We start from the raw sequence: 230,686 nt of genomic DNA, 5'->3' as shown, positions 1-230,686 counted from the left end.
CCGTAATCCTCGTGCAGAACCTTGCTGATCGTGGCCATGCTGCGCCCAAGGAAGCGGTCATAGGCCTCGTCCTCGGTCATGCTGACACCGCTCTTGCCGATCATTTCGAGCAGGACGGCGATGGAGATCGGCTCGCTGTCGACGAGCACACCGTCACAATCGAAGATGACCAGGGAGGGTATTGTCATTTTTGCACTGTCCGAATTGCCGTTCATTGTCCTGCAACGCCCCCTGACCTGCCGGTCAGAGCCTATCGTCCAGATAGAGCTTCAGCGTTTCCCGCGCGCCTTCCTGCCACAGCGTGCGGAGTATGCGCGAGAACGATTCGACAAAAACCGGCGTCGTTCCTACTTCGCCGAAAATATCGGTCATGGCAAGGAATGCCTTGGGGTCGTCCTTGGCCTTGAGTGCTTCCACCTTGAGGCGCTCGGCGCTGGCGTCAAGATAATTCGTGGGCTGGCCGCTATCGGTCGTGCCGGCGCAGAAGCGGCACCACAGGGCCGAAACCAGCGACAGGCCGGTTATGCTCCTTCCGGCCTTCAGCCGATCCGCCGTCGTCGGCAATATGAACTTCGGTTGACGGTTCGATCCGTCCTGGCACAGTCTCTGGATCGTGTCGCCGATCTTGGGGTTGGAGAATCGACGCACTATAAGATCGAAATATTCGTCGAAAGGCATGTCCGGCACGGGCGGCAGGACCGGGATGATCTCTTCGGTCTCGAGCTTGGTGAGGAAATCGCGGATCAGTGGCTCTTCCATCGCCTCATGCACGAAATGGATGTCCATCAGCGCCGCCGGATAGGCGATCGCCGCATGGCCGCCATTGAGAATGCGGATCTTCATCAGTTCGTACGGGGCGACATCCTTGACGAAGGTCACGCCCACCCGGTCGAGCGAGGGGCGCCCGATGGGGAAATGATCTTCCAGCACCCATTGCTTGAAGGGTTCGCAGAATACCGGCCAATTATCCTCGATGCCGAATTCGCTCTGCAGCAACTGGCGTTCGCGGTCGGAGGTCGCAGGCGTGATGCGATCGACCATGCTGTTCGGGAAAGCGACATGTTCCCGAACCCATTCCGCCAGATTGCCGTCGACGAGCTCGGCGAGCCCGCTGACCGCGTCACAGGTCACATGGCCATTGCCGGGGATATTGTCGCAGGACATCACCGTGAAAGGCGGCGTGTTGTCGTTGCGCCGGCGGATGAGGCCGGCGAGGATCAGGCCGAACACGGTCTTCGGGCGGTCGATCGCCTGCGCATCCGCCACGATGGCTGGGTGCTGCGGATTGAAGTGGCCGGATGCCGGATCGATGAAGTAGCCGCCTTCGGTAATCGTCATCGACACGATGCGGATGGCGGGATCGGCGAGGCGGGCAATGGTGTTCTCTTCATTGCCGGGTTCGAGATAGTCGATCATCGCGCCCGTGACATGCGCCACCCTGTGCCCGCTATCCTGCTCCACCACCGTGGTCAGCCAGTCCTGTTCCTTGAGCTTCTGGCGCATGGTCTCGTCGGACGGCAGGACGCCGGCCCCGATGATCCCCCAGTCGCGGTCGACGCCCGCATTGAACAGGGCGTCGAGATAGACCGCCTGGTGGGCCCGGTGAAAATTGCCGATGCCGAAATGGACGATGCCGGCGGAAAGGTCGGACCTGCCATAGGCGGGAACGCCGACATTTGCCGGGAGCCGGTTCAGCCCAGCCTGGGAAAGTTTGACAGTCATCGGATTCGACCTCTCATGCTTCATACCGCTTATCCGTCCGCCTTTCGGGCGGGCGGTCAGCTCATCCAGTTGCCGCCGTCGACATTGTATGTCTGCGCCACGACGTAATCGCTCTCGCTGCTGGCGAGAAAGACCGCCGATCCGGTGATGAGGGCCGTCTTTCCTGCCAGTCTGTCCATATTGCCTTACGTCCTCTGGATGGCCTGGCCATCGGCGCCGAACCTGTGCATGCGCGGGGCGTCGGGCGTCAGATAGACCGGTTGCCCGTGTTCGGCGGTGAAGTCGCCATCGGTCCGCACGGTGATCTTGCCGGCGCTTTCCGTCTGGACGTGGATGAACGTATCGGAGCCGAGATGCTCGCTGACACCGACGGTGCCTTTCCACGCCCCTTCGGTGGTGGATATCTTCACATGCTCCGGCCGCACGCCGAGCGTCGCCGCGTCGTGGCGGGCGGCTTCCGGCCCCTCGATCAGGTTCATGCGCGGGGAGCCGATGAAACCGGCGACGAAGACATTGCGCGGGCTGCGATAGAGATCGAGCGGCGAGCCCACCTGCTCTATCCTTCCGGCATTGAGCACGACGATCTTGTCGGCCATCGTCATGGCCTCGACCTGATCGTGGGTGACGTAGATCATGGTGGTTTGCAGTTGATGGTGCAGGTCGCTGATTTCCAGCCGCATATTGCCGCGCAGGGCCGCATCGAGGTTCGACAGCGGCTCGTCGAAGAGGAACGCCTTCGGCTGGCGGACGATCGCGCGACCGATGGCAACGCGCTGGCGCTGGCCGCCGGAGAGCTGGCCGGGGCGGCGGTCGAGATAATTTGCAAGATTGAGGATATTCGCGGCGTCCCGCACCTTCTTGTCGATGGTGGCCTTGTCCTGCCCGTCCATTTTCAGCGGAAAGGCGATATTCTGGTAGACGCTCATATGCGGATAGAGCGCATAGGACTGGAATACCATGGAAAGGCCGCGATGCGCCGGCGCTTCGTTCGACATGTCCTTGCCGTCGATGACGATGCGCCCCGCCGACAGGTCTTCGAGGCCGGCGATCATGCGCAGGAGCGTCGATTTTCCGCAGCCGGAAGGCCCGACGAAGACGACGAACTCGCCATTGTCGATCTCGAGGTCGATTTCGGGAATGACCGTCGTCGTACCGAACGACTTGGACACTTTTTCTAGCGTTATGCTACCCATGATACGTTTCCCATCTTCATTGGCCGCGCCACGGGGCCTGTTTATTTGACGGCACCGAAGGTCAGGCCGCGGACAAGCTGCTTTTGCGAAAACCAGCCCATGACCAGGATCGGCGCGATCGCCATCGTCGATGCGGCCGAAAGCTTGGCCCAGAACAGGCCCTCGGGGCTCGAATAGGAGGCGATGAAGGCAGTCAGCGGCGCCGCATTGGCAGCCGTCAGATTGAGCGTCCAGAAGGCTTCGTTCCAGGCCAGGATGATGTTGAGCAACATGGTGGAAGCTATTCCCGGCACGGCCATCGGCGTCAGCACATAGACGATCTCCTTGGCAAGCGATGCGCCATCCATGCGGGCCGCCTCAAGGATCTCGCCGGGTATCTCCTTGAAATATGTGTAGAGCATCCAGACGATGATCGGCAGATTGATCATGGTCAGCACGGCGACGAGGCCGATACGGGTGTCGAGCAGGCCCCAGTCGCGGAAGATCAGGTAGAGCGGCACGAGAACGCCGACGGCGGGCATCATCTTCGTCGACAGCATCCACATCAATATGTCCTTGGTGCGTTTCGTCGGCGAAAAGGCCATGGCCCAGGCAGCAGGGATGGCCAGCAGCAGACCGAGCAACGTGGAGCCGACTGAAATGACGATGGAGTTCATCACATGCTTGCCATAGTCGGACCGGCTCTGCACCTCGTGATAATTTTCGAGCGTCCAGTCGAAGAAGAGGAATTGCGGCGGCGTCGCTATCGCCGTGCCCTCGCTCTTGAAGCTGGTCAGGAAGGTCCAGAGGATCGGAAAGAAGATCAGGAAGCCGATCGTCCAGCCGATGATGGTGAAGGTGAGTTTCGTACGCGTCTTGACTGCCCGGGCCATATCAGCGCTCCAGGTTCTTGCCGATGAGGCGGATGAGGAAAAAGGCGACGATATTGGCAAGGACGACCGCGACGATACCGCCGGCCGAGGCGCCGCCGACGTCGAATTGCAGCAATGCCTGCATGTAGATGAGGTAGGTGATGTTGGTCGTCTGGATGCCCGGACCGCCATTGGTCGTCACCAGTATTTCGGCGAAGACGCTGAGCAGGAAGATCGTCTGGATCAGGATCACCACGGTGATGGCGCGGGAAAGATGCGGCAGAACCAGGTAATAGAAGCGCGAAAACACCCCGGCGCCGTCCATTTCGGCTGCCTCGATCTGCTCGCCGTCAAGCGACTGCAATGCGGTGAGCAGGATGAGCGTGGCGAAGGGCAGCCACTGCCAGGCGACGATGAGAATGATGGAAAACAGCGGCAATTGCGCGAACCAGTCGATCGGCTGGAAGCCGAACGTCCGCGCGATCCAGGCGAATAGTCCGTTCACCGGATGCATCAGCATGTTCTTCCACACCAGCGCCGAAACGGTCGGCATGACGAAGAACGGGGCGATGACCAGCAGTCGCACGATGCCCTGGCCGAAGAACGGCTGGTCGAGCACCAGCGCCAGCAATATGCCGCCGATGACGGTGATCAGCAATGTGCCGCCGACCAGCATCAGCGTGTTGCCCAAGGCGGTGAAGAAGGCGGGATCGGTGAGAAAATACTGGTAGTTGACGACGCCTATATATTCTTCCGTTCCCGGCATCAGCAGATTGTAGCGCAGGAACGAGAAATACAGCGTCATGGCGAGCGGCACGATCATCCACAGGAACAGCAGGATGACGGCTGGCGACATCATGAGCCGGGCGGTTGCGCGTGTCTGGAGCGTTGCCATGGTCGGGTTTCCGAAGTTGCGATCGTTTGAAGGGTGTCACCTCGGGGAGGACCGGGCGGCGCCGACATTCGCGTCGGAGCACCGCCCGGGCCAGGAGGATCTCACTTGATGTAGCCGCCCTTGGTCATTTCGCGGGTGGTCAGCTGCTGAGCGCTTTGCAGGGCCTGATCCACCTTGATCGACCCGGCCAGTGCCGCCGAGAACTGCTGGCCGACCGCGGTGCCGATGCCCTGGAACTCCGGCACGGCGACGAACTGGCCGCCCGTATAGGGGACCGGCTTGACCGTCGGCTTGCTGGTGTCGGCCGCATTCATCGCCTGGAGCGTGATCTTGGCGAAGGGCGCGGCCTTCTCATATTCGGGATTGGCGTAGAGCGACTTGCGCGTTCCGGGCGGGACATTCGCCCAGCCTTCCTTGCTGGCGACAAGTTCCGTATAGGCCTTGTCGGTTGCCCAGGACACGAATTTCTGCGCTGCCTCAGCCTTTTGCGTGCCGGCCGGGATGCCGAGGTTCCACGCCCAGAGCCAGTTGCCATGGTTCTCGACGCCGCCCGTCGGGAACAGCGCAAAGCCTACCTGGTCGGCGACCTTCGATTCCTTCGGGTTGGTCACGAAGGATGCGGCCACCGTGGCATCGATCCAGATACCGCATTTGCCGGTCTGGAACAGAGCGAGGTTTTCGTTGAAGCCGTTGGACGAAGCGCCGGCCGGCCCCGCTTCCTTCATCAGGTCGGTATAGAAGGTCAGCGCCTTCTTCCATTCCGGCTGGTCGAATTGCGGCGTCCATTTCTCGTCGAACCAGCGCGCACCGAACGAATTGGCCATGGCGGTTAGCAGCGCCATGTTCTCGCCCCAGCCGGCCTTGCCGCGCAGGCAGATGCCATAGGTCTCGGTGGACTTGTCGGTCATCTTCTTCGCCGCTTCGGCGATCTGGTCCCAGGTCGGCTTTTCGGGGATTGTCACGCCGGCCTTTTCAGCGAGGTCCTTGCGATACATCACCATGGCGCTTTCGCCGTAGAATGGCGAGGCGTAGAGCTTGCCCTCATAGGACACGGCATCCTTGATGGCGGGCAGCAAATCGTCGGCGTCATAATCCGAAGCGAGCCCGTCGAGCGGCAGCAGCCAGCCCTGCTTGGCCCAGATCGGCACTTCATAGGTGCCGATCGTCATCACGTCATACTGGCCGCCCTTGGTGGCGATATCGGTCGTTACGCGCTGGCGCAGCACATTTTCTTCCAAGGTCACCCATTCGAGCTGAATGTCGGGATTCTTCTTGGTGAAATCTTCGGCCAATTTCTGCATACGCACCATGTCGCCATTGTTGACCGTGGCGATGGTCAGCGTTTCCGCATGGGCAAGACCTGCCAAGGCGAGCGTCGAAACGGCGCCGAGCAGCAGCGTTCTAAATGACATTTCATTCCTCCCGAATGTTATGAGCAATTGCTAGTGTTATGGGCAAATACTCACATATGGCCACAATGAGTCAAGGGGGATTCGTTGTTGCAGTGCAGCATAAATCGGGATGTCAGGGTGCCAGCAGGCGTTCTGCCGTTTGCTCGTCGGTAATCAAGCCATTGATCAGCCTGCCCTTGATGGCGGCCGCGATGCCCGGCATCTTGCGCTCCCCCTTGGCGATGGCAATGACGAATGCCGACTCGTGAAACGGCATCGGGGCGCTGGCGACGCGGTCATTGGTCAGCCCGGCAATGGGCACACCGTCGCGATCATAGGCACGGCCGGTGATCTCGCACACCGCGCCGGCGCGGCGCAGCGCCAGCAATTCATCGCGCGAGATGAAACCGTCAATGTACAGCGGCGCATCGTCGTCGAGGTCGCCGATGCCGACGAAGGCGACATTGGCCTGCGCCGCGAGTTCCAGCACGGAGCGGATCATCGCCTGGCTGTGCAGCAGTTCGCGCTCCTCCGGCGAAGACGCGATGACCGGCAGCGGCATGGGAAAGCTGCGCGCCTTGATCTTGTCGGCAATGTTGAAGATGACGTTGTAATAGGCGGCAGATCCGTCGGGCGAGATATTGCCTGTCAGCGACACGACCTTGTGCTGCGGACATTCGATCGGCGAAAGCTGCTCGATCGCAGCCTTCAACGTCCGCCCCGTGCCGATACCGAGCACGATCGGCGCTTCAGATTTCAGCCAGCGCGTCATTTCCGCCGCCGCCGCATCGGCCACGCCCAGCGTCGTCGAGGTGGAGGCGGGATCAGTCGGCACCACTTCCGCCATCTTCAGACCGAAGCGCTGCTTGAGCTGTTCGGCAAGATCGAGGCAATGGGCGATCGGGTGATCGAGCCGCACCTTGACCAGGCCCTCCGATACGGCGAGCGAAACCATACGCTGCGCCGATTGCCGCGATATGCCGAGCTTGACGGCGATCTCGTCCTGGGTATTGCCAGCGACATAATAGAGCCAGCCGGCCCGCGCCGCATCATCGAGCCGGGTCGAGGTGACGTCCGGCTTAGCCATGCTCGGCTGTACCCTTATGGTCACCTGCGGCTTTGGCCTTGTGGCCATCCGAGTGGCCGAGGTCACGCTCGGGCCAGACGATGTCGCGCACCTTCTGTTTCAGCACCTTGGCTTCGGGAAAGCCACCGTCGCGCTTGCGCTCCCAGACAAGTGCGCCATCGACCTCGATCTGGAAGATGCCGCCGGTGCCGGGCACCAGCGCAACGCTGCCAAGATCGGCGCCAAAGGTGGAAAGCAGTTCCTGGGCCATCCAGGCCGAGCGCAGGAGCCAGCTGCATTGCGTGCAATAGGTGATGGTGATGTTCGGTTTTGTCGTCATGACCCGTTCTATCATTTCCCGCCCGCGATGTAAGCAGGTTCAGCGGCCGACGGCAGCATTATCCGCTGCTACATCCGCTGTCGCGTCTGGCCATTGCGGTGGGGGACGGGCAGTCGTCGAAACGCCCTTTTGTCGTCGGTAGTGTATTGGTTCGAAAACCGCTCGTTGACGCTTTTACCCCTGCCGCCCTTCCCCACTTTCGAACGGCTCCGGAAGCAGCTCCCGTGGAAAGGACGGGGTGCAAAATGCAGCATGCCAAGAGGGACAGGACAGGTTTTATCAGCGGCGGGTCATCTCGCGGGCAATACGGCTGAAATCGGCCTGTTTTATGCCGATATCGGCACGGTCGGCCGGACTCATCGCATTCAGCAGAGCCATGGCATTGCGAAATTCCTGGTCTTTGCGGCGACGCCCGCGCGTCGCGAAATCGAAAATAAAGCTCATTTGCACGTCTCCGGCACCACGTTTTGTTGGTTGGATTATACGGCCGGACCCGCCAAACATGCAGTGCAATTGCGGAATGGGAGCTATGCGGCGGCACGCCGCTACCGACGAGCGGCAGTAGAACGCATCCGACCTCTATCCGACTTGTGGTGGGCTAGAGCCCGGCCACGCCCTCTTCCTGCTCGACCGTCAGGGGCTTGATCCTGGGGTCGAGAGGTTCGGGACGCTCAATCTCGCTTGCGGTCGGGTCGGCGCCCGGGCGTGTCGTGGTGCAGGCCGCAGGCAGGACCAGCAGCCCGCAAAGCAGAAGTGCCACGACAGGCTTGCAGCCTGCGAGAATGGTGCTGAGAGACGGCATCGATTCCCGGCCTTGCCCGGTGCTATGGAAGAGCAACAGGACGGCTCCCTCAGCTATCGCCCATTTTGAGCGCCTGGATGAAGGCTTCCTGCGGGATTTCGACCTTGCCGAACTGGCGCATGCGCTTCTTGCCTTCCTTCTGCTTTTCCAGAAGCTTGCGCTTGCGCGTCACGTCGCCGCCATAGCACTTGGCCGTCACGTCCTTGCGCAGCGCCGAGATCGTTTCGCGCGCGACAATGCGCCCGCCGATCGCCGCCTGGATCGGGATCTTGAACATGTGCTGCGGGATGAGCTCCTTCAGCTTTTCGCACATCACCCGACCGCGCTTTTCGGCGGCGGTGCGGTGCACCAGCATCGAGAGCGCATCCACCGGCTCGTCATTGACGAGGATCGACATCTTCACGAGGTCGCCCTCGCGGTAATCGGTGATGTGATAGTCGAAGGACGCATAGCCCTTGGAGATCGATTTCAGCCGATCGTAGAAGTCGAACACCACCTCGTTGAGCGGCAGGTCATAGACCAGCATGGCGCGCTTGCCGACATAGGAAAGATCGGCCTGGATGCCACGCCGGTCCTGGCAGAGTTTCAGGATGCCACCGAGATATTCGTCGGGGGTAAGGATCGTCGCGCGGATCCATGGCTCCTCGATATGGGTGATCTTGACCACATCCGGCATGTCGGCGGGATTATGCAGCTCCTTCACCTCGCCATCGGTCATGACCATCCGGTAGACGACGCTCGGCGCGGTGGCGATGAGATCGAGATTGAACTCGCGCTCCAGCCGTTCCTGGATGATCTCGAGATGAAGCAGGCCGAGGAAGCCGCAGCGGAAGCCGAAGCCGAGCGCGGCGGACGTTTCCATTTCGAAGGAGAACGAGGCATCGTTGAGCCGGAGCTTGCCCATGGCTGCCCGCAAATCCTCGAAATCCGCCGCATCGACGGGGAAGAGGCCGCAGAACACCACCGGTTGCGCCGGCTTGAAGCCCGGCAGCGCCTTGTCCGTCTGGCGCCTGTCCTCGGTGATCGTATCGCCGACGCGCGTATCGGCCACTTCCTTGATCGAAGCGGTGATGAAGCCGAATTCACCCGGGCCGAGCTCTTCGACGGCAACCATCTTGGGCGTGAACACACCGGTGCGTTCCACCGGATATTTGGCGCCCGTGCCCATCATGCGGATGGTCTGGCCCTTTTTCAGAACGCCATCGATGATGCGGACCAGCACGATGACGCCGAGATAGGCATCATACCAGCTATCGACCAGCATCGCCTTCAGCGGCTTCGAACGGTCGCCTATCTTTGGCGGCGGCAACTGGTTGACGATGGCTTCCAATACATCGGGAATGCCGAGGCCGGTCTTGGCGGAGATCAGCACCGCCTGGCTGGCATCGATGCCGATCACCTCTTCGACCTGCTCGCGGATGCGCTCCGGCTCGGCGGCGGGGAGATCGACCTTGTTCAGCACCACGACGATCTCGTGATTGTTGTCGATCGCCTGGTAGACATTGGCGAGCGTCTGCGCTTCGACGCCCTGGCTGGCATCGACGACGAGGAGCGAGCCTTCGCAGGCGGACAGCGAACGCGAGACCTCATAGGCGAAATCCACATGGCCGGGCGTATCGATGAGATTGAGGACATAGTCCTCGCCATTCTTGGCCCTGTAGTTCAGCCGGACGGTCTGCGCCTTGATGGTGATGCCGCGCTCACGCTCGATATCCATCGAGTCGAGAACCTGCTCCTTCATGTCGCGTTGCTCCAGCCCGCCCGTCAGCTGGATCAGGCGGTCGGCCAGGGTGGATTTGCCATGGTCGATATGGGCGACGATGGAGAAATTGCGGATGTGATCTAATGGCGTGCTCATGCGCGCCACATAGAGCATTTCCGGCCGTTTTGGAAGGGCGCCGGAAAAGGCTTGCGCTTCAGGCTTCAAATTATTTTACCCGGGTATATTTACATCGCTATTGTACCCGGGTAAAACGAGCGCATAGACGAAGGAGCAGAACATGCAACAGGAACTGACAGTGACGGCCTTTCACGGGGTGGTCCGGCTGGCGCAAGGCAGTCGCGCCGAAGTGGCGCCGGTGGTGCGCGAGGCCGAAACCCGGCATGGAGCGGGCACGATCCTCGTTTTTGACGATTGGACGGGGCGGCAGGTCGAACTCGAACTGCGCGAGGGCGGCGAGGCCCCGGAACCACCGCGCAAGGCCGGGCGGCCGAAGCTCGGCGTCGTCTCGCGCGAGGTCACGCTGCTGCCGCGCCAATGGGAGTGGCTGAATGCGCAGCCGGGCGGCGCCTCGGTGACGCTGCGCAAGCTCGTGGATGCGGCGCGCAATGCCAATGGCGCCCGCGAGGCCCGGCGCCGTGCGCAGGAGGCTGCCGACAATGTGATGCGGGTGCTTGCCGGCGATGCGCCGAACTACGAAGAAGCATCGCGCGCGCTCTATGCCGGCGATTATGCCCGCTTCATCGAATTGAGCGAGGCCTGGCCCGGCGATGTGCGCGACCATGTGCGCCGGCTTGCCGAGCCGGCATTCGACTGGCCGGATCGTTAGGCGGCTCATACCTTCGTCTAGTATTCGGCTTTCTGGCACGGACATTGCTTTGCTTGTTGCGTGAGTTAGCGAGTTTATCGACACAAACCCGGGAGTTGCGGGCGCGCGTCGGCTTGGCTTTTCGCTAGCTCACCAAAACCACGATTGTTTCTGCACTTTTTCAATTTTTCGTTTTCAAGGCCGATCCCCCTACCAAGAATGCGACGGCCGGATCAGGAGTTTTTCCAGATGATACAATGGATGAAACGAGCTGCGCGCCGCGCGTGCTTATTTAGCGGGCTACTTGCCACTTTGGCAGGCTGCAATGACACCGGCGACACCACGCCTGAAAGCAGGTCAACATTTCCGACGATCGTGGCGCTGAAGGCAGAGACTCCCCCTGTTTCCACGGACAGCGCGGAAAAACCGGTCATTGGGAATGTTACCATTGTGCCCGGCACGACACCTGACACACATAGTCGGCCACCAGCCCGGATGCTCACAACCGACCCTCAACTCGTCATCGACTACGGCAAGCCTGCCGAAATCGTGCCGGTACCGATAAAGCAGGAAGTAAAGCTTCAGCGCTTTACTGAAATAGCACCTGACACCATTGCCGGAGCGACTTTTACCTCATCTCCTGTGTATCAATACGATCTTGGAAATCTCGTGGTTTCTTCTGCACAGAAGGACCTGACAAGCGCCAGCGATGACACGATTTTCATAACTCCGATCAAAGGCTGGATCCGGTTTCCAGGAACACGGAATGACACGGCAACACCGACGGCGCGCTATCCCGTTATCGTCATGCAACATGGCAACCATACCGCGGAGGACCCCAGCTATCAGGGCTATGACTATCTGGCAGAGAACCTTGCCCAAAGTGGCTATGTCACAATCTCGATCGACGCCAATGCAATCAATTCTGGCGGCGATCCTCGTGTCAGCAACGGAGATAAATCAAGCCAATCCCGTGGACAATTGATTCTCGGGACACTGGATCGGCTGAGACAAATCGACAAGAGCGGTCAGATCGACAAAGACGGAAACGCCGGACCGCTCAATGAGCTGAAAGGCAAACTGGATTTTACCCGCATCGGGATCATGGGGCATTCCCGTGGCGGACAGGGCGTCTCCAACGCAATTAAATTCAACCAGACCCGGGTAGGGGTCACTGACCAAGACTTACGAACCGCTTTGGTGGCCGATGCAGGCTCCTTTGCCCAGCGATATCCGGATCTTGCAGCGGCATTCCTGCCGACCAAACCGGCGGGTAAGCTTGTGGATCCAGCGCCGCCCGCACCAACAAAGGCAACCGATCTGGCAGATCGGCTCGCCAAGTTGGACAAAGAACAGGTAGACCGACTTTACACGCATATGAAGCCAGAGGGACCGTCAGGTCTCGAACCGCGTGCATCCGGCCCGAGAGAAAAAATATCATACGAGAACTCCATACTGTTGAGAGCTGCCGAGACGATACTTGACGGGAAATCTGCAGGAACATTGGCCATGGCACTGGAACAACTGGAGAAGGAATTCTTGCCGGCGGGATGGGATGTTAAAAAAATTCAAGCGGCCTTCGACAAGTACAATCTCTTCTTCGCTGCCGGCCGTGAATCGGCGGCACCCTATGACTTCAGGGGTGCCTTCATGCTGGCACCGACAGATTTTTACGGCAATCAGGGATTGAACAATGTTCCCTTGGCGGTGTTGCTGCCCAGCTGCGACGGGGACATGAGCAATCTCAAAGGTGCAGTCTCATTTGATCATGCCCGCTTCGGTCCTGTACACGACACTGCGCCGCGCTACCAGATCATGGTGAAAGGCGCCAACCATAACTACTACAACACGATCTGGACTAATGATGATTACGCCACAAAGGACAAATCATACTGCTCGGCGAACCGACTGGACAGCATCCGCCTGAATGATATGGACCAGCGACGTGGCGGTCTCTTCGTGATAAATTCCTTTATGCGCTATCACGTTGGCGGCGAGATGAAATTTGCTGCTTACTGGAACGGAAATGCGCAATTGCCGGAAGCTGCGTGTCCTGCAGAGCAGGGTCCCTGCGATGAACGCATCGTTCTCACCGTGCAAAAGCCTGAAAAGAACCGCAAGCTGATACAAGGTTTCAGGTCAGAAGAGCGCCTTGAGCGCAACGCATTCGGCGGTAAATTCAAGCTTTCTGGCTTCAATATCACCCGACACTGCACCATGCCTTTAGGAACGGGTGAAGCTGATCCCTGTCAACGGCTGGCGGGATTTGAGTACAAACCGTTCGGCGGCATGTTGTCGATCGCCGACCGCGCTGAATTGTCCTGGGCAAAACCGGGTGCTTCAATTGTGACCGAGCTGCCGAACATCCCGACAGAAAAGTATGATTCCCTTACATTCCGCATAGCTGTCGTCAGGCCAATCGGGCAGGAGGTGGAGGTGACGCTGACTGATGGCGCCGGGAAATCGGCAACCGTGGAAGCAAGCGATTTCAGCGATGCGCTCTATAACGCGCCACGACCGAAGGGCGAAGGCAGGCCGCGGATCGACGATCCCCGGGATAAACCTTTTGGCGACGGAAACGTATCAAGTCTCCTCAACATGGTGGCGATACCGCTGAAAGCGTTCGCTGGAATTGACTTGAACAATCTGAAAGAACTCAAACTGACCTTCCCTAAGGAGAGCGGCAAAGTTGCCCTCGCGGATATTCAGTTTCAGACGTTTGGGCGGGATCAGTTCGGACCTCGATTGGTCGCTGTCAAAAATTAAGAACAGCAAAGCGTAAAACCACCTGGCAAAAGCCCGGTCCTGAACATTTCAGGGCCGGGTTTACTGATTGATGCAGTTTATCCTTCTCAAACGCCGATCTTGCCGCCGCCCTGCTTGGTGATCGCAATCACCGAGGGGCGCACCGGCATGTCGTCCTTGAAATCGGGCCAGCGGGTGGAAAGGTCCTCGTAGTAGGAGGGACGGCCGAAGCCTTCCCAGTCTTCGCCGCCATCGCCCGGGTGCTGCACGGCAACCATCATCGTCGCCATGTCCGGCAGCATCAGCGGGCCGCACATTTCAGCGCCGATCGGCACGCGGAAGAACAGCTTCGACGTTGCGCGGGCTTCGCCTTCCGTATCCACTGCCCAAAGGCCATCGGTACGGCCCGTATCCTTCGGCGAGTTGCCGTCGGTCGAAACCCACAGGCGGCCATCGGCATCGACGGAGCAATTGTCCGGCATGCCGAACCAGCCATTCTTGCTGGTTTCGGTGGAAAAGGATGCGCCGACTTCGGCGACGGCCGGATCACCGCATTTCAGCAGGACTTCCCATTTGCCCGAGGTAGCGGAAAAATCGCCATCGGCCTCGGCGATCTCGATGATGTGGCCAAAGGCATTCTTGGCGCGCGGATTGGCAGCGTCGACCTGGTCGTCCTTGCGCTTGGTATTGTTGGTCAGCATCACATAGACCTTGCCATTGACGGCGTTCGGCTCGATGTCCTCGGGCCGGTCCATCTTGGTCGCGCCGAGCAGATCTCCGGCGCGGCGCGTCTCGATCAGCACGTCGGCCTGCGATTCAAAGCCGTTTTCGCCGGTGAGCGGGCCGTTGCCATGAACGAGCGGCAGCCATTCGATCGTGCCATCGGCGGCGAACCTGGCCACATAAAGCGTGCCATCATCGAGCAGATCGAGATTGGCGCTGCGATCATCCGGATTGAACTTGCCGCTGGTGACGAACTTATAGACATAGTCGAAGCGCTCGTCATCGCCGAGGTAGAAGACGACGCGCCCGTCCTTGGCCACGATGGAGGCCGCGCCTTCATGCTTGAAACGGCCAAGCGCCGTGCGCTTCTTCGGTATGGAGTTCGGATCGTTCACATCCACCTCGACCACCCAGCCGAAGCGGTTGGCCTCATTCGGATCTTTGGAAAGATCGAAACGGTCGTGGAACTTGCCCCATTCATAGACGCCTTCCGGAACACCGAGACGCTTGTAATTGGCGGCCTCCTTGCTGCCCTCGGGCAGCGTGCCCATGAAGTAGCCGTGGATGTTTTCCTCGGCCATGACATAGGTGCCCCATGGCGTGACGCCGCCAGCGCAATTGTTGATCGTGCCAAAGACCTTTCGGCCCGATGGGTCGGCATTGGTCTTGACCCGATCATGGCCGGCGACCGGGCCCGAAAGCTGCATTTCCGTATTCGCGGTGATCCGGCGATTGAGCTTTCCGTCGCGCACGACCTGCCACTTGCCGCCTTCCTTGCGGATTTCGACCACGGTGCCGCCATGCGCCGCCATTTCGATGTCCACGCGCTTCTTGTCGGCCGGCGCGACTTCGATCTTGCCTTCGACGACCTTGACGATGCCGGGGAACATCAGATGTTCATTCGTATATTCGTGATTGACGACGAGCAGGCCGTGCTCGGACGAGCCTTCGAGCGGAATAAAGCCGACATAGTCGTTATTGTAGCCGAACTGCCTGGCCTGCGCCTCGGGCGTCTGGTTGGCGGGATCGAATTCCGGCGAATCGGCGAATAGCGCGTCGCCCCAACGCAGGAGCACGTCCGCATCATAACCGGCGGCCACATGGTGACCGGTATCGATGCCCGCCTCGACCTCTTCGAAGTTGAAGGCAGACTTGCCTTCGGCGCGGGCTTCATCGGCCATCATCAGCGCCATCGGGCTGACCGTGGCGGCGATCGCCGACACTGCGAGCGAGCCCTTCAGGAAGCCGCGGCGCGAGAAACGCGTGGCGATCAACTCGCCCATCGTCGGATTCTCGGTCGGGTTCTGGCCCGGGCCGTCATTCTCCTCAAGGAGGCTCGTACGGAAAATCTGGCTGTGCTCGTTCATGGTGCGACCTCTGGCTATGTGGCTGGGCTATGGATTAGAACCATTCCAGATGATCGCTAAAAGCTGTGCATGACGGGCATATGACAATCAGGCGAAATCCGGCAAAAGTGAATGCCGGCACGATGGAACCGAACCAGAGTCCTTGCCGAGTTGTCCGTCAGGCGGCGAGCAGCGCGCCATATTCGGCAAGATCGACATTGCCGCCGGACAGGACGACGACGGCGGTGCGCCCCTTGATGTCCACCTCGCCGGAAGCCAGCGCCGCAAGGCCGACCGAACCGCCCGGCTCCACGACAAGCTTCAGATGTCTCGCGGCAAGACGCATCGCCTCGCGCACGGCGTCGTCCGATACTGCGATCGCCCCGGAAAGATTGCGCGCATTGATGGGGAATGTCAGGTTTCCCGGCTGCGGCGTGAGGATCGCATCGCAGATCGAGCGATGACCCGCATCATTGGCGACGATGCGGCCCGCGATCAGCGAACGGCGCAGATCGTCGAAATGCTCCGGCTCGGCGCCCCAGATCCGCGTCGCCGGCGAATGCGCCTTGACCGCGACGGACACACCGCTGATCAGCCCGCCACCGCCAGCGGGTGCGAAGAGATCGTCGATGACGAGGCCTTCCGCCGCCGCTTCGCGGACGATCTCGAGGCCGATCGTTCCCTGGCCGGCGATGATATGCGGATCGTCGAAGGGCGGGACAAGAACCATGCCGCGTTCCACGAAAGGCGCGGCTACCGTCTCGCGCTTCTCGGTATAGCGATCGAAGAAGACCACCTCGGCGCCATAGGCGCGTGTGCTGGCGATCTTCGCCTCCGGCGCATCCTTGGGCATGACGATCACCGCCTTTATCCCGAACAGGGCGGCTGAACTCGCCACGCCCTGGGCATGGTTGCCAGAAGAAAAGGCGACGATGCCGCGCTGCCGTTCTTCGGCGGTGAACTGGCTGATGCGATTATAGGCGCCGCGGAACTTGAAGGAGCCGGTACGCTGCAGGCATTCGGGCTTGAACAGGATGCGACCGCCGAATTGCTGGTTCAGAACGGGCGATTCGATGAAGGAAGTCCGCCTGATCTGGCCGTGGAGCCTTTCGGCTGCCGCCTCGATATCCGCCATGTCGACCGTCGTCGCTTGAGCATCCATGCTTTTGTCTCCTGTCGCGTCGCAAGCTTGATAGCACCGCGGCGCGAGGGAGACACGCCAAACCTTGTCATCATGGCAATTGCCGGCAATCAGCCGTCGGAGCGTTTTGCGAAGAAGGCCGGGAGTTCGGCGATGGAGCCGAGGATGACGTCGCTCAAATGCGCCAGATCGTCCAGCGTGCTATTACCGGACAGGACGCCGATGGCGAGGCCCGCGCCGGCGGCATGGGCCATTTCAAGATCATGCGCATTGTCGCCGACCATGGCGATCTTCCGCGGCGGCAGTCCGGTCTTTTCGGCGAAAAGATGCAGCTGGTCGGCATAGGGTTTCGCCCGCAGCACCGAGTCATAGCCGATGATCGCGGAAAACAGATGCGACAGGCCGAGCGCCGTCGCAGTGGCGCGGGCTCCGGCCTCGGAATCATTGGTGGCGATGCCGAGCACATAGCCCTGCGCGGCGAGAGCCTCCAGCGTCGCCTGAAGCCCGTCGATGCCCACAGCGCGCGACGATCCTTCCTTGACCGTATAATCATCATATTCGCGGATCAGCCGGCGCTTTTCCTCAAGCGAAAGCTCCGGGTGCCAAAGATCGACGATATCGTTGATCGTGCCTGCCGCCACCACCGATCCGCCGCGAAACTTCTTCATCTCCCAATCATAGCCGCCGCCTTCGATAAGCTGGCGGGCGCGCGCATCGTCGCCACCGGCGGCACGGCCCGCCAGTTCCATGGTGATGCCGAACCAGGTGCGGTTGAAATCGACGAGCGTGCCATCCTTGTCGAAGAGAATGCCGCCTATCTCGCGTGGTTCGACCTTGCCCATCAGGATTCCAGCGAACCCGGACGGGCACCGTCGGACCGGCGGCTGCCGAGAAGCTTCATCAGGTCGTCGCCGCGCCGGATATAGCGACTGCTGCGCCGCGTCAGGATGCGCCCTGCCTGCGGCGCCGCAAGGGTGATGTCGCCGGATGGATCGCCGGGGATGGTGACCACGGTGACGAGCTTGTCGCCCTCCTGTACCTCGGCGCCGATATCGACATGGAAGAGGATCATGCCGCCGCGGGGCGCGCGGATCATCTCGACATTTTCAAGCGGGACGACCGGGCCGGCAAAATTCCTTTCGAGCCTGGTATTGTCGTCGCGCACGACACCGCGATGCACGAGATATTTGTAAAGGCCGGCAGCATCCGCCTTTCCCGTATCGATATCGACGTCGGCGAGGCCGCGGAACTCAACCGTCGTCACCGCGCGCTTCCTGCGTTCCTCGTCGGGCAGGCGCAGCACGGGATGGGCACAAGCCTCCTCGAAGGCGGCATCGGCCGTGCTGTCCCACGAAAGTATCGCCGTGGAGCCGAGCGCCGAGGCGAGATCATACATTTCCGGAAGGAAGGCCTGGTGGATATAGAGATAGTTCTCGCTTTCATCGTCGCAGTGGAGATCGAGCACGATCTCGTGCGGCAGGGCAAGGCGAAGCAATTGCGCCTTCAACCGCTCCGCAAGCGGCTTCGGCGCGTCGGGCGCGATGAGCGAGGACGTATCGAGACTGTCGAGAAGCGGGAAAGAGCGGTTGAAATTCGTGCTCGAGAAGAATTCGAAGCGGCCGAGATGCTGATGCGCCAGCCATTGCGCCGAACCGATCGGATTGGCTTGCGGTACAATGGTGATGCTGCCCTCCACCCGGCCATCCGCTTCGGCCTGCTGGAGCATGGGCAGGAGGAAATGCAGCGCCGCCTGGCCAGGCAGTTCCGCGCCGTGCAGCGACGACTGGAGGTAGGCCGATGGCGCCGCGCTCCCCGCCTTGCCTTCGAAGCGCAGGACGCGCAGCTCTATCTCATTGCCCGGCACATCGCCGGCCAGCTTGATCATCTCGGTTTTCATCATGCTCTTTCCATTATTCCTGCCAGGCCCTGAATAGGCTTAAATGCCGCGCCGCTTGCGAAGATGCGCGACAAGTCCTTGCGTGGAAGCGTCCTTGTCCCCGGCACTCGCATCGCCGGAGACGACCGGCAACAATTCCGTCGCCAGTTCCTTACCGAGTTCGACTCCCCATTGATCGAAGGCGTTGATGCCGTAAAGCTGGGCCTCAATAAAAACACGGTGCTCATAGAGCGCGATCAGGCGGCCCAGCGCAAACGGGTCGAGCTTGTCATGGACGATGGTGATCGACGGCCGGTTGCCGGAGAAGACGCGGTGCGGCGCAATGCGGTTGACCTCGGCGCGCGGCATGTCCTTCGCCGCCAGCTGGGCCTTTGCCTCCTCAAGCGTACGGCCCTTCATCAGGGCTTCCGACTGGGCAAGACAATTGGCGAGCAGCATCTGATGCTGATTGTCGAGATCCGGTTCGTGCCCGTTGGCGGCTACGATGAACTCGACCGGTATGACATCCGTCCCCTGGTGGAGCAGCTGGAAAAAGGCATGCTGGCCGTTGGTGCCGGGTTCTCCCCAGACGACGGGACCGGTGGGGCCGGAAGCCGGCTTGCCGGCAAGGGTGACGCTCTTGCCGTTCGATTCCATGTCGAGCTGCTGCAGATAGGCAGGCAAGCGCCCAAGGCGCTGGTCATAGGGAATGACGGCGCGGCTGGTATAGCCGGAAATGGCGCGGTGCCAATAGCCGACCAGGCCGAGCATGAACGGAAGATTCTCGGTTGGCGCAGCCTTGCGGAAATGTTCGTCCATGGCGTGGGCGCCGTCGAGGAAGCGGCCGAAATTCTCCGGACCGATGGCGATCATCACCGGCAGGCCGATGGCCGACCAGACGGAATAGCGGCCGCCGACCCAGTCCCAGAACCCGAAGATGCGATCGGATGGGATACCAAAGGCATCGACCTTGTCGAGCGCGGTGGAGACCGCGGCGAAGTGTTTTGCGACGGCCTTTTCGCCAAGTGCATCGGCGATCCATTTGCGCGCCGCCTTGGCATTGGTGATCGTCTCGATGGTCGTGAAGGTCTTGGACGCGATGATGAAGAGCGTCGTCGCCGGGTTGAGGCCGGCTATCGTATCGGCGATATCGGCGCCGTCGATATTTGACACGAAATGAAGCTTCGGCCCGTCATGATAGGGCGACAGGGCCTTGGTGGCCATGGCGGGGCCAAGATCCGAGCCGCCAATGCCGATATTGACGACATCGGTGATCGGCTTGCCTTTCGCTCCCTTCGTTTCGCCGGAGCGCAGCCCATCGGCAAAAGCTGCCATGCGCGACAGGACATCGCCGACGTCCGGCATCACATCCTTGCCGTCGACCTTGATAGCGCGGCCCGAACGATTGCGAAGCGCGATGTGCAGCACGGCGCGGCCCTCGGTCGTATTGATGGCCTCGCCGGCGAACATGGCGTCGCGCCGCTTCTCCACACCAGCAGCCTTTGCCAGTTGCAGCAGCAGCGCCAGCGTCTCGTCGTTGACCAGGCATTTCGACCAGTCGAGCAGAAGATCGTCGAGCGCGAGTGAATAGCGCGAGAACCGCTTCTTGTCCGAGGCAAAGACTTCGCGCATGTTTTTCGGTGCACCGCTCTTCCGGTGGGCTTTCAATGCCTGGACCGCACGCTTGATATCGCTCGCTTGCTCCGACGCCATGATTAATCTCCTGAGGATGGGGGATGTCCGAATATGGGGGAACCTGCCACCAGAACCGTTTCAGTTCAATCTGACAAAGGTAGAATATATTGAAATTCCGCGATAGACGATGCTGGAGCGAAGGCAGGAAGGCTGAACATGAATCTGACCGGAGAAGAATGGATAGCCGCGCCGCGCCACGAGGTATGGGATGCGCTCAACGATGCCGATGTGCTGAAAGCCTGCATTCCCGGCTGCGAGCAGCTCGATTGGGTCAGCGATACGGAACTCGAAGCGACACTGGCGGTTAAGCTCGGACTTATCAAGCCCCGGTTCAGCGGTGCGATATATCTCAGCAATCTGAACCCGCCATTCTCCTATACGATCAGCTGCGAGGGCAAGGGCAGCATCGCCGGCATTGCCCGCGGCGGCGCCGATGTGACGCTGCTGGACGAAGGCGCGCGGACACGGCTCGTCTACGAGGTGCATGCGGATGTCGGCGGCAAGATCGCCAAATATGGCAGTTCGCTGATATCCTCGACCGCACGGCGCATCTCGACCCGCTTCTTCGAACGGTTCAACGAGACCGTATCCGCCGCGACCCCCGGCACGGAAGGCTTGTCGCAATAGTCACAGGCGGTGGCGGAAAGCCGTTTGGGAAACCGGCAGGCATAGCGGATATGCTGGGCGCACACAGACAGGCGGCCAGGTCGGGCAATGCAGGATTTCGATTTCATCATCATAGGGGCCGGGTCCGCCGGATCGGTCATGGCCGACCGGCTTTCCGCCAATGGCCGTCACAGCGTGCTCGTCCTCGAAGCCGGGGGCAGCGACCGCCGCTTCTACGTGACGATGCCGCTCGGCTACGGCAAGACGTTCTATGACCGGTCGGTCAACTGGATGTACCGGGCGGAACCGGACCCCGGGCTGGCCGGCAATGCCGACTATTGGCCACGCGGCAAGGTCCTCGGCGGCTCGAGTTCCATCAATGCCATGGTCTATGTCCGCGGCGCGGCGCAGGATTTCGACGAATGGCGCGACCGGGGCAATCCCGGCTGGGGCTATGCTGATGTCGAGCCGGTCTTCCGCTCCATCGAGAATCACGAAGGGCCGGCGACCAGCCTCGGGCGCGGCGGCCCACTTACCATTACCGACAGTTCACGGCTGTTCCATCCGCTTGCGAACCGCATGATCGAAGCGGCGCAGGAGGCGGGGCTCGCCTATAATGGCGATTTCAACGGTGCGTCGCAGGAGGGTGTCGGACCGTTTCAATTGACGACCGGCAATGGTCGCCGCATGTCCGCGGCGCGGGCCTTCCTGCGGCCCGCGATGAAGCGGCCGAATGTGACGGTGCTCGCCAATGCTCTGGTGACGCGCATCGTATTCGACGGAAAAAGAGCCAGCGCCGTCGAGTTTACCCGCCGCGGCAGCCGGCAGCAGGTGCGCGCTGCCAAGGAGATCATCCTTTGCGGCGGCTCGGTCAACACGCCGCAACTCCTGGAGCTCTCGGGCATTGGCGATCCGGCGGTCCTAGGGCGCTGCGGCGTTCCGGTTGTTCACGCCAACAACAATGTCGGCGAGCACCTGCAGGACCATCTCGGCATCAATTATACCTACCGGGCGAACACTCCCTCGCTCAACGAGCTTCTGAGGCCGTGGTGGGGCAAGATGCGGGCAGGCCTGCATTATCTCCTGCTGCGCTCGGGCCCGCTCTCGATCAGCATGAACCAGGGCGGCGGGTTCTTTCGCACGGACCCATCGCGCAACCGGCCGAACATGCAGCTGTACTTCCAGGCATTCTCGACACTCGTGCCGAAGAATGGCGAGCGGCCCATTCTCACGCCCGATCCCTGGCCCGGCTTCTCGATCGGGCTCTCCAATTGCCGCCCGACCAGCACCGGCAGCATCCACATCCGCTCCTCCGAACCATCGGAGCAGCCCCGCATCGTGCCGAATGCCTTTTCCACCGATCATGACGTGGCGGAGATGCTGGATGCGGTCAAGTTCCTGCGCAGGATCGCGGCGACACCGACCATGAGCAAGCTGATCGTCGAGGAACTGCTGCCGGGCGCCGCCTGCCGCAGCGACCAGGAATTGATCGCGGATTTCCGCAAGCGGAGCGGAACCGTCTATCACCCCGTCTCAACCTGCCGCATGGGCCCCGACCCGCTGCAATCGGTGGTTAATCCGCGCCTGCGCGTCCACGGGATCGGCGGCCTGCGCGTAGCGGATTGCTCCATCTTCCCGAACATAATTTCAGGCAATACCAATGCCGCCGCGATGATGGTCGGTGCCAAGGCGGCGGAGCTGATCCTCGCCGACCACAACTGATCCTGATCCCGTGATCAGCTGTAGCGGGCCTCCAGCAGGTCGATATCGCGGACCATGCGGCTCGCCACCGTGCTTTCCAGCCGTCTTGCCCGGACCAGCCGGAGAATCTCCTGCCGCTCGGCATTGAGCGCGGTGATGCGCAAGCGTCGCTCGATCTCCTCGCTGAGCTTCACCTGTTCGCGCTCTTCACCGAGCTGCATGCGGCCGTCGATGCGCTTGCGGTAGAGCTCCATGATACGGGTCGCCACATCGGAAAAGACGTCCGCGTCCGCCCTGCCCGCCGCCAGATCGTGCTGCGCCTTCTCGACGGCCATGATCGCTGCCTCCGCGGCGGCTATACGGGCGTAATCCTCCTCCCGCTGGTACGTATCCTCGACCGGCACGTCGATATTGCGCAACAGGCGCGGCAGGCAGATACTGGCCATGACCAGCGACAGGATGATAATCCCCGCCGCCAGGAATATGACAAGGTCACGCGCCGGAAACAGGCTGCCATCGGCGAGGAACAGCGGCAGCGTAAGAATACCGGCCAGCGTGATCGCGCCGCGTACGCCGGCGAAGGACATGGTGGCTATGAGCTGCCAACTCGGGCGCACGCTCGCCTGCCGGCGGCTTGACGCCTTGCCAGCGCGATGCGCCAGGACGCCCATACCCAGAGGAAGCGCAGGCCGACGAGAGCCGCATAGATGATGACGACATAGACCGGGAGCCACCACTCGCCGGCCCCGCCTTCGACCCGAACATTGGCCACCGCGCCGGAGAAGATGCCCGGCAATTGTTCGCCGAGAAGCACGAAGATCGCGCCATTGGCGGCAAATTGCGCCGTATCCCATACCGCCGTCCGCCGTACGCGGGTGAGCGCCAGCGAAACCGCCGAGTTCTCCGCATAGCTCATGGTGATGCCGGCCGCGACGGCGGCCAGGATGCCGGAAGCATGCACATGCTCGGCCAGCAGATAGGCGCCGAAAGGGATCAACAGGCTGGTCAGTATCTGCGAGCCGCTCTCTTCGCCAAGCCTGCGGTTGAGGAACGTCTTGGCCCTCATGATGCCGAGAGTGACGCCGATGCCAATGGCGACGCCCGCGAATGCCAGCCACAGGAAGGTCAGGAAAGCGGCGGAAAATGAAAAAGTCCCCGTAAGCATGGCCGCGACGGCGAAGCGCATACAGACGAGGCCGGACGCATCGTTGAGCAGCGATTCGCCTTCCAGTATGTGCATCATGCGCGAGGGGATCGGCACGCGAGCGGCGATGGCCGACACGGCGATCGGATCGGTCGGTGAAACGATGGCGGCAAGCGCGAAGGCAACCGGCAGCGGCACCGAAGGGATCATCCAGTGCACCAGGAAGCCGACGCCGACAACGGTGAATATCACCAGGCCGAGCGCCATTTCCAGGATGATGCCCTTGTCGCGGAACAGGCCCTCCTTCGGGATGCGCCAGCCGTCCAGGAACAGCAATGGCGGCAGGAAAAGCAGGAAGAAGATATCCGGATCAAGCTCCACGCGAACGCTGGTCACGGACGCGATAGCCGCGCCGAGACCGATCTGCACCAACGGCAGCGGCACCGGCAGCGGCAGCATGCGCACGATCGAGTCGCTGACGACGACGGCCAGCAACATCAGCAGGACAACGGTGATAGTTTCCATGGTGAACCCGTTTGAGCCGGACGGCAGGATGAAGGGAATCGACCCGCTTTGTCGAGGCGAACCTTGGCAACTTTGCGCCCGGATGATGCCGAATGCGTGAAATAAACGCCCCACGGCGAAAGTAATTTTTACGCTTACGTTAATGTAAATGCTTGCAAGGTCACGGCCTCTCGCAATAGTACATATTGTTGGGTAGCATGGAGCGGCAGTTTGGAGAGGCTGTTGCCCATAATAGGCTTAACTGGGAGGTAAACGTGGCGAAAGAAACAGCTCGGGCAAAGGCACCAGCACGCAAGGCAGCAGCTGCAACGGAGAGGAAACCGGTAAAAACGCAGGCCGCTCCAGCCTTATCGGAGGCACCGGCAAAGGCGGCGAAACCAGCCACGAAGAAAACCGCCAGGGCCCCGGCGAAAAAGGCGAGCACCACGGCAAAGGCCGCGGCGAAGCCTGTGAAAGCCGCGACCGTTTCCGCCTCGCCCGAAGCACCGACAAAAGTCACAAAACCCGCCACGAAGAAGCCCGCCAAGGCTCCCGCTGCAAAGGCTTCGCCTGCGAAGACCCAAACTTCCAAGGCTGCGACGGCGGCAAAAAAGCGCGTAGCCGCGAAGGCGGATGCCAGGATATGGCTGAAATCCTACCCGGACGATGTGCCGGTCACCATCGAAGAGCCCAGGCTCCAATCGCTCGGGCAACTGTTTGACCGTGCCGTCGAACACGGCGATGCGACCGCCTTCAGCTGCATGTCGAAGAAGATGAGTTACCGCGAGCTCGGCCGCCGGATCAACGACATGGCCGCGTGGTTCCAGTCCCGTGGTCTGGTGAAGGGCGACCGCGTCGCGGTGATGATGCCCAATGTGCTGCAATACCCGATCACGATCGGCGCGATCCTCAAGGCCGGCCTGACCGTCGTCAATATAAATCCGCTCTATACGCCGCGCGAGCTCGAGCACCAGCTCAAGGACAGTGGCGCCAAGGCTATCATCATCCTCGAAAACTTTGCCTCCACCCTGGAAAAGGTAATCACCAGGACCCCGGTGCAGCATGTGATCGTCACTGCCATGGGCGACATGCTGGGAGTGAAGGGCCATCTGGTCAATCTCGTCGTCCGCCGCGTCAAGAAGATGGTCCCGGCCTGGTCGCTGCCCGGCCATACCTCGTTCAAGACCGTGCTGGCGAAGGGAGCGGCGCTGAGCCTGCGCCCGGTCGAAACCGGGCTCTCCGATATTGCCTTCCTGCAATATACCGGCGGAACGACCGGCATATCGAAGGGCGCGATCCTCACCCATGGCAATATCATCGCCAATGTCGAGCAGATGCGCCTGTGGTGTGACGTTGGTTTCCGCCTCAAGGGCCGGCCGAGTGACCTGACATTCATCTGCGCGCTGCCGCTCTATCATATCTTTGCGCTGACCGTGAATGCCATGATGGGCATGAACCTCGGCGCGCACAACGTCCTCATTCCCAATCCGCGCGACATACCCGGCTTCGTCAAGGTTTTGCAGAAGCAGAGGTTCCATATCTTCCCGGGCCTCAACACGCTGTTCAACGGCCTGCTCAACAATGAGGATTTCCGCAAGCTGGATTTCACCGGCCTCATTCTTTCGCTTGGCGGCGGCATGGCGGTGCAGAAGCCCGTCGCCGACCGTTGGAAGGACGTCACGGGCTGCCTCATCACCGAGGGCTATGGTCTTTCGGAAACGTCGCCAGTGGCTTCGGCCAATCGTCTCGACGCCAAGGAATTCTCCGGCACGATCGGCCTGCCGCTCCCCTCGACCGATATTTCCATCCGCGACGATGATGGCAGGGAGTTGCCGCTGCTCGAAGTGGGCGAAATCTGCATAAAGGGTCCGCAGGTCATGGCCGGCTACTGGAACCGGCCCGACGAGACAGCGCGCGCCATGACCGATGACGGCTATTTCCGCTCCGGCGACATGGGATATATGGATGAGCGCGGCTACACGAAGATCGTCGACCGCAAGAAGGACATGATCCTGGTTTCCGGCTTCAACGTCTATCCGAACGAGATCGAAGAAGTGGCGATGGAACATCCCGGCATCGCCGAGGCGGCCGCCGTCGGCATTCCCAACGAACATTCGGGCGAGGCGGTGAAGCTTTTCATCGTGCGCAAGGACAAGTCCCTCACCGAGGAACAGGTCAAGGCGTTCTGCGCCGAGCGGCTGACCAATTACAAGCGTCCCAAGGCCGTGGAATTCCGCGATGAACTGCCGAAGAGCAATGTCGGCAAGATCCTCCGGCGCGAATTGCGGTAGGCCTGGGGCGCATCGCTGCCGGACAGCGATGCGCCCATTCAGGCGGCCTTTTCGCGCACCTGATAATCCTTGACCGCTGCGAAGCGGATGGCTTTCCAGCGCTCGGCCTCGTAGGACAGCGAGAACGAGTTCTGCGCCAGGAACACCGGATCATTGTCGAGATCATGCGCGATGTCGGCGCGATGCGTGTTGATGAACCGTTGCAACTCGGCCGGATCATCCGCCGATATCCAGCGGGCCACGGTAAAGCGCGCCGGCTCGAAACCGACGGGCAGAGTGTATTCGACCTTCAGGCGCTCGGTGAGGACGTCGATCTGCAGGGCGCCGACGACACCGACGATCGCAGGCGATCCGTCATCCGGCAGGAACAGCTGGACAACGCCCTCTTCCGCCATCTGCTGCAGCGCCTCGCGCAGCTTCTTCGCCTTCATCGCATCATCGAGCCGAACGCGGCGCAGGATTTCCGGCGCGAAATTGGGCACGCCGCGGAACAGAAGGTCTTCCCCCTCCGTCAGCGTATCGCCGATACGCAGCGTGCCGTGATTGGGAATGCCGACCACGTCGCCGGCCCAGGCCTCGTCGGCGATCTGGCGGCTGCGGGCAAAGAAGAACTGCGGCGCCGAAAGTCCCATAGGCTTGCCCGTCCGCACCAGCTTCGCCTTCATGCCCCGCGACAGCTTGCCCGAGCAGACACGCAGAAATGCGATACGGTCGCGATGATTGGGGTCCATGTTCGCCTGAATCTTGAACACGAAGCCGGTCATCTTCTCCTCGGTGGCTTCCACCTTGCGCGTGTCGGCGTCCTGTGCGCGCGGGCTCGGGCCGTAATCGCAAAACGCATCGATCAGTTCGCGCACGCCATAATTGCGCAGGGCCGAGCCGAAATAGACCGGTGTAAGATGGCCCTCGCGGAAGGCCTGCAGGTCGAAGGGATTGCACGCGTCGCGCCCGAGGGTGGCTTCCTCGATCCAGGCTTCCCGTTCATTGGCCGGCAGGAGGCCGGAGGCAGCATCCGCTTCCGGACCGTTGACCTTGGTCGCCGCTACTTCCTCGTCCCGGCGCCGCACCGTATTGTCCTGCAGATTATAGGTTCCGGCAAAGCTCTTGCCGCGGCCGATCGGCCAGTTGATGGGTGCGGTGTCCAGCGCCAGCTTCTGCTCGATCTCGTCCAATATCTCGAAGGGATCGCGGCTCTCCCGGTCCATCTTGTTGATGAAGGTGATGATCGGAATATCACGCATGCGGCAGACTTCGAAAAGCTTGAGCGTCCGCGCTTCGATGCCCTTGGCGGCATCGATCACCATGACCGCGCTGTCGACGGCCGTCAGCGTTCGATAGGTATCGTCGGCGAAATCCTCATGGCCAGGCGTGTCGAGAAGGTTGAAGATGCAATCCTTGTATTCGAAGGTCATGACCGAGGTGACCACGGAAATGCCGCGGTCGCGTTCGATATTCATCCAGTCGGAGCGGGTCTGGATACGATCCTTCTTGGCCTTGACCTCGCCGGCGAGCTGGATCGCTCCGCCGAAAAGCAGCAGCTTTTCAGTCAGCGTGGTCTTGCCGGCATCGGGATGGGCGATGATTGCGAAGGTACGGCGACGGGATACGGGATGCTCGGCAGTGGACATGAAGGCGGCTCGATCAATGGGAAAAGGTTTGGCGCCTTCTATCAGGCGGGGGTGCTGGCGTCGACCTTTGAATCATCCGGTGCCGCGGTAACGGAATCCCGCATTTTGGAATCGCCGTCGGAGCGATCAGCGGTTAAAAAGAGATTATGTGCAAAGAACGATCCTGCGCCCACTTGCCGGTTGACCGAAACTCTCTCTGGTGAAAAAGCTCGTCCCATGTCCCAGCCAAACGATTCCACTCGCCCACCCCTCGGTCTCGTCCGCCTGCCGCACGGCGCGGGCCTCGACCTTCCCAGCTATGAAACCGCCGGCTCCGCAGGCATGGATCTGCGCGCCGCCGTCCCCGAGGATCGGCCGCTGCTGTTGCTGCCCGGACGGCGGGCACTGGTGCCGAGCGGCCTCATTTTCGAGATTCCGGAAGGATTCGAGGCGCAGGTCCGCCCTCGCTCCGGCCTTGCCCTGAAACACGGCATCACCTGCCTGAACACGCCCGGAACCATAGATTCCGACTATCGCGGCGAGGTGAAGGTTCTGCTGATCAATCATGGCGACGAGGAATTCTACATCGAACGCGGCATGCGCATCGCCCAGATCGTGCTTGCCCCGGTCGTGCAGCTCGAGACCGAAGAACGTCAATATGCCAGCGACACGGCGCGCGGTAGCGGAGGCTTCGGCTCTACGGGGACTTCGTAAATATCATCGTCGGGAGGAACCCACATGGACAAAGGCAAGACGTTCCGGCTCCTGCATGAGGGGCGCGATATTCTCATCATGCCAAATCCGTGGGATCCGGGCACCGCGAAATACCTCGCGTCGCTTGGTTTCAAGGCCCTCGCCACCACGAGCGCGGGCTTTGCCTTCTCGCGCGGATTGCCCGATGGCGGCGTGCCCTTCGATGCCATGATGCAGCACTGCCGCGAGATGGTTGCGGCGACCGACCTGCCGATTTCCGCCGATCTCGAAAAGGGCAAGGGTGACAGCGCCGACAGCGCCGCGGAGACGATCTTCGCCGCGGAGGCAGCCGGGCTTGCCGGATGTTCAATCGAGGACTTTTCCGGCGACGCGGCGAAGCCGATCTATGATTTCGACCACGCGGTGGAGCGGGTCGCGGCGGCAGCCGAGGCGGCACGCGCCCTCAAGGGCGATTTCGTGTTCACGGCGCGCTGCGAGAATTTCCTGCATGGCATCACGGATTTCGACGCTACGGTGAAGCGCCTGCAGGCATTCGAACGAGCCGGAGCGGACGTGCTGTTCGCACCGGGCATTTCCGATCCGGCCCGCCTGCGCGAGCTTTGTGCCGCCGTATCGAAACCCGTCAGCACGATTGCGCCTGCGGGGCTCAGCGTGCCTGAACTCACAGAGATCGGTATAAGCCGCCTCTCGCTCGGCTCGCGCCTGACGACGGCCGCCTTCACCGCGCTGCACACCGCCGCCCGCGAGATGCTGGACAAGGGTACGTTCGAATTCAACCGCTCAGGCGTGGCCTATTCGGAATTGCAGGGCCTCTTCTCCCGGAACGGGGACAGCTAGACATGCCACAGCCGGAACTGGTGATCTTCGATTGCGACGGCGTTCTCGTCGATACCGAAACGATCGGGAACAACCACCTCGTCAAGATGCTTGCCGAGAGGGGCTTCGAGACGAATTTTGCCGAGGTTCGGAAGTCCTATTGCGGCATGCCGATGCGTGCCGTGAAGGAGAAGGTCGAGGCGCAGGGCTTCCAGCTTGGCGATGATTTCGTCCAGCGCTGGTATGATGCCATACCGGTGATGTTCGAGAACGGCGTCGAGCCCATACCCCATATCGAAGAGGTGATCGGCGCCGTGAGGAGCGCAGGGCTGCGCTATTGCGTAGCTTCGTCCGCCAATGTCGAGAAGATGCATGTCACGCTCGGCAAGACCGGGCTGATCCGCTACTTCGAGGACGTGCTCTACAGCGCCTCGATGGTGCCGCGCGGCAAGCCCTTTCCGGATCTTTTCCTGCATGCCGCCCGCGCGATGGGTTTCGCCCCGGCGCAGAGCGTGGTGATCGAAGACAGCGTCGCCGGTACACATGCGGGCATCGCCGCCGGCATGAAGGTCTATTCCTATTGCGGCGACGAGCATGCCGATCGCGAAGGACTTGCGGAGGCCGGCGGCATTCTCTTCGACGACATGCGCAAACTGCCGTCCCTGCTGGGCCTCGCGTGATGCTGACCAAGCCACTCAAGGTCGTGGACATGCATACCGGCGGCGAACCGGTGCGCATCATCGTCGACGGCTATCCGGAACTGCCGAAGGGCACCATTCTCGAGAAACGCGCCTATGTGCAGGCGGAACTCGACCATCTGCGCAAGATCCTGATGTTCGAACCGCGCGGGCATTTCGACATGTATGGCGCCTTGCTGGTCGAGCCCAATCTCCCCGGCGCCGACCTTGCCGTGCTGTTCATGCACAACGAAGGCTATTCCACCATGTGCGGCCATGCGGTGATTGCGCTCGGCCGCTACGCCGTCGACAACGGTCTGGTTCCGAAAGTGGAACCGGTAACGACGGTTAATATCGAATGCCCCTGCGGCATGGTCGTCGCCTCGGTTGCCGTCGCGGATGGGAAGTCGGGCAGCGTCTCGTTCGAGAGCGTGCCGGCCTTCCTGTTTGCGCAAGATATACGCGTCGACGTTGCGGGCCATGGTGAAATTGTCGTCGATGTCGCCTATGGCGGGGCCTTCTACGCGCTGGCCGATTGCCGCCAGTTCGGGTTCGAATTCAGCGAGGGTTCGGCCAAGACCTTTACCGAATGTGCGACCGCCGTGACCGAAGCCGTCAGGGAGGCAGTGCCGCTAGACCATCCCGACCATGCGGACCTCGCCTTCCTCTATGGTACGATCCTCACCGACGGCAACGACGTTTGGAACGAGGGCCCTACGCGCAATGTCTGCATCTTCGCCGATGCGCAACTGGACCGCTCGCCAACAGGCTCCGGCGTTACCGCCCGCCTCGCCGCCATGAATGCCAAGCGACAGATTTACGACGGCCAGGCACGCATCTTCGAAAGCATCGTCGGTTCACGCTTTGTCGGCATGGTTGCCTCGACGACCAGAGCCGGACCCCATGATGCGATTACCGCCCGAGTCTCCGGTCACGCCTATTACAGCGGAAAAGCGGAATTCATCGTCGAAGAAGACGATCCGCTCGGCGGCGGCTTCCTGGTAGTCTGAACATTAAACCGAACGGTTGACTAACTGGCGATGCCATGTTAGTAAACCATATGGTTGAATATAACACACCTCATCTCGATGTCATCTTTCACGCGCTTGCCGATCCGACGCGGCGAGCCATGCTGCACCGGCTCATCCCGGGGGAGCAGAGCGTCAGCGACCTCGCGACGCCCTTCAACATGTCGCTGGCGGGCGCGTCGAAACACATCAAGGTCCTCGAAAGCGCCGGCCTCGTGCGGCGGCGGATCGAGGGGCGGACGCATCTGTGCCGACTCGAAGCGGCCCGGCTTGCCGATGCCGAGCGCTGGCTTGCGACCTACAGGCGCTTCTGGAGCGAACGCCTCGACGACCTCGAAGCTCTACTGCGCGAGGAAGATGCCACGGTGCCGAAGGTGCCGCAGAACCCCAAGAAATAGGAGCAGAAGATGGACGCTTATGTTGAAAATGACCGGCTTGGTGCCGTGGTCGCCCCGCGCACCGTTCGCATCGAACGGCTGCTCCCGGGACCGGTGGATCGGGTGTGGTCTTATATCGTCAATTCGGAAAAGCGGAAGAAATGGCTGGCCGAGGGACCCATGGCGGATCATGTGGGCGGCGATGTCGTGCTGACCTTCCACAATGGCGAGATATCCGACGAGACGGTGCCGGACAAGTACAAGCAGTATGAGAAACACGTTAACCGGTGCAGGATATTGCGTTATGAACCGCCGCATCTGCTCAGCATGACCTGGCCCCAGGGCGAGGGCGAGCCTTCCGAGGTGACGTTCGAACTTGCCGCCTCGGGCACGGACACATTGCTGACCATCACCCATAGCCGGCTCGCCCACAGGGATGCGATGATCAGTGTATCCGGCGGCTGGCACAGCCATCTGGCAGCCCTCATCGACGTGCTGAACGGCCGGAAGGTCGATGGCTTCTGGAAGAAACTGGCCGAGGTCGAGGCACAATACAGACAGACTATCGTCGATTGAGCGGGACGCCGTCCAAAGGACGCTCGAACAGTTGGACCGGCTCGCCGAGATAGTTCGTCTCGGCGATCGGTTCGAACCCGCATCGGCGGGCGAGCTTGATGGAAGCGGAATTGTCGGGAGAAATGATGCAGCGCGCACTTCTGGCGGCAAGATTGGCCTTTCCCCATTCCAGCATCTTGGTCAAGGCCTCCACGGCATAGCCTTTGCCGTGAACCTCCGGCGAGACCACCCATCCCATCTCCGGAACCTCGCCGAAGGCGGGCTCCATGACGCGGTTGAAATCGGCAAAGCCGGCATCGCCGATATATCTGCCGGTCGCCTTCTCCTCCATGGCCCAGAAGCCATAGCCGATCGCCTGCCACATGCCGATATATTGCAGCAGCCTGCCCCAGGAGCGTTCGGGCGACGATGGCTCTCCAGAGATGTGACGGTAGACGACCGGATGGCTCCAAAGCTCGTGCAGCCGTTCCAGATCATCCCGCCTGTGGCCGCGCAGCACAAGCCTTTCAGTCTCGATAATCGGCGTTTCCTTCATGGCGCAATCCTGGTCTGAAGTTGATATCCAAAGCTGTGAAGTCATCGGCATTGCCGGAAGACGCGCTAGACTTCCACCGTCTGCAGCGCTTCTGCGATCCTTGCCGCCAGACGTTCGGCAACGTCCTTCTTGCTCAGATCCGGCCATTCCTCCACGCCCGTGCGGGTGATGATGCGGACCATGTTCCTGTCGCCTCCCATGATTCCGGTCTCATGGCTGACATCATTGGCAACGATCCAGTCGGCGCCTTTCCTGTCGAGCTTCCTGCGCGCATTCGACAACAGGTCCTGCGTCTCGGCCGCAAAGCCGACAACCAGTCGCGGACGCTGCCTGTGGTGGCCGACACCGGCCAATATGTCCGGATTCTCCACCATTTGCAGGGCGGGTGCGGCCTGGCCTGGCTGTTTCTTGATCTTTTCCCCGGCGGCGTCGGCCGTACGCCAATCCGCGACGGCCGCGACCATGATTGCGGCATCGGCCGGCAGAAAACGCTCCACCGCATCGCGCATCTCGCGCGCGGTTTCCACCTTCGTCACCTCCACGCCCAGCGGGTCGGGAATGGAGACCGGGCCCGAGACCAGATGCACGGTCGCGCCGAGACGCGCCAGCGCGGCGGCAATGGCGTGGCCCTGCTTGCCGGACGAACGGTTCGCAATATAGCGCACGGGATCGATCGGCTCATGCGTCGGCCCCGAGGTCATGACAATGGACATGCCGGCGAGCGGTTTCGAACGATCCTCGATCAGGTTCTCGACGGCGGCGAGAATTTCCAGCGGCTCCGCCATCCGGCCCGTGCCGCGCTCGCCGCTTTCGGCCATTTCACCGCGGTTCGGCCCAACGAAGAACACGCCGTCCTGTTCCAGCCTGGCCCGATTGCGCCGTGTCGCGGGGTGATCCCACATGCGCGGATTCATTGCGGGTGCAACAAGCACGCGCTTGTCCGTCGCCAGCAGGACGGCGCTTGCGAGATCGTCAGCCAGTCCATTGGCCATCTTGGCCATCAGATCGGCCGTTGCAGGCGCGACGACGATGAGGTCTGCCTCGCGCGACAGCCGGATATGGCCGACATCATGTTCGTCCTCGCGGGAGAAAAGCTCGCTGAACACCTTGTCTGCCGCGAGCGCGCCAACCGCCAGCGGCGTGACGAATTCCTGTGCCGCCTTCGTCAGGACCGGCCGGACGCGTGCGCCTTTCTCGCGCAGGCGGCGAATGAGGTCGAGACATTTATAGGCCGCGATGCCGCCGCCGATGATAAGAAGAACATGCTTGCCGGCAAGACTGCCCGCCGCCGGCGAAACGGCATGTGCCGGAACGGGATCGCTTTCCAGCCCGCCGAGAACCAGCCGTGCCTCTTCCTCCATGGATCGGCCATTCGCAGCGGCGCGCCGGCGCAGCCGCTCCTTGCTCGCAGGGTCCAGATTTCGGATCGTGATGCTGGCCATTGATTGCACTTTCCTGCTCGTGATTGCGATTATGCAATCAATGCAATCAATCTAGGGGAAATTTGCCTAGAATAAAAGCGAATAGGTGATCAGGATGCTGCAAACCGCAATCACCCATAGCGCGACACGGCCCGACCGCGTATGGCGAGCCTCGGCGCGGCCGATGGCTTCGGCAGTCGGTGCGTCGAAACGCAGGCCATGTTGCGCCATCTGGTCCAGTTCCTTGGACAGGCGATCCGCCCGAGCCACCAGTTCCGGCAGCTGCCGTGCCAGGTGCATCACCGCGCCGACGCCCTCGCGCGCATCGACATATATGCCTTGCGGGCCGAGATTGCGCCGGATCCAGTCGCCAACCACCGGTTCGGCGGCCTTCCACATGTTGAAATGCGGGTTCAGCGTGCGCGAAACGCCTTCGACCACGACCATCGTCTTTTGCAGCATGACGAGTTCCGGCCGCGTCTGCATGTCGAAGAGTTCGGTAACCTCAAAGAGCAGCGTCAGAAGCTTGGCCATGGAGATCGTTTCGGCCGGCTGGCCGTGAATGGGCTCGCCTATGGCGCGGATAGCCTGGGCAAAGCTCGCCACATCATGATGGTGCGGCACGTAGCCAGCCTCGAAATGCACTTCAGCGACACGCACATAGTCGCGGGTGATGAAGCCGTAGAGAATTTCCGCCAGGAAACGGCGTTCTTTTTTGCCAAGACGACCGGTAATGCCGAAATCGACGGCCACGATATTGCCGGTCGCATCGACGAACAGATTGCCGGGATGCATGTCCGCATGGAAGAAGCCGTCCCGCAATGTGTGCCTGAGGAATGACTGGATGAGCGTCTCCGCCAGCTTGAACAGATCATGGCCGGCGGCGACCAGGCCATCGATATCCGACATCTTGACGCCGTCGATCCATTCGAGCGTGAGCACGTCGCGCCCGGTACGCTCCCAATCGACGGTCGGAATGCGAAAGCCGGGATCATTGGCGGTGTTCTCCGCAATCTCGGACAGCGCCGCGGCCTCGAGCCGCAAATCCATCTCGATGCGGGTCGTCTGCGCCAGCGTCCGGGTGACTTCCACGGGGCGCAGGCGCCGCGTAGACGGCATGTAGCGTTCCTGCCAGCGCGCCACCAGGAAGAAGCTTTCGAGGTCGTTGGTGAAGCGCTGGCGCACGCCAGGCCGTACCACCTTCACCGCCACCTTGCGCTGTCCCTCCGGCGTATCGATGAAAGCCGGATGAACCTGCGCGATCGAAGCGGCCGCTATCGGATCTCCGATGGAAGCATAGAGATCGCCGGCGGGCCGCCCGAGCGAGGATTCGATGGCCCGCACGGATGCGGCCATGGGAAAGAAATCGAGCTGGTCCTGCAGCAGCGCCAGATCATCCGCGACCTCGGTACCGACGACATCCGGACGCGTGGCCAGGAACTGGCCGAGCTTGACATAGGACGGGCCGAGCTTGTTGATCGCGCGCGACAGACGTTCCGACCTGCGGGCAGTGCGGGCCCGGCGCCTTGCCAGGAGCCCGGCGACGCGGTGGCCGAATGCCGGCAGGCCGGTCAGGCCTTCGGCGGGCAAGGCCGCGATCACGCCTTCCCGGGTCAATATCCAGCCAGCTCGCACGAGCCGGAACATTGCGGCGAAACTACTCATTCAACGATCACAATTTCCAGCCGGAATGCAGCGCGGCAATGCCGCCGGTGAAATTACGCCATGTAACCCGCTCGAATCCGGCCTGGCGGATCATCTCGGCGAAATCCGCCTGGCGCGGAAACTTCCGGATGGATTCCACGAGATATTGATAGCTGTCGGCGTCGCCGGTCACGGCCTTGCCGATCTTCGGGATCGCATTGAACGACCAGGCATCGTAGATCTTGTCGAGGACAGGCAGTTCGACCTCGGAGAATTCCAGGCAGAGGAAGCGCCCGCCCGGCTTGAGCACGCGATAGGCTTCCGCCAGTGCGCGATCGATATGCGGCACATTGCGGATGCCGAAAGCGATCGTATAGGCATCGAAAATGCCGTCTTCGAACGGGAGTTCTTCGGCATTCGCCTCCACAAAGCGCGTATTGTCGGCCAATCCCTGCTTCTCGGCGCGGTCGCGGCCGACCTCGAGCATCGAACCATTGATGTCGAGGATCGTGGCATGGGCGTTTCGCTGCGATGCCTCGATGATCCTGAAGGCGATATCGCCGGTACCGCCGGCGACGTCCAGCACCTTCCATTGCGCTGTCCGCGAAGGAGACAGCCAGGCGATCATGGAATCCTTCCAGACGCGGTGCAGCCCCCCCGACATGAGATCGTTCATCAAATCGTAGCGCTTGGCCACGCGGTGGAATACGTCATTGACGCGCGACTGCTTTTCGCCGTCCTGCACGTTCTGAAAGCCGAACGAGGTCTCCATGCCGCCATGGGCGCCGGTGCGTTGCTGGTTCATCTTCCACCTGCTGAAATGCTATCGCGGCGAACCATAGAGGATTGATCAACAGAAGGCTATTGCCTCCTGCGCGACAAAACTGTGCGTCCCGCCGACGCATGCTTTGCGCCGGGAGCAAGCAATCGCTAAGGTCGGGCTGATTTCAGAGTGAGGGATTTTCAATGGGCGTGACAATCGTTTCCCACCCGCTTGTGCAGCACAAGCTCACCATCATGCGCGACAAGGACACGTCGACCGCAGGCTTTCGCCGCCTGCTCAAGGAAATCTCGCTCCTGCTCTGCTACGAAGTCACCCGCGATCTCCAATTGACCAATATCCGCATCCAGACGCCGCTGGTCGAGATGGATTCGCCGGTCATCGAAGGCAAGAAGCTCGTCTTTGCCTCCATCCTGCGCGCCGGCAACGGCTTGCTTGAGGGCATGCTCGATCTGGTGCCGGCAGCCCGCGTCGCCCATATCGGCCTCTACCGCGACCATGAAACGCTTCAGCCGGTGGAATATTACTTCAAGGCGCCCGAGGATATCGTCAATCGCCTCATCATCGTCGTTGATCCGATGCTGGCGACCGCCAATTCGGCCATCGCCGCCATCCAGAAACTGAAGGATCGCGGCGCAAGCAACATACGCTTCCTCTGTCTGCTGGCAGCGCCGGAAGGCATCGAGCGCTTCACGACGGCCCATCCGGACGTGCCGGTGTTCACGGCGGCCATCGACAGCCATCTCAACGAGAAGGGCTATATCGTCCCCGGGCTCGGCGATGCGGGCGACAGGATGTACGGCACGAAGTAGCGCTACGTCGCCGCTGATATCCGGCGCAAGATCGGGCTGGTCGATCGCGGCTTGCGCTCGGCAAAGCCATAGGCGGCAAGAACTTTCGCAACGGCCAGCCTGGCGTCATCCTCGCTGCGCGCATGGATGAGGGCGATCGGCTCGTCTTTTTCCATCCGCGCTCCGATCGGCTGGAGGGCGGTGATGCCCACCGCATGATCCACCGGGTCCTGCGGGCGGGTCCGCCCACCGCCAAGTTGGACGACGGCCATGCCGAGAGCGCGCGTATCGATGGCGGCGACATAGCCCCCGGCAGGCGCTTTCACCTCCTGGAGCACCGGCGCCTGTGGCAAATGATGATCCATCCGCTCGATGAAATCAGCCGGGCCGCCGAGCGCCGCGACCATGCGGCCGAATATTTCCGCGGCCTTGCCGCTGTTCAATGCCTCCTGCGCCATAGCAGAGGCGTCTCGCTGCGTCGATGCAAGCCCTGCCGAGAGCAGCATTTCGGCAACCAGCGCAATCGTCACCGTCTCCAGTCGCGCATCGCGTCGCTCGCCGGTCAGGAACCGCACCGCATTGCGCACCTCGACGGCGTTGCCGGCGGCAAGCGCCAGTGGCTCGTTCATATCCGTGAGCAGGGCAGTGGTCGGCAGCCCGGCGCCCTCGGCGACGGCGACGATGCTTTCGGCGAGCGTCACGGCATCGCGCTTTCGGGCCATGAAGGCGCCGCTTCCGGCCTTGACGTCCATGACCAGCGCGCCAAGGCCGGCCGACAGCTTCTTCGAGAGTATGGAGGCGGTGATCAGCGGAATGGATTCGACGGTCGCGGTTACATCGCGGATGGCGTAGAAACGCTTGTCGGCCGGAGCGAGATTGGCGGTCTGGCCGATGATCGCACAGCCGACATCGCGCACGACATTGCGAAACAGCGCATTGTCGGGCTGGCTGCGATATCCGGGAATGGAATCCATCTTGTCGAGCGTACCGCCGGTGTGCCCCAGCCCCCTGCCCGAAATCATCGGCACATAGGCGCCGCAGGCAGCGGCAATGGGTGCGAGCATCAGCGAAACATTGTCGCCGACGCCGCCGGTCGAATGCTTGTCCACCGCTGGCCCGGGCAGATGCGACCAGTCCAGCGCATCGCCGGAGCGCAACATGGCGAGCGTCAGCGCCACCGTTTCCTCGCGCCGCATGCCCTGGAAGAACACCGCCATGGCAAAGGCGGCAACCTGGCCTTCCGTGACGCGGCCGGAGCCCAGCCCTTCGATAAAGGCGGCTATCGCGCTCGCCTCCAGCATATGGCCGTCGCGTTTGCGCCGTATGATCTCCTGGGGCAGGACCATCCGCGGCTAACCCATGTCCCGGACGAATGCAGCGATTATCTTCTGCAGTCTGGCTCCGCCAATGGGCGCCATGTCCTTCGTCTCCTCGTGCGAGAGCTCATCGCCTGTCATGCCGGCGCCAAAATTCGTTATCACCGAACAGGCGGCAACCCGCAGGCCGTGAAAGCGGGCAAGGATCACCTCCGGCACGGTCGACATGCCGACCGCATCGGCGCCGAGAATGCGGGCCATGCGGATTTCGGCCGGCGTTTCGAAGGACGGCCCCGAAAACCACATATAGACGCCCTGCTCCAGCTTTTCGCCGACATCGCCGGCGGCCAGCAACAGCGCGTCCCTCAATTTGCGGTCATAGGCGGTGGTCATGCCGACGAAGCGCTGGTCGGTCACCTCGCCGATCAGCGGGTTGCGGCCGGAATAATTGATGTGGTCATCAACCAGCATGACGCTTCCCGGCATCAGATCGTGCCGCACCGAGCCTGCCGCATTGGTGAGCAGCAGCATTTCAATACCGAGATCGGCGAGGCTGGCAATCACCGGCCGCATGACTGCAGCATCGCCATTTTCATAGTAATGCGAGCGCCCAGCGAGCATGAGAACCGGCTTGCCGGAAAGATAACCGGCGACCACCTCGCCCGCATGACCCGAAACGCCGCTATGCGGAAAATCCGGCAGTTCCGCATAGGGAATGCGGACGGCATCATCCACTGCATCGACCAGCGAGCCCAGCCCTGAACCAAGCACCAATGCTATCCGGGGCGCCAGTCCATTCAATTTCTGTATGAGATGTCCGGTTGCCGCCGAAATCATGCGGCGCCTTTCCCGAGCACGTCGGCTTCGAACCCATAGGGAAAGATATCGCGCAAACGCAAGGTTTCGACGATGCCGTCATTGTCGCAAAGGTGCAGCAGTGTTTCGGGTCCGGCAAACTCGGCCAGGCGCTGGCGGCAGCCTCCGCATGGCGTGCACTTGGCCTTCTTTTCGGCGACGACCGCAATCTCGGTGATTTCGCCGCCACCGCCCATGACGAAGTGCGAAAGCGCCGTCGTTTCGGCACACCAGCCTTCCGGGTAGGAAATCACTTCGATGTTGCAGCCGGAATAGACGCGGCCATCGCGCGTGCGCAAGGCGGCGCCCACCGGAAATTGCGAATAGGGAGAATGGGTCTTCTGCATGGCCGCATAGGCCGCGTCGAACAGATCCTTGCTCATGATCACCTTTCCTTCACATAGGCCACGCCGCCCGCTTTCGGCGGGATCGCCTTGCCGATAAAGCCCGCCAGGAGAATGATGGTGAGCACATAGGGCAAGGCCTGCATCAATTGCACCGGCACCTCGCCGATCAAGGGCAGGGGTTGCCCCTGGAGCCTGATGCCGAGCGCATCCAGAAAGCCGAAGAGCAGGCAGGCATACATGGCCTGCACCGGCCGCCATTTGGCGAAGATCAATGCCGCGAGTGCGATATAGCCCTTGCCGGCCGTCATGTCCTTGACAAAGCCTGCGCCCTGCGCCGCAGCCAGATAGGCGCCGGCGACACCGCAGAGGAGCCCGCAGCAGATCACCGCACGATAGCGCAGCCAGGAGACGGAGATGCCGGCCGTGTCTACAGCGGCGGGATTCTCGCCGACGGCGCGCAGCCGCAGGCCGAACCGTGTGCGGAACAACACCCACCATGTGAACGGCACGAGCAGAAATGCCAGGTAGACGAGGATCGAATGCCCGGAAATGAGCTCGAAATAGATCGGCCCGAGTATCGGGACGTCGCGCACCGCCTCCGCCCCGGGCAGATTGATCGGCGTGAAACGGGCGCTGTTGGGGAGCGAAGGCGTACGTCCACCCTGGTGGAACCAGGCCTGCCCCAGGATGACCGTCGTGCCTGCCGCGATGAAATTGATCGCCACGCCCGAAACGATCTGATTGCCGCGATGGGTGATCGACGCGAATCCGTGGACGAGGCTGAGGGCAATGGAAACAACGACCGCCGCAGCCAGAGCGAGAGGCGCGGAGCCGAACCATGTGGCGACGGCACCCGCGGCGAAGGCGCCTGCGAGCATCTTTCCCTCAAGACCGATGTCGAATACGCCGGCTCTCTCCGAATAAAGCCCCGCCAGGCAGGCCAGCAGCAGCGGTGCCGACAGGCGGATGGTCATGTCGAAAAGCTGTATGAACGTGATGAAAAGTTCCATCACTGCCTCCCCGGTGCGGCAGCATTGGGCTGTATGGGCGTCGCCTTCGGTCCAAAAGCATGGAATATCCGCTGCAGCGTTGGCCGGAACATGTGTTCGAGCGCCCCGGCGAACAGAATGACCAGCCCCTGGATGATGACGATCATGTCGCGCGAGATATTGGGCATGTCGAAGGCTATCTCGGCGCCGCCCTGATAGAGCATCCCGAACAGGATGGCCGCAAGCACGATGCCGAACGGATGGGAGCGCCCCATGAGCGCAACCGCAATGCCGACGAACCCTGCGCCGGCGACGAAATCGAGCTGAAGGCGATGCTGGGCGCCCATGACCGGGTTGAGTGCCATCATGCCGGCCAAGGCGCCAGAGATGAGCATGGCAATGATGATGATGCGCATTTCACCGATGCCGGCATAGCGCGCCGCTTTGGGACTGAAACCCATCGTGCGGATCTCGTAGCCGAGCTTTGTACGCCAGATCAGCACCCAGACGAGAAACGCCGCCAGCAGCGCCAGCAGGAAGCTGATGTTGAGCGGCGCCGACCGCATGTCGAGCCCTATGCCGTTGAGAAGCCAGCCAAGCCCGGGCAATTGCCCGCCTTCGCCGAAGACCCTGGTCTCGGGGGCCTGCACATTGGCCGGCCGCAGGAAATTGACCACGATCGACACCATGATGCTGGCGGCGATGAAATTGAACATGATGGTGGTGATGACGACGTGCGAGCCGCGTTTCGCCTGCAGCCATGCCGGGATCAGCGCCCACAGGGCGCCGGCGATGGCGGAGGCGGCAATGGCCAGCGGAAAGGCAAGCCACCACGGCAGCACGTCGCCGAGGCTGAGGCCGACAAGCGCCGCGCCGAGCCCGCCAATATAGGCCTGGCCCTCACCGCCGATGTTGAACAGGCCGCAGTGAAAGGCGATGGCGACGCAAAGGCCGGTGAAGATGAAATTGGTGGCGTAATAGAGCGTATAGCCGACGCCATCGCCGGAACCGAATGCGCCCTTGACCATCAGTATGGCCGCGTCGATCGGGCTTTCGCCGACGAGAAGGACCACAAGCCCGGCAACGAGAAAGGCTACGACGAGATTGATGAGCGGAAGAAGGCCGTAATCGGCCCAGGCGGGCAGTTTGGCGAATGGCTGGCTCATGGCAGCGCCTCGATGGCGGCATCGGCTGTGGTGATACGGGCGTACTCGCCGTCGAGAACGGCAAGAAACAGCGCGTGCACTTCCTCGGCGCTCCAGGCCTTGCCGCTCCGGTCCGTGCGATCGGTACTGGCGACGGCGTCCTCCGGTATGAGCACCTCGAAACCAAGCCCGGCCGCCATCCTCACGGTCGCATCGACCGAGTTTTCGAGGAGGACGCCTGTCACGACGAGGCTGCGCACCTGCAATTCGTCCAGCACATCCATGAGATCGGTGCCGATGAAGGCGCTGTTCGTGCGCTTGTCCACCACGGGTTCACCGAGAATGGGCTCGACTTCGCTCTTGAAGTCATTGCCTTCGCTGCCCGGTCGATAGGGCGAGGACGGGTCGGTTGAATCATGCCTGATATGGATGACCGGCAAGCGCCGCGCGCGCCAAGCCGCCAGCAGACGGCCGATATTGGCTTCCGTCTCGGGCTGGCCCCGGCGGCCCCATTTCGGATCATCGATCGCCTTTTGAACATCAATCACGATCAACGCCTGCGTCGTCATTCCGCCGCCTCCAACTGTTCAACACCTGCCATCAGGCAGCCCAATTCGGCCTCATCCGCCTCCGCATCGCGCTCGCCGACGATCCGTCCGGCGAACATGACGAGGATCCTGTCCGACAGCGAACGTATTTCATCGAGTTCGACGGATACCAGCAGGACGGCCTTGCCGGCATCGCGCATTTCGATGATCCGCTTATGGATGAACTCTATCGCCCCCACATCGACGCCGCGCGTCGGTTGGCCGATGATGAGCACATCCGGATTGCGCTCCATCTCGCGCGCGAGAACGATCTTCTGCTGGTTGCCGCCGGAGAAATTGGCGGTCTTCATTTCAGGGTCGGAAGGGCGGATATCGTATTTTTCGATCTTCTTGCGCGCATCCGCCTGGATCGCATCGATGTCGAGGAAGGGTCCGTTCAGATAAAGCGGATCGTCATGATAGCCAAGGATGGAATTTTCATATTCCTCGAACGCCAGCACCAGGCCCATATGGTGCCGGTCCTCCGGCACATGCGCCAGGCCACGATCGCGCAGCTCGGCAGGATCGGCCGCGCCGGTGACATCGATCGACTGGCCGTTCAGCAGCACCCTCCCCGAGACCGCCGTGCGGATGCCGGCGATCGTTTCGATGAGCTGCGACTGGCCATTGCCTGCCACGCCGGCAATGCCGACGATTTCGCCCGCGCGCACCTGGAACGACGCATTGTCGACCATGACGACGCCGCGACTGTCGCGCACCGTCAGGTTTTCCACCGACAGCCTGACATCGCCGGGCTTCGCCTCGCCCTTGTTGACCCGGAGCAGGACGCGGCGGCCGACCATGAGTTCCGCAAGCTCTTCCGCCGAAGTCTCCGCGGTCTTGCGCGTCGCCACGATGGCGCCCTGCCGCATCACCGAGACATTGTCGGTCACCGCCATGATCTCCCGCAGTTTATGGGTGATCAGGATGATGGTCTTGCCCTGGTCGCGCAGCTGCACGAGGATACGAAACAGATGATCGGCCTCGGCCGGGGTCAAGACGCCCGTCGGCTCATCGAGCACGAGTATATCCGCCTGCCGGTACAACGCCTTGAGTATCTCGACACGCTGCTGCAATCCCACCGGCAGTTCCTCGATCAGCGCATCGGGATCGACGTCGAGTTCATACTCCTCCTCGAGCCGCCTGAGTTCGGCGCGGGTCCTGGCGATGCCCTTCTTCAGCAAGGGCGCGCCCTCGACCCCGAGCATGACGTTTTCAAGCACCGTGAAATTGTCCACGAGCATGAAGTGCTGGTGCACCATGCCGATGCCGAGCGCTATGGCAGCATTTGAATCGGCGATCTTCGCTGGCACTCCGTTGATGCGGATCTCCCCGGCATCGGCCTGGTAAAAACCGTAGAGGATCGACATGAGCGTCGATTTTCCGGCGCCGTTTTCACCGATAATGCCGTGGATCGTGCCTTTTTCCACGCGCAGATGAATGTCTTTATTGGCGTGAACAGCCCCGAAGCGCTTATCGACTCCAATGAGTTCAATAGCAGAAACGCTCATTTCCCCATCCGCTGTAGATCAGCCTTTTTCTTATCCAAGATGCGATGACCCTAGCACGTGATATTTTTCTTTCCACCCAAGAAACAAAAGATTGGGCGCAGGCCCGGCCGAGGCATCTTCTCGCCTCATTCGCCGATTGCCGCTAGCACCTCTTGATGCTATCGCGCAACTCGTGTCAACTCGTGCGAAAGGCGGAATTCCAACCGCTGCACAGGGAGGTAGGGAATTGGCGGATGATCGCGAACGGCTGACGCAGCTGGAAGTCCTGGTGACCGAGCAAGAGCGCACGATCGAGGAAATGTCCGGGCAGATTGCCGATCAGTGGAAGCAGCTGGAAGGCATGCAGCGCAAGCTCGATGCCCTCACCGACCGTTTTCTCGCCCTCGAGGAACAGGCGGCGCCCGATATTCCCATCACCCGGCCACCCCACTACTGAAGGTTCGAGCGCCATGGGCCTAGTGAAAGTCGATCTTCTGGCAAATCACCCTGAACTCGTTCCGCTCTGCGCGCGCTGGAATTACGAGGCATGGGGCCGGGATGCGGGCCGTAGCATGGAAGAGACGATCGACAGTTTTATGGCCATGCTCGACTCCTCGAGCCGCGAGCAGGCCTTCGTCGCACTCGTCGCCGGCGCGCCGGCCGGCCTGTGCCTGTTCATCGAAAGCGTCCTCGAGACGCATCGCCATCTGCGTCCCTGGCTCGCCAGTCTCTTCGTGGCGCCGGAAATGCGCCTGATGGGAGCCGGCACAGCGCTGGCAAGAGCCGTGGAAGACAGCGCCCGCCGACAGGGCGAAGATGTGCTTTATCTTTATTCGAGCCAGCCCGAATATTACGAAAGACTGGGCTGGGAGCGCTTGGAGGAACTCGGCGCCGAGGAAGCAGGCGCGTGGGTCATGCGCCGCTGCCTGTAAAAGCGCGCCGCCTGCAAGAGACATGCGGCGCGCCAGACCTTATTTGTAAGGGCAGGAATTATCGGTGAAATAGCTGTGCACCTGGACCTTGCCGGAGACGATATCCGCCTTGGCCGCTTCGACAGCCTTCTTGATCTCATCGGTCAGAAGCGGCGCATTGTTTTCATCGGCGGCATAGTCGACGCCGGCCTCTTTCACCCCGAGATAGCTCGCACCGGCGGTAAACTTGCCGTCAGCGGCATCCTTGAAGGCATTATAGGTAGCAACATCGACCCGCTTGAGCATCGAAGTGAGAACCTTGCCCGGATGGAGACCATTCTGGTTCGAATCGACACCGATGCCGAGCTTGCCCGCGTCGGCCGCCGCCTGCAGCACGCCAATGCCGGTGCCGCCAGCCGCCGCAAAAATCACGTCCGAACCCTGGTCCATCTGTGATTTGGCGATTTCGCCGCCCTTTGCCGGATCGTTCCAGGCCGCAGGCGTGTCGCCGGTCATGTTCTGGATGACCTTAGCATCAGGATTCGTCGCCTTGACGCCGCCGACATAGCCGCAGGCAAAATTGCGGATGAGCGGAACGTCCATGCCGCCGATAAAGCTTACGGTGCCGGATTTCGACGCTTTCGCCGCCATGACGCCGACGAGGTAGGAACCTTCATTGTCCTTGAAGACGACGGACCGTACATTCGGCTTGTCGACTTCGGCGTCGATGATGACGAACTTGGTCTCGGGGAATTCCCCGGCCACCTTCTCGATCGCCGCAGCGGCCGAGAAACCGGCGATGACGATGGGCGAATTTCCGTCCGAGGCGAACTTGCGCAACGCCTGTTCGCGCTGGGCTTCGTTCTGGATCTCGAACTCGCGATATTTCACACCGGTATCGGCGGTATATTTTTCCGCGCCGTTGAATGCCGCCTCGTTGAAGGACTTATCGAATTTGCCGCCGAGATCGTAGATGACGGCGGGTTTCTCATCCGCGGCGAAAGCCGGGAAAGACAGGGCCGTAGCGGCCAGGAGACCAAGGACAATAGGCTTCATTGGAGAGCAACCCCTCTGCATTTTGTTGAGTGCGCGTGCTTTTCGCATCGCATTTCAGCCGAGGCACACCATTGCTCTCGCGCCAGAATGCAATCTGGCACGACCAGGTGTAGAATTCACGCGGAATTTTGCTAATCGGTCAAAAAACGGTCAGGGCGGCGAGCCGCCCGTCATATCGCGCGCGACACGCCCTGCGGGATGGGGCAGGAAACGCCCGTGCCGCGCAGTCCGCAATAGCCGTTGGGGTTCTTCGCCAGATATTGCTGATGATAGTCCTCGGCATAGTAAAATTCCGGAGCTTCCAGGACCTCGGTCGTGATCCGGCCACGACCGCTTGCCGAAAGCGCCTGCTGGTAGGCATCACGGCTTTCGAGCGCCGCCGCATGCTGCTCCGGGCTGAACGTATAGATGCCCGAGCGATAGGTGGTGCCGATATCATTGCCCTGCCGCATGCCCTGCGTCGGATCATGTTCTTCCCAGAACAGCGTCAGAAGTTCGTCATAGGAGACGATTTCGGGATCGAATACCACAAGGACGACCTCATTGTGCCCGGTCAGGCCGGTGCAGGTCTCCTGATAGGTCGGATTGGGGGTGATGCCGCCGGCATAGCCCGCCGCCGTCACATATACGCCCGGAACCTGCCAGAACAGGCGCTCCACGCCCCAGAAGCAGCCCATTCCAAACATGGCGACTTCGAGATTTTCAGGCCATGGCCCCTTCAGCGGCCGGCCGTTGACGAAATGATGCTGCGCCGTGGCGATCGGCGTATCCCTGCCGGGCAAGGCCTGTTCGGCCGTCGGCATTGCTGTTTTCTTGTCGAACATGCTGAGTAGTGACATGACGGCCTCCGTTGGGTTGATGGAACCGGACCTAGCGGGCAAACCGTCCGACGCCATCGGTGCGACGATACCCTGCCATGTAGAAAAGCAGGGCAAGGAACGCAAAAACGGCCACCGTCGGCACTTGCAGCAATGCCAGCATTACCGGGTCCCAGATCATGGCACTTAGATGGGTCTTGACCGCAGTTTCCACAAGGGCCAGCGACGGCGCCGATATGGAAAGCCAGCTCTCCTGCAGCGGCGTCACCACCAGATGCGAGGCACCGACGGAGCGGGCCGCATCGAGGACAGCGGCGATGATCGCCAGGCTCAGGCTGATATAGGCAAGGAATCTTAGAAACAGTCGCAACACTTGATGCTCTCCGATCGATGACCGCCGCGCGGCAACGCCTTCTATCCTATCGCTTCATCCATGGCGAATGAACCGGTTTTTGGCGGTTTACCCAACCTCGCCATCCGCCGGAACACAGCTTCCATCGAGCTTACAAAAATATTTGAAATAAGAGTTGAACAGTTGAGTGTTCTGGCTATAGTGCGCGCCGCACGGGCTGCCGCCGACTAACCATTGCGGCATGTTTTTACGTGCTTATATCAAGAGCATTCGTGGTTGACGGTGCTCCTTTGGCGGAGATATCCGAAAGTCGACCCGCCTGGCAAATATATGCCGAGCGAAGTGTGGAGAGGTGGCCGAGTGGTTGAAGGCGCACGCCTGGAAAGTGTGTTTACGTCAAAAGCGTAACGCGGGTTCGAATCCCGCTCTCTCCGCCAGTTAAGTTTTTCCCCTGACAGATTTATATCAAGCCATAGGCAGGAAGCTGTCTCCCGCTCGCCAAGCCTCGATCGCCGCGTGCGCCATGATTTTGCCGGACAGGGCATGCTCGCAGAGGCGATCCACTCCCCAGGCAGGGGCCGCCCCACTCTATCGGCAAGGCAGAAATATTTTCTGTATCGGGCGCCGTACGGGCGCCGTCGATGGCGGCATCAACGACGCCTGGATTGGTAAATTGCTTGCTTCTGATCATCCTCACCAAGCCTATTTTCAACGAACTACCCATGATTGGTCCAGGTCATGACGCTCGATCTAATTAGACTAAAGTATACTATTCCACAATGTAACGATGTGAACACAACGCAATGCAACTTATGATATATTATGTAATAATATAATTTTTTGTTTATGCCAGTTGCCATTTCTACTTTTACGCGCTATTGCAGCAGACGTATAAAACTGCATGATTTTACAATGTAATATATGGAATAAAGTCTAATAAGATCGGTGCGACGATGTTAGCAGAGAAGTGTTTGCTGATTACGGGGGGCACTGGGTCGTTCGGCAATGCGGTACTTGACCGCTTCCTGCACAGCGACCTGGGTGAAATCAGAATTTTCAGTCGTGATGAAAAGAAGCAGAACGACATGAGACTTCGGTACGCCAACCCAAAGCTGAAGTTTTACCTGGGTGATGTTCGAGATTACGGCAGTCTGGTAGGAGCGCTACGGGGCGTGGACTACGTTTTTCACGCCGCAGCTCTCAAACAGGTTCCATCCTGTGAATTCTACCCGATGGAAGCGGTGCGCACGAACGTGTTGGGCACGGAGTGCATGATCAATGCCGCTCAGACCTGTAACGTACGCAGAGTAGTCTGTCTGAGTACGGATAAGGCGGTGTACCCCGTAAGTGCGATGGGTATCTCCAAGGCCCTGATGGAGAAGGTCGCAAGCGCCAAGGCAAGAGAGCTTGGCGATTCCGCGACAATGATCTGCACAACCCGTTATGGGAATGTCATGGGCTCGCGCGGTTCAGTTATTCCTCTGTTTATCGACCAGATACGACGGCGAATACCGTTGACGCTAACCGATGCGAGCATGACGCGCTTCATGATGACGCTCGAAGAAGCGGTCGAACTGGTCATGTTCGCATTTACGAACGGTTCGAACGGAGACATCTACGTGCAGAAGGCGCCGGCGGCCTCATTAGCCACGCTCGCACGAGCTTTGTGCGAATTGTTCGACGTGCCAAATTATCCGCACAAGATAATGGGCACGCGACATGGCGAGAAGCGGAGTGAAGCGCTTCTAAGCCGGGAGGAAATGGCCCTGGCGGAAGATCTCGGCAAATATTATCGGATCCCGCCGGACAACCGCGATCTGAATTATGCAAAATTCTTCGAAGAGGGGCACTCGGAGATTACCCGTGCCGATGACTATAGTTCCGATAACACGGATCAACTCAGCGTGGAGGAAACCAAGTCCCTCCTTTTGAAGCTGAGTGTCGTCAGAAAAGCTTTGAAGGGTGAATTCAGAGCGATGGATGATGCTGCATGACCAGAATTCTCGTTCTGGGCGCCGGTGGGATGCTCGGCCATACACTTTTCCGCCACCTGGCCATGAATACAACATATGAGGTTCATGGCACGGTCCGGGGGGGTGCGACCATGCCCGATAGCCATACGGCGACCTTGCATGGGGTTGGCACCTTGCACGGTCATGTTGATGTTCTCGACCGCGGAACGCTCCTGGCTACGCTCGATGCGATAAGACCAGATGTCATTCTGAATTGTGTTGGCCTTATCAAGCAGCGAGAATCGTCCTTGAATGTGGAGGAGGCTATTGCGATCAATGCCTTGTTGCCTCATCAATTGGCGGGTTGGTGCAACGCACATGGTTCACGCCTGATCCACTTCTCGACGGATTGTGTCTTTGCGGGCGATCGCGGCGATTACCGGGAAGCCGACCACGCCGATGCGGACGATCTGTACGGCCGGTCCAAATATCTCGGAGAAGTAAATTACGGCAGGCATCTGACCATACGGACATCGCTGATCGGGCATGAGTTGACCAATCATCTAAGTCTCGTGGACTGGTTCCTCGGCGCGAAGGCGCCTGTTTCAGGTTATGCTCAAGTTGTCTTTTCGGGACTTCCCACGATCGAGATCGCACATATAATCCAAAATTATATTTTACCGCATGATGATTTGTGCGGTCTTTATCACCTAAGTGCCGCGCCAATCGACAAGGACCGCTTACTTCGATTGATTGCGTCTGCCTACGGCCGTCGAACGCAAGTCTTGCGCAGTGAACATCCCCGCCTGGACCGCTCGCTGAACTCGGAACCCCTTCGACACGAACTGAACTATAGTCCGCCTAGCTGGGAAAAGCTGATCGCAGACATGCATTCAGACTACATTCGGCACTACAGCGCTGTTCGCGAAGAGGCGGTGTCGTAGCAATGAAGAAACTCAAGGTGATGACAATCCTGGGCACCAGGCCCGAGATCATCAGACTATCCCGCATCATTCCGCTGCTTGATGAGTTCTGCGACCACACTATCGTGCATACGGGTCAAAATCATGATTACGAATTGAATGAAGTGTTCTTCCAGCAATTACAATTGCGAAGGCCTGATCATTTCCTTGACGCAGCCCGCGAAACGCCTGCGGCGACGATAGGCCGGGTGATTTCCGCGATTGACCCGTTGCTGGAGAAGGAAATGCCCGAAGCTGTTTTGATTCTCGGCGATACGAACAGTGCTCTTGCAGCCATTGCGGTCAAACGACGCAAGATTCCGATATTCCATATGGAAGCCGGCAATCGCAGTTTTGATCAAAGAGTTCCCGAAGAGATCAACCGTCGGATTGTCGATCAAATTTCGGATATCAATCTTACCTATAGCGACATTGCGCGTGAGTATCTTCTGCGCGAAGGCACGCCACCCGACCGTGTCATCAAGACAGGTAGCCCGCTTGGCGAGGTGCTGAACCATTATCGCGAAGGGATAGAAGCCTCTACCGTGCTGCAGGATCTGGACCTGCAAGCCGGTGAATTCTATCTGGTCAGTGCGCATCGCGAAGAGAATGTCGATAATCCACGCCAACTGGTCCGTCTTGCGGAAATCCTCAATCATCTGGCGCTTGGGTGTAAAGTCATCGTCTCAACTCATCCGCGCACGCGCAAACGCATCGAGGAATTAGAGCTCAAATTCGCGCCAAACGTGCGCCTGTTGAAGCCGCTTGGATTCTTGGATTATGTCTGGTTGCAGATGAACGCGACAGCGATCCTGTCTGACAGCGGCACCATCACCGAAGAAACTTCCCTCCTCAATCTGCGGTCGCTCAATCTGCGTGAGGCTCACGAGCGCCCGGAAGGCATGGAAGAAGGAACCGTCATGATGGTCGGACTGGATCTGGATCGGGTGCTTCAAGGGCTGGCAATCTTGGAACGGCAACCCGCGGGAGAGAGGCGATCGCTACGTCTCGTACGCGACTATGACGTGGACAATGTCTCGCAGAAGGTGCTGCGCATTCTGCACAGCTATACGAGTTATGTTAACAACTACGTCTGGCGAAAGGGATGAAGGCATGCGCCTCCTGATCCTCAGCCAATATTTCTGGCCTGAGAATTTTCGCATCAATGAACTCGCTGTCGAACTGGCACGGCGGGGGCATGACGTATGCGTTCTGACCGGCCTGCCAAACTATCCCGACGGCAAGGTTTTCGCCGGGTTCCGGAAATCTCCGCATGAATGGAACAAGCTTGGCGATGTCGATATTGTCAGAGTGCCTCTTGTGCCGCGGGGTCGCCATTCGATCAGCCTCGTCGCCAACTATCTCAGTTTTGCCATGTCGGCAGCCATGCTCGGCGCCTGGAAGCTGCGGGGGCGTCCTTTCGATGCGGTATTGGTCTATCAGTTGTCGCCAGCGACCATCGGATTGCCAAGTGTCATACTACGATGGTTGAAGCGTGCGCCCACAGTGTTCTGGGTTCAGGATTTGTGGCCGGACACGCTGGCGGCGATGGGTGTGGTCCGATCGCAGAAGGTCTTACGTTGGGTTGATCTCTTTCTTTCCTGGGTTTATCGGCACACGGACCATGTGCTTGGCCAATCGCAAGCCTTTCTACCCCGCCTGAGGCAACAAGTGCCCGCCGATGTGCCGGTGAGTTATCTGCCAAATTGGGCGCCGGCCGGGGATGGAGCCGTAGATGCAGGTAGAGAGGCGGGAAAGAACGTCTTTCAGGTCTATTACCTAGGCAATATCGGTGAAGCACAAGATTTCCCTACCGTAATTGATGCAATCTCGTCCCTGGCCCATCGTGACGATCTGCACTGGAATTTCGTCGGTGACGGGAGATTGGCCGATTGGTTGAAGCAACAGTTGGAACAACGTCATCTGACGCATAGGGTGAGCATGCTGGGTCGTCATCCCTTGGAAGCGATGCCTCGCTTCTATCGCGCCGCCGATGCTCTCCTCGTTTCGCTGAAGGCCCAGCCATTGTTCTCGCTGACGGTTCCGAGCAAGGTTCAGGCTTATCTGGCGGCTGGTGTGCCTTTGCTTGGAATGCTCGATGGTGAGGGCGCTCGTATCATTCGCGATGCCGGTGCAGGGATTGCATGTCCAGCCGGCAATAGCGCAAAACTTGCCGAAGCCGTTAGCAATCTCATGGCGATGCCGCGCGACAGGCGATTGCAGATGGGTGCAGCCGGGCGCGCATATAGCGAGGCTGAATTCGATTTCACCCGCATCGTGGACCGCCTGGAACAAATCCTCGGGGAGGCTGGTCGAAAATCGGTACAGCCGGTGGAAGTATCCTGATCGATGACATCAGAAAAATCCCCAGCGATCGACGCCGGCTTGAAAGACTTGAGCTTCACCAAATCGCGTGGAGCAGTCGCTGCGAGCAGGATCGCTTTGCTTGTCGGCGGAATTGCAAATTCCTTGCTGTTGCCTCTGGTTTTGGAGCGTTCGGCCGTAGGACTATTTTTCCAAGCTCAAGTCGCGATTGCAGCCTTGTCCACCATTGCTCAACTCGGTTTCACGTTCACCGTTCCGCAGTTTCTCTCTGCATATGTGGCAGAGAACAAATTCGCGGAGGCACGATTTTTTATCGCCTCAATCATTACGGTTTCAATTCTCACATCTGCGCTACTGACAGGGCTCTATTCCATTTTTCTCTATTACGGCGATCTCGGCCCAGCCGAACATACCATCTTGACGTGTGTATTCTTCACCGCGGCCTTCAATGCTCAAAGCGCTATTTCCTGTGAGATATTGCGGGCGTTGCGATCATATGGCGCTGCGAACATCATCATGACGTCATCAGGCCTGTTCGTGCCAATATATGTTTCGATAGTATATTTCGGATTAGAGCATTCTTCGATTCAAAAAGTGCTTTACTGCGGACTGGTGGGTTCAACCGGTGTATTTATACTTTCTATCCTTTTGGTGTACCGAAAAATCAGAAAATTTCCAAGAAAAGCATTCCATAAGAAGAGAATTGTCACCTTTACAGCAAAGTCGCTCCCCAATCTCTTGAGCTCGCTGGTGCTCTTCTTGATGTCGCAGGCGGATATAATCCTACTCTCGCACTGGTACGGCGCGCAGGAGGTTGCTGTCTATGGCATTGCAGCCCGTATCTCCGCATTGTTGCTTTTTCCACTAGCCATTGCGAATTCCGCCTTGGCGCCGGTGGCCGTGGAACACAGGGTAGCTGAGCGCAACGGCGAATTGTGCGACCTGGTTTCATCAACGGCAAGAACGAGTGCTTTACTGGCCGGTGCTGGCTATTCCGCTTTTCTGCTGATCGGCTATCCTCTGATCTATTTTTGGAATCCCGCTTTCATAGAAGCATATTATATCTTTGCGATCCTCGGATTTGGCCAGGTTATTCACGCAGCTTGTGGTGCGGCGGGCGTGTTGCTGATGACGGGCGGACAACAGCTTACGGCCATGCGGATTACTCTCGGTGCAGGCTTTCTCACAATTATACTGGGCGTCCTGGGATTGGAGTGTTTGGGCGTGGGAGGCCTAGCGACAGCTATGGCGGCAGGCAATATCCTGCAGATGCTGGCCTTTGCATATCGAGCACGGCTGCATTTCGGTATTGATCCCACAGTGCTGAGACTACACCGTCCTATACGCGGCGCGGCGCGGGTCTTTTCACTATGACCCAATCATCCAAATGCAAGATTCTCGTGCTCGGAGGATCCGGGTTTCTAGGGCGACTTTTCGCTGCCCATTTCTCGTCAGATGACCGCTATGAGTTGCACTACCTCGTTCACAGAACGAGACCAGACTGGCTGGCGGAGGCTGCTTCCGTCAACATAATTGATGCTCGCGAGGAACATACATTTTCGGCCCTGCCGAAGATGCGAAGCCTTGACGTTGCCATCAACATGTTGCGGCCCGATGGCAGCGGTTGGTGCCTGGATTACACGAAATCTGCCCTGTCCGCCCTGACGAAGACGGGCATCGAACGTTTGGTTCATCTTAGTTCCATCGATATCTACAACGGAAGCACCGCCAAATTTATCGATGAGCATACTGCGCCGATGCCGGACAACGCCTACGCTCGAGAACACTGTCAGATCGAGGATTTGCTTCGAGCATCTCCACTCACTCTCTCCGTATTACGATTGGGTGCCGTTTTCGGGGATGGAGGACGCAACGTCGTTTCATTTTTCAACGAGGCTCAAAAAGCGCCCTTATTGAAACTCGGATTGAGACAAGCGCTTTATGGCCGACGCCGCATGCATCTGGTCAGCGCGGCATCCGTTCTGTCTGCAGTGGCGTATGCATTGGCGCATACAAGCGAGAGCGGCACGCTTCTCGTCACCGATGACGACGACGAGCGCAACAACTTCGCGTATATGAATGAAAAAATCCTGCGCTTCTGCAATAGGCCGGATTTAAGCAATGTGCCCGAGCTTCCGCTATTTTGCTTAAGTTTAGCTTTGAAAGTGCGAGGCCAATCAACAGTCCTGCCCAGCCGACGCTTCTCCGCCGACCTATTGGATCGAGCTGGAATCAAGCGGCCCGATTTTGGGACAGAGCTTGATCTGTACCTTGAGAAACTCTCGCTCAGGGCTGTCCAATGAAATTGTTGCTTACCTGTGTTTCACTGGACAGCGAGCGCGGTGCGGGGACAGCGGAAAGAACTCGGCAATTGGCTAGAGCCTTGGTTGCTGCAGGGCATCAATGCTCCATCGCGACGGTTGATTCTGGTTCGCTGGTCAAAGAACTGACGGGGATTGGAGCGTCGATCTACGTGACGGGTTCAACGCGCCTGAAGTTCACGATACCCTTCGTATCTCCGTGGCGCCTTTGGAATTTGGTGCGAAATGCTGAAGTGGTTCATATCCTGGGATACTGGAACCTGCTATCAGTCTTGACTGCCTTTTTCGCTTTCGTAGGCAACAGGCCGTTCCTGTTATGCGCTGCCGGTGAGCTGGCCCTCTTAAACGAGCCTCGCCCTGTGGCGAAGCTCTTCCACCGACTGTTTGGCTGGTTACTGCTTGGTAAGGCTGCGAAAATCATTGCCATTACCGAGCTTGAGAAACAACAGCTCTTAGCACGCTTCCACTTCCCGGCAGACCGCGTATCAGTTTTGCCGAACGGTGCAATTGCCAGCAACATTGCTCTCGCCGAAACTCCGGCCGCGGAAAGCCCCGCGACCCCTTACATCCTCTACATGGGGCGTCTTGCGCATATAAAGGGACCTGATCTTCTTGTCGAAGCTTTCGGGATAGTGGCACCGCAGTATCCTGAGATCACTCTGCTGCTGGCCGGGCCCGACTTGGGGCTCCAGGCGTCGCTCGAAGCTCGCAGTCGAGAATTGGGGCTGAACAACCGCATCCGGTTCCTCGGCTTTGTCAATGAACAGCAACGTACGGAGCTCTATCGGGGAGCGAGCTTTCTCGTCGTTCCGTCCCGTGCCGAGGCAATGTCGCTCGTCGCTTTGGAGGCGGGGGCGGCAGGCATCCCTGTTGTTGCCACCGATCAATGTGGCTTGTCCGCGATTGAAGAGGTCGATGCCGGCCTGATTTGTAATTGCGAGCTTGTTTCAATCGCGCATGCTCTGATGATAATGCTGGGAAGCAGCCAGCGCAGGCAACAAGGCCGGCGATGGCAGGCATATGTACTGAGAAACTATTCCTGGAGTGCAATCGCCGATGATCTGGTTGCGATTGCGGAGCATGTTAAATGAGCGGACCAAAAGTGAGTATCGTGGTCCCGGTCTATAATTGTGAACGATATCTTGCCGAAGCGATAACAAGCCTGCTCGAACAAACCTATACCGACGTAGAGATCATCGTCGTTGACGATGGCTCTACCGATTCTTCACATGAAATAGCGGCCGGATTTCCCGACAGGGTCCAGGTCATCAGGCAAACCAATCAGGGACAAAGTGTTGCCTTGAAGAATGGTTGGGCTGCTGCCTCCGGTTCGATTCTGGCCTACCTGAGCGCCGATGATCGTCTATTGCCAAAGGCGGTGGAACTAAGTGTAGATGCGTTGCTCACCCATGCTGGCGCAGTGCTTGTTTATCCGGATTTTTACATCTTGAATGCCCAGGGAGAAACCACCGGACTGGTGACGCCACCCGATTATTCAGAAATTGAGCTGTATGCGCAATTGCACTGCCTGCCCGGACCCGGGGCATTCTTCTTGCGTGCGGCCTATGAGCGTGTGGGGCCATGGCGAGCCGATCTGAGACAAATGCCCGATCTGGAGTTTTTTTTCAGGTTGGCGTCCCTTGGCAAGTTTTTGCATCTGCCCGAACCTCTGGCTTGTTTTCGTATTCACGATGCCTCGGCAAGCTATAGGCCTGTGAGCATTGATCGCGCTGAAGAACCGCTGGATATTGTCGGTGGTCCGCTGTCAGTTTTTTCTCAGCCGCACTTGGTCCGTTACCGTAGGGCAGCTTACGCAAATGCCAACCTACTTTCGTCAATCATCCATTTCAAATCGGGACGACCATCGACGGCCTTCAAGCGCCTCATGAAAGCTCTTATCTCCCGCCCACAATCATTATGGAGCAAACGCGGCCTTGCTGTTTGTATTACGCTTGCGCGGGCAGGACTTTTCTATCGTTGACTGCAAACTTCAGCAGCGCGAGTCTTAAAAGGGCAATGACGCTAATGGTCAGAAAAAGTTCAACGCAATAGATAAACAGGGTCCAGGGAAAGCCCATCTGTACGAATAGATAGGCCAAGGAAACTCCCACCGCGCTCGTGCAGCCGAGGTTGCGCGTCACGCTTGCACAGTAAAGCTCCAGCGCGTGGCCCAACAACATACATACGAAGACGAAAGCAACAATAAGGACTAAGTTCCCGGTGTATGAGGCAACACCGATAGGACCAGGCAGCGTAAGAAACACATAGTCTTTGACGTTGGCGTAGCGGTCGCCAGACATGTGCTGGTATATGCCGTTGGCCCCCATGGCCGGATATTCATGTAACGCTGCGCTGAACAAAGCGATTCCGAGTTGCTCAGGGGAGCCGGCGGTGGTCATCACGCCTTCCAAGCCAACCCAGCGCATAATTAGAAGTGACTTCAGTTCGTGGGTGATGGATTGAATGCGGACACTCATGGTGGGACCGGTTGCTTCTTCCGTTGGGACGCGCTCCGTCAATCCGGCGGCTGGCTCGTTCCTTATGCCTGTGTCGCGTGTTTCCACCGCAATGACGGGATAGGTGAAATCAAAGCTGCGTTGCAGGCTGACGGCCGCAATCGACAGGACAAATAGGAGGCCGCAGATTAACGAGGCAGTAAGCACACGGGTGCGGAACAAGGCTTTGACGCCATCTTTGCTTGCGATGACCAGAACTGCCGCCAGTATATACAGCAGAAACTGAACTCGGCTTCCCATCGTAAGCGACGCCATGAGACCCACAATGCCTGAAATATAAAGAGCGGCAAACGATACCGGCTTATCCAGATCCTGGAGCCACCACACCAGTGTCAGCGCTCCGATGAGCGCACCCCAGGCAATGATAAAGGCAAGGATCGGGTACAAGGGGAATGGCAAGTCGACGCCCAGCGTATAGCCGATACGCAATATATTCCAACGCAGATTGATGCCGTAGACCGCAACGGCAAAAACCATCAGAACCACCAGCAATAAAAAAAGAAACGGACGCGCTGTTGCTGGCATCGGGGAGGAGGGCCGTGCTGTCCATCTTGTGGATGGGGCAAAACTGCTGACGTAATTGGCACAAGTCCCGCCGAACAACCCGGCTGATGCAAAATTGAGCGCAGTGTCCCACTGCGTGGCACCATTGAATTGACCCACGGGCTCGATCAGTTCCACGTCGAAAAAATTCAAAGCAAACAGCTTGATAATGAAGCCAAGAGACAGAAAGAGAGCTGTAATCGACAAGAATATCGATGGGCGCCAAATTGCGGCCGTTGTAGCGTATGTCACAGCAATGACGCCGAACATCGTGAACGACAGAATACCACCTTGATAGGAGGCCGCACCCAACGAGAACAGGAATAGAGCGATGATCGGGAGCGAGAACAACAATATTCTGTAATCGATACTTCTTATTCGTATTGTCCCGCCTGACATGGCGTATCGCCCTCTTTGCACACGCCATAACAGCCAGAATTCCCTATCTGAACCGCCAGCGTCACGCAACCCGAACCTGGTCGATTCAAGGCCCACGCCAGACAATATTTCGGCTGTGTTCGTGTCGCGCCATGCTGGCCCGACAACCTTCTGATATCACAGCCGAAATGGGATCCCGGCGACACACATCGCTGCGTCTGCTTCAGCGGGCGGCCCAGTTCGCTCCGCGCTGGAATATGGTTCGCATCTGGGGCACTTCGAACTCCTTGGCGACGTGTCCGAGCGACGAATAGAACACCCTGCCCTTGCCATATTTGCGCTTCCACACCACAGGCATGACGACGCCGTCGATCCAGTAGGCATGATCGCCTTTGAACGTCGTCGTTGCGAGGACCTCGTTGGAAGGATCGACATGCATGTAATATTGTTCAGACTTGTAGGGGAAATCGCCAATCCCCTGCATCAGAGGATCGTCCGGCTTCGTCACATTGACCGTGTAGTCGATGATGTTGCCGGGGTGCGCGACCCATTGGCCGCCGATGATGAATTGATACTCGACACATTCGCGGAAGGCATCTCCGGCGCCGCCATGATATCCGGCTATGCCGACGCCCTTCTCTACCGCCTCGGCAAGGTTCTTGGCTTCTTCCTTTTCTATCTTCGACATGGTCATGATGGGTACGATCAGGCTGAGGTCGTGAATCGAAGGGTCGGCAAATGCTTCGGTACTATGCTCGACATAGACCTTGAAACCATCCGTCTCCAGCATTTCCCTGATGATTTCGGCGCATTCCTGCGGCTCATGGCCGCTCCATCCACCCCAGACAATAAGTGCTTCGCGCATGTGTTTCCTCCTGAAATGCTAGATCGCGATCTTTCCATCGATCAATGAATCTGCGAGCGGCGCCGGGCGTTCCGTCGTGGTACTGATCGATATCGCCTGGCCGGATTGTGAAGCGCTTTCAAACGCCTCCATGACCTCCAGGACATGCAGCGCCAGCGATCCGCTCGCCCTGTGCGGCCGGTTGGACCGGATCGCATGCGCCATATCGGCCACGCCGAGCGAGCGGTAATTGCCATCCGAGTAGGGATGTTGCGTATCCCTGTTCTCGAAGGCTCCACCCTTTTTCAGATATTCGATCTGCCCGCCGAAATGATTGGGATCCGGAACGATCAACGTTCCTTCCGTGCCATAGATCTCAAGCGGCACGTGCTTGTGGCCGGCGACATCGAAACTCATGCCGATCTGCACGATCGCGCCGTTGGCAAACGCCATGACACCGGCCACATGGGTCGGCACCTGCACCGGTATGCGCTCGCCCTTGCGCGGCTCACTGGTGATGATGCGCTCGCTGCGGGGCGAGAATGCAAAGCCGGCAACCTGCTTGATGGGCCCCAGAAGGTTGACCAGATCGGTGATGTAATAGGGCCCCATATCCAGCATCGGGCCACCGCCGACCTCGTAATAAAAGTCCGGATTGGGATGCCAGCGCTCATGGCCCGGGCACATGAAGGTGGCCGTACCGCCGACCGGCTGACCGATTGCCCCCTCATCGAGGATCGCGCGCGCAGTTTGATGCGCGCCACCAAGAAAAGTGTCCGGCGCCGCGCCGATACGCAGGTTCCTGGCCTTGGCAGCGTCAGCGAGGCGCTTGCCCTCGGCAAAATTGATGCCCAAAGGTTTTTCCGAATAGGTGTGCTTTCCCGCGTCCAATGCTTGCAGCGCGACCGCGACATGCGCTTTCGGAACGGTGAGATTGACGACAATCTCGACATCGGGATCCGCCAACAATGCCGAGACCGTCGTGGCAGGAATGTTGAATTCCGCACCGCGGCTGCGCGCCAGATCCTCATTGAGGTCGGCCAGACCGACGATCTTCAGGATCGGAAAGGACGCCATCGCCTTCAGATAGGCGCTCGAAATATTGCCGCAGCCGATAATGCCGATACCAATGGGTTTCACTCAATATCCTCCCGATACAACTGAACAGATCAGAGTCCCTGCGCGGGGCCTGTGGTCCCCCAGGGCGATTCATAAAGTTCGCACAGCGCGACAACGGCGGCGCCTTGAGCCCATATTTCCTCTGGCGAATGATCGAAGACCAGTTCCGCCACATTCTTGAGCGATGGCGGAATGGCCTGGATATAGGCGGCGCTCAGGCTCTGCAGAAACGGCTTGCCCAATGCGAGGCTCGACCCGACCACGATGATGAGCGGTGGCGCGAACAGAGTGACGATATTGGCAAGCGCCGTTCCCACGGCCTCGCCTGCGCTGGCCGCGGCACGCACGAGTGCGTCATCTTCCGCTTCTATGAGAGTCTGGGCATGGTGCATTCCGCGCCCCAATTGGATGGCCTCGGCAAAACGTCCTGCCGCCGGATGCGCTGCCAGAATGGCGCTTTCGCCCGCCTTGCTGGACAATCGCACCGGTCCACCCGGGCCGACACCGACGACAAGGTCACCGAGATTGTGGTTCAAACCGCCGGCGCCCCGGAACAATTGCCCCTCATGCAGCACGCCGAGGCCAAGGGTTCGCTCCAGCGAAACCAGCACCATATCGTCCAGATCGCGCGCCTTGCCGAACCAGTGATGGGCAAGCGTTATGGCGTGGGCGTCGCTTTCGACGATGGTCGCCGTTCGCAAGCGCTCGGTCATCTCGGAGGCGAAGTCGACATCGATATCCCGAAACACCGGGCTCGTCAGCACGCGGCCGGTGCGATGCTCGATGACGCCGGGCAACCCTATACATACGGAATCGATCTCATCCAGCGACAGGCCGGCATCGACCACGCATCGCCTTACGCCATCCTCGATCAGGTCGGCAATCACACCGATCGGCTGCCGATCGACCCGCAGGTCCAGCGTCAATGTCGAAAGCACCTCACCTTTGAAGTTCGTTACGACGAATGTCATCCGGTTCGATGCGATCTTGGCCCCCACGACGCGCGCTGCGTCCGGATTGAGCTCGAGCATGACCCTTGGCCGACCACGCACGGCGGCATCCCGCAGATCGCCTTCATGGCGCGTCAGGATGAGTCCGTCATCCAGGAGCGATGCCGTAATCGCCGACACCGTCGTCGTCGACAGCTCGCTTCTCTCACTGATTTCGATGCGGGATATCGGTCCGAAGCGGCGAATCGTATCCAATATCGTGAAGCGATTGATCGCTCGCATAAGTTCGGGATCGGCGGTTTTCATGGAACTACCAGGCAGTTGAGGAGTATCCGGCATCGGTATATTTTTGCCGCATTACGGAATAAATAGCAGGACCCCTCTGCTGCCTGTCAAGCAGTTTAAGCCATTTGTGACAATTTAAGGTTGACAACCAACGCCTATTGCTTTGAATTAATCCGCACTACGGAAAAATTATCTGATTTCTCGGGAGGAGAAGTTATGAATAAGATGATCAGCATCGCCCGCAAGGGCGAGCGTGTAGTCGTGCGCGCTGCGGCAGCAGGATTGGCGTTGTTCTTGGCCTCCGCGGCGGCCAACGCCCAGACCGTCGTGAAGTGGCTCCATCTCGAAATAGACCCACGCTATGTGGCGATCTGGGACGACATCGCCAAGAAATACGAAGCCGAACATCCAAATGTCGATATCCAGATGCAGTTCCTGGAGAACGAGGCATTCAAGGCAAAGCTGCCGACGCTACTGCAATCGCCAGACGCACCGCAAATATTCTACACCTGGGGTGGCGGCGTGTTGAAGCAGCAGTCCGAAACCGGATCGCTCAAGGATTTGACGCCCTCGATGAAGGCCGAGGACGCCGCCTGGGAGAAGACGTATAATCCCGCCGCCGTGCAGGGCCTCACCTTCAATGAGAAGATATGGGCAGTGCCCATGAAAATGGGCACGGTCAGCTTCTTCTATAACAAGGAGAAGTTCGCCAAGGCCGGTGTGGATGCCGCAGGCATCAAGACCTGGAGCAACCTGCTCGACGCGGTCAAGAAGATCAAATCCGCCGGCATCGTCCCGATTGCAGGAGGTGGTGGCGAAAAATGGCCGCTGCATTTCTACTGGAGCTACCTCGTCATGCGGAATGGCGGGCAGCAAGTGTTTACCGCCGCCAAGAATGGCGAGGGAGAGGGCTTTCTCGACCCCGCCATCATAAAGGCTGGCGAACAGCTTGCCGAACTCGGCGCGCTCGAGCCATTCCAGCCCGGCTATCTCGGCACGACCTGGCCGCAGGCGCTCGGCCTTTTCGGCGACGGCAAGGCTGCGATGATCCTCGGTTTCGAAAATACCGAGGCCAACCAGCGCAACAATGCAGGCGATGGCAAGGGACTTAACCCGGAAAACATCGGCCGCTTCGCATTTCCTGTTATCGAAGGCGGCGCCGGCGCGGCAACCGACACGCTTGGTGGCCTCAATGGTTGGGCCGTTTCGAAGGACGCACCACAGGAAGCCGTCGATTTCCTGGCTTACCTTACGAACGTCGACAATGAGCGCGTCATGGCCAAGGCCGGAATGCTCATCCCCGTGGCCAAAGGAGCGGAGGACGGCGTCGTCAATCCGCTGGTGCGGCAATCTGCAGAACAATTGGGCGCCTCGACCTGGCACCAGAACTTCTTTGACCAAGACCTTGGCCCGTCCGTCGGCCGCGTCGTCAACGACGTTTCGGTCGAAATCACCTCCGGCCAGATGACATCGGAAGAAGGCGCCCAGATGATCCAGGACGCATTCGAACTGGAGAAGTTCTGATTCAGCATCTGCCCTCTGTCGCAACATGACTGACGACATGTCCAAAGGTAGGATGAGCATGACTGAACTGAGTGCATCAACGACATTGCTGCCTTCAGCGGCACTGCCAAAGACGGGAAAGGCGGCAAACCCGCTGGCGCGCGGCCGATTGCCCGTGCTCGTGGTGTTTCTGCCGCCGGCCATCCTGTTGTTCACGATCTTCGTCATCCTGCCGATGGGCGAAGCGGCATGGTACAGCCTGTATCGCTGGAATGGTTATGGGCTCCCGCAGCAATATGTCGGGTTCCGCAATTTCCAGGTCCTGTTCAACAATGCCGCCTTTACGCAGGCCTTGTGGAACAACGGCACCATCATCCTCGTCTCGGTACTGATCCAGATACCGCTGGCGATCTGGTTGGCCATGATGCTGGCCCACCGCATTGCCGGCGTCGTGGTCTTCCGCCTCATCTTCTTCCTGCCATACGTGCTGGCTGATGTGGCGGCAGGCCTCATCTGGCGCTTTGTCTATGATGGAGATTACGGCTTGTTCGCCGCCCTGTCGGGATTTCTCGGCATCGCAACGCCCTATGTGCTCGCTGACCGCAATCTCGCGATCTATGCGGTTCTGGCCGTCATCGTGTGGAAATATTTCGGCTTTCACATGATGCTGTTCATCGCCGGCCTTCAGTCCATAGACAAGAGCGTGCTCGAGGCTGCGGAGATCGACGGGGCGACAGGCTGGCAGAAGTTTCGGCACATCACCCTGCCGCTCCTTGGCTCGACCGTGCGTCTTTCGGTATTTTTCGCGGTGATCGGCTCATTGCAATTGTTCGACATGATCATGCCCTTGACGGCCGGCGGACCATCCAACTCCACGCAGACCATGGTGACCTTCCTCTACACCTATGGCGTTACCCGCATGCAGGTCGGCCTCGGCAGCGCAGTCGGCGTGGTCCTCTTCGTCATCTGCGTCACCCTCGCCTTCGGCTACAAACGGATATTCATGCGCAATGACTGACCTTACCTCCTCCACACGCCCGGGCACGGCAACCAAGCTCTATCTTTATGTGGCATTGTCGGTCATTGCGGTCCTCGTGCTGGTGCCGCTGCTCACGACAGCGCTCGGCGGTTTCAAATCTCTCGGAGAACTGCGCACCAATCCGTTCGGCCTGCCGTCAACCTGGTACTGGTCGAACTATACGGACATCCTGTTCGGCGACCGCTACTGGCGGCAGATGGTCAACTCGTTGATCATTGCCGTCTTGACCGTATTTCTCACACTTGTCGTCTCGGCGATGGCGGCCTTCACCTTCGCCCATGTCCGGTTCTTCGGCTCGGGCTTTCTCCTCAACTATTTTCTGATAGGGCTGATGTTCCCGGCTGCGACCGCGATCCTGCCGCTGTTTATCCGGATACGCGACCTAGGACTGCTCGATTCCTACTGGGGCGTCGTACTTCCCCAGGTCGCGTTCGGGCTTGGCATGAGCATCCTCCTGTTCCGCAACTATTTCAGGAACCTGCCTGAGGAACTGTTCCAGGCCGCTTTCGTCGATGGCTGCGGCTATATCCGCTTCTTCTGGTACATCTCGCTGCCCCTCGCCCGGCCGATAATCGCCACCGTGGGCATCATATCGTTCGTTGGCAGCTGGAACAGCTACATCCTGCCGCTGATCATGCTGAACTCCGAAAACAAATACACGTGGCCGCTCGGGATCATGGTCTATCGCGGCGAGTACGGCACGAACTGGCAGCTCGCGCTGGCGTTCATCACGCTGACAATCCTCCCGACGATCATCGTCTTCTTCATCGCGCAGAAGCACATCATTGCCGGGCTCACTGCCGGCGCCGTCAAATCATGATCGACAATCGTTGGAGCATCGCCCATGGCATCCGTTGAACTTCACAATCTCAGAAAGGCCTACGGCACGCTGGATGTCATCCATGACCTCTCGCTTTCGATAGAGGATAGCGAGTTCGTGGCGCTGGTCGGCCCGTCCGGCTGCGGCAAGTCCACGCTGCTTCGCATGATCGCCGGGCTTGAAGAAATCACGAGCGGAAATGTCCTGATTGGCGGCAAGATCGTCAACGGCTTGACGCCGCGCGAGCGCAATATCGCGATGGTGTTCCAGTCCTACGCCCTCTATCCGCATATGACGGTGGCGCAGAACATCGGCTTCAACCTCAAAATGTCAGGCGAATCGGCCGCGACGATCAGCGCGCGGGTGGCCGAGGCGGCGCGCATGCTCGATCTGACAAACCTGCTTGACCGCAAGCCCTCCCAATTGTCCGGCGGGCAGCGCCAGCGGGTTGCCATGGGCCGTGCCGTGGTGCGCGATCCCGAGGTTTTTCTGTTCGATGAGCCGCTTTCCAACCTCGACGCCAAGCTTCGCGTCCAGATGCGCGCCGAAATCAAGTCGCTACACCAGAAGGTGCAGACGACATCGATCTACGTCACGCACGACCAGATCGAAGCCATGACCCTGGCAGACCGGATCGTCGTGCTCAATCATGGGCGCATCGAACAACAGGGCGCTCCGATCGACCTCTATCGCAACCCCGCCAACCTCTTCGTCGCAGGTTTCATCGGCTCGCCTTCGATGAACGTACTGAAAGGTGTGGTCGAGGGCGTCGACGGCGCGCCATGCGTGCGCCTGAGCGACGGAACCGTCATAGGCGTGGCCGCAAAACAAGGGCTGGCGCGCGGACGGTCGGTCAAGGTCGGCCTTCGTCCGGAACATTTGTCGCTGTCCGGCACAGGCAGCGTCTTGCGCGGCGAGACCTTGCTGGTGGAACCCACGGGGGCACACACCCATGTCCTTTTCGACATGGCTGCAAGCAAGGTTACCGCCCTGGTAAGCGGAGACACCGCCTTGCGGGTGGGAACGCCGTTTGCGGTGACGATCGATCCGGACCTCGTCCACGTGTTCGACGATGAGAGCGGGCACGCGCTCTAACTGACGCGGCACCGCTCGCTCCCTCGGAGGTGACAGGCGTCAGAAGATGAAATCGCCCTCGGTGATCGTCGGTTCGAGGATGGAACTGAGCCAGATATTGAAATCGGATGCGCCATCGCCGTCCTCGTCGATCATGACAGTGGTCATGGTCTTTTCTATCACGAGGGCAACTTCACCGGCATTGCCGCTGAGACCGCCATATCCGACGAAAGTCAGGTCGAGAGGCTCGTCATTGGTGTAGTGACCATAAAAGCCGCTGAGGTCGATCTTGTCGCCCTCGGCGGAATGAAAGTCTTCAATCGTGCTCACCTTGTTCCAATTGGAGGCAAACACGAAAGTATCGGCCCCGTCGCCGCCATTGAGATAGTCACCGCCATTGGAATCCTCCAACCTGTCGTTCCCACCGAGTCCGGTCAGTTCGTCACGCCCCGTATTGCCCGAGAGATAGTTGGCCCCATCCGTGCCCACCAGGCTGTCATAGTCAAAGGGGCTACCGAGGATATTCTCGATGCCGACAAGTATATCTCCCTCGGCGTCTGCGCCCATGGTGAGGCCGCTATTGAGATTCACCACCACTCCACGCTCATTATACGAGTCACCGGAATATTGGACTGTATCCACGCCAGCGCCGCCGTCGATATAGTCGGCCCCTTCGCCGCCCCAGAATGTATTGTCGCTCGCATTGCCGATCAGTGTATCAGCGACGGACGTGGTGGCATCAACGTTTTCCACATTGCTGATCGTATCTTCCAGGAAATTGCCGCGCATGACGGTGCCGGCGGCAAGATCCACGGTTACACCGCCATGCTGGATCGCCTCTTCGCCGGGAATCGAATAGAAGCCGAGAATCCGGATCGTGTCGCTGCCACTACCGCCGTCGATCGTGTCGCTGCCGACACCGGGATCGATATGGTCGTCATCGGCTCCGCCTTCTATGAAATCGTCCCCGTATCCACCATATAATCCGTCGTGACCGGCCCCACCGCGGATGAAGTCGTTGCCATCCTCACCATCGAGAACGACGCCCTTGTCGTTGCCGATCAGTGTGTCGTCGAAGCTACTGCCGCGCACCCGTTCGATATTGCGAAGGGAATCGCCTTCCGCGTCGCCGCCGTGGCCGGTCCCTGTCGCCAGGTCGACCCGCACGCCCGCCGTTGAGTTGCTGTAGATGGCGCGATCATTGTCGCTTTCGCCGCCGTCGAGCACGTCTGCGCCTGCGCCGCCCTCGAGATTGTCATACCCCGCGCCGGCAAGCAGAATGTCATCGCCCTCCCCGCCCTCGAGTTCGTCATCGACGGCAGTTCCGATGATCAGATCATTGCCTTCATCACCGGAAATAGAGGCGCCCCGCTCATTGCCCGGAATATAGCCGCCGGTCAGTGACGTCTGCCCGCTGATCAGGATATCGTCGCCGGCACCACCGATGAGCGTGCCATAGCCGGCAAGGATCGTATCATTGCCTGCGCCACCATCGAGCAGGTCACCCTCGCCCTCCTGATTGCGTCCGCCTGTAAGCCAATCGTCGCCGTCTCCGCCATAAAGCGCATCGTCGCCACTGCCGCCATCCAGGAAATCGTCACCGCCGAAGCCATTGATCGTGTCTTCGCCAGCGGTGCCAACAAGAGAGTCGTCTCCCTCGGTGCCGTCGATGATTGCAGCCGGCGCGGCAGTGCCGGTCCTTGCAAAGGTCGATGACAGGCCAAATTGAGCTTCCCACCAACGGTCGTCGGTCGGATTGGCATCCATCAGGTAGGAATCGGTCGACGGGGAATTTTTCGGTAAAGCGACCATTGTTCATTCTCCTCAGTGAACATTGAGCTCGTGAAATGGAACCGGCGTCTACAGATTAATCAAGTTAGCACTGAAATCTCGATTGTACACATTCATAATTTCGACATAGGTCCAGCAGCTCAACCAAGATAAAATTTCAAAGCATATTATGGATACTTTGCCGACAATATATGTATAAAGATATTGATTGGCCGATCCTGATTTTTGTAGTTCACTACGGATAGATATCCGCATTTATTTTGAAAACGCCGCCAATTTCTGCTGGATATGACGGCAGCGATATCTGGCGGCATGCGGCGGAGGAATGATTTTGACTTGATCAGATTCGGGAGGAGGATTTTATGGCCAGGATAGAACTCAACCTGTCGTCAACGTCCGAGAGGCCGGGGTGGATACCCGATGAGACTTCACATAGTGCCTATTGGAGGGATTTCGCCACAAGCTATACCTATACGACGGCGGTCAATCCGAACCCGGTTCGATCGGCCGAAGGCAGTTTCGATTCCGACGCGGGCGACACCGAGATCGGCCTCGTCGAGTTTCCTGAAACCCAGGTCGGCGAAGATCCCGACACGGGCGCTTCGGCGATCAGCATCGACTGGCAGGACGACGACAGCGTCGATATCGCGCTGAACCGGGCCTGGAATACCATCAAGAACATCGAGATTTCGGAGTTCACGGGCTCGGCGCTCAGGGTCTCCAACTTCGTCGATGCGTGGGTGCACCTGACTGGCGATGCCGACCGCGACATCGATATCGACGGTGTGAAGCGGGCCGAGGTGACGACCGGCGGCGGCGATGACGATATCAGGCTCGGCATCGACAGCAATACGGGTGATTGGAGCAACGAGATCCGCATCGACACCGGGGCGGGCGACGACTACGTCGATATCGTAAGCGCCCACCGGGATTATACCGGCGACGGCGAAGCCACTCGCGGATGGGCAAACGGCCACATATACGCTGGCGACGGTGACGATAACGTCGGCGCCAGTAACTACGGCAGCTATGGCGACTTCACGATCGATGGCGGCGACGGCTCTGACGACCTCTCCGGCGGGAACGGCGATGATATCATCCTTGGCGGCGACGACACGCTGAACGGCAATGATGGCGAGCCTCACCATAATCATTTGAGGGGAGGCAATGGCGGCGATGACACGTTGATCGGCGGCCAATGGGCCATCAATCGGTTCAGCCTGGACGATGTCGGCCCGGGCGATCACGTCATCGGCGGCTATCTGACTGACACGTATTACGAAACGTTTCAATTTCCACCCTTCGATATCACTGCCGCTGGACAGGCTACCATTGTCAACGGAGCTACCCTGCAATCGGTCGAGGTTATTGACCTTGCTTTCCACGAGGATGCCGGGGTGACGATCGCCGGTGACTTTTCGCTCGGAAGCGTCAATACGATCTCGATCGACAGGGAGGGCGGCAATGCTCCTCCGCCAGCCAGCTTCGACGTGGATGCCAGCAACGCCGTCGGCGTCAATATCGAATTTGCAAGTTTTGATAGTCACGGCACCTTCCTCGGCGGCGGTGGAGACGACCGGATTGTCCTGATGCCAATCGACGGCAGGGATGTGCTCGACGGCGGTGGCGGCACCGATGAATTGGAATTTGGGAGCATATATGCCCTCAATACCACGATTACGGGGAACGGTTCCTCGATCGATATCGACGGCGCCCGCGTCAGCAATATCGAGAGCATCAGCATTGACGGCACGGGGCAGGGCGACCACATCACTGTCTCCGGCGACCTGGCGGAATCCGGCCTTCGGACCATCGTCTACTCCAGCCACGGCAGCGCCACATTCGATGCCGGCGCCTCGACCAATGCCAGCATCGGCTTCAATCTCACCGGCTCGGACGAAGCCGATACTCTTGTTGGGGGAGCCGGCAACGACATCCTGGTCGGTTTGAACGGCGCCGACATTCTGACAGGCGGAGGCGGCGACGACACGATGGCCGGCAATGGCGGCGATGACCTCACGGGCGGCATCGACCAATTCGTCTTCGCCTCCGGCAGCGGCAATGACAGCGTCGTCGGCTTTCAGGCGGGAAGCGGCGACGTCCTCGACATTGCCGGTTACGGCTTCTCGGGCTTCGCACAGCTCGAAGCGGAGGGCAGGATCACCGTTACCGATGACTACACCCAGATTGCCTTGAGCGACGACGACTCGATCCAGGTCCACGAGACCGGGCTGACGGCCGAAGATTTCCTCTTTGCCTGACAAGAGTTGGACACAGCTGGCACTGAACGAAGCAGCGGGGGAGAAGCTTTCCAGGCTTCTCTCCCGTGCCCTCGGCCGTTTGCTCATCTGGCATTTCAATCGCGCGATTTAACCATACCCAAGCATCATCAATAGCGTAATGACTAATTACTACAGTCGATGCACAAATATATTGACTCTGCCACATGCCGCTTGACACAGACTTTGAGCGGGCGCTTATTTATTCAAGGTAGTTGAGTAAGAATAGTTTCGCTTATACATCATATTATACTTTCCTTTGGCTCGCCAAAGCATAAAAAGGTGTGTCGTGTCGAACAGCAACATATCCCTGCTGGAAAATACTGCGCCGCAGGACAGCCGGCCGCTCACAGAACCTCATCCGGTCGTGGACCGATGCCAGTCGATATGGCAGCAATTCAATCTGCGTACGCCTCGGGTAGCAGCCTATCCCGATACGGTCATCCCTCATTCGCGCTACCTCCGGGATGTGTTCTCGGTCGTCGACAATGGTGACATCGATGCGATTCTGCTGACCAGTGAGCGGCAGTCGTCCAGCCTTGAGAAGTTTCGAAGCGCACGGGGCTTGTTTCTTGTGCCGGTGGTGAATGTTTCCGGCAAGCCGTGCCTGGCTGCTGACGTGGACTTCAACCTGGCCAGTCCCAAATCATGGGTCCAAACCGCCAGTTGCCTCAGCAAATACCGGGACCAGCGAGCCCGGCTATCGAGCAGGTTTCAGTCGCCTACCACACCAGCAGTGCGGATGCTGGCCTATCTTTTCGTCTCCGGGGAAGATCTTGTGCCAATCAGGCAGCCGAACTCGCCCTATTATTACGTCTACAGAGGCTTCTCGAATACAGCCTCTGCGACGATGGTGGCCGAAGCGCTTGCCAACAAGGGTTGGCTCGAGCGCAACTTCTTCGACCGATACTACAAGTGCGATGGATGCCAGTCCCATCGACTGACGGTAAGGGAGGAATGTCCGGCCTGCCAATCGCCGCAACTATCGGAAGCGGATCTGATCCATCACTATAGCTGCGCCCAGCTCAGTCCCGAGGCGGGCTTCCGTCGCGGGACGGCGCTCATATGCCCCAAATGCAGCCAGCAGCTGCGCCATTACGGCAAGGATTACGACAAGCCGGGGCATGTTCAGCTATGCGGCCGGTGCAGTAACACCACTTCCGAGCCCTCCATCGGTTTTCTGTGCCAGGATTGCGGGATGCATGTCGGCGGAGACGCGGTCAGCATATCGGACGTCTTCTCCTATTCCCTGTCGCATCAGGCCAACATTCTGCTTGCCAATGATACCGAGGATGCAAATCGGTTTCCGATTACACAGATGCGTTATCTTCCGGAGGAACTGCAGAGGCGGATCACCGAGCTTGCTTCCCAGAGCGGGCCGGCTGCGGATTTCATGCTCGTCGAGGTGCAATATGGCAGCCGCGAACAGGTGCTGAAGGCTCGCGGCGAGATCAACCTCATTTCGATGCGCAAGCTGCTTGCGGACAATCTCCAGGGCGTCCTTGGCGACGTGGCATCCGTCTATTCCTCGCCGGAGCGGGAATATGTGCTGTTTCCGGGACGCGACGTCGCCGGCTTCACCGCCTATTTGCGCGAGGCCCTCGACCATGCCGAATCCGTTCTGTCGGACAAGTTGAACCCAACATTGCTCATCCTGTGGGGCACACGAGAAGATGCGCTGCCGTGAACGACCTTGAATTCGGCCTGTCGTTTCTACTTGCCCAAACCGGATCGAGCCTGGCCACCGTCTTTTGGTATACGCTGATATTCGACATCCCGAGATATGTCGTGCCGTTTGTGATTGCCGCGGTGAGCCTGCGACGTCTCGATAACGGCGCTGGCGCCCCTGCCCGTTGCAAATCACCCAGCGTCAGCGTCGTGCTTATCGGCCATAACGAAGCCGACTCGATCGGGGCATGCGTAAACTCCCTGATGGAGCAGTCGTTTCTCGACTTCGAGATTGTCATCGTCAGCGACGGCTCGACGGACGGAATGAACAGGATCGCCAGGGAAATGGTCAAGAATGGCCTCGGAACCTGCATTCTCTCTACGGGAATCCGCGGCGGCAAAGCGAGCGGGACCAACCTCGCCTGCGAGGTTGCCCGCGGTGACATCATCATCAATATCGACTGCGACTGTTCCTTCGACCGTTTCGCCATCGAACGTCTGCTCGAACCCTTCGCCGACGGGCGCATCGGAGCAGCCTGCGGCGACATCGCGCCACGCAATGCGGAGGTCAGTCTCGTCACCCAGTTTCAGGAAATCGAGTATCTGGAATCCATCTCGGTCGGAAAGCGTTTCAGCGCGGCGATAGGCCAGATAACATGCGCATCCGGCGCCTTCAGCGCCTTTCGCAGGACGGCGCTCGACGAGGTTGGCGGGCTGGATGTCGGTGGCGGCGAGGACCTCGATGTGACGCTGCGGTTGCGCAGGGCCGGCTGGCGCATCGGGTATGTTCCGGGTGCCGTGTGTTATACGGACGTGCCGGCGACCTTCTACGCTTATATCAGGCAGCGGCTGCGCTGGGAGCGCGATGCGGTCTGGATACGCTTCAGGAAACACCGGCGGCTGCTCAATCCGTTCGACCGCAGGTTCAGCGCGGCTGAAGCCTTTCACCAGTGCGATTTTCTCGCCTTCAGCGTCGCCAGCGCGGTGATTTTCCCCATCTACATGGCCTGGCTCGCAATCAATTTCGGCACGCTTGCCATTCCGATTCTGATTGCGATGCAGATCGCGCTGCTGGTTCTGGACGCGTTCATGCTCGCCTTGGCTTGCTGGACCACGGGCCGCGCCAGTTTCTGGCGCAATCTTCTGTTCCTCCCGGGTTACTCGATCTTCATGTCCTACGTCATGCGATCGGTTCGCTTGCTGGCCTATATCGACGAGTGGTTTTTCCTCGGCTCGCATCGCGACAATTATACGCCGGAAAAGGTACGCCAAGTGCGTGCATGGTGAGGGGGTGAAACGATGAAGTATATCCGCAAGCGCCTGCGCATCGACAATCTGGATCGGCAGCAAAGAAAGGGATCGGGCCGGCTGAGCAGGTCGATCTATCTTCTTATTCTGGGCGTACTGGTGCTTTCGCTCGCAAACTATCTTGTCGGCGGCATGTTCATCCTGTCCGCCGATGGAATTGTACTGGCGGAGCGGTACATCGTATCCGCCGGCTATCCTGCCACCGTCGACAGGGTGCTGGTGAGCGAGGGCGATAGCGTGCCGGAGGGGACGCCGCTGCTCGAACTTACCTCGTTCGACATGGTGAAGGAGATCGCCGAACTTTCGGTACGGACGAGCGAGCTTGCGGTTCGGGCCGGCGAACTGCAGGGAAAGCTGGCGATGAACGAGGCCTTGTTGCCGCTGGCGGAGCGCTCGGCACGTGAAAGCAATGATGCGATCCTGCGTCTCGATCGGGTATCGACGCGGGGACTTGTGCTCGCAAACCGCAGGGATGAAGCTTTGACGGCCAATTACCGGGCTGCGGAACGATACGCCCAGCTTCAAGCCGAGTCGCAAGTCACCGCAAAAGAGCTTCTGGTCGTCGAAACCTCGCAGCAGATTGCGTCCGACGCGGTTCGCAAGATGAAGGCGATCTATGGCGATGGCAGGATAGTCGCCGCGGTGACGGGCGTCGTAGGTTCCAAGATCCCTGTGCCGGGCCAGGTCGTGCGTCTCGGCGATGAAATGCTGCAGATCAATGGAGGAAAGGCCTATTTGTTCGCCTATCTGCCTGACGAGTATCTGTTTCCGCTTACCAAAGGCACGAGAATCGAGGTGCATGGCGGCAGCGACCGTTCGACCGGGACCGTGGAAAGAGTGCTGCCGATCGCCGATGCCCTTCCGGCGGAGTTTCAGAACCTGCTGCGGCCGCGCGACCGATCCCGGCTGATCCGGATCGCGTTGCCGGAGGACCATCCCTTTGCCGTAACCCAGAAAGTCGTCATCCGGGGTTGCGTCTTCGGCTGGTGCTGGGTGCGATAGCGGGCCGGCGTCAGGAATCGGCCTCCCGCAACCGGTAGCCGACACCCGTCTCGGTGAGGATATATTGCGGCTGGTCCGGATATTTCTCGATCTTCTGCCGCAACTGCCGGACATAGACGCGCAGATATTGCACATCGGTCGAGCCGCCCCAGACCTGCGCCAGCAGGAACCGGTGGGTGAGCGCCTTGCCGGCGTGCTGGACCAATACCCGCAGGATGTCATATTCCTTGGGGGAAAGTTTGACTTCCTTGCCATCGACCCTGACGATCCGCTTGACGAGATCCACCGCGAGGCCACCGGCCTCGAAGATCGGCTTTTCGCCCTGCTGCTGGAGCCGGTGCCGCAGCGCAACGCGTATCCGCGCCGCCAGTTCATTCATGCCGAAAGGCTTGGTCACGTAATCATCGGCGCCCATCTCCAGGGCTGCGACGATGCCTTTTTCGTCGGTCCGGCTCGAAAGAATGATGATCGGAACGCCGAGTTCCTCCTCACGCCACGAGGCGAGCAGTTCCTGCCCGGAAATATCGGGCAGGCCGAGATCGAGAAGAATGAGGTCGGGCTTGGCGGAGCGGACCGCCTCCTTGGCCTCTACTCCCGTCGCGGCCTGCACCACGACATATTCCTGCGCCGAAAGCCCGACGGTCAGCAGCCTTCTTATCGGAGGTTCGTCATCGACGACCAGTATCTTCACAGCGCTATTCGTCATGAAACATGTTCCACTTCGTTCCAATCCGGCGAAACCGGCAGCTTGATCGTAAAGACCGTGCCGCGGCCACCCGGCCGTCTGGTCGCGGCGATCGTCCCGTTCATCGCCTCTATGAAGCCGCGGGCGATCGCAAGGCCAAGGCCCGTGCCGGCGGTAACGCGGTCACCCTTGTCGACGCGATAGAACATGTCGAAAACCCGCTCAAGATCGGCCTGCGGTATGCCCTTGCCTTCATCGAGGATCTGCAGCGTTACATGCTCCCTGTCCTCGGACGCCTGAATGCGGATCGTCGTGCCCGCAGGGGAATATTTCGCGGCATTGTCGAGGAGATTGAACAGGACCTGTTCGAGCAGGACCGGATCGATGTTCACCATCGGAAGATCCTGCGGCAGGACGACCTCCAGTTCATGCCGGGACGTGATCTTCCTGGCGCGGTTCAAGGTCGAGCCGATCACGTCGCCCGGATAGTGCAGTGCCAGATTTGGCCGCATCGCTCCGGATTCGATCCTCGTCATGTCGAGGAGATTGGCGATGAACCGATTCAATCTCTCGGATTCGTCTATCACCGTGGTGATGAGTTCCGCCTTCGCCTCACGCGAGAGATCCCCATCGAAATCCTTGAGCGTACCCGCCGCGCCAAGCACTGCGGCCAGCGGAGTCTTCAGGTCATGCGAAATCGAAGTGAGCAGCGCAGACCTCAAACGGTCCGATTCCGCAGCGAGCTTGGCCCGGTCCGCCTCGGCCGCGAGTTCCGTGCGCTCGATGGCCACGGCCGCCTGATCGGCCAGGGCGTCGAGCAGCCGCTGCTGGTCCGGCGTCAGCAATGGTCCGTTACGGTCACCGTCGAGGCCGATGACACCCACCGCCCCGCGCCCGGTGCGCAGCGGGATATAAAGCCTTTTTGCGCCCGGCAGCGTATCGGCGCCCCTGCCTGCCGGCCTGTCATGTTCCCAGGCCCAGCGCGCAGCGGCGATGTCGGCATCGTCCAAAGTATCATCGGGAGGATAGCCCGCGCGCACCGCGATGGTGCCGTCTTCGGGCAGAAGCAGCACCACGCGCAATTTCAGCATCGAGGCGATCTGGAAGGCCGTCGCCCATAGAACATCGTCCAGAACGCCCGTTCCGGCCAGTTTCCGGCTGAACTGGTAGAGGTCCTCCGTCGTCCTCGCGCGCTGCCTTGCCGCCGCTGCCTGGCGCTGGACCCGCGCCGCGAGATTGCTGGCGATCACGGCGACACCGAAGAAGAAACCAAGGGCGATCACGCTCTCCGGATCGCCGATGTCGAGTGTATAGAGCGGCTGGAGAAAGAAGAAGTTGAACAGCAAGGCGCCAAGCACCGACGCAAACAAGGCCGGCCACAGGCCGGCAAGCACTGCCGTGGTGAAGACGGCCATCAGGAAGACGAGCGCGATGTTACGCACGTCCAGTATGCGTGAGAGCAACAGGCCGAACAGCAGCGCGCCGAGGGCGGTGCCTGCCGCCAGAGCGTAGGAGGAGAGCTTCATGCTGGCATTGAGCGGCGCTGCGGCCGCCGTCGCAGGCCTTGCCGCATGGTCGGCATCATTTGCCGAGATCAGGTGGACGCTGATATCGCCGGCGACGCGCACCAGGTCATGCGAGACGGAACCCATGAGGAATTCGCGCCAGCGCGGCTTTTCCGACTTGCCCGCGACGATGTGGGTGACATTGTTGTCGCGCGCATAACGGGCAATTTCCTCGGCTGCATTCTTGCCGAGCAATGTCACCGCCTCGCCGCCCAATTGCTCCGCAAGACGCAGGCAGGATGCTATGGTATCCACCGACCCTTCCGACGGCGCGCGGAAGCCTTCCATGTCCACATGGACGGCGACCCAGGGAGCGCGCAACCGGTCGGCAAAGCGCCGGCCGTACCGGACCAGCGATGCGCTGGAAGCGTGCTCGTCCACGCAGATGAGGACCCTGTCGCCGGCTGCCCATGGCCCGGATATGGCATTGGCCTGCATATGGGTGAGCAATTGCTCGTCGACGCGCTGTGCCGTGCGCCGCAATGCCAGTTCGCGCAGGGCGGTAAGATTGCCGGGCGAGAAGTAATTATCTATGGCGCGCTTGGCATTGGACGGGACATAGACCTTGCCCTCATGCAATCTCTTGATCAGGTCCGCCGGCGTCAGATCGACCACTTCCACTTCGTCGGCGCGATCGATGATCGTGTCCGGCACCGTTTCCCTCACCCGAACGCCCGTGATCTGTTCCACCACATCGCCGAGGCTCTCGACGTGCTGTATGTTGACCGTGGAATAGACGTCGATACCGCGCGCCAGGAGTTCCTCGACGTCGAGGTATCGCTTCGGGTGGCGGCTGCCGGGCGCATTGGTATGGGCGAGTTCATCGACAAGCACCAGTGACGGTCGCCTCGCGATGATGCCGTCGAGGTCCATTTCCTCGAAACGATGCCCCTTGTAGATGATCGGAGCGCGTCCCACGATCTCGAAGCCGCTCAGAAGCTGCGCGGTCTCCTTCCTGCCATGGGTTTCCACAACTCCAATGACGACATCGCGCCCCTCGGCCAGAGCAGACTTGCCTTCCGTCAGCATCTCGTAGGTCTTGCCGACACCGGGCGCCGCGCCGAGGAATATTTTCAGCCGTCCCCGCCCCTCGCTGCCTGCATTTTGCAGCAAGGCGTCGGGCTTCGGCCTACGATCCATCTGATGGCTTTGTTCTGGCATCGAAAACTTTCAAATGGCCGCACACTGCACCGACCATATACCAGCCGATGGCTCAGTGACCATCCAGCATGCGGTTCAACTCCAGGACATTGACGACGGGCTCGCCCAGAAAGCCGAGCTCCCGTTGCTCGATTTTCCCCTCCACCAGCCGGCGAAGCGCGGCTTCTTCCAGGCCGCGGGCTCTGGCCACCCGGGCGATCTGGAAATAGGCGCTTTCCGGGCTGATGTGCGGATCGAGGCCGCTTGCCGATGTCGTCACCAGATCGACGGGAATATCGTCCTGCCCGTTGGCGGCCTTCAGTGCATCCGCTTCGGCGGAAATCCTGTCGATCAGCTTGGCATTGGACGGTCCGAGATTGGAGCCGCTGGAGGCCGCCGCGTCATAGCCGGTTCCGGCGGCCGAGGGACGGCCGTGGAAATATTTGTCGCTGGTGAAATTCTGGCCGATGAGATGCGAGCCGGTCACGACGCCCTGATCGACAATGAGGCTGCCATTCGCCTGATGTGGAAAGAGCGCCTGCGCGAGGCCAGTCATTCCGAGTGGATAGGCAAGGCCGGTGAGCACTGTGAGCAAGACCGTCATGACGATCGCCGGTTTGATCTGTTTTAACATTGCGAAGTATCCTTATGCGAGGCCGATGCCGGTGATGACCATGTCGATGGCCTTGATGCCGAGGAAGGGAACGATGACGCCGCCGATGCCGTAGATCAGAAGATTGCGGCGCAGCAGGGCCCCTGCTCCCACGGCCCGGTACCGCACGCCTTTGAGCGAGAGCGGAATGAGCGCGATGATGATGAGCGCATTGAAGATGATGGCCGACAGAATGGCGCTTTGCGGCGTCGCAAGGCCCATCACGTTCAGGGCGCCGAGTTGCGGGTAGAAAGCCAGGAATATCGCAGGAATGATCGCGAAATATTTGGCGATGTCATTGGCGATCGAGAAGGTTGTCAGCGCACCTCGCGTCATGAGCAGCTGCTTGCCTATGCCGACGATCTCGATGAGCTTGGTGGGGTCGCTGTCGAGATCGACCATGTTGCCCGCTTCCCGAGCCGCGACGGTGCCGGTATTCATGGCGACGCCGACATCTGCCTGCGCCAGGGCGGGAGCATCATTGGTGCCGTCGCCGCACATGGCGACAAGCTTTCCCTTCGCCTGTTCTTCCCGGATGAGCGACAGCTTGTTCTCCGGCGTGGCCTGGGCAAGAAAGTCGTCGACGCCTGCCTCGGCGGCGATGGCGGCCGCGGTCAGCGGATTGTCGCCGGTGATCATGACCGTGCGGATGCCCATCTGGCGCAGTTCGGCAAATCTTTCGCGAATGCCGCCCTTGACGATATCCTTGAGGCCGACGATGCCGAGGAGCTTTCCGTCCCGCACCACGGCGAGCGGCGTGCCGCCACCCTTGGCGATCCTGTCGGCGATGGACTGCAGTTCCCTGACCGCTTCGCCGCCGGGACGGGACGACGCCGTGGAACTGCTCGCATGTTCGAGCACCGCATCGACGGCGCCCTTGCGGATGCAGGAACCTTCCACATCCACGCCGCTCATCCGGCTTTGGGCGGTGAAGGGCACGAATACCGCATTCAGGCTCGACATGTCGCGAGCGCGGATTCCGTATTTCTCCTTGGCAAGGACGACGATGGAGCGTCCCTCGGGCGTTTCGTCGGCGAGCGATGCCAATTGCGCGGCATCCGCCAGTTCGCGCTCGGTCACGCCCTTTATGGGCAGCAATTCGGTTGCCTGGCGATTGCCGAACGTTATGGTTCCGGTCTTGTCGAGCAGCAGCGTATCCACGTCTCCTGCCGCCTCGACGGCCCGCCCGGACATGGCAAGCACGTTGAACTGGATGAGGCGGTCCATGCCAGCTATGCCGATGGCGGAGAGAAGCGCACCGATCGTCGTCGGTATGAGCGTGACGAACAATGCGACCAGAACCACCACGGGCACAGAGCCACCGGCATAGGCAGCGAAGGCAGGTATCGTCGCCGTGGCGAGCACGAAGATGAGCGTCATGCCGGCAAGGAGGATGTTCAACGCGATCTCGTTGGGTGTCTTCTGCCGCGACGCTCCCTCGACGAGCGCGATCATGCGGTCGATGAACGTCTCGCCCGCGGCGGCGGTGATCCGCACCCGCAACCAGTCGGAAAGGACCTGCGTCCCACCTGTCACCGCGGAGCGATCGCCACCGGACTCGCGAATGACGGGCGCGGATTCTCCAGTGATCGCCGACTCGTTGACCGAAGCAATCCCCTCGATCACCTCGCCGTCCGAGGGGATGATGTCGCCGGCTTCGACGAGAACGATATCGCCCACCTTCAGCGAGGCGCCGGGCACCAGTGTGAACTCCGCGGCCTCGGCACTCTTCAGGAGCTTCGCCTGCGTATCGGCTTTTGCCTTGCGCAGCGAATTGGCCTGTGCCTTGCCGCGCCCTTCGGCCACCGCCTCGGCGAAATTGGCGAAGAGGACGGTGAACCAGAGCCAGATGATGATCTGCAGCGAAAAGCCGGTTTGACCGCTGCCGACGATCAGGTCCTTTACGAAAAGCACGGTCGTCAGCGCCGACACGACGGCAACCACGAACATTACCGGGTTCTTGACCAGTACGAAGGGGTTGAGTTTCTTGAATGCTCCGGCGAGTGCGGGCACGAGGATGGACGAGTCGATGAGACTTGTAGAACCGGACTGGCTCATGGGAAGCTCCAATGATGGATTGGAAGACATGCAAGGGCGGCAAGCGCTCCGGCTTGCATGCTTCGATTGACCGTTCGTGACAGCGGGGACATGGCTGCGCTCAGAACGTCTGGCCGAGGCCGATTGCCAGATGTTCGACGATCGGGCCGACAGCCAAGGCAGGGAAGAATGTCAGGCCGCCGATAACCACGACCACGCCGATCAGCAGGCCGATGAACAGGCCACCATGGGTGGGGAAGGTGCCCATGGATGCGGGAACCGTTTTCTTGACCACCAAAGAGCCGGCGATCGCCATGACCGGGATGATCACAAGGAATCGTCCCATCAGCATGGCTAGCCCAAGGGCGATGTTGTACCAGGCGGTATTGGCGCTGAGACCGCCAAATGCCGAGCCATTGTTCGCCGCTGCCGAGGTGAACGCGTAGAGCATCTCGGAAAACCCATGCGGGCCGGGATTGGCGATGGAGGAGACGCCAGCCGGCAGCACGCTGCTGATGGCAGTGAAGCCCAGCATGGCGAGCGGCAGGCAGAGCACGGCCAGCATGGCCATCTTGACCTCCTTGGCCTCGATCTTCTTGCCGAGATATTCCGGCGTCCTGCCCACCATGAGGCCGGCAATGAACACTGCGATGATGACGAAGAGCAACATGCCGTAGAGACCTGCTCCCACGCCGCCGATGATGACTTCGCCGAGCATCATGTTGATCAGTGGCAGCATTCCGCCGATGGCCATGAAACTGTCGTGCATGGCATTGACCGCGCCGCAGGAGGCGGCCGTCGTAATGACGGCAAAGAGTGCCGACAACGCGATGCCGAAACGGGTCTCCTTGCCCTCCATGTTGCCGCCTTCGAGCCCTAGCGCATGGACCAGCGGATTGCCGGCGGCTTCGCTCCAGTAGGTGGCAGCGACGCCTACCACGAACAAAGTTCCCATGGCGGCGAAGATCGCCCAACCCTGGCGCTGGTTTCCGACCATGCGGCCAAACACATTCGTCAACGCGGCGCCGATCGCGAAGATCGAAACCATCTGGATGAGATTGGAAATGGCGTCCGGATTCTCGAAGGGATGCGCGGAATTGACGTTGAAGAAGCCACCGCCATTGGTGCCGAGCATCTTGATGGCCAATTGGGACGCAACGGGCCCGATGGCCATGGTCTGTTTCGCACCTTCGAGCGTCGTCGCCTCGACATAGCTCCCGAGCGTCTGCGGCACGCCGATATAGACATAGGCGAGCGTGAGGACGATACAGAGCGGAAGCAGCACATAAAGCACGCTTCTCGTCAGATCGACCCAGAAATTGCCGACGCATTTGCCGGAAGTCCTCGAAAAGCCACGTATGAGCGCTATCGCGATCGCAATGCCGGTGGCTGCGGAAACGAAATTCTGCACCGTCAGCCCAGCCATCTGAACCAGATAGGACATGGTGCTTTCGCCGCCATAGCTCTGCCAGTTCGTATTGGAGACGAAGCTTACGGCAGTGTTGAACGCCAGCGTCGGCTCGACAGCGCTCATTCCCGCTGGATTGAGCGGCAGCGAACCCTGCAGCCGCTGGAGCAGATAGAGCAGGAGCAGTCCGGCGAGGCTGAAGAACAGCATGGCCGCCGTGTAGGTGGTCCAGTGCTGCTCTTCCCGCTCATCGGTGCCGGCAATACGGTAGAAGGCGCGCTCCACGGGCAGGAGCACCGGGGTAAGGAAGGTCCTCTCGCCCTGGAACACGCGGGTCATGTACCAGCCGAGGGGTTTAACAAGGACGACAATGATCCCGCAAAATACGAGAATCTGGATCCAGCCATTGAGAGTCATGGAAGTGCTTTCGAAGTGCCTTCGGCCTGCACAAGCGCGTCAGAAGCGCTCGGGGCGGATAAGGGCGTAAGTGAGATAGGCGATGAGGAGCAGCGTCACGGCGCCGCCAAGCATATAGTCGAGGGTCATGGCTCGTCCTTCGCCTAGAGAATTTCGCAGATCTTGACGTAGGCCAAGGCGAGCATGAAAAACAAAATACCGATCGCGAGCACGAGTATCTCCATCGGGACATCTCCTTTTCTCGTGCCTTTCATTTCGGCACGGATGAAACGGCGGCAGGCTCGTAGCCATGCCGCCGATAGGATGGATAATGCGCCCGATGCGCATAGGAATTCGAGATGATGGACCCCGTTCGGAAATAAAAATCCTATAGGAATTTCAGCCGGAGTTCGGCCGATCAAGGCTTCAATGCCAGTTCCCAGGTCTGCCCGACAAGGTCCTTGCCGAAGGAGTGATGCTTCTCCTCGCCGACCAGTTCGAACCCGGCAGCCTGATAGATCCTGCGCGCCGATACCAGCACGTCATTGGTCCAGAGCTGCAGTCGGTCATAATCCAACTGCCTCGCCCTTTCGATGCACCTGCCGACGAGCTTGCGGCCAATACCAAGTCCACGCGCGCTGGGCTCGACATAGAGCAGACGAAGCTTTGCGACCGAAGGGACCGCGGTTTGCATCAGGAACACCGATCCGACGACGTCTCCGTCATATTCGGCGACCCAGCCATCCTCGCGGACCGGATCGTAATTGGCGATGAAGCGGGAGAGAATGTCGGCGACCAGCCCTTCATAGGTCCAGTCCCAGCCATATTCGGTGTGGTAGAGCACAGTCTGGCGATGAATGATCCAGCCGCAATCGCCCGGCCGGAGGCTTCTGAAGGATACGCGCTCCGCATCCGCGTCGTCACGGCCGATCAGCTTCCTGATCTGCCGCATTGATGCGACCAGCTGGTTCTGCGCAACATCGTCGAGCGGCAGGAGCATGGCCGCGATCTGTTCCTGCGATCCCTCGTCCAACGCGGAAAATGCCGCCCTCCCCGCGGCCGACAACGAAATCAGCCGCTGCCGGCCATGTTCGGGACTGGTGCTCACATTCACGATGCCGCGGGCTTCGAACCGCGCGACGATGCGGCTGAGATGCGCCTTGTCCATCTTCAGCGTCCGACCGATCGCGGCGGCCGTCTGCTTCCCGCCCTGGGCGAGTTCATAGAGAACACGCGCTTCGGCAAGGGAGAAATTGCTGGCCAGCAGGTGCTTGTCCAGCAGGCCGATCTCATTGGTATAGAAACGATTGAAGCTGCGGAATTCTGCTACGGCGTCCATGGCCACACCCTATGTTGTCAGTGACAACACTCTAACCGTGAGCCTGTCCGGAGGCAAGGTGATTCACTTTCGTCCTGACATATGGCGAGCGCGCAAAAAAAACGGGCCGAAACCGGCCCGTTTTTCCTGCTTTGATCAGCTTTTCAGCCGCGAATTGCAGAGGCTGTAATATCCTCCGCCCTTTTGTATCCATTTCAGGCCGCCAAGCGAATTTCTCTGCTTGTTGGCATAATATTGGTCGAGGCAGGTATGCATCCGGGCCTTGCCCGGGCTTTCGGTCGAGTATTTGGTAGCAACGGCGCTCGGGAAAGCCACGCCGCGCGGAGCCCCGCTCGTGGGCGCGGGCGGATCATCCGTATAGGTGGCATTATCCACGGTTGGCGCCGAATCATCGTCATCATTGGCAGCCGTTGCGCCCGCAGAGCATTGTGCCTTGCGGAAATCATTCCACTTCAGACCGCCAAGCGTACCGGCACTCTTTGCCGCCTGGTACTTGGCGCTGCACTCCTTCATGGTCAGGCCGCCGCCCGAATTGTCATCGTCATTGTCGGCCGTGGCCGCTGTAGTCGACGCACCCGCGGCGCATTGGGCCTTGCGGAAATCGTTCCACTTCATGCCGCCAAGCGTACCTGCACTCTTTGCCGCCTGGTACTTGGCGCTGCACTCCTTCATCGTCAGGCCACCGCCCGCATCGTCATTGTCATTGGCTTGAGACTTCGCCGTCTTGGTCTTCGTCACCGGCGCAGCCGCCGTTCCCGCGGCGCATTGCGCCTTGCGGAAATCATTCCACTTCATGCCGCCCAGCGTACCCGCGCTTTTTGCTGCCTGGTACTTGGCACTGCACTCTTTCATGCTGAGGCCGCCGCCATCATCATCATTGGCGGCTGCCGTCGTTTTCGGCTTTGTAGCTGTTGCCTTGGTGCTGGCTGCAGGCGAATCGTCCGAGGCGCATTCAGCCTTGCGGAAATCGTTCCATTTCAAGTCGCCAAGCGTTCCCGCCTCCTTGGCAGCCTGGTACTTCACGCTGCATTCCTTGGCGGTCAAGGCATAGGCCGGCGCAACGGCAAAGGATGCCGAAGCCAGCACACCAGCATATAAAAGATTTCGGATCATCGACATGCTTCGCTCCCTCAAGTGGTTGAATATTCTCAACCATGCAACTGGCAGTACATTCCATTCGTCATTCCGGGTCAATGGAAATCTGCCTTCGCCAGCATCGACGCGTCCTGGCATTTCATGCCGGCGCGCCTGTTTCAGCCACTCTCGGAACCCTCGGCGGCGGCGGCGCGTTGCCCGTTCCTGGGAGGTCATCGCCATGAAAAACCCTGGCAGAAACGGTGCGATCAGCCCGGAACGTGCGATGGAATTGCGCCTGAGGATGGTGCGAGAGCAGATCGAACGGCGCGGCATCGGGTCTCCGGCGATACTGGCGGCCCTGCGCGAAGTGCCGCGCGAGGCTTTCGTGGAAAGCGGGTTCGAGGAGGAAGCCTATGAGGACGGTCCCCTGCCGATCGGCAGTGGGCAGACCATATCGCAGCCCTACATCGTCGCCCTGATGCTTGAGGCGGCGGAACTGGAACGCGGCAACTGCGTGCTGGAGATAGGTACCGGCTCCGGCTACTCCGCAGCGGTCCTGAGCCGGATCGTGCGGCAGGTCTTCACCATCGAGCGGCACGAACAACTCCTCGAAACGGCGCGGCGACGCCTTGAGGACCTTCATTACGGCAATATTTCCTACCGAACCGGTGACGGCACTCTCGGATGGCCCGAGGCGGCACCCTTCGACGCCATACTCGTCACCGCCGGTGCGCCGGAGCCTCCGGCATCGCTCGAGCGCCAGCTGGCATTTGGCGGGCGCCTCGTCATTCCCGTCGGGCCAAGCGATTTCCAGCAGCGGCTGCGGCGAATCACGCGGATAAACGAAACGGAATATGACGAGGAGGACCTTGGAGCCGTGGCTTTCGTGCCGCTGATCGGCGTGGAAGGATGGGGAGAGTGAGCCGGTAAACGCAGGATTGGTTCTACGGATTGAGAAGCTGGAGGATCAGCTGATGAATATTGCCGCCACTACTCATTTCCAGGCGATCGAAATCCCGGCTGCGCTGGCGCTGTTCCTGGGATAGTTGCGCCAGCCGCTGCGTCAGCTGCGCCCTGATCTTGCTGCACTTCGGGTCGTCCGGCACCGTCATGCCAAGGCTGACGGCTTCTATCTTTCGTACCAGGTCCTTGATCATGTCGCCATGCACGCGCTCATGCGCTTCGACTCCGGTAATGAAGCGATCCCAGCGGCGCTGCGTGTCGGGCGGGAGCTTCTGCGAAGGTTTGGGCAGCGTGTAGGTTATGATCAGCTTTGGCCTGGCAACCACGATGCTGCAGCCTGCATCCGTCGCCTGATATTTCCGCGTCCAGGTCAGCTTGAAATTGGTATGTGCTATGGCGCTCGACGTGCCGAGGAGCTTCGGACCCTTGTCGCCGATCGAAGCGTAGAGTTCTGGCGGCGTCGTGCCGGAAATGAGATAGGGATCGATCTTTTCCACCGCTTGCCAGTCGGCGCTTGCCGATTGCGACGACGCGGCGAGGATGAGGGCCATCAAGCCAGCAATTAGATATTTCACCACAGGCCATTCCGTTCCGCATTGGTCGTCGCCGGAACATGCCTGACTTGCTGCACAGGGGCAATGGCGGGAATGATGGAACGGCCACCCCGCCATGACGGAGGGGTGGCCGGGATAGTGTACTCAGTTGGTGGAAGCCAACGTCATCGATGTGCCGGTTGCCGCCAGATTGAGACCAAGCTGGCCGGTAAGGCTGATCGCCTGCAGATGGATCGATCCGGAGGTTCCGCCGAACAGGACATTGGTGCCAACGCCGGCACCAACGGTCGCCTCGGCAGTGGCGCCCCGATAGAGCCCACTGAGCGAGCCATGGTGGTAGCCCGCGGTCGGGGCGAAGACTGCCCAGATCAGGCGGCTACGCGTCGTGAAGCCAAGGTCGACACCCAGCTTCCTGATCGCACCGCTGTAATGATCCACGCGCTCGCCGCCCATGGTGGAACGGAAAACGCAATCGACCTCCTTGGCCGAACCCAGGACATAGCCCACACCACCACCGATGGCGCAATCGAGATAGCCGATCCTGACGCCATTACGCTCGTCAGGCTCCTCCCGATATACCGGCACGTCGGCAGCCTTCGCAGCCGTTCCACCGATAACGGCGAGAGACGCAGCAGCAAGCGCCATCGCAAGAGTCTTCTTCATAATTCTCTCCTTCTACAGTCGTGACCTATGCGCCGCTAACATTTCGCCGCCCCAACCACGGCAGCCCGGACTCCGTCGCGTACGACGTCACCGTGCCGAAGCCTGATTGGCAGAGGCTGTCCGAATTGCGCAGGACAGACGGGGCAGCGTTCGGTCCACTTTGGGACATTTTAAGGGCGCCGAACCCCCGTCGCACCATTTCGAAGCCAGCAGGCATGCGACATCACCATAACGCGGCGGAGCTGTTGTCGTTCCGCCACACCGGGTCTCGGCAAATTTCGCCAATCGATCGGAAATCCGACTCGATGCAAAACGTGGCCATTGCGCACAGCTCGCCACCTTCGTCGAAAGACATGCCGTCGCAGCGCGATGACCGCCGCGCTCCGGCGCCTCGTCAGAAGGTCCTGATGATCTCGGACACCCTGCCTCCGAACCTGTCGATGATTTCTTGCGCATCCGCACGCTCCTTGCGCAAGACGGCAAGTTCGTCCTCCTCCCGCGCCATCTGCTGGATATAGCGCGCCTGCAGATCGCCATTCGGCACAGCGCGGAGATTGTCCCGCGTGCGATCCTGTGCCTCCGCAAGCTGGTCGTATTCCCGCTGGATCTTCTCTAGCGCGTCCTGGGCTTGGAGCAGTTTCTGGCGCGCTTCCCCGAGTTCCTTCAGCTTCGTCCGCGTCTCGTCGTCGGCGCCGGTATTGGCCCAGCTCAGTATCATCTGCGGATCGGCATCGGCCAGTGCGAAAGTCTCGTCCCGGGTTTGCTCGAACGCGGTTTCGACTTCCTTCGTCTCACCCGCCTTCAGCGCCACCCTTATCCTCTCATGTGTCGTGGTCGGCTCATCCATATCGCCTGCCGTGAAGGTCCAGCCCGGCCGTTTCAACTGTTCGATCATCAATGTCCGGTCGGCATCGCCGGCGCCGCTGAGCTTGAAGGTGGAGACATCACGAACCTGCGTCCTGGCATGGATCATGCCGTCGTTCACCTTGATCGACAGGATGGTATGCTGCGGCTTTGCCTCGACTGCGACGCTGACTTTCTGGTCCGTGGCAAAATGCGCGGCACGTTTTTCTCCGGTCGGCACCGCCGATATCTGCGCGTCGCCGATATAGCCCGACCTATCGTCATAGACGGTGAGAATGCCGCGCGGCAGGCTGACCCCCGTATCATTGTCCAGCATCACGGCAGCTGTCGGATGTTCGCTGTCGCTCCCCACGCGGAACACCGAGACCATCTCGGCCTTCACCTCCTTGTCGATCAGCGGCACCGATATCGTATCGCCGTTCTTCACATCATAGCTGCCGGGAAGCGCGAAATTCGCGATGACCGCCTGTTCGTCGATCGCCGCCGCATCCACGCCCGCCATCTCGATGGGAGCTTCGGCCTGCGGCTCGGCCGCCGCACCGCCAAATCCAGCCACGGAGCGGCGCGAAGGTCTTGGCGCTGCAGCCATTTCCATATCCGCCATTGACCGCGGGTCTGGTCCAGCCTCGACCGGCACCTCCGTACGGTCCGCCCAATAGCGCTGATGCAGCCTCTGGCGCAGCGTCACCGGCTTGCCTGACGAAAGCGTGACCGCGACATCGCGCCAATCTTCCCCGGAGGCATTTTCGAAGACCGCCCATGCCTGGAGCCTTGCCTTCCCCTGGTCGCCGGTGATCATGCGATAGCTGGTCTTCCAGATCGGAGCGGCCACCACATAGGATATGTCCACCTGCCGGCTGCCCTGGCCGTCGAGACCGATCTCGATGGTGCGGGCGCGGTCGGCCGCGGCCCGTCCCGCGACGAGCGCAGCGTCGCTGATCCTGGCTGCCAGCGCAGTATCGACGATCTGGACAGAGACCGAACTATCGAGGGGAACCGTCGTCATGGCGCCGCTGTCGGGCAGAATGGCAAGCATGGGGATCGTCGCACCCTCCGCTGCCGGCCGCTGCTCGACGCCCAGCACCACGCCTTCGATTTCACGGGCACCGGTCAACCTGACCTTCGTTCCCTTGATCGCATCGAGCAGGCGCGGAAGAGCGCCGATATCGTCGGCGGTGAATGGCAGCGTGCGGAAAGTCTCTTCGACAGGGTTCGGCCCGGCAAGGACGATGCTCTTCACCTGTCCCTTGTCGTCCCGGACGATGAGGCTCTTGAGAATATCGTCCACCTGGTCGAGCGGCACGTCGATGCTGACCGCGTTCCTGTCATCGATATCGGCGGTGCGAACGACCTCGACCAGCCCTCCCGAAGAAATAGTGACGGATTTTACCGGGCCGTTGCCCGCCGCCATGGCGGTCGAAGCCCACAGCGGCAGAATGATAGCGGAAAGCATGCGACGCCGACGATGAACCATGATTTTCCTCCCGAAGCCTCGATCTCGAACGCATTCACGCGCATGGGGTCTAATCCCATCCGCACATGCCGATTGCCAGCGCTCCACCAGCAATCGGGCTTTTGTTCGGCGCTAGGCTCTTTCCGCCGCCCGCGCCGCAAAGGATTCGGACTCCTTGTCTTCCACGGGAAGGAAGATGCTGCACAGGAAGCTTACCCCGGCGATGAATATGAAGAGGCTCGCCAATGGTGCCCATTGCACGCCGAATTCATGCACAAGCCAGACGCCGATGACGGGGGTCAGGCCGCTGAAGATCGCACCGCTCAACGACGAACTGAGCGAAATGCCGGTATAGCGCAGATGGACGGGAAATGCCCGCGTCAGGAAAGGCGCCATGACGGCATAGTGCGCGGCCAGGAACAGCGTGGCCGTGAGGACGGCGATATAGATATTGGTGAGGTCGCCGGTGATGATCAGCATCATCATCGGCACCGCGAACAGCAAGGCCGCGCCGGACGTTATCACCAGCAGGAACCGTTCGCCGAAGCGGGTGGCGATGTAGGAGCCCGCCGGGAAGGCAATCAGTTCTATGACGCCGACCCACGAAACCAGTTCCAGCATGTCGGAGCGGCTGATGCCGAGCGAGGTCGTCGTGAAGGTCATCATGAGGGTGGTGATGAAGTAGAATCCGGCCACACCGAGCAGGCACAGACCCATGCCGAGCGCCAGGGACGTCTTGCGGGTCAGGAATATCTCCTTGGCCGGGATCACGTTCTGCACCGACCTTTCCTTCAACCGCTCCTCAAGTTCCGGGCTTTCATTGATGCCGGCGCGGATGATGAAAGCGAGGATGATCAATATTCCGCTGAGAAGGAAGGGAACCCGCCAGCCCCAACTGAGGAAATCCTCCTGCGGCAGGTCGGAGACCGTGCGGAAGGCAAGGGTTGCGAGGATAAGGCCGATGGGGCTGCCATATTGCGGCGCCGATGCGAGGAACGTGCGCCAGCGCGGCGGTGCGTGTTCCGCCGCGATCAATACTGCCCCGCCCCATTCGCCGCCGACCGCGACGCCCTGTACCAACCGGAGCGCGACGAGGAGGACGGCGGCCGAGACGCCTATGGATTGATAGCCGGGCAGAAGCCCGATCAGCACCGTCGCGGCGCCCATGAGGAGGAGCGTGATGATGAGCGATTTCTTGCGGCCGACCTTGTCGCCGAAATGGCCGAAAAGCAGCGCGCCGACGGGACGGGCCACAAAGCCGATCGCGAAGGTGCCGAGCGATGCCAATATGCCCATGATCGGGTCCTGCGAAGCAAAGAACACATCGCCGAACACCAGGGCGGCGGCGGTGCCATAGATGTAAAAATCGTACCATTCGATCATGGTGCCGACAAAGGCACCTATGGCAGCGCGCACGGGCTGCCTCTTTGCGTCGATCCGACTCATCCCCTCATCTCCTGTTCTGGCTGTCAAATCATCTGGCGGCGATTACGGTAGGCCGCGATAAACCGCGGCGCCGCCTCGGCCACCGCGCTCAACGAATAACCGCCCTCCTGCACGATCGCCGTCGGCAGGCGCACACCCCCCCAGATGGCGCCGATTTCCGCATAGGCTCCGGTGGTCACGGCAAGCTTCGACAGCGGATCCTGATGATGTGCATCCCAGCCGGCAGAAATGACCAGCGCCTGGGCACCATGCGCGGCCACGGCGGCGGCGAGCTTGCGGTTCGCCTCGATGAAGGCCTCGTCGCCACTCCCCTCCGCCAGTGGCAGATTGAGGTTCGCGCCCTCTCCCTTGCCAGCGCCCGTCTCATCCGCATAGCCGCTGAAATGCGGGTAATAATTGGAAGGGTCGGTGTGGGTGGAGCCGAAAAACACGTCGTCGCGAGTATAGAAGATCGCCTGCGTGCCATCGCCATGATGCGTATCGAAATCGATGATGGCGACACGGTCATATTTGCCGCGCAACTGCTGCGCGACGATAGCCGCATTGTTGAAGTAGCAGAAGCCCGCGGCCCGGTCCGCATAGGCATGATGGCCAGGCGGACGGCACAGCGCAAACACGTCGCTCGCGCCGTTCAGCAATTCGTTGCCGGCGGCGATGGCCGTCTGGGCCGAGGCATAAGCGGCATCGTAGGTCTGCTCCATCATGGCGCAGGACAGGCCATTGATGTACCAGCCCGCCTGGCCGAGTATGCCGCTCGGTCTTGGCAGCGGGCGGGGACCGTAGTCGGGCGCAGCGCCCTGATAGGCGCTTACATTCGGCAGCACCTCCGGCCCGTGATTGGGAAGTTCCATGAAGCGTTCATAGGCGGTGCTCAGGAACGACACATAATGTTCCGGGTGCACCGCATGGATGGCGGCAAGGCCCGCATCCGCCGGTTTTTCCTGCTCGAGCCCGAGTGCAGCGAGCGCCTTGATCAGCGTTTCGGCCCGCGTCGGATTTTCCAGCGGATCGGTAATCACACCATTGATCATGTATTGCGTCGGGCGGTGCGCCATCTGCCGGCTATCGAAAAACAGTTTCATGGATTTGCTTCTTATGGTTTGCGGAGAATCGCGTTGAAGCCTATTCACTCAGTCCGGCAATGCAAGTCGGCGTTGCGAAAAGATGAATCCGCACGCAAGTCCTCGAACTGAAACTACAGGCGAAATGAGCGAAGCTACGAATACCCCCGACGTTTTGTACTGGCGGCAGAACCTCGTCGTCTGCCTGCTCGGCTCCTTCACAACCATCGTGGCCATGACCCTGATCCTGCCATTCCTGCCGCTCTACATCGAGCAATTGGGCGAAACGGAGCATGCGCTTGTCGTCCAGTGGTCCGGCGTTGCCTACGGCGCCACATTCTTCACCGCCGCTCTCGTCGCACCGCTCTGGGGCAAGCTTGCCGATCTTTATGGCCGCAAGCTCATGCTGATACGCGCCAGCCTTGGCATGGCCATTGCGATGTCGCTGATGGGAATGGCGACAGAAGTCTGGCATCTGATCGCGCTGCGCCTGTTGACGGGACTGCTTGGCGGCTACGCCTCCGGTTCCACCGTGCTCGTCGCCACCCAGACGCCAAGGGAGCGCACCGGCTGGGCCCTTGGCACGCTGGCGTCCGGGATCATGGCCGGCAATCTCGTCGGTCCGCTCATCGGAGGCGCGCTGCCGCCGCTGATCGGGATACGACAGACGTTCTGGCTCGCCGGCGGCGTGATCTTCATTACTTTCCTCGCCACGATGTCGTTCATCCGAGAGGAACGCCGGCCCGCCGCGCAGCGCCATGCGGAAAGTGGCGGCTGGTCCGCAATCGAAGACAAGCGACCCGTCATCCTCATGCTGCTGGCCGGAATGCTGCTCATGCTGGCGAATATGTCCATCGAGCCGATAATCACGGTCTATGTGGCTCAACTCGTTGCCGACCCGGCACAAGTCACCATGGTCGCCGGCATCGTCATGTCTGCCGCGGCGCTCGGCAGCATCCTCTCGGCGTCCCGCCTCGGCAAGCTTGCGGATACGATCGGCCATTGGAACGTGATCGTGGCCGCGCTGGCCGTTTCGGCGCTGCTGCTCATACCCCAGGCTTTCGTCACCGAGGGCTGGCAACTGGTGCTGCTGCGTTTCCTGATGGGACTTTCGCTCGGCGGCCTGCTTCCCTGCATCACCAGCGTCATAAGGCACAATGTGCCCGACCGGGTGGCAGGCAACATATTGGGCTACGCGACTTCATCGCAATATGCCGGCCAGGTCGTCGGCCCTCTGGCCGGCGGCTTCATCGGCGGCCATATCGGCATGCAGGCGGTGTTTCTCGGCACGTCTGCAATTCTGGGGCTCTCGGCGATTTATGGCTGGCTGGCGCGACCCCGCGGCCAGTAATAGGCTTCAGCGACGGTTCGATGCGGCCTGCAACAGCGCTGCGCCATCCAGCCGATAGAACAGCTTTTCCGGCTTGGCCGATCCGCCGAGCGTGTCGTAGAAGTTTCGAAGCCTCTCATCATCGCGGTCGGCGGTCCAGTCCACGCGGCTATGGCCGCGTTCGACCGCCAGGGCAGCCATTGCGGTCATCAAGGCGGTGCCGACGCCCCGACCCCGGTGCTCTCTTCCGACGTAAAGCTCCTTGAGAAAAAGTCCCGATTGCAGTGCAGGACCGGGAAAATGCGAGGAGAATGCAGCGAATCCCAACAATTCCGGACCTTCCGCAATCAGAATTTCCGACCCGTTCGGCGCAGTTTTCAGGCGCTCCAGCAGTATCTCGCGAGGCGGGCAGGCCGCATTGTAATGGGCCTGCATTTCTTCCATCATCGAAGCGAGCGCCGGGTGATCCGAAGCCGCGGCCAGTTTCGTCCTTATCAATTCCCGAACCTCCATAGGCGGAGAAGACGGTTGGCGCCGTCTTCTCCTGCAGGCATCACTCGCCCTTGTTGATGGTGATCGGCGACAGCTTGTTCGCCTTCAAGCCATATTTGTCCAGGAGTTGATCGTAGGTGTCGTTCGCCTGCAGCTTGTCGAGTGCAGATTTTACTGCATCGCGCAGTTCGGTCTCCGTCTTCAGCACCGGAATCCCTGCAAGCGACTGGCTGAAGGCGGTGCCAATGGCGACATAGGTATCGGGTTCGAGCTTCTGATTGTAGGGCAGCGTTTCATTGCCCTGCGCCGCAGCCTGAAGGCGGCCGCTCTTGATCTGGGTGCGGGCGTCGGCGGAACCTTCCGTTCCTATGACATTGATGGCGGCCTTGCCTTTAGCGACGCAGTTTGTCTCGCTCCAGGCCGTGATCTGCGCCGGCCAATCGGTAGACCGGCTGGCGCCTACGGACTTGCCGCAGAGGTCATCCACCGTCTTGATCTCCTCCGACAGGGCCTTCGACGTATAGAACTGCGCACCGGACATCATGTAATCGACGAAGTCGGCCGTCTCCTGACGCGCCTTCTTGTCGCTCATGCCTGCCATGGCGAGATCGACCCGCCCGGTCTGCAGCGAAGGCAGCATCTGGGCGAATGCAATTTCCTGCCACTCCACCTTGACGCCCAGCTCCTTGGCGATGGCCTCGCCAAGATCGATGTCGAAGCCCTGGAGCTCGTTGGTGGCCGGATCCTTGAAGGTGATCGGCGGGTAATTCGGCATGGTCGCGATGACGATCTTTCCGGCATCCTTGATGCGCGCAGGCAGTTCCTGGGCAAAGGCGGGCAGGCTGAAAAGGGTGGCAGCGCCGATGGCGGCGATCGTGGCAAGGCGGGTCATGTGAGTTCCTCTCTTCTTGTTGCGCGGTCAGCTCAAGACTGCCGCTATGAAATCCTGGGTGCGCTTTTCGGTCGGATGGCTCAGCAATTGTTGCGGCGGGCCGCTTTCGACGATGCGCCCCTGATCCATGAAGACGACGCGGTGGGCCACTTCCCGGGCAAAGCCGAGTTCGTGCGTGACGACCACCATGGTCATGCCGCTCCTGGCGAGATCACGCATCACATTCAGCACGTCGCTCACGAGTTCCGGATCCAGCGCAGACGTCGGTTCATCGAAGAGCATCAGCTTGGGCTTCATCGCAAGCGCGCGGGCAATGGCGATCCGCTGTTGCTGCCCTCCGGACAATTCGCTTGGATAGGCATCGCGCTTGTCACGCAGCCCGACCTGGTCCAGCAGGGCGAGCGCCTCCGGTACGACCGCGCTCTTGGGACGCTTCTGTACGACCACCGGACCTTCGATGATATTTTCCAGGACGGTCATGTGGGCAAAAAGATTGAAACGCTGGAATACCATGCCGCTGGCGAGACGCTGCCGCGCAATCTGCGGCTCGGTCAGCTCGTAAAGGCGATTGCCCTCCTGGCGGAAGCCGACAAGCTCATCCTCTATCCAGATCGCTCCAGCATCGATCCGCTCCAGCTGATTGATGCAGCGCAGAAGCGTACTCTTGCCCGAACCGGACGGGCCGATGATGCAAAGGACCTCGCCCTGCTCGATTTCCAGCGAAACCTTGCTCAGGGCCTGGAAGTTGCCGAAATGCTTGTCGATATCGGCGATGACCACCATTGCACACATGTTACGCGCCCTCCGCAGCAGCCGCTTGCACGCGCTTGGCACCGCGGCGCCCCTCGCTGCGCGAGTAATATTTTTCGAGCAGGTGCTGTCCGATCGACAGAACGGTGACAACGACGAGATACCAGATAGCCGAGACGATGAGCAGTTCCATGACCCGGTTATTGGCATAGTAGACCGCCTGCGCATTGCGCAATATTTCGGAATACTGGATCACGCTTGCGACCGATGTCAGCTTCACCATGCTGATGACTTCATTGCCGACGGGCGGGATGATAACGCGCATCGCCTGGGGCAATATGATACGGCGCAGCATTGTCAGGCGTGTCATGCCTATCACCTTGGCCGCTTCGATCTGCCCGTTATCGACCGACAGGATGCCGCCGCGCACGACTTCGGCGGTATAGGCGCCCTGGTTGATGCCGAGGCCCAGCAGCGTGGCCATGAACGGCGTCATGAAATCCACTGTGCGCATCTCGAACAGCCCCGGTATGCCGAGCGTCGGAAAGATCAGCGCCAGGTTGAACCAGAGCAGCAATTGCAGCAGCAGCGGGGTTCCGCGAAAGAACCAGATATAGAAGACCGCCACATATTTCAGCACCGGGTTCGGCGACATGATCATGATGGCAAAGATGACACCCAGCACCAATCCGAGTGCCATGGCGCAGATCGTCATCATGATTGTGTTCCACAGGCCGGAAATGATCGCAGGCGCAGTAAAGAACTGCCCGACGACGGGCCAGGCGATCTGGCCTTGCGCGAAGGCTTTCACGATCATGGCGAGGGCAATCACTATCAGCGTGGCGGCCAGCCAGCGGCCATAATGGCGACGCGGCTGGTGCGTCAGATGCGCGATCGAATATTTGCCGGCTGCCACGCCGGCACCGCTCTCAGGTTTCACCATTTCGCCACCTCTTCGAAGCTTGGCCCCGAGTAATCATGCAGCCATTGGCGCTGATCGTTCAAGAGGCTGGCGAGACGCGCGATCTGTTCCGATACGCGTTGCGGCGCCGTGCCGCCATAGCCACTGCGCGCTGCAATGGCGGCGCGAGCCGAGAGACAATCCATGATCGGCGGCAACAGGCGCGGGTCGACGGCGGCAAGATCGGCCTCCGTCAGATCTTCAAGTCCGAGCGAACGATCCTCGCAATAGCGCACCAATGCGCCCGTAATCTCATGCGCTTCGGAGAAGGGCACGCCGCTGCGCGCCAGCCAGTCCGCCACCTCGGTGGCGAGGGTAAAGCCTTCGAGCGACTGCTGCGCCATTCTCTCGGTGTTCACCCGCATGGTCCGCACGAGCCCGGCCATCGCCGGGACCATCAGCTTCAAAGCATCGACCGTATCGAACGCGGCATGCTTGTCTTCGGCAAGGTCGCGATTATAGGCAAAGGGCAGCCCTTTCAGCGCCACGAGCATCGTCGAGAGGCTGCCGATCAATCGGGCGGACCTGCCCCGGGTCAGTTCCGCAATGTCGCAGTTCTTCTTCTGCGGCATGATGGAGGAGCCGGTGGCATAGGCATCGTCCATCTCGATCCAGCGGAACTGGCGGGACGACCAGAGGAACAGCTCTTCGGCCAGGCGCGACAGATGCACGCCGAACATCGCCGTGACGAAAAGGAACTCCGCCACATGATCGCGGCTGCCCACGGCATCGATGGAGTTTTCGCAGGGTGCATCATAGCCGAGCTCGGCAGCCGAGAGTTCGGCCTGCAAGGCTATGGCCGATCCGGCGAGCGCAGCCGCGCCAAGCGGAGAACGTGCCGCACGGCGGTCCCAATCCTGCAGCCGATCGAAGTCGCGCGCAAATGTCTGCGCATGAGCCAGAAGCTGATGGGCGAAGCTCACGGGCTGCGCCGGCTGCAGATGTGTAAAGCCAGCGGTCACGGTTTCGACGTGGCGCGAAGCCTGTTCCAGCAGCGCGGACTGCAGCGCCAGCATATCCGAGCCGATCGATCGCGCGACATCACGCAGATAAAGCTTCAGATCATTGGCGGCCTGGTCATTCCGCGAACGCCCGGCGCGCAGCTTGCCGCCAAGGACCCCGGTTCGCTCGCCGAGAACACGCTCGAGAAAAGTATGGATATCCTCGTCCGCCGGCGAAGGTACGATGCGGCCGTCCCGATAATCTTCGCCAATCTGGCGGAGCGCCGCGCAGGCTTCTTCCGCTTCGGCTTCCGTCAGGATGCCTGCCCGCACCAGTTCGCGCGCATGGGCCATCGATGATGCGAGGTCATAGGGGACAAGCCGGAAATAGCTGCTTTCAGAGCGCGAGAATGCAACGAGTTCAGGCGCGGGGCTCGCCCTGAATCGGGCGCCCCACAATCGGGCTGAAGGTTCATTGGCCATGGCATGTTCCCATTTTTATTTCCCGGCAGCTTATTTGCGCGTTTTTTTCGCGACAAACGAAATGAATTCCCATATCCATTCCAAAAAGGAATACCCGCTCCCCGATAGGCCCAATGGTTTCGAACCGCACATATCCTTCGACGCGCGCGCTGCAGGTCATCGTCATGATCGCCGAGCAGGGTAGCACGACGGCCAGCGCCAAGGCTCTCAACATGACCCAGAGCGCGGTCAGCAAGCAGTTGCTGGCGCTCGAGGACATGGCGGGGGCGGCCCTCTTCCGCCGCACCCCCTACGGACTCTCGCCCACGGAAGCCGGCCGCATCTACATATCGGAGGCACGCACCGCCCTCGGCGCGCTGGAGAATGCCACATTGCGCATCGCCGCCCTTGGCAGCTCTCCCAACGCCATCAAGCTTCATATCCTGCCGATCATGGGCGATCGCTGGGTCATCCCGCGTTTTGCGAGTTTCGCCGAAGCCCACCCCGAGATCGAGGTGGAGCTGTCGACCTTCGCCAATAGCGATCTGATCAATCAGGCAGATGCCGCCTTCCGGTTCGGCGAGGGCGATTGGGAAGGGCAGGTCCAGCACTATCTCTTTGGGCGGCAGGTAGCGCTGGTGGGTGCTCCCGGCTTCATCGCCCGGCTCGGCGGCATCGTCCGTCCGGCAGATATCGCCAATTTTCCCCTGCTCGATCACCGGCACACGCCGCTGCGATGGAGCGAATTTGCCGAGGCGCACGCCCTGTCCAGCTTCGAGCCGGGACGGATCACGCATTTCGGCTATTACGCGCTCGTCATCCGCGCCGCCATTGCCGGGCAAGGGCTGGCGCTCGTGCCGCGGGGCCTGATTGCCGATGAGATCGCCGCGGGAAAACTGGTCAATCCGGGAAATTTCGGCTTTGTAAGCAAGCATGCCTATTGGCTGACCTACCCGCAGGAACGCCCTCAGCGCCCGGCCATGCTGCTCTTCCGCGACTGGCTGCTGGCCCAGGTGGAATCCATGCCGCCGGAACTGCGCTAGTCATGGCTGCCACCGGCGCTCGATACCCCACCATCGACACAAAAATATCATTCCCTTGTCACGGAACTGCGGTAACTATTTGTGCATTCCAGATTCGCGGCTGCCACGCCTGCAAATCATCGATATGGAGGAAGTGATGAACGACAAGCGTTTTCCCATTCCAGTGACGGTGACCCTTGGTGCTGCCGGTCAAAGAGCTGTTTCCAGCGTCTGGGAAGCGATCGAATGCCTGCGAAGCTATTGGCCCACGAAAAAGGGCCCGAATTATCGCCGTGCCCTGCAAGCCTGCCTCGACGCACTCGACGGATGGAAGCCAGCCCACAAGGCGCGGCATGCGTTCATAACCGCGGCGCGCGAGGCTGGTATTTTTCTCGACACCCGGTTGCGGCAATAGCCGCACTGACCAAGCGCCTACCCGTACCGGGCGGCTTACCGCCGGATCGTTGGCGGCTGTCGGGAGATCGACGCCCGAGCGCGCGGGCGCCTCTCGCTGCGTTCATCGGCGAAGATGGCCGGTGGCAATGGTTCCCGCCCCCTGATGATATCAGCGCCTTTTTCTCCCATCATGATCGTCGGCGCATTGGTGTTGCATGAAGGAACACGCGGCATCACCGAACTGTCGCATACGCGCAGCCCTTCCAATCCGCGGACTCTCAGTTCGAGATCGACATCTTGCGGTCGTGCGGATCACTCCAGTAATTCGGATCGATCAGGGGCGCGTCTAACGGGTTCGACGATCTCAGCCGGACCGTGCCGCGCGAACGGGGATGTAGATAGGCCGAATTGAGTATGACGCCGGATGCGGACGGGGTTTTCCGGCGGCGGCTGTCGCACCGCCGATACCGGAACCGATGATGACGATATCAGCGGTCTTGCTTGCCCGCATGTCCGTACGCTCGACCCTTCAGGCGCCGATGCGCAGCTGCGACTTCGGATCGAAGAACACGGCCTTGTTCAGGTTGAATGCCAAACGCGCCGTTTGCCCCGCCAGAATCTGCGCATCGGCACGCAGCCGGGCTACGACCTCCTTGCCGCCGAGTTTCGTTACCGCGAATGTGTCGGAGCCCGCCGGTTCCACGACCTCGATGAGACACTCGCCTTCGGCCAGCAGGCCGGCACGATCCGCACCGTCCGGATCGGTCAGTGCTTCCGGGCGGATACCGAATATGACATCCTTGCCGACGTAATCGGCGAGGAGATTGCCGGTCGAACCGATGGGCAGGCGCAGCGGCTCGGCGTCGGGCCGCTCGAGCCTTACATGCAGATCGCCACCGCCATTCTCTATCCTGGCTTCGAGCAGGTTCATCGCGGGCGAGCCCATGAAATCGGCAACGAAGAGATTGTTGGGGCTGTTGTAGATTTCGGCCGGTGTACCGAATTGCTGCAAGACGCCATCCTTGAGAACGGCGATCTTGGTGGCGAGCGTCATGGCTTCGATCTGATCGTGCGTGACATAGACGATCGTCGTCTTCATACGCTGATGCAGCCGCTTGATCTCGGTCCGCATATCCACGCGCAGCTTCGCATCGAGGTTCGACAGGGGTTCGTCAAAGAGAAACACCTGAGGATTGCGCACCAGCGCGCGCCCCATTGCCACGCGCTGGCGCTGACCGCCGGAAAGCTGGCTCGGCTTGCGGTCGAGCAGGTGGCCGATCTGCAGCATGTCCGCGACCTGTTTGATGGCCTTTTCGCGCTGCGGCTTCGGTATGCCGCGGATTTCCATGCCGAAGGCGATATTTCCCGCCACGGTCATGTTCGGATAAAGCGCGTAGGACTGGAACACCATTGCGATATCGCGCTTGGACGGATGCAGTCCGCTGATCGAGTTTCCCTTGATGGAAATATCACCGGACGTGATCGGCTCGAGTCCGGCTATCGTATTCAGCAAGGTGGATTTGCCACAGCCGGAAGGACCGACGAGAACGAGGAAGCCGCCCTCGTCGATCTCGAGATTTATATCCTTCAGGATGGCTACATTGCCGTAGGACTTGTGCAGATTGCTGATTTTGAGAAATGACATTTGGTTTATCCCTTTACGGCGCCGGACATGAGGCCGCGGACGAAATAGCGCCCGGAGACGATGTAGACGATGAGTGTTGGCAGTGCTGCGAGAATGGCACCGGCGAAATGCACGTTGTATTCCTTCACGCCCGTCGATGAATTGACGAGATTGTTGAGCGCGACGGTCATGGGCGTACTGTTGAAGCCGGAGAAGGATGCCCCGAACAGGAAGTCGTTCCAGATATTGGTGAACTGCCAGATGACGGAGACGACGATGATCGGCCCCGAGGACGGCAACAATATCCGCCGGAATATCTGGAAGAATCCGGCGCCGTCGATCTGGGCCGCACGCACCAGCTCAGTTGGAAAGTTCTCGTAGTAATTGCGGAAATAGAGCGTGGTGAACCCGAGGCCGTAGATGACATGCACGAGGATGAGGCCGGGTATGGTTCCCGCAAGGTCGAGGAGGCGCAGCATCCGCGCCATCGGGATGAGCACGATCTGGAACGGGATGAAACAGCCCAGCAGGAGCATGCCGAAGATGATATTCGAGCCGCGGAAGCGCCACTTCGTCAGCACGTAGCCATTGAGCGCACCGAGGATGGTCGAAATGGCGACGGCGGGCACGACCATGATGATCGAATTGATGAAATAGGGCCGCAAGCCGGTGGGCTGCACGCCGATCTGCGCCGTCGACCAGGCGGCGAGCCATGGCTCGATCGTCCATTCGCTGGGCGGGGAAAGCATGCCGCCACGACGTATCTCGTCGAGCGTCTTCAACGAATTGACGACCATGACGTAGAGCGGCAGCAGGTAATAGAAGGCGAACAGCAGCAGGGCGGTGTAGATCAGCGCCCGGGTCAGGCGGCCGCTCGTGATCGCGTTGTCGGGGTTCGGATGGCTCATTTGTTGCTCCCCCTGATTTCGGAATAGAGATAGGGGATGATGATCGAGAAGATCATGATCAGCATGATGATTGCCGACGACGCACCAATGCCCATGGAATTGCGGGTGAACGTATAGGAATACATGAAGGTCGCAGGCAGTTCCGTGGCCTGGCCGGGGCCGCCGCCGGTGAGCGCGATGACCAGGTCGTAGGCCTTGATGGCAAGGTGCGCCAGGACGACGAAGGCCGAAAGAAAGACCGGGCGCATCAGCGGAATGATGATCCGCCTGTAGATCATGGTCGTCGATGCGCCATCGATCTGCGCTGCCTTGATGATTTCATTGTCCACGCCGCGCAACCCGGCCAGGAACATGGCCATGACGAAGCCGGAGGACTGCCAGACGGCGGCGATGACGACGGTATAGATCGCCATCTTGGAATCCTTGATCCAGTTGAAGGAGAAGCTCTCCCAACCCCATTGGTGCATCGTGTTTTCAAGGCCGATACCCGGGTCGAGAAACCATTTCCAGGCAACGCCGGTCACGATGAAGGACAGCGCCATGGGATAAAGATAGATGGGGCGCAGAAAGCCTTCGATGCGTATCTTCTGGTCGAGAAGAATGGCGAGGCCGAGACCGATGACGCTGCAGATGATGATGTAAAGTGAGGCGAAGATGCCGAGATTGGTGATCGCGCGCCACCAGTGCGGCAGCGCCCAGAGCTTGCGGTAATTCTCGAAACCGACGAAACCATAGGTCGGCAGCATCTTGCTGTCCGTGAAGGACAGGATGCCCGTATAGACGATGAAGCCATAGACAAAAATGAGTACGATAAGAAATGTCGGGCCCAATACCAGCTTTGGTATGAGATCCTGAATGCGGCTGCGGGTATCCATAGCCTCGCCCCCTTAAATATGAATGCTTGTAATTGCCGCGTTCCCGCGGAGAGCCCGCCCGGGCCTTGTCGGCTCGGGCGGGCCTGGTATTACTTGGCGGCGTCTACAGCTGCCACCAGTTCCTTGACGGCGTCCTCGGAGCTGAGTTCGCCGTTGAACTGACGCGTAACGACGTCATAGATCGCATTCTTCACCGCTGCCGGGTTGGCGTGGCCGTGCGCCATCGAACCATAGAGCGTGCCGGCCTTGTTCGCCTCGGCCAGATCCTTGATCGCCTTCTTGCCGCAGGCATCGAACGCGGTGTCCGGAACGTCCGTGCGTGCCGGGGCCGAACCCTTGACCACGTTGAACGCGGACTGGAATTCCGGATTCTCGATGGCGGATGCCATGACGAGCTGGGCCTTGGTCTTGTCGTCGCTCACCTTGAACATGGCGAACTGATCGGAGTTGAAGGTTACTGAACCCTGCGTCCCCGGGAAGCGCATGCAGACGAAATCCTTGCCAGGCTCCTTCTTGGCCTTGACGAACTCGCCCTTGGCCCAATCGCCCATGAACTGGAGACCGGCCTTGTTTTCGATCACCATGGCGGAAGCAAGGTTCCAGTCACGACCCGAGAAATTGTCGTCGACATAGGTCCGCAGCTTCGTCATGCGGTCGAACGCTTCCTTCATCTTCTCGCCGCCAAGTGCTGCCGGATCGAGATCGATGAACGCCGATTTGTAGAAGTCGTTGCCGAGCGAGAGAACGACCGCGTCGAAGATCGTCGCATCCTGCCAGGGCTGGCCGCCATGGGCGACAGGGGTGATACCCTGCTCCTTGAACTTGTCGAGAAGCGCGATGAGCTCGTCCCAGTTCTGCGGCTCCTTGCCGCCGGCCTTGTCCAATGCGGCCTTGTTGATCCAGATCCAGTTGGTGGAGTGGACGTTCACCGGCGCGGCGATCCAATGTCCGTCATATTTGGAGAATTGCTGCAGCGCCGTCGGGATCACGTCATCCCATTTTTCCTTGGCGGCGACTTCGTCGAGATTGCCGAGCGAACCCTGCTTTGCCCAATCGAGAATATCGAAGCCGAGCATCTGGACGGCAGTCGGTGCATTGCCGCCGGTGACGCGAGCGCGCAGGACCGTCATGGCCTCCGTGCCGCCGCCGCCCGAAACGGGCATGTCCGACCAGCTGATGCCTTTGGATTCGAGGTCTTTCTTCAATACTTCAAGCGCCGTGGCCTCGCCGCCGGAGGTCCACCAATGCAATACTTCCACATTCTCGGCTGCATGCGCGGCCGAAGCGACGCCAAGCAGCATTGCCGATGCGGCAACCGTATTAATTAAATTTCTCATTCAAGCCTCCCACAAGAAAAAATGATAAAAATAACCGACTGCAGTTTCCCAGAGTCCGCTACATCAATACATGATGCAGAATGACCCATACAATCGATTTAATCGCCTGACCATACTACTTTCCGCCTACCTAGCTGCGTGTTGAGCGTCTTGGTTTCCGTATAATCCTCCACGGCGTGACGTCCGAGCTCGCGTCCGAGCCCCGATTGTTTGTAGCCGCCGAAAGGCAGCTCCGAAGCGCCGTCCATGAACGTGTTCATCCAGATCGTTCCGGCCCTGATCTTGCGCCCCATGCAAAGGCACGTATCGAAGTCGCGGCTCCAGCACCCGCCGACAGGCCATAGTCGATCGAATTGGCTATCGTCGCTGCTTCTTCCGCCGTTTCGAATGTGAGCACCGACAGGACGGGACCGAACACCTCTTCCCGCGCCACCGCCATATCCGGCTGCACGGCGGAAAGGATGGTCGGCGCCATATATTGCCCGATGCCGAGATCGAGCGGCTCGCCGCCATGGCGGATCTGCGCGCCGGAAGTTTCCGCCGTGCGAACATAGGTGACGATCTTCGCAAGAGGTTCCGGCGTGATGATAGCGCGAATAAAAAAGCGGCGCCGAAGCGCCGCTTTCCTTACCCAGCGAAGGGCTTACTTGTTCCAGCTCTTGACCAGTTCGTCGTAATTGATGGTCTGCGGCTTTTCTTTTTCGTTCTCGATCTTGAGCTGAGGAGCCAGATTGCCCTTGGCAACGGCGTCCTTGTTCCAATATTCGAGATCTTGCTCTTCAGCCAGTTTCGGGCCGATATCGCCCTGGATGCCAGCCCGTTCGAGCCGTTCCATGACCTTTTCCTGCTCGGCGCAAAGCGAATCCATGGCTTCCTGCGGTGTTTTCGCGCCGGAAGAAGCGTCGCCGATTGCCTGCCACCAGAGCTGGGCAAGTTTCGGATAATCCGGAACGTTGGTGCCCGTCGGCGACCACTGGACGCGAGCCGGCGACCGGTAGAATTCTATCAACCCGCCGAGTTCAGGCGCGCGCTTGGTGAAGCTTTCGTGCTGGATCGAGCTTTCGCGGATCAAAGTCAGGCCGACATGGCTCTTCTTGACGTCGACGGTCTTCGACGTGACGAACTGCGCATAGAGCCAGGCGGCCTTGGCGCGATCGTCCGGCGTGGACTTCAGCAATGTCCAGGAACCCACGTCCTGATAGCCGAGCTTCATGCCGTCTTTCCAGTAGACGCCATGGGGCGAGGGAGCCATGCGCCATTTCGGCGTCCCGTCATCGTTCATGACGGGAAGTCCCTTCTTCACCATGTCCGCGGTGAAAGCCGTGTACCAGAAGATCTGCTGGGCGACATTGCCCTGTGCGGGAACGGGACCGGATTCGGAGAAGGTCATTCCCTGGGCTTCCGGCGGTGCATAGGCCTTCATCCAGTCGAGATATTTCTGGATGGAGTAGACCGACGCAGGTCCGTTCGTGTCGCCGCCGCGTGCAACGCACGAGCCGACCGGCTGGGACTTCTCGTTGACCTTGATGCCCCATTCGTCGACCGGCAGGCCGTTGGGGAGGCCCTTGTCGCCATTGCCTGCCATCGACAGCCAGGCATCGGTGAAGCGCCAGCCCAGCGACGGGTCCTTCTTGCCGTAGTCCATGTGGCCATAGACCTTCTTGCCGTCGATTTCACGTCCGGTGAAGAATTCGGCAATGTCCTCATAGGCCGACCAGTTGACCGGAACACCGAGATCATAGCCATACTTGGCCTTGAAATCGGCCTTGTTCTTTTCGTCGTTGAACCAGTCGTAGCGGAACCAGTACAGATTGGCGAATTGCTGGTCCGGCAGCTGGTAGAGTTTGCCGTCCGGCGCGGTGGTGAACTTCGTGCCGATAAAGTCGGCGAGGTCGAGACCCGGATTGGTGACGTCCTTGCCCTCATTGGCCATCCAGTCCGTCAGGCTGCGGGCCTGCTGGTAGCGCCAATGCGTGCCGATGAGGTCGGAATCGTTGACATAGGCGTCATAGACGTTTTCGCCCGACTGCATCTGCGTCTGCAGTTTTTCGACGACGTCACCCTCGCCGATCAGATCATGGGTGATCTTGATGCCGGTGATGTCACTGAATGCCTTGGCGAGGACCTTGGACTCATATTCGTGGGTCGTGATCGTTTCCGAAACCACCTTGATCTCCATGCCGGCGAATGGCTTCGCAGCATCGATGAACCACTGCATCTCCTTCTCCTGGTCCGCGCGCGGCAGCGAGGAGAGATCACCGATTTCCTTGTCAAGAAAGGCCTTGGCCTCATCCATGCCTGCATAGGCCCCTCCAGCGCCGAAGAGCAGCGCCAGAGCCGTTGTTGCCGTCAATAGTCGCGTTCGCATGATTGTCCTCCCAGAGTTGCGATTGCATCTTTCACCACCGGCACCTGCCGGCGGTGGAATTCTAGACGAAGCGGAACACGCCAATGGCGTAGACCACCGATAGAGCAAGAGCCCACCATAGATTGGGACCGACGAGGCCAAGCCAGGCGAGATGGATGAAAGCGCTGCCGAGCAGCGACACGAAAAGCCTGTCGCCGCGCGTGGTTTCGAAATGCAGTACCCCGACGCGCGGATTGCCGCCGGGGGAGAAATATTCCCAGACCGCCATGCCGATCAGCAACAGCAGGATCGTCAGGAAGAAGAGCGCCGTCGGCAATGTCCACGCCATCCATGAGAAATTCATCATACCCTCCCCAGGGCGAAGCCCTTGGCGATATAGTTTCGGACGAAGTAGATCACGATCGCGCCCGGAATGATCGTCAGCACGCCGGCAGCCGCCAGCACGCCCCAGTCGAGGCCGGAAGCGGATACGGTGCGGGTCATGATCGCGGCGATCGGCTTGGCGTCCGTTGTCGTCAAGGTGCGGGCAATCAGCAGCTCGACCCAGGAGAACATGAAGCAGAAGAAGGCGGCGACGCCGATGCCACTTGCGATGAGCGGCACGAATATCTTCACGAAGAAGCGCGGGAAGGAGTAGCCGTCGATATAGGCGGTCTCGTCGATCTCCTTCGGCACGCCCGACATGAAGCCTTCAAGGATCCAGACCGCGAGCGGAACGTTGAAAAGACAATGCGCGAGCGCCACCGCGATATGCGTGTCGATCAGTCCGAACGCCGAATAAAGCTGGAAGAAGGGCAGCGCGAATACGGCGGGCGGTGCCATCCGGTTCGTGAGCAGCCAGAAGAACAGATGCTTGTCGCCGAGGAAGCGATAGCGCGAGAACGCATAGGCGGCCGGCAGCGCCACCAGTACGGAAATGACGGTATTCATCACCACATAGATGATCGAATTTATGTAGCCCTTGTACCAGGACGGATCGGTGAAGATGACCGCATAATTGTTCAGGGTCGGGTTCTGGGGCCAAAGCGAGAAAGTCCCCAGGATTTCCTGGTTCGTCTTGAAGCTCATATTGATGAGCCAATAGATCGGAAGCATCAGGAATATGATATAGAGGGTCGGCACCAGCCACCACAGCTTCGACTCGTCGCCGCGCTTGCGCATGCGGCGTGCCAGGGCCTTGTCGATGCGGCGCTGTTCTGCCGTGTGGGTCGCGGCGGATCCGCGGGCAACTGTTTCGCTCATGTCAGCGCTCCGCATCGTAATTCGTCATGACGGTATAGAATACCCATGACATCAGCAGGATGATCAGGAAGTAGATGATCGACATGGCAGCCGCCGGGCCGAGGTCGAACTGGCCGACGGCCATCTTCACCAGGTCGATCGACAGGAATGTCGTGGAATTGCCCGGGCCGCCGCCGGTGACGACGAACGGTTCGGTATAGATCATGAAACTGTCCATGAAGCGCAACAGCACGGCAATCAGCAGGACGCGGTTCATCTTCGGCAATTGAATGTAGCGGAACACCGCCCAGCGCGAAGCGCCGTCGATCTTGGCTGCCTGGTAGAAGGCATCCGGAATGGAAACCAGCCCGGCATAGCACAGCAGAACCACGAGACTGGTCCAGTGCCACACATCCATGATGAAGACCGTGATCCAGGCATGGACAGGATTCTGGACGTAGTTGTAATTGATGCCCAATGCCTCGAGCGTACGGCCCAACAGGCCGATATCGACGCGGCCGAACACCTGCCAGATCGTACCGACGACGTTCCACGGGATCAGCAGCGGCAGTGACATCAGCACGAGGCAGACGGGAACGCCCCATCCGCGCCGCGGCATGTTCAAGGCGATGACTATGCCAAGGGGTATCTCGATCAGCAATATGACCAGCGAAAAGAAGAGATTTCGCCCCAGCGCCGCATGAAAACGGTCCGAATGCAGGATTTCCTCGAACCACTCGGCACCGGCCCAGAAGAACTGATTATTGCCGAACGTGTCCTGGACCGAATAATTCACCACCGTCATGAGCGGTATCACCGCGGAGAATGCGACCAGCAACAGCACCGGAAGGACCATGAACCAAGCTTTGTTATTCCAGGTCTTTTCCATGATCAGCCCTCCACCCGCCAGCTATCGGCGTAGATATTGATGCCTCGCGGGTCGAAGGCGACATGCGGCTCCGTCGGAATTTCCTGGCCTTCGCCGACGATGATTGCGAGTTCCTGGCCTTCCAGCCGCGCGCGGACGATCTTGTGGCGGCCGATGTCTTCAACCTTGGCGATGGTAACGGGCATGCCCTGCCGGCCGAGCCGGACATATTCCGGCCTGATGCCAAGCTCGACTTTCGTGGCATCGCCCAGCTTGGCGGGAGCTGGAAGCTCGATCCGGTGACTGCCGAGACTGGCGATTGCGCCAGCCAGCTTCACCGGCATGACATTCATGCCGGGAGAGCCAATGAAATAGCCGACGAAAGTATGTTTCGGCCGCTCGAACAACTCTTCCGGCGTGCCGATCTGCACGATCTCGCCCTCATACATGACGACGACCTTCTGGGCGAAGGTCAGTGCTTCCGTCTGATCGTGAGTGACGTAGACCATGGTATAGCCGAAGCGACGGTGCAGTTGCTTGAGCTGCGACCGCAGCATCCATTTCATGTGAGGGTCGATCACCGTCAATGGTTCGTCGAAGAGAATGGCATTGACGTCGGAACGCACGAGACCTCGGCCAAGCGAGATCTTCTGCTTCTGGTCCGCGGTAAGGCCCCGCGCCTTCTTTTTCGCCCAATCTGCCAGATCGATCATATCCAGCGTTTCGCGCACCTTGCGATCGATATCGGCCTCCGGCACGCCACGATTGCGCAAGGGGAAGGCAAGATTGTCGTAGACGCTCATCGTGTCGTAGATGACGGGAAACTGGAACACCTGAGCAATATTGCGTTCCTGGGTCGACAGATTGGTCACATCCTGGCCATCGAACAGCAATTGCCCGTGCGACGGATGTATCAGGCCTGAAATGATGTTGAGCAGCGTGGTCTTGCCGCAGCCCGAGGGGCCGAGCAAGGCATAGGCGCCGCCATCGTCCCAGCTGTGATGCACTTCGCGCAGCGCATAATCCTTCGGCGATTGCGGATTTGGGCCGTAGGCGTGGCGAATATGATTGAGGTCGATCTTTGCCATCTTCGTTCCTAGGCCGCTTTCTTCGCTGTCGATGCGACGGACCGGCCGTCATCGGCAAACAGCATGAGATTGCGTGGGTCGATGAATATGTCGATTTCTTCATCGGCGGCGTAAATATGAATGCCGTGGGTGAGCATGGTCCAGCGCGCATCGGCGAAAGCGAGGTGCACGAAACTCTCGGAGCCGGTGATTTCCGTGCCGATGACCTTGGCCCTCAGCGCGATATGGTCGGAGCCGCCGCTGGACGTACCGACATGGTGCGGCTGGAAGCCAATCGTGTAGTTGCCATCGGCGAGCGCACCGAGATGGGCCGGCACGGCGAGGCGCAGTTCACCGTCCAGCTGGAGCGAGTTGCCGGCCTTCGTGAGCCTGATCGTGTTCAGCGGCGGATCGGCGAATGTCTGCGCGGTTATCAGATCGTCGGGACGCCTGAAGACGTCGATCGTCGGGCCAAACTGCGTTATCCGCCCCTCGGATAGCGTAGCGGTGTTCCCGCCCAGCAGCAGCGCCTCATGCGGCTCGGTGGTGGCGTAGACGAAGATTGCTCCGGTCTCCGCGAATATCTTCGGCAGTTCCTGACGCAGTTCCTCGCGCAGCTTGTAATCGAGATTGGCGAGCGGCTCGTCAAGGAGCACCAGTTTGGCCTTTTTAACGATGGCGCGCGCGAGTGCTGTGCGCTGTTGCTGGCCACCGGAAAGATTGAGCGGCGTGCGGTCCAGAAACGGCGTCAGCTTCAGCAGTTCGGCAGCCTTGCGCACCTCGCGATCGACCGTTCGCGCATCCACGCCCGCCACCCGCATGGGGGATGCGATGTTCTCGTAGACGGTGAAGGCCGGGTAGTTGATGAACTGCTGGTATACCATCGCGACGGAACGCTTCTGCACTGCGACGCCAGTCACATTCTCGCCGTCGAACCAGACGGAGCCCGAGGTCGGCACATCGAGACCGGCCATGATCCGCATGAGGCTGGTCTTGCCCGACAGGGTCGGGCCAAGCAGGACGTTCAATGTTGCATGTTCCAGGGTCAGCGAAATATCGCTGAGGTGGGGCTTGCCCCCGACCACCTTGGAAACATCACGCAATTCCAACATCACTTCTCCTCCCAGAGACGGTACGGCACCGCGCCGATCCCGTTCTCAATCATTCCGCTGCAATCTGCCGCCGGCGCTCAACCGCACTTTTCATGAACTGGTCCAGGGCATCGGCTTCGCTGGCATTCAGATGCAGCCCCATCTTGGTACGGCGCCAGAGAATGTCCTGCGCCACGATCGCCCATTCCCGGTCGATAAGATAGCGAACTTCGGCTTCATAAAGATTGGAACCGAAATGCCGCCCCAGATCGGCAAGCGCCCCTGCCTCGCCCAGAAGGAGGCGCGCCTTCGTGCCGTAAAGGCGCAGCAGACGCCAAGCATGACGCTGGTCGAGAAATGGATAATCGCCCATCAGCCTGCGCAACTCGCTATCGAATCCATCGACGGCGAAATCGCCTCCGGGCAGAGTGCCCCGTGCCGTCCATGGATCGCCGCGCTTTCCGAGCCGTTCCTCGATCTTCTCGAGCATATGTTCGGCCAGACGCCGGAACGTCGTGATCTTGCCGCCGAAAATATTGAGGAGCGGCGCCATGCCCTCCGGCCCGTCGGCCTTCAGCACGTAGTCGCGCGTCGCCTCCTGCGCCTTCGACGCACCATCATCATAGAGCGGACGTACGCCGGAATAGGTCCAGACGACATCTTCCCGCTGTACCGGAGCCGCGAAATACTCGCTGGCAGCGGCACAAAGATAGTCGATTTCGGTGTCGCTGATCGTCACCTTGGCCGGATCGCCGTGATAATCCTGGTCGGTCGTGCCTATGAGCGTGAAATCCTGCTCATAAGGGATGGCGAAAATGATCCGGCCATCGGTGTTCTGGAAGAAATAGGCGCGTGGATCGTCGAATTTCTTGCGCACGACGATATGGCTGCCTTGGACAAGGCGCACATTATGCGGCTGGTTGCTGCCAACCACGCCGCTGAGAACATCGTCCACCCACGGGCCGGCCGCATTGACCACCAGCCGCGCCTGTATCTCTTCCTTCGCGCCGCTCAGCATGTCCTGCACGGTCAGCGTCCAGCGATCCGTATCGCGGCGCGCACCGACGACCTTGGTGCGCGTGCGCAGGATGGCGCCCTTGTCGGCCGCATCGCGTGCATTCAGCGCGACGAGCCGCGCATCGTTCACCCAGCAATCGGAATATTCGAACGCCTTGGTGTAGAGCGACTTCAGCGGCCGCGCCGCCGGATCATTGCGCATATCGAGCGTTTTCGTGGCCGGCAGCAGTTTGCGCCCGCCAATATGATCATAAAGGAAAAGCCCGAGACGAAGCAGCCATGCCGGCCGCAAGCCCGCATGGTGGGGAAGAACGAAGCGCATGGGCCAGATGATATGGGGCGCGCACGCCCACAGCACTTCCCGCTCCATGAGCGACTCGCGCACAAGCCGGAACTCGTAATATTCCAGGTAGCGCAGCCCGCCATGGATGAGCTTGGTCGATCCGGACGAGGTTCCGCTGGCCAGATCGTTCATCTCGGCGAGGAAAACGGAGTATCCGCGCCCGACAGCATCGCGGGCAATACCGCAGCCATTTATGCCGCCACCGATGATGAATATGTCGTGGACTTCGCCCGCCAAGCTGAACATTCTCCCGTAATTTCGCACCGCACCATCCATTCGCAAATGCGAAAGGTGACTGCCACAATTTCGAAAGCAATACGAAACTATAACGAATATACTTCGCAACGAGATCGGGCACAAGTGCCTAAACGGAGGTCTCGATCAGGCGGACATCGGCATCCCTGCAGATCTGCCTTATACCCTCGCTTTCACAGCGGTCGGTGATGAACGTATTGACCTGCGACAGGTGGCCGATGCGTACGGGCGCGGTGCGCTCGAACTTGGTCGAATCGGAAACCAGAATGACATGACGCGCATTGGCCATGATCGCCTGGGCCACCTTGACCTCCCGAAAATCGAAATCAAGCAAGGCCCCGTCATGATCGATCGCCGAAGTTCCGATAACGGCGAAATCGACCTTGAACTGGCGTATGAAATCCACTGCCGCCTCGCCGACGATACCGCCATCCGATCCGCGCACCACGCCGCCGGCAATCACCACTTCGATGTCGGGATACAACCTTAATCTATTGGCAACATTGATGTTATTGGTGATGACCATCAGGCCTTTGCGGTCGAGCAAGGCCTGGCCGACGGCCTCTGTCGTCGTACCGATATTGACGAAGAGCGAGGCATTGTCGGGGATGAGATCGGCGGCCGCGTGCCCGATTGCCTCCTTCTCGCCCGCTGCGATCAATCGGCGGGCTTCATATTCCAGGTTCTGGACACCCGAAGGAAACAGTGCGCCACCATGAATGCGGCTCAGTAAGCGCTGCTCGCACAGATCATTCAGATCCTTGCGGATCGTTTGCGGCGTGACATTGAAATGAACGGCAAGATCATCGACGAGAACGCGCCCCTGCTCCTTCGCCATTTCCAGTATCTCGGCGTGTCGCGGGGGCAGGAACATGAAATTCACCTTCGTTTTCGTTTTGGCGCGACCTATACGAAAACGAAAATCGCCCTGTGTCAATTATCCGGCACTCGAAAGCGGCGTCTTTCCCGCCTTCAGGCCGTCTCACCCTCGATAATGTCGAATCCGGTATTGATGATCGTCTTGTCCTCCGGCCTGACCCTGCTTTCGAGGAGTTTTTCCGCTGCCGTTCGGCCAATGAGAAAGCGCCGCGATAAAATGGTCGAAAGCGGCATGGGCAGCGCCTGGCCGATGTCGAGGCCATTGAAGCCGAAGATCCCGAGCTTTTCCTTTACCGGTATTCCCGCGTGCATGCAGTGAAATATGCCGCCGAGCGCCATGTCGTCATTGGGGAAGATGACGACATCGAGCTCCGGATGTTGCGCCAGCAGGATTTCAAGACTGTCGCGGCCGATCTTGGTGGAACTCCCGCCGGGCGTGCGGTGTTCGGCAACGAGCGACAGGCCTGCCTCCTGCAGGGCCGCGCGGAGACCGTTATAGCGGGCGCTGGCCCGATCGTCGGTTTCGATCATATGGCCGGCATAGCCGAAATTGCGGTAGCCCCGGCTGATGAGGTGACGCCCGGTGGCATGGCCCGCTTCATGGTGGGACATGCCCACTGCGATATCGACCGGATCTCCATCGATATCCATGACCTCGGCCACGCGGAAACGGCCTCGCTCAAGATAGCGCCGAGCGGTGGCGGTATGATGCAGCCCTGCGACGATCACCGCGGCTGGTTTCCATGCAAGAAAGGACAGAAGAATCCGCTCCTCGACCACCGGATCATAGTCCGTGACGCCGATGACCGGCTGGAACGCCGTCTCGGTAATGGCGGTATGAATGCCGCGCAGCACGTCGGGGAACACGATGTTCGACAGCGAGGGCAGAACCACCGCCATGAGCGTCGACGCCGCAGATGCGAGGCTCCCCGCAGCCCGATTGGGAATGTAGCCGAGTTCGGCGATCGCTCTCTGCACCCGCGCCCGCGTGGCATCGGCGATGGGGCCCTGGTTGCGCACGACGCGCGAGGCGGTGATTTCGCTCGTTCCGGCCAGCCTCGCGACGTCGGCAAGCGTCGGCACATCCGTGTCGTTGTACCCGTTGCGTTTGCGCTGCATAGACAGACCCAGAGCCTTAAAAAAGAATAATGACAGCGCTACCATAAAGCCCTTGATGAATGCTAGCCAGTGTGCATAACTTTGTGGCAGCGCTGTCATAGCGAGACTTGTGGTGCGCGCCGGGAGGAAATTCGTTCATGCATGTGATGGTTATCGGTGCAGCCGGTATGGTTGGCCGCAAACTGCTCGACAAGCTTGCCGCAGAGGCGGGAATACTTGGCGGGGATATAGAGAAACTGACGCTCGTCGACGTCATCGAGCCGCTCGCGCCAGCCGGATTTGCAGGCAATTGCATATCAAAGGCCGCCGATCTGGCCGATCCCGGCGTCGCGGAGCAATTGATCACGGCGCGCCCGGACGTGATATTCCACCTGGCGGCCATCGTATCAGGTGAAGCCGAGGCTGATTTCGAGAAGGGCTATCGGGTCAATCTGGACGGAACGCGCGCCATATTCGAAGCGATCCGGCTCGAATCCAGGAAGGCTCCGTACCGTCCGCGCGTGATCTTCGCGTCTTCCATCGCGGTCTTCGGCACGCCCTTCCCCGACAAGATCGGCGACGAATTCTTCACCACGCCGCTGACCAGCTACGGCACTCAGAAGGCGATCTGCGAACTCCTGCTGTCGGATTACAGCCGCAGGGGCTTCTTCGATGGTATCGGCATCAGGCTTCCGACGATCTGCATCCGTCCCGGAAAACCCAACAAGGCAGCATCCGGCTTCTTCTCCAACATATTGCGCGAGCCATTGTCGGGACAGGAAGCCGTTCTGCCGGTCGACGAGAGCGTGCGGCACTGGTTCGCGTCTCCGCGCGCGGCCGTCGGCTTCTTCATCCATGCCGCGACGCTGGACCTCGAAAAGGTCGGCCCGCGCCGCAACCTGTCGATGCCCGGCCTTTCCGCACTCGTCGGCGAAGAAATAGAAGCCTTGAAACGCGTTGCCGGTGAAAAGGCCGTGCGCCTCATCCGCCGGGAGCCGGACCCGACGATCCAGAAGATCGTTGCGGGCTGGGCGACCGATTTCGACGCCACCCGTGCGGCAAAACTGGGCTTCAAGGCTGAAACCGCCTTCGATGAAATCATTCGCGCCCATATCGAGGACGAACTTGGCGGAAAGATTCCTGCATGAGCATTCAAGATTCAGGCAAGGGCAAGATCGCCCTCGTGACCGGCGGCGGAACCGGCGTCGGCAAGGCCATCACCACGGCGCTTCTCGGCGTCGGCTATACGGTCGTCATTTCTGGCCGGCGCAAGGATGTCCTTGACGCTGCCGCCAAGCAGCTTGCCGACGAGACGAAGGGCAAGGTGGTGGCGTTGACGGCGGATGTAAGCGACGCCGCATCGGTCGCGGCGCTGTTCGCTTCCATCAAGCAGGAGTTCGGCCGGCTTGACCTGCTCGTCAACAATGCCGGCGTCAATGTCCCGAATGTTCCTATCGACGAACTCGACGTCACGCACTGGAATGCCATTGTCGGCGCCAACCTCACTGGCGTATTCCTGTGCACCCAGCAGGCGGTGAAGCTGATGAAGTCCCAGTCGCCGCGCGGTGGCCGCATCATCAATAACGGCTCGATATCGGCGCAGACGCCGCGCCCGAACACCGCGCCCTATACCGCGACCAAGCATGCCGTGACAGGCATGACGAAATCGACGGCGCTCGATGGGCGGGCATTCGACATCGCTTGCGGCCAGATCGATATCGGCAATGCCTCAACGGACATGACATCGAAGATCGCAACGGGCATTCTACAGGCGAATGGCGAGACGGCAGCGGAGCCGACGATACCGGCAAAGCACGTCGGCGATGCGGTCGTCTACATGGCAAGCCTGCCGCTTGACGCAAATGTGCTGACAATGACCGTAATGGCTACCAAAATGCCCCTGGTGGGACGCGGATAAAACGAATGGACGGCATGGGAGAGATGCAGTCCAGGCATAATCGGAGGAGAACGCATGGCATCAGTTGAATTCGCCAATGTACGGAAATCATTCGGGACGCACCCTGTCATCAAGGGCGTCGACATCGAGATCGCCGATGGCGAATTCGTTATTCTCGTCGGCCCCTCGGGCTGCGGGAAATCGACCCTGTTGCGCATGCTCGCCGGCCTTGAGAACATCTCCGCCGGAGAAATACGCATCGGCGGCCAGGTGGTGAACAATCTGGCGCCGAAAGAACGCGACATCGCGATGGTCTTCCAGAACTACGCGCTCTATCCGCACATGACGGTAGCCGACAACATGGCGTTCTCGTTGAAGCTGAAAGGCGCGGCTCGATCGGAGATCGACAAGCGGGTGAAACCTGCCGCCGAGATCCTTGGGCTGACGCCGCTTCTCGACCGTTTTCCCCGGCAATTGTCGGGCGGACAACGACAGCGCGTCGCCATGGGGCGTGCCATCGTGCGCGACCCGCAAGTGTTCCTGTTCGACGAGCCGCTCTCCAATCTCGACGCCAAGCTGCGCGTGGCGATGCGCGCCGAAATCAAGGAATTGCACCAGCGGCTGAAAACGACCACCGTCTATGTCACCCACGACCAGATCGAAGCCATGACCATGGCCGACAAGATCGTGGTGATGCATGATGGCATCGTCGAGCAGATCGGGGCGCCGCTGGAACTATACGACCAGCCGGCCAATCTCTTCGTGGCAAGCTTCATCGGGTCGCCTGCCATGAACATGATCAAGGGCAAGCTCGATCCCGACAGTGCGTTGAAATTCAAGTCTGAAAGCGGTGTCGAGCTGCCGGTCGCCAAAGCACCGGAAAGCGCCAAGGGCCGCAACCTCATCTACGGCCTGCGCCCGGAGCACATGACGATCGCCGCGGGCGGCATTCCGGCCGAGGTGGTGGTTATCGAGCCGACCGGGTCGGAGACGCAGATGATCATGCGTGTCGGCACCGATCTCGTCACCGGCGTATTCCATCAACGCATCAGCGCCAAACCCGGCGAGAAGATCGGCCTGTCGATCCATGCCGAAGCCACCTACCTCTTCGACGCCGAGACGGGGAAGAGACTGGTATAACCGACAAGACGGCGGCCGCCATTCGGGGAGCGGCAACCGGACGAGAGTCCCCGAGACCGGGCTTCAAAATGTGGGAGCGTTTTGAGCGGCCTTTAACAAAGGAGGAGCATCAATGACCATCAATAGAAGACATCTTCTGGGAGCGTCGGCCGGACTTGTAGCGGCCGCGGGCCTGAACCGTTTCGGACTGAGCCCCGCATTTGCACAGGGTGCGGCACCGGCATACAAGCCGGAAGAAGGCGCCAGCCTGCGCCTCCTGCGCTGGGTTCCTTTCGTACCGGCCGAAGAAGCCGCCTGGCTGGCCAATACGAAGAAGTTCACCGAAGCGACCGGCGTCGAAGTCCGCATCGACAAGGAAAGCTGGGAAGACGTGCGCCCGAAGGCCGCCGTTGCGGCGAATGTGGGCTCGGGACCGGACATGGTCATGAGCTGGTTCGACGATCCGCATCAATATCCGGACAAGCTGGTCGACCTGACGGAACTGGGCGAGTATCTCGGCGGCGCCCATGGCGGTTGGTATGCCGGCCTTGAAGGCTATGCCAAGCGGGACGGCAAGTTCATCGCCCTGCCGCTTTGCGCCATCGGCAATGCCGTCATCTACCGCGAGAGCCATATGAAGGCTGCCGGGTTCAGCGAGTTTCCGAAGGACACCGCAGGCTTCCTCGAATTGTGCAAGGCATTGCAGGCGAAGGGTACGCCGGCCGGCTTCCCGCACGGCAAGGCTGTCGGCGACGGAAACAATTACGCTCACTGGTTGCTGTGGAGCCATGGCGGCAAGATGGTCGACGAAAGCGGCAAGGTCACGATCAACAGCCCGGAAACGCTGGCTTCGGTCAAATATGCGCAGGAACTCTACAAGACCTTCATCCCCGGCACCGAGAGCTGGCAGGATGTCAACAACAACCGCGCCTTCCTCGCCCGCCAGGTATCGCTGACCGCCAATGGCGTCTCGGCCTATTATACGGCGCTCAAGGATCCCGGCATGAAGGACATTGCGGACGACATGCGCTCCACCAACCTTCCGATCGGCCCGGTCGGCCAGTCGGTGGAACTGCACCAGGCATCGACATTGTCGATCTTCAAGCACACCAAATATCCGGAGGCAGCCAAGGCCTACCTGCAGTTCATGTATCAGGCCGACAACATGAACGCCTGGATCGAAGGCGCCAGCGCCTATTGCTGCCAGCCTTTGAAGGAATTTGCGGCGAACCCGGTCTGGAAGTCCAATCCAATCCACGCCGCCTATGCCAAGGCTTCCGATACGCTGCGTCCCAACGGCTATGCAGGACCACTCGGCACGGCTTCGGCCGGCGTAATGGCAGACTATGTGCTCGTCGACATGTACGCAACGGCGGTCACCGGCCAGATGACGGCAGAAGAAGCCATCGCCCAGGCGGAGAAGCGGGCAAACCGCTACTACAACGTATAGGATGACGGACATGGCGACAGGCACGCGGGCAAACCCGATCAGCGGCGACGCAGATCGCGCCGCGATGTCCTGTCGCCATGTCCAGTTCCACCTCCTTTGCGCAAATCCAGATCGTAGTCCATTGCCCGCAGCCCTGCTGCACAAGGGGAGATCCGCCCAATGAGTGCTGTCTCATCCAATTCCTTTGCGAGAAGCAATACGGCCGTCGGCCTCTTTTTCATGTTGCCGGCAGCCGCATTTCTTCTTTGCTTCCTGACTTATCCGCTTGGCCTCGGCGTATGGCTCGGCTTCACCGACGCCAAGATCGGGCGGGACGGCATATTCATCGGCATCGAAAACTACCAGGCGCTGGCGCGTGACTCCGTCTTCTGGATGGCCGTCTACAATACGGTGCTCTATACTTTCATCGCCTCGGTGCTGAAATTCGGCTTCGGCCTCTGGCTTGCGCTCATCCTGAACGAGCATCTGCCGTTCAAATCCTTCTTCCGTGCCATAATTCTTCTTCCCTGGGTCGTGCCGACGGTGTTGTCGGCGCTCGCCTTCTGGTGGATTTACGATGCGCAGTTCTCGATCCTTTCCTGGAGCCTGATGCAGATCGGCTGGATCGACGGACCGATCAATTTCCTTGGCGATCCCAACAATGCGCGAGCATCGGTCATTGCCGCCAATGTCTGGCGCGGCATCCCGTTCGTCGCCATCTCCCTGCTCGCAGGGCTGCAGACGATACCGCAATCGCTGCACGAGGCGGCATCGCTGGACGGCGCGACGGGCTGGCAGCGTTTCCGCTTCATAACCTTGCCGATGCTCACGCCGATCATCGCGGTCGTGATGACGTTCTCGGTGCTCTTCACCTTCACCGATTTCCAGCTGATCTATGTCCTGACCAAGGGCGGACCCGTCAACGCCACCCACCTGATGGCTACATTGTCGTTCCAGCGCGGCATCCCCGGCGGCCAGCTTGGCGAGGGCGCGGCGATTGCCGTGGCAATGATCCCATTCCTGCTCGCATCGATCCTGTTCAGCTTCTTCGGCCTTCAGCGCCGCAAATGGCAGCAGGGCGGACAGGATTGAGAGAGAGGAACCAATCATGAGCATAGCAGAACAGAACGCGCCTCTCTCCGACGACGCACAGGGCATGAGCTACCTGAACAGGCTGCCGCGGCGCATCGTCGTGATCTACCTCCCGCTGCTTGTCTTCGTTTTCGTCCTGTTGTTCCCATTCTACTGGATGGCGATCACGGCGGTTAAGCCGAATTCGCAGCTGACGGATTACTCCAACTACAGCCCGTTCTGGGTGGTGAAACCGACGCTGGATCATATCAAATACCTGCTGTTCGAGACCTCCTATCCGGGCTGGCTGTGGAACACGGTCGTCGTGTCCGTCTGTGCGACCGTCCTGTCGCTCGCCGCTTCCGTATTCGCCGCCTATGCGATCGAGCGCGTCCGGTTCTCCGGGTCGAGATCCGTCGGACTCCTCATCTTCCTCGCCTATCTGGTGCCGCCGTCGATCCTGTTCATTCCGCTTGCCGTCATCGTGTTCAAGTTCGGCATCTACGACACGAAGCTCGCGCTCATCTTCACCTACCCGACCTTCCTGATCCCTTTCTGCACCTGGCTGCTGATGGGCTACTTCAGGTCGATCCCGTTCGAGCTCGAGGAAAGTGCCCTCGTGGATGGCGCATCGCGCTGGCAGATCCTTGTCCGGGTCATATTGCCGCTGGCGGTGCCGGGACTGATCTCTGCCGGGATTTTTGCCTTCACATTGTCGTGGAATGAGTTCATCTACGCACTGACCTTCATCCAATCCTCGGAAAACAAGACCGTGCCAGTCGGCGTCCTGACGGAATTGGTGAGGGGCGATGTTTTCGAATGGGGCTCGCTCATGGCCGGCGCATTGTTCGGCTCGCTGCCAGTCGTGATCCTCTATTCGTTCTTCGTCGATTATTACGTTTCGTCCATGACCGGCGCGGTCAAGGAATAAGATATGGGGGCTACAGCCCCTTTCAGGAGCAACAACCAAATGACAAATACCAAGGCCCCGAAGAAATTGCGCTCTCAGGAGTGGTTCGACAATCCAGACAATCCGGGGATGACTGCGCTCTATCTGGAGCGCTACCTGAACTTCGGCCTGACCCGGGGCGAACTGCAGTCCGGCAAGCCGATCATCGGCATTGCCCAGACCGGCTCGGATCTTTCGCCCTGTAATCGCCATCACATCGAACTGGCGAAGCGGGTCCGCGAAGGCATCACCGCCGCCGGCGGCATCGCATTCGAGTTCCCCGTGCATCCGATCCAGGAGACCGGCAAGCGGCCGGGCGCGGCGCTCGACCGCAACCTCGCCTATCTCGGCCTCGTCGAGCTGCTCTATGGCTACCCGCTCGACGGTGTCGTCCTGACGATCGGCTGCGACAAGACAACGCCGGCCATGCTGATGGGCGCGGCAACGGTCAATATTCCTGCCATCGCCCTCTCCGTCGGCCCCATGCTCAATGGCTGGCATCGCGGCGAGCGGACCGGTTCCGGCACGATCGTCTGGAAATCACGCGAGAGGCTCGCGGCTGGCGAGATCGACTATAATGAATTCATGGACATCGTTGCGTCTTCGGCACCATCGGTCGGCTACTGCAATACGATGGGCACGGCGACGACGATGAACTCGCTTGCCGAGGCACTGGGCATGGAACTGCCCGGCGGCGCGGCCATACCTGCCCCCTACCGCGAGCGTGGCCAGATCGCCTACGACACGGGAAAGCGCATCGTCGACATGGTTTGGGAGGATCTGAAGCCTTCGGACATCATGACGCGCGCGGCCTTCGAGAACGCGATCGTCATCAATTCGGCCATTGGCGGCTCGACCAACGCGCCCATCCACCTGAATGCGATTGCCCGCCACCTGGGCGTGCCGCTGGACAATGATGACTGGCAGGAAATCGGCCACGACATTCCCCTGCTGGTCAATCTGCAGCCTGCAGGCGAATATCTGGGCGAAGACTACCACCGCGCTGGCGGCGTGCCCGCCGTCGTCGCCGAATTGATCAAAGCCGGACGCCTGCCTCATCCCGGCGCAGTGACGGTCAATGGACGCAGCATAGGCGAGAATTGCGAAACCGCTGAAAACCTCAACACCGACGTCATCAAGCCCTTTGACGCGCCACTCAAGACGAAGGCCGGCTTCATCAACCTGAAGGGCAATCTGTTCGACAGCGCCATCATGAAGACAAGCGTCATTTCGCCGGAGTTCCGCGAACGTTATCTTTCCAATCCGGAAGATCCGGAGGCTTTCGAGGGCGTTGCCGAGGTTTTCGACGGGCCGGAGGATTATCACCACCGTATCGACGATCCAGCGCTCAATCTCAACGAGCACAGCATCTTGATCATGCGCGGCACCGGCCCCATCGGCTATCCTGGCGCCGCAGAAGTGGTGAACATGCAGCCGCCGGCCTATCTCATCAAGCGCGGCGTCCATGCACTGCCATGCCTCGGCGATGGTCGCCAGTCCGGCACGTCGGGCTCGCCTTCCATCCTCAACGCCTCGCCGGAAGCGGCCGTCAATGGCGGCCTGGCGCTCGTCCGGTCGGGCGACCGCCTGCGGATCGACTTGAGAGCCGGCACGGCCAACATCCTGATCGACGATGCGGAGCTCAAGGCCCGTAAGCAGCAGCTCACGGCAGCCGGCGGATATAAATATCCGGCAAGCCAGACGCCGTGGCAGGAGATCCAGCGCGGCATGGTAGGGCAGTTGGCCGAAGGTATGACTCTCGAACCTGCGGTTGGCTATCAGCGCATTGCCCAGACCAAGGGCCTTCCCCGCGACAACCACTAGGCAGAAGACGGCAATGGCCAATATCATCAGGCGTTATGAGGGACGGCACGCGGTCATTACCGGCGGTGCTTCCGGGATCGGGTTCAGGACGGCCGAAAGGATCATCTCGGAGGGCGGCACCGTCACCCTCTGGGATGTCGATGCCGGCAAGATCGATGCCGCGCGCCAAGCCCTCGGCCCTTCCGCCCATGGTATCAGCCTGGACGTCTCGTCGCCCGAACAGGTGGAGAAGGCCGCGAAGGAGACGGAAGCGGCCTTCGGCAAGGTCGATGTGCTCGTCTGCTCGGCGGGGATCACCGGCCCCAATGCCAAGCTTGCCGATTACCCCATCGAAGAGTGGAAGCGGGTTTTCGACATCAACCTCAATGGGTTGTTCTACTGCAACCGCTTCATCGTGCCGATCATGCAGCGCAACGGCTATGGGCGTATCGTCAATGTCGCGTCGATCGCCGGCAAGGAGGGCAATCCCAATGCGTCCGCCTATAGTGCCTCCAAGGCAGCCGTCATAGGATTGACCAAATCGCTCGGCAAGGAACTCGTCGCTGACGGCATAACCGTCAATGCGATCACGCCCGCAACCGTCGATACGCCCATTCTTCAGCAATTGAAGCCTGAGTTCATCGATTACATGCTGTCGAAGATTCCGATGCAGCGCTTTGGCAAGGTGGATGAACTGGCATCTCTGATAAGCTGGATAGCCAGTGAAGAATGTTCGTTTACGACCGGTGCGGTCTTCGATATTTCCGGCGGACGTGCTACGTATTAGCGATACCCACCAGTGAAGAGAAGGTTAACATATGAAACTTCTGCGTTATGGTCCTGCGGGTCAGGAGAAGCCGGGCCTTGTTGACAAGGACGGCAATGTCCGGGATCTATCGGGACATATCAAGGACATAGCGGGCGAAGCGATCTCGCCCGAAGGCCTGAAGAAACTGGCTGCGATCGACCCTTCCTCGCTGCCTCTCGTGCAGGTCGACCGCTATGGTCCCTGCGTCGCTGGCACGGGCAAATTCATCTGCATCGGCCTCAATTATTCCGACCATGCGGCGGAAACCGGCGCGACCGTGCCGCCGGAGCCCATCATTTTCATGAAGGCCACCTCGGCCATCGTCGGACCGAACGATGATGTGGAGATCCCGAGGGGCTCGCAGAAGACCGACTGGGAAGTCGAGCTCGGCGTGGTGATCGGCAAGCATGCCAAATATGTCAGTGAAGACGAGGCAATGGACTACGTTGCCGGCTATTGCCTGATCAACGACGTTTCCGAGCGGGCATTCCAGGCAGAACGCCAGGGCCAGTGGACCAAGGGCAAGAGCTGCGATACTTTCGGCCCGACCGGCCCGTGGCTGGTGACCAAGGACGAGGTAAAGGATCCACAAGACCTCAAGATGTGGCTCGAGGTCAATGGCCACCGCTACCAGGACGGCACGTCCGCAACGATGGTCTATGGCGTTCGGTACCTCGTATCCTATCTTTCGCAGTTCATGAGCCTGCATCCCGGCGATATCATATCGACCGGCACACCGCCCGGCGTTGGCCTCGGCCAGACGCCGAACGTGTTCCTCAAGGCCGGCGATGTCATCACGCTCGGCATCGAGGGTCTTGGCGAGCAGCGCCAGACTGTCGTCCAGGCCTAGAAACCACCCACAAACCTGCTGAACCGACCCGTGCCGATGCTTTTGCATCGGCACACTCGTTCCATGAGGAATTATCGTCTATAGCGATAATCGCGCTTTCGCGCATTCGTGAATGATGCCCTGGCCGATTGGCCATGTGGCAGAGGAGATATTCAATGTCATCAACCAAAGCTGCGCATCCCCCGCAGAAGGCGCCGGCTGGCGCCAGCAAGGTTCGCTATCTCATCCTGGTCATGTGCTTCCTGGGCCTGACCATGAATTACCTGGACCGCGCCAATCTGAGCGTGGCCCTGCCTTATATCGACGCTGAACTGAATCTTCAGCTGACCAATGCCGAGAAAGGCCTGATCTTCGGCGCCTTTTTCTGGGCCTATGACGGAATGATGCTGATCGCCGGCTGGTTCACCGACAAGGTCGGCGCCCGCCGCTCATTTTCCATTGCCGCCGTCTGGTGGTCGATCTTCACGGCGCTGACCCCGCTTGCAACAAGTTTCTGGGGCTTCTTCGGCGTTCGTTTCGCCCTCGGCGCCGGTGAAGCGCCTGCCTATCCCAGTGCGACGAAGGCAGCATCCCGCTGGTTTCCGAGCAGCGAGCGGGCGTTCGCCACCGCGGTCATCGATTCGGGTTCGCGTGTCGGTACGGTTCTCGCCCTGCCCGTCGTCACATCGATCATCGCGCTGACGACGTGGCACTATTCGTTCATCATTCTTGGTGCGCTTGGTCTCGTCTGGGCGGCGTTCTGGTTCTGGATGTACCGCGATCCTTCCGAACATCCCCGCGCCAATGATCTCGAGCGCCAATATATCAGCGACAATGGCGGACGGACGGAAGAGAATGACGATGCCGAGGCGGTCAAAATCCGTTGGCGGGACCTGTTCCGCTACCGCACCGTCTGGGGCATGATGATCGGCTTCTTCTGCCTGAACTTCGTCATCTACTTCTTCCTGACCTGGTTCCCGGACTATCTGAAGAATGCGCGTGGCCTGAATCTCGCCGAGCTCGGCACTCTGGGCATGCTTCCCGGATTGACGGCCGTCGTTGCCGCATGGACGGCGGGCATCTGGGCCGACCGACGCATCCGCAATGGCGCCGATGTCACCCTCGTGCGCAAGACGATCATGGTGGGCGGTCTACTCGGTGGCGCCGCCATCCTGCCCGCAGCGTTGGTATCGTCGGTCTATTCGGCGCTGTTCTTCCTGGCGATCTCCTATAGCAGCCTGGCTGTCGCTGCCACGGCGATCTGGTCGCTTCCGGCCGACGTCGCGCCGAGCTCCCATCATGTGGCGTCTATCGGCGGCATCCAGAACTTCGCATCGAACATTGCCGGCATCATCAGCCCGTTCCTGTTCGGCTTCCTGCTCGATATGTTCAGCGGCAATTATGTCCCGTCATTCGCCATGGCTGCCGGCGTCGCCGTTATCGGTGCGTTCAACTACGCATTCGTGGTAGGTCGCGCAGAACCTCTTCCGGTGCTGAAGCCGCGCGGCTGACGGTTCGACCATACAAAGCAAAAGGGCGGCACATGCCGCCCTTTTTTGTACCCGCCGTCCGAGCTCGGCTCAGTAATCTTTTTCGAAGAACAGCCCGGCACCGGAATCGCCGTCACTGCCGACAGATCCCTTGGCCTTGAGACTGGGCGTGATGTCGAGATTGATGGTGCCTTTGGTATTGCCCCCGGCACCCGCTTCCACGCCAAGATAGACATTGTCGCGAATATAGCGCCCGGCACGCACGCCGGCATTGCCCTCGCTGTCCGTCACGACATCCAGATCGTCGAGTCCGGTATTCTTGCGCAGACTATCGATAAGGGAAGAATTGGACCCGCCGGCAAGTTCCGCCGCCGCGGCCGCCAGACGTGCGATCTGCATGGGACTGAGCTCGCTGATGGAGCGATTGAAGATCAGCCGTGCCATTACCTCGTCCTGCGGCAGTTCCGGCTGAGAGGCGAAGGTGATCTGCAGGTCGGAGACCCGGCCCTTCACCATCACATTCACCGTGATGTCGCTGCTCTGCGTGGTCGCAACGAAATTGATATCCGGGTCGAGGTCACCCACAAGCGTCACCTGACCTTCGGTGAAGGTGATGCGCTGGCCCAGGATGCCGAGCCGCCCGCGAATGAGTTCGAAGCCACCGACCGGCTGGATGTTTGTGGCGGGTCCTGTCAACCGGACCGAGCCACCGATTTCCGCATCGAGCCCGCGGCCACGCACGAAGATCTTGTTTGGTGCGGTTACGTTGATATCCAGCCGCACCACGCTCGGCCGTTCCGTCGGCGTCGCCACTTCGCGCTCATCGGCCTTTGCCCGCTTCAGCGTCTGTTGTACGCCTCTTGAAGGGTCCTTGTGCTTCACATCGATAACAGCGGCGGGACCGCCGAAGGTCTCGGGGACGGTTATCTCCGCCCGGTCGATATTGATGTTACCCGAGATGACCGGATCGCGCGTCAATGGGCCATTGACGCCCAATGCGCCGGTGACCGTCGCCACCACGAGATTGCCGTCGGCATAGCGCGCCTTGTCGAGGCGAATATCGATATTGGCCGGGAAGTTGGCGGCGGCATCCGTCGATATGGTTCCCGTCGCGCTGATCGTGCCGCCGGTCGAGAGCCCGGCATTCAGCGTGCGGATGGTGATCGTGGTTCCTTCCATGCTACCGAGGAGATTGATCCTCTGCAGCCGCAGATTCGCCGCGGGATCGATGATCTCCGCACCGCTGGTCGAGAACATGCCGCGCAATTGCGGCTGGGAAATACTGCCGCTGACGGCCGCCGTCACGTCGATGGTACCCTTTGCCTGCGTGCCGCGATCGGCAAGAAACCGATTGGCAAGCGACAGGGGGATCGTACCGCTCACATTTACACCCAGGCCCGAGCCGGACAGAGGAACATCGCCGCTCGCGGTGGCGGTGAAGCCCTGAGGACCGTCTACCTTTGCCGATGTCAGGCTGAGCCGCTCATTGGCGAAGCGCCCCGCGGCGGTCAGTTGCAGCGGTGCAAGGCCCGATTCCTGCAGCGCCCGAGCCGAAATGCCAGCACCCTTGAGGTCGAACTCGGCGTTCGGCTTCTGCAGCGTTCCCGTCACACGCGCGGTACCGGTGACCTTGCCGGCAAGATTCTGATCTTTCACCAGCCCATTCAGGGCGCCGAGCGGAAGATTGGCGAGGTTTACGTCGACGCCAAGCTGTCCTTGCTTCAACGGAACCACGCCCTTGGCATAGGTGTCGATGCCGCCGGCACCGACGAGATGCGCATCCACGTTCAGCGTGTCGGTGGTGGAGCGGCCCTTGGCGTCGAGATTGAATTCGCCCAACCCGGCCTTCTTCAGGGCAGCAGCGGTGATGGCGCGGGCGTTGAGGTCGAAGTTTACGTCGGGATTGTCCTTGGTGCCGGCGATTCTGGCAGTGCCATTGACTTCGCCGCCGAAGCCGAGATCCGGCTTGACGACATTGGCTATGTCGAGCGGAAGCCTCTCGATGGAGACCGAGAGATCCAGCTGTTCGGCTACGGCGCCCTTGATGGCGACCCTGCCGCGTCCGACATCGAGGAGTATGTCGCCGAATGACAGGTTGCTACCCGCGACGTTGATCGTTGCCGGCTGGACCAGGCGCGCCGCGACGTCGCCGCGGCTGAGTTCGGCCTGCGCCAGCGACAGGGCGAAACCGGCATCGACAGGCGCCAGAGAGCCGGCCACGGACGTCCTGGCGCCATTCTTCAATGCGGCGGACGCATCGAAATTCGTCGCGTTGCCATCCTGCGAAGCGTTCGCATCGAGCGTGGTCATGTCGATGCCCGACGCAGCAACGTCCCTTGCCGTAACGGTGCCGCTGGCAGAGGGAACGTTGAAGATGTCCTGGGCTGCAAGTGCGATGTCCGCCTTTCCAACGGCGACGGCATCCGCTTTCAGGCTGTCGATCTGACCTTTTATATCCACATTCTGCTTGTCGCTATCGTGGGAGAGCGCGATCGTTGCATCGGCCTTGCCCGTCGCCTTGACCAGAAACAGCGCTGCGGCAGTGGAGACATCCGACGACGCCAGGGTCAGATTGCCCTGCAGCAGGCTCTTCTTGTCCTGCATCACGTCACCGCGCAGGCGTGTGCCACCCGCGATGAACTGCAGGTTGGTCAGCCGCTTCTCGTCCCGATGTATGGCGATTTCGGTCGCAAGGTCGGCACGGACCCCGTCGAGGAAGGCGAGGCCGGTAACCTTGCCGTCCAGCGCGCCCTTGTAGAGCGTCCCATTGAAGCTCAGATCGCCTTCGGCCAGTTTCCGTTCGACCAGCCGCCCGTCCGGAACCGCCGCATTGAAGGCGATGGCGATGATATCGTTCTGGCCGCGCGCGCTTCCCTTTGCCTTCAGCGCGCCGCCGGCCTTGTCGGATATCAGCCCAAGATCGGAGAGGTTCAGCCCGAAGTCGAAATTGGCTGCGTCGCTGGCAAACGTGCCATTGGCGCTAATCTCGGTCTGGGCATTGGCAATGCGGAAGTCGCGGGCACTCAAGCCTTGTGCGCCACGCGCCAGCCCGCCGGTTATCCGGGTCTGCCCCTGCAAGAGCCGATCCGCGGCATCCGAGCCAAGCTGCATCCCGTCCGCATGGCCATCCAGAAGCAGGTCGAAGCCCGCGGTGAGCAGTTCCACCGAGCCCTTGGCATCAAGATCGATCGATCCCGCCAGATCGCGCTCTGCCAGCGCGGAGAATGGCGAAAGGCTGGATGCTTTCAGCAGGATGTCGCCGCGATAGATGAAGTCATCGATCGTTCCGGCCAGCGACGCACTCAGACCATTGGCAGCCAGGACCGCCTGCGCCAGCTTCACCGGCTCGCCTGAACGCCAATCTCCATCGATCTTGAGCTGCACCTTGTCACCGAGAGCCTCGGCCACGTCCGCCCGCTTTGCGGTTATCCCGGCCACCTCGCCGTTGACACCATAGGTCATCGAGCGCGTCGCAGGATTGTCGATGTTTTCGGCAAGCCCCTTGGCGACGAGGTTGATCGTCTTCGCCGCGACACTGTCGCTGGTGAAATTGGCTACATCCAGCGTGCCAGACCAGGCGCTGTTGTCGGTCGTGCCGAAGCCGACGGCAAGCGTAGCCTTGTCCACTGTCGTCTGCCCTCCGGCGACCGGCAGGATGACTTTCTTGCCGGTCGGATCGGCAACCGCCGCATCGATCTTCAGGCGGCGCAGAAAGCCGTCATTGGTGGTTTCCCCCATCGCTTCCAGCGACAAGGCATTGCTCTTTATGTTCAGCCTGTTGAGTGCGACGCCGCCCGCATCGCGCATGACGCCATCAGCGACCAGCGCGGTTTCATTGCCGAAGAAATCGCGGAACACGGGCGGAATGAGCGGCGCGATCTCGCCATTCAGCGTGGTGTTGAAGGCGAGGCCCGCATCCTGCCGCTCGATTTTCATTTGGCCCGTCAGCGAGCGCTGGCCCGCCGCATCGAGCGTCAACTGCAACAACAGGTCACTTACCGGGCCCGAGCCCTGCAGCGCCAGCTGAACCGGCGGGCGTCCCTCGATGTTCAGGATATTGGCGATGATGCCGTTTGCGGGCTCGTTGAGATTGACGTCGAGATCGAGCTGCTGGCTCTCGTTCGCATAGGCGGCTTTGATGCGGAACTCTCCGCCCGGTCCGTCCAGGCGCTTGATCTGCAGGTTCGAATCGAGCGAACCATCCTCCAGCCGGATGTTGCCGGCCAGCTCGATTTCCGATTTGAGGCCGAATACTTCCTCGCCGAAGGCGATGCGGCCGATCTGCAATTGCTGCAGGATGACCGCAAGCGGCAGTTCCGGCAGGCTGAACCCCTTTGCTTCCGGCGCGGGCAGGCTTTCATCCGGCAGCGGCCGGCGCGTGATATCGATCCGGTCGGCGGCGAGCGTATTGATGTCGAGCCTGCCACGCAGCAGGGCGAGCCTGCTCCAGACGATGCGCGCATTGGTTATCTTCAGCCAGACGCCTTCACGATCCGCGATCGTGATGCTGCCGATGCTGGCTTCGGAGGAGAGGACGCCCTGTATGTCCGAAATGACGATCTGCCGGTTCGGCGTGGAAAGCTGTTCTTCCACGAAGCTGAGGAAATAGGACTTCTCGGCTTCCGGATTGTCCTGGGCCGGAGCTGGAACTGCGAGAAACACCAGCAGAAGCAGAGCCGACAGCGTCTTCAACGCCGTCAGCCATTTTTCCTCGATATGTTTCACAATGCCGGTCAAAATGCCTGTCCTATTCCAACGTAGAAAGCAAAACTCGGATCGTCATCGGTGCGATCGAGCGGCACGGCCACATCAAGCCGGATCGGACCCAGTCCCGTATTGTATCTTATGCCCGCACCAACGCCGAGGCGCAGATCCTCGGCGAAATCCGGAAACGACTCTTCGCCGACATAGCCGGCGTCGACAAAGCCGACCGCGCCGATCGTATCGGTTATGCGGACTCGCGCTTCAACCGAGCTCTCGATCAATGAGCGGCCGCCGATGACATAGCTGTCGCCATCCCTGTCGACGTTCACGCCGATATTGCGATAGGCATAGCCGCGGACCGAGCCACCGCCACCGGCGAAGAACAGCTGGTCCGGCGGCAGTTCGGCTATCTCGGCGCCGACGATCGTGCCGAGCTTCAGGCGACCGGCGAGGACGAAGCGGTTATCCGCGCCGAAGCCGTAATAGGTTCGGCCTTCCGCCGTGAACTTGGTGGCGAAGCTGCCATACTCGAACTCATAGAACGGGGAGAGCAGCCCCTCGAGATAATAGCCGCGCGTCGCATCGACCTTGCTGTCGCGGCTGTCATAGGTCAGCCCGCCGACGAGACCCGCCGTCAGGAATTCGCGCTCACCGAAATAATCGTCTTCGAAGCGCGACTTCGATACGTTTGCGGTCAGCTTGCCTGTCAGCTCGTCGGAGAAAATATGGGTAAAGCCGGCTTCGGCCGTCACCGACGTCTGGGTATAGGCGTCGAGAACCTTGCGCTCGCCAATGATGGAAGCAATGAAATCCGTGTCCGGCGTATAGATGGCGGGCCGCGTGAAGCTGACGCCGACGGTGTAATTGTAGTCCTGCGGATCATAGGACTGCCCGCCTATGCCGCTGACCTTCGCATCCAGGCGCAGGCGCTCCGCATGGCCGAAAAGATTGCGGTGCAGCCAATAGGTCTCGAATCCGGCGCCGTCCAGCGTGGAATAACTGCCGCCTACGCCGACACGGCGCAGCTTCTGCTCCTGCACGGCAACGGTGATCGGCAGGAGACCGTCATTCGTGACGGCTTCCGCTTCCTCGATCCGGGCCGAGCGGAAGACTTCCAGACGCGACAGCCGCTTCTTTGCCCGTTCGATCTCGTCCGGGTCATATTCCCGGCCGGGCTGCAGACCGGTGACGAAGGCCACGTATTCGGGATCCATGCGCTCGGTTCCGGTGACGTCGGTCGGTCCGAACACAGCCTGGCGGCCCGGATCGGCATTGATCGAGGCATCGATCGTGTTGCGGTCATGGTCGGCGGTAACGTCGCGCGAAACGATCCGGGCTTTCGGATAGCCCTGCTCGCGCCATGCGTCCACGACAAGCCGCTCCGCCCTGACAATGGCGGTGGAGCGCGCGACATCGCCCTGGCGATAACCCTCGTCCTGCGGCAATTCAACGACATCCTTGGGGTCTGTCGGTGGCGGGGCGACATTCCGGATACGTGCCGAGGCAAAGAGGAATTGCGGCCCGGGATCGACGGAAATAACGACAGGCGCCGGGTCGGAAAGCTCGGCATCCGGAGGAATGTCGCTGGCCTCGCGACCATCGACCTTGATGCTGATCGTTCCGCCATAGCGGCCATCGGCGTAGAGCGCACCAAGGATACGCCGATAGTCGCCGCGCGCCTTGGCAAGGAGGCCAGCCGCGCCCGAAGCAGGCTTTTCCTTGTCGGCCGCGAGACCGGAAGCGCCCTCGATCAATTTCACCGTTTCCTCGGGAGCGCCAGGAGCGATCTCGACCGTATATTTCTGGGGGTCGGCGATGACCGCGTCTTCGTCCGCCTCCTTCTTTTCACCCCAGAGGTGAATCCCGAAAAGCTCGAACGCGGTAGCGGGCGATACAAGTGCCGTGCAAGCCAGCAAAACGGCACCAAGCAGACTGGCCTGTGGGCGCTTGAAGTCCATCAACCAGCAAATTCCCTACGCAAAACACCATGAAAAACTGCAGATAGACTGCAGTCGCTAAAATTCACCTCTCGGCATTAAGAAAACGATAACATGCTGCATCGTGCCGGGCCAACCCGCAAAGCTCGGCCGGCCCGCCCCATAGGCCGCCCTTGTGGCACCGCGGCCACAATATCCGACGCATTCAGCATCACTTTTCTTGGCATTCTGCAATATTTGCCGTTTCCGGCACGTCATTTGGGCGATTGGCCCGAACACAATAGATTGCGCTGCATTTCCAAGCCAAATAGGCTAATGGACCAGCAAATAGTTTCGCGTCGGAGATAAGTATGAAACCCGTATTCCTGCAACTCCAGTGTTTTCCCGGCAAGACCTACACGGTTGCGGCTGAACTCTACGAACGTGAGATCGTGTCGGAACTCTATTCCACCAGCGGCGACTACGACCTCCTGATGAAGATCTACATTCCCGAAGGCCAGGACGTGGGAAAATTCATCAATGACAATGTGCTGGACATACAGGGTATTGCGCGATCGCTGACCACCATGACCTTCACCGCCTTCTGAACGAAGGAAATATTCGCAGCCGAGACATTACGCCCCGTTTCATGCGGTCATTCGATGTCTTATGTAATAAGTGCAACAAAAGAACCGCATTTGCGCAACATAATGCCAATCTTTGCCAGAGAGACGGCCGTGGCGTAAACTGCTGCTGAGATAATATCGGGATAATCGAAAAATGCCTCCTTATCGCTCAAGAACGACTACACACGGCCGCAATATGGCTGGAGCCCGCGGGCTCTGGCGCGCCACCGGCATGAAAGATGGGGATTTCGGCAAGCCGATTATCGCGGTGGTGAATTCGTTCACGCAGTTCGTCCCCGGCCACGTGCATCTCAAGGACCTCGGCCAGCTGGTGGCGCGCGAGATCGAGAGCGCCGGCGGCGTTGCCAAGGAGTTCAACACGATCGCCGTCGATGACGGTATCGCGATGGGCCATGACGGCATGCTCTATTCGCTGCCGAGCCGCGAGATCATCGCCGACAGCGTCGAATATATGGTCAATGCGCACTGCGCCGATGCCATGGTCTGCATCTCCAATTGCGACAAGATCACCCCCGGCATGCTGATGGCCGCGCTGCGGCTCAACATTCCGGTCGTTTTCGTCTCGGGCGGCCCGATGGAAGCGGGCAAGGTGGTCTGGGAGGACAAGGAGAAAAAGCTCGACCTGGTCGATGCCATGGTCGCCGCTGCCGATGACCGTATCTCGGACGAGGAAGTCACGGCCATCGAGCGTTCCGCCTGCCCGACCTGCGGCTCATGCTCCGGCATGTTCACAGCCAATTCGATGAACTGCCTGACGGAAGCGCTCGGCCTTTCGCTCCCGGGCAATGGGTCGACCCTGGCGACGCATGCCGATCGGCGCCGGCTTTTCGTCGAGGCCGGCCATCTCATCGTCGATCTGGCCCGCCGCTATTACGAGCAGGATGACGAAACGGCCCTGCCCCGGACCATCGCCAGCTTTGCCGCCTTCGAAAACGCCATGACGCTCGACATCGCCATGGGCGGCTCGACCAATACGGTGCTGCACCTGCTGGCCGCCGCCCATGAGGGCGAAGTCGATTTCACCATGAGCGATATCGACCGCCTGTCGCGGCGGGTTCCGGTGCTGTGCAAGGTCGCTCCCGCGGTGGCCAATGTCCACATGGAAGACGTGCATCACGCCGGCGGCATCATGGCCATCCTCGGCGAACTCGATCGTGCGGGCCTTCTGGATACATCGGTCTATTCTGTCCATTCCGCAAATCTCGGTGCCGCGCTCGACCGTTGGGACGTCATGCGCACGAAGAGTGCTTCGGTGCACGATTTCTACAAGGCTGCACCCGGCGGCGTGCCGACGCAGGTCGCCTTCAGTCAGGAGCGCCGCTTCGATTCTGTCGATCTGAATCGCGAGACGGGCGTCATCCGCGATGCCGAACATGCCTATTCGAAGGATGGCGGCCTGGCAGTGCTCTACGGCAACCTTGCCGAGGATGGCTGTATCGTCAAGACCGCGGGCGTCGACGAGTCCATCCTCAAATTCTCCGGGCCGGCGCGCATCTTCGAAAGCCAGGACAGTGCCGTCCTCGGCATATTGAACGGTGGCGTAGCGCCGGGAGATATCGTGCTGATCCGCTATGAGGGTCCGCGTGGCGGCCCCGGCATGCAGGAAATGCTCTATCCGACGAGCTACCTGAAATCGAAAGGCCTCGGCAAGGCCTGTGCGCTGATCACCGATGGCCGTTTCTCGGGTGGATCGTCGGGCCTCTCCATCGGTCACGTCTCTCCCGAAGCCGCGGAAGGCGGGCTGATCGGCCTGGTGGAGGAAGGCGATATCATCGATATCGACATTCCGAACCGCAAGATCCACCTCGCGGTCGACGACGCGGTCATTGCCGAGCGCCGCGCTGCCATGGAAGCTAAGGGAACAGCGGCCTGGAAGCCGGCGGAAAAGCGCAAGCGCAAGGTGACGACGGCATTGCGCGCCTATGGCGCAATGGCGACAAGTGCCGCGCGCGGCGCCGTGCGCCAGATTCCCGATCATTGGGAATAATCAGACGGATGCAGCCCCTCGAACCGAAGGGCTGCACCGGTCCGCTACTTGATGGCGTCGGTGACCTTGGTGGTCCATGCGCCTTCCGGCTTCTTGGTGATCACCGGATCGGAACCGCCTTCCAATAGGGTCTCGACCGTACGTTCTGCCGCCGCGACATCCAGCACGCCATCCGAGCCCTCGGTCAGCTTGTTTATTTCGGCGACCATGCGCTTCTGGTGCTTTTCTGTCTGCGCACCGCTCGCATCGTTTTCAAGCACGATATCCGCCGCCTCGTCCGGATTGGCGCGCGCATACTCCCAGCCCTTCATCGAGGCCTTGACGAAACGGGCAAGCTTTTCGACCATTGCGGGATCATCGATGCTCTTCTGCAGGACGTAGAGCCCGTCCTCGAGCGTCGCTACCTTCTCGTCCTCATATTTGAACGTGACGAGCTGATCGGCCGGGATGCCCGCATCGATGACCTGCCAATATTCATTATAGGTCATGGTCGAGATGCAGTCCGCCTGCTTCTGAATGAGCGGGTCGACGTTGAAACCCTGCTTCAGCACGGTAACCCCGTCCGGCCCGCCATCGGTCTTCAGTCCGAGATGGCTCATCCACGACAGGAAGGGATATTCATTGCCGCCGAACCAGACGCCGAGCGTCTTGCCCTTGAAGTCTTCCGGCTTGGTGATTCCGGTCTCCTTGCGGCAGGTCAGCATCATGCCGGAGCGTTTGAACGGCTGGGCGATGTTGACGAGCGGAAGGCCCTTTTCGCGCGTGGCCAGCGCTGATGGCATCCAGTCCACGACCACGTCGGCACCGCCACCGGCAATCACCTGGGGCGGGGCGACATCCGGGCCGCCCGGCTTGATTTCGACCTCGAGACCGGCCTCCTCGTAGAAGCCCTTGTCCTTTGCCACATAGTAGCCCGCGAACTGGCCCTGCGTGACCCATTTCAGCTGCAATGTCAGCTTGTCCGCCGCAAACGCCGTGCCCGCAGCCATCACCATGGCGAGGGCGACCCCCGACGACAATCCGATTATCCTTTTCATGTTTTCGTTCTCCTCTGTTTTTGTTTTTAGGTTCGGTAAGAAGGATGCCAGAAGGTGACGGCACGCTCGACCAGCGTGATCAGCCCGTAGGACAGCGAGCCGGCGAGCGCCGCAACGAATATCTCGGCCCAGACCATGTCGACATTCATGCGGCCGACTTCCGCCGAAATGCGGAACCCCATGCCGACGATGGGCGAACCGAAGAATTCCGCGACGATGGCGCCGATAAGGGCGAGCGTCGAATTGATCTTCAGGGCGTTGAAGATGAAGGGCATCGCGGCGGGCAGGCGCAGTTTCACCAGTGTCTGCCAGTAGCTCGACCCGTATGTCCGCATCAGGTCGCGCTCCATCGCGCCAGACGCGGCAAGTCCGGCGACAGTATTCACCAGCATCGGAAAGAAGGTCATGATCACCACGACAGCCGCCTTTGACTGCCAGTAGGAGCCGAACCACATGACCATGATCGGGGCGATGCCGACAACCGGAAGAGCAGCGACCAGATTGCCGATCGGCAACAGGCCTTTGCGCAGGAACGGAACCCGATCGACGATTATGGCGGCGACGAACCCGGCGCCGCAGCCCATGGCATAGCCTGCGAGCGCTGCCTTCAGATAGGTCTGCTGAAAATCGGCCCAGAGCGTCGGAACCGAGGCGGCAATGCGTGAAGCGATCATCGACGGCGGCGGCAGAAGGATCGTCGGTACGCCAAAGCCTCGCACGACAAGCTCCCAGAGGATCAGCAGCCAGGCGCCGAACAGCAGCGGCAGGGCGAGATTCACCAGCTTCTGCAATTGCCGCGACGTAACGGTAAATTCCGCAAGGCGCTGCACGGCGAGCCATGCCAGCAGCCATGCCGCAACGACCATGCACCAATAGCCAAGCAGCGGCGGCGCTGCAGCAAACGAGGAAAGCATGCCAAGCAGCATGAACGCGCCGACATGTACCAGCAGAAGCAGGGCGACGAGCGAAAACGTCGAGCGGGCAACGAAGACGGCAACCGCGGCAGCGACGAATATCACGGTCGGCGCCATCTGCGCGAGCACGCCGCCATCGCCACCCGCCGGCAGGATCAGCCCGCCGAGGGCCAGCAACAGCGACAGGATGGCGAGCGGCGAACGTTTCACGAGCGTACTCCCATACGGCGGTTGACCAGACTGCCGACAATTCCGATCAGGCTGACGAGCACCGCAGCCATGAGAGCCGCTGCGATCAGGGCCGCCCAGATCTGCACTGTCTGGCCGTAATAGGAGCCCGCCAGAAGACGGGCGCCGATACCTGCGACCGCTCCGGTTGGAAGCTCGCCGACGATCGCGCCGACAAGGCTGATCGCCACGGCGATCTTCATCGAGGTGAAGAGGTAGGGCATCGAGGCTGGCCAGCGCAGCTTCCAGAATATCTGGCTGCGCGAAGCATTATAGGTGCGCATCAGGTCGAGATGCATGATTTCGGGCGAGCGCAGGCCCTTTACCATCCCGACGGCCACCGGGAAAAACGAAAGATAGGTCGAAATGATCGCTTTCGGCAGGAGGCCGGTAATATTGACCGCGTTGAGGACGACGATGATCATCGGTGCGATGGCGAGGATCGGCACGGTCTGCGAAGTGATGATCCATGGCATCAGGCTCTTGTCCAATGTGCGGGAATGGACGATGGCGACGGCGAGCAATATTCCGAGCAGGGTCCCGAGCACGAAACCGAGGAGCGTGGAGGAGAGGGTCACGGCGCCGTGATAGACCAGGCTGCGCTTGGACGTCGGCCGCAGATCGAACACGGTCTTGCGTATCTCCTCCGCCACCTGATGCGGCGCCGGCAGCACCGGCCGCTCCTGCCACATCGTATTGTGCAGGAGTTGGCTCGTGGTGATCGTCGTCCTGGCGCGAGCCGCCTGATCACGCTCGAAAGGCGCGTTGAGGACGACGGAAAAGACGTACCACAAGGCGATGATCACCAGCAGAATGGTACCGACAGGAATTACCCTGTCGAAACAGAACTGGACGATGGGTCCCCGCGCTTCGGTCATGAGGCGCCCCTTGCCGCTATCCGCTCAACCCCGCCGCGGGAGCATGGATCGGCGATCTTGCATGTTCCCGCGTTCGACATCACGCATGGACCTCGTCGTAGGAATGGCCGTGCCGCAACCCCTCGCGGACGCGGTGCGCGATCTCCAGAAATTTAGGCGTCTCGCGGATGTCGAGCGGGCGCTCGGCACCAAGATCGCAGTCGATGATCTCGTGGATCCGACCCGGCCTCGGACTCATGACCACGATCTTCGTCGACAGGAAGACTGCCTCCGGGATGGAATGGGTGACGAAAATGACTGTCTTCTGCGTCTTCGCCCAAAGTTTCAGCAATTGTTCGTTGAGATGATCGCGGACGATCTCGTCCAGAGCACCGAAAGGCTCATCCATCAGGAGCAGGTCCGGATCGAACGAAAGCGCCCGCGCGATGGAGGCCCGCTGCTGCATGCCGCCCGACAACTGCCAGGGAAACTTCTTCTCGAATCCGGACAGGTTGACGAGTTCGAGATTGCGCGCAATGCGCTGGCGCCGCTCCTCCTTCGATATGCCCATCACTTCCAGCGGCAGCGAGATATTGCCGCTGATGGTGCGCCAGGGATAGAGCGCCGCCGCCTGAAAAACATAGCCATAGGCGCGCTTTTCCCGCGCCTCGGACGGGCTCATGCCATTGACCGTGATCGCGCCGGATGTCGGCTGTTCCAGATCGGCTATGACGCGCAGCAGGGTTGTCTTGCCGCAGCCGGAAGGGCCGATGAACGAGACGAATTCCCCTGCTTCCACCTCGAGGTCGATATTCGACAGGGCATTGACCGGCCCGTCACTGGTCTGGAACACCAGCGACAAATCCTTCACCTCGATGACATTGCGCCTCGCCAAATCCGCCGCCGCCCTCGTCTTCTGCTGTAATGCAACGACAGCCATCATACGCCTGCCGGTATGTTGTTCGGATCGCGCTCCACCTTACGTGGAGCCGTCAATTCTTTCCATGCCGACAGGGCGCGATTGGCGGAAGGATTGGCCTCGCGTTCGATGAAGCGCCCGCTACCCGTCGGCGCGATGACCTCGCCGTCCCGATAGGCGATACGGCCGCGCGAAAGCGTCATCTTCGGCAGGCCTGTCACTTCGATACCCTCGAACACATTGTAGTCGATCGCCGATTTCTGCGTGCTGGCCGAGATCGTTTTGGTGGCATTCGGGTCCCAGATGACGATATCGGCATCCGATCCGGGCAGGATCGCGCCTTTTCTGGGGTAGATATTCAGGATCTGCGCAATATTCGTCGAGGTCGCGGCGACAAACTCATTGGGCGTCAGACGCCCCGTCCTGACGCCCTTGGTCCAGAGTACCGGCATCCGGTCCTCCAGCCCTCCCGTCCCGTTCGGTATCCTGGTGAAATCACCGACGCCGAAACGCTTCTGCTCGGTCGTGAAGGCGCAATGATCGGTGGCCACCACCTGAAGACTGCCGGAGGAAAGGCCGGCCCAAAGGCTGTTCTGATTGGCCTTGTCGCGGAAGGGCGGCGACATCACGCGCCGTGCGGCATAGTCCCAGTCCTCGTTTCGATATTCGCTCTCATCGAGGACAAGATGCTGGATCAGCGGCTCGCCAAAGACGCGCATGCCCTTGGCGCGGGCGCGGCGGATCGCTTCATGCGACTGCTCGCAGGAAACATGCACCACATAGAGCGGTACGCCGGCCTGGTCTGCGATCATGATGGCGCGGTTGGTCGCCTCGCCCTCGATCTCCGGCGGCCGCGAATAGCCATGTGCTTCGGGTCCGGTATTGCCCTCGGCCAGCAGCTTTTGCTGGAGATGCGCCACCACGTCGCCATTCTCGGCATGAACGAGCGGCATGGCGCCGATCTCGGCGCAGCGCAGGAACGATGCAAACATCTCGTCGTCATCGACCATCAGGGCGCCCTTATAGGCCATGAAATGCTTGAAGGTGTTGATGCCCCGCTCGACGACTTTCGGCATCTCGTCGAACACCTGCTGGTTCCAGCCGGTGATGGCCATGTGGAACGAATAATCCGTCCGGGCCTTGCCCGCCTTCTGGAACCAATCCTGCAGGGCCGCCAGCAGGCCGTCCTGTCCGGGCAGGACGAAATCCACCACCATCGTCGTGCCGCCGGCAAGGGCGGCGGCGGTTCCCGTATCGAAATCATCGGTCGAATGGGTACCCATGAACGGCATTTCGAGATGGGTGTGGGGATCGATGCCGCCGGGCATCAGATAGCAGCCGGAAGCGTCGATGACGTCGCCGCCCGAAAGATCGGGACCAATGGCAGCGATCGTTTCGCCCTCGATGAGGACGTCCGCCTTGTAGGTGCGGTCCGCGGCGATGATGGTCCCGCCCTTTATCACTTGCTTGAGCATTGTTCGTTCCCCTTTTTGGTCTTGTGCCGAACGCGTGCCAGATCGTAGCTCAGCCCGTCACGTCACGATCTCCGCCTTGTCGAGAACCGCGTGCAGCAGAACGTCGGCGCCTGCGGCCGCCCATTCCTTGGAAATTTCCTCATCCTCATTATGGCTGAGACCGTCGACGCAAGGGCACATCACCATCGCCGTCGGCGCGACGCGGTTGATCCAGCAGGCGTCATGGCCGGCGCCGGAGACGATATTGCGATGGGAATAGCCCAGCCTCTCGGCGGCATTGCGCACCGCCGTGACGCAGCCCTCATCGAAGGTCACCGGATCGAAATGACCGGCTTCCTCGATGTCGATGCCGAGACCGAGCTCCCTGGCTATTGCGGGAGCCCTCTGTTCGATTTCGGATTTCATCGCCGTCAGCGTCGCGAGGTCGGGCGAACGGATATCGATCGTGAAGACGACCTTGCCCGGGATGACATTGCGCGAGTTTGGGTAGACGTCGACATGGCCGATAGCGCCCACCGCATTCGGCTGGTGCTTCATGGCCACCTCATGCACAAGTTCGGTGATGCGGGCGAGGCCGAGACCGGCATTGCGGCGCATCGGCATGGGCGTCGAGCCGGTATGGCTATCCTTGCCGGTGAGGGTGACCTGCAGCCACCAAAGGCCCTGGCCGTGGGTGACGACGCCGATATCCTTGCCTTCGGCCTCGAGGATCGGCCCTTGTTCGATATGAAGCTCGAACAGCGCGTGCATCTTGCGTGCGCCGACCTTCTCGGCACCCTTCCAGCCAATGCGCTCGAGCTCGTCGCCGAATTTCTTGCCCTTGGCATCCTCGCGGCCGAGGGCCCAGTCTTCCTCGTGGACGCCGGCGAAAACGCCGGACGCCAACATCGCGGGGGCAAAGCGCGTGCCTTCCTCATTGGTCCAATTGACCACGACGATCGGATGTTTGGTCCTGATATTGAGGTCATCGAGCGTGCGGACGAGTTCGAGCCCGCCCAGGACGCCGAGCACGCCATCATATTTGCCGCCGGTCGGTTGCGTATCGAGATGGCTGCCGACATAGACGGGCAACGCTTCCCGGTCCGTTCCCTCACGCGTAAAGAACATGTTGCCCATGGTATCGACGCCCATGGTCAAACCGGACTTTTCGCACCAGGACTGGAAAAGGCGGCGCCCTTCGCCATCCTCGTCCGTCAGGGTCTGCCGGTTATTGCCGCCACGCGCGCCGGGGCCGATCTTGGCCATTTCCATCAGGCTGTCCCAGAGACGGTCGCTGTTTATCCTGAGATTTCCGGTCAGAGCCATATCGCGCCTTCCCTGGGCTAAGCGAGATTTTTCAGCACGTCGGCAAGGCTGTCGAAAAGATGGTCGATCTGACCTTTGCTGATCGTCAAGGGCGGCGACAGAGCGATGATGTCGCCCGTCGTGCGGATCAGTATTCCGCGCTCATAGGCATCGAGAAACGCCTGGAACGCCCGCTTGGTCGGAGCACCTTCGACGGGTTGAAGCTCGATGGCGCCGATAAGGCCGAGATTGCGGATATCGATGACATGCGGCAGGCCCTTGAGCGCGTGCAGCCCATCCGCCCAATAATCCGAAAGCTCCGAAGCGCGCGTCAGCAACCCTTCTTCCTCATAGGTGTCGAGCGTCGCCAGTGCGGCGGCGCAGGCGACGGGATGGCCGGAATAGGTATAGCCATGGAATAGCTCGATCAGATTTTCCGGCCCGGTCATGAAGGCGTTGTAGATATCGCTGGAGGCGAAGACCGCCCCCATGGGAATGACGCCGCTGGTGATGCCCTTTGCCGTGGTGACAAGATCGGGAACGACGCCGAAATAATCCACGGCAAACGGCGCGCCGAGGCGGCCAAATCCGGTGATGACCTCATCGAAGATCAGCAGGATGTCGTTCTTGGTGCAGATCTCGCGCAGCCGCTTCAGATAGCCCTTCGGCGGAATGAGCACGCCCGTCGAGCCTGCGACGGGCTCGACGATGACCGCGGCGATGTTCGAGGCATCGTGAAGCGCAATGACGCGCTCGAGATCGTCGGCGAACTCCACGCCATGTTCAGGCTCGCCGCGGGTATAGGCATTGCGCGCCAGATCGTGGGTATGGCGGATATGGTCGATGCCGCCGAGTGCATTGCCGAAGGTCTTGCGATTGCCGGAAATGCCGCCGACGGAAATGCCGCCGAAGCCAACGCCGTGATAGCCTCGTTCACGCCCGATCAGCTTGACCTTGGTGCCATTGCCCTTGGCCCGATGATAGGCGAGCGCGATCTTGAGCGCGGTATCGACGGATTCGGAACCTGAATTGGTGAAGAACACATGATCGAGCGGCGAAGGCAGCATGGCGGCGAGACGGGCTGCAAGCTCGAAAGCCTTCGGGTGGCCCATCTGGAACGCCGGCGCGTAGTCGAGTTCGGCGACCTGTTTCTGCACCGCTTCGACGATCCTCGGGCGGCCGTGGCCGGCATTGCAGCACCAGAGGCCGGCCGTTCCATCGAGGATTTCACGACCATCCTGAGACTGGTAGTGCATGTCCTTTGCGCTGACGAGGAGGCGCGGGTTCTGCTTGAACTGCCGATTGGCCGAGAACGGCATCCAGAACGCTTCGAGATTATTCGTTGCCAATGCCGACTTCAGCATGTGACTTGCCTCCTTCAGGCGGACGTTGCCGCTTTTGTGTTCCCGAATGATTGAGCATGAGCGCAATCAAAAACTTGACTACTTGGTCAAAATGCAGGCTAGAAGAGCGTATGAAGGCGGTCAAGCGCTTTGTATGGGTTTCTCGCCGCCCCATGGCACTGAGGATTTGCCATTTTGTCGCGGGGCGAAAAGGGGTTGAGGCATGGCGAAAGCTGCAAGGCGGAAAACGGAGCAACTGCCGGAAAAGACGACCCGGATCCAGGAGATAAATCGCCGCCTGATCCTGGACGCGGCGCTGGAGATTTTTTCCACCTATGGTTTTCGCGGCACCACCATAGACCAGATCGCCGACAAGGCGGGCATGTCGAAGCCCAACCTGCTCTATTATTTTCCGCGCAAGCAGAACATCTATGTCACGCTGCTCGAAGAGACGTTGGCGGAGTGGCTCTCGCCCCTCGCGGAGATCGATGCGGACGGCGATCCGATCGAACAATTGCGCAAATACATCACCGCCAAGATCAAGATGTCGGAAAGCCATCCGGAGGCATCGCGGCTATTCGCCAATGAGGTCCTGCACGGAGCGCCCGCGATCGGCGAATTCCTGACGAAACACCTCAAGCCCCTGGTGGAAGAAAAGGCCGCGATCATCCGCACCTGGGTCGGTGCAGGCAAGCTCGCACCGATCGATCCCTTCCACCTCATCTTCATGATCTGGGCGACGACGCAGCATTATGCCGATTTCGACGTGCAGGTGCGCGCGATCATGGGAAGCCAGGTCGGCCGGCCGGGATTCCGCGAACAGACCGCGCAGGCAGTCCTGACCATCATCCTCAACGGCATCCGGCCGCGCAGCTAGCTTGCGGCGGGACTACTCCGCCGCGACCTTCGCCATCGGATTGTTGGGATGCGTCGTCCAATTGGCGTAATCGGGCGTGATGGGCTGCTTGGTGCGCGGATCGACGCCGGCGAGCATCGGCACCATGTCGATGCAATTCTCCACCGGGCATACATTGACGCAGAGATTGCACCCGACGCATTCCTCGTCGATCACTTCGAAATGCCGCACGCCATCGACCATCGATGTAATGGCCTGGTGGGACGTGTCCTCACAGGCGATATGGCACCGGCCGCATTTGATGCAGAGGTCCTGGTCGATATGGGCCTTCGTGACGTAGTTCAGGTTGAGATACTGCCAATCCGTCACATTGGGCACGGCCAGCCCGCGGAAATCCTCTATCGTGCGCAAGCCGCGCGAATCCATCCAGTCGGATAGGCCTGAGATCATCTCCTGGACCACCTTGAATCCGTAGGTCATGGCAGCCGTACAGACCTGGACATTGCCGCAACCGAGAGCAATGAACTCGGCTGCGTCGCGCCAGGTCGTGATGCCGCCGATGCCGGAAATCGGCAGGCCCCGCGTTTCAGGGTCGCGGGCGATTTCCGCCACCATGTTCAGCGCGATCGGCTTGACCGCGGGGCCGCAATAACCGCCGTGGGAACCCCGGCCGTCGATGGATGGCGTCGGTGAGAAATTGTCGAGATCGACCGACACGATGGAATTGATGGTGTTGATGAGGGAAACAGCATCCGTGCCGCCCGCCCGGGCAGCCCGCGCCGGCTTGCGGATATCGGTAATGTTCGGCGTCAACTTGGTTATCACCGGCATCCGTGAATATTGCTTGCACCAGCGCACCACCATCTCGATATATTCGGGCACCTGGCCGACCGCCGCGCCCATGCCGCGCTCGGACATGCCATGGGGGCAGCCGAAATTGAGCTCGATGCCGTCCGCGCCGGTTTCTTCAACGCGCGGAAGGATCGCCTTCCACGCATTCTCCTCGCACGGAACCATGATCGAAGCGATGATCGCCCGGTCGGGCCACCTCTTCTTGACCTCCGTCATTTCCCGCAGGTTCACTTCAAGCGGCCGATCGGTAATCAATTCGATATTGTTCAGGCCGAGCAAACGGCGGTCGGGACCATGAATCGCGCCATAGCGCGGCCCATTGACGTTGACGACCGGCGGACCCTCCTCGCCGAGCGTTTTCCAGACGACTCCGCCCCAACCGGCCTTGAAGGCGCGTTCGACATTGTAGGCCTTGTCTGTCGGCGGCGCCGAGGCCAGCCAGAACGGGTTTGGAGATTTGATGCCAAGGAAGTTCGATGTGAGGTCGGCCATGGTTCGTTCCTTCAGCCAGTTACATGGCTTTGATCGGCAACTGGTTTCGGCGTCGAAGCTGGCTGGCTCCCGCCCGCCATCACGGCCTCGGCGAAACCGGGTACCGCTTCTGCCTGCTGCGTCAGCTTGCGGTGGATGGATTCGGCTGCGATTTTTCCGTCCTGGACGCCCGCAACGGTCAGGTCCTGGCCGCCCGCCACGCAATCGCCTCCGGCCCAGATACCAGGAATGGATGTGCGCCCCTCTTCATCGACGCTGATGCGGCCGCGCGACAGGGCGATGCCGGTCTCGGCAAGCAGCATGGAGGCCGGCATCTGGCCGATTGCCTTGAATATCTGGTCGCTGGCGAGGGTGATGCTCTCGCCGGACAGCTCCAGACGGTCGTCCTTCAATCGCGTATAGTCCAGGGTGATGCCGCAGACCTCGCCCCGCTCGTTGCGTGTAAGGGCGCGCGGCTGCAACCAATGCCGGATGATGACGCCGTGTTTCAGCGCCAGCTCCTGTTCATAGGCGCTGGCATTCATGTGTTCGGGCCCGCGCCGATAGGCGATGATGACGTTCTCAGCACCAAGGAGCCGCGTCTGGACCGCCACGTCGATGGCGGTCATGCCGCCGCCGATGACGACGACGTCTCGCCCGACGGCGATCTCCGAAAGGTCGTTGCTCTGGCGCAATACCGAGATGAAATCGACCGCATCGATGCAGCCTGCCGCGTCCTCGCCCTCAAGTCCGAGCTCATTGACGCCGGGCAGGCCGATGCCGAGGAACACCGCGTCGAAACCGGCGCGCAACGCGTCAAGGCTGACGTCGCGGCCAAGCGCCTTGTCATATTGAATGGTGATGCCGCCGATCTGGAGAATGAAGTCGAGTTCCTTCTGGGCGAAATCATCGACGCTCTTATAGGCGGCGATGCCAAATTCGTTGAGACCGCCGCCCTTGGGCCGCGCTTCGAATATCGTTACGTCATGGCCATTCATGGCCAGCCGGTGAGCGGCCGCGAGCCCGGCCGGACCAGCGCCAACCACCGCCACGGTTTTCCCCGTGGGAGCGGCACGTTTGAACGGATGCTGACCATTTGCCATCAGATGATCCGTGGCGTAGCGCTGCAGCAGCCCGATCTTCACCGGTTTGCCTTCCGCGGCCTCGCGCACGCAAGCCTGCTCGCACAGCGTTTCCGTCGGGCAGACGCGGGCGCACATTCCACCCAGTATGTTCTCCGCAAGGATCGTCTTGGCCGATCCCGTGGGGTTGTCGGCGGCAATCTCCCGGATGAACAGGGGAATATCGATGCCCGTCGGACAGGCGTTCATGCAGGGCGCGTCGTAGCAGAAGTAACAGCGATCGGCCTCCACGAAGGCTTCGTGGCGCGTCAGCGGCGGATGCAGATCGGAAAACACATCGTCATAAGCCTCAGGCGCAAGCCGGCCGGCCCTGACGTCGCGGATACCAGACTCCATAGATCCCATGAAATGGCATCTCCCATATGAGGGTGACGTCCAGTTCCCATGGATCGTCACCGTTTCATGACGGGCCGGTTCGTCCGGCTCCTCTTGAGAAAAGAATGGCATATTTTCTCAAAAGGTCAAATTTTTTATCAAATGGTCAAGAACTGGCGCACTCTTGGCCTGAGCATTGGCGGTGATGGAGCGCGGCGCAGCAGCCTATTCGGCTGGCAGGGCCGCCGCCTGATCGGCCACCTGCTTCAATTCCCGCTGCAGCCGCGCTTCCTCCTCGATCTTCGGCTTGGTGAAGCCGGCAAGGAGCAGGTAGGCGACGGGGGTCAGGAAGAGGGTGGATGCGGTCGCCAGGCCCAATCCGCCGACGATGACCCAGCCAAGCGCGATACGCGCTTCCGCGCCCGCGCCGCTGGCGAGCACAAGCGGCACGCCGCCAAGTATGGCGCAGAGCATGGTCATCACAACGGGACGCAGCCGGATCGTTGCGGCTTCCTCGATCGCCTGGCGCACGGAGCGCCCCTGATCCCGGAGATGATTGGCGAATTCCACGATAAGGATGCCGTTCTTCGCCATGATGCCGACGAGCAGGACAAGCCCGATCTGGCTGTAGACGTTCATGCTCGTCCCGGTCATCACCATGGCGAAGACCGCACAGGCGAGGCCAAGCGGCACCGTGGCCATGACGATCAGTGCGCTGATGAAACTTTCGAACTGGGCGGCAAGCACGAGCAGAATGACGAGGATGGCGAAACCGAACGTCACCATCATGCTGGAAGAGTTTTCGCCGAGCGTCGCCGCCTCGGCGAGCGGAATGATGCGATAACCGGCTGGCAGCAGCGGTGCGGCTACTTCCTGTGCCGTGGCATAGGCATCGCCAAGGGCGAAATCAGGCGCAAGGCTGGCCGTGATCGCCACCGAACGCATCTGCTGCTCGCGGGTCAATGCCGGCGGCACCGCCACTTCCTTCAGCTGGGCGATGGTGGACATCGGAACGAACCGCCCGTCCTGCGTCCGCAGGAAGACGTTTTCCAGATCGGTCGGGTCGTTGATGGGATTCGTGGTCGAGACGAGCTTAACGTCGAAACTGCGGTCCTCGATATAGACCGAGCCGATCTTGTAGCCGTCCAGCACGGATTGCAGCGCTTCCGCAAGCCCGGTGATCTCTATGCCGAGATCGCTGGCCTTCTCGCGGTCGATGGAGACGGCGAGCTGTGGCTGGGTCGGCTCGTTGGTGAGGCGGGGCCGGTCGAAACGCCGGTCTTTCTCCAGCTCCGAGACGATCTTGGCGGCCGCGGTACCGAGTTCCGCATAGCTTGTTCCTACGACGGCGAATTGCAGCCCGTTGCCGGCGCCTCTGATGCCGAGCGAATTCGGTTGGGCGGCAAAGACCTGGATTCCCGGAATGCCCCGCACGCGCTTGGACACGTCCGCGACGATTTCCTGCTGCGTCCTCGTCCTGTCGCTCCAAGATGCGAGGCTGAGAACCATGAAGCCGCGATTGGTATTGCCGCCCTGGCCGGCAATCGAGAAAGTGTTGGATATCTCGCCGGAATCGCGCAGCGGCTGGATCAGTGTTTCGATCTGGCGCATCTCGTCGGTCAGATATTCGAGGCTGACGCCTTGCGGCGCGGTTATGCGCAGGAAGGCGGCCGAACGGTCCTCGGTCGGCGTCAATTCCTGTTTCAGCAGTGAAAATGCCCCGAATGCCGCCCCTGCGAACAGGACGGAGACGAGAATGACGATCCATGGCGCCGCCAGACATGCGTGCAGGATATGCTTATAGGCATTGCCGAGGCTGGCGCCGACGCGGCCGACGATACCGGGCGCATGCGCGACATCATGATGTTTCGCCTCGCTGGCACTCAGAAGACGCGACGCGAGCATCGGGCAGAGCGTCAAGGCGACGACAGCCGAGAGAAGCACGCAGATCGCCAGCACGAAGCCGAACTCGCGGAAGAGCCCGCCTGTCTGGCCGGGCAGGAAGGACAGCGGTACGAACACAGCCGCCAGGGTGACGGTCGTGGCGATGACGGCGAAGAACACTTCTTCCGTTCCGAGCACTGCCGCGGCGCGCGGTCCCATTCCCTGGTTCCGCCGCCGAACGATGTTCTCTAGGACGACGATGGCATCGTCGACCACGAGGCCGGTGGCGAGCACGAGGGCAAGCAGCGTCAGGATATTGACCGAGAAACCGGCGAGGTAGATGGCTGAGACGGTGCCGATCAGCGCCACGGGCATGCTCACCGCCGGAATGAGGGTGGCGCGAAAATCCCAGAGAAACAGATAGATGATGAGGATAATGATCAGGACCGAGGCGCCGAGAGCGATCTCGACCTCGTGGACGGCGCCATTGATGAAATCAGCGTCGTCGCTCGTCACCCGGATGTCCACGCCGTCCGGCAGGGTCTGCTGCAATTGCGCGACGGCTGCACGCACGCCCTTGGAAATGTCGAGCGTATTGGACTGCGCCTGGCGGATGATGCCGAGGCCGATACCAGTCTTGCCATTGGCGCGCAGGCTGGACGTGCCGATATCGGGGCCGAGCGTCACCGTGGCGACATCGCGGATGCGGGTTTGCCCCTTGATGAAGATGTCTTCGAACTCCTCCGGCGTCGTCACCGGCGCGGTGGCGCGCACGACGATGCTCTGCGTATTGCTGTTGAGCTGCCCGGCCGGCGTATCGAACGCCATCGTCGTCAGGGCGTTGCGGACATCGGCAACATTCATGCCGAGGCTCGCCAGCTTGTCCTGATCGATGTCAATGCGGAAGATCTTGTTGCGGTCGCCATTGACCTGGACGTCGGCAACCCCGGGCACCGAGGCGAGGACGTCTTCGATCTGGTCCTCGACCAGCACCGTCATATCCTCCACCGCCATCGTATCCGAGGTAACGGCAAGACGCATGACGGCGTCGGAATTGGCATCGGCCTTCACGATCTGGGGCGGATCGGCTTCGTCCGGCAAAGTATTGGTGATGCGGCTGATCGCATCGCGCATGTCCGCCGCCGCCACGTTCAGATCGACGCCATCATTGAATTCGACGGTGACGCGGCTCTGGCCGAAGGACGAGCTCGACGAAATCGATTTCACGCCCGAGACGCGCGAGACAGCGCCTTCGATGGCGGAGGTCAATTCCCTGTCGACGGTTTCGGCCGCTGCCGATTCGAAGATCGTGCTGACCGTGACCACCGGACGATCGACATCGGGAAGCTCGCGCACATCGACGCCATAATAGGCGGCAAGGCCGGCGACGACGATCAGCGCATTGAGCACCAGCGCCATGACGGGGCGCCGGATGAAAAGAGCGGTAAAGCTGGCATCGGCTTTTTCGTTGTTCACGGCCGGCCCTCAACCAGACTCGCCGACGGAAGCCAACGGGCCCGCATCGGTATTCTGCTGCGGCCGGCCCATGATCTGCACCGCGCCGCCGGGGCGAACCGACTGCACGCCCTCGGCTACGATTTCATCGCCGGGCTTGATATTCGCATCTACCAGCACATTGGTCGTGTTGCGCTGGACGATGCGGACAGGCACGCGCTCGGCCTTGTTGTCGACGATCTTCCAGACAAAGGCGCCATCGGTGCCCCATTGTATCGCCAGCGGATCGACGGTCGGGTAGGTGTTTCCTGGAAAGGTCATGGAAATCTGGAAAGCCATGCCCTCGCGCAGCGTATCCCTCGGATTGGTGATGCGGGCCTGCACATGCAATGTGCGGCTGGCGGGGTCCACCCTGTTGTCGATCGCGCTGACCTCGCCCGTGAACGTTTCGCCCGGCCGCGCCACCGACGTTGCCGAGACCGGCGCGCCCACCATGATGGACGGTGCGAATTTTTCCGGCACCCAGAAATCGACCAGCACTTCCGAGCGATCGTCGATCGTCGCAACCTGCGTGGACGTGGTGATATAATTGCCGGCATTGACCGGAAGAATGCCCACTATGCCATTGATTGGAGCGCGGATATCGCGGCGGTCAAGCGCCAGTTCCGCCTCCCGCAGGTCCAGCCGGGCATTCTCGACCGCGAGTTCGGCATCCGAAACCTGCACGGCGGATACGGTATTCGTCGTCCGCAGGTTCTTCGCCCGCGCCAGCTTTGTTTCCGCGTCCTTCAGCGTCGTCCGCGCCTTGTCGGCAGTAATGATCTCCGCCTCTGAATCGAGCTTCGCGATGATATCGTTCGCATTGACCTTCGTCCCCGAAGTGACCAGCAGCTCCATCAGGCGACCGGCGGCATAGGGCGTGACCGAAACGGAACTCTTGGCCTTGCCCGTCCCGATGGCGGACAGCCTGTCGTTGATCTTCGCTTCCGCGGCGGCGCGCACGACGACGAGCGCCGCACTTCGTTCACCGCCATTGTTGCCCGTAGGTGCAGTTGCAGCCGTCGGCGCTGTGTCCAGGCCTGCCTTCTTGAGCACCTCGCTGCCGCCGGGCGCAAAGTACAACCAGCCGGCCCCGGCCAGGGCCAATACCAGCACAGCGAGAAACAGCTGCTTCATTACCTTCATGCACTACTCCAGATGGTGATCCTACGCGGGAGCGGGATCATCGCGATACTAGCTCATCGGTCGCGCTGCGAATAGCAGGCGGCGCAACTCGCCTTTAGTAGCAGAATAGAACGCATTTATGACCTGGGTAATGACAAGTTGGTTAGATTACAAAGATTTAATGGAAGCAATGCTCCCCTATGGCATGCGGAATATGATGCAGCATTCTTGATGGAGCGGGCCTGACGTGCAACATGGCAGGCAGAATTTCGCAGGAACATGATGAATGGCGACCAAAACCGATATAGCTCGGCGCGTTTTCAACCATACGTGGAAACTCGATCCGATCGTGCGCAGCCTTCTCGATACGGATTTCTACAAGCTGCTCATGCTTCAGATGATCTGGGGGGTCTATGCGGATGTGGACGCCACTTTCACCCTGATCAACCGCACCACGCGGGTACGGCTGGCCGAGGAAATCGACGAGGAAGAATTGCGGGCGCAGCTGGATCACGCCCGGACCGTGCGCTTCTCGAAGAAGGAGATGATCTGGCTTGGCGGTAATACATTCTACGGCAAGAAGCAGATATTCGAACCGGATTTCCTTGCCTGGCTCGCCAATTTCCAGCTGCCGGACTATGAGTTGATCAAGCGCGACGGCCAGTATGAACTGAATTTCCACGGTCCCTGGATGTATACGACCATGTGGGAAATCCCGGTGCTGACGATCATCAACGAACTGCGCTCGCGCGCCGCCATGAAGCGTATGGGCCGGTTCGAGCTCGATGTCCTCTATGCGCGGGCAAAGGCAAAGATGTGGGACAAGGTGGAGCGGCTGCGCGCGCTGCCGAACATCCGCATTTCCGATTTCGGCACAAGGCGGCGGCATTCCTTCCTGTGGCAGCGCTGGTGCGTCGAGGCCCTCAAGGAAGGGATTGGGCCGGCCTTCACCGGAACCAGCAATGTGTTGATGGCCATGGACAATGATCTGGAGGCGCTCGGCACCAATGCGCATGAGCTGCCGATGGTCCTGGCTGCACTCGCCACAAACGAAGAGGAACTGCTCGCGGCGCCGTACAAGGTGCTGCAAGACTGGAACCGCTATTATGGCGGCAATCTGCTCATCGTCCTCCCCGATGCCTTCGGGACAGCCGCTTTCCTGCGCGATGCGCCGGACTGGGTGGCCGACTGGACCGGATTCCGGCCTGACAGCGCGCCCCCGATCGAAGGTGGTGAAAAGATCCTTTCGTGGTGGCGCTCCAAGGGCAAGGACCCCAGGGAGAAGCTGCTGGTCTTTTCCGACGGACTCGACGTCGATACGATCGAGGCGACCTACCGCCATTTCGACGGCAGGGTGCGCATGAGCTTTGGCTGGGGAACCAACCTGACCAATGATTTCGAGGATTGCGCGCCGCGCTTCAACGGCCGGCTCAATGCGATCTCACTGGTCTGCAAGGTGAGCGAGGCGAATGGGCGTCCGGCTGTGAAACTCTCGGACAATCCGAAGAAGGCGACCGGCGATCCCGCCGAGATTCAGCGATATCTGCAGATATTCGGTGCGGAAGACCGGGTGGAACAGGCCGTCAAAGTCTAGGATCGGGGGCGAGCCGTGCAGGCCCGCCCCGGGATCAAACCTATTGCAGCATTACCGTTTGCAGCTCATGCTCGCGGGCGCCGACCAGCGCATTGTCACGTTCGTCCGAAAGAACGATCGGATCACCATTGGCGGCGAAGAGCGCCCACAACTCGACCCCCGGCGTCATCGGCGGGAGGGCCGGAAAGCTGGTGGCAAGTTCATCCGTCTTCATCTTGCGCAGATAGGCAACCTGCCCTGCGCCCAGACGGGAGAATTCGAGTTCGCTCAGAGGATTCTTTTCAACTGTGTTACGCATGTCAGCCTCCATGATCGGACAGTCTCGTCGAGCCCTGTCCAGTTAGAGCTACGATCAGTCCTGTACTGCTATGTTGATACGCTTGACCAATCGTTCGGGTTCCGGGCGATCGAGATCGATCGACAGAAGCCCATTCTTCAATGTCGCGCCGCTTACCCTCATGCCGTCCGCGAGAACGAATATTCTCTGGAACTGACGGGCAGCGATCCCGCGATGCAAATATTCGCGTGCTTCTTCGCCTGCTTGCCTGCCGCGAATGATGAGCTGATTATCTTCGGTCGTGACCTCGAGATCGTCATTCGAAAAGCCGGCCACGGCCAGGATGATTCTCAACTGCTCACGGTCATTATTGCTGCGGACGCGCTCGATATTGTAGGGCGGATAGCCATCGCCGGATTTGGCGATGCGTTCCAGCGTTTTTTCCATCGAATCGAAGCCAAGCAGCAACGGGCTTGAAAACGGTGTCATTCGTGTCATTTAAGCAGTCCTTTAGCAAAGCGACCTAAAAGCGAAACCCGTCGAACAATGGCATCCCGCCTTTGCCTTCTGATATGGTCAATCTGCGCCGAGAGTTCAAGTGATCCCCGCACTGCGCCCTGATGAAAGTACAAAATGACACGCAAAATCATAATCGACACGGATCCCGGCCAGGACGATGCCCTGGCGATCATGCTGGCCCTGGCCAGTCCTGAACTCGAGGTTCTCGGTATCACAGCCGTCGCGGGCAATGTCCCCTTGCCGCTGACACAGGTCAATGCGCGCAAGATCTGCGAATTGGCGGGGCGAAACGACGTTCGCGTCTTCGCGGGGGCAGACAAGCCATTGATGCGGCCGCTGATCACCGCCGAGCATGTGCATGGCAAGACCGGGCTTGACGGACCGGTCCTGCCGGAACCGGTCATGCTGCTCGAAGAACAGCATGCGGTCGATTTCATCCTCGACACACTGCAAACGGAAGATGCGGGTAGCGTTACGCTCTGCGCGCTCGGGCCGCTCACCAATATTGCCCAGGTCCTGATCCGCGCACCCGAGCTCGCGTCGAAAATCCAGGAAATCGTGCTGATGGGCGGCGGCTTCTTCGAAGGCGGCAATATTACGCCCACCGCCGAGTTCAATATCTATGTGGATCCTGAAGCCGCACAACTCGTCTTGAAGTCCGGCGTCCCCGTGGTCATCCATCCGCTCGACGTCACGCACAAGGCGCTTACCACCGCCGCACGAATCGAGCGGTTCCGCGCAATGAAAAGCCGTTGCGGCGATGCCTGCGTCGCGCTGCTCGAGTTCTTCGAACGGTTCGACGAGGAAAAATACGGCAGCGATGGCGGTCCGCTGCACGATCCCAACGTCATAGCCTACATCCTGAGGCCGGAGCTCTATGGCTGGCGTAAATGCAATGTCGAGGTGGAAACAGCGAACGAGCTGACGCTGGGCATGACCGTTGTCGACTGGTGGGGCGTTACCGACCGCGCAAAGAACGCGATCTATGTGCGCGACATCGATGATGAAGGTTTCTTCGACCTCCTCATCGAGCGCATAGCGACGCTGCCCTGACGGAACCGGGCGGCGTCAGGCGGCGACGCTGTCTTTCTGTGTTCCCGGCGCCAGGGTAACCTCGAGCCCGTTGAGCTCTTCGGTCATGATCAGCTGGCACGACAGGCGCGAATTCTCCTCGACGTGAAACGTCACGTCGAGTTGATCGACTTCCTCGTCGAGCGGGGCAAAGAGCTTCTCCGTCCAATCCTGATCCACATAGACATGGCATGTGCCGCAGGCACAGGCGCCGCCGCACTCGGCCTTGATGTCCAATCCCCAGTCGCGGATGACCTCCATGACCCGGAAGCCTTCGAGCGCTTCCAGGGTATGGCGTTTGCCGTGCTGATCGGTAACGTGGATATATAACGCTTCAGAAGTCACTAGGCCGCTTTCAATTTCTTCTGCAGGGAGGTGGATGAGGTCGTATACTGGAAGATGATCCGTTCGTCAGGCGCAATAATGCGCTTGGCCGCCTGGGACATCAGGGCAGCTTCATGGAAGCCGGACAGGATGAGCTTCAGCTTGCCGGGATAGGTATTGATGTCGCCAATGGCGAAAATGCCCGGCTCGGAGGTTTCGAACTTCTCGGTATCGACGGCGATCAGGTTCTGGTCGAGATTGAGCCCCCAATCGGCGATCGGGCCGAGCTTCATGGTCAGGCCGAAGAACGGCAGCAGCCGGCCGGCATCCAGCGCCTCTTCGCCATCGCTGCCCTTCAGGATGACTTTCGTGATCTGGCCATCCGCGCCCTCAAGGCCGGCAACCTGCCCCATGCGGAACTTGACGCGGCCTTCCTTTTCCAGCGCCCACATCTTGTTGACACTATCGGGAGCGGCACGGAATTCCGGCCGGCGGTGCACGAGGGTGACGGATTTCGCCACCGGTTCGAGGTTCAGCGTCCAGTCCAGGGCGGAATCGCCACCGCCGACGATGACCACGTCATGGTCGCGGAAAGCCTCGATCTTGCGGACGGCGTAGTGGACGCTCGTTCCCTCGTAATGCTCGATCTCGGGCACCGGCGGACGCTTGGGCTGGAAGGAGCCGCCACCAGCCGCGATGACGATGATCTTGGTCAGGAACACTTCATCGGCATCGGTCTGCACGCGAAACCGTCCATCTTCCAGCCGTTCCAGGGAATTCACCATGGTCGAGAAGTGGAATTGCGGATCGAAGGGAGCGATCTGCTTCATGAGATTGTCGGTCAATTGCTGGCCGGTGACCTCCGGCAGCCCCGGAATGTCGTAGATCGGCTTTTCCGGATAGAGTTCCGCGCATTGTCCACCGGGACGATCCAGAATGTCGATGACATGGGCGCGCAGATCGAGCAATCCAAGCTCGAACACGGCAAAGAGGCCTACCGGGCCTGCGCCCACGATAACAACGTCTGTTTCAATGATTTCGGACATGTGCGTGCTTTTCCAACGAGATCGACTGGGCTTTGAATTCAAGCGCCCGGTATGCGGCGCCAGCTATAGGCGCCGGGGACGGTGTGCGAACCCCGGCCTGGTTGATAATAGACCGGCGCGTCATGAAGATTATGCGCGGCGAGGCGGGAGAGCGTGACGGCGTGGGCAACCTTCAGCGTATCGAAGCCGGTGCGCAGCATATAGGCGACCTGATCGATCAGAACATCCCCTACGGCGCGCAGTTCGCCCTTGAAATTGTGCTGGCACTTCAACAGTTCCGCCTTTGAGTAGGAGCGGCCGTCATTGAAGGCCGGGAACTGCAGGGCGATAAGCGGGATGCGATCGAGCGAAGGCAACAGCGGATCGATCTTCTCGCCCGGCGCAATGCTGACACCGATCTTGCGGTTGGTGTCGAAGCGCACATCCTCGGGCAGGGCGAGCCACGCAGCCAGTGGCAGGATGACCGCTGCGGCATCACCGGCATCCTCCAGCGATTCGGCCGTGACATAGGGATCCTCGCGGAAGCCTTCGCGCCCCCAGAGCCCTTCCTTCGCCTGTTCTGTCGTCTCGGTCATAGGTTGGAATCCGTCAGTGAAATATTGCTCAATTGGTCGGTCAGTCCGGTCAGGTGGATGCCGCATTCGGTCTTGTCCGAGCCGACCCAACGGCCGGAACGTGCATCTTCGCCATCCCTGACCGGCTGGGTGCAGGGCATACATCCAATGGAAAGATAGCCCTCGGCAACCAATGGATGCGGCGGCAGATGGTTCTCGATCATATAGGCCTTGAGATCGGCCGAGTTCCAATGCGCCAGGGGGTTGATCCTGATACGCTCGCCAACCGCCTCGAATACCGGCAACGCCGTGCGTGTCGCGGCCTGGAACTGCTTCCTGCCGGTCATCCATGCGCGGTATGGCGCAACGGCGCGGGCCATGGGCTCGACCTTGCGCAGATAGCAGCATCTGTCCTTGTCGGTCATCGACATGGCGCCATAGGGGTCTTCCTGCTTCAGGCTCTGCTGGAGCGGATGGATATTGTGCACGTCGGTCATGCCCAGATCGGCGATCAGATCATCCCGGTAGCGCAGCGTCGCCGGAAAATGCTTGCCGGTATCGAGAAACAGGACCGGGGTCGCGCGATCGACGCTGGCGATCAGATGCAGCAATACGGAGGACTCCGCCCCGAACGACGAAACGACGGCGATCTCCTCGTTGAAGAGGTGATCTATCGCCAGTTCGATGATATCGAGCGGCTCCAGATTGCCGTAACGGGCCTGAAGCGCGCGCGCCTCGTCGGCCACGCTTTCCTCGGTGAGTTCAAGCAGCATTTGCGGTCTCGCCATAAAGCGCATTTTTGAACGGAGCCGCGCCAAGCCGCCTGTAGGTGGCAAGGAAGCTCTCTTCCTTGTCCGCTCTTATTTCCAGATAGCGATCGACGATGGTTTCCACCGCATCGACAATCTCTTCCGACGAGAAGCCACGGCCGGTGATGTCACCGATCGTGCAGATTTCATCACCGGAGCCGCCGAGCGAGATCTGGTACAGTTCCTCGCCCTTCTTCTCGACGCCGAGAATGCCGATATGGCCGACATGATGATGACCGCAGGCATTGATGCAGCCGGAAATCTTGATCTTGAGTTCGCCGATGTCGGACTGCCGCTCGGGCGAACCGAAGCGCTCCGAAATGCGCTGCGCCACGGGAATGGAGCGCGCATTGGCCAGAGCGCAATAATCGAGACCGGGGCAGGCGATGATGTCGGTAATCAAGCCGGCATTGGCCGTCGCCAGGCCGTCGGTCAACAGGAGATCGTAGACGATGCGCAGATCGGCGATGGCGACATGTGGCAGGACGAGGTTCTGCTCATGGCTGACGCGAATCTCGTCCTGCGAGAACTTCTCGGCAATCTCGGCCACGAGGTCCATCTGGGCATCGGTCGCATCGCCTGGGATGCCGCCGATCGGCTTCAGGGAGATGGTGACGACGCCATAGTCCGGGTTCTTGTGCGGCGTGACATTCTGGTCGACCCAGCGGGCAAAGGCAGGATCCGCCTTGCGCTCGCTTGCCAGCTTGGACCAGCCTTCCGGCCGCTGCGCCAGATTGGGAGCGCGGAAATACTCGTCGATCGCGTCGATGTCGCGCTGCGGCATTTTGAGGTCCGTGTCGCGAATGGCTTCCCATTCCGCCTCGATCTGCCGGATGATTTCCTCGGTGCCGGTTTCGTGGACGAGGATCTTGATCCGCGCCTTGTACTTGTTGTCACGGCGCCCGTTCAGATTGTAGACGCGGACGATCGCGGTCGTATAGGTCAACAGATCCTCGACCGGCAGGAAATCCCGCACCTTCTTCGCCACCATCGGGGTGCGGCCCTGGCCACCACCCACATAGACGGCGAACCCGAGTTCCCCGGCCTCGTTCTTCTTCAGCTGCAGACCGATATCGTGCACCTGGATCGCCGCGCGGTCGCGCTCGGCGCCTGTCACGGCAATCTTGAACTTGCGGGGAAGATAGGAAAATTCCGGATGCATTGACGACCATTGCCGCAGGATCTCGGCATAGGGGCGCGGGTCCGCTACCTCATCGGCAGCAGCGCCGGCGAAATGGTCGGCCGTGACATTGCGAATGCAATTGCCGGACGTCTGCAAGGCATGCATCTCGACCGATGCGAGCTCATCCAGCACCTTGGGCATATCCGCAAGCGCCGGCCAGTTGTACTGCAGGTTTTGCCGTGTGGTGAAATGGCCGTAGCCGCGATCGTAATGGCGGGCGATATGGGCGAGCTTGCGCATCTGCCGGCTCGACAGGGTGCCGTAGGGAATGGCGACGCGGAGCATGTAGGCGTGCAGTTGCAGGTAGACGCCATTCATCAGCCGGAGCGGACGAAATTGCTCTTCCGTCAGTTCTCCCGCCAGGCGGCGCTCTACCTGATCCTTGAATTGCTCGACGCGGGCAGAAACGAACGCGTGGTCAAACTCGTCATAACGATACATGGAATGCGAACCTTCAGTCTTAGGCGGCGTTGGCGCTGGGCTTTTCGGCCTGCTTGCCAAGGTCTAGTCGTATGGTCGGGCCGAGCTGGCGAATGCGCTCGCGCAGGCGGATCGGATAAAGGCTGGTACCCCGTTCTTCCACATCGATGACATTGACGTCGATCACGAGGTTCGACTTGATCGCGGCCTTTCCAGCCTCCTCAAGCGCGTTTACGGCTTCGGCATGCCGCGCGATCAACGCTCCATCGATGTGATCGAGCCATTCGCCATTGGCTCCGAGCCAGACGGCCTCGCCGTCTGTCAGGCGGTTGGCGGTTAAAACCTTGACTGTCATGTGCTTCATCCTTCCAGTTCTGCGGTTTGGACCTGGCGTGGCGAGTCCTGCCGGGCTGCGGTGAGCGCCTCGGCCTTTTCGACGGCGGCTCCGGCCACCGCATCTCCAATCACCACCATGACGGGCCCGGTCAGATCGTCTCGCCGTTCGAGCGACGGCAGATCCTTGAGCGTGCCATGGAACATGCGTTTTTCCGGCCGTCCTGCATTCTCGATCACGGCAACGCCGGTGTCGGCATGCAGACCCGCCTCCATGAGCCGCTCGGCAACCGAGGCGGCAACGCTGCGGCCCATATAGACCGCGATCGTTGCACCAGAGATGGCAAGCCGCGCCCAGTCGGGCAGGATATCGCCCGACATGTCGTGGCCTGTGGTGAATACGAGTGACGATGCGACGCCGCGCAGGGTCAATGGCAGCTGCATATCGGCCGCGGCGGCGAATGCCGACGTTATGCCGGGCACGATTTCGAAAGGTATCGCGGCATCCCGAAGCGCCGCCATTTCCTCGCCCGCCCGGCCATAGACCAGGGGATCGCCCGATTTCAGCCGAACGACACGCTTGCCCTGGCGCCCGAGCGTCACGAGAAGCGCATTGATCTCGCTCTGGCTTTTCGAATGGCAACCCTTGCGCTTGCCAACGCCGAGCCGCTCGGCATCGCGCCGGCCCATGGAGACGACGGCCTCTGGCACGAGAGCATCATAGACGATGACATCGGCCTCCATAAGGACCCGGTGCGCGCGAAGCGTCAGCAGGTCTTCGGCGCCGGGGCCCGCGCCCACCAGCCACACATAGCCCTGCGGCCGCGACTGGTCGCCGAGAAGATCGGCGGCTGCATCATGGGCGCCGGCAATATCGGCATTATAGACCTTGCTGGCCACGTCGCCGGCAAAGAAGGAACGCCAGAACAGGCGGCGCGGCAGGCCCTTGCTCACGGCATTCTCGACCACCGGGCGGTAGAGATTGGCGAGCCTTGCAAGCTCGCCGAGGCGCGGCGAAAACATCGCGTCGATCTTCGCCCGGATCAGTTGCGTCAGGACGGGACCCGTTCCCTCGGATCCGATGGCAATGGCGATCGGGGCGCGATTGACCAGCGCCGGCGTGAAGAAATCGCAGAGTTCGGGCCGGTCGACAACATTGACCGGAACCGACTGGCGCCGCGCTTCATCGGCAATGGCAGCGTCGCGATCGGCGTCGCCCGTCGCCGCGAAGACGAGCTTCGCACCATGAAGATGATGGGGCGAAAACGCTTCCGCCACATGCCGGACGGGTGAATTTTCGAGAAATCGAGCCAGTTCCGGCTCGGGTTCGGCCGATACGACGCGGATTGTCGCCTCCGTCTGCGTCAGCAAACGGGCCTTGTTCAGCGCCTCCTCGCCATCGCCGACGACAACGAGCACTTCGTTGCTTACGCGGAAGAAGGCGGGAAAGACCGACAGAAGGTGTTTTTTATCAGACATATAGGGATAATCCTGATGGCTCGGAAGGATTATCCGGTATCTTGCCGAAGTTTATAAGAAACAGAAATGCGTCAAATCGGAACGGGGAGCATGGAATTTCTGAAAAAGCCGGTGTGCGCGAATTTTTAATTCCAACAACGCGCATGGCAGGCCAATCATTCCGCTGGAACCCAGGTTCCGCGGATCGGCCCACTTATACACGACTATTCTTATAGGGTTTATCTTCCATTGCAAGTGTTTTTTGGTGCGAGTGATTTTTGGCTCGCTCGTTCCGACCTCTCAGCGGAGCCTGTCGGACGCAAGATAGGCGGCAGGAACATGCACGGGCCAGCGCCAGGGCAGGATCGCCACGAGATCGAAGCGGATGGAAAGCGCTGCATGGTCGGGCTGGCGGGCCAGCCATAGATCCGCGGCGGCTTCGATACGGCGCATCGTCGCCGTGCCGAGTGCATCCATCGCCTGGGCCAGATTGGCGCGCGCCTTCACTTCGACAATCAGAACAAGCCTGCCGCGCCGGGCAATGATATCTATTTCGCCGAGGCGCGTGCGATAGCGGCGGGCCACAATGCGATAGCCCTTCAGCATCAGCGCGGCGGCGGCAAGCCGTTCTGCAGCATGGCCGCGAAAATAGGCTCGCCGGCGCGTGGAGCCAGTCATTCCCTACCCTGCTTCGTGGCCCTACCCTGATTCATGGCCCTACACTGCTTCATGGCCCTACCTGTTTCATGGAGAGCAGACGCTGGTAAAGCTCCGCCTTCGGTCGCCCGGTCATGCGGGATGCCTCTCCCGCAGCCTTTGACGGCGACATTTCAAGGCTCAACGCCCGCAGGACATTGTCGACATCTTCATCGGAGCGCGGCGCAAGGGCATCGACTTCGGGCGGACCGACGACGAGAACGACCTCGCCGCGGATTCTGTCTTCGCTATCGAACTCCGCCGCCAGTTCGGAAAGAGGTAGCGTTACGATCGTTTCGAACGTCTTGGTGAGTTCCCGGCATAGCGCCGCCTTTCGCGACCCGCCGAAAACCTCGACCATGTCGAGAAGCGTATTCGAGGCGCGATTGGGCGACTCGAAAAACACCAATGCGGCGTCCAGTGGCTTGAGTTGTTCGAGCTTCGTGCGCCTTTGGCCCTGTTTCGAGGGCAAAAACCCTGCAAAGAAGAAACTGTCTTTCAGGAGCCCGCAAGCCGTCAGCGCAGCCAGAACGGCGGAAGGCCCAGGGATGGGCACGATCCTGATTCCCGCCGCCTTGGCCTCCGGTACCAGCCGCCCGCCAGGATCTGATATCAGCGGCGTCCCGGCATCCGAGACGAGAGCCACGCTCTTGCCGGCGAGCAATGCCTCGACGAGCTTCGGCCCAACCGTTTCCGCATTATGTTCATGATAGGCATAGGGGCGGCGCGCAATGCCATAGCGATCGAGCAGGACCCGGCTCACCCGCGTATCCTCGCAGGCGATGATATCGGCGGCGGCGAGCACTTCGATGCCCCGCAATGTCATGTCGCCCAGGTTTCCTATCGGCGTCGCAACGATATAAAGACCGGGTTCGATGGGCCGCGCGCGGAACGACGCCGTGCCGATCTGGTAATTCCGGTCGTTGGGCTGCGATTTTTCAGTGATGCGCTCGTTCATGCCGCGAGATCCGCGATGACGGCGTTGAGCACGATCGCCCCTTCCGGCGTGGTGCGTATCCGGCTATTGCCGACATATTCGATCAGCCCCTGTTCGGCCAGCGCCACGACCCGGTTTTCCTTGAGGCCATGGCCGGTGAGGCTTTCATAGCGGCCGAGATCGATTCCCTCGGCGAGCCGCAGGCCCATCAGCAGGAATTCATCGCCCTCCTGCTCGCTGGTCAGAAGCTCCTCCTCGACTATGCCGTGCCCCGCGCGCTCGACCGTCTCCACCCATTGCTCCGGCTGGCGCTCCGTTATCGTGACCGTACGCGTGCCGTTCTCGACGAAACGGCCGTGGGCGCCCGGGCCGATGCCGACATATTCGCCATAGCGCCAGTAGACCAGATTGTGCCGGGATTCCGCGCCGGGAGCAGCATGGTTGGAAACCTCATAGGCCGGCAATCCGCGCTGCGCCGTGACATTCTGCGTCTCGTCGAAAAGTGCGGCTGCCTGATCCGGTTCGGGCGTCACGAGCTTTCCTGCCTTCCATAGATTGAAAAAGGGCGTGCCCTCTTCAATCGTCAGTTGATACAGCGACAGGTGGTCCGCCGCATAGGAGATCGCCCTGCCCAGTTCCTCGCGCCAGGCTTCGACGCTCTGGTCCGGCCGCGCATAGATCAGGTCGAACGACAGTCTCGGGAAGATCTCGCGCGCCAGCCTAATGGCGGCAAGCGCCTCATCGACATTGTGCATCCGGCCGAGGCGGCGCAGATCGGGATCGTTGAGCGCCTGCACGCCGAGCGACACGCGATTGACACCTGCCGCGCGATAACCCCGAAACCGATCGGCCTCCACGCTTGTCGGATTGGCCTCCAAAGTGATCTCGATGCCATCCGGCACATGCCACTGCCGGGCTACTTGATCAAGGATTGCAGCCACGGTTTCCGGCTGCATCAGGGATGGCGTTCCGCCGCCGAGAAAGATGCTGGACACGCTGCGCGGTCCTGTCCGTTCACGCATCGTCGCCATTTCCCGGGCGAAAGCCGCGGCGAAACGCGGTTGATCGACGGGCTGGTGACGCACGTGGGAGTTGAAATCGCAATAGGGGCACTTGGCCATGCAGAACGGCCAGTGGACATAGACACCAAAGCCGGCCTCGCCATTATCGGGACGAATGCCCTGGTCGGTCATCAGGCTTCCAGGCAGTCTTGTGCCAGGCGTTGAAACGCCCGGGCGCGGTGGGAAAGCGCATCGGGCTTGCCCGGGCTCCAGCCATGCTTTTCCTCCGCCGTCATCTCGCCGAAGGTGCGATCATGGCCATGCGGGCGGAAAACCGGATCGAAACCGAAACCGGCCGTACCACGCGGTGGCCAGACGATCTCGCCTTCGACCTCGCCGCGATAGTAATTCGCCTCGCCGTCAGGCCAGGCGAGGCATATGACGGAGACAAACCGGCCGTGACGCTGGCCCGGATCAAGTGCGTTCTTCTCCTGCAATGCGTCCTGAACCTTGCGCATGCCATGGGCAAAATCGCGCGTTCCGTCCGGCAGTTCCGCCCAGTTGGCAGTGTAGACGCCCGGATTTCCGTGCAGCGCATCGACACAAAGGCCGGAATCGTCCGAAAGCGCCACCAAACCAGTCGCCTTCGCGGCGGCAAAGGCCTTGATATAGGCGTTTTCCTCGAATGTCGTGCCGGTTTCTTCGGGCTCGGGCAGGCCGAGCTGCGCCGCCGACACAACCTCGAATCCGAACGGGCCGAGCAGATCGATCATTTCGCCGATCTTGCCCTTGTTGTGGCTGGCGACCAGGAGTTTGCCTTTTTCGAGCTTTCGCATCATTTCGTTCCTGTGTTCCAAAGCGCGGCCTCGGCGAATTCTATCGAATTGCCCGACGGATCGCGGAAATAAAGCGAGTGGGCGCCGTTCGGCCAATCGAACTCGCTCTCTATGGCAATGCCTTCGGCTTCGAGATGCGCCTTCCAGCGTGCGATCTCCTGCCTGTCGGCCCGGAAACAGACATGGCCGGGCCCGATGGCTCCATGCGAGGGAATGGGCAAGCCACCCTCCGGCCGGTCCTTCAGCTTTTCCGCATCGAAAAGGATGAGAACGCCCGCGCCGCAGCGGAAGAACACCGACTCGTCACCGGCGCGCAAGATGCATTCGAGACCGAGAACCTCGCCATAGAACCGCGCGGCCGCCTCTATATCGGTGACGTAGAGCGCTGTTTCCAGTATCGCGGCCGGTCGCATCTGTCTTGCCTCAGCTGACAGCCATCTTCTGCAGCGAAACGAGCCGGGAAATCCCGGCACGCGCCAGCGTCATCATGGCCAGTAGTTCCTGTTCCGAAAATGGCTCGCCCTCGGCGGTCCCCTGGACTTCGACGATGCCGCCCTTGCCCGTCATGACGAAGTTCGCATCGGTCTGCGCCGTGGAATCTTCGAGATAGTCCAGATCGATCACCGGCGTTCCGTTGGAGATACCGCAGGAAATGGCAGCCACATGGTCTTTCAGCACCTTGTCGACCTTCAGCATCTGGCGATTTTCCATCCAGGTCAGACATTCATGGAGGGCCACCCAGCCGCCGGTGATCGCCGCAGTGCGGGTTCCGCCGTCGGCCTGGATCACGTCGCAATCGACGGTGATCTGCACTTCGCCGAGCGCCTGCAGGTCCACCACGGCCCGGAGCGACCGCGCGATGAGGCGCTGAATCTCCAGCGTGCGACCGCCCTGCTTGCCCGAGGAGGCTTCGCGACGCATGCGATCGCCGGTGGAGCGGGGCAGCATCCCATATTCCGCCGTAACCCAGCCCTTGCCGGTGTTGCGCATCCAGCCCGGCACCTTCTCCTCGAGGCTTGCCGTGCACAGAACATGGGTGTCGCCGAATTTGACCAGGCACGAGCCCTCTGCATGTTTGGAAATACCGCGCTCGAAGGATATTGCGCGCATTTCGTCGGGAGCCCGTTTGGAGTGACGCATGGAAAACCTCTTTTTGATATGTTGCGGTCTTTTAGAGGAAAGGACGTTCGAAGCAAAGGCTTTGATGATTCGATCGGGAATGCTTATATCTGCGGGCGACAATAGACGTGAGGCAGAATGAACAAGACTGTAACCCCGGAAGCATTGCAATCGCTCGATCAGAGATCGCGAGACATTTTCCGGCGTATCGTCGAAAGCTATCTGGGCGATGGCGAACCGGTCGGTTCCCGCCACCTTTCCCGTCTCCTTCCGATGGCGCTCTCGCCGGCCACGATCCGCAACGTGATGAGCGATCTCGAACATCTCGGCCTCGTATATGCGCCGCATATTTCGGCCGGGCGGCTGCCGACACAGCAGGGCCTGAGGTTCTTCGTCGATACTTTCATGGAAGTAGGCGACCTGACCTCTTCGGAACGCAATTCCATCGAAGCGCAGGTCCGGGCTGAAGCGCAGACGCCGGATAGCGTGTTGACGCAGGCCAGCCAGATCCTTTCCGGCATATCGCGCGGCGCCGGCGTGGTCCTGGCCGCAAAGGCCGAAGGCGCGCTCAAACACATCGAGTTCGTCCGGCTGGAGCCCTCGCGGGCGCTCGCCGTTCTCGTCACCCAGAGCGGGGATGTGGAAAACCGCATCATCGAACTGCCTGCCGGCGTCACCACCTCGCAGCTGATCGAGGCATCGAACTTCCTCAATGCCCATATCCAGGGGCGCACCATTACCGAGGCGCGCCATGAAGTATCGCGGCTGAAGGAGGAGACGCAGCAGGCGCTGGATGCGCTCTCGCAACATCTCGTCGAACAGGGGCTTGCGGTATGGGGCGGCGATGGCAGCGGCCAGCCGGCGCGATTGATCGTGCGCGGTCGCGGCAATCTCCTGGAGTCGATGCATGCGGAAGCCGATCTCGAGCGCCTGAGGCACCTGTTCGACGATCTTGAAACCAAGGAAGGCACGCTGCAACTGCTCGATCTGGCGGAAGCGGGGCCCGGCGTGCGGATATTCATCGGTTCGGAGAACAAGCTGTTTTCGCTCTCCGGCTCGTCGCTGGTCATAGCGCCCTACCGGGATTCCGAGCAGAGGATCATCGGCGCGCTTGGCGTGATCGGCCCGACCCGCCTGAATTATGCCCGTGTGGTCCCGGTCGTCGATTATACGGCGCAGCTCGTCTCCCGGCTGTTGCGATAAGCCGCATCCACGGCATTAAGACTTGATTTTCCGTGGCTAAAGCTCGATATCCAGCCCAACTTACGCAATAAGGACGGACAGTATCGATGGCTGAAGACAAGAATAATCAGGACGCGCCCGATCTCGATCAGCGGGACCTGAAGAATCCGCGCGATCGCGACGCATTGAAGCGGGCGGCGGATGATTTTCTGAAAGCGCGCAAGGCGGAAGAATACGCGCTTGCACAGGAAGACGACGAAGCCGCGCAGGCGGCTGGAAGCGCCGAACTCGATGTATTGCGGGCGGAGAATTCCGATCTGAAGGATCAATTGCTGCGGCTTGCCGCCGAGATGGAGAACCTGCGCAAGCGGACGGCGCGCGATGTTCATGACGCCCGCTCCTATTCCGTCGCCAATTTCGCCCGTGACATGCTTTCGGTTTCGGACAATCTGCGCCGCGCGCTCGAGGCCATTCCGGCCGAAGCCCTGGCAAATGGCGAGGCCGGCTTCAAGAGCCTCGCCGAGGGCGTCGAAATGACCGAGCGGTCGATGATGTCGGCGCTGGAACGCCACGGCGTGAAGAAGATCGAGCCGCTCAACCAGCGCTTCGACCCGAATTTCCATCAGGCCATGTTCGAAATCCCGAATGCAGAGGTGCCGCACAATACGGTGCTGCAGGTAGCACAGAGCGGCTTTGTCATTGGCGACCGCATGCTGCGCCCGGCTCTCGTCGGCGTATCGAAGGGCGGTCCGAAGCAGACGGCAGCCGAGGGCCAGCCGGAGCCCGGCCCGATCAATCCGCAGGCCGAAAAAGACGCCTGACAATCTGCGCATATCTGGATAGAGGGCCGCATCCCGGATCGGGACGCGGCCCTTTTCATTTCGCAAGGCCCGTGCTTAATCCTGCTTGAGCGCAATTCGTCCAAGGGGGACGTCGATGTCGACCATTCAGCTCCTCAATTATGCGGGCATCTTCGTCTTTGCGGCCACCGGAGCGCTCGCGGCTTCGCGCCGGCAGCTCGACATCATCGCGTTCATGTTCCTGGCGGCTGCGACCGGCGTCGGCGGAGGCACCTTGCGGGATCTGATCCTGGACGTTCCCGTATTCTGGGTGGAGGACCCGCGCAGCCTTCTCGTTTGTGCCGCAGCCGCGCTTCTCATCTACTTCACCGCCAATCTCGTGGAATCGCGCTATCGCCTGCTGCTATGGCTGGATGCGATGGGGCTTGCCGCCTATAGCGTCATGGGCTCCGCAAAAGGGCTGGCTCTGGGCTTCGATTCCACCATTGCCATTGTCACGGGCATATTGACCGCGACGTTCGGCGGCATATTGCGCGATATCATCGCGGGCGAGCCATCGGTGCTGTTGCGGCGGGAAATCTATGTCACGGCGGCCTTTGCCGGCTCCGCCACCTATACGCTGCTCTTCCGGCTGGATGCGGCGCCGGCATTCGCTGCCCTTGCCGCTTTTGCCGCCGCGTTCGTCGTGCGCGGCGGTGCGCTCTATTTCGGCTGGACGCTCCCGAACTACCATAGACCCGGCCGGAACGACGAGGAACTCAAGCGTGACGGCGTCATCCGTTCAGATTAGGCCTGCCTGCTCTGCGGCGAGCTTGAGGTTTTGCTGCGGGCGCGGCCCGATCTGCTGGATCACCAGGCCGGCGGCGAGCGAGCCGAGACGTCCGCAATCACCGAGGCTGCGGCCATTGGTGTAGCCGAACAGGAAGCCGGACGCGTAGAGATCGCCGGCGCCCGTCGTATCGACCAGTTCCGCAATTTCGATCGCGGGGACAACCACCGTCTCGTCGCCGCGCACCACGACCGACCCTTTTTCGGAGCGGGTCACCGCGGCGAGCTTGCTATCCTTCCTGACCAGGTCCAGCGCCTTGTCGAAATCATCGGTCTGGTAGAGCGACTTCAGCTCGGCTTCATTGGCGAAGATGATATCGACCGTGCCGGAGCGCATCAGGTCGAGGAATTCGTCGCGATAGCGATCGACGCAGAATGGGTCCGACAGGGTCATCGAGACTTCGCGGCCATATTCGTGGGCGATCTTCGCGGCCAGGCGAATGGCTTCCTTCGCCCGGGGCGGATCCCAGAGATAACCCTCGAAATAGGTCACCTTGGCTTCGGCAACCTTGGAACTCTCCACATCCTCCGGGCCAAGCTCCACACAGGCGCCGAGATAGGTATTCATCGAACGGTCACCGTCCGGTGTCACGAATATGAGCGAACGGGCGGTCGGCGGGGGCGACTGCAGCACCCTCGTATCGAAGGCGACGCCCTGGGAACGAATATCATGGGTGAACACGTGGCCCAGCTGATCGTCCGCGACCTTGCCGAAATAGGCCGCACGCCCGCCAAGGCTGGCGACGCCTGCCGCCGTGTTGCCCGCGCTGCCGCCCGATGCCTCGATTGCCGGGCCCATCCGCTCGTAGAGAAACTCGGCGCGATCGGCATCGATGAGATTCATTGCGTTCTTGATGATGCCGTTCTTGACGATGAATTCCTCGTCGGTGCGGGCAAGAATATCGACAATAGCATTGCCGATGCAAAGCACGTCATAGCTGGACATGAAAACTCCGGTTGGTCGAGCCTGGTGATCTGCTCTAGCCTTTCAAACCGGAATTGGCCACCCCCGATTTCTGCACCCATCTTGTCTGCGGCGTCGGCCGCGCCTATGTCCACGACTGAAAAAACCATGGAGTATCAAGCCGATGATCTTCGCAAGCGCCCGCGCCGCGGCGGGGCACCTCTTCCGTCCCGAGTTCCGCAGCGTCCTGTGGAAATCGCTCGGTTTGACGCTGCTGCTGCTCATCGGCGCCTGGTTCGGGCTGCGGGCCATCTTCGAGGCGCTGGCCTGGCCGTTCATGGACCAGATGGTCGCCTCGCTGCCGCAATGGGCAGGCTGGGTCGGCCTTGTTGCTGGGATTCTCGCCAGCATCGGCCTCGCCATCGGCCTGGCTTTGCTCATTGCGCCGGTAACTGCCATGATTGCCGGCATATTCCTCGATGATGTGGCTGAACTTGTCGAAAAAGAGGACTATCCGAGCGATATGCCGGGCAAGCCGTTGCCGACCGTCCGGTCCTTCGTGCTGTCGGTGAAGTTTTTCGGCGTGGTGATTGCCGGAAATATCGTCGCGCTGCTCCTGCTGCTCGTTCCCGGCATCAACATCATGGCGTTCTTCATGGTCAATGGCTATCTGCTCGGACGGGAATTCTTCGAGTTCGCCGCCATGCGTTTTCACCCGGAAGCGGACGCCAAGGCATTGCGGACGAACAATGCCGGCACCGTCTTTCTCGCCGGGCTTGTCATCGCCGGTTTCATGGCGATCCCGATCCTGAACCTACTCACGCCCCTCTTCGCGGCGGCGATGATGGTTCACCTGCACAAGGCGGTTGCCCGCCGCGATGCGACCGGGCGGAGGGCGTAGATCGTCAATCCTGCTCCGCTGCGATGATCTGCGGCGGCAGCGGAACCAGCGGCGCGGGCATATCGGCCGTTTTCACAGCTGCCTTGCACAGATCCGCGATGACGCATTCCGGGCATTCCGGCCGGCGTGCCTTGCAGGTATATCGGCCATGTAGGATCAACCAATGGTGGGCGTGATAGAGGAACTCGGCCGGGATTATCTTCATCAGCTTCGCTTCGACCTCGTCGGGAGTCTTGCCCGGTGCAAGGCCGAGACGGTTGCCGATCCGAAAAATGTGGGTATCGACAGCCATCGTCGCCTGGCCAAAGGCCATGCTGAGCACCACATTGGCGGTCTTGCGACCGACACCCGGCAACTTCACCAGTTCGTCCCTGTCATTCGGCACCACGCTGCCATGGTGCTCGACCAGATCGCGCGAAAGCGCGATGACATTCTTGGCCTTGTTGCGCCATAGTCCAATCGTGCGGATATGGGAGCCCACCTCCTCCTCGCCGAGCGCCAGCATCTTTTCCGGCGTATCCGCCACCTTGAACAATGCGCGCGTCGCCTTGTTGACACCGGCATCGGTTGCCTGGGCGGACAGGACCACGGCCACGAGCAGCGTAAACGGGTTGACGTGTTCGAGCTCGCCTTTCGGTTCCGGGCGCTGAATGGAGAAACGCCTGAAAATCTCATGGATCTCGGCGGCCGTATAGCGTGTGCCGCGAACCCGGCGTGGCCGCGACGCGGCAACCGAATTCACGGCATTCTGATCGATTTTCGACTTGGGATTTTCCATGACGCTTCTATACTCAAACCCCATGAACCAGACAATCGAACCATTTGACGCGAGCAGGCAGAACGAGGAAGAGATTTTCCGCGCGCTTCTCGTGCCTCATCGTTCATTGGGAAGAACGGGGTTCCTGCTTCTGATGGCAACGCTCGGCCTGAGCAGTTTGATCACCGGGCTCTTCTTCCTCTCGCTCGGCGCCTGGCCCGTTTTCGGTTTCTTCGGCCTCGATGTCCTGTTGGTATATGGCGCGTTCCGCCTGAACTACCGCTCGGCCAAGGCCCATGAGGAAGTCAGCATTTCGAGGTTGGCGGTCAATATCAGGCAGGTCGCGCCTTCCGGCCGGGCAAAACTGCACGAGTTCAACCCCTTCTGGGCGCGGTTTCGCGTGGCCCGCCATTCCGAGATCGGCATCACCTCGATGCGTGTCGAGGGCCAGGGAAAAGCGGTGAACATCGGCTCCTTCCTCAACCCGGACGACCGCGAAACATTCGCCTCGGCGTTCCAACTGGCCCTGGCTACGGCCAAGGGCCGGTAACGGCAAGAATCGGGTGGCGAGACGCGTAGTATCATGGCCATATGTCCCTCAAGCAGAGAGGTACGCGCTATGAAACCACAGGCAATACTGAAAAAGGACATCACGCCCACGGGCGACGATTATGCCATCGTCAGCCATATCATCGAGCGCATCAGCAATGACTATCGCGATCAGCCGTCCCTTGAAACACTGGCCAGGGATACCGGACTGACGCCGACCGGCCTGCAGAAGCTGTTCACGCGCTGGGCAGGCCTGTCGCCCAAGGGCTTCCTGCAAGCGGTGACGATCGATCACGCGAGACGGCTTCTCGACGAGGGCATGCCCTTGCTGGAAGCCGCCTATGAGACCGGATTGTCCGGCCCCGGCCGTCTGCACGACCTGTTCGTCACGCATGAGGGCATGTCGCCCGGCGACTACAAGACACGCGGCGCCGGATTGACGATCCGCTACGGCTTTCTGATCTCGCCATTCGGGCTCGCGCTGGTCATGGTCACCGATCGCGGCCTTGCTGGGCTGGCCTTCGCCGATGCGGGCAAGGAGCGGGATGCACTCGCCGATATGATGGGGCGCTGGCCCAACGCCACCTATGTGGAAGATCTGACAGCCACGGCGCCCTATGCCGCGCGCATCTTCAACCCTTCCGAATGGCGGGCCGACAGGCCGCTGAAGGTCGTTACGATCGGAACCGACTTCCAGCTCCGGGTCTGGGAGGCGCTGCTGAAGATACCGATGGGCAAATGCGTCTCCTATTCCGACATCGCGGCCGACATTGGTGCACCCAAGGCTTCCCGAGCCGTGGGCGCCGCCGTCGGCGCCAATCCGGTCAGCTTCGTCGTGCCCTGCCACCGGGCCGTGGGCAAGTCCGGCGCCTTGACCGGATATCATTGGGGCTTGACCCGGAAACGGGCGATTCTCGGATGGGAAGCCGGCCAGATCGGCGATGGCAGCGCCAGTTTGAGCGATGCGGGTTAGAGCCCGCATGCCAGATCCCGGCTTCGTTTCCCGGCGCAGCAACGGGGGTTGACCTTCCAACGGTTGGAAGGCGTAAGGTCCGATGTGCTTGAAGAAAGGTACATCATGACCCACCAACACGACCACGCTCATCACGCCCATCACGGTACTCCGGATCACGACAGGACGATCACCCGCGATCCGGTCTGCGGCATGCTGGTCGACCCTGATGCGGGCAAGCCAGCCTATGATCATGGCGGCCGGCATTTCCATTTTTGCAGCGCCGGTTGCCGTGACAGGTTCCAGGCCGAACCCGAGCGCTATATCGAGGCGAGCGATCCCGTCTGCGGCATGAAAGTCGATCGCGCTTCCGCCCGGCACATGCTGAGGCACCAGGGTCATAATCACTACTTCTGTTCGGCCGGGTGCATGTCCCGGTTCGAAGTCGCGCCGCAGGTCTATCTCGGCGACGAGAAGCCGAATCCTGCCCCCGCAGGCACGCAATATACCTGCCCCATGCACCCCGAAATCGTCAGCGACGGGCCGGGTTCCTGCCCGCTATGCGGCATGGCGCTTGAACCCATGGGCGTCCCCACCGGCGAGGAGGGGCCGAATCCCGAACTGGTCGACTTCACACATCGCCTGCGGTTGAGCGCACTTTGTTCGATCCCGCTCTTCATCATGGCAATGGGTCCCATGCTCGGACTGCCGATCGGCGCCTGGGTCGGGGAAGGATTGGCCCGGTGGATCGAGTTCGCGCTCGCGACGCCCGTCGTGCTTTGGGCGGCGATTCCATTCTTCGAGCGCGCCTGGACCTCCTTCGTCAACCGCAGCCCGAACATGTGGACGCTGATCGCCATCGGCGTCGGCGCGGCCTATCTTTTCAGCGTCACTGCGACGCTGTTCCCGGGCATCTTTCCGCACTCCTTCCGCATGCATGACGGCGGCGTACCGGTCTATTTCGAGGCGGCAGCAGTGATCGTCACGCTGGTCTTCCTCGGCCAGGTCCTGGAATTGAAGGCGAGAGAGCGGACCGGTTCGGCCATCCGCGCCCTGCTCGATCTCGCGCCCAAGACCGCACGCAAGATCGGCCCGGACGGGGAGGAACTCGACGTTCCGCTCGAGAGCGTCGTTGCCGGCGACCAGTTCCGGGTGCGGCCGGGCGAACGGCTGCCGGTGGACGGCATCGTCCTGGAGGGCCGGTCGGCGGTCGACGAATCCATGCTGACCGGGGAGCCCGTGCCTGTCGAGAAGATCAAGGACGACAAGGTGACCGGCGGCACGCTCAACGGCAACGGCTCGCTTCTTGTCCGCGCCGAGAAGGTCGGGGCCGATACGGTGCTCTCCCGGATCGTTGCCATGGTGGCTTCCGCGCAGCGTTCGCGGGCACCCATTCAAGGTCTCGCCGATCGCGTATCCCGCTTTTTCGTCCCGGCGGTGGTTGCCGTCGCAGTGTTCTCCTTCATCGTCTGGTCCATGTTCGGGCCGGAGCCGAGCATGATCCACGGGCTTGTCGCCGCCGTTTCGGTGCTCATCATCGCCTGCCCCTGCGCGCTCGGCCTCGCGACGCCGATGTCGATCATGACGGCAACGGGGCGCGGCGCCCATGCGGGCGTCCTGATCAAGGATGCGGAGGCGCTGGAGAGGTTTGCAGGTGTCGATACGCTGATCGTCGACAAGACGGGCACATTGACCGAGGGCAAGCCGAAACTGAGCGACATCGTGACCGCCGAAGGCTTCGATGAGAACAAGGTCCTGGCATTGGCGGCGAGCCTTGAGAAGGGCTCGGAACATCCGCTGGCGGAAGCAATCCTGGCGGCTGCGAAGGAGCGCGGCCTTGCTCTCGGTGACGTCTCCGATTTCGAGGCAGCGACGGGAAAAGGCGTATCCGGCACTATCGCCGGCAATACGGTGCTGATCGGCAACAGCACCATGATGCAAGGCGCCGATATCGATGTTTCGGCGCTGGAACAGAGCGCGGAGGAAATGCGGCGCGATGGCAAGAGCGCCATGTTCATCGGCGTGGACGGCAAAGCCGCCGGCATCATCGCCGTGGTCGATCCGATCAAGTCGACGACGCATGACGCCATCAAGAGCCTTCACCGGGCCGGGCTCAGGATCATCATGGCGACCGGGGACAATGCCACCACGGCAAAGGCGGTGGCCGAGCGTCTGGGCATCGACGATGCGCGGGCTGACATGCTGCCTGAAAAGAAGAAGGAACTGGTCGACAGCCTGCGGGCAAGAGGCGCCAGGGTGGCCATGGCGGGCGACGGCATAAACGACTCTCCCGCTCTCGCCGCCGCCGATGTGGGCATAGCTATGGGCACGGGCGCGGATGTGGCCGTGGAAAGCGCCGGCATCACCCTGGTCAAGGGCGATCTCAACGGCATCGTGCGGGCCCGGCACCTGGCCGAGGCGACGCTCCGCAACATCAGGCAGAACCTGTTCTTCGCCTTTGTCTACAATGTGTTGGGCGTTCCGGTCGCGGCGGGCGTGCTCTACCCGTTGTTCGGAACCCTGTTGTCGCCAATGATCGCCGCCGCGGCCATGAGCCTCTCATCGGTCTCGGTGATCGCCAACGCGCTGCGGCTGCGCTCGATCCGCCTGTGAGGCGCCCGGTTCTACAGCGTGGAGACGACGTCGGCCGAGATGCGCAGTTCGCGCATCGGACGCACCAGCGCCGTCGTCGCCGCGTAGGTCGGATGGGCCTTGTACGCGGCCAGGGCCTCGGCGTCCTTGAATTCCGCATAGACGACAACGTCGATCTCGTCGGAAATCGGATCGGTCTTGGTGTTCTTCATCACTTCGAAAATGGTGGAGTGGGGAATCTCGCCCAGTTTCCACAAGCCGCTCACAATTGCCTCGACATTATCTTTGTCGCGGGCGCTGAAGAAGACGATATGGCGTATCACGGTTACACAATCCTGATGCTTTCGTTCGGGCGGACTTTCCACGTCCGGCCACTCACGTCAATAGCTGTGCTGTCGCACCACATTGCCCCATCGACATTCGCGTAGCGCTTTGACAAGCTTGTACTGCACCGGAATCGACCCTACCAAAGGAGGACAGGCCCAATGACACAGCTCAAGCTCAGTGACGCGATAAACACCACGTGCCCGTGGTCCGGCGATCCGATCAGGGAGGACAGCCTGACGCTCTATAATGGGTCGGTGGTCGGCTTCTGCAATCCCGGCTGCCGCGACAAGTTCGAAAAAGCCATCAATCATTTCGACGCCGAACTCGGGCATCGCCGGCACGACGCCGTCTAGTCCTTGTTGCCATCGGCGTAAGTAGTGTCGCCCGAGCCGGTAACGACCGCTTCGGCCGGTGCCAGCAGCCGGCCCTGCCGCTTCAACTGCTGCTCGCGGAAGAAGATGAAGAGACCGGAGGCGATGATGAAAACCGAGCCAATGAGCATGGACAGGCGCGGAACATCGCCGAAGACGAGCCAGCCGAAGATGATGGCCCAGAAAAGCAGCGTGTATTGCAGCGGCGCCACCGTTGCCGCGTCGGCGAGCTTCAGTGCCCGGTTTACGAGCACATGGGCAAGCATGGCGACGATGCCGAGCAACGCCAGCAGCACCAGGTCGCGCATGGTCACGGGTGTCCAGTCAAAGCTGACCGAAACCAGCCCCGCAAGGCCGGCGCCGACGATCTGCCAGAAGACGAGGGTCGTATCGGGCGTGCCGCGCAACGTCCGTCCGAGCAGGAGCATGAAGGCGAAGGCCATGCTTCCTAGCACCGAGATCACCGCCTGCGGCGTCAGCGCCTGGGACGAAGGCTCGAGCGCGATCACCACGCCGATGAAGCCGATGATGATGGCGGTCCAGCGCCGCCAGCCGACCGGCTCCTTGAGAACAAGGGGCGAGATGGCGGCAACATAGATCGGGGCGGCCAGCCAATAGGTCATCACATCGGCAAGCGGCAGATAGACCACGGCGAAATAGAAGGCGAACACCTCTGCCGTCGACAGTACCACCCGCGCCGCCTGCGTCCAGGGACGGTCGACGGCCACGATCTTGCGCTGCCCGTTGAACCAGATGAACGGCGCGAGGACGATCAGCGCCGCCGCGCTGCGGATCAGCACGACCTGCCCGACGGAATAGGTCGAGACCAGCCATTTGCCCATCACATCGTTGAGCGCGAACATCAGCATGCCGAGCAGCATCAGCAGGACGCCTGTACGACCCGCAGAACTGTCGTGAGCGGGGGCAATAGAAGCCGAATTGGTGGACATTGAACGTTTCCCGGTATGTTTTGCTCTGCTTTGGGACATTTTCAGCACGCAATCCAGCGGAAAAACGCAAAAATGCGCGATAGCAGCCCTGGCCTGGGCCGGTTCATTCCGCCGAAGTGATTATGGTCGCCTGCTGGAAGCCCGGAGCGAAATGCCTTAATCTCGGCAGCGGCTGGGGAGGGGAACATCATGCCGCGGATTGCACGACATTTCTTCAAGAGCGCCACGATATTCCTGGTGCTGGGCGTCAGCATGGGGCTTTACATGGGGATCACCGGAAATCACGCACCCTTTCCGGCACATGCGCATCTCAATCTTCTCGGTTGGGTCAGCAGCGCGATCTTCGCGATCTATTATGCGCTCAATCCGGCAAAGGCGGCGGGCGTTCTGCCGAAAGCGCATTTCTTCGTCTTTACGACCGGGCTGATCATCATGATACCGGCGCTGTATTTCATGAACCTCGGCAATGCCGCGCTCGAGCCGCTCGTCGGCATCGGCTCGATCATCGTCTTTGCAGGAATACTGGCCTTTGCGGCAGTGGTGTTCTCACGCGACGCACCGGCGGCTTGATACAGCGGGCATGACCAGGCAGACGGTAGAACGATTTGGAGAGTTTGGTGGAGCCAAGCGGGATCGAACCGCTGACCTCTTGCATGCCATGCAAGCGCTCTCCCAGCTGAGCTATGGCCCCAAACCGAGCGGCCTCATCGACCGCGCCGAATAGTCCGGCTAACAATGCGCAAGCTCTGGATGCTTGCACGGGCGGGTTCTTAGCCCCCGCCGAAGGGAAGATCAAGCCCCGAAAGCTGCTATTTTCAGCATTCGGGGCAGATTATCAATTCTCGTCGTCGTCGCCGATGCCGCCGCCCAGAATGTCGGTCACATCATCGTCTTCATCTTCGTCTTCCGTGGCGAGGAACGTGTCGTCATCGTCCGAATCGTCGACTTCAACATCGTCGCCCAGATCCGGAACGTCGGCATCGCCATCCGAATCCGCATCTTCAAGCGCAACGAATTCCGGTTTCTCGAGAGCCTCGTCCAGTTCCTCCGTCTCGACCTCTTCCTCGTCCTCGAGGGCAGAGCTGGCGTTGGAATCGAAATAGCTCAGCGGATAGCTTTTTCCCGTGTACGGCGAGATGATCGGATCGCGGTTCAGATCATAGAATTTCTGACCGGTTTCCGGATCGACCCGCTTGGTGCCAAGTTTTGGATTTGCCACGTTTTGCCTCGTCTTGCTGCGATAGCCTGCATTCTGCTGACATCATATTGGAACGGCAACCCCGCGGTTGGCGCTCATCAAAAAAAATCGTGGTCCCATAAACGCAATTTTGAGCGTTTGTCAAAGTGAAAAAATCCCTTGGCGCTGAATGTGTTTTTGGATTGCATTTGCAAGATGACCGCACAGAGAAGCTGTGTTAGGAGGTCGGCCACCTATCGGCACGATTTCGCCACCCACTCCATCATCACGATTGACCCGCCATGTCCCATGTTTCAGTCCCCAAACCAGCGACCGCCAGCCGCTCCAAGGCCCTGACCGGAGATATCCGCATTCCGGGCGACAAATCCATCTCGCACCGCTCCTTCATGTTCGGCGGCCTCGCCTCCGGCGTCACCCGCATCACGGGGCTGCTCGAGGGCGAGGATGTCATCAATACCGGCCGCGCCATGCAGGCGATGGGCGCGAAGATGACCAGGGAGGGCGACGTCTGGGTCATCCACGGCACGGGCAATGGCTGTCTCCTGCAGCCGGAGGCGCCGCTGGATTTCGGCAATGCCGGCACGGGCGCGCGCCTGACCATGGGGCTGGTCGGCACCTATGCGATGGAAACGCGCTTCATCGGCGATGCGTCGCTGTCCAAGCGCCCGATGGGGCGCGTGCTCGATCCGCTGCGGCAGATGGGCGTGCAGGTCGAAGCCTCGGAGGGCGACCGCATGCCCCTCACCTTGCGCGGCCCCAAGACCGCAGCGCCGATCACCTATCGGGTGCCCATGGCCTCCGCGCAGGTGAAATCCGCCGTCCTTCTTGCCGGCTTGAACACGCCGGGCGTGACGACAGTTATCGAGCCCATCATGACCCGCGATCACACGGAGAAGATGCTGCAGGGGTTCGGTGCGAAGCTCGAGGTCGAGACCGACAGGGACAATGTGCGCCATATACGGATCGAGGGGCAGGGACAGCTTACCGGCCAGACCATCGACGTGCCGGGCGACCCCTCCTCCACGGCCTTCCCGCTGGTTGCCGCGCTGCTCGTGCCCGGCTCCGACGTGACCATCCGCAACGTATTGATGAATCCGACAAGGACGGGCCTCATCCTGACCTTGCAGGAAATGGGAGCCGAGATCGATATCCTCGACGCCCGGCTGGCAGGCGGCGAGGATGTGGCGGATCTTCGCGTCCGCCATTCGCCGCTCAAGGGCGTCAATGTCCCGCCGGAGCGTGCGCCATCGATGATCGACGAATATCCCGTACTGGCGGTTGCCGCCTGCTTCGCCGAGGGCGAGACTATAATGAACGGCCTCGAGGAACTTCGCGTCAAGGAATCCGACAGATTGTCGGCGGTCGCCAATGGCCTCAAGGCAAATGGCGTCGATTGCACGGAGGGCAAGGAGACATTGAGCGTGCGTGGCCGGCCCGACGGCAAAGGGCTCGGCGGCGGCCTGGTCGAAACCCATCTCGACCACCGCATTGCCATGAGCTTCCTCGTCATGGGCCTCGTCGCCGAGAAACCCGTAACGGTCGACGATTCCACTATGATCGCGACCAGCTTTCCCGAATTCATGGCCATGATGACCGGGATGGGTGCTGAAATCAGCCAATCGACAGCGCCCAGCTGATCCTCAGCCATGGGAACGCTGTTTTCCGTCATCACCGTCTATGGGCTTTATGCGATGTCGAGCGTGCCGTTCATCGTCTGGGCGGGGCGCAGCGCCTATCGCGGCACGGTGGCGCATGGCGAAAGCGGCGTTCGGGCCTGGCCCGGGGTTTCCAGCACGATTTTCCGTGTCGTCCTTCCTTTGGCGCTCATCTTGCTCTATGCCTGGAACACCATTGGCGGTAGAAGTGCGCCCTCGATCGTGTCCGCTGGCGCCGGCGGATGGACGCCGTATCAGTTTCTGCTGCTCCCGCCGGCGGTTGGATCGCTGGCTGGCTACGTCATAGGTTTCTTCATGGGTACGAGGACAAAGCGCTGATGTATTTCCTTCTGGCGTCGTTTGCCATCCTTGTCATCTTGTATGCGATAGAGCGTATTGGCCTGCGCGTCCGTTTCGGGCTGTTCGCATTGCTGTTCTGGCTCTTCCTGTTCCAGTTCGCCATGATCCTGGCGGTCGATACGCTGCTTCAGAACCTGTCGGCATATCTCCCGGTCTGGCTGGATTCGATCATGACCACGCTTGGCGGATTCCTGCTCGTCACGCTCGGAATCACGCCGCTCATCACGGTCGTCCTCGCCGCCGCCTATCTGCTTTTCGCCCTCTGGCAATGGTTTTTCGACCGCGATGCCGAGGTGCGGGCAACGCCGCCGCAACTCGTCATCGCTATCGATGGTCCTGCGGCTTCCGGCAAGGGAACGCTCGCCCGGCGCATAGCCGCCGCCTATGGCTATCACCATCTCGATACCGGACTGACCTATCGCGCCGTCGCCAAATGCCTGCTCGACCAGGGTGCGCCGCTCGACGACGAGTTCCTGGCAGAGAAGGCAGCGCGATCGCTCGACCTGTCCAAGCTCGACCGGTCGGTATTGTCGGCCCATGATGTGGGTGAAGCAGCCTCGAAGATCGCGGTCATGCCTGCTGTCCGCCGGGCCCTTGTCGCCGCGCAGCAAGGCTTCGCTGCGACGCCGCCCGGCGCGGTTCTAGACGGGCGCGATATCGGAACGGTGGTTTGCCCCGATGCGCAGGTGAAGCTCTATATCACGGCGTCGGCGGAAGCGCGGGCGCAGCGGCGCTTTGACGAGGTAAGGTCCGCCGGAGGCTCGGCCGATTTCGATGAAATGCTCGCCGATCTGAAGCGCCGCGACGACCGCGACATGAACCGCACGGACTCGCCGCTGAAGCCCGCGGCGGACGCGCACTTGATAGATACGACGGAAATGGATATAGAGACCGCGTTTCTTAACGCCAAAAGCCTCATAGACCAGGCCTTGGCGCGCCGAACAAACTGACAGCGTCTGCCGTAGCCCCTGCACCGGATTGCCCGCAAGGGCGGGCTCACAGCGGACGATCCGAAACACGAACCACCGGTGCTTGCGCCCCCTTTCCTATCGCTGATAGCCGGGCGCCCAGGAGTATTTATGTCTGAAGCCAATCCCACGCGCGAAGATTTCGAAGCTCTTCTCGCTGAATCCTTTGCTACCAATGACCTCGCCGAAGGTTATGTCGTCAAGGGCCGTGTCGTTGCCATTGAAAAAGACATGGCAATCATCGATGCAGGCCTCAAGGTCGAGGGTCGCGTTCCGCTCAAGGAATTCGGCGCGAAAGCCAAGGACGGCTCGCTGAAGCCGGGCGATCTCGTCGAAGTCTATGTCGAGCGTATCGAAAACGCACTCGGCGAAGCCGTATTGTCGCGCGAAAAAGCACGCCGCGAAGAGAGCTGGGTCCGTCTCGAAGAGAAGTTCAACCGCGGCGAACGCGTCGACGGCGTGATCTTCAACCAGGTCAAGGGCGGCTTCACGGTCGATCTCGACGGCGCAGTTGCCTTCCTTCCGCGCTCGCAGGTGGACATTCGTCCGATCCGCGACGTCACCCCGCTGATGCACAATCCGCAGCCGTTCGAAATCCTCAAGATGGACAAGCGTCGCGGCAACATCGTTGTATCGCGTCGTACGGTCCTTGAAGAGAGCCGTGCGGAACAGCGTTCCGAAATCGTCCAGAACCTCGAAGAGGGTCAGGTCGTCGAGGGCGTGGTCAAGAACATCACCGACTATGGTGCATTCGTCGATCTCGGCGGCATCGATGGTCTTCTTCACGTTACCGACATGGCATGGCGCCGCGTCAACCATCCTTCGGAGATCCTGAGCATCGGCCAGACGGTCAAGGTTCAGATCATCCGCATCAACCAGGAAACCCATCGTATTTCGCTCGGCATGAAGCAGCTCGAAAGCGATCCCTGGGATGGTATCGGCGCGAAGTATCCGATCGGCAAGAAGATCACCGGTACGGTCACGAACATCACCGATTACGGTGCATTCGTCGAGATCGAGCCGGGCATCGAAGGCCTGATCCACGTTTCGGAAATGTCGTGGACCAAGAAGAACGTGCATCCCGGCAAGCTCCTGTCGACGACGCAGGAAGTGGAAGTGGTTGTCCTCGAAGTGGATCCGGTCAAGCGCCGCATCTCCCTCGGTCTCAAGCAGACGCTCGACAATCCATGGACGACCTTCGCCGACAAGTTCCCGGTCGGCACGATCGTCGAAGGCGAAGTCAAGAACAAGACCGAATTCGGTCTCTTCATTGGCCTCGACGGCGACGTGGACGGCATGGTTCACCTTTCGGACCTCGACTGGAATCGCCCCGGCGAACAGGTCATCGAGGAATACAACAAGGGTGACGTGGTCAAGGCGCAGGTTCTCGACGTCGACGTCGAGAAGGAGCGCATCTCGCTCGGCATCAAGCAGCTCACCGGCGACAAGGTCGGCGAAGCAGCCTCGTCCGGCGAACTGCGCAAGAATGCAGTCGTGACCGTCGAAGTCACCGGTATCACCGATGGCGGCATCGAAGTGCGTCTTGTCGATCACGATCTCGAGACGTTCATCCGCCGTGCGGACCTGTCGCGCGACCGTGACGACCAGCGTCCCGAGCGCTTCACCGTTGGCCAGAAGGTTGACGCCCGCGTCATCGCCTTCGACAAGAAGACCCGCAAGCTGCAGGTCTCCATCAAGGCTCTCGAGATCGCCGAAGAGAAGGAAGCCGTTGCACAATACGGTTCCACCGACTCCGGCGCGTCGCTCGGCGACATTCTCGGCGCAGCGCTGAAGAAGCAAGAGAAGAACTAAGCTTCTTCCAACCGGAAGATCGAAAGCCCGCCGGTGCGAACCGGCGGGCTTTTTCGTTGCCGGGATACTCTCATGCGGAGCCCCGACGCGGCAACGCGCCGCTAAAAGAGGACTTTGCGGCAGGACGAAAACCCAGTAAACAGCATGCAAATACCGCTATTTCCGCAGGACCTTGCAGGAGACCGACCATGACCATCAGGAAGCCCAAACTTGTTACCGTTTTTGGAGGCTCCGGCTTTGTCGGCCGCCATGTGGTTCGGGCCCTGACCAAGCGCGGCTATCGCGTTCGCGTCGCGGTTCGCCGCCCCGATCTGGCACCCCATCTGCAGCCCCTGGGCGGCGTCGGCCAGATTCAGGCGGTACAGGCCAATCTGCGTTACCGCTGGTCCATCGACCGCGCTGTTGCCGGCGCCGATCACGTCATCAACCTCGTGGGCATTCTCTATGAGGGCGGTGGACAGCGGTTCAATGCCGTTCATGATTTCGGTGCTCGCGCCGTGGCAGAAGCTGCGCGCGCTGCCGGCGTTCCTCTCACGCATGTCTCCGCGCTCGGCGCCGATGCCAATTCGGCATCGGGCTATGCGAGCAGCAAGGGACGGGCAGAGAACGCGGTGCGCGAAATCCTTCCTGAAACCATCGTCATGCGTCCGTCGATCATATTTGGCCCGGAAGACGGCTTCTTCAACAGATTTGCCGCAATGGCGCGGATTTCGCCCTTCCTTCCCGCCATCGGCGGCGGCAAGACGAAGTTCCAGCCCGTCTATGTCGGCGATGTGGCCGAGGCGATCGCGCGATCGGTCGATGGCACACTGAAGCCGGGCACGATCTACGAATTGGGCGGCGGCGAAGTCCTGACCTTCCGCCAGTGCATGGAGGAAATGCTGCGGGTGATCGGGCGCAAGCGTCTGTTCCTGCCGATTCCGTTCTGGCTGGCTTCCATTCAGGGATCAATCCTTGGCCTCCTGCCCAAGCCGCTGCTGACGAGCGACCAGGTCGTCCAGCTCAAGCACGACAATATCGTCTCCGACGAAGCCAGTGCCGAAGGACGCACGCTCGAAGGAATGGGCATCCGGCCTCAGAGCATCGAGGCGATCCTGCCATCCTATCTGTGGCGCTTCCGCGTCCAGGGACAATATTCCAGCCAGAAGCCGGCCTGACCCCGATCCGCCTGCAGCGCGTTTCGCCTGATCTAGCGCATCACGATCAGGGCGATGAGCCCGATCGTTCCGACGATCAACCGCCACCAGGCGAACAGGCCATAGCCATGGCGCGAAACGTAATCGAGCAGGTAACGCACGACGACTACGGCCGCTACGAAGGCGGCGACGAAACCGACCGCTATCAGCGATAGATCATCGGCCGTCAGCAGGTTGCGATTCTTGAACAGATCGAGCGCAAAGGCTCCCGCCATCGTCGGCATCGCCAGGAAAAAGGAAAACTCGGCGGCCGAACGCTTGTCGGCGCCAAGCAGCAATGCACCGACGATGGTTGCTCCCGAACGGGACGTACCCGGGATCATCGCGAAACATTGGGCCAGGCCGATCTTGAAATAGAGCGGCAGCGGATAATTCATCGCATCCGTATAACGCGGCTTCAGATCGAGCCGATCCACCCATAGCAGCACCAGACCGCCAAGGATCAGCATGATGCAGATCAGCATGGGCGTTTCGAAAAGCACGGCCTTGATGATGCCATGGGCAAGCACGCCGATGATGACGGCGGGCAGGAAGGCTATCAGCACCCCGATCACGAAACGCCGTGCAGCAGGATCCGTCGGCAGGTCGCGTGCGATCTTGAAAAGCCGCGCGGAATAGACGCTGAGAATGGCAAGGATGGCGCCGAGCTGGATGAGAACTTCGAATGTCTTGCCGCTGGTTTCGAAGCCGAGGAAGTGCGCCGCCAGCAGGAGATGGCCGGTCGAGGACACCGGTATAAACTCTGTTAACCCTTCCAGCAGTCCGAGCATAAGGGCTTCGACAATCGTCTGTGTTTCCATGATATCACTTTCGGCGGTCGGCGGGCTGTGGCGGTGCAATTCTTGTATCGGACTAAAGTTGCGCCTATAGGATGACGCAACCATGAAGCCCGTGTGCCATACGCCGCCGGTTGACAAAATACCAGTTCGAAAGATTTAACCGCAAAAATGTTGACGCTTTTTCATCATCCCATGTCCACCGGGTCGCGTTATGCCCGGCTTATCCTCAATGAATACGATATTGAGGTGGAGTTGATCGAAGAAAACAGCTGGGCACGCCGCAAGGAGTTTCTTTCGCTCAATCCTGCCGGCACGCTGCCGGTGCTCCTTGCCGAAGGCGACGTTCCTGTTGCCGGCGCCTCCGTCATCGCGGAATATATCGACGAGACGCGTGGCGCCCTCAAGCGCAGCCGCAGGTTGTTTCCGGAGGATTCCCTCAATCGCGCCGAGGTTCGCCGCCTCGTGGAATGGTTCCTGGTGAAACTGGAGAATGAAGTGACCCGCCATATGGCGCGGGAGCGCATCTTCAAACTGCATATGACGCCGGAACAGGGCGGCGGGGCGCCGGATTCCTCGGCCATCCGTGCGGCACGCTCCAACATCACGCAGCATATGAAATATATCGATTGGCTGACGGCGACCCGCAACTGGCTGGCCGGCCCGGCTCCAAGCTATGCCGACATGGCGGCAGGGGCATCGCTCTCGATCCTCGATTATCTCGGGGAGATCAAATGGGCCGAATACAAGGCGGCGCGCGATTGGTATACGCGCATGAAATCTCGCCCCTCCTTCCGGCCCTTGCTTGGCGACCGGGTCCGCGGCCTGCCGCCTTCGTCCCATTATAGCGACCTCGACTTTTGACATCCGTGGCGACATCCGGGCTACGAGCGCTTGACATCCGGCCCGACAATACCTTCCTTCATGCCTAGTTCTGTCGAACCCATGCGAGGTTCACGCGCGATGGACGCCACGAGGCAAGAGAAGCTGAAACGGTTCATAATCGAGGAGGCGCGCGCCGCCGGTTTCGATCTCGTTGCGATCACCCGGCCGGACGCCATTCCCCTCGCCGCTGAACGTTTACACGAATATCTGCAACTCGGACGGCATGCCAGCATGGACTGGATGCTGGAGACCGAGGATCGCCGCGCCGACCCGGCGCACTTATGGCCGGATGTGCGCTCGATTGTCGTGCTCGCCATGAATTATGGCCCGGAGACCGACCCGCTGGCGCAGATCGACAAGCCCGGCGAAGGCGCGATCTCGGTCTATGCGAGGAACCGGGACTATCACGATATCATCAAGGGCAAGCTCAAGGGCATAGCCGGCAGGTTCGCCGCCCGCACCAGCGGCGAGGACGTGAAGGTCTTCGTCGATACCGCGCCGGTGATGGAAAAGCCGCTTGCCGAGGCGGCAGGGCTTGGCTGGCAGGGCAAACACACCAATCTCGTCAGCCGGACGCATGGTTCGTGGCTGTTCCTCGGCACTATCTTCACGACGGCGGACCTGCCGCCGGACGAGCGCGACGACGACCATTGCGGCTCCTGCCGCGCCTGCCTCGATGCGTGCCCGACACGGGCCTTCCCCCAGCCTTATCAGCTGGATGCGCGCCGCTGCATTTCCTATCTGACGATCGAACACAAGGGGCCAATCGAGCCGGAGTTTCGCAAGGCGATCGGCAATCGCATCTATGGCTGCGACGATTGCCTTGCCGTCTGCCCCTGGAACAAATTTGCCGAGGCCGCACGGGAGACGAAGCTCCAGGCTCGGGACGATCTCAATTCCCCCTCGCTTGCGTTCCTCCTTACTCTCGACGACGGGGCATTCCGCCAGTTTTTCGCGGGATCGCCGATCAAACGCATCGGACGCGACCGTTTTATGCGCAATGTCCTGATCGCCTGCGGCAATTCCGGACGGCCGGAGCTTTGCGACCAGGTCCGGCAGCAGCTTCTCGATCCCTCGCCCCTGGTGCGCGGAGCGGCCGTCTGGGCGCTCGGCCAGCTTCTCGACGAAGCCTCTTTCGAACAGCTCCGCCTTGCGCATGCGGCGCAAGAAAATGACGCCGCTGTCTTGACCGAATGGCACAATGGGGCAAACAATCAATAATGCGTATTTTCCTTTTCGGAGCGGGCTATTCGGCCCGCGTTTTTGCAAGGCTGGCGAACAAAAAGGCTGATTTCATCGGCGGAACTACCCGCGACACGACGAAATTCGCAGCGCTGGAGGCCGAAGGGATCACGCCATTCCTCTTTCTTGGCAGCCATACTTCCCAGGAGATCGAAGACGCGCTGGAGACTGTCACCCACCTCGTCATCTCGACCTCCCCCGCGAAATCGGGCGATCCCGTCATCGGCGTATTCGGCGATACCATCAGGCGCCACATGCCGAAGCTGCAATGGATCGGCTACCTGTCGACGGTCGGCGTCTATGGCGATCATGGCGGCGCCTGGGTCGACGAGGGCACGCCGTGCCATCCGGTGTCGGTGCGGTCCACGGAGCGCGCGGAGGCAGAAGCCGCCTGGCAGGATCTCGCCGATGCAAGGCGGGTTCCATTGGCGATATTGCGGCTTTCCGGCATCTACGGGCCGGGGCGCAATGCCTTCATCAATCTTTCCAATGGCACGGCGCGCCGCCTCAACAAGACCGGCCAGGTTTTCAATCGCATTCATGTCGATGATATCGCCCGGGCGCTGCTGTTCCTCGGCGAGAACAACCAGGGCGGCATATTCAACATCACCGATGACGAGCCGGCGCCGCCGCAGGACGTGGTCGCCTATGCCGCCGAACTCATGGGTATAGAGCCGCCGGAAGAGGCGGATTTCGAGACTGCGCAGCTGACACCGATGGCGCGATCGTTCTACGGGGAAAACAAGCGCGTCTCGAACAAGCGGATAAAGGAACTCGGATTCACCTTCCGCTATCCGGATTACGGCACCGCCTTTGCCGCCATGTGGCGCGACGGGAGCTGGAAATAAGCCATCAGAAGCTGGTGATCACGTCGATACCGGTGCCCTCGAACCGGTCCATCGCCATGAGCGCATCGGCAGCCTGATCCAGCCGAATCCGCCGCCCGATGAGTTTCTGCGGCTCGAGGCGGCCCGTCTCGAGCATGTTCATGAGCGCCTTGTACCGGAAGGCCTGCATGCCGTGGCTGCCATAGATTTCCAGCTCATGCGCAATCACCTTGTCCATCGGGATCGGCGGATGGGCATGATCGCCCAGCATCAGCCCTATCTGCACATGCCGTCCCCTCCGACGCAGGCATGCGATGGAATTGAAGCATGTGGACGGATGGCCGAGCGCGTCGAGCGAGACATGGGCGCCGCCCTTCGTGACGTCGCGAACTGCTTCGATCACATTGGTGCCGGCGCCGCCATTGATCGTTGCCACCGCGCCGAAAGTCCGGGCGAATTCGAGCTTTTCTGCCGTGATATCGATCGCGACCACATTCGCCCCCATGGCTGCCGCGATCATGATCGCCGACAATCCGACGCCGCCGCAGCCATGCACCGCGACCCATTCGCCCGGCTTCACCTTCGCCTGGTCGACGACAGCCCGAAACGAGGTGACGAAGCGACAGCCAAGACTGGCGGCGGTGGCAAAATCGAGCATATCCGGCAGCTCGACGAGATTCGTATCGGCGAAATCCACAGCCACATATTCGGCGAACGAGCCCCACGCGGTGAAGCCCGGCTGAAACTGGTTCTCGCACACCTGATGATTTCCCGAATTGCATTCGAAACAGCGGCCGCAACCACCGACGAATGGCACGGTCACTCGCTGCCCCGGTCGCCAGGAGGTGACATGTTTTCCAACGGCCAGCACCGTGCCCGCGAGTTCGTGGCCCGGAACATGCGGCAGGCGAATATCGGGATCATGGCCCATCCAGCCATGCCAATCGCTGCGGCAAAGGCCCGTCGCCTCGACCTTGATCACAACGCCAAGCGGCGAGGGTGAAGGATCCCGCACCTCGCGCAGATGCGGCGCCTGCCCGAACTGCTCAAAAATAACTGCTTTCATTCCCGTCCTCCGCCGAATCGGATCATCTTTGCATATTGCGGCTTCCGGCCGAATCTGGCCATCATTAAGCTCATTATCGGCGAATTAGTCGCCGTCGATCCATGTGGGTGATCGCGATGATATCGAAACCGCTGCTTCGTCTCGCACTCGGCGCGCTTATTGCAATCTCGTTCGGTGCACAGGCCCTGGCCGAAGACGGCCCCGCCAAGCAATTGTTCGGGTCACAGACCCTGCCATCGCTCGGCGCGCCTGTATCGGCAGGCTTCTACGCCAAGGGTTGCCTTGCCGGCGGCGTCGCGTTGCCGGTGGATGGAGATGCCTGGCAGGTGATGCGGCTGTCGCGAAACCGCCGCTGGGGCCATCCCCGCATGATCGGGCTGCTGGAGCGGCTTGCCCGCGATGCGGCCGCCAAGGATGGTTGGCCGGGCCTGCTTGTCGGCGACATTTCCCAGCCTCGCGGTGGGCCGATGCTGACGGGACATGCATCGCATCAGGTCGGCCTCGATGCCGATATCTGGCTGACGCCCATGCCCGCACGCCCCCTCAGCTACGAGGAGCGCGAGAACCTAGCGGCGACCTCGATGCTCAAGGACGATACATTGTATGTCGACCCCGACAAATGGTCGCCGAGCCGTACCGCGTTGCTCAAGCGCGCCGCAAGCTATGCCGATGTCGAGCGGATATTCGTGCATCCCGGCATCAAGAAGAAGCTCTGCGACACGGTAAAGGGCGACCGCGGCTGGCTGGCGAAGGTCCGTCCCTATTGGGGCCATTACTACCATTTTCACGTGCGTATCAAATGCCAGCCCGGATCGCCGCAGTGCAAGCCGCAGGAGCCGATCGGCGCCGATGACGGCTGCGGCAAGCCACTGGCCTGGTGGTTCACCGACGAGCCCTGGCGCAAGGCCCCCAAACCCACCAAGCCGGTGAAGCCGAAGATCACCATGCTCTCCGACCTGCCGCGCGCCTGCGCCATGATATTGCGGGCCCCGGGACCCCAGACGGCAGATGATGTGACCTATGATGGTGGCGGCCGCATCGCCGCGCCCGTTCAGGCAGTTGCAGGCCCTGCGGCGCCCGAAGGCGACGTGCCTGTTCCGAGCCCACGGCCGTGAATGCTTTGTTGTGCCGTGGCCTTTTCATGCTGCCTTGAATTGGCTATAGGGATTTAATCGATTTAGGGATTCAAACCCAAATAGAGTTTCATGACACAGCCATTTCGCCTTGCCTTGATAGCCCACGACCAGAAAAAGGATGACATGGTTGCCTTCACGCGCAACTATGAGGCGCTGCTCGCGCCTTGCGATATTGTGGCAACGGGCACCACGGGCGGGCTCATCCAGGACGCCTGTCCGAGCCTGACGGTACGCCGCGTGAAAAGCGGACCGCTGGGAGGCGACCAGCAGATCGGCGCCCTGATCGCGGAAGGCAAGATCGACGGCCTGATCTTCTTTGTCGATCCGCTGTCACCCTTACCACATGATGTGGATGTAAAGGCATTGATGCGCCTTGCAAGTGTCTACGACATACCAATGGCGCTGAACCGGGCCACAGCCGAGGTTCTGGTGCAAAAAAGAGGTTTGCTGCGGGACGACGCAGCGGAAAATACGTTAGGGAAGCGATAATGGTGACACAGGCAGATCTCGACCACATCATGAAATTTCCAATTCTGGTCGGCGATATCGGCGGCACCAATGCGCGCTTTGCAATCCTCGTCGACGCCTATGCGGAACCGAAGGAATTCCCCATCCTGCAGACGGCGGATTACCAGACGATCGACGATGCCATCCAGAATGCGATCCTCGACCATACGTCGATCCAGCCACGCTCGGCGGTCCTAGCCATTGCCGGCCCGGTGGAGGGCGACGAGATCGACCTCACGAACTGCCCCTGGGTCGTGAAGCCCCGCAAGATGATGGAAACGCTCGGGCTTTCCGACATAACCGTCCTCAATGATTTCGAAGCCCAGGCCCTTGCCGTCGTTTCGCTGGAGGCAAAGCATCTCGAAAAGCTCGGCGGTGGCGCAGGCGATCCCCATGGCAGCCGCGCCGTGCTTGGCCCCGGCACCGGCCTCGGCGTTGCCGGAATGGTGCGCGCCCGCAACAGCTGGGTCCCGGTTCCCGGTGAAGGCGGCCATGTCGACATGGGACCGCGGACGGCGCGCGATCTCGAAATATTCCCGCATATCGAGCATATCGAAGGCAGGATCTCGGGCGAACAACTGCTGTGCGGCCGCGGGTTGCAGAATATCTACCGTGCAATCTGCAAGGTCGGCGGTACCGAACCGGTGCTGACGACGCCCGCAGAGATCACTGCGGCAGGACTGTCGCGCGAATCGGCGGAAGCTGCCGAGACGCTGTCGCTCTTCGTCACCTATCTCGGGCGGCTGGCCGGCGATTTCGCCCTTACTTTCATGGCTCGCGGCGGGGTTTATCTTGCCGGTGGGATCGTCCAGAAGATCCTGGAGCCGCTCAAGGACCCGTCATTCCGCGAGGCTTTCGAGGACAAGGCGCCGCATAACGGCATCCTGCGCGAAACGCCGGTCTACGTGATCACCCATCCACTGGCGGCGCTCAGCGGCTTGTCTGCCTTCGCCCGCACCCCGGCCCGCTTCGGCGTCGCAACGGAAGGGCGGCGGTGGCGGCGTGCCTGAAACGGCACGATTTTCTACGGCAGCTTCGGTCGGTGCGGATTCATCATTGCGGGCAAAAGCGATAGCCAAGCCGCCGCAATGAGGCTATAGGGACAGGATTGAGCGGCAAGACATTGCCCGATATCCATTTGAGTAGCGAGTTGCCGCCCTGATGAATGGTGCATCCAAGAAGAAGATCAATTCTACAGAAGCGCGGCGCGTCGTTGGTCGGGTCCTTGGTGAAAATCTGCGGGAATATCGCGGGTCCTACGCCATTGCCGTGATTGCCATGCTCGCGGTGGCGTTTTCGACCGCCTATGTCGCCTATGTATTCAAGGATGTGATCAACCAGATCTACTACGAACGGCGCGGCGATCTGATCATGCCGATCAGCCTGTCGATCTTCGGCGCATTCGTCCTTCGGGGCGTCGCGACCTATGTGCAGTCGGTCACCATGGCCCGCGTCGGCAACAATATCGTCGCGCGCTACCAGCGCCGGATATTCGATCACCTGATGAAGCTCGGCCTCGATTTCTACCAGGATACCCGCTCCGCCCAGCTTGCCGCCCGGATAAACCAAAATATCGGCGGCGTGCGCGAGTTGCTCGACATCGTGGTGACGACAATCGGCAAGGACGTCCCGACCTTGCTGTCGCTGGTGGGAACGATGATCCTGCTCGATCCGCTCTTGTCTCTCTTTGCCCTGCTCATCGGCCCGCCCGTTATCATGACGGTGCGCTACCTGACGAAAAGACTGCGCGTGATTCACCGCGAATCCGTCACGCTCAACTCCCATTTGCTCGGAGCGATGCAGGAAGCCACGCAAGGCATCGCAATCGTCAAGGCCTTCACCATGGAAGGGCAGCTCCGCGACAAGATCAGCACCCTGATCTCGCGTGCCGAGGGGCGCGCCAACAAGATATCGCGCGTGTCCGAGCGGCTCACGCCCGTCACGGAACTCATCGCCGGCATCGCGATCGCTTCGATGATCGCCTATACCGGCTACAGGGCCGTCAACGATGCCGAGCCGCCCGGCGCAATGTTCAGCTTCATCACTGCCGTGCTCCTGGCCTATGATCCGGTGCGCCGGCTGGCGCGGGTCCAGGTCGGGGTGGAGCGGGCGCTGGTCAATTCCCGGATGATCTACGAAATTCTCGACGTGGAGCCGCGCCAGGCAGATAGCGTTGGCGCCGTGCCGCTCACCGTGCCGACCGGCGAAGTGCAGTTCGACAATGTGAATTTCAGTTATGGCGCCGAAGCAAAGGTGCTGCATGGCGTGACCTTCACGGCGCAAGCGGGCAAGACGACGGCAATTGTCGGGGCCTCCGGTGCCGGAAAATCGACGCTCATCGGCCTCATCCAGCGCTTCTACGACCTCGATGACGGGCGGATACTGATCGACGGTCAGGATATCGCCCATGTCAGCAAGCGGACGCTGCGCCAGTCGATCGCCTATGTCTCGCAGCAACCCTATCTGTTCGAAGGGACGATCGCCGACAATATCCGCTATGGCCGGCCGGACGCTACCGACGAAGACGTGATCGAAGCGGCAAAGCTCGCCAATGCGGACGAGTTCATCCGTCAGCAGCCCGACGGCTACGCGACGGAAGTCGGCGAGAACGGCGCGACCCTGTCGGGTGGGCAGCGGCAGCGTCTTTCCATTGCACGGGCGATCATTCGCAACGCTCCGATATTGCTGCTGGACGAAGCGACGTCGGCGCTGGACAATGAATCGGAAAAACGCGTCCAGCAGGCACTCGACCGTATCATGCAGGGCCGCACGACCATCGTCATCGCGCACCGCCTTTCCACCATCGTCAACGCCGACCATATCGTCGTCATGGAAGCCGGCCGCGTGATCGAAGAAGGCGTGCATGCAACGCTGTTGAAACGGCCGAATGGCACTTACGCCAGGTTCTACCAGTTGCAAGGACGCGAGGACTCACCCATCATCGACATGGCAGGCGAAGATGGCGAACTGACAGGAAGAGCGCAATGACGGATGAGCAGGCGGCGATGAAGCTGGCGGTGGTGGGTGCTGCCGGGCGCATGGGTCAAACGCTTATCCGCACTATCGTCGAGACGCCGGGCGCAATGCTTGCGGGCGCCATCGAGCGCTCGGGTTCGCCGCATATCGGGCGGGACGCGGGCGAGGTCGCCGGCGTCGGCACGCTTGGCGTTCCCATCACCGATGATGCGCTCTCGGTCTTCGTCAACGTTCAGGGTGTGCTCGATTTCACCGCGCCGGCGGCGACGATCGAGTTTGCGGAACTCGCGGCGCAGGCGCGCATCGTCCATGTCATCGGCACGACCGGCTGTTCTGCCGAAGACGATGCGAAGATAAGAGCTGCGGCCCGCCATGCGATCATCGTCAAATCCGGCAATATGAGCCTTGGCGTCAATCTGCTGGGCGTCCTAGTCAAGCAGGCGGCACGCGCATTGGGTGGCGACGATTTCGACATCGAGATCGTCGAAATGCACCACAAGTACAAGGTGGATGCGCCGTCCGGGACGGCACTTCTTCTCGGCCAGGCCGCCGCTGCGGGTAGAGGGATCGAACTCGCCGGCCATGATGTGCGGGTCCGCGAAGGCCATACGGGCCCACGCAATGCGGGCGACATAGGTTTTGCGACGTTGCGCGGCGGTTCTGTCGTCGGCGATCATTCCGTCATCCTTGCCGGATCGGGCGAACGCATCACCCTCTCCCACCACGCCGAAGACAGGACCATATTCGCCCGCGGAGCCGTCAAGGCTGCGCTCTGGGCGAAGGGCCGCAAGCCCGGGCTCTATTCCATGCTCGACGTCCTCGGCCTCAGCGAATAATCCATCCCAAAGGAGCATTGAAATGTCCGGAACCCTCGTGCTTGTCCGTCATGGCCAGAGCGAATGGAACTTGAAGAACCTTTTCACCGGCTGGCGCGACCCCGCGCTGACGGAGCTTGGCCATCAGGAAGCGAAGGACGCCGGCAAGCGGCTGAAGGCGAAGGGACTGCATTTCGACATCGCCTTCACCTCGGTACTGTCGCGCGCGCAGATCACCTTGCAGCACATTCTGGAAGAGGTCGGCCAGACCGAACTGGAGACGCTGCGGGACCAGGCGCTGAACGAGCGCGACTATGGCGATCTTTCAGGCTTGAACAAGGATGATGCACGGGCAAAATGGGGTGAGGACCAGGTCCATATCTGGCGCCGCTCCTATGACGTGCCACCTCCGGGCGGCGAAAGCCTGCGTGATACCGGTGCACGCGTCTGGCCCTATTACCTGCATGTCATCCAGCCGCATGTTCTCCGCGGCGAGACCGTTCTCATCGCCGCCCATGGCAATTCGCTGCGCGCCCTGATCATGGCCCTCGAGGGTCTGAGCGGCGAGGAAATCGTTGCGCGCGAACTCGCGACGGGGGTTCCGATCGTCTACAAGCTGAACGCGGATTCCACCGTTGCGTCGAAAGACGTGCTCGAAGGATAATCATCAGGCGGCTTCCCCGATAAATCCGTCACAAATGGATTGACAGGGCCGAAGCCGCCCCTTAGATGGAACGCGCTGCCCAGATGGCGGAATTGGTAGACGCGCACGGTTCAGGTCCGTGTGCCGCAAGGCGTGGAGGTTCGAGTCCTCTTCTGGGCACCATTTCCTTTATATTACAGAACTGCAAAGAGCCCGCGCCAGCGGGCTTTTTTGTTGCTTCGGCGCCACCCGCAGCAAGCGCCCGGACGCCGCCGAGGGAACGCTATTGCTCGCCGGGCGTTTCCTTCATCGGCGGGTGACAGAAAAATATGGAGGAGCAGGCCATGTTGAGAAAATTGGTAATAGCAGGAGCTGCGGCTGTCTTGTCGCTGACCGCGGTTCCGCAGACATTCGCGCAGTCGGTCGAGATCGGCCCAGGGGGCGTGAGGCTCGTCGAGCCCGACCGCCGCGACCGGATGAGCCGACGCGACGAGATCAGCGAAAGGCAGGCGGTTCGGATAGCGCGTGCCGAAGGCGTGCGAACGGTGGATGACGTGCGGCGCACACGATCCCGCTACATCGTCGAGGGCATGGACCGCAGGGGGCGCGATATCGAAGTCAGTATCGATCGGCGCAGCGGCGACGTCCTGTCGGTAGACTAACGACGCTTCGTTTCCGCAATGGCGGGATGAACCGGACAGATTCTCAGCAGGCCTGAACGCGCCGACGCGTGTTCAGGCCTAAACTTTAGGCCAATTGACAGAGCAAGCCTGCGAACGATAATTCGCCTGACCTTGATGAACAGGGAGGATCATCATCAGAGCCGGCCTCGCATATGGGCAAGGCCGGGCGCCGTTTCGACGCGACCATATTTTATTCGATTTTTACAAATGCCATTGGAGGAGATGATGCATTTCAGAAATGCCATATTCACAGCCATGCTCGGCTGTACCATGCTTGCCAGCTGCCACGAGTCCGATACGACGACGGATAAAAGCGCCGCAGTTCAAGGCGTTCTGCCCGTACCGGCGCCGCAATCGGAGCCAACCCAACCGCCTGTAGCTGCGGTGGAACAGCCCGCTCAAACCAAGGACATAGAACGGGTCGTCCAAATTGTCGCTCCAGAGAAGCCTGTTCCGGCCGTTGCTACCGAACAGCCGGTTCCAGCTGCAGTGACGGACAAAAACGCCGCAGTTCAAGGCGTTCTGCCCGTGCCGGCGCCGCAATCGGAGCCAACCCCACCGCCTGTAGCTGCGGTGGAACAGCCCGCTCAAACCAAGGACATAGAACGGGTCGTCCAAATTGTCGCTCCAGAGAAGCCTGTTCCGGCCGTTGCTACCGAACAGCCGGTTCCAGCTGCAGTGACGGACAAAAACGCCGCAGTTCAAGGCGTTCTGCCCGTACCGGCGCCGCAATCGGAGCCAACCCAACCGCCTGTAGTTGCGGTGGAACAGCCTGCTCAAACCAAGGAGGCTTTGGCCACAGTGCCGGCGACTAAGCCCGTCCGGGTCGACATGAAGTTGACAGATTACGTCAACCTCTTTGTTGGTACCAAAGAGAGCGATACGGGGAGCGGGCATGCGGGCAATGTCAATCCGGGTGCTCAGACGCCGTTCGGCATGGTGAGTTTCGGTCCTGACACAACAGGCAGCGGAGAAGGCTGGGGTAAGGGCTCCGGCGGATATTATCACGACGACACGAATATTAACCATTTCAGCCTTACGCATCTCAACGGGCCGGGCTGCCGTGGACAAGGTGCCGTAGCACTGTTGCCCATGGACCAGGAAGGGGCCATCGACAGCAGTCGCTCCGAATTTCTGCATCCAGATGAACGCGCCACGCCCGGCTATTATAGCGTTGTCTTCAATAGTGGCATCAAGAGCGAGTTGACGGCGACTGCCCGGTCAGGAATGGCGCGGTTCACCTATAAGGAGGCGCAGAAAGCCTTTCTCGTCATCGATGTAGCCCGAAATAACAAGTTCCAGACCGGGATCGACCGGTACCACCGATTAGAGTCCGAGCGCTTCAAGCGTCCCGTGGCTGCCGTCGCCGAAATAGCGATCGACATAGACAGACAGTCGGTCAGCGGGAAAGCTATCGCATCCGAATTCTGCGAGGGCACGTGGAAACAGCCAGTCTACTTCCATGCGACCTTCGACAAGAAGCTGAAACCGACTTCGCAGCTGGCGAAAAAGGCAGCTCAGTTGCAATTCGACCTGCCGGCCGGCGAAACGACAGTGCTCGTCAAGATCGGCATTTCGTCGGTGAGCGAGGCCAATGCGCGGTTGAACCTTGAAACCGAGAACAAGGACTGGTCGTTCGATGCCTTGAGGGCCAAGGCATCAGAAGACTGGAACCACCGGCTGAATACGATCCAGATCGATATGGCGAAGACGCCCACTGATCAACTGACAGAAAGTCAGCGGACCAATCTCACCAAGTTCTATACGGCCTTCTACCGCGTCTTTAGCGGTCCGACGATTTTCAGCGACGTCAACGGCGATTATCGGAGCATGAAACAGACCAATCTCCAGTTCGACAGATCGCAATTACCTCCACGGGAAACCAGGAATGTCGCAGACTACAAATTCAAGGTGAATGGCGCGGATGTCGGTTACACCACGCATTATTCCGGCTTCTCGATGTGGGACACCTATCGGTCCCAGGCGCAGATGCTGGCCCTGATCGCGCCGGATGAAGCCAGCGAGATGATGCAGTCGCTCGTCGCCGACGCCGAGCAATGCGGAGCGTTTCCGCACTGGGTGGATGGAAGCGAGGACACGACGCCAATGGAAGGCGACCACGCGCTCAACGTCATTGCCGGTTCCTATGCATTCGGCGCGACGAAGTTCGACCTGATAAAGGCGCGCAAATTCACATTGCAATCCGTCGACGATCCCACGAGCGCATGCAATGATAAACCGAGCGTCGGAAAGCTTAACCTCGATAATTACCGGAAGCTTGGCTATATCCCCTCCGATGGTGCCTGGCATGCTTCGTCGAGCACACTGGAGATGATCACCAGCGACCGTTCGGCAGCGGCCTTCCTGAACAGACTGCCGACCAGGGAAGCCGATTCCGTGCTCATCGCCTCGCTCATCGAGCGTTCGAAGAACTGGAACAACATTTTCGACGACAAGACGAAGGCTCTCCGGGCAAAGAATAGCACTGGCGCATGGGTGGACGGTAGCTTCCACGAATCGACCGAGCCCAACTACATCTGGACGATCGCGCATGACTGGGCGGCTGTCATCGAGAAGCTGGGCGGCAAGGCGGCAGCGATAACACGCCTGAACACGCTGTTCTCGTTCCAATCATTCGCCAGCAGCGACGAGCCAACTGGGAAGAAACTGAACGGAGGTGAGAGTTGGGAACAGTACTATATAGGCAACGAACCAGCGTTCCAGACGCCCTGGGCCTATAATTGGGCCGGAGCGCCGAAATATGCCCAGTACATCATACCAGTGATCATGAACAGGAATTTCTCGTTGGGGCCGGGCGGGCTGCCGGGCAATGACGATATGGGGGCCACCTCTGCCTGGTATGTCTGGGCGGCGCTCGGTCTCTACCCCGTGATCCCCTCGGAGCCTGGCTTTGCGGTCTCAACTCCGCAATTCGACGGCATGACGCTATGGCTGGGCAATGGCGAAAACCTGCGTCTGGAAACGGGCGCGCAAGCCCTGATCGATGACATCCGCTACATCAAGGACATGAAGCTGAACGGCGAAGCCTATAAGGGCAGCTGGCTGCCGCTGAACAAGATAAAGGATGGCGGAAAACTGTCTTATGTCCTCGACGCGCAGCCTACGGATTGGGGCTCGGGTGACGCACTGACACCGCCGTCCGGGCCGGCGGCCGATTATGGCGAGGCGACCGGCAAGCCGCCTTCATCGGTGCAGATGGTACAATGACGAATAAAAGGGGCGGCTTTTGCCGCCCCTTCCTCATTTACAGGATGAAATCATCGGCCGCCCAGTCATGGCCGCTATCGTTGACCGCTATGATCAGGTCGGCGATGCCGTCGCCATTGTTGTCGGCCTCGATCTGCAGATAGGTCGGCTCGGAGACATTTTCCGGCACGACCACGCGCAATTCGCCAGCCGTGCCCGAAAAGCCGCTTTCTCCGATGAAATGGAACGGTTCATTGCTCGCCGTATTGGTATTGGCGTCGATACGGCTCAGATCGACCTTGTCGCCATCGGCAGCGCTGAAATCGGTGATGTAGTCCGCGTAATTCTGACCGTCGCCTTCCTGAAACGCTCTTTCAGCGGCATGGAAGGTGAAAAGATCGGCGCCGGCGCCGCCGGTCAGCACGTCATTGCCCCAATAGCCATCGAGGACATTGTTGCCGGCATTGCCGGTGATGAAATCATCATATTGGCTGCCGGTCAGGTTCTCGACATTGAGGAGCGTATCGCCGAAGGAGTTTTCGCCGGTCGACAGGTCGATCGTGCCTCCATCCGCCGCTTCGCCATAGCTCACGGTGTCGATACCTGCTCCGCCGTCGATCCAATCGCCGCCATTGCCTGCGAAAATAAGGTCATCGCCCGCTTCGCCATTGACAATGTCCTCACCGGCGCCGCCGCTGAGGATGTCGTTGCCGGCGCCGCCCGCGAGGGAATCATCGCCGTCGCCGCCCAGCAGATGGTCCGCACCATCGCCGCCGTCGAGCCAGTCGGAGCCTGCACCGCCCAGCAATTGATCATTGCCCGCGTCGCCGCTGAAACGGTCCTCGCCGCTGCCGCCGATCAGCGTGTCTCCACCGTCGCCGCCATAGGCCCAGTTTGCACCGTCTCCGGTCTCCACGCGATCATCGCCGCTGCCAGCCAGGATCCAGTTGGTGCCGCGACCGCCCAGGATATAGTCATCGCCGTCGCCGCCATTGATATTGTCGTCGCCGTTACCGCCATTGATCCGGTCGTCGCCGTCGCCACCGATCAGGGTGTCATTGCCATTGCCGCCGCGAAGATGGTCGGCACCCGCGCCGCCGTTGAGATAATCGTCGCCACGGCCGCCACTGAGCCAGTCATCCCCGCTGCCGCCGAGCAATCTGTCGTTGCCATTGCCACCGCCGAGACGATCGACTCCATCGCCACCGTCCAGGATATCGTCGCCATTGCCGCCGAAGAGATGGTCTTCGCCCTCGCCGCCAAGAAGCCGGTCGTTGCCGGAACCGCCATCCATCCAGTCATTGCCGGAGCCGCCGACCAAGGTATCATTGCCGGCACCGCCCGACAGGCCATCATCACCGGCGAGACCGACAAGGACATTGTCGCCCGCATCTCCGGAAATGATATCGTCGAAGGCCGAGCCGACGACGTTTTCGAAGCCGACCGCCAGCCTGTCGCCCTCGGCATCGCCATTCCAGCTGCCGAGCGCGCCGGATCCATTATAGCCGCCGAGGCGAACCATGACCCCTTCGGACGAACCCGCATAGGCGAGGGTATCGATCCCCTCATTTCCCATGAGGAGGTCCGAACCGCCCTTGGCCTCGACAAAATCATTGCCGCTGCCTCCGAAGACCGTATCATCGGCATTGCTGCCAATGATGATCTGATCCTTTCCATTATCAGGATTCACATTCAGGAGATCGAGCAGGGATTGATCTATAGCCACGGCGGTCCTCGTCCAACAGAGATCAGAGCAAAACGGCTCCATAATATTTGCGAATATGAACTACAACTTACGACAAATTCCAAATGAATTTTTTATTGCGAACTATTCCTGTAAACTCAAAGCAATATATTTCAAATCATGAAGTAATTTACTTCGACCGATCTAATTCACCTTTAACATGGGGCTTTTCGAGCATCTAATCGATTGGTCATGTCAGAACTTGCCGACGAGATTGATAAAGGCACCGCGGTCATCGAGCGTCTGGTCACGCAGATCATCCGAAAAACGACCAAAATTATATCCGGCGCCCACCTTGAAATTGTTGCCCACGCCCTTGTAGAGGGCCAGCAAGGCGCCGTAGTCGGTCGTTGCGGCCTCCGGCATGCCCAACACCCTCCCCTCCGCGAGCAAGCTGAACCCGTGGCCGAAATCGAGATCGGCACGCAGAATGCCGAGATGCGCCGAAGAGTGCTGCCACAGGCGGGATGCGCCATCGGCAAGCGCGTGCTGCCGCGTCTGGCCAATGCGAAAGCCATATTTGGCACCGACTGAAAGCCATGAAAGCAATTCATAATCGACATCGAGCGACAATATCTGGCTGCGCTGCTGCGGCCCGTCTTTATCTCCCGTCACGGCGCTCACCTGGTCGGCTCCCGGTATGTCGTGCAGAAATCCGTATTTGAAAAGTGCGTTGAGCCTGTCATGCGTGGTCGGCCGGTAGGCGAGCCCCAGCATCGCTTCCACATAACGCCCGTCACGATAGGCTGCCGGCATGTCACTGGCGGACAGGACGGCATCGGCATCAATCAGCACGCTCCAATCCTGCGTCGCCTTCCATTTGAGCCTGCCGGAAACGAGATAGGTGTCCATGTCGCCGCCAAGGCCGCCATCCTCGAACCGCGCCTCGGTTCGCATGCGCGCGCTCAGGCTGTCTTTCACCTCATAACCAATGGCCAGGGAATAGGCCTTCCTGTCGAAGTCGGCAAATTCCGCTCCCGCCGGGCCCTCATCAGTATCGTCCTCCACCGTCCCGATCTCGATGCCACCGTCAATCGTCCACCGCTCCGGCGTATAAATGACGCCGTAGGTCTGCGTAAGCGCGGTCCGCTGCCCGAAAAGATCGTAATTGCGCTCCGCATAGGTGGAAAGCGTGTCGTCCAGTTTCCGCCGGGCCCCGATTACGACCTCGCCGTCGTCGCGACCCGAAAGATCGTGCACACGGTCCACGTCCAATGCGCGATCAGGATCGAGGCGGTAGCCGAAATAATAGGTGCTCTCGGCCGTCGGATGATAATTGAGCGATGCTGCCGCACCGAGACCGAGATCGCCGATGGAAATCTCGGCGGCAAGATCGATCTTCTCCGACCAGACATACTCGGTACCGACGCCGATGCGATTATTGGCAGCGATATTGCCTGAACGGCTCAAGGTCCCCTGGCCGAAGACGTAATAGGCGTGGTCCGCATCGGCGCGGTAGTCCAGTCGAACGCCACTGTCGAGCCGCGAACCGTCATGCTGCCGTGAGGCGGTTCGGCGCCAGGGGGCATGCAGGGCGGTATAAGTCGCGCCGAAGGACGCTTTCCAATATTCGTTCAATTGCCAGCTGATCTCCAGATCGCCCTTCCGTCTGGACCGGCCACCTATCGTGCGGCCCATCCAGGGATCGACACCCAGGCCCTGCCGGTAGTCGTCATAGTTCAGCTGCAGCGCCCAATCCTCGGCCAGGCCGATCTCGGCGAATCCTCCCCACATGCGCTTTCCGAGCGCGTTTCTTGCGGAAAAAGTGGCAAAACCAGCGCCCATATCCTCATAGAACCCGCCGATCCTGCCTGCAATCTGTCCGCCGCTGGCCTCTGCGAGATCCGCCTGCCCATTCAGCCGCCAGGAGAGCGCGGAACGCTCGCCGGCGCCCGACGGAGCAAGTTCATGGATGGACAGGCCGCCATCGAGCGAGTGCGATGCCCCGAAGCCGGGCCCGCTCGAACGGGCGAATTCGGCGTCGATAAAGGTGTTTTCAGATCGCTCGAGCCGAACATCCGCGCCATAGGCATTCTGGTCAGCCTGCCCCAGATCCTCGCTCATGCCCGTGATGCCGACGCGCAATCCGTCCGTCAGCCAATGTTGGGCGCGACCGCCATAGGCATATCCATCGACAGCGCCAGCCGAAGGGGTGAATTCGTATTCGACCACCAGATAGGCCTTCTCGCCGCCGAAGGCTCCTTGCCGGACGACCCGGCTTGTCGCAGTGGCAGAAGAGAGCGGCCGCTTCAGGATCAGCAGGCCTTGAAGATAGTCGAACGTATAATCATCGCCAAAACGCAATTTCCTGCGCTTTACGACGCGTCCAGTCATATGATCGCGGAACTCGACGGTGGCGCTCTCGGATCCGATCGTGACGTCCTGGCGCTTCAGGAAATAGGCCGAGCCGCCGGTGCCCAGAAACTCGTCGCGCTGCGGCAGGCTGTCGGGCTGGGCGCCGTAGAGCTGCACCTCACTGCGGCGCTCGCCGGATGTGGTCAATTTGCCTGATTTATAGACGGCGCTCGCGCCGTAGAGCGCCCGATCGGTGCGCATGAATTCCGTTTCGCTGATGGAAGCGCGATAATTGCCCCAGAGGACATGGCTATCGCCCTGCTCGAGGCGGACATAGAATTTACCGTTGGTGGGCGCATCGTCGATGCTGGAGGAACCATCGCCATAGATCGGGTAGAAAGCCTCAGGATCGAGGCGGCGCAGCGTCTGCCTCGGATCCTTGGCATCCATTGCGCGAAACATGCCGGAAATGTCACCCTCGCCCGTGTCCGCTGCCGCCGTCAGCAGATATTTGCCCTTGATCTTCCCCTTCAGATAAAAAGCGACGCGCCCGCGCGCATAGGTCTCGTCGTATTCGCCGGGGCGTACCGCCTCGATATGTCTGTCTCCGGAACGCCTGCCGACCGTCATATCGGCTAGCCCGACGTAGAACCAGTCGCGATTGGATTGTGCGCTGCTGTCGCGCGCATTATCTGCCGTGCCGATGCGCGAAACGGGAAAATTGAGCTTTGTCATCTTGCCCGCTGTCAGCCTGACAAGGCGGGGGTTTTCGCCGTTCATTGCATATCCCGCAGGCAGCGTCGTCTGATCCAGCTTCATGATGAAGTTGGATCCGATGCGACTGTCCGGCAGGTCGGCACACGCCACGTGGAACATGCCGTTCTTGTCCGTCGTGACCAGCAGGCCCCGCACCGTTGCAAGCCTCACCCCCGCCATGCCGCGTTCACCCGGCTGCTGCCGGCCGTCACCACTGCGATCATCGAAGACCTTGCCGATCAAATCGCCGCAGTCGAATATGGGATCGGCGAGAACCTCGATCGTAGCCGTTGCTTCCGGCGCGAGGGGCCCAGCATCCGATGTGGCGCTCGCCCGATTGACATGCTTGCCTGGCGCGGCGCTGCCGAGGGCAAGGAGCTCCAGCCTGATCGATCGCTTGCCGCGAGGCGAAACATCGATCTCGAATCTCGTTTCGCGCCCGCTGATGTTCGGAACAACCGGCGCGGCATCAATACTCGCGGAGCCTTCGACGTAACGGAACCCCAACGGAACGATGTCGCTGATGGTGACGCCAACCACGCTTTCCTTGCTGCGGTTGGTCGCCGTAATCGTAAAGGGCGCCATCTCGCCACGCCGTATCTGGCGTGCTCCGGCCTCGATGGTCAGCGAAAAGTCGCGATCGGCGGGGACAGGCAGCAAAGCCAGCCGCGACCGGGCGGTATCCGACATCACATCCAGCCTGGCCTCTGCACCCTGGTCATGCGTCGCGAAGCTCGCCCGGGCCGTCGCTTCATTCAGGACGACAGCCTCGGAAGTCAGCCGATCGATATCCTCCTGCTGCAACGTATAGGAGGCGGTGAACCGACGCTCGGCGCGTATGGCGAGCAATGCCTGTGACGGCTGAACGAAAGTGAGGCCAGCGGCTGCGGCTTGGCCGCCGAATGTCGGCCCCCCATCCGCAATCATGACCCGCTCAAGCGGTACATTGCCGACATTGGCGACATCGAACCAATAGCTGATCGTTTCTCCCGCCTGGGCAAATCCATCGCGGTTTTCATCATTGAACCTGCCGCTTTTCGCAAGAGTCAGCCGTGGTTCGGCGCCGAGCGAGACCGATGTCCTGCTCTCATTGCTCACAACAAGACCGCTCATATCGGATGGTTCGTGGGGGCCGACGACAACAGCATGTCTCACTCCCCTTGGTGCCAGTCCTGGAGACGCTACCTGGCCCTGCGCTACCGCCCGGTTCTCGACTGGAGCGCCGAAATGCTGCGGTTCGAGCCGCAGGCCCGCAGAGATGGTCGTTTCGTCCGTCGCGCCGGGCTCGAGGCGCGCGATGGGGCCGCCGTGCAATATGGTGCCGGGCAAGAGACCGGTGACCTGGATGCCCGTCAGCGGCGTATTGCCCGTATTGGTAATCCGGAACCTGTAGGGCAGAATGCTGCCGACTTCGCTCGCCGTCGGCTTGTCGGCCTTCATCTCCAGGGCGATGGACGGTAACCTCGGCAATTGCACCCGCGCATTCGCCGGAGTACTGGTTATCATGGTTGCGTAGGATGTCTGGCCATTCGCCGTTGCGATAGCATCGACATATCCCGCCTCTATGTCATCGGCGGTGAGCACATGACTGCCGGCGCACGTCGCTTCCTCTCCCCGCTTGAGCTCCGCCGCTTCGCATTGGATGGACATGTCCGGCACGGCATTCTCTATCGCAATTTCACTGAGCGGAACGTTGCCGCTATTGGATATGATGAAACGATAGGCGATCAACTCGCCTGGTTCGGCCTTGGCCGGTGCGCGGCCTGTCATCTCGAGGGCAAGTGAGGGGTCTTCAAGGCTGTCGGTGGTCGAGGACGGTCCGGTGGTGATGGCCAACTCTGCCGCCGTACCCGAGGCGGTGGCTCTGTTGCTGATTTCAGCGGCCGCATAGTCGCTTTCTGTGATCCTGTAGTCACCGTGACAGGCCATGCTTTCGCCCGGAGCCAGAGTGCTCTGCGGACACATGACCGCTCCTCGCAGCCTCTCATCATCGATCGCAATATTCTGGAACGGCAAATCTCCGACATTGGTCAAGTCAAAGCGATAGGTAAGCGTGTCACCCGGCTTGACGCCCGACCGGGACGTCGCGCTCACGCCGAAATGGATGTCGAGATCCTGATAGGAGATGCTGGTCAGAGGTTCGGCTTCCACCTTGGCGATGGCAGGCCCGGCAGGTAGCGGCGCGGCTCGATTGGCACCGCGCCAATCGCCGGAAAGTCCCGCTGCCCAGACCGGAACCGACAATGCGAGCAAGGGTACTGCAATGAGAAACACGGAGAGTAAACGGCGTGCCCGCCAAATGCGGAGGAATGGATGAAACATATCAAATACTCACAATACAACTTTTGATGGTAACGGAGCCTGCCGGCATTCAAGAACGCTGGCCTGAAAAATATGTAGCAATAATTGATACTTACGGTATTTGCTCGCGTCGGTTTTCGTCAACAGACCCGGCGGCACTGTCTGATTCTATGGTTAATGTGCATTAATAATACACTTATAAGTTGTGCTACCGACTCATGATTCCAACGCATATGCTGCCAGAGAGTCCCGCTGCACCGACTGTTTCAACCTGCCACATTGCAACTGGCCGTCCGGGGAATTAATATATTAATTGACCAGTTGGAGATTTACATGGATACCCTGACCGCACCCCGGCACCTGCGCCTTCACGCCAGCGACAATGTCATCGTAGCCGTTGACGCCATTCAGGCAGGCCAGCGCATCGATGACATCATGATCGCCGACCGTGTCCCGAGGGGACACAAGCTGGCATCGCGTCCGATCGCCGAAGGGGAGCCGGTGCGCAAGTTTGGCCAGATCATCGGTTCGGCTTCGAAAGCGATCGCGCCCGGTCAATGGGTGCACGAACACAATCTCAACTATACGAATTTCACCCGCGAAGCCGACGCCGCCCACATCACGGCGGCAGGCGGCTTGCTGCCGGTGGAGCAGCGGGCAACCTTCCAAGGCTTTCGCCGCGACAATGGCCGCGTCGGAACGCGCAACTATATCGGCATTCTTACCTCGGTGAACTGCTCCGCCTCGGTGGCGCGTTTCATCGCAGAAGCGGTGCAGAAATCAGGCCTGCTGGATGATTATCCGACGATAGACGGGATCATTCCGCTGGTTCACGGCGGTGGCTGCGCGCTGGACGTGAAGGGCGAAGGCTATGAAGTCCTGAAGCGGACTCAATGGGGTTACGCCACAAATCCCAATATCGCCGCCGTCCTGATGGTCGGCCTTGGTTGCGAGGGCTTCCAGATCGGGCGCTGGAAAGAGGCCTATAATATCGTGGAAAGCGACAGGTTCCGCAGCCTGACGATCCAGGAAGTGGGCGGTACGCGCAAGACGATGGAGGCAGGCATCTCGGCGGTTCGCGACATGTTGCCGACGGCTGCCAATGTAAGACGCGAAACCGTGCCGGCGTCGGAACTCATGCTCGCTTTGCAATGCGGCGGATCGGATGGCTATTCCGGCATCACCGCCAACCCGGCTTTGGGCGCCGCCGTGGATATCCTCGTGCGCCATGGCGGGACTGCCATTCTGTCGGAAACACCTGAAATATACGGCGCCGAACACCTGCTGATCGAGCGGGCATCCAATCCCGAAGCTGTTGCGCGGCTTCAATCGGTCATTTCCTGGTGGGAGGACTATACGGCCCGCAACAACATGGAAATGAACAATAATCCCTCACCCGGCAACAAGGCGGGCGGATTGACCACAATCCTGGAGAAATCGCTCGGCGCCGTCGCTAAATCCGGCACGACTCCGTTGGAAGCCGTTTACGGATATGCCGAACCCGTAACGGCACGCGGCCTCGTCTTCATGGACACGCCCGGCTATGACCCCGTGTCGGCCACCGGCCAGGTCGCCGGCGGCGCCAATATCCTTGCCTTCACCACTGGCCGAGGGTCGGCCTATGGCTGCAAGCCGACGCCGTCGATCAAGCTGTCGACCAACACGCCCATGTACAATCAGATGATCGAAGACATGGACATCAATTGCGGCGACATACTCGACGGCGTTTCCATCGAGGAAAAGGGCCAGATGATCTTCGATCACCTCCTGAAGATCGCCTCCGGCGAACGCAGTAAATCCGAGCAGCTCGGCTATGGCGACGCGGAGTTCGTGCCATGGCAGATCGGCGCAACGATGTAAGGCTCCGACCGAGCCGAAATTATTAGGTGGCGGCGACAGTTCTCGCCGCACCGCTCTCAAGAAGCCTGCCGAGCGCTTCTTCGACCGCCGTCCTGAATATGACATTGGCCGGCAGATCTTCGCCGAAAACCTGGCGAAGTCCGAGAAGCGCAGCCACGATGTCCGGTGCCGAAGCCTTCTGCGCCGTCAGGCGCTTCATCTCTTCCGCCAGGGGATCGCGCACGTCGATGGCTTGTCCACGCTCGTCGGTACCGGTCACATACCGCATCCAGGCAGCAATACCCATTGCCAGACGAGGGAACGGTGCCTCGGCCTCGATACGGCTGCGGATCGTGTTCAGCAGTCGCTGCGGCAGCTTCTGCGAGCCGTCCATGGCAATCTGCCAGGTCCTGTGGCGCAGGGCCGGGTTGCGGAAACGCTCCCGCAATTGCGCCTTGTAGGCGGCTAGGTCGAAGCCGGGCAGAGGCGGCAGGGTCGGCGTGATCTCCTCGTCCATCATTGTCTCGATGAAGTCGGCGAAGCCTTCCGCCCGCATGACATCGGACACCGTCTCATGTCCGGCCAGATAGCCGAGATAGGCGAGGGTCGAGTGACTGCCATTGAGGAGGCGCAGCTTCATCAGTTCGAACGCCGCGACGTCATCGACGAACGTCGCTCCGAACTTCTCCCAGGCCGGGCGTCCGCTGGGGAAATGATCTTCGATCACCCACTGGCTGAACGGCTCCGTCATGATCGGCCATTCATCGACCACGCCCGCAGCCTTGGTCAGCAATTCCCGGTCTGCATCGGTCGTGGCGGGGACGATCCTGTCGACCATCGTTGATGGGAAGGCGACCTCATCGGTGATGTATCGGCCAAGCTCGGCATCGCGCAACGACGCGAACCGCGTCACCACATTCTTCAGCGTCTCGCCATTTGCCGGTAGATTATCGCAGGAGAGCAGCGTGAATGGCGGGATGCCGCGCTCACGGCGGCGCGCCAGCGCCTCGACGACGAAGCCGATGGCGGATATCGGTGCGCCCGGATTGGCCAGATCGTGAATGATGTCAGGATGCGCCTCGTCGAGCGCTGCGGCCGCTGGCGAGTAGCAATAGCCTTTTTCCGTTATGGTCAGCGAGACGATCTTCACATCGGGCTCGGCCATGACTTCGAGGACGCGTTCGGGATCTTCCGGCGCCACCAGCAAGCCTGTGATGCTGCCGATGACCCGGAACCGGTCGCCGCCGCCATCGCGAGTAGCGACGGTATAGAGCCCATCCTGCGGCTGCAGGGCGTCGCGCGTGCCGGGGCTACGCAGCGACACGCCGACGATGCCCCAGCGCATGTCGCCCGCGGCAATCGCATCATCCGTATAGACTGCCTGGTGCGCCCGGTGGAACGCGCCGATGCCGAGGTGGACGATACCGGTTTGCAGGCCGTCCCGCGTATAGTTCGGAACCTGAATCTGTGCATCGAGGCTCGAGAGGGAAGCATTGGAGAGGCGCGGTGTCGAAGACATTTATTTCTCGTTTCTTTCAGAGCTTGTAGGCGTTCTTGGCCAATCGATAGGCCAGGTCATGGGCGATCTCGGCGCCTTCGTCTTCATCGAGCCGGTGGTCTGCGATCAGGCGCGCCAGGAAGGCGCAATCGACACGCCGCGCCATATCATGCCGCGCGGGTATGGACAGATAGGCCCGGGTATCGTCGTTGAAACCGACTGTATTGTAGAAACCCGCTGTTTCGGTGGTGAGTTCGCGGAACCGCCGCATGCCTTCCGGACTGTCGTGGAACCACCAGGCCGGCCCCAGCCGCAATGCCGGATAGTGCCCGGCAAGAGGCGCAAGCTCGCGGCTGTAGCTCGTCTCGTCCAATGTGAAGAGGATGAGCGTCAGCCGCGGATCGTTGCCATAGGCATCGAGCAAGGGCTTGAGCTCCTCGACATAGCTCGTCGCACGGGGAATATCGGCACCCTTGTCCGCGCCGAACCGCTCGAACAATTGCGGATTGTGATTACGGAACGACCCCGGATGTATCTGCATCACAAGTCCGTCTTCGACGCTCATGCCGGCCATTTCCGTCAGCATCTGGGCTCGGAAAAGCTCTGCTGCCTGGGGATCCGGGCGGCTCATCACCAGATCGAAGAGGCTTGCTGCCTCGGCGGGCGAAAGATTGGCGGTGCGGGCGCTGGGATGGCCATGATCCGTCGCCGTCGCTCCGCGCGCCTTGAAATAGGCTCGCCTTGTCCGGTGGGCGTCCAGATAACCCTGATAGGTGAGAGGCGTACCGGCAAGTCCGGTGAATTTCTCGACGTTCTCGGCAAAGTCCGACCGCGACGCATCGACCACCGCATCGGGGCGATAGGCAGGAACGACCCTGCCCTTCCAGCCGGATTGCAACACTGCGTCGTGATAGCGAAGATCGTCGGTGGCAGCGTCGGTGGTCGAGATGACTTCGATGCCGAACTGCTCGTACAGCGCGCGCGGACGCATGGAGGGCTGGCCGATCCGGTCGCTTATCCGGTCATAGAGTGCATCGGCATTGGCTTCGCACAAGCGATCCGTGATGTCGAAGATCGTCTCCAGCGAATGTTCGAACCACAGGCGCGAAGGCGTTCCCCGAAACAGGTGGAAATGCCGCGCGAACAGCCGCCAGATCTTGCGGCCGTCGGTCTCCGTCGGGCCGCCATCGACGCGCGGTACGCCGAGATCCTCCAGCGCCACGCCTTGCGAGTACAACATGCGGAAAATATAATGGTCCGGCTTGACGAACAGGCTGGCGGGATCGGGAAAGGCTTCGTTTTCCGCATACCAGCGAGGCTCGGTATGACCGTGCGGCGAGATGATGGGAAGCCGTTCCACGGTACGATAGAGGCGACGGGCAATATTGCGAGCATCGGCCTCGATTGGAAACAGCCTGTCGGGATGAAGCGCCATTCTTGTCTACTCGCACTGCCTGTGGATGAAGGATCAATCTTGGCGGAGAGTAGAAAATAATATATTAGTATGTCAATGTCGCAGGCGGGCAGCAGCCCGTGAATGATGAAAGTATGACGTGAACAAGACCGCCCCGCAAATTTCCTCGTCAGAGACCACGCCGGATCGCATCGCGCCGCGCGGCGCGCCCGTCGGAAGAATGACGACGGCGACGGCGATCTACCGCGAGCTGCATGCCGCAATCGTGGCGATGGACATGGCTCCGGGCACGGCGCTCAACGAGAAGGCGCTGACGGAACGATTTGGCGTCAGCCGCACGCCGGTGCGCGAGGCGCTGATCAGGCTGGTGGAGGACGGCCTGGTGGACGTCTTTCCGCAATCCGGAACATTCGTATCGCGCATTCCCCTCGCGCTCATTCCCCAGGCCGTGATCATCCGGCAAGCGCTCGAAGGAGCTGCGGTGGAACGCGCCGCCGAGCGCGCCACGGCGAAGGATGTGGAATGGCTGGACGAACTTCTCGCACGGCAGCGGTTTTTTGCCGACCGCATGAATACCAATGGCTTTCACGAGGCCGACGAGGCCTTCCACGAAGCGATCGCCGGTATTTCCGGCCATCCCGGCATCTGGACCTATCTCAAGCCTGCGAAGATACAGATCGACAGGGCGCGGCGCATGACCCTGCCGGCGCTCGGCCGCATGGATCAGGTTCTTTCCGAACATTCGACCATCCGCAATGCCATTGCGGAGCATGATGTAGCGGCCGCCTGCACGGCAATGAAGCAGCATTTGAATGCCGTCATTCCCGATATTGAAACCTTGAGAAGAACCCATCCCCAATCGTTCATCTGATTTGGGATCGCAATAGTGACGGAGGATGCATGCGTCAGGCATGGAGATGGTTTGGGCCCAAAGCTGGGGTAACGCTTGACGATGTTCGGCAGGCCGGGGCGACGGACATCGTATCCTCGTTGCACGACGTCCCGATCGGTGAAGCCTGGACAAAGCAGCAGGTCCAGGAACGCAAATCCCTTATCGAATCGACACCGGACGGGCGGACCCCGCTGACCTGGTCTGTCATCGAGAGCATACCGATCCCGGACGCGGTGAAGCGCACGGGCGGGAAGGCCAAACGTGAGATAGAGACCTGGATTGCCAGCATGGAGGCAGTCGCCGCCAATGGAATCCGGGTCATCTGCTATAATTTCATGCCGGTTGTCGACTGGTGCCGGACGGAGCTGGACCATGTCACTCCGACGGGCTCGACCGCCATGCGTTTCGACCACAATCAGTTCGCGGTTTTCGACCTGCATATCCTGCAGCGCAAGGGCGCCGAGAGCGATTATTCCAGCGAGGACCAGGCCATTGCAGCGCGGCTGTACGAAGCGATGGGTGCGCAGGAAATCGCCGATCTCACGCGCAACATCGCCAGCGCCCTGCCCGGATCGACGACCGAACCCCTGACCATCCCGGCCTTCCGCGACAAGCTCGACGCCTATTCCGGCATGGATGCCGCGCGGCTGCGCCAGCACCTGATCGAGTTTCTGCAGGCCGTCACGCCAGTCGCAGATGCGCTCGACGTCAAATTGACCCTGCATCCTGATGATCCGCCCCGGCCCTTGTTCGGCTTGCCGCGCATAGCATCGACGGAGGCCGATTATGCAGCGCTGTTCGACGCCGTCCCCTCGCCCGCCAATGGCATGTGCTATTGCACCGGCAGTCTCGGGGTTCGCGCCGACAATGATCTGCCGAGCATTGCGCGCCGTTTTGCCGGGCGTATTCATTTTGCCCATCTGCGTGCAACGACCCGCGAGGGGGATGGAAGAAGCTTCCACGAAGCTGCGCATCTCGAAGGCGATGTCGACATGGTGGCGGTGTTGCGCGAACTGCTCGCGGAAGATCGCAAGCGCGACAAGGCGAACAGCATCATTTTCCGGTCCGATCACGGCCAGCGCCTGCTCGACGATCTGAGCAAGGATGTGACGCCGGGCTATCCCTCGATCGGCCGCCTGCGCGGTCTCGCCGAATTGCGGGGCATCATCCACGCTCTCGATGCATCGGCCTTGCGCTAGAACGTTCCCCGGAGCAATCGATAGGCGTTTCGGCCGGGAACGGACCAAAACGATGCGTTGAAGCAAAATGCCGATCACTTTTTGAGTTGCCGTGCCTTTTCAGCGCGGCAACTCACTCGAAATAGTTAATCCTTTTTCACGATATCTGCCGCCTGGATCGCTGTTTCGACAGCGATCATTAATAAATCGGTTATAAATCAACACATTTCCGCCATAGTCTCTGCGCGATCCTGAATATCCCGCGTGCCCGCACAGCAAGTTCCATCACATTTTGAGTCATAATAAGACAATAAAAATGAGTAACTTGCGCCCATTTTCCTCTTGATCTTTGGCTTTCTTTCCGGCGCGCGACACCTCGAGGCCACATTTCTCCAAAATAGAAGCGACATCTCATCCACGCGGCGATCTACTTACCCGAGCTCGCCATATGCGTGTGTCTTCATTCAGGCATTCCTGCCTTGGGTTGTTAAAGTGCGAATATTCCCCATGCTCTCATTTGCAAGTATCCGTAAGGTACTCACTGCCACCATTATTTTCCTCATGTTCGGTGCCGCTTCCGCCAATGCCGCCTGTGGCGGCGCATCATGGTACGCCCTTCACTCCAAAACGGCTTCGGGCGAGCGTATGAACCCGTCGGCACTGACCGCTGCCCACAGGACGCTGCCATTCGGCTCCAAGGTGAAGGTGACCAACCAGCGCAACGGCAAATCGATCGTCGTGCGCATCAACGACCGTGGACCGTTCATCAAGGGCCGGGTGATCGACCTTTCAAAGGGCGCAGCCGCCAGGCTCGGCTTTGTCGGCGCCGGCCATACCAAAATCTGCATGGCGAGGCTTTAGGCCAGACCAGGGCGGCAGCGATCATTCTTCTTGACCAATGCCGCCAGTAGCGCCATGTGAACAGTCCAGATGAAGTCGGGGATGTTCCATGGCACTCAAAGTCGCGGTCCAGATGGACCACATCAATTCGATCCGGATCGGCGGAGACACGACCTTCGCCCTCTGCCTTGAAGCGCAGGCGCGCGGGCATCGGCTGTTCCATTATACGCCCGACAGGCTGAGCATGCGCGACGGTGTCGTTTCGGCACGCGTGGAAGAACTGAGCGTGCGCGATGTCGAAGGCGATCATTTCACCCTCGGCGAGCCGACCCCCCGAGACCTGTCCGAGATGGATGTGGTGCTGCTGCGCCAGGATCCGCCCTTCGACATGAATTATATCACCACGACGCATATGCTGGAGCGCATTCACCCGAAAACGCTCGTCGTGAACGATCCTGCCTGGGTGCGCAACAGTCCCGAGAAGATCTTCGTCACCGAGTTTCCCGACCTCATGCCGGACACGCTGATCACCAAGGACCCGGCCGAGATCGTGGCGTTTCGCAAGGAGTTCGGCGACATCATTCTCAAGCCGCTCTATGGCAATGGCGGCGCCGGCGTATTCCATCTTGCGGATGGTGATCGCAATCTCACCTCGCTCCTCGAAATGTTCGGACAGATGTTCCGCGAGCCCTTCATCGCCCAGCGCTATCTGAAGGATGTCCGCGCCGGGGACAAGCGCATCATCCTGATCGACGGCGAGCCTGTCGGCGCCATCAATCGCGTTCCGTCCGAAACCGATTCACGCTCCAACATGCATGTCGGCGGGCGCGCCGAGAAGACCGAACTGACCGAGCGCGAGCGGGAGATCTGCGCCCGCATCGGCCCGTCGCTGCGCGAGCGCGGCTTCATCCTCGTCGGCATCGACGTCATCGGCGACTATATGACGGAGATAAACGTCACCTCCCCGACCGGCGTTCGCGAGGTGAAGCGATTTGGCGGTGCCGACATAGCGGCGCTGTTCTGGGACGCGGTCGAAGCCAAGCGGAACTGATCGCCCGGGCGAGCGTCCGGCGTAGAGCTGGCGTTCGCCAATTGTTCTTGTTATGCGGCGGGATTTGTGCTGATGTGCCACGCATTGGCATAATGATTTTTTACGCACTGCATTTTCAAGGAACGATTGATGGTTACCCGCGTCCAGACGGTCGCCTTTCAAGGCATTCAAGCGCAGCCCGTCGATGTCCAGGTCATGATCGCGCCTGGCAAGATGGGGATGCACATTGTCGGACTGCCGGACAAGGCAGTGGCCGAGAGCCGCGAGCGTGTCCAGGCCGCGCTGCACGCTTCTGGCCTTGCGATGCCGCCGAAGAAGGTCACGATCAATCTTGCACCCGCGGACCTGCCGAAAGAAGGGAGCCACTACGATCTTCCGATCGCCGTCGGGCTCATGGCCGATCTCGGTGCCATGCCGGCGGACGCACTCCAATCCTACATCGTGCTCGGCGAATTGTCGCTTGATGGCACCATCACCCAGGTCGCAGGGGTGCTGCCGGCCGCGATCGCTGCGAATGCGCAGGAAAAGGGCCTGATCTGCCCGGCCGCCTGCGGCCCGGAAGCGGCCTGGGCCGGCGCCGATGTCGATATACTGGCGCCGCGCAGCCTCATTGCCCTCGCCAATCATTTCCGCGGCACGCAGGTGCTGTCGCGGCCGGAACCCGCGCTGCAGGCCAACAACGCGCCGCTGCCCGATCTTTCCGAGATACGCGGGCAGGAGATGGCAAGGCGGGCACTGGAAGTTGCAGCAGCCGGAGGCCACAACCTGGTGATGATCGGACCCCCAGGCTCCGGAAAATCCATGCTGGCACAACGGCTGCCCTCGATACTTCCTCCGCTTTCGCCGCGCGAATTGCTTGAGGTGTCGATGGTGGCATCGATCGCCGGGGAACTGGTCGGCGGGCGGCTGACGGACAGGCGTCCCTTTCGCGCGCCGCATCATTCCGCATCCATGGCCGCCATGGTGGGCGGGGGCATGCGGGCGCGGCCGGGTGAGGTCTCCCTGGCGCATCGCGGAGTGCTTTTCCTCGACGAATTGCCCGAATTTACGCCGCAGGTGCTCGATTCGCTCAGGCAGCCGCTGGAGACCGGCAATTGCATGATCGCGCGCGCCAACCACCGCATCTCCTATCCGGCGCAAATCCAGCTCATCGCCGCCATGAATCCGTGTCGCTGCGGCATGGCGGGCGAACCGGGACACAGATGTTCGCGGGGCGTCAAATGCAAGCAGGACTATCAGGCGCGTATCTCGGGGCCGCTGCTCGACCGTATCGACATCAAGATCGAGGTTCCGGCGGTCAATGCCGTCGATCTGATCCGGCCCGCGGCCTCGGAGAGCAGTTCTGTCGTGGCAGCCCGGGTGGCCCAGGCGCGCTCCATACAGAAAAGCCGCTTCGAGGCGCTCGGCCTTTCGTCGGTGACCACCAATGCGCAATGCGGCGTTGCCTTGATCGAGGATATTGCGCGACCTGACCGCGCGGGAATGGCCCTTCTGGAACAGGCCAGCCTGCAGATGCGGTTCTCAGCCCGCGCCTATCATCGGGTTTTGAAGGTTGCACGCACGCTGGCAGATCTTGAAGGGCAAAAGGATGTGGGGCGAATTCACCTCGCCGAGGCCATCTCCTACAGGGTGACGTCCGATACGTTCTCGGACGCCGCCTGACTCATCCGGATTACTGGACCGAGCCGACCAGGATGTTGCTCGGCGCTTCAATGCTGACCCAGCGGCCGGTATTGTTGACCGCCTGCCGCTTCAGGTAGGTGTAATCGGTCTCCGCCCAGTTTTTTACGCTTTCGACCAGATTATCGAGAACGAAGTCGCCGCGATCGGTACGGACGGTGAGCACAGCATGGCCCTCGCCATCAGGCTTGCGAACGACGGTGATCAAGAGGTTCGACGGCGAGATGCCGAACTGCATCAGGTCGCGGCGCTTCAGGAGCACGTAATCCTCGCAGTCGCCGACGGCTTCCGGATAGGCCCAATATTCATCGACGCCATAGATTTCAAGATCGGTCAGCGGCTTGATCTTCTCGTTGATGTCGGCATTCACGCGAACGAGAAGCTGCCAGAAATCATGCGACATCTTCTCCGGCATGACATTGCGCGCCTTGACCGAGCATTCGGCCGGAAGCCGCTTGCAGAACTCGTAATGACCGATCGGCTGTGAGGTAAGCCCGCCAGTCAGCATGAAAGCTTCTGAAGCCTCGGCCTCGACCTGGGCGCCGAACAGCGTTGCGGCAACGATCAGGAGCGACGCTCCCAAAGACCTTGCGAAATATGCCGCTGCAAACATGCCTTACTCCAAACCCCGTCAGCCATTCTTAACAAAACGTTAACGGCGTGTGGGGAGTTGAGTCAATCACAATGGCGCCACGATCTCGCCATTGTTAATATATGGTTAAAATTTGAAGGGTGGGCTGGATGGCAGCAATGGCCTGTCGAAACCGCGCTATGAAAGATTGGTCAGGGAGGTTGGTTCAACCTCTGGAAAAGCGCGCAAAGCTTCGATTCTACCGGAAAACAGGCCGATCCAACGGGGTTCCGGCGACAAGCTCGACGTTCCTTGACCGTGCCGCCTGGCCGGGTCAGGCGCGTTTCGGCAGAGGCGAAACGTTGGAATTGCGGCGCGCCTGGGCGTGGTCGTTAACGAATTGGACGATTTTGGGCGCGATTTCAGCCCGGAAGCGGGAGCCGTTGAACACGCCATAGTGACCGACCTTCGGCTGCAAATGATGCATCCGCATGGACGAAGGTATGTTGGAGCAGAGCGTCTGGGCCGCCTCGGTCTGGCCGACGCCGGATATGTCGTCATTCTCGCCTTCGACGGTCAGCAATGCCACGTTGCGAATAGCCGACGGGTCAACCGGCACGCCGCGATGCATCATTTCGCCCTTGGGCAGCAGATGCCGGACGAACACCGTATCCACCGTCTGAAGGTAAAATTCAGCCGTCAGGTCCATCACCGCCAGATATTCATCATAGAAATCGCGATGCTTGTCGGCGGAATCACCATCTTCCTTGACCAGATGGACAAAAAATTCCTTGTGGGCCGTGATATGCCGGTCGAGGTTCATGCTCATGAAGCCCGAAAGCTGCAGGAAGCCGGGATAGACATCCCGCATGAAGCCGGCATGCGGCCAAGGCACCGACATGATGACGTTGTCCCGAAACCATTCAATGCCTTTTTCTTCGGCAAGCTTGTTGACCGCGGTCGGATTCTTGCGCGTATCGATCGGCCCACCCATCAGCGTCATGCTGGACGGTGCAAACCTGTCGCCATTGGCCTCCATGATGGAAACGGCGGCCAGCACCGGCACCGAAGGCTGGCATACGGCCACCACATGGGCATCTTCGCCCAGCGCGTGAAACATCTCGATGACATAGTCGATATAGGCGTCGAGATCGAAGCTGCCCTCGCTGAGCGGCACGGTGCGTGCATCGACCCAATCGGTGATATAGACCTCGGCGCTCGGCAGAAGAGCTTCCACGGTTCCGCGCAGGAGCGTGGCATAGTGGCCCGACATCGGCGCGACGATCAGTATCTTCGGGTCGCGCGGACGTTTTGACGGCAGGCTGCGCTTGAAGTGGATGAGATTGCAGAATGGTTTGGACCACACCGTCTTCTCGGTCACATCCACTTCGGTATCGTCGACCAGCGTCGTCGCAAGATTGAAGCTCGGCTTGGCATAGCTTCGCGTCATGCGCTCGAACAACTCGCAGGATGCGGTGATCGACCGGCCGACCACCGTTTGCGACAGCGGATTGAGCGGATTGTCGTAAAACAGCTTCGTCGCGTCGGCGAGCGCCCGGTAGGGTTGGAGCGCAGCATGGTTCAGTTCATAGAGATGGTAGAACATTTCACCGTCCGATCATGCGGTCTGGCTATCTTATATAGCGAGCCTAGCTGGTTTATCGCATATTGCAATGCAACAAAAGCACGAGCCGGGTTAAAAATGTTCACCTCCATGGCTGATCGACGCAGCGTTCATGCCGACCGTCAAGGCTTCAGCAGCAAGCCGCAGCTCCATCCAGGGCAACGACAGCCAGGGTCGGCGTGTGTCAGCCCGCGCCTTCCACGATGAGCATTTCGGCTTCGGCCACACTCTGCCGGATTGCCTTTGCCGCCTGATATTCGGGGGAGTTGTAACAATCCAGCGCGTGCTGCACGGAGGGAAACTCGATGACCACATTGCGTCCCCGAGCGGTACCCTCGAGGGCGTGGTACGGGCCGCCCCTGGCAAGGAAATTCGCACCGAACTTCTCGAAGGCCGGCTTGGCGGTCGACACGTAGTCCTTGTAGCGCTCAGGATCGCGAACATCGACGCGCGCAATCCAATATCCCTTGGCCATCAGCTTTCTCCCTTACGATTGTTCCGATCGCTATGCCTGCAACGCGCCTTCGGCCATTTCGGCAAGCACGGCTTCTGCCGCTGCCTTGCGATTGGCTGCCGCGATGATCGGCCTGCCTACCACAAGATGGCTTGCCCCGGCGTGCAGGGCATCAGCCGGCGTCATCACGCGCTTCTGATCGCCCTTGTCAGCGCCTGCCGGCCTGATACCGGGCGTTACGATAGCCATGTTTTCGCCGACGATCCGCCTTACGGAAGCGGCTTCGGTGGCGGCACAGACTATTCCGCCCATGCCGGCCTCCAGCGCCTGCTGCGCGCGCCGGGCGACGAGGCGCTGCGGCTCATCGCGATAGCCAGCCTCCACCAGGTCGCCAGCGTCCATGGATGTGAGCACCGTGACCCCGAGGAGGCAAAGGTCCGCCCCTTGCGCCGCCGCCACAGCCGCCCGCATCGCCTTGGGATAGGCGTGGATCGTCAGCATCGATACGCCCATCCTGGCGATATTCTCGACGCCCTTGGCCACCGTATTGTCGATATCGAGGAGCTTCATGTCGAGAAACACCTTCTTGCCGGCGCGGACCAGTTCACCGGCAAAGTCGAGCCCTCCGGCGAATACCAGCTGATAGCCGATCTTGTAGAAGGAAACGGCGTCTCCCAGCTCTTCCACGGCTTCCGCGGCCAGCTTGATTGTCGGCACGTCAAGTCCGACGATGAGGCGCTCACGCAACGTCGCATTGGTCATTGAATCACCTTTTCTGTCGATCGCGGATCAATCGCACAGAATCCGGCTCCGCGATAGGGCGAACTTCGCTCAGTCGGCGCGGCGATAGACCCAGAGGCGGGCCGGAGGCACGTTGCGAATGATGAAATCGAGATGTTCTATCTTGTAGTTGCCGCGCCCGGCAGGGACGGGCGACATGGGGCCATAGGTGATCTGCACGACCGGACGGCCATGGGGAATACGGCGCAGCAGATCCTCGATGATCTTGACCCGGTCGTTGACGGGAAAGTTCAGAAGCGGCACAGCCGATACCACCGAATCGAACTTCTGGCCGCGCTGTTCTCCGAGCGTGGTGTCGAGATCGAAAGCGTCGCCCTCGACGATATTGACGCCCGGAAAGTCCTCGCGCAGATGCTCGGCAAATTCCGAGGAATATTCGACACAGTAAAGATCGGAAGGCGCGACACCGCGCTGCAAAATGGCTTTGGTGATGACGCCGGTGCCCGGTCCAAGCTCAAGGACCGGAAGGCCCGACTGCGGGTTTACGACGCTTGCCATGCGCCGCGCCGTGACCGAACTCGTCGGGAGAATGGAGCCAACTGCCTTGGGACCATGCATCCAGCCTTTGAAGAACCGGATCTCCTCGTCGAATTTCTCGGCGAGTTTCTTGCCCAAGGGTCTTGTCATGCCTGCACTCCGTCGCGTTTGAATAAGTTTATGCCGCATCCAGCGCCATAAGCAAGTCCGCCGCCAGGGCGCTGCCCATAAATTATTCGCTCAGGCCTTCGAAGAACTCCTTCATCCGAGCGAAGAAACCGGTCGATTGAGGGCTGTTATCCTGCGAGGAAATCCGCTCGAACTCTTCAAGCAGTTCGCGCTGGCGCTTGTTCAGGTTCTGCGGCGTCTCGATCGCGATCTGGATATAAAGGTCGCCCATGGCCGCCTGACGCAGCACCGGCATGCCCTTGCCCTTGAGACGGAACTGCTTGGCATTCTGCGTGCCTTCCGGGATCTTGACCCGCGTCTGCGTACCGTCCAGCGTCGCCACTTCGAATTGGCCGCCAAGGGCTGCGGTGGTCATCGAGATCGGCACCTTGCAATAGAGATCCGCACCGTCGCGCTGGAAGAATTCATGCGGCTTGAGCGACAGGAAAATATAGAGGTCCCCGGCCGGGCCGCCACGCAGCCCTGCCTCGCCTTCGCCGGTAAGCCGGATGCGTGTTCCATCCTCGATGCCTGCCGGAATGTTGACTGAGAGCGAGCGCTCCTCGGTCACACGGCCCTGGCCGCGGCATTTCGAGCAAGGATCCTGGATGATCTGCCCGCGACCGTGGCAGCTCGGGCAGGTGCGTTCGATCGAAAAGAAGCCTTGCGCCGCCCGCACGCGACCGGAGCCGCTGCAGGTGCCGCAAGTCACAGGCTGGGTGCCGGGCGCGGCGCCACTGCCATTGCATTCGTCGCAGGTGATGGAGGTCGGCACGTGTATCTGTGCCGTTTTACCGGTGAAGGCTTCCTCCAGGGTAATTTCCATATTGTAGCGCAGATCCGCGCCGCGCTCGCGTCCGCCGGACCTGCGCTGGCGGCCACCGCCCATCATCTCGCCGAAGATGTCCTCGAAAATATCGGCAAAGCCACCTGCCCCGCCGAAACCACCACCGCCGCCCATGCCGCCATTTTCGAAAGCGGCATGACCGAACCGGTCATAGGCAGCGCGCTTTTGCGGGTCTTTCAGCGTTTCATAGGCTTCGCCGATTTCCTTGAATTTGTGTTCGGCGGCCGCATCGCCCGGATTCTTGTCGGGGTGGAATTGCATGGCGAGCTTGCGGAAAGCGCTTTTCAGTTCTTTCTCGTCAGCGCTTCTGGCTACGCCGAGGGTTTCGTAATAGTCAGCCTTCATCCAAACACTCGTTCCATAAATCGCAGAGCCTGCGCCCGAGGCTCGTGTCAGACCGGTATTTAGGTGCTCATCACAGCGATTGCCATAGATAACTTAGCCTGATTCGGGCAAAAAGGCGCTTATTTGACGATTATCGCGCTTGTGTGGCAGCTATTCCACGAATCGCCATTTCGCAGTATTTCACCGCACCGCAAAAAAGGCGGTGCTTCGCGCCCTCGCCGCGGGCGCGAAACGGCGATTGCCGACCTCACGGCATCGCGCATCTCGCAACAGGCTTCAGTGCGGGCGTCTGACTGCCGTCCGGAGCAAATGACGGCGGCAGACCATCTGCCGCTGGTTCGCTTGCCCAGCAACTCGGCGCGGCTCCAAGGGTGAAATCCAGCGAACGTTCTCCTTTCATTGGGTGGAATGGCAGCCAGGTACTGTGATGCGGCTTGCCGTCGACCAGCAGGCCCTGAACATAGGGTGCCGGTGCCTCGGGAGCCGTGATGGTGAACAGCCTCCGTTTGCCCTGCCAGACCACTGCCTTCGAGAATAGCGGGCTGGTCAATGTCAGCCCAGGCTCCGCCAGTATCTCCGGATAGAGCCCGAGTGCCGACCAGACGTACCAGCCGGACAGCGCGCCCTCATCCTCATTGCCCGGCAGGCCTTGCGGACTGTTCTTGTACAAAGTCTGCCGGAGGCGACTGACGAGCGCCTGCGTCTTGTAGGGCTGGCTGGTCCAGTTATACATGAAGGGGGTGGCGAAAGAGGGCTCATTGCCAAGCCACAGATAGGGCGCCCGCTCGCCGCCCGCCAGATATTTGGTGAACTCATCGAGCCGCGCGACGGCATCAGCTTCCGAATTAGGATTGATCTTGGGATATTTTACCAGCATGCGAAACAGACCGCGAATATCATGCGGCACCATATAGCCATATTGTTCGGCATTGCCTTCGCGATACTCGTTTGTCGCTAGTTCGAAGCCCATCCAATTGTCATCTTCGTCGTGCGGCTGCAATTGCGGATAGGGCTGGCCGGCTATCTTGCTCCAGCCGGGGTTGAAAAGATTGCGCCAATAGCCCGAACGCTTCAACAGATCGGCGGCATGGCCCGAGGTATTTCCGACCAGCAACTGGCTGCCCGGCTTGTCCAGCGCCGCCAGAAAGCGCGAAATGGCGAAATCGGTGCTGACATACTCCAACGTGTTCGACGTCGCGGTATTGTTATACATCATACTGCCTTCACCAGATCGAAGGTAGCCGCGCTCGATATATTGCTCGATATGGGGTAGTGGTTGCACCCGTCGACATTTAGCCTTCCTGCCTAAGGCCATGTCGAGCATGATCTGGCGCGCCGCCGCCGTATCGAAATTCCTCGCTCCGAAGGCATAATTCTGCGCAACGATGATCGAAGCGCCGTCGCCCGGCATGATATTGCTGTTGGAATTGCCCTCGACCCACATTGGAAAGACACCACCGCACTGCCTGGCATCATTGATCAGGGACTGCGCCATGTCGCTCGATTCGGTCGGGGCAAGCAGCGATTGCAGCGGCGCGAGCGAGCGATATGAGTCCCAGCTCGAAAACGTGGTGTAGTGGGTTCGCCCCGGTTCGACCTTTTCAACCGTGCCGCGTCCGTCGAAGCTCATATATTGCCCGTTGAAATCATTGTAGACGGATGGCGCGAAGAAGGAATGGTAGAGCGCCGTATAAAAATTCACCCGCTCATCCGCGCTGCCGCCGGTGACTTGAATAGAGTTGAGCCGTTCATTCCAGGCAGCGTCGGCATTCTTCCGGACCTCGTCGAAGCTGAGCGCAGCGGATTCGGCCTCGAGGTTTTCCCTGGCATTCGCGGTGCTGACATAGGAGACACCGGCCTTCATTCCAATCATCGTCTTGGCACCCGCCGTCGGCGCGAACGTCAGAATGGTGTCGTTGTCGCTTACGGTGAATGGCTGGTCGAACTTCGCATAAAAATAAACTTCGTAAAAATCGCTACCGCAAAAGCCGCCACCCGTTGCCGAGGCCGATATGGTACGGGCCGCCTTGTCTACCTTTGCCTTCCCATAGTTGAACCACAGCATGGCATTGCTACCGGCGGGAAAGGTAAACCGGCCGGAACCGGTTCGAACCGTCGCGGTTAGCTCCGTTTCGATGTGATTGTCGAACTCGACGCGATAATATCCCGGCTTTGCGACTTCATTGGCGTGACTGAACGTTGCGCCCTCATCCGTAACATTGCCGATAGGCTGCACCTTGAATGGCGCTTGCGTTTCGCAGCCAACACCATTGAGATTGATCATCGGAAAGCCCTGAATCACATTCGAGTCGTGATGATAGCCGCGTGGCGACCATATGGTATCGATGGTGTTCGTCTCCGGACCCCAGGACACCATCCCGAACGGAACTTTCGCGCCCGGATTAACGAAGCCGCCGAACAGGTACTCCGTGGAGCCTGGAACATCGGATTTCGGTACCTCACCCGAACCGATGAGCGGATTGACGAATTGCGTCAGGGCAACATCCTGACGCGCAGGGGGTACTTCCTCCACCACTGCGCCCGGAGCAGCGCTCATGCCGGGTACATCGTCCTGCTTCTGTGCCGGTGCAGCAGCGGTCGTTTGCTGCAATGGATTCTCGGCGGCATTGTCGAAGGTAGTCGGTGAGACCGCATCCCCTTCGTCGCATCCTGCCAATATCGAACTGCCAAGCAATATGGCTACGAGCGAACGTTTGAAAAACATGATTCCTCCCAATGGATTTCTTTGAGCCAGTCGCCGCGATGCGGCAGTAAAAATAGGCACGCCTGCAGGGTCCGCTCCTCCCAAAGCGGCTTAACCTCTTGGAACAATCCTGTTGTTTTCAGTACTCGACCGCTGTCGATTGGTCGCCGAAGCCCAGCCTTGGCCGGGCCCCGACTATTCATGAACGCCCTCGACCTCAGTTCGGAGGTGCCGAGCCCTCCTGTCCAAGAAGTTCAAACTCCGCAATCTCGACCGGCTGCCCCTGGAACTCCAACCTGAACCTGGAGAATGACGCCGGTGCCTTCAGCGCGAACGGCATGGTCTGCCGTGGCCAGGTGAACTTTATATTCGTGCGTTCATCCAATACGGTCCAATCCTTTCCATCGTTGGAGCCTTTCAACGTCCAACTGGTGGGCGGTTTGGCCAGCACGTCTGCGGAGGTCAGCGTGTAGAGCACGACCTTGTCGGAGGGATTGGGCGCGGTTTTTTTGGCTTCTATCCAGGTGCTTGCGGGAGTCACAATTGTAGCCGACGTCCTGTCGTGGAGTGTGCTCGCATCTCCACCGCTCGCCGATACAACGTAGGTGTCGGGCGGCAGCAAGGATGTCAGCGGTTGTGGCTTGGCATCGCCGACCGTGATCGAGGAGGGGACGTCATTTTCTCCCGTTCCCCAGCGCGATGGGTTTGGACCCATTTCGAACTCAAGCACGGCCCCTTCGGCGATTGCCGCATGGGAAATGTAGTTGTTGGTCAGCGGCTGGCCGTCAAGCTTGGCGCTCTGTATGTAGCGATTGACGGCACTGACGCCCGGTGCCTTGATGGTGATCGTGTTTTCCGCGCCTCCGGGCTTTTTCAAAGCTACCGTCATCCGCGGGAAATAAGGTGCGCCAATCGTATATTCCGGCCGCCCCATGCTTACCGGATAGAAGCCCATGGCGCTGAATATATACCAGGCGGATTGCTCGCCATTATCCTCGTCGCCGATATAGCCATCGCCGGTGGAATTTCCCTCTTCGTCGAAACCGGAGAAATAGAGCTTGTCCATGACATCGCGCAGATATTTCTGGCCGGCGAAAGGCGCAGCCGCATAATTATACATGTAGATGGAATGGTGCACCGTCTGGTTGTTGTGCTGATATTCCCCCGTTCCCGCAAGTTCATGTACCTTCAACGCCTCCTTCATCTCATGGATCAGGCTCCAGTAGCTTCCCTTGTCCTTGCCCGGCACTGTCCGGAAGAAAGCGTCGAGCTTGTCTTTCAACTTGTCGCGGCCGCCATAAAGGTTTGCAAGTCCCTGCCCATCCTGAGGCGCCAGGAAGGCATAGGACCAGGCATTGCCTTCCGTATAGCCATGTCCCCAGGTTTGCGGCGTCAAGTTCGTGCCCGATCTCCCAGATGTATCGTCCCAGCCTCCATTTTTATACTTGGGGCGAAACCACCCGCCTGCCCATGTTCCTGACGGTTCCATGGAGAAAAGATTGGCATAATGACGAGCTCTATTGTTGAAATAGATCGCATCGTCCGGCTTGTTGAGCGCCTGCGCCATCTGGGCAATGCCGAAATCATTGAGATCCGCTTCCAGCGACCAGGCGACATGTCCGGGCGCGGAATCATTATTGTTTTCATTCTGCTCCGTCGGCACATAGCCGTAGAAGACGGACGTTGCCATGCCTTTCCGGCCTTTAGCCCCTTCATTGCTATAGACGGTCGCATTGCGCAACATCGATGCGTAGGCGGACTCCACATCGAAATTACGAACGCCCTTCAGGTAGGCATCGGCAAAGATCACATCGGAGCTGGTCGCAACCATGCTGTCATTATAACCGGGCCCTGACCAACGAGGCACCCATCCGCCGTCCTTGAAGGCATTGACGAAGCCATCGAGCATCTCGCCAGCCTGCTCCGGCATGAGCAGCGTATAAAGCGGCCAAGTCGTGCGATACGTATCCCAGAAGCCGTTATTGACCCAGATCTTGCCCTTCTGTGGCGTCAAGCCGCGCTTATAGGGGCTGACATACTGTGCCTCGCCATCGACGTTCTCCCAGGCGGAATTCGGATAGAGCAGGCTGCGATACAGATTGGAATATAGAATGACCTTCTGGTCTTCCGTTGCGCCGCGTACATGCAGGATGTTGAGCTTTTCTTCCCACGCCGCCTTCGCCGCCTGCTTGACTTCGTCAAAACTCCGGGTCCCGATCTCCTGCTCAAGATTGGATTTCGCCTGTTTTACGCTGATCAAAGATGTCGCGATTGTCATTCCAACGACAGGATTCGTCGAAGTGTCGAGTTCGACCAAGGCGCTGACATTATCAGGCCGGTTCGATTGAACGATACTCCTGTCGAACCTGGCATAGAAATAGAGCTTCGCGACGCTCTGCGATGAGCCCTGGTCGGTGTGGCCGGACACGACGCCATTCGGCGCGTCGATCGAAATTTCGCTTCCATTCTCAAATACGTCGAAAAGAATCGCCGAACGGCCCTTGTGAGCGGGCAGGGAAAATCGGAAAGAAGCGGCGTGATCCGTCGGCGTGATCTCGGTCCTGGTGCCATTGTCGAACGTCAAATCATAGTAGTGGGCCTGCGCAGTTTCGTTCTTGCGGTCGTATCTTTGAGCGCGATTCACCTTGTCGGTTACGCCAGTGTTATTGATGGGCATGATCTGCAAGGTCTGCCGGTTGCCTATCCAAGGACTCGGCTCGTGCACGACGGCAAAAGCCATGATCTTGTCGAGATACTTGCCGTCGTCATGAAACTGGTAGAACCAGTTGGAATCGTTGCGATTGACTGGTGTCCAGAAATTGAACCCGAAGGGCACGGCGACAGCGGGAAACGTGTTTCCTTTGGTGAAGTCCCCGCTGGAATCGGCCCCGCGCATGATATTGACGTATTGCGCCAAGGGGCGGCGGTGTGGGATTCCCTTCAGATCGAGCAGATCATATTCCAGCTGCGCGACCATACGCTCGGTCTTTTGCAGGCTCTCGATGCCGGCGACGACCTTCTGCATCGTCGTTGTCCACACCGTCGCATCGTCAATGAGCTTCTCAAGTCTGGTGGATGGCAAACCCCCGCTTTTCAGTTCAGCGGTCATCTTCATGATATCGGCCGTAAGGAGATCAACGGAACCCACCATTGGCCGTACATTATCCTTGAGCTGCGAAATCTCCTGTTTGAACGCCGCCAATTCCTGTTGATCCGATTGCGAGGTTACCGAAGGGAGCGCATTTTCTCCCTCCATCGCCTCCAGACGGCGCCAAATGGCCTGTGACGCCGGAGCGGCATTCACCATCCGCGCGATAGGAGGCTGCAAATCTGCCAACTGCTTTGCGAGCCGATCATAGTAGGGCCGCTTCGCCACTTCCAGATCGGCTTGCGCGGCAACTACCAGGTATCGCAAATTGTCAATTTGCTGCTGCAGTGCAAGCAATTTATCATCAGCGGCAGCAGGTGCGAATGTGGCGTCGGCAACCGGTGCGTGTGAAACAGTAGGCTCTTCCGATTTGTCGCAGCTCACCAAGGTGACAGAGCTGAGCAAGCCGAACAAAATTGCTCGCTTAAGAGACATTTTTCCTCCCGAAATGAATAAAATATGAGTGCTGAACTGGAAACTGTCTGGCGAGACGCCAATGCTGAAATCGTCGCCTCCCACAACGAAATCAAAGCCGGATAATGGATACAGACTGAATCGGGGAATGGGGCGCTTCTGTCAATTCGCCATAAGTATAAGTGCCGCTGCCGACGATCCTTCGCGAAAATAATCGCTTTCGTCCATGGTTGCCGACCACAGCCATGTCGCGGCGCTAAGCGGTGTGCACCATTTCGACCGCATGCCCGACCCCGGCAGCGGCGGGCCAGTTGCACCCGCCGCCCACCATCCGGTTCACTGAGCGGCAGCTTCGCGCCCGAGCAGTTCGAGTTCGGCGATCGTCACATCCGAACCTACAAACGTAAACCGATAGCTCGTGTAAGTTTCAGGTTTTTCAAGCACGAATGGCTTTGTCTGCTGTGGCCAGGTGAACTTTACATCCGTGCGTTTGTCCAATTCGATCCAATCCTTTCCATCATTGGAGCCCTTCAACGTCCAACTGGTCGGCGCACTGGCCAACGTCTTGGACGAAGTCAGCGTATAGAGGTGCACTGTGTCGGCGACCTTTCGTTCGAACTCGACGACTGCCGCTTTGGATTCGGCGGACGACCATATCGTCTGGGAGTCCCTGTCAAAGAGATGATCCTCGCCTGAATCGCTGGTTCGGAGGGTATACCGTCCTCCTGGCAGCAAGGAGCTCCACGGCTGTGGCTTATCGGCTCCCTGAGTGATGGAGGCGGGGGCGGCATCCTCACCGGTGCCCCATTTTGTTGGATATGGTACCATATCGAACTCAAGCATCGCTCCGGAAATCAGTTCGTCATGGCTGAGATGGGTCCGATTGATCGGCTCGCCATTGAGCTTGACACCGAACACGAAGCGGTTCGAGGAGCTTACCTTCGGAGCCTTGATAGTGATCGTCTGCGGTTTGCCCGAACTATCGGTCACCTTTACCACCATCTTGGGGAAATAGGGTGCGCCGATGGTATATTCTGGCCGACCTACGCCGAGCGGGTAAATGCCCATGGCGCTGAACACGTACCAGGCCGACATTTCGCCATTGTCCTCGTCACCCATATAGCCGTCGCCGGTGGAATTGCCCATGGCATCGAAGCCGGACGAATAAAGCTTGTCCATGACATCACGCAGATGTTTCTGGCCGCCAGCCGGATACCCGGCATGGTTATACATATAGAGCACATGGTGCACCGGCTGGTTCGAGTGCTGGTATTCGCCCAGCTCATGATCCTTGCCGATCTCGTAGGCTGATTTGATTTCGGGCTTTTTTCTGTTAAAGCCACCATCCTTCAAAGGACTCATGGCGAACAGTGCATCGAGCTTCGTCCGCAGCTTGGCCTTGCCGCCATAGAGATTGGCAAGTCCCCGTCCGTCCTGCGGCGCCAGCATCGAATAGTGCCAGGCATTGCCCTCCGTATATTGCTCATACCAGCTTTGCGGCGTGCGGTTCGTATTACGCCACTTGCCCGCCGAATCCTTCGCGCGGAACCAGCCACCTGACCAGAGCCCGCTCGATTCACCGTCGAATATCCGGGCAAAGCCAATGGCATTATTGGCGAAATAGGCGGCATCATCCTTGTTGCCGCGTGCTCTTGCCATCTGCGCCAGGCCGAAATCGTTCAGATAGGCCTCCAGCGACCATGATACGGCCTCCGTGCCCTCCAGCGAGTATCCGTAGAAGGGCGTCTTGTCCATGCCCTTGCGCCCGCGTTCAGGGTTGCCACTGAAAACCGTGGCGTTCTTCACCATCGAATCATAAGCTGCGGTAATGTCGAAGTTCCGGATGTTTTTCATATAAGCGTCGGCAAAGATGATATCCGAACTCGTCGCCACCATCATGTCCTTGTAGCCCGGGCCCGACCAACGCGTGACCCAGCCGCCATCCTTGTAACCATTGACGAAACCGTCGATCATTTCGCCGGTCTGTTTCGGAAGCAGCAGCGCATAGAGCGGCCAGTTCGTGCGATAGGTATCCCAGAAGCCATTATTCACCCAGATCTTGCCGGGCTTCACTGTCGGTACGTCGATATAGGGGCTCATGTAATAGGCTTTCAAATCGTTGCCAGACTTGACGTTCTCAAAGGCGGAGTTCGGATAAAGAAAGCTTCGGTAAAGGTTGGAGTAAAGAATGGTCTTCTGGTCTCCGGTCGCGCCCTCGACCTCAACCAGACCGAGCTTCGCGTTCCAGGCATCCATGGCAGATTGCAATATCTGATCGAACGTCTTTGCCCCGATTTCCTGGCTGAGATTGTCCTTGGCCTGCTCGACGCTGATAAACGACGTAGCGAGGCGCAAGCCGATCTCGCGATTTGCCGCGGTGTCGAAACGCAGCCAGGCCGGCAAGGCATTGCCGCTCGTGATAATTGGCGCGATATCGAACTCGCCGTAATAATACATTCGGGGCGAACCGTGGTCCGTAAACCCGGAAATCGTGCCATCCTTCGTTATTTCAATACTACCAGAGGTGTCGAAAAACTTGTCTATGACAATAGCCAGATTCTGATTTTGATTGCGACTGGGCGTGAAGCGAAAATAGACCGCATGATCCGTCGGCGTCATTTCGGTGCGCGTGCCGTCCTTGAAATCGACACTGTAATAGTGGGCGAGGGATATTTCAGTGGCTCGGTCGAACTTCGCGCCGCGCGCTTCCTGTTCGGTTATCGGCTCAACGGCTGTATCTATGCTGCTGACCGGCATGATCTGCAGTGTCTGGCGATTGCCAATCCAAGGGCTTGGCGCGTGAACGACCGCGAAGGCATAAATTTTGTCGAGAAGGCCTGTGTCGTCTTCGTTCTCATAGAAGGTATAAAAGAAGTCGTTTCCATAATAGCCCCGATTGAGCTTCGTGTCCCGCCAACCGTTTATCACCTTCTTCTGGAGCCTGTTGACGGGCGTCCACATATTGAAACCGAACGGCAGCGCCATGGCCGGGAAGGTGTTGCCGCGCGATACGCCATCCGCGATGTAGGCGGCAGAATGAGCGCCACGCATTGTGTTCACATAGTCGGCGGGTTTAGCGCCCAATGTGTTCGCATCGGTCTCGAGATACACCCCCCCCGCTATCTGGCGGCTCAGCTTCATTCCTGATGCTGTGACGCGTACTCGCGTTGACACGCCACGCTTGTCGGGGTCCTCCTGGATCGGCAAATATTCCCCGATCGACGGCGGCTTCTTGGCAACCGGGGGCAGCGGCAGGCCAGAACCCATTTCCGGCATTGGCACGGACGCCGCAGGTTCGATCACCGGGAATATCTCTGCCGGCTCGGGCTTGGAGTTTGCTGTCGGTGCCGAAGGCTCTTCAATCGGGAAACCGGATGACGTCTTGGGAAGCTCTGCCTCGACATTCGGGACGGTCGGCGGCGGGGCAACAGCAGCAATGTCGGGCGCTTGTGGTGCCGGCGATGGTTCAATCGCCACAGCGGTTGGAACGAGCGTGGGCGTTGACGCAGGCGCCTCGGCCTCGGCACCCGGGGCCGGTGCTGGGCGCTCCGTGTCGACAATTGCCGGTATCTTGGGCGCCTCATCCTCGGCACCCGCGACGGCCGGCAGCGACACTGTAACATCGGGTGTTTGCAACTCGGGCGATGCCGGTTCCACTTTCGCAGTGCCCTTGTCGGCATTTGGCGTGACGGGCAGCGGCGGCAAGGTGGCAACGTCTGGTGCTTCCGCCTTGGGCGCTGCAGGTTCGATCGCTACGGCGGTTTGAACGAGCGTGGGCTTCGACGCAGGCGCCTCAGCCTCGGCACCCGGGGCCGGTGGAGGCGCTGGGCGCTCCGTGTCGACAATTGCCGGTATCTTGGACGCCTCGGCCTCGACACCCGGGACGGCCGGCAGCGACGCTACAACGTTGGGTGTTTGCAACTCGGGCGATGCCGGTTCCACTTTCGCAGTGCCCTTGTCGGCATTTGGCGTGACGGGCAGCGGCG

At 60.3% G+C, this 230,686-nt stretch carries 196 protein-coding genes, 3 tRNA genes and 4 pseudogenes (1 of these 203 cut by a window edge); 82 read left to right on the top strand and 121 right to left on the bottom strand.

Features of this window, described 5'->3' with window-relative positions; all coding sequences use genetic code 11:
• The 12 genes and pseudogenes from OSJ75_RS07935 to lepA all read right to left on the bottom strand — a co-directional run.
• A protein-coding gene (locus OSJ75_RS07935; RefSeq protein WP_267227462.1) for an HAD family hydrolase crosses the window boundary here: on the bottom strand, positions 1 to 188 show its beginning. 499 nt of this gene lie to the left of the window's left edge; the window shows 188 of its 687 coding nt (coding positions 1-188); it begins with the start codon at positions 186 to 188; its stop codon lies off the left edge, out of view.
• A 55-nt stretch (positions 189 to 243) separates the two neighbouring features.
• Positions 244 to 1,722: a mannitol dehydrogenase family protein gene (locus OSJ75_RS07930; RefSeq protein ID WP_267227461.1), complete on the bottom strand. Its 1,479-nt coding sequence runs from the start codon at positions 1,720 to 1,722 to the stop codon at positions 244 to 246.
• A 56-nt stretch (positions 1,723 to 1,778) separates the two neighbouring features.
• Positions 1,779 to 1,871 (bottom strand): annotated as a pseudogene (locus OSJ75_RS07925) (L-iditol 2-dehydrogenase); the annotation flags it as partial.
• A gap of 36 nt (positions 1,872 to 1,907) precedes the next feature.
• Positions 1,908 to 2,915: an ABC transporter ATP-binding protein gene (locus OSJ75_RS07920; RefSeq protein ID WP_250019417.1), complete on the bottom strand. Its 1,008-nt coding sequence runs from the start codon at positions 2,913 to 2,915 to the stop codon at positions 1,908 to 1,910.
• 41 nt (positions 2,916 to 2,956) lie between these two features.
• On the bottom strand, positions 2,957 to 3,787 hold the full coding sequence (locus tag OSJ75_RS07915; RefSeq protein ID WP_250019418.1) for a carbohydrate ABC transporter permease: 831 nt from the start codon (positions 3,785 to 3,787) through the stop codon (positions 2,957 to 2,959).
• A 1-nt stretch (position 3,788) separates the two neighbouring features.
• Entirely contained in the window at positions 3,789 to 4,661 is an 873-nt protein-coding gene (locus OSJ75_RS07910; RefSeq protein WP_250019419.1) for a carbohydrate ABC transporter permease, read from the bottom strand.
• A 101-nt stretch (positions 4,662 to 4,762) separates the two neighbouring features.
• Complete coding sequence (locus OSJ75_RS07905) at positions 4,763 to 6,073, bottom strand: ABC transporter substrate-binding protein (protein WP_250019420.1); 1,311 nt, start codon at positions 6,071 to 6,073, stop codon at positions 4,763 to 4,765.
• 112 nt (positions 6,074 to 6,185) lie between these two features.
• Entirely contained in the window at positions 6,186 to 7,139 is a 954-nt protein-coding gene (locus OSJ75_RS07900) for a sugar-binding transcriptional regulator (protein WP_267227460.1), read from the bottom strand.
• Positions 7,132 to 7,458, bottom strand: a complete 327-nt coding sequence (locus OSJ75_RS07895; RefSeq protein ID WP_267227459.1) for a SelT/SelW/SelH family protein — start codon at positions 7,456 to 7,458, stop codon at positions 7,132 to 7,134. The genes OSJ75_RS07900 and OSJ75_RS07895 overlap by 8 nt, the downstream gene beginning before the upstream one ends.
• Positions 7,459 to 7,737: 279 nt before the next feature.
• Positions 7,738 to 7,902 (bottom strand): hypothetical protein, encoded by a 165-nt coding sequence (locus OSJ75_RS07890; protein ID WP_250019423.1) that lies wholly within the window; start codon positions 7,900 to 7,902, stop codon positions 7,738 to 7,740.
• A 154-nt stretch (positions 7,903 to 8,056) separates the two neighbouring features.
• On the bottom strand, positions 8,057 to 8,260 hold the full coding sequence (locus tag OSJ75_RS07885) for a hypothetical protein (RefSeq protein WP_267227458.1): 204 nt from the start codon (positions 8,258 to 8,260) through the stop codon (positions 8,057 to 8,059).
• A gap of 49 nt (positions 8,261 to 8,309) precedes the next feature.
• The gene (gene lepA, locus OSJ75_RS07880) at positions 8,310 to 10,118 is read right to left on the bottom strand and encodes a translation elongation factor 4 (RefSeq protein WP_250019425.1); all 1,809 of its coding nucleotides are present in this window, start codon (positions 10,116 to 10,118) and stop codon (positions 8,310 to 8,312) included.
• A gap of 142 nt (positions 10,119 to 10,260) precedes the next feature.
• On the opposite strand from lepA, the gene OSJ75_RS07875 reads away from it, so the two are divergent.
• Both OSJ75_RS07875 and OSJ75_RS07870 read left to right on the top strand, forming a co-directional pair.
• Entirely contained in the window at positions 10,261 to 10,809 is a 549-nt protein-coding gene (locus tag OSJ75_RS07875; protein WP_267227457.1) for a DUF2239 family protein, read from the top strand.
• 228 nt (positions 10,810 to 11,037) lie between these two features.
• On the top strand, positions 11,038 to 13,554 hold the full coding sequence (locus OSJ75_RS07870; protein WP_267227455.1) for a hypothetical protein: 2,517 nt from the start codon (positions 11,038 to 11,040) through the stop codon (positions 13,552 to 13,554).
• Positions 13,555 to 13,640: 86 nt separating this feature from the next.
• Here the strand turns inward: OSJ75_RS07870 and OSJ75_RS07865 are convergent, their stop codons facing one another.
• The 5 genes from OSJ75_RS07865 to pgi all read right to left on the bottom strand — a co-directional run bounded on the left by OSJ75_RS07865 (position 13,641) and on the right by pgi (position 20,332).
• Positions 13,641 to 15,623: a PhoX family protein gene (locus OSJ75_RS07865; RefSeq protein WP_250019428.1), complete on the bottom strand. Its 1,983-nt coding sequence runs from the start codon at positions 15,621 to 15,623 to the stop codon at positions 13,641 to 13,643.
• Positions 15,624 to 15,780: 157 nt separating this feature from the next.
• Positions 15,781 to 16,764, bottom strand: coding sequence for a threonine ammonia-lyase (locus tag OSJ75_RS07860; protein ID WP_267227454.1), 984 nt, complete (start codon positions 16,762 to 16,764; stop codon positions 15,781 to 15,783).
• Positions 16,765 to 16,853: 89 nt separating this feature from the next.
• Entirely contained in the window at positions 16,854 to 17,585 is a 732-nt protein-coding gene (locus OSJ75_RS07855) for an HAD family hydrolase (RefSeq protein WP_267227453.1), read from the bottom strand.
• On the bottom strand, positions 17,585 to 18,640 hold the full coding sequence (locus tag OSJ75_RS07850; protein ID WP_267227513.1) for a succinylglutamate desuccinylase/aspartoacylase family protein: 1,056 nt from the start codon (positions 18,638 to 18,640) through the stop codon (positions 17,585 to 17,587). The genes OSJ75_RS07855 and OSJ75_RS07850 overlap by 1 nt, the downstream gene beginning before the upstream one ends.
• A gap of 39 nt (positions 18,641 to 18,679) precedes the next feature.
• Positions 18,680 to 20,332, bottom strand: coding sequence for a glucose-6-phosphate isomerase (gene pgi, locus OSJ75_RS07845; RefSeq protein ID WP_267227452.1), 1,653 nt, complete (start codon positions 20,330 to 20,332; stop codon positions 18,680 to 18,682).
• Between the two features lie 138 nt (positions 20,333 to 20,470).
• Here pgi and OSJ75_RS07840 point away from each other — a divergent pair, with 138 nt between their 5' ends.
• Entirely contained in the window at positions 20,471 to 20,941 is a 471-nt protein-coding gene (locus OSJ75_RS07840; protein ID WP_250019431.1) for a CoxG family protein, read from the top strand.
• Positions 20,942 to 21,028: 87 nt separating this feature from the next.
• Positions 21,029 to 22,642 (top strand): GMC family oxidoreductase, encoded by a 1,614-nt coding sequence (locus OSJ75_RS07835; protein WP_267227451.1) that lies wholly within the window; start codon positions 21,029 to 21,031, stop codon positions 22,640 to 22,642.
• Between the two features lie 14 nt (positions 22,643 to 22,656).
• Here the strand turns inward: OSJ75_RS07835 and OSJ75_RS07830 are convergent, their stop codons facing one another.
• Both OSJ75_RS07830 and OSJ75_RS07825 read right to left on the bottom strand, forming a co-directional pair.
• On the bottom strand, positions 22,657 to 23,238 hold the full coding sequence (locus tag OSJ75_RS07830) for a hypothetical protein (RefSeq protein ID WP_267227449.1): 582 nt from the start codon (positions 23,236 to 23,238) through the stop codon (positions 22,657 to 22,659).
• On the bottom strand, positions 23,214 to 24,290 hold the full coding sequence (locus OSJ75_RS07825; protein ID WP_267227448.1) for a cation:proton antiporter: 1,077 nt from the start codon (positions 24,288 to 24,290) through the stop codon (positions 23,214 to 23,216). The genes OSJ75_RS07830 and OSJ75_RS07825 overlap by 25 nt, the downstream gene beginning before the upstream one ends.
• Before the next feature lie 254 nt (positions 24,291 to 24,544).
• Here OSJ75_RS07825 and OSJ75_RS07820 point away from each other — a divergent pair, with 254 nt between their 5' ends.
• On the top strand, positions 24,545 to 26,560 hold the full coding sequence (locus OSJ75_RS07820; protein ID WP_267227447.1) for a long-chain-fatty-acid--CoA ligase: 2,016 nt from the start codon (positions 24,545 to 24,547) through the stop codon (positions 26,558 to 26,560).
• 38 nt (positions 26,561 to 26,598) lie between these two features.
• On the opposite strand, the gene OSJ75_RS07815 is transcribed toward OSJ75_RS07820, so the two are convergent.
• Positions 26,599 to 28,188: a peptide chain release factor 3 gene (locus OSJ75_RS07815; protein ID WP_250019436.1), complete on the bottom strand. Its 1,590-nt coding sequence runs from the start codon at positions 28,186 to 28,188 to the stop codon at positions 26,599 to 26,601.
• A gap of 216 nt (positions 28,189 to 28,404) precedes the next feature.
• Between OSJ75_RS07815 and dut the strand changes: the two genes are divergently transcribed.
• Genes dut through OSJ75_RS07785 form a run of 6 tightly spaced genes read left to right on the top strand, consistent with a single transcriptional unit; the run spans position 28,405 to position 32,355 of the window.
• The gene (gene dut / locus OSJ75_RS07810; RefSeq protein ID WP_250019437.1) at positions 28,405 to 28,881 is read left to right on the top strand and encodes a dUTP diphosphatase; all 477 of its coding nucleotides are present in this window, start codon (positions 28,405 to 28,407) and stop codon (positions 28,879 to 28,881) included.
• Between the two features lie 24 nt (positions 28,882 to 28,905).
• Entirely contained in the window at positions 28,906 to 29,718 is an 813-nt protein-coding gene (locus OSJ75_RS07805; protein WP_250019438.1) for an isocitrate lyase/PEP mutase family protein, read from the top strand.
• Positions 29,719 to 29,720: 2 nt separating this feature from the next.
• On the top strand, positions 29,721 to 30,377 hold the full coding sequence (locus OSJ75_RS07800) for an HAD family hydrolase (protein WP_267227445.1): 657 nt from the start codon (positions 29,721 to 29,723) through the stop codon (positions 30,375 to 30,377).
• A complete protein-coding gene (locus OSJ75_RS07795; RefSeq protein ID WP_267227444.1) occupies positions 30,377 to 31,384 on the top strand; it encodes a proline racemase family protein in 1,008 nt (335 codons plus the stop codon). Before OSJ75_RS07800 ends, OSJ75_RS07795 begins: the two co-directional genes overlap by 1 nt.
• Before the next feature lie 50 nt (positions 31,385 to 31,434).
• Positions 31,435 to 31,800: an ArsR/SmtB family transcription factor gene (locus tag OSJ75_RS07790; protein WP_250019441.1), complete on the top strand. Its 366-nt coding sequence runs from the start codon at positions 31,435 to 31,437 to the stop codon at positions 31,798 to 31,800.
• A 9-nt stretch (positions 31,801 to 31,809) separates the two neighbouring features.
• Entirely contained in the window at positions 31,810 to 32,355 is a 546-nt protein-coding gene (locus OSJ75_RS07785; RefSeq protein ID WP_250019442.1) for an SRPBCC family protein, read from the top strand.
• Here OSJ75_RS07785 and OSJ75_RS07780 read toward each other — a convergent pair.
• The 4 genes from OSJ75_RS07780 to ubiE all read right to left on the bottom strand — a co-directional run bounded on the left by OSJ75_RS07780 (position 32,342) and on the right by ubiE (position 36,760).
• Complete coding sequence (locus OSJ75_RS07780; RefSeq protein WP_267227443.1) at positions 32,342 to 32,890, bottom strand: GNAT family N-acetyltransferase; 549 nt, start codon at positions 32,888 to 32,890, stop codon at positions 32,342 to 32,344. The two genes, OSJ75_RS07785 and OSJ75_RS07780, sit on opposite strands and share 14 nt — an antisense overlap.
• 65 nt (positions 32,891 to 32,955) lie before the next feature.
• Complete coding sequence (coaBC, locus tag OSJ75_RS07775) at positions 32,956 to 34,332, bottom strand: bifunctional phosphopantothenoylcysteine decarboxylase/phosphopantothenate--cysteine ligase CoaBC (protein WP_250019444.1); 1,377 nt, start codon at positions 34,330 to 34,332, stop codon at positions 32,956 to 32,958.
• Positions 34,333 to 34,398: 66 nt separating this feature from the next.
• Complete coding sequence (gene ubiB, locus OSJ75_RS07770; protein WP_250019445.1) at positions 34,399 to 35,976, bottom strand: 2-polyprenylphenol 6-hydroxylase; 1,578 nt, start codon at positions 35,974 to 35,976, stop codon at positions 34,399 to 34,401.
• 7 nt (positions 35,977 to 35,983) lie between these two features.
• Complete coding sequence (gene ubiE / locus OSJ75_RS07765; RefSeq protein WP_250019446.1) at positions 35,984 to 36,760, bottom strand: bifunctional demethylmenaquinone methyltransferase/2-methoxy-6-polyprenyl-1,4-benzoquinol methylase UbiE; 777 nt, start codon at positions 36,758 to 36,760, stop codon at positions 35,984 to 35,986.
• 161 nt (positions 36,761 to 36,921) lie between these two features.
• Here ubiE and upp point away from each other — a divergent pair, with 161 nt between their 5' ends.
• The gene (gene upp, locus OSJ75_RS07760; RefSeq protein ID WP_250019447.1) at positions 36,922 to 37,548 is read left to right on the top strand and encodes a uracil phosphoribosyltransferase; all 627 of its coding nucleotides are present in this window, start codon (positions 36,922 to 36,924) and stop codon (positions 37,546 to 37,548) included.
• 2 nt (positions 37,549 to 37,550) lie between these two features.
• Here the strand turns inward: upp and deoA are convergent, their stop codons facing one another.
• From deoA to OSJ75_RS07725, 7 genes are read right to left on the bottom strand one after another with little or no spacing between them, the layout of a single operon-like run.
• Positions 37,551 to 38,873 carry a thymidine phosphorylase gene (deoA, locus tag OSJ75_RS07755; RefSeq protein WP_267227441.1) on the bottom strand — a complete coding sequence of 441 codons (1,323 nt, stop codon included), beginning with the start codon at positions 38,871 to 38,873 and terminating at the stop codon, positions 37,551 to 37,553.
• 6 nt (positions 38,874 to 38,879) lie between these two features.
• Positions 38,880 to 39,680, bottom strand: a complete 801-nt coding sequence (locus tag OSJ75_RS07750) for a purine-nucleoside phosphorylase (protein ID WP_267227440.1) — start codon at positions 39,678 to 39,680, stop codon at positions 38,880 to 38,882.
• Positions 39,677 to 40,081, bottom strand: coding sequence for a cytidine deaminase (locus OSJ75_RS07745; protein WP_250019450.1), 405 nt, complete (start codon positions 40,079 to 40,081; stop codon positions 39,677 to 39,679). Before OSJ75_RS07745 ends, OSJ75_RS07750 begins: the two co-directional genes overlap by 4 nt.
• Before the next feature lie 2 nt (positions 40,082 to 40,083).
• The gene (locus OSJ75_RS07740) at positions 40,084 to 41,055 is read right to left on the bottom strand and encodes an ABC transporter permease (RefSeq protein ID WP_250019451.1); all 972 of its coding nucleotides are present in this window, start codon (positions 41,053 to 41,055) and stop codon (positions 40,084 to 40,086) included.
• A complete protein-coding gene (locus OSJ75_RS07735) occupies positions 41,055 to 42,200 on the bottom strand; it encodes an ABC transporter permease (RefSeq protein ID WP_250019452.1) in 1,146 nt (381 codons plus the stop codon). The genes OSJ75_RS07740 and OSJ75_RS07735 overlap by 1 nt, the downstream gene beginning before the upstream one ends.
• Positions 42,197 to 42,748 (bottom strand): cysteine hydrolase family protein, encoded by a 552-nt coding sequence (locus OSJ75_RS07730; RefSeq protein ID WP_250019453.1) that lies wholly within the window; start codon positions 42,746 to 42,748, stop codon positions 42,197 to 42,199. The genes OSJ75_RS07735 and OSJ75_RS07730 overlap by 4 nt, the downstream gene beginning before the upstream one ends.
• Positions 42,745 to 44,277 (bottom strand): ABC transporter ATP-binding protein, encoded by a 1,533-nt coding sequence (locus OSJ75_RS07725; protein ID WP_267227439.1) that lies wholly within the window; start codon positions 44,275 to 44,277, stop codon positions 42,745 to 42,747. The genes OSJ75_RS07730 and OSJ75_RS07725 overlap by 4 nt, the downstream gene beginning before the upstream one ends.
• 226 nt (positions 44,278 to 44,503) lie before the next feature.
• Here OSJ75_RS07725 and OSJ75_RS07720 point away from each other — a divergent pair, with 226 nt between their 5' ends.
• On the top strand, positions 44,504 to 44,713 hold the full coding sequence (locus tag OSJ75_RS07720) for a SlyX family protein (RefSeq protein ID WP_267227438.1): 210 nt from the start codon (positions 44,504 to 44,506) through the stop codon (positions 44,711 to 44,713).
• A gap of 13 nt (positions 44,714 to 44,726) precedes the next feature.
• On the top strand, positions 44,727 to 45,188 hold the full coding sequence (locus OSJ75_RS07715; RefSeq protein WP_267227437.1) for a GNAT family N-acetyltransferase: 462 nt from the start codon (positions 44,727 to 44,729) through the stop codon (positions 45,186 to 45,188).
• Between the two features lie 39 nt (positions 45,189 to 45,227).
• Here the strand turns inward: OSJ75_RS07715 and OSJ75_RS07710 are convergent, their stop codons facing one another.
• The 3 genes from OSJ75_RS07710 to OSJ75_RS07700 form a co-directional block, all read right to left on the bottom strand.
• Positions 45,228 to 46,223 (bottom strand): BMP family lipoprotein, encoded by a 996-nt coding sequence (locus tag OSJ75_RS07710; RefSeq protein ID WP_267227436.1) that lies wholly within the window; start codon positions 46,221 to 46,223, stop codon positions 45,228 to 45,230.
• Positions 46,224 to 46,393: 170 nt separating this feature from the next.
• On the bottom strand, positions 46,394 to 47,062 hold the full coding sequence (msrA, locus tag OSJ75_RS07705) for a peptide-methionine (S)-S-oxide reductase MsrA (protein WP_267227435.1): 669 nt from the start codon (positions 47,060 to 47,062) through the stop codon (positions 46,394 to 46,396).
• 31 nt (positions 47,063 to 47,093) lie between these two features.
• Positions 47,094 to 47,414 (bottom strand): hypothetical protein, encoded by a 321-nt coding sequence (locus OSJ75_RS07700; RefSeq protein ID WP_267227434.1) that lies wholly within the window; start codon positions 47,412 to 47,414, stop codon positions 47,094 to 47,096.
• 325 nt (positions 47,415 to 47,739) lie between these two features.
• Between OSJ75_RS07700 and OSJ75_RS07695 the strand changes: the two genes are divergently transcribed.
• The 9 genes from OSJ75_RS07695 (at position 47,740) to OSJ75_RS07655 (ending at position 56,934) form a co-directional block, all read left to right on the top strand.
• A tRNA-Ser gene (locus tag OSJ75_RS07695) sits at positions 47,740 to 47,830 on the top strand.
• Between the two features lie 516 nt (positions 47,831 to 48,346).
• On the top strand, positions 48,347 to 49,387 hold the full coding sequence (locus tag OSJ75_RS07690; RefSeq protein WP_250019460.1) for a polysaccharide biosynthesis protein: 1,041 nt from the start codon (positions 48,347 to 48,349) through the stop codon (positions 49,385 to 49,387).
• Positions 49,384 to 50,289, top strand: a complete 906-nt coding sequence (locus OSJ75_RS07685) for a dTDP-4-dehydrorhamnose reductase family protein (RefSeq protein WP_267227433.1) — start codon at positions 49,384 to 49,386, stop codon at positions 50,287 to 50,289. The genes OSJ75_RS07690 and OSJ75_RS07685 overlap by 4 nt, the downstream gene beginning before the upstream one ends.
• Positions 50,290 to 50,291: 2 nt before the next feature.
• Positions 50,292 to 51,416, top strand: coding sequence for a non-hydrolyzing UDP-N-acetylglucosamine 2-epimerase (wecB, locus tag OSJ75_RS07680; protein WP_267227432.1), 1,125 nt, complete (start codon positions 50,292 to 50,294; stop codon positions 51,414 to 51,416).
• A 4-nt stretch (positions 51,417 to 51,420) separates the two neighbouring features.
• Positions 51,421 to 52,653: a glycosyltransferase family 4 protein gene (locus OSJ75_RS07675; protein ID WP_267227431.1), complete on the top strand. Its 1,233-nt coding sequence runs from the start codon at positions 51,421 to 51,423 to the stop codon at positions 52,651 to 52,653.
• Between the two features lie 3 nt (positions 52,654 to 52,656).
• A complete protein-coding gene (locus tag OSJ75_RS07670) occupies positions 52,657 to 54,006 on the top strand; it encodes an oligosaccharide flippase family protein (protein ID WP_267227430.1) in 1,350 nt (449 codons plus the stop codon).
• On the top strand, positions 54,003 to 54,935 hold the full coding sequence (locus OSJ75_RS07665) for an NAD-dependent epimerase/dehydratase family protein (protein ID WP_267227429.1): 933 nt from the start codon (positions 54,003 to 54,005) through the stop codon (positions 54,933 to 54,935). The genes OSJ75_RS07670 and OSJ75_RS07665 overlap by 4 nt, the downstream gene beginning before the upstream one ends.
• Positions 54,932 to 56,044: a glycosyltransferase gene (locus OSJ75_RS07660; RefSeq protein WP_267227428.1), complete on the top strand. Its 1,113-nt coding sequence runs from the start codon at positions 54,932 to 54,934 to the stop codon at positions 56,042 to 56,044. The genes OSJ75_RS07665 and OSJ75_RS07660 overlap by 4 nt, the downstream gene beginning before the upstream one ends.
• Positions 56,041 to 56,934, top strand: a complete 894-nt coding sequence (locus OSJ75_RS07655; RefSeq protein ID WP_267227427.1) for a glycosyltransferase — start codon at positions 56,041 to 56,043, stop codon at positions 56,932 to 56,934. The genes OSJ75_RS07660 and OSJ75_RS07655 overlap by 4 nt, the downstream gene beginning before the upstream one ends.
• Here OSJ75_RS07655 and OSJ75_RS07650 read toward each other — a convergent pair.
• The 4 genes from OSJ75_RS07650 to OSJ75_RS07635 all read right to left on the bottom strand — a co-directional run bounded on the left by OSJ75_RS07650 (position 56,900) and on the right by OSJ75_RS07635 (position 61,609).
• Complete coding sequence (locus tag OSJ75_RS07650) at positions 56,900 to 58,411, bottom strand: hypothetical protein (protein WP_267227426.1); 1,512 nt, start codon at positions 58,409 to 58,411, stop codon at positions 56,900 to 56,902. The genes OSJ75_RS07655 and OSJ75_RS07650 overlap by 35 nt on opposite strands.
• Before the next feature lie 202 nt (positions 58,412 to 58,613).
• Complete coding sequence (locus OSJ75_RS07645; RefSeq protein ID WP_250019468.1) at positions 58,614 to 59,255, bottom strand: ThuA domain-containing protein; 642 nt, start codon at positions 59,253 to 59,255, stop codon at positions 58,614 to 58,616.
• Positions 59,256 to 59,273: 18 nt separating this feature from the next.
• The gene (locus OSJ75_RS07640; protein WP_267227425.1) at positions 59,274 to 60,374 is read right to left on the bottom strand and encodes a Gfo/Idh/MocA family protein; all 1,101 of its coding nucleotides are present in this window, start codon (positions 60,372 to 60,374) and stop codon (positions 59,274 to 59,276) included.
• Positions 60,375 to 60,403: 29 nt separating this feature from the next.
• On the bottom strand, positions 60,404 to 61,609 hold the full coding sequence (locus tag OSJ75_RS07635; protein ID WP_267227424.1) for an ROK family transcriptional regulator: 1,206 nt from the start codon (positions 61,607 to 61,609) through the stop codon (positions 60,404 to 60,406).
• A 195-nt stretch (positions 61,610 to 61,804) separates the two neighbouring features.
• On the opposite strand from OSJ75_RS07635, the gene OSJ75_RS07630 reads away from it, so the two are divergent.
• From OSJ75_RS07630 to OSJ75_RS07615, 4 genes are read left to right on the top strand one after another with little or no spacing between them, the layout of a single operon-like run.
• A complete protein-coding gene (locus tag OSJ75_RS07630) occupies positions 61,805 to 63,112 on the top strand; it encodes an extracellular solute-binding protein (RefSeq protein ID WP_267227422.1) in 1,308 nt (435 codons plus the stop codon).
• A gap of 58 nt (positions 63,113 to 63,170) precedes the next feature.
• Positions 63,171 to 64,109 carry a carbohydrate ABC transporter permease gene (locus OSJ75_RS07625; protein WP_267227421.1) on the top strand — a complete coding sequence of 313 codons (939 nt, stop codon included), beginning with the start codon at positions 63,171 to 63,173 and terminating at the stop codon, positions 64,107 to 64,109.
• Positions 64,102 to 64,950 (top strand): carbohydrate ABC transporter permease, encoded by an 849-nt coding sequence (locus tag OSJ75_RS07620; RefSeq protein WP_250019473.1) that lies wholly within the window; start codon positions 64,102 to 64,104, stop codon positions 64,948 to 64,950. The genes OSJ75_RS07625 and OSJ75_RS07620 overlap by 8 nt, the downstream gene beginning before the upstream one ends.
• A 24-nt stretch (positions 64,951 to 64,974) precedes the next feature.
• The gene (locus OSJ75_RS07615) at positions 64,975 to 66,045 is read left to right on the top strand and encodes an ABC transporter ATP-binding protein (RefSeq protein ID WP_250019474.1); all 1,071 of its coding nucleotides are present in this window, start codon (positions 64,975 to 64,977) and stop codon (positions 66,043 to 66,045) included.
• A 39-nt stretch (positions 66,046 to 66,084) separates the two neighbouring features.
• On the opposite strand, the gene OSJ75_RS07610 is transcribed toward OSJ75_RS07615, so the two are convergent.
• Positions 66,085 to 67,836, bottom strand: a complete 1,752-nt coding sequence (locus OSJ75_RS07610; protein WP_267227420.1) for a calcium-binding protein — start codon at positions 67,834 to 67,836, stop codon at positions 66,085 to 66,087.
• A 341-nt stretch (positions 67,837 to 68,177) separates the two neighbouring features.
• Between OSJ75_RS07610 and OSJ75_RS07605 the strand changes: the two genes are divergently transcribed.
• From OSJ75_RS07605 to OSJ75_RS07590, 4 genes are all read left to right on the top strand, one after another.
• Positions 68,178 to 70,076 carry a calcium-binding protein gene (locus tag OSJ75_RS07605; RefSeq protein WP_267227419.1) on the top strand — a complete coding sequence of 633 codons (1,899 nt, stop codon included), beginning with the start codon at positions 68,178 to 68,180 and terminating at the stop codon, positions 70,074 to 70,076.
• A gap of 307 nt (positions 70,077 to 70,383) precedes the next feature.
• Entirely contained in the window at positions 70,384 to 71,781 is a 1,398-nt protein-coding gene (locus OSJ75_RS07600) for a hypothetical protein (RefSeq protein WP_323748429.1), read from the top strand.
• A complete protein-coding gene (locus tag OSJ75_RS07595; protein WP_267227418.1) occupies positions 71,778 to 73,049 on the top strand; it encodes a glycosyltransferase in 1,272 nt (423 codons plus the stop codon). Before OSJ75_RS07600 ends, OSJ75_RS07595 begins: the two co-directional genes overlap by 4 nt.
• Positions 73,050 to 73,061: 12 nt before the next feature.
• Positions 73,062 to 74,072, top strand: a complete 1,011-nt coding sequence (locus OSJ75_RS07590; protein WP_267227417.1) for an HlyD family secretion protein — start codon at positions 73,062 to 73,064, stop codon at positions 74,070 to 74,072.
• Positions 74,073 to 74,082: 10 nt separating this feature from the next.
• Here the strand turns inward: OSJ75_RS07590 and OSJ75_RS07585 are convergent, their stop codons facing one another.
• The 8 genes from OSJ75_RS07585 to OSJ75_RS07550 all read right to left on the bottom strand — a co-directional run bounded on the left by OSJ75_RS07585 (position 74,083) and on the right by OSJ75_RS07550 (position 84,413).
• Positions 74,083 to 74,778, bottom strand: a complete 696-nt coding sequence (locus tag OSJ75_RS07585) for a response regulator transcription factor (RefSeq protein ID WP_267227416.1) — start codon at positions 74,776 to 74,778, stop codon at positions 74,083 to 74,085.
• Positions 74,775 to 77,483, bottom strand: a complete 2,709-nt coding sequence (locus OSJ75_RS07580; protein WP_267234707.1) for a sensor histidine kinase — start codon at positions 77,481 to 77,483, stop codon at positions 74,775 to 74,777. The genes OSJ75_RS07585 and OSJ75_RS07580 overlap by 4 nt, the downstream gene beginning before the upstream one ends.
• A gap of 52 nt (positions 77,484 to 77,535) precedes the next feature.
• Positions 77,536 to 78,096 carry a potassium-transporting ATPase subunit KdpC gene (kdpC, locus tag OSJ75_RS07575; protein ID WP_267227414.1) on the bottom strand — a complete coding sequence of 187 codons (561 nt, stop codon included), beginning with the start codon at positions 78,094 to 78,096 and terminating at the stop codon, positions 77,536 to 77,538.
• Between the two features lie 12 nt (positions 78,097 to 78,108).
• Entirely contained in the window at positions 78,109 to 80,172 is a 2,064-nt protein-coding gene (gene kdpB / locus OSJ75_RS07570) for a potassium-transporting ATPase subunit KdpB (protein ID WP_267227413.1), read from the bottom strand.
• A gap of 100 nt (positions 80,173 to 80,272) precedes the next feature.
• The gene (gene kdpA, locus OSJ75_RS07565) at positions 80,273 to 81,976 is read right to left on the bottom strand and encodes a potassium-transporting ATPase subunit KdpA (RefSeq protein WP_267227412.1); all 1,704 of its coding nucleotides are present in this window, start codon (positions 81,974 to 81,976) and stop codon (positions 80,273 to 80,275) included.
• A gap of 39 nt (positions 81,977 to 82,015) precedes the next feature.
• On the bottom strand, positions 82,016 to 82,105 hold the full coding sequence (locus OSJ75_RS07560; protein WP_250018997.1) for a K(+)-transporting ATPase subunit F: 90 nt from the start codon (positions 82,103 to 82,105) through the stop codon (positions 82,016 to 82,018).
• Positions 82,106 to 82,373: 268 nt separating this feature from the next.
• Positions 82,374 to 83,294, bottom strand: a complete 921-nt coding sequence (locus tag OSJ75_RS07555; protein ID WP_267227411.1) for a bifunctional helix-turn-helix transcriptional regulator/GNAT family N-acetyltransferase — start codon at positions 83,292 to 83,294, stop codon at positions 82,374 to 82,376.
• A gap of 135 nt (positions 83,295 to 83,429) precedes the next feature.
• Positions 83,430 to 84,413, bottom strand: coding sequence for a hypothetical protein (locus OSJ75_RS07550; RefSeq protein ID WP_323748351.1), 984 nt, complete (start codon positions 84,411 to 84,413; stop codon positions 83,430 to 83,432).
• A gap of 241 nt (positions 84,414 to 84,654) precedes the next feature.
• Between OSJ75_RS07550 and OSJ75_RS07545 the strand changes: the two are divergent.
• Positions 84,655 to 85,290: pseudogene (locus tag OSJ75_RS07545) on the top strand (protein-L-isoaspartate(D-aspartate) O-methyltransferase); the annotation flags it as partial.
• Between the two features lie 25 nt (positions 85,291 to 85,315).
• Here the strand turns inward: OSJ75_RS07545 and OSJ75_RS07540 are convergent.
• From OSJ75_RS07540 to OSJ75_RS07520, 5 genes are all read right to left on the bottom strand, one after another.
• Complete coding sequence (locus OSJ75_RS07540; protein WP_267227510.1) at positions 85,316 to 85,885, bottom strand: DUF922 domain-containing Zn-dependent protease; 570 nt, start codon at positions 85,883 to 85,885, stop codon at positions 85,316 to 85,318.
• A 147-nt stretch (positions 85,886 to 86,032) separates the two neighbouring features.
• On the bottom strand, positions 86,033 to 86,551 hold the full coding sequence (locus OSJ75_RS07535; protein WP_250019000.1) for a DUF992 domain-containing protein: 519 nt from the start codon (positions 86,549 to 86,551) through the stop codon (positions 86,033 to 86,035).
• A gap of 394 nt (positions 86,552 to 86,945) precedes the next feature.
• A complete protein-coding gene (locus OSJ75_RS07530; RefSeq protein WP_267227410.1) occupies positions 86,946 to 88,889 on the bottom strand; it encodes a DUF4139 domain-containing protein in 1,944 nt (647 codons plus the stop codon).
• 111 nt (positions 88,890 to 89,000) lie between these two features.
• Complete coding sequence (locus OSJ75_RS07525) at positions 89,001 to 90,314, bottom strand: MFS transporter (RefSeq protein ID WP_267227409.1); 1,314 nt, start codon at positions 90,312 to 90,314, stop codon at positions 89,001 to 89,003.
• A gap of 23 nt (positions 90,315 to 90,337) precedes the next feature.
• Complete coding sequence (locus OSJ75_RS07520) at positions 90,338 to 91,396, bottom strand: histone deacetylase family protein (protein ID WP_267227408.1); 1,059 nt, start codon at positions 91,394 to 91,396, stop codon at positions 90,338 to 90,340.
• A 124-nt stretch (positions 91,397 to 91,520) separates the two neighbouring features.
• Here OSJ75_RS07520 and OSJ75_RS07515 point away from each other — a divergent pair, with 124 nt between their 5' ends.
• Complete coding sequence (locus OSJ75_RS07515; RefSeq protein ID WP_267227406.1) at positions 91,521 to 92,726, top strand: MFS transporter; 1,206 nt, start codon at positions 91,521 to 91,523, stop codon at positions 92,724 to 92,726.
• Positions 92,727 to 92,732: 6 nt separating this feature from the next.
• Here the strand turns inward: OSJ75_RS07515 and OSJ75_RS07510 are convergent, their stop codons facing one another.
• The 5 genes from OSJ75_RS07510 to argH all read right to left on the bottom strand — a co-directional run bounded on the left by OSJ75_RS07510 (position 92,733) and on the right by argH (position 97,224).
• Entirely contained in the window at positions 92,733 to 93,152 is a 420-nt protein-coding gene (locus OSJ75_RS07510) for a GNAT family N-acetyltransferase (RefSeq protein WP_371929559.1), read from the bottom strand.
• A gap of 106 nt (positions 93,153 to 93,258) precedes the next feature.
• Positions 93,259 to 94,089 carry an ABC transporter substrate-binding protein gene (locus tag OSJ75_RS07505; protein ID WP_267227405.1) on the bottom strand — a complete coding sequence of 277 codons (831 nt, stop codon included), beginning with the start codon at positions 94,087 to 94,089 and terminating at the stop codon, positions 93,259 to 93,261.
• Positions 94,090 to 94,116: 27 nt separating this feature from the next.
• On the bottom strand, positions 94,117 to 94,881 hold the full coding sequence (locus OSJ75_RS07500; RefSeq protein ID WP_305884368.1) for an amino acid ABC transporter ATP-binding protein: 765 nt from the start codon (positions 94,879 to 94,881) through the stop codon (positions 94,117 to 94,119).
• A 1-nt stretch (position 94,882) separates the two neighbouring features.
• Entirely contained in the window at positions 94,883 to 95,782 is a 900-nt protein-coding gene (locus OSJ75_RS07495; protein WP_267227404.1) for an amino acid ABC transporter permease, read from the bottom strand.
• A complete protein-coding gene (gene argH, locus OSJ75_RS07490) occupies positions 95,776 to 97,224 on the bottom strand; it encodes an argininosuccinate lyase (protein ID WP_267227403.1) in 1,449 nt (482 codons plus the stop codon). The genes OSJ75_RS07495 and argH overlap by 7 nt, the downstream gene beginning before the upstream one ends.
• 113 nt (positions 97,225 to 97,337) lie before the next feature.
• On the opposite strand from argH, the gene OSJ75_RS07485 reads away from it, so the two are divergent.
• Together OSJ75_RS07485 and OSJ75_RS07480 are read left to right on the top strand one after the other, a co-directional pair.
• Positions 97,338 to 98,246, top strand: a complete 909-nt coding sequence (locus tag OSJ75_RS07485; RefSeq protein WP_267227402.1) for a LysR substrate-binding domain-containing protein — start codon at positions 97,338 to 97,340, stop codon at positions 98,244 to 98,246.
• A gap of 136 nt (positions 98,247 to 98,382) precedes the next feature.
• Entirely contained in the window at positions 98,383 to 98,640 is a 258-nt protein-coding gene (locus OSJ75_RS07480) for a DUF982 domain-containing protein (protein ID WP_250019010.1), read from the top strand.
• Positions 98,641 to 98,675: 35 nt separating this feature from the next.
• Here the strand turns inward: OSJ75_RS07480 and OSJ75_RS07475 are convergent.
• From OSJ75_RS07475 to OSJ75_RS07405, 15 genes and pseudogenes are all read right to left on the bottom strand, one after another.
• Positions 98,676 to 99,046: pseudogene (locus OSJ75_RS07475) on the bottom strand (GMC oxidoreductase); the annotation flags it as partial.
• A 104-nt stretch (positions 99,047 to 99,150) separates the two neighbouring features.
• Complete coding sequence (locus tag OSJ75_RS07470) at positions 99,151 to 100,266, bottom strand: ABC transporter ATP-binding protein (RefSeq protein ID WP_250019011.1); 1,116 nt, start codon at positions 100,264 to 100,266, stop codon at positions 99,151 to 99,153.
• 5 nt (positions 100,267 to 100,271) lie between these two features.
• Positions 100,272 to 101,153, bottom strand: coding sequence for a carbohydrate ABC transporter permease (locus tag OSJ75_RS07465; RefSeq protein WP_250019012.1), 882 nt, complete (start codon positions 101,151 to 101,153; stop codon positions 100,272 to 100,274).
• On the bottom strand, positions 101,150 to 102,028 hold the full coding sequence (locus tag OSJ75_RS07460; protein ID WP_250019013.1) for a carbohydrate ABC transporter permease: 879 nt from the start codon (positions 102,026 to 102,028) through the stop codon (positions 101,150 to 101,152). Before OSJ75_RS07460 ends, OSJ75_RS07465 begins: the two co-directional genes overlap by 4 nt.
• 89 nt (positions 102,029 to 102,117) lie before the next feature.
• The gene (locus tag OSJ75_RS07455; protein WP_267227401.1) at positions 102,118 to 103,365 is read right to left on the bottom strand and encodes an ABC transporter substrate-binding protein; all 1,248 of its coding nucleotides are present in this window, start codon (positions 103,363 to 103,365) and stop codon (positions 102,118 to 102,120) included.
• Positions 103,366 to 103,463: 98 nt separating this feature from the next.
• A pseudogene (locus OSJ75_RS07450) lies at positions 103,464 to 103,963 on the bottom strand (aldehyde dehydrogenase family protein); the annotation flags it as partial.
• A 45-nt stretch (positions 103,964 to 104,008) separates the two neighbouring features.
• Positions 104,009 to 105,733 (bottom strand): ABC transporter substrate-binding protein, encoded by a 1,725-nt coding sequence (locus OSJ75_RS07445; RefSeq protein WP_250019015.1) that lies wholly within the window; start codon positions 105,731 to 105,733, stop codon positions 104,009 to 104,011.
• 61 nt (positions 105,734 to 105,794) lie between these two features.
• Positions 105,795 to 106,076: a DUF2160 domain-containing protein gene (locus OSJ75_RS07440; protein ID WP_250019016.1), complete on the bottom strand. Its 282-nt coding sequence runs from the start codon at positions 106,074 to 106,076 to the stop codon at positions 105,795 to 105,797.
• Entirely contained in the window at positions 106,076 to 106,894 is an 819-nt protein-coding gene (locus OSJ75_RS07435; RefSeq protein ID WP_267227509.1) for a carbohydrate ABC transporter permease, read from the bottom strand. Before OSJ75_RS07435 ends, OSJ75_RS07440 begins: the two co-directional genes overlap by 1 nt.
• An 82-nt stretch (positions 106,895 to 106,976) precedes the next feature.
• Complete coding sequence (locus OSJ75_RS07430; RefSeq protein WP_250019017.1) at positions 106,977 to 107,843, bottom strand: carbohydrate ABC transporter permease; 867 nt, start codon at positions 107,841 to 107,843, stop codon at positions 106,977 to 106,979.
• A 2-nt stretch (positions 107,844 to 107,845) separates the two neighbouring features.
• Entirely contained in the window at positions 107,846 to 108,910 is a 1,065-nt protein-coding gene (locus OSJ75_RS07425; RefSeq protein ID WP_250019018.1) for an ABC transporter ATP-binding protein, read from the bottom strand.
• A gap of 8 nt (positions 108,911 to 108,918) precedes the next feature.
• Positions 108,919 to 110,001, bottom strand: a complete 1,083-nt coding sequence (locus OSJ75_RS07420; protein ID WP_267227400.1) for an ABC transporter ATP-binding protein — start codon at positions 109,999 to 110,001, stop codon at positions 108,919 to 108,921.
• A gap of 49 nt (positions 110,002 to 110,050) precedes the next feature.
• Entirely contained in the window at positions 110,051 to 111,586 is a 1,536-nt protein-coding gene (gene glpD / locus OSJ75_RS07415) for a glycerol-3-phosphate dehydrogenase (RefSeq protein WP_416362528.1), read from the bottom strand.
• 118 nt (positions 111,587 to 111,704) lie between these two features.
• Positions 111,705 to 112,469: a DeoR/GlpR family DNA-binding transcription regulator gene (locus tag OSJ75_RS07410; protein WP_267227398.1), complete on the bottom strand. Its 765-nt coding sequence runs from the start codon at positions 112,467 to 112,469 to the stop codon at positions 111,705 to 111,707.
• Positions 112,470 to 112,567: 98 nt separating this feature from the next.
• On the bottom strand, positions 112,568 to 113,593 hold the full coding sequence (locus OSJ75_RS07405) for a LacI family DNA-binding transcriptional regulator (RefSeq protein WP_250019022.1): 1,026 nt from the start codon (positions 113,591 to 113,593) through the stop codon (positions 112,568 to 112,570).
• Positions 113,594 to 113,730: 137 nt separating this feature from the next.
• Between OSJ75_RS07405 and denD the strand changes: the two genes are divergently transcribed.
• From denD to OSJ75_RS07355, 10 genes are all read left to right on the top strand, one after another.
• Entirely contained in the window at positions 113,731 to 114,720 is a 990-nt protein-coding gene (gene denD / locus OSJ75_RS07400) for a D-erythronate dehydrogenase (RefSeq protein ID WP_250019023.1), read from the top strand.
• Positions 114,717 to 115,490: an SDR family oxidoreductase gene (locus OSJ75_RS07395; RefSeq protein WP_267227396.1), complete on the top strand. Its 774-nt coding sequence runs from the start codon at positions 114,717 to 114,719 to the stop codon at positions 115,488 to 115,490. The genes denD and OSJ75_RS07395 overlap by 4 nt, the downstream gene beginning before the upstream one ends.
• Positions 115,491 to 115,544: 54 nt before the next feature.
• Positions 115,545 to 116,609, top strand: a complete 1,065-nt coding sequence (locus OSJ75_RS07390; RefSeq protein WP_250019025.1) for an ABC transporter ATP-binding protein — start codon at positions 115,545 to 115,547, stop codon at positions 116,607 to 116,609.
• A 112-nt stretch (positions 116,610 to 116,721) separates the two neighbouring features.
• Positions 116,722 to 118,038, top strand: coding sequence for an ABC transporter substrate-binding protein (locus tag OSJ75_RS07385; RefSeq protein ID WP_267227394.1), 1,317 nt, complete (start codon positions 116,722 to 116,724; stop codon positions 118,036 to 118,038).
• 159 nt (positions 118,039 to 118,197) lie between these two features.
• Positions 118,198 to 119,109, top strand: a complete 912-nt coding sequence (locus OSJ75_RS07380) for a carbohydrate ABC transporter permease (protein WP_250019027.1) — start codon at positions 118,198 to 118,200, stop codon at positions 119,107 to 119,109.
• Between the two features lie 16 nt (positions 119,110 to 119,125).
• Positions 119,126 to 120,019, top strand: a complete 894-nt coding sequence (locus OSJ75_RS07375; protein ID WP_250019028.1) for a carbohydrate ABC transporter permease — start codon at positions 119,126 to 119,128, stop codon at positions 120,017 to 120,019.
• Positions 120,020 to 120,058: 39 nt separating this feature from the next.
• The gene (locus tag OSJ75_RS07370; RefSeq protein WP_267227393.1) at positions 120,059 to 121,861 is read left to right on the top strand and encodes an IlvD/Edd family dehydratase; all 1,803 of its coding nucleotides are present in this window, start codon (positions 120,059 to 120,061) and stop codon (positions 121,859 to 121,861) included.
• Positions 121,862 to 121,874: 13 nt separating this feature from the next.
• Positions 121,875 to 122,627, top strand: coding sequence for an SDR family NAD(P)-dependent oxidoreductase (locus tag OSJ75_RS07365; RefSeq protein WP_250019030.1), 753 nt, complete (start codon positions 121,875 to 121,877; stop codon positions 122,625 to 122,627).
• A 31-nt stretch (positions 122,628 to 122,658) separates the two neighbouring features.
• Positions 122,659 to 123,498: a fumarylacetoacetate hydrolase family protein gene (locus OSJ75_RS07360; RefSeq protein ID WP_267227392.1), complete on the top strand. Its 840-nt coding sequence runs from the start codon at positions 122,659 to 122,661 to the stop codon at positions 123,496 to 123,498.
• A gap of 155 nt (positions 123,499 to 123,653) precedes the next feature.
• Positions 123,654 to 124,988 (top strand): MFS transporter, encoded by a 1,335-nt coding sequence (locus OSJ75_RS07355; RefSeq protein ID WP_267227391.1) that lies wholly within the window; start codon positions 123,654 to 123,656, stop codon positions 124,986 to 124,988.
• Positions 124,989 to 125,057: 69 nt separating this feature from the next.
• On the opposite strand, the gene OSJ75_RS07350 is transcribed toward OSJ75_RS07355, so the two are convergent.
• Together OSJ75_RS07350 and OSJ75_RS07345 are read right to left on the bottom strand one after the other, a co-directional pair.
• Positions 125,058 to 129,560, bottom strand: coding sequence for a translocation/assembly module TamB domain-containing protein (locus OSJ75_RS07350; protein WP_267227508.1), 4,503 nt, complete (start codon positions 129,558 to 129,560; stop codon positions 125,058 to 125,060).
• Positions 129,561 to 129,700: 140 nt separating this feature from the next.
• Entirely contained in the window at positions 129,701 to 131,629 is a 1,929-nt protein-coding gene (locus OSJ75_RS07345; protein ID WP_267227389.1) for an autotransporter assembly complex protein TamA, read from the bottom strand.
• 329 nt (positions 131,630 to 131,958) lie between these two features.
• On the opposite strand from OSJ75_RS07345, the gene OSJ75_RS07340 reads away from it, so the two are divergent.
• Together OSJ75_RS07340 and ilvD are read left to right on the top strand one after the other, a co-directional pair.
• The gene (locus OSJ75_RS07340) at positions 131,959 to 132,195 is read left to right on the top strand and encodes an Lrp/AsnC ligand binding domain-containing protein (protein ID WP_250019034.1); all 237 of its coding nucleotides are present in this window, start codon (positions 131,959 to 131,961) and stop codon (positions 132,193 to 132,195) included.
• 172 nt (positions 132,196 to 132,367) lie between these two features.
• Entirely contained in the window at positions 132,368 to 134,221 is a 1,854-nt protein-coding gene (ilvD, locus tag OSJ75_RS07335; protein WP_267227388.1) for a dihydroxy-acid dehydratase, read from the top strand.
• A gap of 44 nt (positions 134,222 to 134,265) precedes the next feature.
• On the opposite strand, the gene OSJ75_RS07330 is transcribed toward ilvD, so the two are convergent.
• The 7 genes from OSJ75_RS07330 to OSJ75_RS07300 all read right to left on the bottom strand — a co-directional run bounded on the left by OSJ75_RS07330 (position 134,266) and on the right by OSJ75_RS07300 (position 142,299).
• On the bottom strand, positions 134,266 to 135,258 hold the full coding sequence (locus OSJ75_RS07330) for an ABC transporter substrate-binding protein (protein ID WP_250019036.1): 993 nt from the start codon (positions 135,256 to 135,258) through the stop codon (positions 134,266 to 134,268).
• 26 nt (positions 135,259 to 135,284) lie between these two features.
• Positions 135,285 to 136,382, bottom strand: a complete 1,098-nt coding sequence (locus OSJ75_RS07325; protein WP_267227387.1) for an ABC transporter permease — start codon at positions 136,380 to 136,382, stop codon at positions 135,285 to 135,287.
• Complete coding sequence (locus tag OSJ75_RS07320; protein WP_267227386.1) at positions 136,379 to 137,278, bottom strand: ABC transporter permease; 900 nt, start codon at positions 137,276 to 137,278, stop codon at positions 136,379 to 136,381. Before OSJ75_RS07320 ends, OSJ75_RS07325 begins: the two co-directional genes overlap by 4 nt.
• Before the next feature lie 79 nt (positions 137,279 to 137,357).
• A complete protein-coding gene (locus OSJ75_RS07315) occupies positions 137,358 to 138,197 on the bottom strand; it encodes an ABC transporter ATP-binding protein (protein WP_250019039.1) in 840 nt (279 codons plus the stop codon).
• Positions 138,197 to 139,651, bottom strand: a complete 1,455-nt coding sequence (gene hydA, locus OSJ75_RS07310; RefSeq protein WP_267227385.1) for a dihydropyrimidinase — start codon at positions 139,649 to 139,651, stop codon at positions 138,197 to 138,199. Before hydA ends, OSJ75_RS07315 begins: the two co-directional genes overlap by 1 nt.
• Positions 139,652 to 139,708: 57 nt before the next feature.
• The gene (locus OSJ75_RS07305) at positions 139,709 to 140,956 is read right to left on the bottom strand and encodes a Zn-dependent hydrolase (protein ID WP_267227384.1); all 1,248 of its coding nucleotides are present in this window, start codon (positions 140,954 to 140,956) and stop codon (positions 139,709 to 139,711) included.
• Positions 140,957 to 140,973: 17 nt separating this feature from the next.
• Entirely contained in the window at positions 140,974 to 142,299 is a 1,326-nt protein-coding gene (locus OSJ75_RS07300; protein ID WP_267227383.1) for an aspartate aminotransferase family protein, read from the bottom strand.
• Positions 142,300 to 142,501: 202 nt separating this feature from the next.
• On the opposite strand from OSJ75_RS07300, the gene rutR reads away from it, so the two are divergent.
• Positions 142,502 to 143,155 (top strand): HTH-type transcriptional regulator RutR, encoded by a 654-nt coding sequence (gene rutR, locus OSJ75_RS07295; protein WP_250019043.1) that lies wholly within the window; start codon positions 142,502 to 142,504, stop codon positions 143,153 to 143,155.
• A 12-nt stretch (positions 143,156 to 143,167) separates the two neighbouring features.
• Here the strand turns inward: rutR and preA are convergent, their stop codons facing one another.
• The 4 genes from preA to OSJ75_RS07275 all read right to left on the bottom strand — a co-directional run bounded on the left by preA (position 143,168) and on the right by OSJ75_RS07275 (position 150,438).
• On the bottom strand, positions 143,168 to 144,478 hold the full coding sequence (gene preA / locus OSJ75_RS07290; protein ID WP_250019044.1) for an NAD-dependent dihydropyrimidine dehydrogenase subunit PreA: 1,311 nt from the start codon (positions 144,476 to 144,478) through the stop codon (positions 143,168 to 143,170).
• Between the two features lie 11 nt (positions 144,479 to 144,489).
• Positions 144,490 to 145,944 (bottom strand): NAD(P)-dependent oxidoreductase, encoded by a 1,455-nt coding sequence (locus tag OSJ75_RS07285; protein ID WP_267227382.1) that lies wholly within the window; start codon positions 145,942 to 145,944, stop codon positions 144,490 to 144,492.
• Between the two features lie 195 nt (positions 145,945 to 146,139).
• Positions 146,140 to 149,274, bottom strand: coding sequence for an efflux RND transporter permease subunit (locus OSJ75_RS07280; RefSeq protein ID WP_267227381.1), 3,135 nt, complete (start codon positions 149,272 to 149,274; stop codon positions 146,140 to 146,142).
• A gap of 9 nt (positions 149,275 to 149,283) precedes the next feature.
• The gene (locus tag OSJ75_RS07275) at positions 149,284 to 150,438 is read right to left on the bottom strand and encodes an efflux RND transporter periplasmic adaptor subunit (RefSeq protein ID WP_267227380.1); all 1,155 of its coding nucleotides are present in this window, start codon (positions 150,436 to 150,438) and stop codon (positions 149,284 to 149,286) included.
• 265 nt (positions 150,439 to 150,703) lie between these two features.
• Here OSJ75_RS07275 and pncB point away from each other — a divergent pair, with 265 nt between their 5' ends.
• Positions 150,704 to 152,011, top strand: a complete 1,308-nt coding sequence (pncB, locus tag OSJ75_RS07270) for a nicotinate phosphoribosyltransferase (protein ID WP_267227379.1) — start codon at positions 150,704 to 150,706, stop codon at positions 152,009 to 152,011.
• 40 nt (positions 152,012 to 152,051) lie between these two features.
• On the opposite strand, the gene OSJ75_RS07265 is transcribed toward pncB, so the two are convergent.
• Positions 152,052 to 152,309 carry a DUF1150 family protein gene (locus tag OSJ75_RS07265; protein ID WP_250019048.1) on the bottom strand — a complete coding sequence of 86 codons (258 nt, stop codon included), beginning with the start codon at positions 152,307 to 152,309 and terminating at the stop codon, positions 152,052 to 152,054.
• A gap of 54 nt (positions 152,310 to 152,363) precedes the next feature.
• Positions 152,364 to 152,786: an Hsp20 family protein gene (locus OSJ75_RS07260; protein ID WP_267227377.1), complete on the bottom strand. Its 423-nt coding sequence runs from the start codon at positions 152,784 to 152,786 to the stop codon at positions 152,364 to 152,366.
• Between the two features lie 135 nt (positions 152,787 to 152,921).
• Here OSJ75_RS07260 and OSJ75_RS07255 point away from each other — a divergent pair, with 135 nt between their 5' ends.
• Positions 152,922 to 153,860, top strand: coding sequence for a nucleoside hydrolase (locus OSJ75_RS07255; protein WP_267227376.1), 939 nt, complete (start codon positions 152,922 to 152,924; stop codon positions 153,858 to 153,860).
• Positions 153,861 to 153,875: 15 nt separating this feature from the next.
• On the opposite strand, the gene OSJ75_RS07250 is transcribed toward OSJ75_RS07255, so the two are convergent.
• From OSJ75_RS07250 to rph, 13 genes are all read right to left on the bottom strand, one after another.
• Positions 153,876 to 154,223, bottom strand: a complete 348-nt coding sequence (locus OSJ75_RS07250) for a 2Fe-2S iron-sulfur cluster-binding protein (RefSeq protein ID WP_250019051.1) — start codon at positions 154,221 to 154,223, stop codon at positions 153,876 to 153,878.
• The gene (locus OSJ75_RS07245) at positions 154,223 to 155,248 is read right to left on the bottom strand and encodes an NAD(P)/FAD-dependent oxidoreductase (protein WP_250019052.1); all 1,026 of its coding nucleotides are present in this window, start codon (positions 155,246 to 155,248) and stop codon (positions 154,223 to 154,225) included. The genes OSJ75_RS07250 and OSJ75_RS07245 overlap by 1 nt, the downstream gene beginning before the upstream one ends.
• Positions 155,249 to 155,286: 38 nt before the next feature.
• Complete coding sequence (locus tag OSJ75_RS07240; protein ID WP_267227375.1) at positions 155,287 to 155,823, bottom strand: DUF934 domain-containing protein; 537 nt, start codon at positions 155,821 to 155,823, stop codon at positions 155,287 to 155,289.
• A complete protein-coding gene (locus tag OSJ75_RS07235; protein ID WP_267227374.1) occupies positions 155,820 to 156,575 on the bottom strand; it encodes a phosphoadenylyl-sulfate reductase in 756 nt (251 codons plus the stop codon). Before OSJ75_RS07235 ends, OSJ75_RS07240 begins: the two co-directional genes overlap by 4 nt.
• A complete protein-coding gene (locus tag OSJ75_RS07230; protein ID WP_250019055.1) occupies positions 156,565 to 158,235 on the bottom strand; it encodes a nitrite/sulfite reductase in 1,671 nt (556 codons plus the stop codon). Before OSJ75_RS07230 ends, OSJ75_RS07235 begins: the two co-directional genes overlap by 11 nt.
• 19 nt (positions 158,236 to 158,254) lie before the next feature.
• Positions 158,255 to 158,569 (bottom strand): DUF2849 domain-containing protein, encoded by a 315-nt coding sequence (locus tag OSJ75_RS07225; protein WP_267227373.1) that lies wholly within the window; start codon positions 158,567 to 158,569, stop codon positions 158,255 to 158,257.
• Positions 158,570 to 158,574: 5 nt separating this feature from the next.
• Positions 158,575 to 160,026: a siroheme synthase CysG gene (gene cysG, locus OSJ75_RS07220; RefSeq protein ID WP_267227372.1), complete on the bottom strand. Its 1,452-nt coding sequence runs from the start codon at positions 160,024 to 160,026 to the stop codon at positions 158,575 to 158,577.
• A gap of 279 nt (positions 160,027 to 160,305) precedes the next feature.
• Positions 160,306 to 160,683: a YraN family protein gene (locus tag OSJ75_RS07215; RefSeq protein ID WP_267227371.1), complete on the bottom strand. Its 378-nt coding sequence runs from the start codon at positions 160,681 to 160,683 to the stop codon at positions 160,306 to 160,308.
• A 49-nt stretch (positions 160,684 to 160,732) separates the two neighbouring features.
• Positions 160,733 to 161,659 (bottom strand): 16S rRNA (cytidine(1402)-2'-O)-methyltransferase, encoded by a 927-nt coding sequence (rsmI, locus tag OSJ75_RS07210; protein ID WP_416362527.1) that lies wholly within the window; start codon positions 161,657 to 161,659, stop codon positions 160,733 to 160,735.
• Positions 161,656 to 162,831, bottom strand: a complete 1,176-nt coding sequence (gene hemW / locus OSJ75_RS07205) for a radical SAM family heme chaperone HemW (RefSeq protein WP_267227370.1) — start codon at positions 162,829 to 162,831, stop codon at positions 161,656 to 161,658. The genes rsmI and hemW overlap by 4 nt, the downstream gene beginning before the upstream one ends.
• Positions 162,831 to 163,475, bottom strand: a complete 645-nt coding sequence (gene rdgB / locus OSJ75_RS07200) for an RdgB/HAM1 family non-canonical purine NTP pyrophosphatase (RefSeq protein WP_267227368.1) — start codon at positions 163,473 to 163,475, stop codon at positions 162,831 to 162,833. Before rdgB ends, hemW begins: the two co-directional genes overlap by 1 nt.
• Complete coding sequence (locus OSJ75_RS07195) at positions 163,475 to 163,888, bottom strand: VOC family protein (protein WP_267227367.1); 414 nt, start codon at positions 163,886 to 163,888, stop codon at positions 163,475 to 163,477. The genes rdgB and OSJ75_RS07195 overlap by 1 nt, the downstream gene beginning before the upstream one ends.
• Before the next feature lie 10 nt (positions 163,889 to 163,898).
• Positions 163,899 to 164,615, bottom strand: a complete 717-nt coding sequence (gene rph / locus OSJ75_RS07190) for a ribonuclease PH (protein ID WP_250019062.1) — start codon at positions 164,613 to 164,615, stop codon at positions 163,899 to 163,901.
• 117 nt (positions 164,616 to 164,732) lie between these two features.
• Here rph and hrcA point away from each other — a divergent pair, with 117 nt between their 5' ends.
• From hrcA to OSJ75_RS07175, 3 genes are all read left to right on the top strand, one after another.
• The gene (gene hrcA, locus OSJ75_RS07185; RefSeq protein ID WP_267227366.1) at positions 164,733 to 165,797 is read left to right on the top strand and encodes a heat-inducible transcriptional repressor HrcA; all 1,065 of its coding nucleotides are present in this window, start codon (positions 164,733 to 164,735) and stop codon (positions 165,795 to 165,797) included.
• 86 nt (positions 165,798 to 165,883) lie between these two features.
• Positions 165,884 to 166,597, top strand: a complete 714-nt coding sequence (gene grpE / locus OSJ75_RS07180) for a nucleotide exchange factor GrpE (protein WP_267227365.1) — start codon at positions 165,884 to 165,886, stop codon at positions 166,595 to 166,597.
• A 115-nt stretch (positions 166,598 to 166,712) separates the two neighbouring features.
• Positions 166,713 to 167,366 carry a trimeric intracellular cation channel family protein gene (locus tag OSJ75_RS07175; RefSeq protein WP_250019065.1) on the top strand — a complete coding sequence of 218 codons (654 nt, stop codon included), beginning with the start codon at positions 166,713 to 166,715 and terminating at the stop codon, positions 167,364 to 167,366.
• Here the strand turns inward: OSJ75_RS07175 and OSJ75_RS07170 are convergent.
• Positions 167,358 to 168,350, bottom strand: a complete 993-nt coding sequence (locus OSJ75_RS07170) for an adenosine kinase (protein ID WP_250019066.1) — start codon at positions 168,348 to 168,350, stop codon at positions 167,358 to 167,360. The genes OSJ75_RS07175 and OSJ75_RS07170 overlap by 9 nt on opposite strands.
• A 142-nt stretch (positions 168,351 to 168,492) precedes the next feature.
• Between OSJ75_RS07170 and OSJ75_RS07165 the strand changes: the two genes are divergently transcribed.
• A complete protein-coding gene (locus OSJ75_RS07165) occupies positions 168,493 to 169,209 on the top strand; it encodes a sulfate transporter family protein (RefSeq protein WP_250019067.1) in 717 nt (238 codons plus the stop codon).
• A 4-nt stretch (positions 169,210 to 169,213) separates the two neighbouring features.
• Here the strand turns inward: OSJ75_RS07165 and nth are convergent, their stop codons facing one another.
• Entirely contained in the window at positions 169,214 to 170,011 is a 798-nt protein-coding gene (nth, locus tag OSJ75_RS07160) for an endonuclease III (protein WP_267227364.1), read from the bottom strand.
• On the opposite strand from nth, the gene OSJ75_RS07155 reads away from it, so the two are divergent.
• The 3 genes from OSJ75_RS07155 to OSJ75_RS07145 all read left to right on the top strand — a co-directional run bounded on the left by OSJ75_RS07155 (position 170,010) and on the right by OSJ75_RS07145 (position 174,080).
• Complete coding sequence (locus OSJ75_RS07155) at positions 170,010 to 170,516, top strand: DUF2244 domain-containing protein (protein ID WP_250019116.1); 507 nt, start codon at positions 170,010 to 170,012, stop codon at positions 170,514 to 170,516. The two genes, nth and OSJ75_RS07155, sit on opposite strands and share 2 nt — an antisense overlap.
• A gap of 69 nt (positions 170,517 to 170,585) precedes the next feature.
• Positions 170,586 to 171,488 (top strand): bifunctional helix-turn-helix domain-containing protein/methylated-DNA--[protein]-cysteine S-methyltransferase, encoded by a 903-nt coding sequence (locus OSJ75_RS07150; protein WP_267227363.1) that lies wholly within the window; start codon positions 170,586 to 170,588, stop codon positions 171,486 to 171,488.
• Between the two features lie 105 nt (positions 171,489 to 171,593).
• Complete coding sequence (locus OSJ75_RS07145) at positions 171,594 to 174,080, top strand: heavy metal translocating P-type ATPase (protein ID WP_267227362.1); 2,487 nt, start codon at positions 171,594 to 171,596, stop codon at positions 174,078 to 174,080.
• A gap of 11 nt (positions 174,081 to 174,091) precedes the next feature.
• Here the strand turns inward: OSJ75_RS07145 and OSJ75_RS07140 are convergent, their stop codons facing one another.
• Positions 174,092 to 174,382, bottom strand: a complete 291-nt coding sequence (locus tag OSJ75_RS07140) for a Dabb family protein (protein WP_267227361.1) — start codon at positions 174,380 to 174,382, stop codon at positions 174,092 to 174,094.
• 162 nt (positions 174,383 to 174,544) lie between these two features.
• Here OSJ75_RS07140 and OSJ75_RS07135 point away from each other — a divergent pair, with 162 nt between their 5' ends.
• Entirely contained in the window at positions 174,545 to 174,739 is a 195-nt protein-coding gene (locus OSJ75_RS07135; RefSeq protein WP_250019072.1) for a glutathione S-transferase, read from the top strand.
• On the opposite strand, the gene OSJ75_RS07130 is transcribed toward OSJ75_RS07135, so the two are convergent.
• Complete coding sequence (locus OSJ75_RS07130) at positions 174,736 to 175,707, bottom strand: DMT family transporter (protein ID WP_267227360.1); 972 nt, start codon at positions 175,705 to 175,707, stop codon at positions 174,736 to 174,738. The two genes, OSJ75_RS07135 and OSJ75_RS07130, sit on opposite strands and share 4 nt — an antisense overlap.
• Before the next feature lie 189 nt (positions 175,708 to 175,896).
• On the opposite strand from OSJ75_RS07130, the gene OSJ75_RS07125 reads away from it, so the two are divergent.
• Entirely contained in the window at positions 175,897 to 176,277 is a 381-nt protein-coding gene (locus tag OSJ75_RS07125; RefSeq protein WP_267227359.1) for a hypothetical protein, read from the top strand.
• 45 nt (positions 176,278 to 176,322) lie between these two features.
• Here the strand turns inward: OSJ75_RS07125 and OSJ75_RS07120 are convergent.
• Together OSJ75_RS07120 and OSJ75_RS07115 are read right to left on the bottom strand one after the other, a co-directional pair.
• A tRNA-Ala gene (locus OSJ75_RS07120) sits at positions 176,323 to 176,398 on the bottom strand.
• A gap of 144 nt (positions 176,399 to 176,542) precedes the next feature.
• Positions 176,543 to 176,926: a TIGR02300 family protein gene (locus OSJ75_RS07115; protein WP_250019075.1), complete on the bottom strand. Its 384-nt coding sequence runs from the start codon at positions 176,924 to 176,926 to the stop codon at positions 176,543 to 176,545.
• A 260-nt stretch (positions 176,927 to 177,186) separates the two neighbouring features.
• Between OSJ75_RS07115 and aroA the strand changes: the two genes are divergently transcribed.
• The 5 genes from aroA to OSJ75_RS07090 all read left to right on the top strand — a co-directional run bounded on the left by aroA (position 177,187) and on the right by OSJ75_RS07090 (position 182,857).
• Positions 177,187 to 178,542 carry a 3-phosphoshikimate 1-carboxyvinyltransferase gene (gene aroA / locus OSJ75_RS07110; RefSeq protein WP_250019076.1) on the top strand — a complete coding sequence of 452 codons (1,356 nt, stop codon included), beginning with the start codon at positions 177,187 to 177,189 and terminating at the stop codon, positions 178,540 to 178,542.
• 9 nt (positions 178,543 to 178,551) lie between these two features.
• Positions 178,552 to 178,899: a hypothetical protein gene (locus OSJ75_RS07105; protein ID WP_267227358.1), complete on the top strand. Its 348-nt coding sequence runs from the start codon at positions 178,552 to 178,554 to the stop codon at positions 178,897 to 178,899.
• Between the two features lie 314 nt (positions 178,900 to 179,213).
• Entirely contained in the window at positions 179,214 to 179,870 is a 657-nt protein-coding gene (gene cmk / locus OSJ75_RS07100) for a (d)CMP kinase (protein ID WP_250019117.1), read from the top strand.
• Between the two features lie 129 nt (positions 179,871 to 179,999).
• Entirely contained in the window at positions 180,000 to 181,700 is a 1,701-nt protein-coding gene (gene rpsA / locus OSJ75_RS07095; protein ID WP_250019078.1) for a 30S ribosomal protein S1, read from the top strand.
• Positions 181,701 to 181,888: 188 nt separating this feature from the next.
• Entirely contained in the window at positions 181,889 to 182,857 is a 969-nt protein-coding gene (locus tag OSJ75_RS07090; RefSeq protein ID WP_250019079.1) for a complex I NDUFA9 subunit family protein, read from the top strand.
• Positions 182,858 to 182,889: 32 nt separating this feature from the next.
• On the opposite strand, the gene OSJ75_RS07085 is transcribed toward OSJ75_RS07090, so the two are convergent.
• Positions 182,890 to 183,696 carry an undecaprenyl-diphosphate phosphatase gene (locus OSJ75_RS07085; protein WP_267227357.1) on the bottom strand — a complete coding sequence of 269 codons (807 nt, stop codon included), beginning with the start codon at positions 183,694 to 183,696 and terminating at the stop codon, positions 182,890 to 182,892.
• Between the two features lie 147 nt (positions 183,697 to 183,843).
• Here OSJ75_RS07085 and OSJ75_RS07080 point away from each other — a divergent pair, with 147 nt between their 5' ends.
• The 3 genes from OSJ75_RS07080 to OSJ75_RS07070 are packed head-to-tail and all read left to right on the top strand — an operon-like array spanning position 183,844 to position 186,647.
• Entirely contained in the window at positions 183,844 to 184,536 is a 693-nt protein-coding gene (locus OSJ75_RS07080; RefSeq protein ID WP_250019081.1) for a glutathione S-transferase family protein, read from the top strand.
• Positions 184,537 to 184,596: 60 nt separating this feature from the next.
• Positions 184,597 to 185,778, top strand: coding sequence for a tRNA epoxyqueuosine(34) reductase QueG (queG, locus tag OSJ75_RS07075; protein ID WP_267227356.1), 1,182 nt, complete (start codon positions 184,597 to 184,599; stop codon positions 185,776 to 185,778).
• The gene (locus tag OSJ75_RS07070; protein WP_267227355.1) at positions 185,778 to 186,647 is read left to right on the top strand and encodes an SDR family NAD(P)-dependent oxidoreductase; all 870 of its coding nucleotides are present in this window, start codon (positions 185,778 to 185,780) and stop codon (positions 186,645 to 186,647) included. The genes queG and OSJ75_RS07070 overlap by 1 nt, the downstream gene beginning before the upstream one ends.
• 4 nt (positions 186,648 to 186,651) lie before the next feature.
• On the opposite strand, the gene OSJ75_RS07065 is transcribed toward OSJ75_RS07070, so the two are convergent.
• Positions 186,652 to 187,692, bottom strand: a complete 1,041-nt coding sequence (locus OSJ75_RS07065) for a zinc-dependent alcohol dehydrogenase family protein (RefSeq protein WP_267227353.1) — start codon at positions 187,690 to 187,692, stop codon at positions 186,652 to 186,654.
• A 116-nt stretch (positions 187,693 to 187,808) separates the two neighbouring features.
• Here OSJ75_RS07065 and mepA point away from each other — a divergent pair, with 116 nt between their 5' ends.
• The 9 genes from mepA (at position 187,809) to OSJ75_RS07020 (ending at position 197,680) form a co-directional block, all read left to right on the top strand.
• Positions 187,809 to 188,807 carry a penicillin-insensitive murein endopeptidase gene (gene mepA, locus OSJ75_RS07060; RefSeq protein ID WP_267227352.1) on the top strand — a complete coding sequence of 333 codons (999 nt, stop codon included), beginning with the start codon at positions 187,809 to 187,811 and terminating at the stop codon, positions 188,805 to 188,807.
• A gap of 90 nt (positions 188,808 to 188,897) precedes the next feature.
• The gene (locus tag OSJ75_RS07055; RefSeq protein ID WP_250019086.1) at positions 188,898 to 189,317 is read left to right on the top strand and encodes a methylglyoxal synthase; all 420 of its coding nucleotides are present in this window, start codon (positions 188,898 to 188,900) and stop codon (positions 189,315 to 189,317) included.
• Positions 189,317 to 190,345: a glucokinase gene (locus OSJ75_RS07050; RefSeq protein ID WP_250019087.1), complete on the top strand. Its 1,029-nt coding sequence runs from the start codon at positions 189,317 to 189,319 to the stop codon at positions 190,343 to 190,345. Before OSJ75_RS07055 ends, OSJ75_RS07050 begins: the two co-directional genes overlap by 1 nt.
• A gap of 151 nt (positions 190,346 to 190,496) precedes the next feature.
• On the top strand, positions 190,497 to 192,323 hold the full coding sequence (locus tag OSJ75_RS07045) for an ABC transporter ATP-binding protein (RefSeq protein ID WP_250019088.1): 1,827 nt from the start codon (positions 190,497 to 190,499) through the stop codon (positions 192,321 to 192,323).
• A 17-nt stretch (positions 192,324 to 192,340) separates the two neighbouring features.
• Positions 192,341 to 193,147, top strand: coding sequence for a 4-hydroxy-tetrahydrodipicolinate reductase (dapB, locus tag OSJ75_RS07040; RefSeq protein WP_416362531.1), 807 nt, complete (start codon positions 192,341 to 192,343; stop codon positions 193,145 to 193,147).
• Positions 193,148 to 193,169: 22 nt separating this feature from the next.
• Positions 193,170 to 193,790 carry a 2,3-bisphosphoglycerate-dependent phosphoglycerate mutase gene (locus OSJ75_RS07035; RefSeq protein WP_250019090.1) on the top strand — a complete coding sequence of 207 codons (621 nt, stop codon included), beginning with the start codon at positions 193,170 to 193,172 and terminating at the stop codon, positions 193,788 to 193,790.
• 77 nt (positions 193,791 to 193,867) lie between these two features.
• Positions 193,868 to 193,952, top strand: a tRNA-Leu gene (locus OSJ75_RS07030).
• Positions 193,953 to 194,113: 161 nt separating this feature from the next.
• Entirely contained in the window at positions 194,114 to 194,431 is a 318-nt protein-coding gene (locus tag OSJ75_RS07025) for a PepSY domain-containing protein (RefSeq protein ID WP_267227350.1), read from the top strand.
• 246 nt (positions 194,432 to 194,677) lie between these two features.
• Positions 194,678 to 197,680 carry a GH92 family glycosyl hydrolase gene (locus OSJ75_RS07020; RefSeq protein WP_267227349.1) on the top strand — a complete coding sequence of 1,001 codons (3,003 nt, stop codon included), beginning with the start codon at positions 194,678 to 194,680 and terminating at the stop codon, positions 197,678 to 197,680.
• A gap of 37 nt (positions 197,681 to 197,717) precedes the next feature.
• On the opposite strand, the gene OSJ75_RS07015 is transcribed toward OSJ75_RS07020, so the two are convergent.
• Positions 197,718 to 199,385, bottom strand: a complete 1,668-nt coding sequence (locus OSJ75_RS07015; RefSeq protein WP_267227348.1) for a calcium-binding protein — start codon at positions 199,383 to 199,385, stop codon at positions 197,718 to 197,720.
• Positions 199,386 to 199,598: 213 nt separating this feature from the next.
• Positions 199,599 to 204,707 (bottom strand): hypothetical protein, encoded by a 5,109-nt coding sequence (locus OSJ75_RS07010; RefSeq protein ID WP_267227347.1) that lies wholly within the window; start codon positions 204,705 to 204,707, stop codon positions 199,599 to 199,601.
• Positions 204,708 to 205,088: 381 nt separating this feature from the next.
• On the opposite strand from OSJ75_RS07010, the gene OSJ75_RS07005 reads away from it, so the two are divergent.
• Positions 205,089 to 206,615 carry a UxaA family hydrolase gene (locus OSJ75_RS07005; RefSeq protein ID WP_267227346.1) on the top strand — a complete coding sequence of 509 codons (1,527 nt, stop codon included), beginning with the start codon at positions 205,089 to 205,091 and terminating at the stop codon, positions 206,613 to 206,615.
• Between the two features lie 22 nt (positions 206,616 to 206,637).
• Here OSJ75_RS07005 and OSJ75_RS07000 read toward each other — a convergent pair whose 3' ends face one another.
• Entirely contained in the window at positions 206,638 to 208,113 is a 1,476-nt protein-coding gene (locus OSJ75_RS07000) for a mannitol dehydrogenase family protein (protein WP_267227345.1), read from the bottom strand.
• Between the two features lie 16 nt (positions 208,114 to 208,129).
• Positions 208,130 to 209,527 carry a glucuronate isomerase gene (uxaC, locus tag OSJ75_RS06995; protein WP_267227344.1) on the bottom strand — a complete coding sequence of 466 codons (1,398 nt, stop codon included), beginning with the start codon at positions 209,525 to 209,527 and terminating at the stop codon, positions 208,130 to 208,132.
• 199 nt (positions 209,528 to 209,726) lie between these two features.
• Here uxaC and OSJ75_RS06990 point away from each other — a divergent pair, with 199 nt between their 5' ends.
• From OSJ75_RS06990 to OSJ75_RS06970, 5 genes are all read left to right on the top strand, one after another.
• Positions 209,727 to 210,377, top strand: coding sequence for a GntR family transcriptional regulator (locus OSJ75_RS06990; protein ID WP_250019118.1), 651 nt, complete (start codon positions 209,727 to 209,729; stop codon positions 210,375 to 210,377).
• Positions 210,378 to 210,406: 29 nt separating this feature from the next.
• Positions 210,407 to 211,597, top strand: coding sequence for a mannonate dehydratase (gene uxuA / locus OSJ75_RS06985; protein WP_250019098.1), 1,191 nt, complete (start codon positions 210,407 to 210,409; stop codon positions 211,595 to 211,597).
• A gap of 540 nt (positions 211,598 to 212,137) precedes the next feature.
• On the top strand, positions 212,138 to 212,437 hold the full coding sequence (locus tag OSJ75_RS06980; protein ID WP_250019119.1) for a septal ring lytic transglycosylase RlpA family protein: 300 nt from the start codon (positions 212,138 to 212,140) through the stop codon (positions 212,435 to 212,437).
• 88 nt (positions 212,438 to 212,525) lie between these two features.
• Positions 212,526 to 213,467, top strand: coding sequence for a glutathione synthase (gene gshB, locus OSJ75_RS06975; RefSeq protein WP_267227343.1), 942 nt, complete (start codon positions 212,526 to 212,528; stop codon positions 213,465 to 213,467).
• 129 nt (positions 213,468 to 213,596) lie between these two features.
• Positions 213,597 to 215,129, top strand: coding sequence for a YifB family Mg chelatase-like AAA ATPase (locus tag OSJ75_RS06970; protein ID WP_267227342.1), 1,533 nt, complete (start codon positions 213,597 to 213,599; stop codon positions 215,127 to 215,129).
• A 10-nt stretch (positions 215,130 to 215,139) separates the two neighbouring features.
• On the opposite strand, the gene OSJ75_RS06965 is transcribed toward OSJ75_RS06970, so the two are convergent.
• The 9 genes from OSJ75_RS06965 to OSJ75_RS06925 form a co-directional block, all read right to left on the bottom strand.
• Positions 215,140 to 215,655 (bottom strand): transglutaminase-like cysteine peptidase, encoded by a 516-nt coding sequence (locus tag OSJ75_RS06965; RefSeq protein ID WP_250019120.1) that lies wholly within the window; start codon positions 215,653 to 215,655, stop codon positions 215,140 to 215,142.
• A 397-nt stretch (positions 215,656 to 216,052) separates the two neighbouring features.
• Positions 216,053 to 217,324: a polyhydroxyalkanoate depolymerase gene (locus tag OSJ75_RS06960; RefSeq protein ID WP_267227341.1), complete on the bottom strand. Its 1,272-nt coding sequence runs from the start codon at positions 217,322 to 217,324 to the stop codon at positions 216,053 to 216,055.
• Positions 217,325 to 217,526: 202 nt separating this feature from the next.
• Complete coding sequence (locus OSJ75_RS06955; RefSeq protein ID WP_250019102.1) at positions 217,527 to 217,817, bottom strand: DUF1330 domain-containing protein; 291 nt, start codon at positions 217,815 to 217,817, stop codon at positions 217,527 to 217,529.
• Positions 217,818 to 217,847: 30 nt separating this feature from the next.
• The gene (gene pyrF / locus OSJ75_RS06950) at positions 217,848 to 218,558 is read right to left on the bottom strand and encodes an orotidine-5'-phosphate decarboxylase (protein ID WP_267227340.1); all 711 of its coding nucleotides are present in this window, start codon (positions 218,556 to 218,558) and stop codon (positions 217,848 to 217,850) included.
• 69 nt (positions 218,559 to 218,627) lie between these two features.
• The gene (gene pmtA, locus OSJ75_RS06945) at positions 218,628 to 219,224 is read right to left on the bottom strand and encodes a phospholipid N-methyltransferase PmtA (RefSeq protein WP_250019104.1); all 597 of its coding nucleotides are present in this window, start codon (positions 219,222 to 219,224) and stop codon (positions 218,628 to 218,630) included.
• Between the two features lie 82 nt (positions 219,225 to 219,306).
• Positions 219,307 to 220,434, bottom strand: a complete 1,128-nt coding sequence (gene dnaJ, locus OSJ75_RS06940; RefSeq protein ID WP_267227338.1) for a molecular chaperone DnaJ — start codon at positions 220,432 to 220,434, stop codon at positions 219,307 to 219,309.
• Between the two features lie 247 nt (positions 220,435 to 220,681).
• Positions 220,682 to 223,159 carry a GH92 family glycosyl hydrolase gene (locus OSJ75_RS06935; protein WP_267227337.1) on the bottom strand — a complete coding sequence of 826 codons (2,478 nt, stop codon included), beginning with the start codon at positions 223,157 to 223,159 and terminating at the stop codon, positions 220,682 to 220,684.
• Between the two features lie 196 nt (positions 223,160 to 223,355).
• A complete protein-coding gene (locus OSJ75_RS06930) occupies positions 223,356 to 226,721 on the bottom strand; it encodes a GH92 family glycosyl hydrolase (protein WP_267227336.1) in 3,366 nt (1,121 codons plus the stop codon).
• A gap of 315 nt (positions 226,722 to 227,036) precedes the next feature.
• Positions 227,037 to 230,642 (bottom strand): GH92 family glycosyl hydrolase, encoded by a 3,606-nt coding sequence (locus OSJ75_RS06925; protein WP_267227335.1) that lies wholly within the window; start codon positions 230,640 to 230,642, stop codon positions 227,037 to 227,039.
• Between the last annotated feature and the right edge of the window lie 44 nt (positions 230,643 to 230,686).

The sequence above is a fragment of the Phyllobacterium sp. 0TCS1.6A genome, assembly GCF_026420825.1.
Taxonomy (GTDB): Bacteria; Pseudomonadota; Alphaproteobacteria; order Rhizobiales; family Rhizobiaceae; genus Phyllobacterium.
Note: the sequence above shows the minus strand (reverse complement) of the source record. Positions and strands in the feature narration are given on the sequence as shown.

Bases quoted from the DNA above. Each gene is read 5' to 3' on its own strand.
- OSJ75_RS07670 (WP_267227430.1), top strand. From the start codon at position 52,657: ATGACATCAGAAAAATCCCCAGCGATCGACGCCGGCTTGAAAGACTTG.
- OSJ75_RS07035 (WP_250019090.1), top strand. From the start codon at position 193,170: ATGTCCGGAACCCTCGTGCTTGTCCGTCATGGCCAGAGCGAATGGAAC.
- OSJ75_RS07150 (WP_267227363.1), top strand. From the start codon at position 170,586: ATGAAACCACAGGCAATACTGAAAAAGGACATCACGCCCACGGGCGAC.
- OSJ75_RS07300 (WP_267227383.1), bottom strand. From the start codon at position 142,299: ATGCTGAAGTCGGCATTGGCAACGAATAATCTCGAAGCGTTCTGGATG.
- OSJ75_RS07665 (WP_267227429.1), top strand. From the start codon at position 54,003: ATGACCCAATCATCCAAATGCAAGATTCTCGTGCTCGGAGGATCCGGG.
- OSJ75_RS07795 (WP_267227444.1), top strand. From the start codon at position 30,377: ATGCTGACCAAGCCACTCAAGGTCGTGGACATGCATACCGGCGGCGAA.
- OSJ75_RS07170 (WP_250019066.1), bottom strand. From the start codon at position 168,350: ATGTCCAGCTATGACGTGCTTTGCATCGGCAATGCTATTGTCGATATT.
- OSJ75_RS07655 (WP_267227427.1), top strand. From the start codon at position 56,041: ATGAGCGGACCAAAAGTGAGTATCGTGGTCCCGGTCTATAATTGTGAA.
- gshB (WP_267227343.1), top strand. From the start codon at position 212,526: ATGGCACTCAAAGTCGCGGTCCAGATGGACCACATCAATTCGATCCGG.
- OSJ75_RS07020 (WP_267227349.1), top strand. From the start codon at position 194,678: ATGCATTTCAGAAATGCCATATTCACAGCCATGCTCGGCTGTACCATG.
- ilvD (WP_267227388.1), top strand. From the start codon at position 132,368: ATGCCTCCTTATCGCTCAAGAACGACTACACACGGCCGCAATATGGCT.
- OSJ75_RS07630 (WP_267227422.1), top strand. From the start codon at position 61,805: ATGAATAAGATGATCAGCATCGCCCGCAAGGGCGAGCGTGTAGTCGTG.
- OSJ75_RS07725 (WP_267227439.1), bottom strand. From the start codon at position 44,277: ATGAGCGTTTCTGCTATTGAACTCATTGGAGTCGATAAGCGCTTCGGG.
- OSJ75_RS07385 (WP_267227394.1), top strand. From the start codon at position 116,722: ATGACCATCAATAGAAGACATCTTCTGGGAGCGTCGGCCGGACTTGTA.
- uxaC (WP_267227344.1), bottom strand. From the start codon at position 209,527: ATGGCGCTTCATCCCGACAGGCTGTTTCCAATCGAGGCCGATGCTCGC.
- OSJ75_RS07420 (WP_267227400.1), bottom strand. From the start codon at position 110,001: ATGTTGGAATTGCGTGATGTTTCCAAGGTGGTCGGGGGCAAGCCCCAC.
- OSJ75_RS07445 (WP_250019015.1), bottom strand. From the start codon at position 105,733: ATGCGAACGCGACTATTGACGGCAACAACGGCTCTGGCGCTGCTCTTC.
- mepA (WP_267227352.1), top strand. From the start codon at position 187,809: ATGATATCGAAACCGCTGCTTCGTCTCGCACTCGGCGCGCTTATTGCA.
- lepA (WP_250019425.1), bottom strand. From the start codon at position 10,118: ATGAGCACGCCATTAGATCACATCCGCAATTTCTCCATCGTCGCCCAT.
- OSJ75_RS07225 (WP_267227373.1), bottom strand. From the start codon at position 158,569: ATGACAGTCAAGGTTTTAACCGCCAACCGCCTGACAGACGGCGAGGCC.
- OSJ75_RS07440 (WP_250019016.1), bottom strand. From the start codon at position 106,076: ATGAATTTCTCATGGATGGCGTGGACATTGCCGACGGCGCTCTTCTTC.
- OSJ75_RS07560 (WP_250018997.1), bottom strand. From the start codon at position 82,105: ATGACCCTCGACTATATGCTTGGCGGCGCCGTGACGCTGCTCCTCATC.
- OSJ75_RS07480 (WP_250019010.1), top strand. From the start codon at position 98,383: ATGAACGACAAGCGTTTTCCCATTCCAGTGACGGTGACCCTTGGTGCT.
- OSJ75_RS07730 (WP_250019453.1), bottom strand. From the start codon at position 42,748: ATGACGACGCAGGCGTTGATCGTGATTGATGTTCAAAAGGCGATCGAT.
- OSJ75_RS07585 (WP_267227416.1), bottom strand. From the start codon at position 74,778: ATGACGAATAGCGCTGTGAAGATACTGGTCGTCGATGACGAACCTCCG.
- OSJ75_RS07260 (WP_267227377.1), bottom strand. From the start codon at position 152,786: ATGACACGAATGACACCGTTTTCAAGCCCGTTGCTGCTTGGCTTCGAT.
- dnaJ (WP_267227338.1), bottom strand. From the start codon at position 220,434: ATGAAGGCTGACTATTACGAAACCCTCGGCGTAGCCAGAAGCGCTGAC.
- OSJ75_RS07710 (WP_267227436.1), bottom strand. From the start codon at position 46,223: ATGAAGCCTATTGTCCTTGGTCTCCTGGCCGCTACGGCCCTGTCTTTC.
- kdpB (WP_267227413.1), bottom strand. From the start codon at position 80,172: ATGAGCCAGTCCGGTTCTACAAGTCTCATCGACTCGTCCATCCTCGTG.
- uxuA (WP_250019098.1), top strand. From the start codon at position 210,407: ATGCGTCAGGCATGGAGATGGTTTGGGCCCAAAGCTGGGGTAACGCTT.
- OSJ75_RS07230 (WP_250019055.1), bottom strand. From the start codon at position 158,235: ATGTATCGTTATGACGAGTTTGACCACGCGTTCGTTTCTGCCCGCGTC.
- coaBC (WP_250019444.1), bottom strand. From the start codon at position 34,332: ATGGCCAGCATCACGATCCGAAATCTGGACCCTGCGAGCAAGGAGCGG.
- OSJ75_RS07275 (WP_267227380.1), bottom strand. From the start codon at position 150,438: ATGAAGGTAATGAAGCAGCTGTTTCTCGCTGTGCTGGTATTGGCCCTG.
- OSJ75_RS06965 (WP_250019120.1), bottom strand. From the start codon at position 215,655: ATGCTGACTGGCGGGCTTACCTCACAGCCGATCGGTCATTACGAGTTC.
- OSJ75_RS06980 (WP_250019119.1), top strand. From the start codon at position 212,138: ATGTTCGGTGCCGCTTCCGCCAATGCCGCCTGTGGCGGCGCATCATGG.
- OSJ75_RS07330 (WP_250019036.1), bottom strand. From the start codon at position 135,258: ATGAAAAGGATAATCGGATTGTCGTCGGGGGTCGCCCTCGCCATGGTG.
- OSJ75_RS07390 (WP_250019025.1), top strand. From the start codon at position 115,545: ATGGCATCAGTTGAATTCGCCAATGTACGGAAATCATTCGGGACGCAC.
- OSJ75_RS07135 (WP_250019072.1), top strand. From the start codon at position 174,545: ATGACACAGCTCAAGCTCAGTGACGCGATAAACACCACGTGCCCGTGG.
- ubiE (WP_250019446.1), bottom strand. From the start codon at position 36,760: ATGAACCAGCAACGCACCGGCGCCCATGGCGGCATGGAGACCTCGTTC.
- rdgB (WP_267227368.1), bottom strand. From the start codon at position 163,475: ATGCGAAAGCTCGAAAAAGGCAAACTCCTGGTCGCCAGCCACAACAAG.
- OSJ75_RS07235 (WP_267227374.1), bottom strand. From the start codon at position 156,575: ATGCTGCTTGAACTCACCGAGGAAAGCGTGGCCGACGAGGCGCGCGCG.
- OSJ75_RS07875 (WP_267227457.1), top strand. From the start codon at position 10,261: ATGCAACAGGAACTGACAGTGACGGCCTTTCACGGGGTGGTCCGGCTG.
- OSJ75_RS06990 (WP_250019118.1), top strand. From the start codon at position 209,727: ATGACGACGGCGACGGCGATCTACCGCGAGCTGCATGCCGCAATCGTG.
- OSJ75_RS07395 (WP_267227396.1), top strand. From the start codon at position 114,717: ATGAGCATTCAAGATTCAGGCAAGGGCAAGATCGCCCTCGTGACCGGC.
- OSJ75_RS07525 (WP_267227409.1), bottom strand. From the start codon at position 90,314: ATGAGTCGGATCGACGCAAAGAGGCAGCCCGTGCGCGCTGCCATAGGT.
- OSJ75_RS07245 (WP_250019052.1), bottom strand. From the start codon at position 155,248: ATGTCCGAAATCATTGAAACAGACGTTGTTATCGTGGGCGCAGGCCCG.
- OSJ75_RS07685 (WP_267227433.1), top strand. From the start codon at position 49,384: ATGACCAGAATTCTCGTTCTGGGCGCCGGTGGGATGCTCGGCCATACA.
- OSJ75_RS07660 (WP_267227428.1), top strand. From the start codon at position 54,932: ATGAAATTGTTGCTTACCTGTGTTTCACTGGACAGCGAGCGCGGTGCG.
- OSJ75_RS07145 (WP_267227362.1), top strand. From the start codon at position 171,594: ATGACCCACCAACACGACCACGCTCATCACGCCCATCACGGTACTCCG.
- OSJ75_RS07740 (WP_250019451.1), bottom strand. From the start codon at position 41,055: ATGGAACTTTTCATCACGTTCATACAGCTTTTCGACATGACCATCCGC.
- OSJ75_RS07930 (WP_267227461.1), bottom strand. From the start codon at position 1,722: ATGACTGTCAAACTTTCCCAGGCTGGGCTGAACCGGCTCCCGGCAAAT.
- hemW (WP_267227370.1), bottom strand. From the start codon at position 162,831: ATGACCGACCAGGGCATTCGTCCCGATAATGGCGAGGCCGGCTTTGGT.
- OSJ75_RS07650 (WP_267227426.1), bottom strand. From the start codon at position 58,411: ATGTCAGGCGGGACAATACGAATAAGAAGTATCGATTACAGAATATTG.
- OSJ75_RS07370 (WP_267227393.1), top strand. From the start codon at position 120,059: ATGACAAATACCAAGGCCCCGAAGAAATTGCGCTCTCAGGAGTGGTTC.
- OSJ75_RS07000 (WP_267227345.1), bottom strand. From the start codon at position 208,113: ATGTCTTCGACACCGCGCCTCTCCAATGCTTCCCTCTCGAGCCTCGAT.
- OSJ75_RS07215 (WP_267227371.1), bottom strand. From the start codon at position 160,683: ATGACTGGCTCCACGCGCCGGCGAGCCTATTTTCGCGGCCATGCTGCA.
- wecB (WP_267227432.1), top strand. From the start codon at position 50,292: ATGAAGAAACTCAAGGTGATGACAATCCTGGGCACCAGGCCCGAGATC.
- OSJ75_RS07500 (WP_305884368.1), bottom strand. From the start codon at position 94,881: ATGTGTGCAATGGTGGTCATCGCCGATATCGACAAGCATTTCGGCAAC.
- nth (WP_267227364.1), bottom strand. From the start codon at position 170,011: ATGGGGTTTGAGTATAGAAGCGTCATGGAAAATCCCAAGTCGAAAATC.
- pyrF (WP_267227340.1), bottom strand. From the start codon at position 218,558: ATGACCAATGCGACGTTGCGTGAGCGCCTCATCGTCGGACTTGACGTG.
- OSJ75_RS07255 (WP_267227376.1), top strand. From the start codon at position 152,922: ATGACACGCAAAATCATAATCGACACGGATCCCGGCCAGGACGATGCC.
- OSJ75_RS07605 (WP_267227419.1), top strand. From the start codon at position 68,178: ATGGCCAGGATAGAACTCAACCTGTCGTCAACGTCCGAGAGGCCGGGG.
- OSJ75_RS07790 (WP_250019441.1), top strand. From the start codon at position 31,435: ATGGTTGAATATAACACACCTCATCTCGATGTCATCTTTCACGCGCTT.
- ubiB (WP_250019445.1), bottom strand. From the start codon at position 35,976: ATGAGTAGTTTCGCCGCAATGTTCCGGCTCGTGCGAGCTGGCTGGATA.
- OSJ75_RS07855 (WP_267227453.1), bottom strand. From the start codon at position 17,585: ATGGGCAAGGTCGAACCACGCGAGATAGGCGGCATTCTCTTCGACAAG.
- rph (WP_250019062.1), bottom strand. From the start codon at position 164,615: ATGCGTCACTCCAAACGGGCTCCCGACGAAATGCGCGCAATATCCTTC.
- OSJ75_RS07125 (WP_267227359.1), top strand. From the start codon at position 175,897: ATGCCGCGGATTGCACGACATTTCTTCAAGAGCGCCACGATATTCCTG.
- OSJ75_RS07535 (WP_250019000.1), bottom strand. From the start codon at position 86,551: ATGAAGAAGACTCTTGCGATGGCGCTTGCTGCTGCGTCTCTCGCCGTT.
- OSJ75_RS07540 (WP_267227510.1), bottom strand. From the start codon at position 85,885: ATGGCCCTCATCCTCGCCGCGTCGTCGCAATCGGCAAGCGCCGACTGG.
- OSJ75_RS07345 (WP_267227389.1), bottom strand. From the start codon at position 131,629: ATGGACTTCAAGCGCCCACAGGCCAGTCTGCTTGGTGCCGTTTTGCTG.
- OSJ75_RS07825 (WP_267227448.1), bottom strand. From the start codon at position 24,290: ATGGAAACTATCACCGTTGTCCTGCTGATGTTGCTGGCCGTCGTCGTC.
- OSJ75_RS07850 (WP_267227513.1), bottom strand. From the start codon at position 18,640: ATGAAAACCGAGATGATCAAGCTGGCCGGCGATGTGCCGGGCAATGAG.
- OSJ75_RS07305 (WP_267227384.1), bottom strand. From the start codon at position 140,956: ATGGCTCTGACCGGAAATCTCAGGATAAACAGCGACCGTCTCTGGGAC.
- OSJ75_RS07495 (WP_267227404.1), bottom strand. From the start codon at position 95,782: ATGGTGAAACCTGAGAGCGGTGCCGGCGTGGCAGCCGGCAAATATTCG.
- OSJ75_RS07045 (WP_250019088.1), top strand. From the start codon at position 190,497: ATGAATGGTGCATCCAAGAAGAAGATCAATTCTACAGAAGCGCGGCGC.
- OSJ75_RS07735 (WP_250019452.1), bottom strand. From the start codon at position 42,200: ATGAGCCAGCCATTCGCCAAACTGCCCGCCTGGGCCGATTACGGCCTT.
- OSJ75_RS07555 (WP_267227411.1), bottom strand. From the start codon at position 83,294: ATGGACGCCGTAGCAGAATTCCGCAGCTTCAATCGTTTCTATACCAAT.
- OSJ75_RS07920 (WP_250019417.1), bottom strand. From the start codon at position 2,915: ATGGGTAGCATAACGCTAGAAAAAGTGTCCAAGTCGTTCGGTACGACG.
- OSJ75_RS07515 (WP_267227406.1), top strand. From the start codon at position 91,521: ATGAGCGAAGCTACGAATACCCCCGACGTTTTGTACTGGCGGCAGAAC.
- OSJ75_RS07485 (WP_267227402.1), top strand. From the start codon at position 97,338: ATGGTTTCGAACCGCACATATCCTTCGACGCGCGCGCTGCAGGTCATC.
- denD (WP_250019023.1), top strand. From the start codon at position 113,731: ATGCATGTGATGGTTATCGGTGCAGCCGGTATGGTTGGCCGCAAACTG.
- cysG (WP_267227372.1), bottom strand. From the start codon at position 160,026: ATGTCTGATAAAAAACACCTTCTGTCGGTCTTTCCCGCCTTCTTCCGC.
- aroA (WP_250019076.1), top strand. From the start codon at position 177,187: ATGTCCCATGTTTCAGTCCCCAAACCAGCGACCGCCAGCCGCTCCAAG.
- OSJ75_RS07355 (WP_267227391.1), top strand. From the start codon at position 123,654: ATGTCATCAACCAAAGCTGCGCATCCCCCGCAGAAGGCGCCGGCTGGC.
- OSJ75_RS07070 (WP_267227355.1), top strand. From the start codon at position 185,778: ATGCGTATTTTCCTTTTCGGAGCGGGCTATTCGGCCCGCGTTTTTGCA.
- OSJ75_RS07405 (WP_250019022.1), bottom strand. From the start codon at position 113,593: ATGCAGCGCAAACGCAACGGGTACAACGACACGGATGTGCCGACGCTT.
- OSJ75_RS07520 (WP_267227408.1), bottom strand. From the start codon at position 91,396: ATGAAACTGTTTTTCGATAGCCGGCAGATGGCGCACCGCCCGACGCAA.
- OSJ75_RS07900 (WP_267227460.1), bottom strand. From the start codon at position 7,139: ATGGCTAAGCCGGACGTCACCTCGACCCGGCTCGATGATGCGGCGCGG.
- OSJ75_RS07915 (WP_250019418.1), bottom strand. From the start codon at position 3,787: ATGGCCCGGGCAGTCAAGACGCGTACGAAACTCACCTTCACCATCATC.
- OSJ75_RS07580 (WP_267234707.1), bottom strand. From the start codon at position 77,483: ATGCCAGAACAAAGCCATCAGATGGATCGTAGGCCGAAGCCCGACGCC.
- rsmI (WP_416362527.1), bottom strand. From the start codon at position 161,659: ATGAACGAGCGCATCACTGAAAAATCGCAGCCCAACGACCGGAATTAC.
- OSJ75_RS07105 (WP_267227358.1), top strand. From the start codon at position 178,552: ATGGGAACGCTGTTTTCCGTCATCACCGTCTATGGGCTTTATGCGATG.
- OSJ75_RS07615 (WP_250019474.1), top strand. From the start codon at position 64,975: ATGGCATCCGTTGAACTTCACAATCTCAGAAAGGCCTACGGCACGCTG.
- OSJ75_RS07375 (WP_250019028.1), top strand. From the start codon at position 119,126: ATGAGCATAGCAGAACAGAACGCGCCTCTCTCCGACGACGCACAGGGC.
- OSJ75_RS07840 (WP_250019431.1), top strand. From the start codon at position 20,471: ATGAATCTGACCGGAGAAGAATGGATAGCCGCGCCGCGCCACGAGGTA.
- OSJ75_RS07690 (WP_250019460.1), top strand. From the start codon at position 48,347: ATGTTAGCAGAGAAGTGTTTGCTGATTACGGGGGGCACTGGGTCGTTC.
- OSJ75_RS07410 (WP_267227398.1), bottom strand. From the start codon at position 112,469: ATGTTCCTGCCCCCGCGACACGCCGAGATACTGGAAATGGCGAAGGAG.
- OSJ75_RS07620 (WP_250019473.1), top strand. From the start codon at position 64,102: ATGACTGACCTTACCTCCTCCACACGCCCGGGCACGGCAACCAAGCTC.
- OSJ75_RS07315 (WP_250019039.1), bottom strand. From the start codon at position 138,197: ATGGCTGTCGTTGCATTACAGCAGAAGACGAGGGCGGCGGCGGATTTG.
- OSJ75_RS07455 (WP_267227401.1), bottom strand. From the start codon at position 103,365: ATGAGAAATTTAATTAATACGGTTGCCGCATCGGCAATGCTGCTTGGC.
- grpE (WP_267227365.1), top strand. From the start codon at position 165,884: ATGGCTGAAGACAAGAATAATCAGGACGCGCCCGATCTCGATCAGCGG.
- OSJ75_RS07470 (WP_250019011.1), bottom strand. From the start codon at position 100,266: ATGTCATTTCTCAAAATCAGCAATCTGCACAAGTCCTACGGCAATGTA.
- OSJ75_RS07530 (WP_267227410.1), bottom strand. From the start codon at position 88,889: ATGGTTCATCGTCGGCGTCGCATGCTTTCCGCTATCATTCTGCCGCTG.
- OSJ75_RS07510 (WP_371929559.1), bottom strand. From the start codon at position 93,152: ATGATGGAAGAAATGCAGGCCCATTACAATGCGGCCTGCCCGCCTCGC.
- OSJ75_RS07025 (WP_267227350.1), top strand. From the start codon at position 194,114: ATGTTGAGAAAATTGGTAATAGCAGGAGCTGCGGCTGTCTTGTCGCTG.
- OSJ75_RS07625 (WP_267227421.1), top strand. From the start codon at position 63,171: ATGACTGAACTGAGTGCATCAACGACATTGCTGCCTTCAGCGGCACTG.
- hrcA (WP_267227366.1), top strand. From the start codon at position 164,733: ATGAACAAGACTGTAACCCCGGAAGCATTGCAATCGCTCGATCAGAGA.
- OSJ75_RS07785 (WP_250019442.1), top strand. From the start codon at position 31,810: ATGGACGCTTATGTTGAAAATGACCGGCTTGGTGCCGTGGTCGCCCCG.
- OSJ75_RS07860 (WP_267227454.1), bottom strand. From the start codon at position 16,764: ATGGATGCTCAAGCGACGACGGTCGACATGGCGGATATCGAGGCGGCA.
- OSJ75_RS06960 (WP_267227341.1), bottom strand. From the start codon at position 217,324: ATGTTCTACCATCTCTATGAACTGAACCATGCTGCGCTCCAACCCTAC.
- pncB (WP_267227379.1), top strand. From the start codon at position 150,704: ATGGCGACCAAAACCGATATAGCTCGGCGCGTTTTCAACCATACGTGG.
- OSJ75_RS07175 (WP_250019065.1), top strand. From the start codon at position 166,713: ATGTCGACCATTCAGCTCCTCAATTATGCGGGCATCTTCGTCTTTGCG.
- OSJ75_RS06955 (WP_250019102.1), bottom strand. From the start codon at position 217,817: ATGGCCAAGGGATATTGGATTGCGCGCGTCGATGTTCGCGATCCTGAG.
- OSJ75_RS07550 (WP_323748351.1), bottom strand. From the start codon at position 84,413: ATGTCGATGATCCGAAATCTTTTATATGCTGGTGTGCTGGCTTCGGCA.
- OSJ75_RS07240 (WP_267227375.1), bottom strand. From the start codon at position 155,823: ATGACCGAGACGACAGAACAGGCGAAGGAAGGGCTCTGGGGGCGCGAA.
- OSJ75_RS07050 (WP_250019087.1), top strand. From the start codon at position 189,317: ATGGTGACACAGGCAGATCTCGACCACATCATGAAATTTCCAATTCTG.
- OSJ75_RS07360 (WP_267227392.1), top strand. From the start codon at position 122,659: ATGAAACTTCTGCGTTATGGTCCTGCGGGTCAGGAGAAGCCGGGCCTT.
- OSJ75_RS07435 (WP_267227509.1), bottom strand. From the start codon at position 106,894: ATGCGCAAGCGCGGCGACGAGTCGAAGCTGTGGTGGCTGGTGCCGACC.
- OSJ75_RS07750 (WP_267227440.1), bottom strand. From the start codon at position 39,680: ATGATTTCGGCGGCAACCGGACATCTCATACAGAAATTGAATGGACTG.
- OSJ75_RS07285 (WP_267227382.1), bottom strand. From the start codon at position 145,944: ATGGGATCTATGGAGTCTGGTATCCGCGACGTCAGGGCCGGCCGGCTT.
- hydA (WP_267227385.1), bottom strand. From the start codon at position 139,651: ATGCTCAAGCAAGTGATAAAGGGCGGGACCATCATCGCCGCGGACCGC.
- OSJ75_RS07005 (WP_267227346.1), top strand. From the start codon at position 205,089: ATGGATACCCTGACCGCACCCCGGCACCTGCGCCTTCACGCCAGCGAC.
- OSJ75_RS07715 (WP_267227437.1), top strand. From the start codon at position 44,727: ATGGGCCTAGTGAAAGTCGATCTTCTGGCAAATCACCCTGAACTCGTT.
- OSJ75_RS07610 (WP_267227420.1), bottom strand. From the start codon at position 67,836: ATGGTCGCTTTACCGAAAAATTCCCCGTCGACCGATTCCTACCTGATG.
- OSJ75_RS07065 (WP_267227353.1), bottom strand. From the start codon at position 187,692: ATGAAAGCAGTTATTTTTGAGCAGTTCGGGCAGGCGCCGCATCTGCGC.
- OSJ75_RS07055 (WP_250019086.1), top strand. From the start codon at position 188,898: ATGACACAGCCATTTCGCCTTGCCTTGATAGCCCACGACCAGAAAAAG.
- OSJ75_RS07085 (WP_267227357.1), bottom strand. From the start codon at position 183,696: ATGGAAACACAGACGATTGTCGAAGCCCTTATGCTCGGACTGCTGGAA.
- msrA (WP_267227435.1), bottom strand. From the start codon at position 47,062: ATGTCACTACTCAGCATGTTCGACAAGAAAACAGCAATGCCGACGGCC.
- OSJ75_RS07865 (WP_250019428.1), bottom strand. From the start codon at position 15,623: ATGAACGAGCACAGCCAGATTTTCCGTACGAGCCTCCTTGAGGAGAAT.
- OSJ75_RS07365 (WP_250019030.1), top strand. From the start codon at position 121,875: ATGGCCAATATCATCAGGCGTTATGAGGGACGGCACGCGGTCATTACC.
- OSJ75_RS07265 (WP_250019048.1), bottom strand. From the start codon at position 152,309: ATGCGTAACACAGTTGAAAAGAATCCTCTGAGCGAACTCGAATTCTCC.
- OSJ75_RS07675 (WP_267227431.1), top strand. From the start codon at position 51,421: ATGCGCCTCCTGATCCTCAGCCAATATTTCTGGCCTGAGAATTTTCGC.
- OSJ75_RS07835 (WP_267227451.1), top strand. From the start codon at position 21,029: ATGCAGGATTTCGATTTCATCATCATAGGGGCCGGGTCCGCCGGATCG.
- OSJ75_RS07380 (WP_250019027.1), top strand. From the start codon at position 118,198: ATGAGTGCTGTCTCATCCAATTCCTTTGCGAGAAGCAATACGGCCGTC.
- OSJ75_RS07080 (WP_250019081.1), top strand. From the start codon at position 183,844: ATGTTGACGCTTTTTCATCATCCCATGTCCACCGGGTCGCGTTATGCC.
- OSJ75_RS07635 (WP_267227424.1), bottom strand. From the start codon at position 61,609: ATGAAAACCGCCGATCCCGAACTTATGCGAGCGATCAATCGCTTCACG.
- OSJ75_RS07870 (WP_267227455.1), top strand. From the start codon at position 11,038: ATGATACAATGGATGAAACGAGCTGCGCGCCGCGCGTGCTTATTTAGC.
- pgi (WP_267227452.1), bottom strand. From the start codon at position 20,332: ATGGCGTCGGAGCAAGCGAGCGATATCAAGCGTGCGGTCCAGGCATTG.
- kdpC (WP_267227414.1), bottom strand. From the start codon at position 78,096: ATGTTAAAACAGATCAAACCGGCGATCGTCATGACGGTCTTGCTCACA.
- OSJ75_RS07800 (WP_267227445.1), top strand. From the start codon at position 29,721: ATGCCACAGCCGGAACTGGTGATCTTCGATTGCGACGGCGTTCTCGTC.
- pmtA (WP_250019104.1), bottom strand. From the start codon at position 219,224: ATGACAAGACCCTTGGGCAAGAAACTCGCCGAGAAATTCGACGAGGAG.
- rutR (WP_250019043.1), top strand. From the start codon at position 142,502: ATGGCGAAAGCTGCAAGGCGGAAAACGGAGCAACTGCCGGAAAAGACG.
- OSJ75_RS07165 (WP_250019067.1), top strand. From the start codon at position 168,493: ATGATCTTCGCAAGCGCCCGCGCCGCGGCGGGGCACCTCTTCCGTCCC.
- OSJ75_RS07780 (WP_267227443.1), bottom strand. From the start codon at position 32,890: ATGAAGGAAACGCCGATTATCGAGACTGAAAGGCTTGTGCTGCGCGGC.
- OSJ75_RS07895 (WP_267227459.1), bottom strand. From the start codon at position 7,458: ATGACGACAAAACCGAACATCACCATCACCTATTGCACGCAATGCAGC.
- OSJ75_RS07425 (WP_250019018.1), bottom strand. From the start codon at position 108,910: ATGGCAAAGATCGACCTCAATCATATTCGCCACGCCTACGGCCCAAAT.
- OSJ75_RS07430 (WP_250019017.1), bottom strand. From the start codon at position 107,843: ATGGAAAAGACCTGGAATAACAAAGCTTGGTTCATGGTCCTTCCGGTG.
- queG (WP_267227356.1), top strand. From the start codon at position 184,597: ATGCCTAGTTCTGTCGAACCCATGCGAGGTTCACGCGCGATGGACGCC.
- OSJ75_RS07130 (WP_267227360.1), bottom strand. From the start codon at position 175,707: ATGTCCACCAATTCGGCTTCTATTGCCCCCGCTCACGACAGTTCTGCG.
- OSJ75_RS07890 (WP_250019423.1), bottom strand. From the start codon at position 7,902: ATGAGCTTTATTTTCGATTTCGCGACGCGCGGGCGTCGCCGCAAAGAC.
- upp (WP_250019447.1), top strand. From the start codon at position 36,922: ATGGGCGTGACAATCGTTTCCCACCCGCTTGTGCAGCACAAGCTCACC.
- OSJ75_RS07805 (WP_250019438.1), top strand. From the start codon at position 28,906: ATGGACAAAGGCAAGACGTTCCGGCTCCTGCATGAGGGGCGCGATATT.
- OSJ75_RS07090 (WP_250019079.1), top strand. From the start codon at position 181,889: ATGACCATCAGGAAGCCCAAACTTGTTACCGTTTTTGGAGGCTCCGGC.
- OSJ75_RS07590 (WP_267227417.1), top strand. From the start codon at position 73,062: ATGAAGTATATCCGCAAGCGCCTGCGCATCGACAATCTGGATCGGCAG.
- OSJ75_RS07505 (WP_267227405.1), bottom strand. From the start codon at position 94,089: ATGACCCGCCTTGCCACGATCGCCGCCATCGGCGCTGCCACCCTTTTC.
- OSJ75_RS07905 (WP_250019420.1), bottom strand. From the start codon at position 6,073: ATGTCATTTAGAACGCTGCTGCTCGGCGCCGTTTCGACGCTCGCCTTG.
- OSJ75_RS07465 (WP_250019012.1), bottom strand. From the start codon at position 101,153: ATGAGCCATCCGAACCCCGACAACGCGATCACGAGCGGCCGCCTGACC.
- dut (WP_250019437.1), top strand. From the start codon at position 28,405: ATGTCCCAGCCAAACGATTCCACTCGCCCACCCCTCGGTCTCGTCCGC.
- OSJ75_RS07155 (WP_250019116.1), top strand. From the start codon at position 170,010: ATGAACCAGACAATCGAACCATTTGACGCGAGCAGGCAGAACGAGGAA.
- kdpA (WP_267227412.1), bottom strand. From the start codon at position 81,976: ATGACTCTCAATGGCTGGATCCAGATTCTCGTATTTTGCGGGATCATT.
- OSJ75_RS07340 (WP_250019034.1), top strand. From the start codon at position 131,959: ATGAAACCCGTATTCCTGCAACTCCAGTGTTTTCCCGGCAAGACCTAC.
- OSJ75_RS07815 (WP_250019436.1), bottom strand. From the start codon at position 28,188: ATGTCCACTGCCGAGCATCCCGTATCCCGTCGCCGTACCTTCGCAATC.
- OSJ75_RS06935 (WP_267227337.1), bottom strand. From the start codon at position 223,159: ATGTTTTTCAAACGTTCGCTCGTAGCCATATTGCTTGGCAGTTCGATA.
- glpD (WP_416362528.1), bottom strand. From the start codon at position 111,586: ATGTTCAGCTTGGCGGGCGAAGTCCACGACATATTCATCATCGGTGGC.
- deoA (WP_267227441.1), bottom strand. From the start codon at position 38,873: ATGGTCCTGCCCCAGGAGATCATACGGCGCAAACGCGACGGCCATATG.
- OSJ75_RS07745 (WP_250019450.1), bottom strand. From the start codon at position 40,081: ATGAGCAAGGATCTGTTCGACGCGGCCTATGCGGCCATGCAGAAGACC.
- argH (WP_267227403.1), bottom strand. From the start codon at position 97,224: ATGGCCAATGAACCTTCAGCCCGATTGTGGGGCGCCCGATTCAGGGCG.
- OSJ75_RS07195 (WP_267227367.1), bottom strand. From the start codon at position 163,888: ATGCGACCGGCCGCGATACTGGAAACAGCGCTCTACGTCACCGATATA.
- OSJ75_RS07460 (WP_250019013.1), bottom strand. From the start codon at position 102,028: ATGGATACCCGCAGCCGCATTCAGGATCTCATACCAAAGCTGGTATTG.
- OSJ75_RS06930 (WP_267227336.1), bottom strand. From the start codon at position 226,721: ATGTCTCTTAAGCGAGCAATTTTGTTCGGCTTGCTCAGCTCTGTCACC.
- rpsA (WP_250019078.1), top strand. From the start codon at position 180,000: ATGTCTGAAGCCAATCCCACGCGCGAAGATTTCGAAGCTCTTCTCGCT.
- OSJ75_RS07885 (WP_267227458.1), bottom strand. From the start codon at position 8,260: ATGCCGTCTCTCAGCACCATTCTCGCAGGCTGCAAGCCTGTCGTGGCA.
- OSJ75_RS07320 (WP_267227386.1), bottom strand. From the start codon at position 137,278: ATGACCGAAGCGCGGGGACCCATCGTCCAGTTCTGTTTCGACAGGGTA.
- OSJ75_RS06970 (WP_267227342.1), top strand. From the start codon at position 213,597: ATGGTTACCCGCGTCCAGACGGTCGCCTTTCAAGGCATTCAAGCGCAG.
- OSJ75_RS07910 (WP_250019419.1), bottom strand. From the start codon at position 4,661: ATGGCAACGCTCCAGACACGCGCAACCGCCCGGCTCATGATGTCGCCA.
- dapB (WP_416362531.1), top strand. From the start codon at position 192,341: ATGAAGCTGGCGGTGGTGGGTGCTGCCGGGCGCATGGGTCAAACGCTT.
- preA (WP_250019044.1), bottom strand. From the start codon at position 144,478: ATGGCCGACCTCACATCGAACTTCCTTGGCATCAAATCTCCAAACCCG.
- OSJ75_RS07645 (WP_250019468.1), bottom strand. From the start codon at position 59,255: ATGCGCGAAGCACTTATTGTCTGGGGTGGATGGAGCGGCCATGAGCCG.